Source organism: Rhodococcus sp. TAF43 (genome assembly GCF_052113525.1).
GTDB lineage: Bacteria > Actinomycetota > Actinomycetes > Mycobacteriales > Mycobacteriaceae > Prescottella.
Genome location: NZ_JBFRDL010000003.1, coordinates 166,527 through 363,437 on the forward strand (window position 1 = coordinate 166,527; position 196,911 = coordinate 363,437).

General features: G+C 68.2%; 162 protein-coding genes, 4 tRNA genes and 2 pseudogenes (1 of these 168 cut by a window edge). 128 read left to right on the forward strand and 40 right to left on the reverse strand.

Annotation, left to right across the window (positions count from 1 at the left end):
• The 7 genes from AB4Z09_RS03360 to AB4Z09_RS03390 form a co-directional block, all read right to left on the reverse strand.
• Positions 1 to 183: the start of a hypothetical protein gene (locus tag AB4Z09_RS03360; RefSeq protein WP_429515917.1), read on the reverse strand. 372 nt of this gene lie to the left of the window's left edge; 183 of the gene's 555 nt are visible here — the first part of the coding sequence; the start codon lies at positions 181 to 183; its stop codon lies off the left edge, out of view.
• 368 nt (positions 184 to 551) lie between these two features.
• A complete protein-coding gene (locus AB4Z09_RS03365; RefSeq protein ID WP_147283449.1) occupies positions 552 to 1,085 on the reverse strand; it encodes a hypothetical protein in 534 nt (177 codons plus the stop codon).
• Positions 1,086 to 1,342: 257 nt separating this feature from the next.
• Positions 1,343 to 2,518: an o-succinylbenzoate--CoA ligase gene (menE, locus tag AB4Z09_RS03370; RefSeq protein ID WP_174912564.1), complete on the reverse strand. Its 1,176-nt coding sequence runs from the start codon at positions 2,516 to 2,518 to the stop codon at positions 1,343 to 1,345.
• Positions 2,519 to 2,559: 41 nt separating this feature from the next.
• Complete coding sequence (locus AB4Z09_RS03375; RefSeq protein WP_114718737.1) at positions 2,560 to 2,862, reverse strand: DUF3349 domain-containing protein; 303 nt, start codon at positions 2,860 to 2,862, stop codon at positions 2,560 to 2,562.
• Between the two features lie 22 nt (positions 2,863 to 2,884).
• Positions 2,885 to 3,160 carry a DUF3349 domain-containing protein gene (locus AB4Z09_RS03380; RefSeq protein WP_254623033.1) on the reverse strand — a complete coding sequence of 92 codons (276 nt, stop codon included), beginning with the start codon at positions 3,158 to 3,160 and terminating at the stop codon, positions 2,885 to 2,887.
• Positions 3,161 to 3,373: 213 nt separating this feature from the next.
• Positions 3,374 to 3,640, reverse strand: a complete 267-nt coding sequence (locus tag AB4Z09_RS03385) for a hypothetical protein (protein WP_174912561.1) — start codon at positions 3,638 to 3,640, stop codon at positions 3,374 to 3,376.
• A gap of 13 nt (positions 3,641 to 3,653) precedes the next feature.
• Positions 3,654 to 4,889, reverse strand: a complete 1,236-nt coding sequence (locus AB4Z09_RS03390; protein ID WP_442239164.1) for an anion permease — start codon at positions 4,887 to 4,889, stop codon at positions 3,654 to 3,656.
• Positions 4,890 to 5,341: 452 nt separating this feature from the next.
• On the opposite strand from AB4Z09_RS03390, the gene AB4Z09_RS03395 reads away from it, so the two are divergent.
• Genes AB4Z09_RS03395 through AB4Z09_RS03415 form a run of 5 tightly spaced genes read left to right on the forward strand, consistent with a single transcriptional unit; the run spans position 5,342 to position 10,796 of the window.
• Positions 5,342 to 6,754, forward strand: coding sequence for an ABC transporter substrate-binding protein (locus AB4Z09_RS03395; protein WP_114718739.1), 1,413 nt, complete (start codon positions 5,342 to 5,344; stop codon positions 6,752 to 6,754).
• Positions 6,751 to 8,943 (forward strand): ABC transporter permease, encoded by a 2,193-nt coding sequence (locus AB4Z09_RS03400; RefSeq protein WP_442239165.1) that lies wholly within the window; start codon positions 6,751 to 6,753, stop codon positions 8,941 to 8,943. The genes AB4Z09_RS03395 and AB4Z09_RS03400 overlap by 4 nt, the downstream gene beginning before the upstream one ends.
• The gene (locus AB4Z09_RS03405; RefSeq protein ID WP_174912555.1) at positions 8,936 to 9,679 is read left to right on the forward strand and encodes an ABC transporter ATP-binding protein; all 744 of its coding nucleotides are present in this window, start codon (positions 8,936 to 8,938) and stop codon (positions 9,677 to 9,679) included. Before AB4Z09_RS03400 ends, AB4Z09_RS03405 begins: the two co-directional genes overlap by 8 nt.
• A gap of 8 nt (positions 9,680 to 9,687) precedes the next feature.
• Positions 9,688 to 10,440 carry an ABC transporter ATP-binding protein gene (locus AB4Z09_RS03410; protein WP_174914927.1) on the forward strand — a complete coding sequence of 251 codons (753 nt, stop codon included), beginning with the start codon at positions 9,688 to 9,690 and terminating at the stop codon, positions 10,438 to 10,440.
• A gap of 2 nt (positions 10,441 to 10,442) precedes the next feature.
• Positions 10,443 to 10,796, forward strand: a complete 354-nt coding sequence (locus AB4Z09_RS03415) for a hypothetical protein (RefSeq protein WP_442239166.1) — start codon at positions 10,443 to 10,445, stop codon at positions 10,794 to 10,796.
• A 46-nt stretch (positions 10,797 to 10,842) separates the two neighbouring features.
• On the opposite strand, the gene AB4Z09_RS03420 is transcribed toward AB4Z09_RS03415, so the two are convergent.
• The 4 genes from AB4Z09_RS03420 to AB4Z09_RS03435 are packed head-to-tail and all read right to left on the reverse strand — an operon-like array spanning position 10,843 to position 13,313.
• A complete protein-coding gene (locus AB4Z09_RS03420) occupies positions 10,843 to 11,223 on the reverse strand; it encodes a VOC family protein (protein WP_114718975.1) in 381 nt (126 codons plus the stop codon).
• Positions 11,224 to 11,266: 43 nt separating this feature from the next.
• Positions 11,267 to 11,716: a hypothetical protein gene (locus AB4Z09_RS03425; RefSeq protein WP_174912553.1), complete on the reverse strand. Its 450-nt coding sequence runs from the start codon at positions 11,714 to 11,716 to the stop codon at positions 11,267 to 11,269.
• Between the two features lie 41 nt (positions 11,717 to 11,757).
• The gene (locus AB4Z09_RS03430) at positions 11,758 to 12,381 is read right to left on the reverse strand and encodes a dienelactone hydrolase family protein (protein ID WP_174912550.1); all 624 of its coding nucleotides are present in this window, start codon (positions 12,379 to 12,381) and stop codon (positions 11,758 to 11,760) included.
• A complete protein-coding gene (locus tag AB4Z09_RS03435) occupies positions 12,378 to 13,313 on the reverse strand; it encodes a 1,4-dihydroxy-2-naphthoyl-CoA synthase (protein WP_442239167.1) in 936 nt (311 codons plus the stop codon). Before AB4Z09_RS03435 ends, AB4Z09_RS03430 begins: the two co-directional genes overlap by 4 nt.
• Before the next feature lie 84 nt (positions 13,314 to 13,397).
• On the opposite strand from AB4Z09_RS03435, the gene AB4Z09_RS03440 reads away from it, so the two are divergent.
• From AB4Z09_RS03440 to AB4Z09_RS03450, 3 genes are read left to right on the forward strand one after another with little or no spacing between them, the layout of a single operon-like run.
• Complete coding sequence (locus AB4Z09_RS03440; protein WP_442239168.1) at positions 13,398 to 14,045, forward strand: PaaI family thioesterase; 648 nt, start codon at positions 13,398 to 13,400, stop codon at positions 14,043 to 14,045.
• Positions 14,042 to 15,043 carry an o-succinylbenzoate synthase gene (locus AB4Z09_RS03445; protein WP_442239169.1) on the forward strand — a complete coding sequence of 334 codons (1,002 nt, stop codon included), beginning with the start codon at positions 14,042 to 14,044 and terminating at the stop codon, positions 15,041 to 15,043. Before AB4Z09_RS03440 ends, AB4Z09_RS03445 begins: the two co-directional genes overlap by 4 nt.
• A gap of 46 nt (positions 15,044 to 15,089) precedes the next feature.
• A complete protein-coding gene (locus AB4Z09_RS03450; protein WP_114718745.1) occupies positions 15,090 to 15,536 on the forward strand; it encodes a DUF6918 family protein in 447 nt (148 codons plus the stop codon).
• Between the two features lie 60 nt (positions 15,537 to 15,596).
• Here the strand turns inward: AB4Z09_RS03450 and AB4Z09_RS03455 are convergent, their stop codons facing one another.
• Together AB4Z09_RS03455 and AB4Z09_RS03460 are read right to left on the reverse strand one after the other, a co-directional pair.
• On the reverse strand, positions 15,597 to 16,439 hold the full coding sequence (locus AB4Z09_RS03455) for a siderophore-interacting protein (protein ID WP_174912541.1): 843 nt from the start codon (positions 16,437 to 16,439) through the stop codon (positions 15,597 to 15,599).
• 64 nt (positions 16,440 to 16,503) lie between these two features.
• Positions 16,504 to 17,100, reverse strand: coding sequence for a flavin reductase family protein (locus AB4Z09_RS03460; RefSeq protein ID WP_429516169.1), 597 nt, complete (start codon positions 17,098 to 17,100; stop codon positions 16,504 to 16,506).
• Between the two features lie 77 nt (positions 17,101 to 17,177).
• Between AB4Z09_RS03460 and menD the strand changes: the two genes are divergently transcribed.
• The 4 genes from menD to AB4Z09_RS03480 are packed head-to-tail and all read left to right on the forward strand — an operon-like array spanning position 17,178 to position 20,677.
• Positions 17,178 to 18,794: a 2-succinyl-5-enolpyruvyl-6-hydroxy-3-cyclohexene-1-carboxylic-acid synthase gene (menD, locus tag AB4Z09_RS03465; RefSeq protein WP_114718747.1), complete on the forward strand. Its 1,617-nt coding sequence runs from the start codon at positions 17,178 to 17,180 to the stop codon at positions 18,792 to 18,794.
• A gap of 7 nt (positions 18,795 to 18,801) precedes the next feature.
• Positions 18,802 to 19,224, forward strand: a complete 423-nt coding sequence (locus AB4Z09_RS03470; RefSeq protein WP_114718748.1) for a DUF3592 domain-containing protein — start codon at positions 18,802 to 18,804, stop codon at positions 19,222 to 19,224.
• A gap of 35 nt (positions 19,225 to 19,259) precedes the next feature.
• On the forward strand, positions 19,260 to 19,955 hold the full coding sequence (locus AB4Z09_RS03475) for a phosphatase PAP2 family protein (protein ID WP_254622622.1): 696 nt from the start codon (positions 19,260 to 19,262) through the stop codon (positions 19,953 to 19,955).
• A gap of 23 nt (positions 19,956 to 19,978) precedes the next feature.
• Positions 19,979 to 20,677, forward strand: a complete 699-nt coding sequence (locus AB4Z09_RS03480; RefSeq protein WP_114718750.1) for a demethylmenaquinone methyltransferase — start codon at positions 19,979 to 19,981, stop codon at positions 20,675 to 20,677.
• 54 nt (positions 20,678 to 20,731) lie between these two features.
• Here the strand turns inward: AB4Z09_RS03480 and AB4Z09_RS03485 are convergent, their stop codons facing one another.
• Positions 20,732 to 21,982, reverse strand: coding sequence for a geranylgeranyl reductase family protein (locus AB4Z09_RS03485; protein WP_254623031.1), 1,251 nt, complete (start codon positions 21,980 to 21,982; stop codon positions 20,732 to 20,734).
• Positions 21,983 to 22,143: 161 nt separating this feature from the next.
• Between AB4Z09_RS03485 and AB4Z09_RS03490 the strand changes: the two genes are divergently transcribed.
• On the forward strand, positions 22,144 to 23,190 hold the full coding sequence (locus tag AB4Z09_RS03490) for a polyprenyl synthetase family protein (RefSeq protein WP_174912536.1): 1,047 nt from the start codon (positions 22,144 to 22,146) through the stop codon (positions 23,188 to 23,190).
• A 116-nt stretch (positions 23,191 to 23,306) separates the two neighbouring features.
• On the forward strand, positions 23,307 to 24,212 hold the full coding sequence (gene htpX / locus AB4Z09_RS03495) for a zinc metalloprotease HtpX (protein ID WP_442239170.1): 906 nt from the start codon (positions 23,307 to 23,309) through the stop codon (positions 24,210 to 24,212).
• A 130-nt stretch (positions 24,213 to 24,342) separates the two neighbouring features.
• Here the strand turns inward: htpX and AB4Z09_RS03500 are convergent, their stop codons facing one another.
• Entirely contained in the window at positions 24,343 to 24,834 is a 492-nt protein-coding gene (locus tag AB4Z09_RS03500) for a YajQ family cyclic di-GMP-binding protein (RefSeq protein ID WP_114718753.1), read from the reverse strand.
• 167 nt (positions 24,835 to 25,001) lie between these two features.
• Here AB4Z09_RS03500 and AB4Z09_RS03505 point away from each other — a divergent pair.
• The 12 genes from AB4Z09_RS03505 (at position 25,002) to rplA (ending at position 31,574) form a co-directional block, all read left to right on the forward strand.
• Positions 25,002 to 25,084 (forward strand) — tRNA-Tyr (locus tag AB4Z09_RS03505).
• Between the two features lie 217 nt (positions 25,085 to 25,301).
• Positions 25,302 to 26,807 carry an aldehyde dehydrogenase gene (locus AB4Z09_RS03510; protein ID WP_174912533.1) on the forward strand — a complete coding sequence of 502 codons (1,506 nt, stop codon included), beginning with the start codon at positions 25,302 to 25,304 and terminating at the stop codon, positions 26,805 to 26,807.
• Between the two features lie 240 nt (positions 26,808 to 27,047).
• Positions 27,048 to 27,120 (forward strand) — tRNA-Thr (locus AB4Z09_RS03515).
• 45 nt (positions 27,121 to 27,165) lie between these two features.
• Positions 27,166 to 27,238, forward strand: a tRNA-Met gene (locus tag AB4Z09_RS03520).
• 63 nt (positions 27,239 to 27,301) lie between these two features.
• Positions 27,302 to 27,469 carry a 50S ribosomal protein L33 gene (gene rpmG / locus AB4Z09_RS03525; RefSeq protein WP_031937658.1) on the forward strand — a complete coding sequence of 56 codons (168 nt, stop codon included), beginning with the start codon at positions 27,302 to 27,304 and terminating at the stop codon, positions 27,467 to 27,469.
• Between the two features lie 153 nt (positions 27,470 to 27,622).
• Entirely contained in the window at positions 27,623 to 28,108 is a 486-nt protein-coding gene (gene hadA / locus AB4Z09_RS03530; RefSeq protein ID WP_254623030.1) for a (3R)-hydroxyacyl-ACP dehydratase subunit HadA, read from the forward strand.
• Positions 28,095 to 28,520: a (3R)-hydroxyacyl-ACP dehydratase subunit HadB gene (gene hadB, locus AB4Z09_RS03535; protein WP_114718755.1), complete on the forward strand. Its 426-nt coding sequence runs from the start codon at positions 28,095 to 28,097 to the stop codon at positions 28,518 to 28,520. Before hadA ends, hadB begins: the two co-directional genes overlap by 14 nt.
• Positions 28,521 to 28,706: 186 nt before the next feature.
• A tRNA-Trp gene (locus tag AB4Z09_RS03540) sits at positions 28,707 to 28,779 on the forward strand.
• A 34-nt stretch (positions 28,780 to 28,813) separates the two neighbouring features.
• On the forward strand, positions 28,814 to 29,335 hold the full coding sequence (secE, locus tag AB4Z09_RS03545; protein WP_174912530.1) for a preprotein translocase subunit SecE: 522 nt from the start codon (positions 28,814 to 28,816) through the stop codon (positions 29,333 to 29,335).
• A gap of 59 nt (positions 29,336 to 29,394) precedes the next feature.
• Positions 29,395 to 30,198, forward strand: a complete 804-nt coding sequence (gene nusG / locus AB4Z09_RS03550) for a transcription termination/antitermination protein NusG (RefSeq protein WP_114718757.1) — start codon at positions 29,395 to 29,397, stop codon at positions 30,196 to 30,198.
• Positions 30,199 to 30,296: 98 nt separating this feature from the next.
• Positions 30,297 to 30,731, forward strand: coding sequence for a 50S ribosomal protein L11 (gene rplK, locus AB4Z09_RS03555; protein ID WP_031937663.1), 435 nt, complete (start codon positions 30,297 to 30,299; stop codon positions 30,729 to 30,731).
• A 129-nt stretch (positions 30,732 to 30,860) separates the two neighbouring features.
• Entirely contained in the window at positions 30,861 to 31,574 is a 714-nt protein-coding gene (rplA, locus tag AB4Z09_RS03560; RefSeq protein ID WP_114718758.1) for a 50S ribosomal protein L1, read from the forward strand.
• A gap of 174 nt (positions 31,575 to 31,748) precedes the next feature.
• Here rplA and AB4Z09_RS03565 read toward each other — a convergent pair.
• A pseudogene (locus tag AB4Z09_RS03565) lies at positions 31,749 to 32,048 on the reverse strand (MFS transporter); the annotation flags it as partial.
• Between the two features lie 413 nt (positions 32,049 to 32,461).
• On the opposite strand from AB4Z09_RS03565, the gene rplJ reads away from it, so the two are divergent.
• The 16 genes from rplJ to AB4Z09_RS03645 all read left to right on the forward strand — a co-directional run bounded on the left by rplJ (position 32,462) and on the right by AB4Z09_RS03645 (position 53,396).
• Positions 32,462 to 33,019 (forward strand): 50S ribosomal protein L10, encoded by a 558-nt coding sequence (gene rplJ, locus AB4Z09_RS03570; RefSeq protein ID WP_114718759.1) that lies wholly within the window; start codon positions 32,462 to 32,464, stop codon positions 33,017 to 33,019.
• A gap of 85 nt (positions 33,020 to 33,104) precedes the next feature.
• Entirely contained in the window at positions 33,105 to 33,491 is a 387-nt protein-coding gene (gene rplL / locus AB4Z09_RS03575; protein ID WP_114718760.1) for a 50S ribosomal protein L7/L12, read from the forward strand.
• A 230-nt stretch (positions 33,492 to 33,721) separates the two neighbouring features.
• Positions 33,722 to 34,771, forward strand: a complete 1,050-nt coding sequence (locus AB4Z09_RS03580; protein ID WP_114718761.1) for an ABC transporter ATP-binding protein — start codon at positions 33,722 to 33,724, stop codon at positions 34,769 to 34,771.
• Positions 34,772 to 34,782: 11 nt separating this feature from the next.
• Complete coding sequence (locus tag AB4Z09_RS03585) at positions 34,783 to 35,577, forward strand: MlaE family ABC transporter permease (RefSeq protein ID WP_114718762.1); 795 nt, start codon at positions 34,783 to 34,785, stop codon at positions 35,575 to 35,577.
• 4 nt (positions 35,578 to 35,581) lie between these two features.
• Positions 35,582 to 36,442 carry an MlaE family ABC transporter permease gene (locus tag AB4Z09_RS03590; RefSeq protein WP_442239171.1) on the forward strand — a complete coding sequence of 287 codons (861 nt, stop codon included), beginning with the start codon at positions 35,582 to 35,584 and terminating at the stop codon, positions 36,440 to 36,442.
• Positions 36,439 to 37,776 carry an MCE family protein gene (locus AB4Z09_RS03595; RefSeq protein WP_114718764.1) on the forward strand — a complete coding sequence of 446 codons (1,338 nt, stop codon included), beginning with the start codon at positions 36,439 to 36,441 and terminating at the stop codon, positions 37,774 to 37,776. The genes AB4Z09_RS03590 and AB4Z09_RS03595 overlap by 4 nt, the downstream gene beginning before the upstream one ends.
• Positions 37,777 to 37,784: 8 nt before the next feature.
• Positions 37,785 to 38,849: an MCE family protein gene (locus tag AB4Z09_RS03600; protein ID WP_174914923.1), complete on the forward strand. Its 1,065-nt coding sequence runs from the start codon at positions 37,785 to 37,787 to the stop codon at positions 38,847 to 38,849.
• Positions 38,846 to 39,853 (forward strand): MCE family protein, encoded by a 1,008-nt coding sequence (locus tag AB4Z09_RS03605; protein ID WP_442239172.1) that lies wholly within the window; start codon positions 38,846 to 38,848, stop codon positions 39,851 to 39,853. The genes AB4Z09_RS03600 and AB4Z09_RS03605 overlap by 4 nt, the downstream gene beginning before the upstream one ends.
• A gap of 1 nt (position 39,854) precedes the next feature.
• On the forward strand, positions 39,855 to 41,102 hold the full coding sequence (locus AB4Z09_RS03610) for an MCE family protein (protein WP_174912520.1): 1,248 nt from the start codon (positions 39,855 to 39,857) through the stop codon (positions 41,100 to 41,102).
• 11 nt (positions 41,103 to 41,113) lie between these two features.
• Positions 41,114 to 42,352: an MCE family protein gene (locus tag AB4Z09_RS03615; RefSeq protein ID WP_174912517.1), complete on the forward strand. Its 1,239-nt coding sequence runs from the start codon at positions 41,114 to 41,116 to the stop codon at positions 42,350 to 42,352.
• On the forward strand, positions 42,352 to 43,602 hold the full coding sequence (locus tag AB4Z09_RS03620) for an MlaD family protein (protein ID WP_114718768.1): 1,251 nt from the start codon (positions 42,352 to 42,354) through the stop codon (positions 43,600 to 43,602). The genes AB4Z09_RS03615 and AB4Z09_RS03620 overlap by 1 nt, the downstream gene beginning before the upstream one ends.
• 40 nt (positions 43,603 to 43,642) lie before the next feature.
• A complete protein-coding gene (locus tag AB4Z09_RS03625) occupies positions 43,643 to 44,275 on the forward strand; it encodes a mammalian cell entry protein (RefSeq protein WP_442239173.1) in 633 nt (210 codons plus the stop codon).
• A 57-nt stretch (positions 44,276 to 44,332) separates the two neighbouring features.
• Positions 44,333 to 45,145, forward strand: a complete 813-nt coding sequence (locus tag AB4Z09_RS03630) for a mammalian cell entry protein (protein WP_174912512.1) — start codon at positions 44,333 to 44,335, stop codon at positions 45,143 to 45,145.
• A 342-nt stretch (positions 45,146 to 45,487) separates the two neighbouring features.
• The gene (rpoB, locus tag AB4Z09_RS03635; RefSeq protein WP_442239174.1) at positions 45,488 to 48,994 is read left to right on the forward strand and encodes a DNA-directed RNA polymerase subunit beta; all 3,507 of its coding nucleotides are present in this window, start codon (positions 45,488 to 45,490) and stop codon (positions 48,992 to 48,994) included.
• A 121-nt stretch (positions 48,995 to 49,115) separates the two neighbouring features.
• On the forward strand, positions 49,116 to 53,075 hold the full coding sequence (locus AB4Z09_RS03640) for a DNA-directed RNA polymerase subunit beta' (RefSeq protein WP_174912509.1): 3,960 nt from the start codon (positions 49,116 to 49,118) through the stop codon (positions 53,073 to 53,075).
• Between the two features lie 120 nt (positions 53,076 to 53,195).
• The gene (locus AB4Z09_RS03645) at positions 53,196 to 53,396 is read left to right on the forward strand and encodes a hypothetical protein (RefSeq protein WP_442239175.1); all 201 of its coding nucleotides are present in this window, start codon (positions 53,196 to 53,198) and stop codon (positions 53,394 to 53,396) included.
• Here AB4Z09_RS03645 and AB4Z09_RS03650 read toward each other — a convergent pair whose 3' ends face one another.
• Positions 53,397 to 54,185, reverse strand: a complete 789-nt coding sequence (locus AB4Z09_RS03650) for an acyl-[acyl-carrier-protein] thioesterase (protein ID WP_442239214.1) — start codon at positions 54,183 to 54,185, stop codon at positions 53,397 to 53,399.
• A 224-nt stretch (positions 54,186 to 54,409) separates the two neighbouring features.
• On the opposite strand from AB4Z09_RS03650, the gene AB4Z09_RS03655 reads away from it, so the two are divergent.
• From AB4Z09_RS03655 to AB4Z09_RS03710, 12 genes are all read left to right on the forward strand, one after another.
• Entirely contained in the window at positions 54,410 to 56,104 is a 1,695-nt protein-coding gene (locus AB4Z09_RS03655) for an FAD-dependent oxidoreductase (RefSeq protein WP_442239176.1), read from the forward strand.
• 83 nt (positions 56,105 to 56,187) lie between these two features.
• Complete coding sequence (locus tag AB4Z09_RS03660; protein ID WP_442239177.1) at positions 56,188 to 57,153, forward strand: NADPH:quinone oxidoreductase family protein; 966 nt, start codon at positions 56,188 to 56,190, stop codon at positions 57,151 to 57,153.
• Between the two features lie 152 nt (positions 57,154 to 57,305).
• Entirely contained in the window at positions 57,306 to 57,776 is a 471-nt protein-coding gene (locus AB4Z09_RS03665) for a MarR family winged helix-turn-helix transcriptional regulator (RefSeq protein ID WP_442239178.1), read from the forward strand.
• Positions 57,773 to 59,284, forward strand: coding sequence for a DHA2 family efflux MFS transporter permease subunit (locus AB4Z09_RS03670; RefSeq protein ID WP_114718777.1), 1,512 nt, complete (start codon positions 57,773 to 57,775; stop codon positions 59,282 to 59,284). The genes AB4Z09_RS03665 and AB4Z09_RS03670 overlap by 4 nt, the downstream gene beginning before the upstream one ends.
• A 161-nt stretch (positions 59,285 to 59,445) precedes the next feature.
• Positions 59,446 to 59,802: a hypothetical protein gene (locus AB4Z09_RS03675; RefSeq protein WP_114718778.1), complete on the forward strand. Its 357-nt coding sequence runs from the start codon at positions 59,446 to 59,448 to the stop codon at positions 59,800 to 59,802.
• 110 nt (positions 59,803 to 59,912) lie between these two features.
• Positions 59,913 to 60,722, forward strand: a complete 810-nt coding sequence (locus tag AB4Z09_RS03680; RefSeq protein WP_174912498.1) for a TIGR03084 family metal-binding protein — start codon at positions 59,913 to 59,915, stop codon at positions 60,720 to 60,722.
• Complete coding sequence (locus tag AB4Z09_RS03685; RefSeq protein ID WP_174912495.1) at positions 60,719 to 62,458, forward strand: acyclic terpene utilization AtuA family protein; 1,740 nt, start codon at positions 60,719 to 60,721, stop codon at positions 62,456 to 62,458. Before AB4Z09_RS03680 ends, AB4Z09_RS03685 begins: the two co-directional genes overlap by 4 nt.
• Positions 62,455 to 63,603: an acyl-CoA dehydrogenase family protein gene (locus tag AB4Z09_RS03690; RefSeq protein WP_442239179.1), complete on the forward strand. Its 1,149-nt coding sequence runs from the start codon at positions 62,455 to 62,457 to the stop codon at positions 63,601 to 63,603. Before AB4Z09_RS03685 ends, AB4Z09_RS03690 begins: the two co-directional genes overlap by 4 nt.
• Entirely contained in the window at positions 63,600 to 65,198 is a 1,599-nt protein-coding gene (locus AB4Z09_RS03695) for an acyl-CoA carboxylase subunit beta (protein WP_429515886.1), read from the forward strand. Before AB4Z09_RS03690 ends, AB4Z09_RS03695 begins: the two co-directional genes overlap by 4 nt.
• Positions 65,199 to 65,218: 20 nt before the next feature.
• Positions 65,219 to 67,213 (forward strand): ATP-binding protein, encoded by a 1,995-nt coding sequence (locus tag AB4Z09_RS03700; protein ID WP_442239180.1) that lies wholly within the window; start codon positions 65,219 to 65,221, stop codon positions 67,211 to 67,213.
• Positions 67,210 to 68,373 carry an acyl-CoA dehydrogenase family protein gene (locus AB4Z09_RS03705; RefSeq protein WP_114718784.1) on the forward strand — a complete coding sequence of 388 codons (1,164 nt, stop codon included), beginning with the start codon at positions 67,210 to 67,212 and terminating at the stop codon, positions 68,371 to 68,373. The genes AB4Z09_RS03700 and AB4Z09_RS03705 overlap by 4 nt, the downstream gene beginning before the upstream one ends.
• A gap of 10 nt (positions 68,374 to 68,383) precedes the next feature.
• Positions 68,384 to 69,187, forward strand: coding sequence for an enoyl-CoA hydratase family protein (locus AB4Z09_RS03710; RefSeq protein WP_174912481.1), 804 nt, complete (start codon positions 68,384 to 68,386; stop codon positions 69,185 to 69,187).
• 58 nt (positions 69,188 to 69,245) lie between these two features.
• Here the strand turns inward: AB4Z09_RS03710 and AB4Z09_RS03715 are convergent, their stop codons facing one another.
• On the reverse strand, positions 69,246 to 69,374 hold the full coding sequence (locus AB4Z09_RS03715) for a hypothetical protein (RefSeq protein WP_258557615.1): 129 nt from the start codon (positions 69,372 to 69,374) through the stop codon (positions 69,246 to 69,248).
• Positions 69,375 to 69,549: 175 nt separating this feature from the next.
• On the opposite strand from AB4Z09_RS03715, the gene AB4Z09_RS03720 reads away from it, so the two are divergent.
• The 7 genes from AB4Z09_RS03720 to tuf all read left to right on the forward strand — a co-directional run bounded on the left by AB4Z09_RS03720 (position 69,550) and on the right by tuf (position 76,060).
• Positions 69,550 to 70,188 carry a TetR/AcrR family transcriptional regulator gene (locus tag AB4Z09_RS03720; protein WP_114718786.1) on the forward strand — a complete coding sequence of 213 codons (639 nt, stop codon included), beginning with the start codon at positions 69,550 to 69,552 and terminating at the stop codon, positions 70,186 to 70,188.
• Positions 70,189 to 70,206: 18 nt separating this feature from the next.
• Positions 70,207 to 70,734 carry a DUF3558 domain-containing protein gene (locus tag AB4Z09_RS03725; RefSeq protein ID WP_114718787.1) on the forward strand — a complete coding sequence of 176 codons (528 nt, stop codon included), beginning with the start codon at positions 70,207 to 70,209 and terminating at the stop codon, positions 70,732 to 70,734.
• Positions 70,735 to 70,736: 2 nt separating this feature from the next.
• Positions 70,737 to 71,279, forward strand: coding sequence for a DUF3558 domain-containing protein (locus tag AB4Z09_RS03730; protein WP_174914921.1), 543 nt, complete (start codon positions 70,737 to 70,739; stop codon positions 71,277 to 71,279).
• A gap of 402 nt (positions 71,280 to 71,681) precedes the next feature.
• Positions 71,682 to 72,056: a 30S ribosomal protein S12 gene (rpsL, locus tag AB4Z09_RS03735; protein WP_107982750.1), complete on the forward strand. Its 375-nt coding sequence runs from the start codon at positions 71,682 to 71,684 to the stop codon at positions 72,054 to 72,056.
• Positions 72,056 to 72,526 carry a 30S ribosomal protein S7 gene (gene rpsG / locus AB4Z09_RS03740; RefSeq protein ID WP_114718789.1) on the forward strand — a complete coding sequence of 157 codons (471 nt, stop codon included), beginning with the start codon at positions 72,056 to 72,058 and terminating at the stop codon, positions 72,524 to 72,526. Before rpsL ends, rpsG begins: the two co-directional genes overlap by 1 nt.
• A 151-nt stretch (positions 72,527 to 72,677) precedes the next feature.
• Complete coding sequence (gene fusA / locus AB4Z09_RS03745; protein WP_442239181.1) at positions 72,678 to 74,780, forward strand: elongation factor G; 2,103 nt, start codon at positions 72,678 to 72,680, stop codon at positions 74,778 to 74,780.
• A gap of 89 nt (positions 74,781 to 74,869) precedes the next feature.
• Complete coding sequence (gene tuf, locus AB4Z09_RS03750) at positions 74,870 to 76,060, forward strand: elongation factor Tu (protein WP_114718791.1); 1,191 nt, start codon at positions 74,870 to 74,872, stop codon at positions 76,058 to 76,060.
• Positions 76,061 to 76,097: 37 nt separating this feature from the next.
• Here tuf and AB4Z09_RS03755 read toward each other — a convergent pair whose 3' ends face one another.
• The gene (locus AB4Z09_RS03755; protein ID WP_442239215.1) at positions 76,098 to 76,670 is read right to left on the reverse strand and encodes an ester cyclase; all 573 of its coding nucleotides are present in this window, start codon (positions 76,668 to 76,670) and stop codon (positions 76,098 to 76,100) included.
• Positions 76,671 to 76,736: 66 nt separating this feature from the next.
• On the reverse strand, positions 76,737 to 77,618 hold the full coding sequence (locus tag AB4Z09_RS03760; RefSeq protein ID WP_174912475.1) for a LysR family transcriptional regulator: 882 nt from the start codon (positions 77,616 to 77,618) through the stop codon (positions 76,737 to 76,739).
• Positions 77,619 to 77,717: 99 nt separating this feature from the next.
• On the opposite strand from AB4Z09_RS03760, the gene AB4Z09_RS03765 reads away from it, so the two are divergent.
• Positions 77,718 to 78,116 carry a YybH family protein gene (locus tag AB4Z09_RS03765; RefSeq protein ID WP_174912472.1) on the forward strand — a complete coding sequence of 133 codons (399 nt, stop codon included), beginning with the start codon at positions 77,718 to 77,720 and terminating at the stop codon, positions 78,114 to 78,116.
• Between the two features lie 16 nt (positions 78,117 to 78,132).
• On the opposite strand, the gene AB4Z09_RS03770 is transcribed toward AB4Z09_RS03765, so the two are convergent.
• Genes AB4Z09_RS03770 through AB4Z09_RS03795 form a run of 6 tightly spaced genes read right to left on the reverse strand, consistent with a single transcriptional unit; the run spans position 78,133 to position 81,353 of the window.
• Positions 78,133 to 78,777: a pentapeptide repeat-containing protein gene (locus AB4Z09_RS03770; RefSeq protein WP_174912470.1), complete on the reverse strand. Its 645-nt coding sequence runs from the start codon at positions 78,775 to 78,777 to the stop codon at positions 78,133 to 78,135.
• Between the two features lie 4 nt (positions 78,778 to 78,781).
• Entirely contained in the window at positions 78,782 to 79,408 is a 627-nt protein-coding gene (locus AB4Z09_RS03775; protein WP_174912467.1) for a hypothetical protein, read from the reverse strand.
• Positions 79,405 to 80,394: a DUF6286 domain-containing Asp23/Gls24 family envelope stress response protein gene (locus AB4Z09_RS03780; RefSeq protein WP_174912464.1), complete on the reverse strand. Its 990-nt coding sequence runs from the start codon at positions 80,392 to 80,394 to the stop codon at positions 79,405 to 79,407. The genes AB4Z09_RS03775 and AB4Z09_RS03780 overlap by 4 nt, the downstream gene beginning before the upstream one ends.
• On the reverse strand, positions 80,387 to 80,566 hold the full coding sequence (locus AB4Z09_RS03785; RefSeq protein ID WP_114718796.1) for a DUF2273 domain-containing protein: 180 nt from the start codon (positions 80,564 to 80,566) through the stop codon (positions 80,387 to 80,389). Before AB4Z09_RS03785 ends, AB4Z09_RS03780 begins: the two co-directional genes overlap by 8 nt.
• Positions 80,563 to 80,880 (reverse strand): hypothetical protein, encoded by a 318-nt coding sequence (locus tag AB4Z09_RS03790; protein ID WP_442239182.1) that lies wholly within the window; start codon positions 80,878 to 80,880, stop codon positions 80,563 to 80,565. The genes AB4Z09_RS03785 and AB4Z09_RS03790 overlap by 4 nt, the downstream gene beginning before the upstream one ends.
• The gene (locus AB4Z09_RS03795) at positions 80,877 to 81,353 is read right to left on the reverse strand and encodes an Asp23/Gls24 family envelope stress response protein (RefSeq protein ID WP_114718798.1); all 477 of its coding nucleotides are present in this window, start codon (positions 81,351 to 81,353) and stop codon (positions 80,877 to 80,879) included. Before AB4Z09_RS03795 ends, AB4Z09_RS03790 begins: the two co-directional genes overlap by 4 nt.
• Before the next feature lie 155 nt (positions 81,354 to 81,508).
• Between AB4Z09_RS03795 and AB4Z09_RS03800 the strand changes: the two genes are divergently transcribed.
• The 3 genes from AB4Z09_RS03800 to AB4Z09_RS03810 all read left to right on the forward strand — a co-directional run bounded on the left by AB4Z09_RS03800 (position 81,509) and on the right by AB4Z09_RS03810 (position 84,297).
• On the forward strand, positions 81,509 to 82,207 hold the full coding sequence (locus AB4Z09_RS03800) for an SDR family NAD(P)-dependent oxidoreductase (RefSeq protein ID WP_442239183.1): 699 nt from the start codon (positions 81,509 to 81,511) through the stop codon (positions 82,205 to 82,207).
• A 101-nt stretch (positions 82,208 to 82,308) separates the two neighbouring features.
• Positions 82,309 to 83,511: an NAD(P)/FAD-dependent oxidoreductase gene (locus AB4Z09_RS03805; protein ID WP_174912455.1), complete on the forward strand. Its 1,203-nt coding sequence runs from the start codon at positions 82,309 to 82,311 to the stop codon at positions 83,509 to 83,511.
• Positions 83,512 to 83,529: 18 nt separating this feature from the next.
• Positions 83,530 to 84,297, forward strand: a complete 768-nt coding sequence (locus AB4Z09_RS03810; RefSeq protein WP_174912452.1) for a glutamate racemase — start codon at positions 83,530 to 83,532, stop codon at positions 84,295 to 84,297.
• A gap of 10 nt (positions 84,298 to 84,307) precedes the next feature.
• Here the strand turns inward: AB4Z09_RS03810 and AB4Z09_RS03815 are convergent, their stop codons facing one another.
• From AB4Z09_RS03815 to mftR, 5 genes are all read right to left on the reverse strand, one after another.
• Positions 84,308 to 84,916 (reverse strand): TetR/AcrR family transcriptional regulator, encoded by a 609-nt coding sequence (locus tag AB4Z09_RS03815; protein WP_174912449.1) that lies wholly within the window; start codon positions 84,914 to 84,916, stop codon positions 84,308 to 84,310.
• A 155-nt stretch (positions 84,917 to 85,071) separates the two neighbouring features.
• On the reverse strand, positions 85,072 to 85,434 hold the full coding sequence (locus AB4Z09_RS03820; protein WP_174912446.1) for an SPW repeat protein: 363 nt from the start codon (positions 85,432 to 85,434) through the stop codon (positions 85,072 to 85,074).
• A gap of 265 nt (positions 85,435 to 85,699) precedes the next feature.
• Positions 85,700 to 86,755: a ferredoxin--NADP reductase gene (locus tag AB4Z09_RS03825; RefSeq protein WP_174912443.1), complete on the reverse strand. Its 1,056-nt coding sequence runs from the start codon at positions 86,753 to 86,755 to the stop codon at positions 85,700 to 85,702.
• A 151-nt stretch (positions 86,756 to 86,906) separates the two neighbouring features.
• Positions 86,907 to 87,710, reverse strand: a complete 804-nt coding sequence (gene mftM, locus AB4Z09_RS03830) for a mycofactocin oligosaccharide methyltransferase MftM (protein WP_442239184.1) — start codon at positions 87,708 to 87,710, stop codon at positions 86,907 to 86,909.
• Positions 87,700 to 88,341, reverse strand: a complete 642-nt coding sequence (gene mftR, locus AB4Z09_RS03835; RefSeq protein WP_174912438.1) for a mycofactocin system transcriptional regulator — start codon at positions 88,339 to 88,341, stop codon at positions 87,700 to 87,702. The genes mftM and mftR overlap by 11 nt, the downstream gene beginning before the upstream one ends.
• A 124-nt stretch (positions 88,342 to 88,465) precedes the next feature.
• Here mftR and mftA point away from each other — a divergent pair, with 124 nt between their 5' ends.
• The 7 genes from mftA (at position 88,466) to AB4Z09_RS03870 (ending at position 96,116) form a co-directional block, all read left to right on the forward strand.
• Entirely contained in the window at positions 88,466 to 88,567 is a 102-nt protein-coding gene (gene mftA, locus AB4Z09_RS03840) for a mycofactocin precursor MftA (protein ID WP_103143061.1), read from the forward strand.
• Positions 88,552 to 88,872, forward strand: coding sequence for a mycofactocin biosynthesis chaperone MftB (mftB, locus tag AB4Z09_RS03845; protein ID WP_442239185.1), 321 nt, complete (start codon positions 88,552 to 88,554; stop codon positions 88,870 to 88,872). Before mftA ends, mftB begins: the two co-directional genes overlap by 16 nt.
• 61 nt (positions 88,873 to 88,933) lie before the next feature.
• Complete coding sequence (gene mftC / locus AB4Z09_RS03850) at positions 88,934 to 90,154, forward strand: mycofactocin radical SAM maturase (RefSeq protein ID WP_442239186.1); 1,221 nt, start codon at positions 88,934 to 88,936, stop codon at positions 90,152 to 90,154.
• Positions 90,155 to 90,189: 35 nt separating this feature from the next.
• Positions 90,190 to 91,368 (forward strand): pre-mycofactocin synthase MftD, encoded by a 1,179-nt coding sequence (gene mftD / locus AB4Z09_RS03855; protein ID WP_442239187.1) that lies wholly within the window; start codon positions 90,190 to 90,192, stop codon positions 91,366 to 91,368.
• A gap of 24 nt (positions 91,369 to 91,392) precedes the next feature.
• Positions 91,393 to 93,333, forward strand: coding sequence for a mycofactocin system FadH/OYE family oxidoreductase 1 (locus AB4Z09_RS03860; RefSeq protein ID WP_442239188.1), 1,941 nt, complete (start codon positions 91,393 to 91,395; stop codon positions 93,331 to 93,333).
• A 9-nt stretch (positions 93,334 to 93,342) separates the two neighbouring features.
• Positions 93,343 to 94,155, forward strand: coding sequence for a mycofactocin-coupled SDR family oxidoreductase (locus AB4Z09_RS03865; protein WP_114718809.1), 813 nt, complete (start codon positions 93,343 to 93,345; stop codon positions 94,153 to 94,155).
• Between the two features lie 14 nt (positions 94,156 to 94,169).
• Complete coding sequence (locus AB4Z09_RS03870) at positions 94,170 to 96,116, forward strand: mycofactocin system FadH/OYE family oxidoreductase 2 (protein WP_442239189.1); 1,947 nt, start codon at positions 94,170 to 94,172, stop codon at positions 96,114 to 96,116.
• Between the two features lie 9 nt (positions 96,117 to 96,125).
• Here AB4Z09_RS03870 and AB4Z09_RS03875 read toward each other — a convergent pair.
• Positions 96,126 to 96,374: pseudogene (locus tag AB4Z09_RS03875) on the reverse strand (hypothetical protein); the annotation flags it as partial.
• Positions 96,375 to 96,650: 276 nt separating this feature from the next.
• On the opposite strand from AB4Z09_RS03875, the gene AB4Z09_RS03880 reads away from it, so the two are divergent.
• From AB4Z09_RS03880 to AB4Z09_RS03900, 5 genes are all read left to right on the forward strand, one after another.
• The gene (locus AB4Z09_RS03880) at positions 96,651 to 97,088 is read left to right on the forward strand and encodes a hypothetical protein (protein ID WP_442239190.1); all 438 of its coding nucleotides are present in this window, start codon (positions 96,651 to 96,653) and stop codon (positions 97,086 to 97,088) included.
• Between the two features lie 290 nt (positions 97,089 to 97,378).
• Positions 97,379 to 98,059 (forward strand): mycofactocin biosynthesis peptidyl-dipeptidase MftE, encoded by a 681-nt coding sequence (gene mftE / locus AB4Z09_RS03885; RefSeq protein ID WP_442239191.1) that lies wholly within the window; start codon positions 97,379 to 97,381, stop codon positions 98,057 to 98,059.
• A gap of 73 nt (positions 98,060 to 98,132) precedes the next feature.
• Positions 98,133 to 99,530 carry a mycofactocin biosynthesis glycosyltransferase MftF gene (gene mftF / locus AB4Z09_RS03890; RefSeq protein WP_174912421.1) on the forward strand — a complete coding sequence of 466 codons (1,398 nt, stop codon included), beginning with the start codon at positions 98,133 to 98,135 and terminating at the stop codon, positions 99,528 to 99,530.
• A gap of 2 nt (positions 99,531 to 99,532) precedes the next feature.
• Entirely contained in the window at positions 99,533 to 101,023 is a 1,491-nt protein-coding gene (gene mftG, locus AB4Z09_RS03895) for a mycofactocin dehydrogenase MftG (protein ID WP_442239192.1), read from the forward strand.
• A gap of 40 nt (positions 101,024 to 101,063) precedes the next feature.
• Positions 101,064 to 102,377 carry a GAF domain-containing protein gene (locus tag AB4Z09_RS03900; RefSeq protein WP_442239193.1) on the forward strand — a complete coding sequence of 438 codons (1,314 nt, stop codon included), beginning with the start codon at positions 101,064 to 101,066 and terminating at the stop codon, positions 102,375 to 102,377.
• Here the strand turns inward: AB4Z09_RS03900 and AB4Z09_RS03905 are convergent.
• Positions 102,374 to 104,002, reverse strand: coding sequence for an AMP-binding protein (locus AB4Z09_RS03905; RefSeq protein WP_442239194.1), 1,629 nt, complete (start codon positions 104,000 to 104,002; stop codon positions 102,374 to 102,376). The genes AB4Z09_RS03900 and AB4Z09_RS03905 overlap by 4 nt on opposite strands.
• 258 nt (positions 104,003 to 104,260) lie before the next feature.
• On the opposite strand from AB4Z09_RS03905, the gene exaC reads away from it, so the two are divergent.
• From exaC to AB4Z09_RS03970, 13 genes are all read left to right on the forward strand, one after another.
• Positions 104,261 to 105,784, forward strand: a complete 1,524-nt coding sequence (gene exaC, locus AB4Z09_RS03910; protein ID WP_442239195.1) for an acetaldehyde dehydrogenase ExaC — start codon at positions 104,261 to 104,263, stop codon at positions 105,782 to 105,784.
• Between the two features lie 85 nt (positions 105,785 to 105,869).
• Complete coding sequence (gene adhP / locus AB4Z09_RS03915) at positions 105,870 to 106,895, forward strand: alcohol dehydrogenase AdhP (protein ID WP_114718817.1); 1,026 nt, start codon at positions 105,870 to 105,872, stop codon at positions 106,893 to 106,895.
• Positions 106,892 to 107,404, forward strand: a complete 513-nt coding sequence (locus AB4Z09_RS03920) for a DUF779 domain-containing protein (protein ID WP_174912410.1) — start codon at positions 106,892 to 106,894, stop codon at positions 107,402 to 107,404. Before adhP ends, AB4Z09_RS03920 begins: the two co-directional genes overlap by 4 nt.
• Positions 107,405 to 107,463: 59 nt before the next feature.
• On the forward strand, positions 107,464 to 108,813 hold the full coding sequence (locus AB4Z09_RS03925) for an ethanolamine ammonia-lyase subunit EutB (RefSeq protein WP_442239216.1): 1,350 nt from the start codon (positions 107,464 to 107,466) through the stop codon (positions 108,811 to 108,813).
• Complete coding sequence (gene eutC, locus AB4Z09_RS03930) at positions 108,810 to 109,562, forward strand: ethanolamine ammonia-lyase subunit EutC (protein WP_442239196.1); 753 nt, start codon at positions 108,810 to 108,812, stop codon at positions 109,560 to 109,562. The genes AB4Z09_RS03925 and eutC overlap by 4 nt, the downstream gene beginning before the upstream one ends.
• 38 nt (positions 109,563 to 109,600) lie before the next feature.
• Entirely contained in the window at positions 109,601 to 110,161 is a 561-nt protein-coding gene (locus AB4Z09_RS03935; protein ID WP_442239197.1) for a hypothetical protein, read from the forward strand.
• 72 nt (positions 110,162 to 110,233) lie between these two features.
• Positions 110,234 to 110,890 carry a YoaK family protein gene (locus tag AB4Z09_RS03940; protein ID WP_442239198.1) on the forward strand — a complete coding sequence of 219 codons (657 nt, stop codon included), beginning with the start codon at positions 110,234 to 110,236 and terminating at the stop codon, positions 110,888 to 110,890.
• Positions 110,891 to 111,006: 116 nt separating this feature from the next.
• A complete protein-coding gene (locus AB4Z09_RS03945) occupies positions 111,007 to 112,332 on the forward strand; it encodes an MFS transporter (RefSeq protein WP_442239199.1) in 1,326 nt (441 codons plus the stop codon).
• A 169-nt stretch (positions 112,333 to 112,501) separates the two neighbouring features.
• Positions 112,502 to 114,154: an AMP-binding protein gene (locus AB4Z09_RS03950; protein ID WP_442239200.1), complete on the forward strand. Its 1,653-nt coding sequence runs from the start codon at positions 112,502 to 112,504 to the stop codon at positions 114,152 to 114,154.
• A gap of 18 nt (positions 114,155 to 114,172) precedes the next feature.
• Positions 114,173 to 115,822, forward strand: a complete 1,650-nt coding sequence (locus AB4Z09_RS03955) for a sigma-54-dependent Fis family transcriptional regulator (protein ID WP_174914915.1) — start codon at positions 114,173 to 114,175, stop codon at positions 115,820 to 115,822.
• A 106-nt stretch (positions 115,823 to 115,928) separates the two neighbouring features.
• Positions 115,929 to 117,428, forward strand: a complete 1,500-nt coding sequence (locus AB4Z09_RS03960; RefSeq protein WP_174912394.1) for an aldehyde dehydrogenase family protein — start codon at positions 115,929 to 115,931, stop codon at positions 117,426 to 117,428.
• Between the two features lie 47 nt (positions 117,429 to 117,475).
• On the forward strand, positions 117,476 to 118,588 hold the full coding sequence (locus AB4Z09_RS03965) for an NDMA-dependent alcohol dehydrogenase (protein ID WP_442239201.1): 1,113 nt from the start codon (positions 117,476 to 117,478) through the stop codon (positions 118,586 to 118,588).
• A gap of 117 nt (positions 118,589 to 118,705) precedes the next feature.
• Positions 118,706 to 118,966: a GlsB/YeaQ/YmgE family stress response membrane protein gene (locus tag AB4Z09_RS03970; protein ID WP_114718827.1), complete on the forward strand. Its 261-nt coding sequence runs from the start codon at positions 118,706 to 118,708 to the stop codon at positions 118,964 to 118,966.
• Positions 118,967 to 118,981: 15 nt separating this feature from the next.
• Here the strand turns inward: AB4Z09_RS03970 and AB4Z09_RS03975 are convergent, their stop codons facing one another.
• A complete protein-coding gene (locus tag AB4Z09_RS03975) occupies positions 118,982 to 119,614 on the reverse strand; it encodes an SACE_7040 family transcriptional regulator (RefSeq protein ID WP_442239202.1) in 633 nt (210 codons plus the stop codon).
• A gap of 118 nt (positions 119,615 to 119,732) precedes the next feature.
• Here AB4Z09_RS03975 and AB4Z09_RS03980 point away from each other — a divergent pair, with 118 nt between their 5' ends.
• The 14 genes from AB4Z09_RS03980 (at position 119,733) to AB4Z09_RS04045 (ending at position 178,243) form a co-directional block, all read left to right on the forward strand.
• Positions 119,733 to 121,304 (forward strand): carboxyl transferase domain-containing protein, encoded by a 1,572-nt coding sequence (locus tag AB4Z09_RS03980; RefSeq protein ID WP_174912385.1) that lies wholly within the window; start codon positions 119,733 to 119,735, stop codon positions 121,302 to 121,304.
• 8 nt (positions 121,305 to 121,312) lie between these two features.
• Positions 121,313 to 123,358, forward strand: coding sequence for an acetyl/propionyl/methylcrotonyl-CoA carboxylase subunit alpha (locus AB4Z09_RS03985; protein ID WP_442239203.1), 2,046 nt, complete (start codon positions 121,313 to 121,315; stop codon positions 123,356 to 123,358).
• Positions 123,355 to 124,518 (forward strand): acyl-CoA dehydrogenase family protein, encoded by a 1,164-nt coding sequence (locus tag AB4Z09_RS03990; RefSeq protein WP_114718831.1) that lies wholly within the window; start codon positions 123,355 to 123,357, stop codon positions 124,516 to 124,518. The genes AB4Z09_RS03985 and AB4Z09_RS03990 overlap by 4 nt, the downstream gene beginning before the upstream one ends.
• Positions 124,519 to 124,556: 38 nt before the next feature.
• Positions 124,557 to 125,024, forward strand: coding sequence for a MaoC family dehydratase (locus AB4Z09_RS03995; RefSeq protein WP_114718990.1), 468 nt, complete (start codon positions 124,557 to 124,559; stop codon positions 125,022 to 125,024).
• The gene (locus AB4Z09_RS04000; protein WP_174912380.1) at positions 125,021 to 125,875 is read left to right on the forward strand and encodes an HpcH/HpaI aldolase/citrate lyase family protein; all 855 of its coding nucleotides are present in this window, start codon (positions 125,021 to 125,023) and stop codon (positions 125,873 to 125,875) included. Before AB4Z09_RS03995 ends, AB4Z09_RS04000 begins: the two co-directional genes overlap by 4 nt.
• Positions 125,876 to 125,879: 4 nt before the next feature.
• Positions 125,880 to 127,835 carry an acetoacetate--CoA ligase gene (locus AB4Z09_RS04005; protein WP_442239204.1) on the forward strand — a complete coding sequence of 652 codons (1,956 nt, stop codon included), beginning with the start codon at positions 125,880 to 125,882 and terminating at the stop codon, positions 127,833 to 127,835.
• 163 nt (positions 127,836 to 127,998) lie between these two features.
• Positions 127,999 to 129,222, forward strand: coding sequence for an ABC transporter substrate-binding protein (locus AB4Z09_RS04010; protein ID WP_442239205.1), 1,224 nt, complete (start codon positions 127,999 to 128,001; stop codon positions 129,220 to 129,222).
• A gap of 26 nt (positions 129,223 to 129,248) precedes the next feature.
• Positions 129,249 to 131,972 carry an ABC transporter permease subunit gene (locus AB4Z09_RS04015; protein ID WP_442239206.1) on the forward strand — a complete coding sequence of 908 codons (2,724 nt, stop codon included), beginning with the start codon at positions 129,249 to 129,251 and terminating at the stop codon, positions 131,970 to 131,972.
• Positions 131,969 to 132,730: an ABC transporter ATP-binding protein gene (locus AB4Z09_RS04020; protein ID WP_174912369.1), complete on the forward strand. Its 762-nt coding sequence runs from the start codon at positions 131,969 to 131,971 to the stop codon at positions 132,728 to 132,730. Before AB4Z09_RS04015 ends, AB4Z09_RS04020 begins: the two co-directional genes overlap by 4 nt.
• 69 nt (positions 132,731 to 132,799) lie before the next feature.
• Positions 132,800 to 133,555, forward strand: a complete 756-nt coding sequence (locus AB4Z09_RS04025; protein ID WP_174912366.1) for a FadR/GntR family transcriptional regulator — start codon at positions 132,800 to 132,802, stop codon at positions 133,553 to 133,555.
• Positions 133,556 to 133,618: 63 nt separating this feature from the next.
• Positions 133,619 to 134,035, forward strand: a complete 417-nt coding sequence (locus AB4Z09_RS04030; RefSeq protein ID WP_441346832.1) for a PPOX class F420-dependent oxidoreductase — start codon at positions 133,619 to 133,621, stop codon at positions 134,033 to 134,035.
• A gap of 379 nt (positions 134,036 to 134,414) precedes the next feature.
• On the forward strand, positions 134,415 to 155,114 hold the full coding sequence (locus tag AB4Z09_RS04035; protein WP_442239207.1) for a non-ribosomal peptide synthase/polyketide synthase: 20,700 nt from the start codon (positions 134,415 to 134,417) through the stop codon (positions 155,112 to 155,114).
• A 92-nt stretch (positions 155,115 to 155,206) separates the two neighbouring features.
• Positions 155,207 to 165,922: an amino acid adenylation domain-containing protein gene (locus tag AB4Z09_RS04040; protein WP_442239208.1), complete on the forward strand. Its 10,716-nt coding sequence runs from the start codon at positions 155,207 to 155,209 to the stop codon at positions 165,920 to 165,922.
• A gap of 132 nt (positions 165,923 to 166,054) precedes the next feature.
• The gene (locus AB4Z09_RS04045; protein ID WP_442239209.1) at positions 166,055 to 178,243 is read left to right on the forward strand and encodes an amino acid adenylation domain-containing protein; all 12,189 of its coding nucleotides are present in this window, start codon (positions 166,055 to 166,057) and stop codon (positions 178,241 to 178,243) included.
• Positions 178,244 to 178,329: 86 nt separating this feature from the next.
• Here AB4Z09_RS04045 and AB4Z09_RS04050 read toward each other — a convergent pair whose 3' ends face one another.
• From AB4Z09_RS04050 to AB4Z09_RS04075, 6 genes are all read right to left on the reverse strand, one after another.
• Positions 178,330 to 179,295, reverse strand: coding sequence for an esterase/lipase family protein (locus AB4Z09_RS04050; RefSeq protein WP_442239210.1), 966 nt, complete (start codon positions 179,293 to 179,295; stop codon positions 178,330 to 178,332).
• Between the two features lie 183 nt (positions 179,296 to 179,478).
• A complete protein-coding gene (locus tag AB4Z09_RS04055) occupies positions 179,479 to 180,366 on the reverse strand; it encodes an ABC transporter permease (protein WP_114718841.1) in 888 nt (295 codons plus the stop codon).
• A complete protein-coding gene (locus AB4Z09_RS04060) occupies positions 180,363 to 181,226 on the reverse strand; it encodes an ABC transporter permease (RefSeq protein WP_174912350.1) in 864 nt (287 codons plus the stop codon). The genes AB4Z09_RS04055 and AB4Z09_RS04060 overlap by 4 nt, the downstream gene beginning before the upstream one ends.
• On the reverse strand, positions 181,223 to 182,194 hold the full coding sequence (locus AB4Z09_RS04065; protein WP_174912347.1) for an ATP-binding cassette domain-containing protein: 972 nt from the start codon (positions 182,192 to 182,194) through the stop codon (positions 181,223 to 181,225). Before AB4Z09_RS04065 ends, AB4Z09_RS04060 begins: the two co-directional genes overlap by 4 nt.
• Before the next feature lie 195 nt (positions 182,195 to 182,389).
• The gene (locus tag AB4Z09_RS04070) at positions 182,390 to 183,085 is read right to left on the reverse strand and encodes a GntR family transcriptional regulator (RefSeq protein ID WP_174912344.1); all 696 of its coding nucleotides are present in this window, start codon (positions 183,083 to 183,085) and stop codon (positions 182,390 to 182,392) included.
• Between the two features lie 184 nt (positions 183,086 to 183,269).
• On the reverse strand, positions 183,270 to 183,746 hold the full coding sequence (locus AB4Z09_RS04075; protein ID WP_114718843.1) for a hotdog fold domain-containing protein: 477 nt from the start codon (positions 183,744 to 183,746) through the stop codon (positions 183,270 to 183,272).
• A gap of 510 nt (positions 183,747 to 184,256) precedes the next feature.
• On the opposite strand from AB4Z09_RS04075, the gene rpsJ reads away from it, so the two are divergent.
• From rpsJ to map, 24 genes are all read left to right on the forward strand, one after another.
• Complete coding sequence (rpsJ, locus tag AB4Z09_RS04080) at positions 184,257 to 184,562, forward strand: 30S ribosomal protein S10 (protein ID WP_003938093.1); 306 nt, start codon at positions 184,257 to 184,259, stop codon at positions 184,560 to 184,562.
• 28 nt (positions 184,563 to 184,590) lie between these two features.
• A complete protein-coding gene (gene rplC, locus AB4Z09_RS04085) occupies positions 184,591 to 185,244 on the forward strand; it encodes a 50S ribosomal protein L3 (protein ID WP_114718844.1) in 654 nt (217 codons plus the stop codon).
• Positions 185,241 to 185,906: a 50S ribosomal protein L4 gene (gene rplD / locus AB4Z09_RS04090; protein WP_174912341.1), complete on the forward strand. Its 666-nt coding sequence runs from the start codon at positions 185,241 to 185,243 to the stop codon at positions 185,904 to 185,906. The genes rplC and rplD overlap by 4 nt, the downstream gene beginning before the upstream one ends.
• Entirely contained in the window at positions 185,903 to 186,208 is a 306-nt protein-coding gene (gene rplW / locus AB4Z09_RS04095) for a 50S ribosomal protein L23 (protein ID WP_005518367.1), read from the forward strand. Before rplD ends, rplW begins: the two co-directional genes overlap by 4 nt.
• A 40-nt stretch (positions 186,209 to 186,248) precedes the next feature.
• Entirely contained in the window at positions 186,249 to 187,082 is an 834-nt protein-coding gene (gene rplB, locus AB4Z09_RS04100; protein ID WP_114718846.1) for a 50S ribosomal protein L2, read from the forward strand.
• Between the two features lie 18 nt (positions 187,083 to 187,100).
• Complete coding sequence (gene rpsS / locus AB4Z09_RS04105; protein WP_005518370.1) at positions 187,101 to 187,382, forward strand: 30S ribosomal protein S19; 282 nt, start codon at positions 187,101 to 187,103, stop codon at positions 187,380 to 187,382.
• Positions 187,379 to 187,783 (forward strand): 50S ribosomal protein L22, encoded by a 405-nt coding sequence (gene rplV / locus AB4Z09_RS04110; protein WP_114718847.1) that lies wholly within the window; start codon positions 187,379 to 187,381, stop codon positions 187,781 to 187,783. Before rpsS ends, rplV begins: the two co-directional genes overlap by 4 nt.
• A complete protein-coding gene (gene rpsC, locus AB4Z09_RS04115) occupies positions 187,783 to 188,586 on the forward strand; it encodes a 30S ribosomal protein S3 (protein ID WP_114718848.1) in 804 nt (267 codons plus the stop codon). The genes rplV and rpsC overlap by 1 nt, the downstream gene beginning before the upstream one ends.
• Before the next feature lie 3 nt (positions 188,587 to 188,589).
• Positions 188,590 to 189,006 carry a 50S ribosomal protein L16 gene (gene rplP, locus AB4Z09_RS04120; protein WP_114718849.1) on the forward strand — a complete coding sequence of 139 codons (417 nt, stop codon included), beginning with the start codon at positions 188,590 to 188,592 and terminating at the stop codon, positions 189,004 to 189,006.
• A complete protein-coding gene (gene rpmC, locus AB4Z09_RS04125) occupies positions 189,006 to 189,242 on the forward strand; it encodes a 50S ribosomal protein L29 (RefSeq protein WP_114718850.1) in 237 nt (78 codons plus the stop codon). Before rplP ends, rpmC begins: the two co-directional genes overlap by 1 nt.
• Entirely contained in the window at positions 189,239 to 189,529 is a 291-nt protein-coding gene (gene rpsQ, locus AB4Z09_RS04130) for a 30S ribosomal protein S17 (protein WP_174912339.1), read from the forward strand. Before rpmC ends, rpsQ begins: the two co-directional genes overlap by 4 nt.
• A gap of 171 nt (positions 189,530 to 189,700) precedes the next feature.
• The gene (gene rplN, locus AB4Z09_RS04135; protein WP_174912336.1) at positions 189,701 to 190,069 is read left to right on the forward strand and encodes a 50S ribosomal protein L14; all 369 of its coding nucleotides are present in this window, start codon (positions 189,701 to 189,703) and stop codon (positions 190,067 to 190,069) included.
• Complete coding sequence (gene rplX, locus AB4Z09_RS04140) at positions 190,069 to 190,386, forward strand: 50S ribosomal protein L24 (RefSeq protein WP_114718853.1); 318 nt, start codon at positions 190,069 to 190,071, stop codon at positions 190,384 to 190,386. Before rplN ends, rplX begins: the two co-directional genes overlap by 1 nt.
• Before the next feature lies 1 nt (position 190,387).
• Entirely contained in the window at positions 190,388 to 190,954 is a 567-nt protein-coding gene (gene rplE, locus AB4Z09_RS04145) for a 50S ribosomal protein L5 (protein ID WP_114718854.1), read from the forward strand.
• A gap of 4 nt (positions 190,955 to 190,958) precedes the next feature.
• Positions 190,959 to 191,144 (forward strand): type Z 30S ribosomal protein S14, encoded by a 186-nt coding sequence (locus tag AB4Z09_RS04150; RefSeq protein WP_107982812.1) that lies wholly within the window; start codon positions 190,959 to 190,961, stop codon positions 191,142 to 191,144.
• A gap of 174 nt (positions 191,145 to 191,318) precedes the next feature.
• Positions 191,319 to 191,717 (forward strand): 30S ribosomal protein S8, encoded by a 399-nt coding sequence (gene rpsH, locus AB4Z09_RS04155; RefSeq protein ID WP_031937772.1) that lies wholly within the window; start codon positions 191,319 to 191,321, stop codon positions 191,715 to 191,717.
• Between the two features lie 14 nt (positions 191,718 to 191,731).
• Entirely contained in the window at positions 191,732 to 192,268 is a 537-nt protein-coding gene (rplF, locus tag AB4Z09_RS04160; protein WP_114718855.1) for a 50S ribosomal protein L6, read from the forward strand.
• 1 nt (position 192,269) lies between these two features.
• Positions 192,270 to 192,677, forward strand: coding sequence for a 50S ribosomal protein L18 (rplR, locus tag AB4Z09_RS04165; RefSeq protein ID WP_114718856.1), 408 nt, complete (start codon positions 192,270 to 192,272; stop codon positions 192,675 to 192,677).
• A gap of 31 nt (positions 192,678 to 192,708) precedes the next feature.
• Entirely contained in the window at positions 192,709 to 193,356 is a 648-nt protein-coding gene (gene rpsE / locus AB4Z09_RS04170) for a 30S ribosomal protein S5 (protein WP_174912333.1), read from the forward strand.
• A complete protein-coding gene (rpmD, locus tag AB4Z09_RS04175) occupies positions 193,357 to 193,536 on the forward strand; it encodes a 50S ribosomal protein L30 (RefSeq protein WP_005518394.1) in 180 nt (59 codons plus the stop codon).
• A gap of 2 nt (positions 193,537 to 193,538) precedes the next feature.
• Positions 193,539 to 193,979: a 50S ribosomal protein L15 gene (gene rplO, locus AB4Z09_RS04180; protein ID WP_114718859.1), complete on the forward strand. Its 441-nt coding sequence runs from the start codon at positions 193,539 to 193,541 to the stop codon at positions 193,977 to 193,979.
• A gap of 222 nt (positions 193,980 to 194,201) precedes the next feature.
• Positions 194,202 to 195,524, forward strand: coding sequence for a preprotein translocase subunit SecY (secY, locus tag AB4Z09_RS04185; protein WP_174912330.1), 1,323 nt, complete (start codon positions 194,202 to 194,204; stop codon positions 195,522 to 195,524).
• The gene (locus AB4Z09_RS04190) at positions 195,521 to 196,066 is read left to right on the forward strand and encodes an adenylate kinase (protein WP_174912327.1); all 546 of its coding nucleotides are present in this window, start codon (positions 195,521 to 195,523) and stop codon (positions 196,064 to 196,066) included. The genes secY and AB4Z09_RS04190 overlap by 4 nt, the downstream gene beginning before the upstream one ends.
• Positions 196,066 to 196,869, forward strand: a complete 804-nt coding sequence (gene map, locus AB4Z09_RS04195) for a type I methionyl aminopeptidase (RefSeq protein WP_174912324.1) — start codon at positions 196,066 to 196,068, stop codon at positions 196,867 to 196,869. Before AB4Z09_RS04190 ends, map begins: the two co-directional genes overlap by 1 nt.
• Positions 196,870 to 196,911 lie beyond the last annotated feature (42 nt).

Consider the following 196,911-nt stretch of genomic DNA (forward strand, 5'->3'; position numbering starts at 1 on the left):
AGGATCGGTATTGGGGTTCGCCACCGTCACCGTGATGGTGCTGCTCGCGGCGGCCGCGGTGACCGTCGGCGCCTTGACCGCGGGTGCGGCCGACGCGAGGGCAGGGGCGGCGAGAGCGGCTGCGCCGGCAATCGCGACACCGGCCACACTGCGGGTGAACAGATTTCGAGTACGCACGTGCATGGACAACTCCTGTTGAGTACGAGTGTTCGAAACACGTGATCGCGGCGCCCGGCTCCCCGAAACCAAGACCCGAAACCAAGATCACTGGGGAGAAGCATCGGGGTTGGGTCAAGTTCCCGCAAGGTGAACCTCTCGGGGCCGTAACGAAATGCGGTCCTCGGTGCGAGGAATGTTCCGTTCCTACCGCCCGGTAACGATGTTTGATCAGCGGAAATCCCCACCGTACGAGCCGGTTTGGGACCTATGTAACAATCTTGTTTCAGTGGTCGTTAGGTATTCAATTGCTTGTTCAACTACCCGAATTTCGGGGCGGTCGGTTCGCATCGGCCGGGCAGGGGTTTCCTGCCCGGCCGATGCTCCGACTCGGGCTACCCTGCGGCGAGCGAGCCGCCGGAGAAGAGGCCGCGGGCGATGCCCGCGATGTTTGCGGGGGCTGCGCTCGAACTGCCTGTGTACTGGCTGCGCGGAACCGACACCACCTGCGGATCGCTCGCGGACGGCTTCGGTTGTGTGGGCGAAACACATTCGCCCACAACGGCATAGAATCCGCGCGGGACGTCGAAGGTGTAGGTCCGGGACGAGTCGGCCGCGACGCGCTCGCTGCGTGCGGTCCGCCATGTCAGGAAGCCGGGTTCGTTGATCCTCGACGGATCCTCCTCGAGTGCGGAGAGCTTCGAGGCCTGGACCACGAACGCCCCGCAACTGCTGGTCGGATCGCTGTTGGGATTCTCGAGCGTCAGGTCGAAAGTGCTGTCGGTGACGGTGAACGTCACTGTGGGGCGGGTGAGCTCCACGGTTTCCGCGCCCGCAACTGCGGGTGCGGTGAGTGCCGACACGCCGACGAGGACGGCCCCGACGGTCGTGCGGCGTAACAGCTGAGATGTAGACGGACGTGTTTGCATGATCAACCCCTGTCGATGGAGTGTCGGTGGACAGGCGATCGCGGTGCTCGGTTCCCCGAAACCAAGATCACAGGCGAAGCATGGCCCGTTTACGTTTTCGGGCAAGGGTTTTCGGCGGAATCGGCCGCGCCCGCGGGTGGCGCCGAATCGTTTACCTCCCCGCTGCACTCCCTTTGATCAGGGAGAACCGTCGCGCCGAACCCGCCGCGCCGAAGAGTAACAATCGTGTCTCGGCCGGCAGATACTGATCAACTGGATCAATTATTCGTTCGAATCCAGGCTGTCTGCAGGGCCTTGCGGTCCACCTTGCCCGGCCCCCGCAGCGGGAGTGAGCGGACGAATTTCACCTCCCGCGGTGCCGCGGTCGCGTCGAGCGAGGCGCCGACATGGGCCCGCAGGTCGTCGACGGTGGGGGCGGTCCCGTCCTCCGGCACGATCGCCGCCACCACCCGCTGGCCGAGTCGTTCGTCGGGGACACCGAGCACCGCGCATTCGCGAACGTCCGGGTGCTCCATCAGGACGGCTTCGACCACCTGCGGCACCACCGTCAGACCGCCGGTGGAGATCGCCTCGTCCAACCGCCCGCGGATCGTCAGGACGCCGTCGGTGACGGTTCCGGCATCGTCGGTGCGGAACCATCCGGGCTCGCTGAAGGCCGGGTGATCGGGAATCCCGCGGTACCCCGATGCGAGCGTGTCTCCACCGAGCAGGACGCGGGAGTCGTCCGCGATGCGGACCCGCACACCGTCGAGGGGTGTGCCGTCGTAGACGCACCCGCCGCACGTCTCGCTCATCCCGTAGGTGCGCACGATCGTCAGTCCGGCGTCGACGGCCCGGCGCAGGAGCGGCGGAGGTGTCGCGGCGCCACCGAGGAGGACGGCGTCCAGTTCGGCGAGTGCGGCGGCCGCCGCGGCGTCGTCGAGGGCCTTGACCAGTTGGGTGGGCACCAGCGAGGTGTAGCGACGTGGCCCCGCCATCGCGTCGACGGCTGCCGGCAGGGTCGCCGGATCGAATCCGCGTGTGACGTCGACGACGACGGGCGCGGCGCCGGCCAGCACGCTCCGCAGCAGCACCTGCATGCCCGCGATGTGGTGTGCCGGCAGTGCCAGCAACCACGACCCGGGCCCGCCGAGCCTGCGGTGTGTCGCGTCGCCGCTGGCCCGCAGCGCGCGCGAGGTCAGCATGGCGCCCTTGGGGACCCCGGTGGTGCCCGAGGTCGCCATCACGAGCGCGATGTCGTCGGCGCCGGGCACATCGTCGATCGCCTCACCCGGACGCAGGGCGTCGCACAGGCGTCTCGTCTCCTGCTGGTCCTGCTCCGGTACCGGTAGGAGGGGTGGGCCGTCGCGGTCGAGGAGTCGTTCGAGCCGGGGCAGGAGGGCCGTCGCCGCGCTACCGGCGGGAATCGGAAGGGTGTGCAGGACCGGGCTCACTCCTCGATGGTTTCACGGGGAGCGTCCCGGTCGGACACGGGTCAGGTCGCCGGTGGACCGGCGAGYGGCCATCCCCCGGACGACAGGTGCGACCGCACGCGGTCCACGTCGGATTCGAGCGGCATCTCGTTGGTGATCTTGGTGATGAGCACCTGGATGTCGGTCTTGGAGATCGGCAGGTCGCCGTCGTCGACCAGGGCTGCGGTCACGATGTCGACCTCGTCCTCCGACAGTCGGCGGGTGAGGAGAGCGAACAGCGGGACATAGTCCTGCTCGGGAACGCCGTTGGGGTAGCCGGCGCGCAGCCAGTCGATGATCGAGGAGAGGAACGGAGGCAGGCTCAATGGTGCTCCTGAACTTGGTCCGTCAGCGGTATTGGTGTTCTCTCGACGCTTCCTGCTCGTCGGAGACGACGGGCCAACCACCCGCGGCGAGGCGCTCGGTGACGCGGGCGATGTCCTCTTCGGTCGGCTGCTCGCGGATGACGCCGGCGATGATGCTCTTCAGCGCGTCGTAGTCGACGTGCCGGTCGGGATGCTCGTGGGCGGTTTCGATCGACAGTTCGACGATCTGCCCGATCTCCTCGTCGGTCAGTCGGCGTCCCAGGACGGCGAGCAGCGCGAAATGGTCCTTGGCGGGAATCCCCTCCGGATAGCCGGCGCGGAGCCAGTCGAGTACCGAGCGAAGCGCGCTCTTGTGTTCCGCCGAGCGGGGCGAGCCATCAGTCGCCGAGCGGTGCGAGTCATCAGTCGCCGAGCGGTGCGAGTCATCAGTCGCCGAGCGGTGCGAGTCATCAGTCACGGATGCGATCACTTTCACGAAGGAGTGGGGACGCGGGTCGGTGCGTTACCTCACTCAGAAGACGTGGATGCCGAAACTGCTGGCCAGGAAGTTCTGCATCAACATCAGTATCCCAGCAATGATCGCGATCAGCACGACGGCGAAGCAGAGGGCGGCTCCGAGCTTGCCGAGCGTCGACGCCTGTCCGTCGGGACCCGGCTGTGCGCCCATGGACAGTGACTTGAGGCCCAGCGCGAAGATGGCGGGCAGTCCTGCCCCGAGCAGTAGTCCGACGAGGACGACCTGCCACAGCGAGTTGGCGGTCTGTGCGAGTAGATCCATCGGTCGTCTCCTTTCAGATCTTGCGGGTGGTGGGCTCGACCTCGGAGGTCTGGTCGGTCACGGCAGCGGCCGTGGCTGTGGTCGTGGCCGAAGCGGCGTCCGCGTCGTTCGTGGGGGCCAGGCCGCCCTCCCACTCGGCGTTGACGTTGCTGGGGTCGATCGGTTCGCGGCGCGACCGGATGTACATGAACGCCGACAGTACGACCAGCAGGGCGAACACGACGATGACGCCCGGCAGGCCGCCGATCACGTGTGCGAGGGCCCAGCAGATCGCGCCGGCGATACCGGCGGACGGCAGCGTGATCAGCCAGGCGACCGCCATGCGGCCGGCGACGCCCCACCGCACCTCGGCACCCTTGCGGCCGAGTCCCGTACCGAGGATCGAGCCGGTCGCGACGTGGGTGGTCGACAGCGGCAGACCGAGGTGGCTCGAGGTCAGGATGATCGCGGCAGACGACGACTCTGCCGCCATGCCCTGCGGGGCAGCGATCTCGACGAGGCCCTTGCCGAGGGTTCGGATGATGCGCCAGCCGCCGAGGTAGGTGCCGAGGGCGATCGCCACCGCGCAGCTGAGCTTGACCCAGAAGGGCATCTCGCTGTCTGCAGTGATGGAGCCGTGGGCGACCAGGGCCAGGAAGATGACGCCCATCGTCTTCTGGGCGTCGTTCGTGCCGTGCGCGAGTGAGACGAGGGATGCCGTGCCGACCTGGCCGATGCGGAAGCCCTTGCTCTTGTTGTCGTCCGGGACGTCCCGGGTGATGCGGTAGATCAGCTTGGTGCCGACCGCGGCGACCAGCGCGGCGACCACGGGAGCCAGCAGGGCGGGGATGATGACCTTGCCGAGCACACCGCCCCACTCGACGCCGCTCATGCCGATCGAGGCGATGGCCGCGCCGATGAGGCCGCCGAACAGGGCGTGCGACGAGCTGGACGGCATGCCGAACAGCCAGGTCGCGAGATTCCAGAGGATGCCGCCCACGAGGCCGGCGAACACGATCAGCAGCAGGTCCTCACCGCTGACGGTCCCAAGATTGACCACGCCCTTGGCGACGGTCGCGGCGACCTCCACGGACAGGAAGGCGCCTACCAGATTGAGGGTTGCAGAGAGTGCCACTGCGACCTTCGGTCGGAGTGCGCCGGTGGCGATGGAGGTGGCCATCGCGTTCCCGGTGTCGTGGAAGCCGTTCGTGAAATCGAATGCGAGGGCAGTGACGACCACTACCAAGAGAACGACGAGCTCTGCGGTCACAAGCGAATTGTGCGTATCGAAAGCGTAAAAGTACAGCGAGCATCCGGTGAACAAGCCGTGATCCCGGTTGCGTCGTCCCATCACCTCGCACGACGGTTCCGGTGGTGTGTGGACACTCACGTTTTTCGGCTGCCTGTGGCCCGCCTCACTACGAAGTCTCACTCACCGGGATGGGCCCTCGGCGTGGGTGTGATCCTCATTACGGTCCTCCGCATCGGGGCTCATGAAGCCTCGGGTAGCGGGGCGAAGGAGTGGGTGGCGCGATGAGAAAAGCGGTCTGGGACATCACTCGACCTCGTGTCTTTACCTAAAGAAACGAAATCGATTACTTGACCTTTACTTGTCGATCCACGTGCTCGGAGCGGCAGCCCTGTAGGGCGTGACCGCACCACCGAGCACGCCCGTTCGTCCCCGGCCCGGTTCCGGGCACTCGAGAAGGAGATTCACAGATCGTGAAGCGAAACAAGACAGCCAAGCTGGTTGTGGCACTCGCCGCAACCGCGGCACTGGTCTCGGCCTGTGCCGGCGAGCGCTCCGGCGACTCGGGCGTCCCGAGCAGCGGCTCGGGCGACACCAAGTCGGCATCCGCGTCGGTCGACAAGTTCGGCACGCTCGCCTCCCCGTGCGGTGAGGGCGACGCCAAGGGCGCTACCGATCAGGGCGTCAGCGACACCGAGATCAAGATCGGCTTCGGTGACGACCGCGGCTACGCCAAGGCCCCGGGCCTCAACAAGGAGATGTCCGACGCCGTCTCCGCGATGATCGAGTGGTGCAACGATCAGGGCGGCATCAACGGCCGCAAGATCGTCGGCACCGACTACGACGCCGCGATGACGCAGGCCAACGCCGTCATGCAGGACGCGTGCCGCTCCGAGTTCATGATGGTCGGCCACGGCTTCGCGATGGACCAGACCTCCGAGCAGACCCGCGTGGCCTGCAATCTGGCGGCTGTCCCCGGCTTCACGGTCTCCCCGGACGCGGCCAACGGCCCCATGACCTACCAGGGCGTGCCGTTCCCCGTCGACATCGCGAACGCGTCGGCGTGGTTCCAGATGGGGGAGATGCACCCCGACCTCAAGAACGACTTCGCGCTGATCGGCTCCACGATGCCGACCATCATCACGTCGCTCACCAAGACCAAGTCCATGGCCGAGGCCGCCGGCTTCAAGCTCAAGGACTGTGGCGTCACCATCAACTACGACGGTGAAGCCAGCTACGTGCCGTTCGCCGAGAAGTTCAAGCAGTGCGGTGCCAAGGGCCTGTGGACCTCGCGTTCGCCGGTTCCGGCCGAGTTCAACCTCATCAAGGCGATCGATCAGGTCGGCCTCGACCCGATCCTGCTCGGTGAGGCCACGTGGTACGCCAACGCCGTCCAGGGCTTCAACAAGGACAGCGGTCTGCTCGACAACCTCAATGCCGGCATGACCTTCCAGATGCTGGAGAACGACGACAACGCCGCCGTCAAGCAGTACAAGGACCTCGTCACGGCCAAGGGTGGCAAGACCGCGCTCCTGGGCATGCAGGCCACGTCCTCGTTCCTGCTGTGGGCCACCGCCGCCGACGAATGCGGTTCGGACCTGACGCGACAGTGCATGATCGACGAGCTCTCGCAGATCCACGAGTGGGACGGTGGCGGACTGCACGCCGTCAGCGACCCGGGTGCGAACATCCCGGCGCAGTGCGGCCTGATGGTCTCGCTGAAGGGCGCGGACTACTCGCAGGCGTTCCCCGCCGATGCCGGCGAGTTCAAGTGCGACCCGAACTACCTGGTCAAGACCGACAAGTCGACGTGGGGCACCGAGCTGGGTGCCGATCGCATCTCGACCAAGTACCTGAACCCGAACGTGATCACGCCCAAGGCATGATCAACTTCGCGCACGGCGCGCAGGCGATGCTCGGCGCCTTTCTCTACTGGCAGCTCCGCTACGGTTGGGGTCTGCCGACACCCGTGGCGTTGATCATCACGCTCGGCATCGCCGGACCGCTCATGGGGCTGCTGCTGTACGCGCTGATCATGCGCGGCCTACGGGACACCTCCGAGGTCACCAAGATCGTCGTCACGGTGTCGATCATGCTCGGCATGCTGTCGCTGTCGACCTGGTTCTGGCACCCCGAAGAAGCCCGCACCATGAAGATGTTCTTCGGTGACGACAGCCGGTTCTCGTTCTTCGGCGCGACGATCCACACCCACGAGATCATCTGCCTGGTCGCCGCGGTCCTCATCGCCGTCGGCCTGCGCTTCCTGTTCACCCGCACCCGCATCGGCGTCTCGATGCGCGGCGTCGTGGACGACCCTGATCTGCTCCGCCTCAACGGGCACAACCCCGAGCGCATCGCCGCGTTCTCGTGGGCACTCGGTTCCACGCTGGCCGTCCTCGCCGGCATCCTGGTCACCCCGATCAGTGGTGGCACGCTCGAGGCCAACCTGTTGACGCTGCTCGTGATCGACGCGTTCGCCGCCGCGATGTTCGGCCGCCTGCGCAGCATCCCGCGCACGTTCGTCGGCGCCATCGTGCTGGGTCTGGCCGGCACCTACGTGCTCGGCTACTTCCCGTCCGAGTGGACGTGGACCTCGAACCTGCGCGTGTCGCTGCCGATGATCGCGCTGTTCGTCGTCCTGATCGTGCTGCCGCAGGATCGGCTGCGCGGCACCGCGGTCCGTACCCGTGAGCGGTACTCGGTCCCGAGCGTGCGCAAGGCCGTCGCGTGGGGCGTCGCCCTGATCGTGATCATCTACCTGATCCGTCTGCTCATGGTCGAGTCCGCGATCACCACCCTGACCCTGGGTGTCTCGTTCGCGATCATCGCGCTCTCGTTGACCCTGCTCACCGGATACGCCGGCGAGATGAACCTGGCGTCGGTGTCCTTCGGTGCGATCGCGACCATCGTCGCGTTCCACTTCGGTGTCTCCGGAACCGGCCTCGCGGCCCGCATGACCATCTGGGGGCTGATCTTCGGGACCCTCGCGGCCGCGGTCATCGGCGGCCTCGTCGCACTGCCGGCGCTGCGCCTGCGCGGCCTGTACCTGGCGCTGGCGACGATGGCATTCGGCGTGTTCCTCAGCAACATGGTGCTGCGCGACACCACCGAGCACGAACTGTTAGGCGTCAAGTTCTCGATCTTCCCCGGCGGCTCCCTCGTGATGCCTCCGATCAAGATCGGCCCGCTGGACCTGAGCAACCAGACGGCGTTCCTCATGACCGCCACCGCCCTGTTCGTGATCCTCGCTGTCGGCGTCATCGCACTGCGCAACAGCGGCTACGGCCGCCGGCTCGCCGCGATGAAGGACAGCCCGGCCGCCTCGGCGATGCTCGGACAGAACCTCGTCAAGCTCAAGCTCAGCGTGTTCATGCTCTCTGCCGGCATCGCCGGACTCGGCGGCATCCTGATGTCGACTGCGATCGGTGCGGTCTCGAACGAGAACTTCTCGATCATGATCAGCCTCACGATCCTGATGCTCACGGTCGTCGCCGGCATCGGCTACGTCACCGGCGCGTTCTTCGGCGGCATCATGGCCGGCATCGGATTCGCGGTCATCATGGTCTCGTTCGGCAACCTGGCCTCCAGCCAGCCCGAGATCGAGGGACTGTGGACCTTCCTGGGTCACCTCGCGGCCGTCAGCCCCGCGCTGATCGGTATGGGCGTCGGCAAGAACCCGTCGGGCACGGTGCACGACGTGATCGAGGGCTACCGCCACCTGCGCAACGCCAAGCCGGTGCTGATCGGCGGCGCGGCCGTCGTCGCACTGTCGTACGTCCTCGCGCTCACCGGCGTGCTGGGCAACTGGTGGTTCGCGACGATCACGATCGTCACGGTGTTCATGCTCCCGGTCATCGGAAAGATGGTCATGCCGGAAGCGGTCCTCGGCAAGGAGGCCGCCGACGCCGCCAAGGGCATCGCGCCCGAGGAGATCGGCATCGACGCGCCCTACACGGAAGAGGGCCTGACGCAGCTCGACCGCGAGCTCGGACTGCCCGCCACGGTCACGGCCCACACCGCTGCGGCCACGGAGCACTTCGCCTCGAAGCCGAAGGAGTTGAGCGTCCATGCCTGACACCCCGATCCTCGAAACCCGGGGCATCACTGTCCGATTCGGTGGCCACGTCGCGGTCAACGACGTCAGCATCACGGTCGAACGCGGATCCATCACCGGACTGATCGGACCGAACGGCGCCGGTAAGACGACGCTGTTCAACACGATCACCGGCCTGCAGAAGCCGGCATCGGGCAAGATCCTGCTCGACGGCCAGGACGTCACCCGGCTCTCGCCCGCCAAGCGGGCGAACAAGGGCCTGGCCCGCACCTTCCAGCGGCTGGAGCTGTTCCTGTCGCTGTCGGTGCGGGACAACATCCGGGTCGCCGGCGACATCCACAGGGCCAACACGCGCAGCAAGATCGACGTGGACGCCGAGACGGACCGGATCCTCGAGCTGACCAAGCTCACCGATGTCGCCGACAAGGACGTCTCGGACATCCCGACCGGACGGGCTCGCGTCGTCGAGGCCGCCCGGGCACTGATGACATCGCCGCGGCTGCTGCTGCTCGACGAGCCCGCGTCGGGCCAGACCGAGCAGGAGACCGAGGACTTCGCGGACCTGCTGCGGTCCCTGGCGGCGGACGGTCTGGCGATCTGCCTCGTCGAGCACGACATCCCACTGGTGATGAAGCTGTGCAAGCAGATTCACGTGCTCGACTACGGCGCCGTCCTGGCGTCGGGCAGCGCGGCGCAGGTGCGCGACGACCCGGCGGTGATCGCCGCCTACATCGGCACGGCAGAGGAGGCAGTGTGATGGCTGTGATGTCGACTGGGGCCACGAACGTGACGGAGACGCTGGACGGGCCGCAGGACGGACCCACCCCGCTGCTCGAATTGGCCGGTGTCCGTGCGAGTTACGGCCCCATCGAGGTGCTGCACGGGGTGGACCTGACGCTCGCGCCGGGCACCGTCATGGCCCTCCTCGGGCCGAACGGCGGCGGCAAGACCAGCACCCTGAAGATCTGCTCGGGCATCCTGCCGATCACGCACGGCGAGCTGCGGATGGCGGGCCGGGTCGTCAACGGCGCCGAGGCGTCGGACCTGGCGAAGCTCGGTGTCTGCTCGATCCCCGAGGGGCGCGGCATCTTCGCCAACCTCACCGTCCGCGAAAACCTGTGGATCGCGACCGGCACGGGCACCGACCTCGCCAAGCTCGAGGAGATCGCCTACACCCGGTTCCCGATCCTCGGGAAACGCAAGAACCAGTTGGCCGGCTCCATGTCCGGCGGTGAACAGCAGATGCTGGCGCTGTCCCGGGCCCTGGGTACCGACCCGACCCTGCTGCTGCTCGACGAGCTGTCGATGGGTCTGGCGCCGCGGATCGTCTCGCAGATGTACGACATCGTCGGCCAGTTGGTCGAGGAGGGTCTGACGATCCTGGTTGCCGAACAGTTCGCCCGCGCCGTGCTGCCGATCGCCGATCGCGCGGCGCTCATGCTCCACGGACGAGTGGTCCGAGTCGGGGCGCCCGACGAAATCGAGAACGACCTTTCCAACAGTTACCTAGGAGGATGACGATGACCACTCTCGCAGATGAGCGTCGTGCCCAGTTCAAGACCGACGTCGCCGACCTCAAGCTCAAGACCGGCCAGTCGCGCGGCGACAGCGTGGCGCGCGTGTCCGGTCTGGTGCTCATGGTCGTCGGTGCCGTGGCGGCCTTCGTCGTGTACGTCTCGTCGCTGACCCAGAACGACCTGCGCGACATCGCGTCGTACCAGATCCTCGCGACCGCGTTCCTTGCGGTGACGGTGATCGGTGCCGCCCTGTACCTGGCCGGTGCGATCGCCAAGGTGCTGCGCCTGTGGCTGCTGCGTCAGCTGCACGAGGGTCAGGCTCAGGCCGACCAGATCGCCGCTGCACTGTCGAAGTAGGCGCTCCGCGCCCGTGCGCCGTTCCGAAGTAGGCGCACGGGCGTGTTCAGCGTAGGTCGCGGCGGATCGGATGGTCTGCAGGGATCTGCACCAGCACGATGGGCACACCGTCGGGGTCGGCGATCCACATCTCGTGCAGGCCCCACGGCTCCTGTCGGGCCTCCCGCACGATCGGCACCTCCGCCCGGACCAGGTCGTCCTGGGCGACGGCCAGGTCGCGCACCTGCATCCACAGCGCGCCCGAGAACCGCGTGTCCAGCTCGGTGCCGCCGTGCGAGGTCACCTCGACCAGCCCCTGTCCGACGAAGAACACTGTGCCGCCGGGGTATTCGCGCGCGATCGCCAGGCCCAGCGTGTCGCGGTAGAACGCCAGCGTCACCTCGTAGTCGTGGGGTCGCAGAATGATCCGGCTGCTGAGAATTTCCACGCTCATGTCCTCCTGATGCTGTTGCCGGGCAATTCTTCCCGAGTCACTCGTCCGGCGCCGGACGGGCCTCGTGCCCCGGGCGGCCGTGCGTACGCCGCGCTTCCTTCATCTCGGCCTCGTACAGGTGCCGGCGACCACCGAGCAGCACGTCGCGCACCGCCTTCTCGTGATCGCGGAACTCGGACCAGTAGCCGTCGTCGAACTCCTCGACGATCTGGAACGTCCACCGCCCCTCGAGGACGTTGCGTCCCAGCATCGACGTCTGCAGGCGTTCGGCGCACGCGGGGTGGCCCGACGTGATCAGCTGCTCCACCGCGTCCCCGAGCTGCCGATCCGCCCGGCCCAGCAACTGGTGGAACGCATACAGGTGGCCGCGGGCCTGCTCGACGGTCTCGAGCGCCTCGGACAGCTTGCCGACCGCCTCGACGGTGGCGTCCGTGACGCCGTCCGGGCGGCGATGTTCAGGCGCGGGTTGCTCGCGGTCGACGGCCATGGGTCCAGTCTGCCTGCTGCCACGCCACTTCCCGTGATCCTTCACGATCGGGGCCCGTGCGCGACGAACCACTCGCGGGCCCGCTCGGCGACCACGTCCAGCGTGCCGGGCTCCTCGAACAGGTGCGTCGCGCCGGGCACGATCTCCAGCTCGTGTTCGCACTCGAGCAGGGCGGCGGCCTTCCGGTTCAGCTCGATCACCGCGGTGTCGAGCGAGCCGACGAGCAGCAATGTCGGCGCCCGGACCATCGACAGGCGTGATCCGGCCAGGTCGGGGCGGCCGCCGCGAGAGACGATCGCGGAGATGTCGGCGTGTGGTTCGGCGGCGGCGTGCAGGGCCGCGGCGGCGCCGGTGCTCGCGCCGAAGTACGCGACCGCCGCCGCCCGCTCCTGCACCCGCGCGGTCACCTCGATGAGCCGGCACGACAGCAGGGGGATGTCGAACACGAGCCGACGGTCGCCCTCCTCGTGCGGGGCGAGCAGGTCGAACAGCAGCGTGCCCAGGCCCACGTCCTGCAGCAGCTCGGCGACGAACCGATTGCGTGGGCTGAACCGTCCGCTGCCGCTGCCGTGCGCGAACACGACCACCGGCAGGTCGCCGGCAGGATCGGTCAGCGCACCCGACAGGCGCACACCGTCAACCGTGAACGAGACCTCGGTGCTCACCTGTCCATTGCACACCCGATCACGGCCCGGCCCAACCCCCGCGCCGCTCCGGAAACGGGCGTGGGGGCCGGGTCGCGCTTCTCGAGGAACGAGTCGCGGCCCTCGACGGCCTCGTCGGTCATGTACGCCATCCGGGTGGCCTCGCCGGCGAACAGCTGCTGGCCGACCAGGCCGTCGTCCTGCAGGTTGAACGCGTACTTGAGCATGCGCTGGGCCTGCGGCGACTTGCCGTTGATCTTGGTGCCCCACTCGATCGCGACGTTCTCGAGCTCGTCGTGATCGACGACCCGGTTGACCGCGCCCATCCGGTGCATCTCCTCGGCCGTGTAGGTGTCGCCGAGGAAGAAGATCTCGCGGGCGAACTTCTGGCCCACCATCTTCGCGAGGTAGGCGCTGCCGTAGCCGCCGTCGAAGCTGCCCACGTCGGCGTCGGTCTGCTTGAAGCGGGCGTGCTCACGCGACGCCAGCGTCAGGTCGCACGTGACATGCAGGCTGTGCCCGCCGCCGGCGGCCCAGCCGTTGACGAGCGCGATCACGACCTTCGGCATGAATCGGATCAGGCGCTGCACCTCGAGGATGTGCAGGCGTCCGGCGCGCGCCTTGTCGACGGTCTCGGCAGTCTCACCGGAGGCGTACTGGTAGCCGCTGCGGCCGCGGATGCGCTGGTCGCCGCCCGAGCAGAACGCCCAGCCGCCGTCCTTCTCGCTGGGGCCGTTGCCGGTGAGCAGCACGCAGCCGACGTCGGAGGTCATGCGCGCGTGGTCGAGCGTGCGGTACAGCTCGTCGACGGTGTGCGGGCGGAAGGCATTTCGGACCTCGGGGCGATCGAACGCGATGCGGACGATGCCCTCGCTGACATGACGGTGGTACGTGATGTCGGTGAGATCCTCGAAACCGGGGACGGGACGCCAGAGCTGCGGATTGAAGGTCACGGAAGCGAGGATAGGCCCCGGGCTCCGGTGTGTCGGGGCACACCTCGCACCGGAACGACTCCACCCCGGCGATACCGTGYAGGGATGAGCGAGCAACTGCGGTCCGACGACCGGTCCGACGCCGACGTCCACGAGCACCACGGCGGGTTCCCGGTGTTCACGCCCGTCCCGGCGGGGCCGAACTTCGGGAGGTTCGTCGAATCGCTGCGGCGGCTGCAGGACCTCGCGGTGTCGACACACATCCCCGACGACGTGGTCGAGGAGGCCATCGCCCGCGCCGACGCCCTGAGCGACATGCTCGAGCAGTACCGGGTTCCCGAGGGCAAGTCGCCGGCGGGCTTCAACTCGCAGCTGCCCGGCCGTGGCAGCCTGCTGCTCCTGCCGTGGCTGTTCGACAAGGTCGACACCGACGGGGTCCGCGCCCGCGGCGTCTTCCGGATGTACCACCGTGGCGGCAACAACGCCGCGCACGGCGGCACGATCGCGCTGCTGTTCGACGACATGCTCGGCATGATCGTGCACGCGTCCGGACACCCGATCGCGCGCACCGGCTATCTGCACGTCAACTACCGCAAGGTCACCCCCATCGAGACCGAGCTGGTGGTCGAGGGCCGCGTCGACCGGGTCGAGGGCCGCAAGCTGTTCTGCACCGTCGATCTGCGCGACCTGGACGGCAATGTCCTGGCCGACTGCGAGGCCCTGATGATTCAGCTGCTGCCGGGCCAGCCGTGACCTTCCCGTCCCTCGACGACGTCCTGGCCGGGGCCCGCGTGGTGAGCCTGCCGATGCGGGTTCGCTTCCGCGGCATCACCACTCGTGAGGCGCTGCTGCTCGAGGGGCCCGCCGGGTGGGGCGAGTTCGCGCCGTTCCCCGAGTACGACGACGCGGAGGCAGCGCACTGGCTGCGCGCCGGTATCGAGGCCGCGTGGGCGGGGCCGCCGACGCCGGTGCGCCGGCGGGTACCGATCAACGCGACCGTCCCGGCGATCGATCCGGCGCGGGTCCCCGAGATCCTCGCCCGCTTCCCCGGCGCGCGGACCGCGAAGGTCAAGGTCGCGGAGAAGGGGCAGACCCTCGCGCAGGACGTCGCGCGGGTCGACGCGGTGCGCGAGCTGATCCCGAATGTGCGCGTCGACGCAAACGGCGGCTGGAACGTCGACGACGCCGTCGCCGCGCTGACCGCGCTGACCGCCGACGGCCCCCTCGAGTACGCCGAACAGCCGTGCGCCACCGTGCCGGAACTGGTGGAGGTGCGCCGTCGCCTGCCGGGTGTCCCGATCGCCGCCGACGAGAGCATCCGCCGCGCCGAGGACCCGCTCAAGGTGGTGCGGGCCGGCGGCGCCGACGTCGCGGTGGTCAAGGTGCCGCCGCTCGGCGGGATGCGGCGACTGCTCGCACTGGCCGACGAACTCGCAGGTCACGGTGTGCCGGTGGTGGTCTCGAGTGCGCTGGACACCGCCGTCGGAATGAACGCCGGCCTGGCCGCGGCGGCCGCGCTGCCCGGGCTACAGCACGCGTGCGGCCTCGGGACCGGGGGACTGTTCGACGCCGACGTCACGGCCGAACCGCGCGAGATGTCGGACGGCACACTCGACGCGAGCCCGGTGTTCCCGGACCCCGACCGGCTCGCCGAATTGGCCGCGCCGGACCCGCGCGCCGACTGGTGGCGCGACCGGCTGCGGCGGTGCCACGAACTGCTCCTCACCGGTGCAGATACCCGCCTCGTATAGTGTCGTGCCCGCCAGAAATGGACCAGTCGATACGGAGGCTTTGAAAGTGGTTGCAGCTCTGAACGAAACCCTGCTGGACGATGCCCGGTTGCCCGCGGTACTCGCGGACGTCCAGGCGCTCGTCGACGCAGAGGTTTCGGACAAGAAGGGTGCGTCCGGCCTGGCGCTCAAGGGCGGATACTCGGCGGTCAAGAAGGTCGGTCCGTCGATCGTGCCCGACGCCATCGAGGGTTTGCTCCCGGCGTTCGTCGCGCGGCTCGAGCCGTTCTGGCAGGAGTTCGTCGCGAGTGGTGAGGGCAGCTTCTCGGCGTTCCTGACCGCGCGCAGCGATGCCGCCGCCGACGCCCTGCTGGGCGTCACCGACGAGCGCATCGAAGGCACCGACAAGGGCGCGATCAAGAAGGTCTACTCGACCCTGCGTCCGTCGGCGAAGAAGCACGTGATCGAGGCGCTGCCGCGCCTGGGTGATCTGGTGCAGAAGCACGCGGCCTAGTCGGCCGAGACAGTGGGCCCGTCCGGCATACCGGGCGGGCCCACTGTCGCTTCGGCGGTGTCAGTACGCGGCGTGGCCGTGGCGCCAGTACCCGGTGAAGGCGATGTCGCTCTTGGGCACGTGCCGGTCGTTGACGAGGTGTCGGCGCACGCCGGTCGCGAGTTCGCTCTCGCCGGCGACGAACGCGTAGAACGGCCCCTCGGGCAGGTCCGACAGGTCGGCCGAGCGCAGTGTCGCGAGCGCCAGCTCACCCGGCCGCGCCGAGGCGTCCTCGCGCACCAGCCAGTGCACGTCCAGGCCGTCGCGCACGGGAACGTCCTGCTTGTCCGGAATGTCACCGGCGTGCGGGATCTCGACGTACGCGCGAACCCGCACGCCCGGGTCCACCGAACGCAGGATCCCGACGATCGCCGGCAGCGCGGACTCGTCGCCTACCAGCAGCTGCCAGCGGGCATCCGGAGTGGGGTTGTAGATCAGGCCCTCGTCGAGCAGGCCGATCCGATCGCCGGGCGCGCACGAGTTGGCCCAGGCCGACGCGGGACCGAGGTCGCCGTGCGAGGCGAAGTCGATGTCGAGTTCGGGGCCGCCCCCGAAAACCCCGCCGGTGGCACGGAACTCGCGGACCGTGTAATTGCGCAGCACCGGACGTACGTCCTTGGGGATCAGCTTGAACTGCGCGAACCACAGGCTGCCACTGGAACCCGGCAGCCGGATGCTCGTCTGCCCGGCTTCCGGGATGAACATGCGGAACCACTGGTCGAAGCCCATCGGGACGAAGCCGCGGAGGTCGTCGCCGCCGATCGTCACGCGGACGAACGACGGGCTGATCTGCTTCGTGCCCAGCACGTGCGCCGAGATGACGGCGCGCTGTTCGGGTTTGACGTACTTGGAGCGTGTGGCCATGACATCCCGTCCCGCGGATCGACAATAGTTTAGCCAACCCTAATGTGAGACTCGTCCTCTTGTGTCAGTCAGGCCGACCGGGCCGCTCGATCCGCCGCACCGGCGGCGTCATGCCCCACTCGTCGCGGCCGAGCCGGCTCAGCGGGGCGATCTTCGCGAACTCCGGCAGGCCGTCGTCGGCCAGCATCTCCGGGCGCACCGCGACCGCGAGGACGTCGCCCATCACGACGAACGAGTTGCCCACCTCGATCACCCGGCGCAGCGTGCACTCGATCGCGACGGGCGCGGCGGCCACACGGCGCGGGCGCACCCGCTCGCTCGGCTCGCTCGCGATGCCGAGGGTCGCGAACTCGTCGGTGCCCGGCCGGTAGGGCGCCGAGCTGGCGTTCACCTCGTCGACGAGCGACTCCGTGGCCAGATTGATCACGAACTCGCCGGTCTCCTCGACGTTGCGGAGGCTGTCCTTGCGGGTGACCGACGTGAACTGGACAACCGGCGGATTCGAACTCGACACCGTGAAGAAGCTGTACGGCGCCAGATTCGGAACCCCGTCGGCCGACAACGTCGAGACCCAGGCGATGGGTCGAGGGACCACCGACGCGGTGAGGACGCTGTAGAAGCGGCCCGGATCGACTCGAGCGGGATCGAAGACTGTACGCACCATCAATCCATCCTGGCAGGACGAGCGTCGGGGTGCCGCGCGGGACGACGGCCGTCGCATCTGCCAATCTTGAAGGCGTGAATCCGTCCACTGCACAAGCCACCGCCGTCGTCGACGAACTGGTTCGCGGCGGGGTACGTGAGGTCGTGCTCTGCCCGGGTTCGCGTAACGCCCCGCTCGCCTTCGCACTGCAGGCCGCCGACGCCGCCGGGCGACTCCGGCTGCACATGCGGATCGACGAGCGCACCGCCGGGTTCCTCGCGGTGGGTCTCGCGGTCGCGGGCGGGCGGCCCGTGCCGATCGTCATGACGTCCGGCACCGCGGTCGCGAACCTCGCGCCCGCCGTGCTCGAGGCCAACTACGCGCGTGTCCCGTTGGTCGTGCTCAGCGCCAACAGGCCCTACGAGATGCTCGGCACCGGCGCCAACCAGACCGTCGAGCAGCTGGGGTTGTTCGGCAGCCAGGTCCGCGCGACCATCAGCCTCGGCCTCGCCGAGGAGGGTGAGGACCAGAACAGCCAGTGGCGCAGCGCGGTCTGCCGCGTCCTCGCCGCCGCCCGCGGCACCCGCTCCGGCAACGCCGGCCCCGTGCACTTCGACATCCCGCTGCGCGAGCCCCTCGTACCCGACGTCCACACGCAGGGCCCGGTCCCCGAGGGACGCCCGGACGGCGCCGCGTGGACCACCACGATGCACGCCACTCTCGACGTCCCGATGGACCTCGACATCACCCCGGACACGGTCGTGATCTCCGGGCACGGCTCCGCGTATCGGCCCGAACTCGCGCACCTGCCGACCGTTGCCGAGCCCACCGCGCCGCTGCACGGCATCCCGCTGCACCCGCTCGCGCTGCCGCAGCTCAAGCCGCGCCAGGCGATCATCACGGGCCGGCCCACGCTGCACCGTCCGGTGTCGAAGCTGCTCGCCGACCCGTCCGTCGCGGTGTACGCACTCACGACCGGCCCGCGCTGGCCCGACGTCTCCGGCAACGTCCTTGCCACCGGCACCCGGGCCGTCGTGTCCGGTGAGCCCGACCCGGCGTGGATCGCGCGTTGCCGGACGCTGTCGGAGCACGCCGACAAGGCGGTGCGCTCGCAGCTTGCGGCGCACCCGAAGGCCACCGGCCTGCACGTCGCGGCCGCGGTGATGGATGCGCTGTCCGACGGCGACCAGTTGCTGCTCGGGGCGTCGAACCCCGTGCGCGACGCCGCGCTCGTCAGCTACCCGCGACCGGGCGTGAAGGTGCTGTCCAACCGCGGTGTCGCCGGCATCGACGGCACCGTCTCGACGGCCGTCGGCGCGGCACTCGCGTACGAGAGCGAGGGCCGGACGGTCGCGCTGCTCGGCGACCTGACGTTCCTGCACGACGCGTCGGGCCTGCTGATCGGCACCGGCGAGCCGCGGCCCGCCGACCTGACCATCGTGGTCGCCAACGACGACGGCGGCGGCATCTTCGAGCTGCTCGAGCAGGGCGACCCGCAGTACGCGGGCGTGTTCGAGCGGGTCTTCGGCACCCCGCACGGCATGGACCTGGCCGCGCTGTGCGCCGCCTACCGCGTCCCGCACCGCCGGGTGGAACTGCCGGACCTGACGGCCACGCTGACGACCCCGGGGGAGGGCGTCCGGGTGCTCGAGGTGACCACCGAACGATCCGGTCTCCGCGAGCTGCACGCCGCCGTCCGGGCACAACTGTGAGGCGGGCGTGAGTCCCCGCATCGCACACCGCGTGCAGGTCGGCATCGTCGCCGTGGCCGCCGGGATCTCGGTGCTCGCGGTCCTGCTCGTGCTCGCGGCGTGGCGCAACGACCGGACCATCGAGTCCGACATGGGCACCGCCACAGCCGAGGTGCTGTCGGCCGGATCGCTGCGCTCCGCGGTCAGCTTCGTCACCCCCGACGGCGTCACCCACAACCCCAAGCTGGGCGTGCTCTACCCGACCAAGCTCACCGCGGGACAGCGCATCGACGTCGAATACGCGCGCAGCGATCCCGACCTGGTGCGGGTCGCAGGTCGCGACGCCAGCGTCGCGATCGTGCCCGCCGGTTCGGTGATCGTCGTGACCTGGATCGTGGCGCTTCCCGTCCTGCTCGTGGTGCGCCGGAAGGTCGACACCGAGGGTTCCTGAGAAGTTCACTCAGGAAGGGTTTCTAAGCTCGACCGATGCGGAGAAGTTCGGAACGGGCCGGGATGATGCTGATCGCCGCCGCGGTGCTGGTGGTGGCGCTCTACCTACTGCGCGACGTCAGTGCGGCGATCTACCGTGCGATCGTCCCGCACACGTCCGAGATACCGGGCGTCGGGCTGATCGCCGACGTCGGGCTGCTCGCGCTCGTCGCGCTGTTCGCGGTCCTCGCGGTGCAGATGTGGCGCACCCGGTCCGTGTACCTCGGGGACCTGCTGATGGGCGGCTTCGGCGTCGTGGTCGCCTACGCACTCAGCGAAGTGATCAAGGTGTTCGTCAGCGAGGAACGTCCCTGCCGGGTCGAACTCGCGCTGACCGACTGCCCGGCCGCCGGCGACTGGTCCTTCCCGAGCAACCACACCGTCATCGCGGTCGGCCTCGCGACGGCGATCGTCCTCGCCTCCGAGCGCGCGTTGTCGTCGCTGCAGCGGGGTCTCGTGATCGCCCTGGCTGCCCTCATCGGCCTGGCCCGCGTCCTGCAGGGCGTGCACTACCCGCACGACGTCCTCGCCGGCGCGATCGTCGGTTCCTCCGTCACCATCGCGGTCGTCGTGATGCTGGTGCCGTGGGCGCGGAACAAGGCGCGCATGCTCACTCGACGGGTACCCGCTGCGGAGGACCAAGCGCAGGAGAGCCCGACGGGGGAGAGCCCGGCGGCGGACATCGGGGCATGAGCGGGTTGGTAGCGTCTTCCGTCGTGGCAGAAACACACGGATCGCGGGCCTCGCTCGAGAAGGATCCGCACGAGGTCGCATCCATGTTCGACGGTGTCGCGAAGCGCTACGACCTGACGAACACGATCCTGTCGTTCGGGCAGGACCGCAGCTGGCGGAAGGCGACGCGCGCGGCGCTCGACCTGAAGCCGGGGGAGCGGGTCCTCGACCTCGCCGCCGGCACCGGAGTCTCGACCGTCGAACTCGGGCGCTCCGGCGCGTGGGTGGTGGCCACCGACTTCTCGAAGGGCATGCTGCACGCCGGACGCGGGCGCCGGGTCCCGATGGTCGCGGGCGACGCGATGCACCTGCCGTACGCCGACGCGGTGTTCGACGCCGCCACCATCTCGTTCGGGCTGCGCAACGTGTCCGACTTCGACGCCGGCCTGCGCGAGATCGCCCGCGTCACCAAGCCCGGCGGACGCCTCGTCGTCAGCGAGTTCTCGACACCGGTGTTCGGGCCGTTCCGCACCGTCTACATGGAATACCTGATGAAGGCGCTGCCGCAGGTCGCCCGCGCCGTCAGCAGCAACCCCGACGCCTACGTCTACCTCGCCGAGTCGATCCGGGCGTGGCCGACCCAGGAACAGCTCGCGAAGCGCATCGAGGACGCCGGCTGGCGGAACGTGCAGTGGCGCAACCTCACCGGTGGCGTCGTGGCGCTGCACCGCGCCATTCGGTGAGCCCGCGCACGCGCCATTCGGTGAGCCCGCTCACGCGCCACCCGCTGGTACAGCTCAGCTGAACGGCGGGCGCGGGTCCAGCCGCAGCGACGCGGCACCCGACGTCCGCCACGCACGGGCCGTGAAATCGGCGTCCTCGTCGGTGACGAGGTTGCCCATCACCCGCACCGCGACGGTCATCATCGCGCGCGAGCGCATCGCGACCGGGCCCGACGCCGGCAGAAAGCGGGCCTGCGTCAGCAGTCCGGCGAGCCGCCGCGCGATCGAGAACGCGCGGCCGTACCGGTCCCGCAGGATCGTCGGCCACGCGTCGGTCAGGTCGTCGTGGTCGAGCACCTGCGCCACCAGGCGCCCGCCCTCGAGCCCGTAGTCGATGCCCTCGCCGTTGAGCGGGTTCACGCACGCCGCGGCGTCGCCGATCAGCGCCCAGTTGCGCCCGGCCACCCCGGACACCGCGCCACCCATCGGCAGCAGCGCCGACGCGACGGAACGCACCTGGCCGTCGAGTTGCCACTCGGCGCGGCGCTGGCCGGCGTACAGCTCGAGCAGGGGCCGCAGCGCGCCCGGAGCGGGGCGCTTGGCCGTCGCGAGGGTGCCGACACCGATGTTGACCTCGCCGGTCCCGAGCGGGAACACCCAGCCGTAGCCGGGCTGCAGCGTGCCGGTGTCGTCGCGCAGTTCGAGATGTGACGTGATCCACCGGTCGTCGCTGCGCGAGGACGTCACGTACGCGCGTGCCGCCACCCCGTACGCGGTGTCGCGGTGCCACTGCCGGCCCAGCTGTTTGCCCAGCGTCGACCGGACACCGTCGGCGACGATCAGCTTCTCGCACGTGACGGTGTGTGTGCCGTCCGCTGTCTTCACCGTCACCGCGCTCACCCGGTCGCCGCGGCGCTCGACCCCGACCGCCTTGGCGCCCTGGACCATTCGAGCGCCTGCCTCGACGGCCGTGAGTCGCAGCCGGTCGTCGAGCTCGGTGCGCCGTACCGCGCTGCCGACCGCGGGCAGGGTGCCGCCGGGCCACGGCAGCTGCAGTTCGCGGCCCCACCCCGTCAGGCGCAGGCCCCGATTGGTGGTGTGCCCGCGGACCCAGTCGCCCAGACCCAGGTGATCGAGTTCGGCGACCGCGCGCGGGGTCAGTCCGTCACCGCAGGTCTTGTCGCGGGGGAAGGTCGCCGCATCGACGAGAAGCACGTCGCGCCCGTCGCGCGCGGCCCACGTGGCCGCCGCCGAGCCCGCCGGACCGGCGCCGACGACCAGGACTTCGGTGCTCGAGGGGAGATGCCGTGAGGAGTGCTCGGGCAGGTTCGGGGCATCGCTGGACCCAGCGGTCGGGAAATGTTCGGCCACCACCCCAGTATCTTCTCAGGCCGAGGTAGCGCAACGCGGTGAGGGCAGGTGTGGTGACAGCCGGTGATACCGCTAGGTTCACTACCGTGGTTACCGAGGCGTCACCGACTACAGGAATGAGTACTGACATCGTGAGCACTGAGGGGTCGGAGCGGGCGGCAGGTTCGGGCACCGTCGTGGCCGGGGTTGACCTCGGCGACCAGCAGCTGGCCGACGTGGTGCGCGACGGTCTCCACCGTGTCGAAGAGCTCCTGGTCAGCGAACTGTCCGACGGCGAGGACTTCCTCACCGAGGCGGCGCTGCACCTCGCGAAGGCCGGCGGCAAGCGGTTCCGTCCGCTGTTCACCGTGCTGACCGCGCAGCTCGGACCCAAGGCRTCCGATCCTGCCGTGGTCACGGCGGCCACCGTCGTCGAGCTCGTCCACCTCGCGACGCTGTATCACGACGACGTCATGGACGAGGCGACCATGCGCCGCGGAGCGCCCAGTGCCAACGCCCGCTGGGGCAACAGCATCGCGATCCTCGCCGGCGACTACCTCTTCGCGCACGCGTCGCGCCTGGTGTCCACGCTCGGCCCGGATGCCGTGCGGATCATCGCCGAGACGTTTGCCGAGCTCGTCACCGGCCAGATGCGCGAGACCATCGGCGTCAAGGAACAGCAGGACCCGGTCGACCACTACCTCAAGGTCGTGTGGGAGAAGACCGGCTCGCTGATCGCCGCGAGCGGACGTTTCGGCGGCACGTTCTCGGGCGCCGACGCCGACCAGATCGAGCGGCTCGAGCGCCTCGGCGACGCCGTCGGGATCGCGTTCCAGATCTCCGACGACATCATCGACATCTCCTCGGTGTCGGACCAGTCCGGCAAGACGCCGGGTACCGATCTCCGCGAGGGCGTCCACACGCTGCCCGTGCTGTATGCATTGCGTGAGGAGGGCGCCGACGCAGACCGGCTGCGCGAGTTGCTCGACGGACCCGTCACCGACGACGCCGAGATCGCGGAGTCGCTCGCGCTGCTCGAGCGTTCCCCGGGCATGGCCGCGGCCAAGGCCAAGCTCGGCGAGTACGCCGACCGGGCCCGCGCCGAGTTGGCTCAGCTGCCGCAGGGACCGGCGAACGAAGCCCTTCTGCGACTCGTCGAGTACACCATCGAACGCGTCGGATGACGCTTCGCTGACGTAGTCTTCGACCCAGCCCGGGAACCGTCTCCCCGGGCTGGTTCGTTGTTCAGGTCAGGAAGCCACGCGGACGTCGCGGCGGTGGAACAGGGAAGAGGCGAGTCGTGCACGGTTACGCAAACGGTGCCAAGACGTTCGGCCTGCTGGTCGGAATGTCGGCACTGATCATCTTCATCGGCTCGTTGTTCCAGAATCAGACGATTCTGATCTTCTCGATCTTCCTGGCCGTCGCGACCAACGCGTGGGCCTACTTCAACAGCGACAAGCTGGCGCTGCGGGCGATGCACGCCCAACCCATCACCGAGGTCCAGGCCCCGGTCATCTACAAGATCGTCCGTGAGCTGGCGACGGCCGCGCACCAGCCGATGCCGCGCCTCTACATCAGCCCCACCGCGGCGCCCAACGCGTTCGCGACGGGACGCAACCCGCGCCACGCGGCGGTGTGCTGCACCAGCGGGATCCTCGACATCCTCGACGAGCGCGAACTGCGCGCGGTGCTCGGGCACGAACTGTCGCACGTCTACAACCGCGACATCCTGATCTCGTCGGTCGCCGGCGCGATGGCCGCGGTCATCTCGGGTCTGGCGAACATGGCGATCTTCGCGAACATGTTCGGGGGCCGCGGCAACGGGCAGGGGGCCAATCCGATTGCGCTGCTGCTGGTCTCGCTGCTGGGGCCGATCGCGGCCACCGTCGTCAAGCTGGCCGTGTCGCGGTCGCGGGAGTACCAGGCCGACCAGTCCGGTGCCGAACTGACCGGCGATCCGCTGGCGCTGGCGTCGGCGCTGCGGAAGCTCGAGCGCGGCACGCAGGCCGCGCCGCTGCCGCCGGAGCCGAAGATCGCCGCGCAGTCGCACATGATGATCGCCAACCCGTTCCGCGCCGGCGACCGGGTCAGCAAGATGTTCTCCACGCACCCGCCCATGGCCGACCGGATCGCCCGTCTGGAGAAGATGGCCGGTGGCGGCTCGCCCGACGGCGGGCTGCCCCCCACCCATCGCGAGTACTGAGTCCTCGGCCGGTCCGCCGTGCATGCGGGGGGACGGCTCGGATCCGACGGAAACGGGCCGCACGCCTCCGCGTGTGCGGAAGGTGTGCGGCCCGTTCGACGGTCCGGTACCGGCGCGGGGCCGGGCGGCGTCAGCGGTAGTTCACGAACTGCAGGGCGATTCCGAAGTCCTCACCCTTGAGCAGCGAGATGACGGCCTGCAGGTCGTCACGCTTCTTGCTGCTCACCCGGAGTTCTTCGCCCTGGATCTGCGCCTTGACGCCCTTGGGGCCCTCGTCGCGGATCTTCTTCGAGATCTTCTTGGCGTTCTCGCTGCTGATGCCCTGCACCAGGGATCCGCTGAGCTTGTAGATCTTGCCGGACTGCGCGGGCTCGCCGGCGTCGAACGCCTTGAGTGAGATGTCACGGCGGATCAGCTTCTCCTTGAAGACGTCGAGCGCCGCATTGAGGCGCTCCTCCGTCTCGGCCGTCAGCGTGATGGTCTCCTCGCCGGACCACTCGATGCTCGCCCCGGTGTTGCGGAAATCGAACCGGGTGCCCAGCTCCTTCGCAGCCTGATGCAGAGCGTTGTCCACCTCTTGACGATCAACCTTGCTCACCACATCGAAGGACGAATCAGCCACTGCACACTCCCAAATCCATAGCGGTCGACCCCACCCGGACAGTGGGGGGTTGCCCTGACGCTATCGGGTCGAGACCACCCCTATCCACCCGGTTTGCATATATGGGGGGGCTTCGTTGTATTCTTCGATACGCGCCAGAGAGCCTGTGCACTCCGGTCGCGAAACCAGGCAGGTTGCCCGAGCGGCCAATGGGAGCGGACTGTAAATCCGTCGGCTTATGCCTACGTAGGTTCGAATCCTACACCTGCCACACAAGTTCAGCCCCGACCCGAAAAGGGTCGGGGCTGAACTGCTTTCGGGGTCCTCTCGTGCCGTCCGGCCCGGCGCCCGGGGCGTATGCCTGTGATCCATCCCACTCAACGGGACCGCGCGGTCTCATCGCATCGGGCGCGCTCTAGCGTCCGGGAGCAAGAGTGGCGCTCGTCACAGGGCGGGTGCCCGAGATGCGCGAAGGAGCCCGATCCTCGATGACAGGTCTGATCAACGCGAACGAGACGTCCGTGGCAGTGCAGCACCCCGGGAAGCTGTTCATCGGTGGCAACTGGGTCGAGCCGTCGACGGGCGCACGGTTCGACGTCGTCAACCCGGCCACCGAGGACGTGTTCCTCACCGTCGCCGAGGCCGACGCGCAGGACATGGCGCGAGCCGTCGATGCCGCCCGGGAGGCATTCGACCGCGGACCGTGGTCGCGTATGACCCACGCCGAGCGCGCGCCCTACCTCCAAGCGATCGGTGCCGGCATCCGCGAGCGCAGCGGCGAACTCGGGCGGATCTGGACCAGCGAGATGGGCATCCTCGCCGCGGTGTCGAGCTATGCGTCGGCGCAGTCCGGTGACGTCTTCGACTACTACGCGAGCCTCGCCGACAGCTACGAGTTCGTCGAGCAGCACCAGCCCGGCTCGGGGGTCGGCGTGGGCCTGCTGGTCCGCGAACCCGTCGGCGTCGTCGCCGCGATCATCCCGTGGAACAGCCCCCTCGGCCTGATCGCCAACAAGGTCGCACCGGCGCTCATCGCGGGCTGCACCGTCGTCGTCAAGGCCTCGCCGGAGGCGCCGGGTGCGGCGTACCTGTTCGCGGAGATCGTGGAGGCGGCCGGACTTCCGGCCGGTGTCGTCAACGTCGTCACCGCCGAACGGGAGGTGTCGGAGCTGCTGGTGCGCAACCCCGGCATCGACAAGGTCACCTTCACCGGCTCCACCGCGGCCGGACGGCGCATCGCGTCGCTGTGCGGGGAGCGGATCGCCCGCTGCACGCTCGAGCTCGGCGGCAAGTCCGCCGGTGTGATCCTCGACGACTACGACCTCGCGACCGCGGCGGCGTCCATCGCACAGTCCGCACGCCTCATGACCGGCCAGGTGTGCGCGTCGCTGACCCGCATCGTCGTCAGCCGGCACCGGCACGACGAGTTCGCCGAGGCCCTGGGTATCGCGATGTCGGCGATCCGCGTCGGTGACCCGTTCGATCCCGCGACCGAGATGGGGCCACTCGCGATGTCGCGTCAGCGCGACAAGGTGGAGGGTCTGATCGCGAAGGGCTGTGAGGAGGGTGCCCGCCTGGTCACCGGCGGTGGTCGTCCCGGCCACCTCGACCGCGGCTTCTTCATCGAACCGACGGTGTTCGGCAACGTCGACAACGCCTCGACCATCGCCCGGGAGGAGATCTTCGGCCCGGTGGTGAGCGTCATCGCCGCCGATGACGAGAACCACGCGGTCGAGATCGCGAACGACACCATCTACGGCCTGAACGCGTCGGTGTTCACCGACGACGTCCAACGGGCGTGGGCGGTGTCCCGGCAGCTGCGATCCGGCACCGTCGGGCACAACGGCTTCAAGACCGACTTCGGGATCGCGTTCGGCGGGTTCAAGCAGTCCGGCATCGGCCGTGAGGGCGGGCTCGACGGCCTGCAGCCGTACTTGGAGGCCAAGACCGTCCTGCTCGACGCGCTGCCCGCGAGCGTGGCCGACAGGCGGTGAGCAGGGCCGACTACCCTCGGGTGCAGGTTCGCGGACCTGTTTGACGAGGTCGTCGACCACGCCGAACGGCTCGTCCCGGACTCCCTCGTGCGGCGCGGGGGAGTCCGTTCGTGTCCGGAGCGCGTGAATGCCGCGCCTTGCCCCCGATTTACCCGCTCTGACCTGCAAATTTGGCACTGGCGCGAAGGTCTGTGTAATCTTCTGGAGGCTTCAGCGCGCAGAGATGCGCAGGACAGCCACGCCCCCTTAGCTCAGTYGGCAGAGCGTTTCCATGGTAAGGAAAAGGTCGACGGTTCGATTCCGTCAGGGGGCTCGCTGGATTGTGGTGTCGCCGGCTTCGCGCGACACTCGACACCGAGGCGGTGTAGCTCAGTTGGTAGAGCAAACGACTCATAATCGTTGTGTCGCCGGTTCAAGTCCGGCCATCGCTACACAAGACGAATGATCCACCCTGATCTATCTATGATCAGATTCACGCGAAAGAAGGCATCCCCGTGGCCTCCTCGACTGACGTTCGGCCCAAGATCACCTTGGCCTGTGAGGTGTGCAAGCACCGTAACTACATCACCAAGAAGAATCGCCGCAACGATCCTGATCGCCTCGAGCTGAAGAAGTTCTGCCCGAACTGCGGAACTCACCAGGCGCATCGCGAGTCCAAGTAAGTTTCTTCTCGGAGTCGACGCTCGCGCGTTAGGTTCACTGTCAGACTGCCCTAACGATATTGCGTCCACAGGGCAGATGGGTGATTCGCTGTGACAGAGACAGTCGTGAGAGAGGCCGAAGTGACCTTCGACCCCGCCGCGCATGCGGCAGCGATGGTCGGACATCACTACCGCGTGAGCGACTTCTACGAGATCGGCCGGGAAAAGGTTCGCGAGTACGCACGTGCGGTGCTCGACGACCACCCCGCCCATCACGATGAGGATGCGGCACGGGGCCTCGGATACGACGGCCTTCTTGCTCCCCTCACGTTCGTGTCGATCGTGGGCATGATCGCGCAGCGCAAGCTGTTCGACGAGGTCGTGACCGGTTACGACCTCAGCCAGATCATGCAGACCGACCAGCGGCTCGTGTTCCACAGGCCGCTCGAGGCCGGCGACCGATTGATCTGCGACGTCTACCTGGAATCGTTCCGCCAGGCTGCGGGCAGTGACATCATCGTCACCAAGAACATCATCTCGGACGTGAACGGTGAACTGGTCCAGACCACCTGGACCACGCTCGTCGCTCGGTCCGGTGGTGAGGTCGACGAGAATATCGCGCACGCGGTCAAGGATGTGATGATGCATGTCGCTCCGTAGGTTCGAGGACGTCACTGTCGGTGACGAACTGCCCGAGCGCGTCGTCACGTTGACCCGTGGCAATCTCGTCAACTACGCCGGCGTGTCGGGCGATCCCAACCCGATCCACTGGAGTGACCATGTGGCCCGACTGGCCGGCTTGCCGGACGTCGTGGCGCACGGCATGCTCACGATGGGTCTGGGCGGCGGGTTCGTCTCGTCATGGCTCGGCGACCCTGGTGCCGTGACCGAATACAACGTTCGGTTCACGAGTCCGGTGTATGTGGCAGCCGACAAGGCTGCCGAAGTGGAGTTCACCGGCAAGATCAAGTCGGTGGACGCCGAAAGCAAGACCGCAGTAGTCGCGATCGTGGCTCGCTCGGAGGGTCGTAAGATCTTCGGTCGGGCCACCGCAACGGTCCGTTTGGCCTGAGTGCCGGGCGGATTGGGTTTGTTCCGGTGCATTGAAGTACACTAGAGTTTCTGGGGTTACTCAGGCGCTGCGCGCTGCCCTACGGGGAAGTTGCAGGCTGTTGCTACAGGCTGTAACTAGTCCGCATGGGGTGGCGCGCATGTCATGTGAATCCAGATAGGTCGATCAGTTCGATCGGTCGACCAAAGGGGCGTAGCTCAACTGGCAGAGCAGCGGTCTCCAAAACCGCAGGTTGCAGGTTCAAGTCCTGTCGCCCCTGCACCCGGACTGGCCAGCGACTGAGAGGAACGACGGTGAGCGACGAGCGCGATAAGCGCGACGACGGCACTACCGGGTCTACGGACTCCGGCCATGTCGACGATTCTGCAGCCGACGCGAGCTCTCGCGCTGAGGCCCCTTCCGATCACGCCCGTGAGGGCGAGGTCTCTGCTGATGAGAGCCCCACGAGTGCGGCCCCAGCAGGAAAGCCCACCGGTAAGCGTTCCGCGCGCCGTGCGGGAACCTCGGAATCGACCGAGCCGGCCAAGACGGTCCAGATGGCCAAGACAGCCAAGGCTGTGTCGTCTGCTACTTCCGTGAAGTCTCCGGAAGCGAAGTCCCGCAAGGCCGACAAGCCGCAGACGGAGAACATCTTCAAGCGGATTCGACGCTTCCTGCGCGAAGTGATTGCCGAGCTCCGTAAGGTCATCTGGCCCAATCGCAAGCAGATGATCACCTACACCAGTGTGGTGCTTGTGTTCGTCGCCTTCATGGTGGCGTTCATCTTCGTCCTCGACCTTGGTTTCGCCAAGGGTATTACCTGGTTGTTCGGCTAGCCGGGAACGCCCGTCGGCGTTTCCGAACGATGTGATTGACGAGAGGAAGAGTGCCTCCAGTGAGCACCCCCGAGAACGACTCTGACGAGGCCATGGCCGAGGAGCGTGTTTCGGCCGAGGCGGTATCCGACGAAGACGGCGTGTCTGCCGAGCTCGAGGTCGAAGACGACGCCGACGTTGCCGGCGACGAGGCCGAGGACGGTGCCATCGCGGAGCAGGCTCCGGAGGTCGCTGAGGAAGCTGCCGATCCTGTCGCCGAGCTGAAGGCCGCGCTCCGCCGGGCACCCGGTGACTGGTACGTCATCCACTCCTACGCCGGGTACGAGAACAAGGTGAAGGCCAACCTCGAGACCCGCGTCCAGAACCTCGACGTCGGTGACTACATCTTCCAGGTGGAAGTTCCCACCGAAGAGGTCACCGAGATCAAGAACGGCCAGCGCAAGCAGGTCAACCGGAAGATCCTGCCCGGCTACATCCTCGTTCGCATGGAGTTGAACGACGAGTCGTGGGGCGCGGTCCGCAACACCCCCGGTGTGACCGGTTTCGTCGGAGCCACGTCGCGTCCGTCGCCGCTGACCCTCAACGAGGTCGTCAAGTTCCTGATGCCCCAGCAGGGCCAGAAGAAGCCTGCCGCGGCTGCTGCCGCTGCCGGTGAGTCGGCCGCCGAAACCGCCGCCAAGCCGACCATCGAGGTCGACTTCGAGGTCGGCGAGTCGGTCACCGTCATGGACGGCCCGTTCGCGACGCTGCCCGCCAGCATCAGCGAGGTCAACGCCGAGCAGCAGAAGCTCAAGGTCCTCGTCTCGATCTTCGGTCGCGAGACCCCGGTGGAGTTGTCCTTCAACCAGGTCTCGAAGATCTAGCTCGGTCCCGAGTGCCAGGCTCGCGCCTGGCACTGTAGGACCCACACACTTGCACGCAGTACGCAAGAAACACACCCAGTAGGAAACAAGGAACGAAGATGCCCCCCAAGAAGAAGAAGCTCGCCGGGCTCATCAAGCTTCAGATCCAGGCTGGTCAGGCTAACCCTGCACCGCCCGTGGGTCCTGCGCTCGGTCAGCACGGCGTGAACATCATGGAGTTCTGCAAGGCTTACAACGCGGCGACTGAGTCCCAGCGCGGCAACGTGATCCCTGTCGAGATCTCCGTCTACGAAGACCGGACCTTCGACTTCAAGCTGAAGACCCCGCCGGCCGCCAAGCTGCTGCTCAAGGCTGCTGGTGTCCAGAAGGGCTCCGGCGAGCCGCACAAGACCAAGGTTGCCACCGTGACCATGGATCAGGTGCGCGAGATCGCGAAGACCAAGCAGGAAGACCTCAACGCGAACGACATCGACGCAGCCGCGAAGATCATCGCCGGCACCGCGCGTTCGATGGGTATCACCGTCGAGGGCTGAGCACAGCGATGCCCTGCACTGACACTGCAGGGTTGATCCTCCACTGTGGGAGGGCCGGCCAGGCCCGCAACCACAACTGAACCATTCACCCGGGTCGAGAGCCCAGGGTGAGAAGTAAGGACAGAAGAAATGGCAAAGCGCAGCAAGGCGTACCTCGCCGCCGCTGAGAAGATCGACGCGGACACGCTCTACAGCCCCCTGCAGGCTGCGAAGCTGGCCAAGGAGACCTCGTCGAGCAAGATGGACGCGACCGTCGAGGTTGCCGTCCGTCTGGGCGTCGACCCCCGCAAGGCGGACCAGATGGTTCGTGGCACGGTCAACCTGCCGCACGGCACCGGTAAGACCGCCCGCGTCGTCGTGTTCGCCGTTGGCGAGAAGGCCGCCGAGGCCGAGGCCGCTGGTGCGGACGCAGTGGGCTCCGAGGACCTGATCGAGCGTATCCAGGGCGGTTGGACCGACTTCGACGCCGCGATCGCCACCCCTGACCAGATGGCCAAGGTCGGCCGCATCGCTCGTGTCCTCGGACCGCGTGGCCTGATGCCGAACCCGAAGACCGGCACGGTCACCCCCGATGTCGCGAAGGCTGTCGCGGACATCAAGGGCGGCAAGATCAACTTCCGCGTCGACAAGCAGGCCAACCTGCACTTCGTGATCGGCAAGGCGTCGTTCGACGACACCAAGCTGGTCGAGAACTACGGTGCGGCGCTGGACGAGATCCTGCGTGCGAAGCCGTCGTCGGCGAAGGGCCGCTACGTCAAGAAGGTCACGGTTTCGACCACCACCGGACCGGGCATCCCGGTGGATCCGAACCGTACCCGCAACCTCCTCGAGGATGGCGAGTAAGTCGCGACTTTCCGCGATCTGATCGACACCGAAGGCCGGCACAGAGAATTCTCTGTGCCGGCCTTCGGCGTTTCAGTGGTCGACTCGCTCCTGGTCTAGGCGCCAGGCCAGCATGGTCGAGCGGCCACAGGCCGGTGCCCACGGCAGGAAGATCGCGACGACGACCGCACACAGCACGACGGAGGCGGTCGCCACGAGCGCGACCAACGCCACCGGGACGTTGATCCAGAGCACCACGTGCCACGAGAAGTGCTCGAGGAGCCATCCGCCCGAGATGGGACCGATGGCGATGGCGAATCCGGCCATTGCCGTCCACGCCGCGATTGCGAGCGCTTTCTCTCGGACGTCGGTGAAGATGTTGATGATCAGTGCGAGCGTCGCCGGGAACACGGCGGCGGCGAACACCCCCATCGCCGCGCGTGCCGCGATCACCTGTTCGAGGGAACCGGCACATGCTCCGGCGACCGACATCACCTGCGACGCGGCTCATTACATGCAACTGTCGGTAACGGTCAATTGTGAGCGCTCCGGCATGTTCGGCACCGAATGTGAAGTAGCGCACAGAATGCACCCTGCCGGGTGTCCGCGTTTTGTGTCGGAGTCGCGACTCCGTTAGGCTGCTCTTTGGAGTTCGGTGCTCGATGCGAATTCCGCCCCGAAACATGTTCTACCAAAGACCGTTGGTCACCGAGTTCAGCAATGGAATCGGTTGAAGGTCCGGGATAGCCCGGCGGCCCACGCAGGAGGACGAGGTGGGGGATGATTGTTGCGCTCGGCCTGGCCGGGTGGATGGATCTCCTCGTGTACGCCCCGTGTGCCCTGCACCGGGGCGTTTTGCATGTCACGGCCCGAAGTGGAACAACGACTGTCACGAGAGGAGGCGAAGTATGGCAAAGCCTGAGAAGGTTTCCGCAGTTGCGGAGATCACCGAGCAGTTCAAGGACTCGTCCGCCGCCGTGATCACGGAATACCGTGGTCTGTCGGTTACGAGTCTGACGCAGCTGCGACGCGCTCTCGGAGAGGGTGCCACCTACTCCGTCGCCAAGAACACCCTGGTCAAGCGTGCCGCCGCTGAGGCGGGCGTCGAGGGCCTTGACGACCTGTTCGTCGGACCGACCGCCATTGCATTCATCAAGGGCGAGCCGGTCGACGCTGCGAAGGCCCTGAAGGCTTTCGCGAAGGACAACAAGGCACTCGTCATCAAGGGCGGGTACATGGACGGCGCTGCGCTGTCCGTGGATCAGGTCAACCAGATCGCGGACCTCGAGTCCCGCGAGATCCTGTTGGCCAAGCTCGCCGGCGCGATGAAGGGCAACTTGGCAAAGGCCGCTGGCCTGTTCAACGCTCCCGCTTCGCAGGTGGCCCGTCTGGCCGCCGCGCTGCAGGAGAAGAAGGCTGCGGAAGGTGGGGCCGCCGAGGCTCCCGCCGACGCCGCTGCCGAATAGCTGATCCGCACCTGCGCATCACAACCATCACCACCTGTCCGGTCGCGGATCGGCGACACAGGACTTAAGAGGAAGGACCGCCACCATGGCGAAGCTCACCACCGAAGAGTTGCTGGACCAGTTCAAGGAGCTCACCCTGCTCGAGCTCTCGGAGTTCGTGAAGGCGTTCGAGGAGACCTTCGAGGTCACCGCTGCTGCTCCGGTCGCCGTTGCCGCTGCCGGCGCTCCGGCTGCTGCCGCTGAGGCTGCCGAGGAGCAGGACGAGTTCGACGTCATCCTCGAGTCGGCTGGCGACAAGAAGATCCAGGTCATCAAGGTCGTCCGTGAGGTCGTCTCCGGCCTGGGCCTGAAGGAAGCCAAGGACCTCGTCGAGGGCGCTCCGAAGGCGATCCTGGAGAAGGTTGCCAAGGACGCGGCCGACGCCGCCAAGGAGAAGCTCGAGGCTGCCGGCGCGAAGATCACCGTCAAGTAAGACGGCTGTCAGCGCTGCTTCCTGACGAAGCATCCAGAAAGAGGGTCGCCCCGTTTCGGGGCGGCCCTCTTTCGTTGCTTCGCCCGATGCCGGAGAATTCGCAATCGCCGGGTTGTGGACCTTACTTACTCGTTAGTAGGATTCGCCGTAACGTATAACACTTCGATGCGATAGAGTGACGCAACCCACAGTGGGCCCACGGTGGGGGGACATGCTTGACGCAGGAGGTAATGGTGGGAGTCGAGGTAGCGGTCGAGGGACTCACGAAGTCGTTCGGCTCACAGAAGATTTGGCAGGACGTGAGTCTCACGCTGCCGGCCGGAGAGGTGAGCGCACTGCTCGGGCCTTCCGGCACCGGTAAGTCCGTGTTCCTGAAGTCGCTGATCGGTCTGCTGCGGCCCGAAGAGGGCTCGATCGTCATCGACGGGACCGACATCCTCCAGTGCTCGTCGCGTGAGCTCTACGAGATCCGCAAGCTGTTCGGTGTCCTCTTCCAGGACGGCGCGCTGTTCGGGTCGATGAACCTGTACGACAACGTCGCGTTCCCGCTGCGCGAGCACACCAAGAAGTCCGAGTCCGAGATCCGCAAGATCGTCATGGAGAAGCTCGAGCTCAACGGACTCGTCGGTGCCGAGGGAAAGCTGCCGGGCGAGATCTCCGGCGGTATGCGCAAGCGTGCCGGCCTCGCCCGCGCGCTCGTGCTCGATCCGCAGATCATCCTCGTCGACGAGCCGGACTCGGGCCTGGACCCCGTCCGCACCACCTACCTCAGCCAGCTGCTGATCGACATCAACGCACAGATCGACGCCACGATTCTGATCGTGACGCACAACATCAACCTGGCCCGCACGGTCCCGGACAACCTGGGCATGCTCTTCCGCAAGCAGCTCGTGATGTTCGGTCCCCGCGAGGTGCTGCTCACCAGTGACGAGCCCGTGGTCCACCAGTTCCTCAACGGCAGCAAGATCGGTCCGATCGGCATGTCGGAGGAGAAGGACGACGCGCAGATGGCGCACGAGCAGGCGCTCGTCGACGCCGGCCACCACCACGGCGGCACCGACGACGTCTACGGTGTCGTGCCGCAGATGCAGGCCACGCCGGGTCTGCCCTTCCGCCAGGCCGTTGCACGCCGTCAGGCCCGCGTCCGCGAGATCCTCCATACCCTGCCGGTCGAGGCGCAGCAGAGCATCATTGCCAGCATGGAAGATGACGCCGCTACCCAGGTGATTCCCGCGTACGACGACGGAGGTCTGGGACAGACCACGTACGAGCGCGGATAGGGGAGCGGCGGATGGGGGGCACCCGAACTTCGATGATGAAGCCGGTCACCGGGGCACTGACGCAGGCCGGCAACATCGTCCAGCTGTTCGTCGACGTGGTTCGCAACACGTTCAAGCGGCCGTTCCAGTTCAAGGAATTCATCGAACAGGCCTGGTTCATCGCCAGTGTGACGATCCTGCCGACCGCGTTGGTCGCCATCCCGTTCGGTGCCGTCGTGTCTCTCCAGACGGGCTCGCTCATCAAACAGCTCGGAGCCGAAGCGTTCACGGGTGCCGCCAGCGTGCTCGCGGTCATCCAGCAGGGCAGTCCGATCGTGACCGCACTGCTGATCGCGGGTGCCGCCGGTTCCGCCGTCACCGCCGATCTCGGTTCACGGACCATCCGTGAGGAGATCGACGCGATGGAAGTGCTCGGCATCAATCCCGTCCAGCGACTCGTCGTGCCGCGCGTTCTCGCGATGGTCCTGGTCGCGGTGCTCCTCAACGGGCTCGTGTCCGTCGTCGGTATCGCCGGCGGCTACTTCTTCAACGTCATCCTCCAAGGTGGCACTCCGGGCGCGTACCTGGCGTCGTTCTCGGCGCTGGCCCAGCTTCCCGACCTCTATATCGCGGAGGTCAAGGCGGCCATCTTCGGCGTCATCGCCGGCGTGATCGCCGCCTACAAGGGACTGACGCCGAAGGGCGGCCCCAAGGGCGTCGGCGAGGCGGTGAACCAGGCGGTCGTCATCACCTTCCTGGTCCTGTTCTTCGCGAACCTGATTCTGACGATGGTGTACCTGCAGATTGTTCCGGCGAAGGGGGCATGACCGGATGACGATCGCGAGGGGACGCGGCGACTACGCGCTGATTCGTGCGCGCCGCTGGGCGCGCAAACCGCTCGACGTGCTCGACAACGCCGGCGAGCAGATGTCGTTCTATTCACGGGCCATTGCGTGGACGCCGCGGACGTTGCGTCGCTACCGCAAGGAGATGCTGCGGCTGCTGGCCGAGGTCACGTTCGGCAGCGGCGCGCTCGCGGTGATCGGCGGCACCATCGGCGTGATCGTGATGATGTCGGGCTTCACCGGCGTCGTCGTCGGCCTGCAGGGGTTCGCCGCGCTCGACCAGATCGGCAGCTCGGTGCTGACCGGCTTCCTGTCGGCGTATGTCAACACCCGTGAGATCGCGCCGATCGTCGCGGCGCTGGCACTGTCGGCCACGGTCGGCTGTGGTTTCACCGCGCAGCTCGGCGCGATGCGCATCTCGGAGGAGATCGATGCGCTCGAGGTGATGGCCGTGCCCAGTGTGCCTTTCCTCGTCACCACCCGGATGATCGCCGGCTTCATCGCGGTGATTCCGCTGTACATCGTCGGCCTGCTCGCCGCCTACCTTGCTTCGCGGGTGGTCTCGACCGTGTTCAACGGGCAGTCGTCCGGCTCGTACGACCACTACTTCAATCTGTTCCTGCCTCCCGAGGACGTTCTGTGGTCCTTCGGCAAGGTGCTCGTGTTCGCGTTCGTCCTGATCCTCATCCACTGCTACTACGGCTTCCATGYCCGCGGCGGCCCGGCCGGCGTCGGTGTCGCGGTCGGCCACGCGGTGCGTACCGCCATCGTCACCATCGCCGTCCTGGACTTCTTCCTGAGCCTCGCCATCTGGGGCACGACGACCACGGTGAGGGTGGCCGGATGATCGAGAGCACGTCGAAGCTGCGCCGCAGGGTATTGGGAGTTGCCTTCTTCCTGGTCCTGGCTCTGTTCGTCGGCGGGACCATCGCCAGCTACAACAAGACCTTCACACCCGTCGTCAAGGTCGACCTGGTCACCGACACCGTCGGCAACGCGCTCCCGCGCAACGCCGATGTCAAGGTGCGCGGTCTGATCGTCGGTGAGGTGCGTGGCGCGTCGACCGAGAACGGCAAGGTCACCTCGGTGATGGCGATCGACCCGGACAAGGCCGAGCTGATCCCGTCCAACACCACCGCTCGTCTGCTGCCCAAGACGCTGTTCGGCGAGCGGTACGTCGACCTCGTCATCCCGGAGAACCCGAGTCCCGACTCGATCGCGGCCGGCGAGACCATCTACCAGGACAAGAGCGGCAACGCCGTCGAGCTCGGCAAGATGCTCGACGGTCTGCTGCCGCTGCTGCAGGCCATCCCGCCGGAGAGCCTGGCCTCGACCCTCGGTGCGCTGTCGCAGGCGCTGGACGGCCGCGGCGAACAGCTCGGGGTGACGCTCGACCAGCTCGACACGATCTTCGCCGGCGTCAACACCCGGATGCCGGACCTGACCGCCGGACTGCAGAGCTTCGCGACGTTCACCCAGACCTACTCGGATGCGGCGCCGCAGCTGATCGACGCGCTCGACAACCTGCGCACCACGAACGCCACGGTGGTGCAGGAACGCAGCTCCATCGATGCGTTGATGGCGTCGGTGACGGCGACGGGATCGAGCACCGCGGACCTGTTGACGACCAACCGGGATTCGCTGATCTCCATCGCCGGCGACTCGCGGGAGGCGCTGGAGATCCTGGCGAGGTTCTCGGGGACCTTCGGCTGCACGTTCGCGAACTTTGCCGACGTGATGGCGCGCTCCGGTGCGATCACCGGCGAGCACTCGCCCAACCCGGGTGCCCGCGCCACGATCGAGCTCGTCAATCCCCGTGGCCGGTACCTGCCCAACCAGGACGAGCCGCGCCTGATCGATACCCGCGGTCCGCGCTGCTACGAGGCGCCGCCGCTGGGCACCGACATCGGGCAGTACCCCGGTGGTTCGATCCACGACGGCTCGTATCAGGTGCCGACCCGCAACGCGGGTGACCAGAACCTTCCCGATGTGGCGGTTCCGCAGTTCTCGGTGCTGCCCGCGACGACCGCTCCGGCCACGTTCGCCGGGTCACCGCTCGAACGCCAGACGTTGGCCGTCGTGTACGGCGAGGCCGCCGGCATCGCGCCGGAGGACGTGCCGTCCTGGACGACCATGATCGGTGCCCCCGCGCTCCGTGGAAAAGAGGTGAGCATCAAGTGAAGCGACAGCTGCGAGGGGTGGCTGCCCCGCTCACCAAGCTCGTGATCTTCGCGCTCGTGACGATTCTCGCGACCGGCGTGCTCGCGCTGACCATCGCGAACACCAGTTCCAGCGGGGGAACCAAGTTCAGCGCGCGGTTCACCGATGTCACGTCGCTCAACAAGGGCGACGAGGTCCGCATCGCCGGCGTCCGGGTCGGCCAGGTGACCAAGATCGAGATCGTCGACGACCGTGAGGCGCAGGTCGAGTTCGCGGTGACGGACCGTGACTGGTTGCCCGCGAGCACGACCGCGACCATCCGGTTCCGGAACCTGGTCGGACAGCGCTACATCGCGCTCGAACAGGGGACCGGACAGCAGGGCTACAAGATGACGGCCGGGGACACGATCCCACTCGGTCGCACCAAGCCCGCAGTGAACCTGACGACGCTGTTCAACGGGTTCCGGCCGCTGTTCCAGACGCTCAGCGCCGATGACGTCAACAAGCTGTCGTACCAGATCATCCAGGTGTTCCAGGGGGAGGGCGGCACCATCGAGGAGCTAGTGGCGAACACCGCGTCGTTGACGAACACGATCGCGGACAAGGACAAGGTGATCGGCGACCTGATCACCAACCTCAATGTAGTGCTCGACACCGTCAACAAGCGGGACGAACAGGTCGATCAGTTGATCGTCAACACCGAGCGTCTGGTGAGCGGGCTGTCCGCGGACCGCGGCGTGATCGGACAGTCGGTGCAGTCGCTGGCGGACCTGACCAGCGCAACCGCCGACCTGCTGGTGCCCACCCGACCGTCGATCCAGGGCTCGATCGCGGGCCTCAACACGCTCGCCGGGCACATCAACGAGAGATCCGACGACGTGAACAAGGTGCTCACGAACCTGCCGATCAAGATGGAGAAGCTCGGTCGAGCCGGCAGCTACGGTTCGTGGTTCCAGTTCTATCTGTGTGGCATCGACGTCGTCGCCGGTCCCGGTACAGCTCCCCAGCTGAACATCCCGTCGAACCTGCCGACGATCAACCAGCCGATCTACACCAACGCGGCTCCCCGGTGCTACGCGGACGGTGGCCAGTGACGAGCTACGAGACCAGGAAGCGCAATCCGGCGGTCACCGGTGCCCTGGGCATCGTCGTCATCCTGCTCGCGACCATGTCGGCGTTCTTCCTCGACAGCCTGCCGATCATCGGGGCCGCGAACCGGTACACCGCGGAGTTCTCCGAGGCGGCCGGGCTCAAGCCCGGCAACGAGGTGCGGGTCGCGGGTGTGAAGGTCGGCAAGGTGTCGAGCGTCGAACTCGACGGTGACCGCGTGCTCGTGTCGTTCCAGACGAAGGACGCCTGGATCGGCGACCAGACCACCGCGTCGATCCAGATCAAGACGATCCTCGGCCAGAAGTATCTCGCGCTCGACCCGCGGGGCACCGAGGTCGCCGATCCGCGTGTGCGGATCCCGCTCGAGCGCACCACGTCGCCGTACGACGTGATCGATGCGTTCGGCGACGCCGCGACGACGCTCGCCGAGATCGACACGACGCAGCTGGCGTCGAGTTTCGAGGTGCTGTCGCAGTCGTTCGCGGGCACGCCCGACGAGATCCGCGGCTCGCTCGACGGCGTGACGCGGCTGTCGGAGACCGTCGCGAAGCGCGACCAGGAGCTCAAGCAGCTGTTCGAGGCGACGAAGCAGACGTCGCAGATCCTCGCGGACCRCAATCAGGAGTTCGAGAAGGTGCTCGCGAACGGTGGCACGCTGCTCGCCGAGCTCAACACCCGCCAGCAGGCGATCGGTCGGCTGCTCACCAGCACCCAGACGCTGTCGCGGGAACTCACCGGTCTGGTTGCCGACAACGAGGCTCAGATCACCCCGGCGCTCACGCAGTTGCAGGGTGCGATCGACATCCTCAACCAGAACCAGCAGAACGTGAGCAAGGCGCTCGAACTGGCGGCGCCGTTCTACCGGATCTACGCGAACGTGCTCGGCAACGGACGATGGTTCGACTCGGTCGTGACCAACCTGACCCCGCCGGGCCTGCCGGACATCCCCGGATACCGTGAGCCGCTGCGCACCCTGGGGGGCAACTGAGATGAGTGAGGCGCGGGCTCGGACCCGCAAGTGGATCCCGGTGGCGCTGATCGCGGCGGTCGCCGTCGTCGCGGTCGGTGCCCTGTGGTGGCTGTTCCAGAACGCCGGCACCACCAGGATCACCGCGTACTTCGACAAGTCCGTCGGCATCTACGAGGGCTCCGACGTCCGGGTCCTCGGAGTGAAGGTCGGCTCGGTCGACTCGGTGGTGCCGCAGGGCGAGCAGGTGCAGGTGGTCATGACTGTCGACCGCGGGGTCGACATCCCGGCCGATGTGAAGGCCGCCCAGGTGACGCCGTCGGTGGTCTCCGACCGGTACATCCAGCTGACCCCCGCCTACACGGGCGGCGAGAAGTTGGCCCGCGACGCGACGATCGAGCGTGACCGGACGACCACGCCGGTCGAGGTCGACGAGCTGTACGCGAGCGTGACCGAACTGTCGGAGGCGCTGGGACCGAACGGCGCCAACAAGGACGGCGCGCTGTCGAACCTCGTGGACACCGCTGCCGCGAACCTCGACGGCAACGGTGACGCGCTCGGCAACACGTTCACGCAGCTGTCGGCGGCGGCACGCACGCTGTCCGACTCGCGTGCCGACATCTTCGACACCGTCAAGAACCTGCAGGTGTTCGTCAGTGCCCTCGCCGCCAACGACGCGCAGGTGCGCCAGTTCAACACCCAACTCGCGGACTTCAGCGGCTTCCTGGCGGGGGAGAAGGAGAACCTGGGCCTGGCGCTCAATCAGGTCTCGCTCGCGCTCGGCGACGTTGCGCGGTTCGTCGAGAACAACCGGGAACTGCTGCAGGGCAACATCGAGGGCCTGACCACGGTCACCCAGACCGTCGCCGACCAGCGCGATTCCCTCGCGGAGGCGCTGGTGACGATTCCGCTCGCCATCAGCAACCTGGTCAACACGCACGACGCGGAGTCGGGCACGCTGCAGATGCGCGTGGACCTGCCGGACCTGCAGGACCCGTTCGGCCTGGGCTGCAAGCTCATCGACGTCGCCAAGCTCAAGCCCGGGGACCCGGAGTTCGAGGCGCTCGGCCGGCAGATGAAGCCGCTGATCGACAACTGCAAGGCCATCACCGATCAGATGACCGCCGGCGTCAAGACGCCGACGCTGAACCTGCCGCTCGGCATCCTCAGCGGCGACAATCTGCAGCGTGGCGCGGCGCCCGGGACGGTTCCGGGCACGCCGTCGCCGCGGCTGGGTGGCGGAACGCAACTGCAGGGGGGCACGCCGTGAGAATCGGGCGGATGAGGGCCGCGGCGGTGGCTGCGGGAGCGTGTGTCGTCGCGCTGACGGTGAGTGCATGCGGTTCGGGCGGTATCTACTCGATCCCGTTGCCCGGTGGCGCCGACATCGGCAGCGACCCGATGCGACTGAAGATCGAGTTCGACGACGTCCTCGATCTGGTGCCGCAGTCGACCGTGAAGGTCGACGGCGTCCCGGTCGGACGCGTCGAGAACATCGAGGTGGCGTCGGACGGCTGGACCGCGCAGGTGGACACCCTCGTGAACAGCTCGGTGAATCTGCCGGCCAATGCGGTCGCCGAGGTTCAGCAGTCGAATCTGTTGGGCGAGAAATTCATTGCGATCTCGGCCCCGACGCAGAATCCGTCGCCGGAGCGGCTGGCGAGCGGCGCCACGATCCCGGTGGACCGCACCCGCCACGCCACCGACATCGAGCAGGTGCTCGGTGCCATGTCGCTGCTGCTCAACGGTGGCGGCGTCGCGCAGTTGCAGCCCATCATCTCGGAGATGGAGAAGGCGCTCGACGGCCGCGAGACGAAGGTTCGGGGACTCCTGGAGCAGGCGAACACGTTGATCGCCGGTCTCGAGGAGCAGCGCGACTCGATCACGACCGCGCTCGACGGCCTCGACACCCTCAGCGCGCGGGTCGGGGATCAGACGACGAAGCTCGAGAAGATCCTCGACGAGCTGCCGCAGGGTGTCGAGATCCTCGCCGAGCAGCGTCCGCAACTGGTGGACATGCTCGGCCAGGTCGACCGGCTCGGTCAGGTCGGCGCGGACGTCATCAACCGTTCCAAGGACGACCTGATCACGGACCTGCGCGCGCTGCGTCCCACGTTGCAGCAGCTGGGTGAGGCGGCCCCCGACATCATCACGTCGGCGCCGCTCGTCCCGACGTTCCCCTTCCCGGACACGATCATCCCGTCGATCCACGGCGGCCAGGCCAACGTGTTCCTGTCGATCGATCTGCAGATCGGTGACACCTTGTCGAACCTCGGTGTCGGGAAGCCGGACCCCGTCTACTACCCGCCCCAGTACGGCCCGCCGGTTCCCGTCGATCCGAGCAACCCGTACTACAACGGCAACGGGCCGCGCCCGGGATGGCCGACGGTGTCGATCGTGCCGTTGCCGCCGATCGTGCCGAATCCGGTCCCCGCGCCGGGCACCGCGGTGTCGGCGCCGGCGAATGCTCCGGTCAATCCGTTCGATGCGTTCCTGAAGCAGCTGGGGGTGGGTGAGTAATGGTCTCGCGTCTGGCCAGGTGGCAGTTGGTGGCGTTTATCGTCGTCGCCGTGCTCGGTATCGGTTACGTCGGCGCCAAGTACGTGCGGCTCGACACGCTGCTGGGCTTCGGTGAGTACCAGGTGGACGCGGAACTCGCGCACTCCGGTGGCATCTTCACCAACGCCGAGGTGACCTACCGCGGTGTGCCGGTCGGCCGGGTCGGGGACCTCACGCTGACCGAGAAGGGTGTGTCCGTCGCGCTGATGATCGACAACGCGGCCCCGAAGATCCCGGCATCGGCGAAGGCTGTCGTCGCGAATCGGTCGGCGATCGGCGAGCAGTACGTGGATCTGCAGCCCGACACCGACGAGGGCCCGTTCCTCACCGACGGCTCGAAGATCCTCGAGCCCAACACGGCGACGCCCATCCCGGTCGAGGACCTGATCGGCAGTGTGGACCGGTTGGCCCGTTCGGTGCCCACCGACTCGCTGCACACGGCCGTCGTCGAACTGGGGAACGCGTTCAGCGGGAAGGGCGGCGACCTGCAGGTGCTGGTCGACTCGCTCGGCCGGTTCACCGAGACCGCGACCGAGGCGCTGCCGCAGACGTTGACATTCATCAGCGACGGCCGGACGGTGCTCGACACACAGGCGGAGCAGGCGAGTTCGATCCGAGCCTTCAGTGACGGCCTCGAACAGATCGCCGCCCAGCTGAAGTCGAGCGATCCCGACGTGCGACGGCTCATCGGCACCGGCACGGACGCGACGGACACGGTCGGGAAGCTCGTCGCGAACAGTGGCGACGCCCTGACCGCGAACCTCACGAACCTCTCGACGACCCTCACGACGGTCTCGCCGACGTTCATCGCGCTGCAGCCCTTCTTCCAGTTCCTGCCGGCGCTGTCGGCGGGTGCGTCGGCGGTGGCACCGGGCGACGGCACGATCCACTTCGGTCTGGTCCTCGAGACCAACAATCCGGTGCCGTGCACCCAGGGCTACGAGGGCACGCAGGAGATCCTCGCGCAGATGCGCGCGCAGAACCCGAACTTCGACGACACCGTCGACAACTTCCCGTTCAACGCGAACGCGCGATGCGCCGTCGAACAGGGCAATCCGACGGGTGTCCGCAGCGCCGAACGCATCATCTACGCCGACCCGCAGACCCCGCAGCCGTGGGACAGCACGCCTAAGGTCGACCCCGACAAGCTGAATCTGAACCCGATCGCCACGCAGATCGCGACCCTCATGGGCGTCGTGCCGGCGCGGTAGCCTCGGGCAAGCATTCGTTACCCAAGAGTAAGGTTGCCGTGTGACGGAGACCACGACCGCGCCCACGAAGAACAACACGCTCGTCGCTGCCACTGTGGTGGTGTGCGTGCTCCTCGTCGGCGCGCTGGCAGCAGCGATCTTCTTCGGAATCGGGTGGGCGAAGGCCGCGTCCGGCAGGTCGACCGCCGATGCGCGCGACACGGCCCTGTCCGATGCCCGGCAGGCGGCGGTCAACCTCAACTCGTACGACGCCGCCGACATGGAGAAGTCGTTCGCCGACCTCGAGTCGTCGATCACCGGGTCGCTCATGGACGATCTCGCGAAGACGCGGGAGGACATGAGCACGGCCGCCGCCGCGTCGGGGGCCAAGAGTGAGGGGCGGGTCCTGCGGGCCGCCCTGACGTCGCTCAGTGTGGACGACGGCACGGCGGACGCGATGCTCGTCGTCGAGACCTCGACCGCGATGCCGAATCTCGAGACGCCGGTGAAGCGGCAGATCACGATGCGGATGAGTCTCGTGCGCGACGGCGACACCTGGAAGGCGTCCGACGCCGGCAACCTCGGTGAGCCCGTGGTGATCGATCCGGGGACGCCGCGCCCGGCCGCGCCCGCGCCCGCGCCGGCGCCCACGCAGGAAGATCAGGCGACCGATCCGCAGAGCGGCGGACAGTAGACCGTCTCAGCAGCCGTGCCGACGTTTCTCGTTCGGTCGCTGGAAGGAGTTCCATCAGTGCCTCCCATTCGTCGTAATCCGAAGGTGTCCCCGTCGGCCGCGCGTCGTCCCAAGGTCGCGGGCAGTTCGGCGCCCCGGTCGGCGTCCCCGATCGAGGATGCGGTGAAGGAACCGGATGCGAGCGTGCTGCTCGTGAAGGAGCCTGCTGAGCCTGCTGTCGAGGAATCTGCTGTCGAGGCACCCGCACCCGCGTCCGCGTCGTCCGCGTCTTCCGGGCCTGCCGGTAGCGAACCCGAGGAGGACGGTCCCGAGCCCGAGACGGGCGGCGAGCCCGAGACGGGCGGTGCATCCGAGGCCGGTGGGCGTCGGTGGACGGACCGGCTGCGCTGGCGCTCGGTCGTGATCATGGGTGTCGCGGCGGCGGTGCTGGCGGCGTTCGCGGGCGTCGCCGCGATGAAGACCCGCGACGGCGGAACGTCCAATCGCGCGTTCCTCGACGTCGGCGCGACGTCGGAGGTCGCGGCCGCGGCGGAGAAGGCGCTGACGGCCGTGACCGTCTATAGTGCTGATTCGATCGACCAGTTCCCCGACACGGCGCGCGCAGTGATGACGGACGGGATGAAGGCAGAGTTCGATCGGACAATCGGCACGACGATCGACATCGTCAAGCAGGCTCGGTCGGACACAGCAGCGCAGGTCACGAACGTGGGAGTCATGCTTCTCGACGAGAATCGGGCCGAGGTGTTGGCCAACTTGATCGTGAGCGTCGAGAACAACGGCGTGGCGGCGGGCAGCACATCCGGGCCGGTGATTCTGAGGATGGAGAAGGTAGACGGTCAGTGGCTGCTGTCCGGTGTCGAGAACTCGTGACTCCGCGGGCGCTCCCCGCGGTCGGAGATCGAAACGCCGAGATCTGGGCTTGACGCGGCGATGATCACGCGTCACTCTATGCGTGAACATTCACGCGGTATCACGCGTGCGGCGCCCGCGACGGGTGTCCTTTCTGCTGCCCGGCTCGACATCTACTGAGTTTGGGTGTACTTTTGGACGTTGCGCTGGCTGCCTCCTGTCCACCTCTCATCCTCACTGTGGCGAAGTGTTCCACTTCCTGCTCCTGTGGCGAGGTTTCGTTCGGGTTGTAACCAGCGAATTCGCCCCACATGAAGAAGCAGATACAGCGGCGGTCGCACCAGCAAGAGCGGCCCGCGTGAGGTGCTGGAAGGACGCATCTTGGCAGTCTCTAGCCAGACCAAGGCAGTTGCCGGAATCCCCGGAGCCCCGAAGAGGGTCTCGTTCGCGAAAATTCGCGAGCCCCTCGAAGTCCCAGGGCTCCTCGATCTACAGACCGATTCGTTCGAATGGTTGATCGGCTCGCAGGGCTGGCGTGAGCGCGCAGCCGCTCGCGGCGACGGTGCAGTCACGGGTGGCCTCGAAGAAATTCTGGCCGAGCTATCGCCCATCGAGGACTTCTCGGGGTCCATGTCCCTGTCCTTCTCGGACCCGCGCTTCGACGAGGTCAAGGCCTCGGTCGACGAGTGCAAAGACAAGGACATGACCTACGCGGCGCCGCTGTTCGTCACCGCGGAGTTCATCAACAACAACACCGGTGAGATCAAGAGCCAGACGGTCTTCATGGGTGATTTCCCGMTGATGACCGACAAGGGCACSTTCATCRTCAACGGCACCGAGCGTGTCGTCGTGTCGCAGCTGGTCCGCTCGCCGGGCGYCTACTTCGACGACACCATCGACAAGAGCACCGAGAAGACCCTGCACAGCGTCAAGGTCATCCCGGGCCGTGGTGCCTGGCTCGAGTTCGACGTCGACAAGCGCGACACCGTCGGTGTCCGTATCGACCGCAAGCGCCGTCAGCCGGTCACCGTGCTGCTGAAGGCACTGGGTTGGACCACCGAGCAGATCACCGAGCGTTTCGGTTTCTCCGAGATCCTCATGGCGACGCTCGAGAAGGACAACACCGCCGGCACCGACGAGGCGCTGCTCGACATCTACCGCAAGCTGCGTCCGGGCGAGCCGCCGACGAAGGAGAGCGCGCAGACCCTCCTGGAGAACCTGTTCTTCAAGGACAAGCGCTACGACCTCGCTCGCGTGGGCCGTTACAAGATCAACAAGAAGCTGGGCCTGAACACCGGCCTCCCCGTCGAGGCGTCGACCCTCACCGAGGAAGACATCGTCGCCACGATCGAGTACCTGGTGCGCCTGCACGCCGGTGACACCACGATGACCGCCCCCGGCGGCGTCGAGGTTCCCGTCGAGGTCGACGACATCGACCACTTCGGCAACCGTCGTCTGCGTACCGTGGGCGAGCTCATCCAGAACCAGATCCGCGTGGGCCTGTCCCGCATGGAGCGCGTCGTCCGCGAGCGCATGACGACTCAGGACGTCGAGGCGATCACGCCGCAGACCCTGATCAACATCCGCCCGGTCGTCGCCGCGATCAAGGAGTTCTTCGGAACCTCCCAGCTGTCGCAGTTCATGGACCAGAACAACCCGCTGTCGGGCCTGACCCACAAGCGTCGTCTGTCGGCGCTGGGCCCCGGTGGTCTGTCCCGTGAGCGCGCCGGCCTCGAGGTGCGAGACGTCCACCCGTCGCACTACGGCCGCATGTGCCCGATCGAGACCCCTGAGGGTCCGAACATCGGTCTGATCGGTTCGCTGTCGGTGTACGCGCGGGTCAACCCGTTCGGCTTCATCGAGACCCCGTACCGCAAGGTCGTCGACGGCCAGGTCACCGACCAGGTCGACTACCTGACCGCGGACGAGGAGGACCGCCACGTCGTGGCGCAGGCCAACTCGCCCGTCAACTCGGCCGGACACTTCACCGAGGACCGCGTCCTCGTCCGCCGTAAGGGTGGCGAGGTCGAGTACGTGTCCTCGTCGGACGTCGACTACATGGACGTCTCGCCGCGTCAGATGGTTTCCGTCGCGACCGCGATGATTCCGTTCCTCGAGCACGACGACGCCAACCGTGCCCTCATGGGCGCGAACATGCAGCGTCAGGCCGTGCCGCTGGTCCGCAGCGAGTCCCCGCTGGTCGGTACCGGCATGGAGCTGCGTGCCGCGGTCGACGCCGGCGACGTCATCGTCACCGAGAAGGCCGGTGTGGTCGAGGAGGTCTCCTCCGACTACGTCACCGTGATGGCCGACGACGGCAGCCGCAAGACCTACCGTCTGCGCAAGTTCGCGCGCTCCAACCAGGGCACGTGCGCCAACCAGCGTCCGATCGTGGACGAGGGCCAACGGGTCGAGACCGGTCAGGTCCTGGCCGACGGCCCCTGCACCGAGAACGGTGAGATGGCGCTCGGCAAGAACCTGCTCGTGGCGATCATGCCGTGGGAGGGCCACAACTACGAKGACGCGATCATCCTGTCGCAGCGCCTCGTGGAGGAGGACGTGCTCACCTCGATCCACATCGAGGAGCACGAGATCGATGCCCGCGACACCAAGCTCGGTGCCGAGGAGATCACCCGGGACATCCCGAACGTCTCCGACGAGGTCCTCGCCGATCTCGACGAGCGCGGCATCGTCCGCATCGGTGCCGAGGTCCGTGACGGCGACATCCTGGTCGGCAAGGTCACCCCGAAGGGCGAGACCGAGCTGACCCCGGAGGAGCGCCTGCTGCGCGCGATCTTCGGTGAGAAGGCCCGCGAGGTTCGCGACACGTCCCTCAAGGTTCCCCACGGTGAGTCCGGCAAGGTCATCGGCATCCGCGTGTTCTCGCGCGAGGACGACGACGATCTGCCTCCGGGCGTCAACGAGCTGGTCCGCGTGTACGTGGCTCAGAAGCGCAAGATCCAGGACGGCGACAAGCTCGCCGGCCGCCACGGCAACAAGGGCGTCATCGGCAAGATCCTCCCGCAGGAGGACATGCCGTTCCTGCCCGACGGCACCCCGGTCGACATCATCCTGAACACCCACGGTGTTCCGCGTCGTATGAACATCGGTCAGGTGCTCGAGACGCACCTCGGCTGGATCGGCAAGACCGGCTGGAACGTGCAGATCGCCGCCGACGGCTCTCGCCCGGACTGGGCCGAGAACCTGCCGGAGGAGATGCTGTCCGCACCGGCCGACTCGAACATCGCCACCCCGGTGTTCGACGGTGCCAAGGAGGACGAGCTCACCGGTCTGCTCGGTGCCACGCTGCCCAACCGTGACGGTGAGCAGATGGTCGGGTCGGACGGCAAGGCGACGCTGTTCGACGGTCGCTCCGGCGAGCCGTTCCCGTACCCGGTGTCGGTCGGCTACATGTACATCATCAAGCTGCACCACCTGGTCGACGACAAGATCCACGCGCGTTCGACCGGTCCGTACTCGATGATCACCCAGCAGCCGCTCGGCGGTAAGGCCCAGTTCGGTGGCCAGCGCTTCGGTGAAATGGAGTGCTGGGCGATGCAGGCGTACGGCGCCGCCTACACCCTGCAGGAGCTGCTCACCATCAAGTCGGACGACGTTGTCGGCCGCGTGAAGGTGTACGAGGCCATCGTCAAGGGCGAGAACATCCCCGAGCCGGGCATCCCCGAGTCCTTCAAGGTGCTCCTCAAGGAGCTCCAGTCGCTGTGCCTCAACGTGGAGGTGCTGTCCTCGGACGGCGCAGCCATCGCGATGGCCGACGGCGACGACGAGGACCTCGAGCGTGCCGCCGCGAACCTGGGCATCAACCTGTCCCGGAACGAGGCCGCGACCGTGGACGATCTCGCGAACTAGTTTTCGGTCCCCGGGCCGTGTGTGAGCACGGCCCGGGGGCGCTAGAGCACATTTGAATTGGCAGTCAGGAGAAGCGGATCCCACCCGCTGATCCACAATCCCTCTGGGGAAAGGAAGTTACGTGCTCGACGTCAACTTCTTCGATGAACTCCGCATCGGTCTGGCGACCGCGGAGGACATCCGCAACTGGTCCTACGGCGAGGTCAAGAAGCCGGAGACCATCAACTACCGCACACTCAAGCCCGAGAAGGACGGCCTCTTCTGCGAGAAGATCTTCGGCCCCACCCGGGACTGGGAGTGCTACTGCGGTAAGTACAAGCGTGTCCGCTTCAAGGGCATCATCTGCGAGCGCTGCGGCGTCGAGGTGACCCGCGCGAAGGTGCGCCGTGAGCGCATGGGCCACATCGAGCTTGCCGCTCCGGTGACCCACATCTGGTACTTCAAGGGTGTTCCGAGCCGTCTCGGTTACCTGCTGGACCTGGCTCCGAAGGATCTCGAGAAGATCATCTACTTCGCTGCCTACGTCATCGTCGGTGTCGACGAGGAGCTGCGTCACAACGAGCTCTCCACGCTCGAGGCCGAGATGGAGGTCGAGAAGAAGACCGTCGCCGACCAGCGGGACGCCGACCTGGAGGCCCGCGCGCAGAAGCTCGAGGCCGACATCGCCGAGCTCGAGGCCGAGGGTGCCAAGTCCGACGTGCGCCGCAAGGTCAAGGACGGCGGCGAGCGCGAGATGCGTCAGCTCCGTGACCGCGCGCAGCGCGAGCTGGACCGCCTCGACGAGATCTGGACCACGTTCACCAAGCTGAGCGTCAAGCAGCTCATCGTGGACGAGGGCCTGTATCGCGAGCTGGTCGACCGCTACGGCGAGTACTTCACGGGCGCGATGGGCGCAGAGTCCATCCAGATCCTGATGCGCAACTTCGACATCCAGGCCGAGGCGGAGTCTCTGCGCGAGACCATCCGCAGCGGCAAGGGCCAGAAGAAGCTGCGTGCGCTCAAGCGACTCAAGGTCGTCGCGGCGTTCCAGATGTCCGGCAACTCGCCCATGGGCATGGTGCTCGACGCTGTCCCGGTTATCCCGCCGGAGCTGCGTCCGATGGTTCAGCTCGACGGTGGCCGTTTCGCGACGTCCGACCTGAACGACCTGTACCGCCGCGTCATCAACCGCAACAACCGCCTCAAGCGACTGATCGACCTCGGTGCCCCCGAGATCATCGTCAACAACGAGAAGCGGATGCTGCAGGAGTCCGTGGACGCGCTGTTCGACAACGGTCGTCGTGGCCGGCCCGTCACGGGTCCAGGCAACCGTCCGCTGAAGTCGCTGTCCGATCTGCTCAAGGGCAAGCAGGGCCGCTTCCGTCAGAACCTGCTCGGTAAGCGCGTCGACTACTCCGGCCGTTCAGTCATCGTCGTCGGTCCGCAGCTCAAGCTGCACCAGTGTGGTCTGCCGAAGCTGATGGCGCTCGAGCTGTTCAAGCCGTTCGTCATGAAGCGTCTGGTCGACCTGAACCACGCGCAGAACATCAAGTCCGCGAAGCGCATGGTCGAGCGTCAGCGCCCGCAGGTGTGGGATGTCCTCGAAGAGGTCATCAACGAGCACCCCGTGCTGCTCAACCGTGCACCTACGCTGCACCGTCTGGGTATCCAGGCGTTCGAGCCGCAGCTCGTCGAGGGCAAGGCCATCCAGCTGCACCCGCTGGTGTGTGAGGCGTTCAACGCCGACTTCGACGGTGACCAGATGGCAGTCCACCTGCCGCTGTCGGCGGAGGCACAGGCCGAGGCCCGCATCCTGATGCTGTCCTCGAACAACATCCTGTCGCCCGCGTCGGGTCGCCCGCTCGCCATGCCGCGTCTGGACATGGTGACCGGTCTGTTCCACCTGACCCGCGAGGTCGAGGGTGCGACCGGCGAGTACCAGCCGGCCACCACCGATCAGGCGGAGCAGGGCGTGTACTCGTCGCCGTCCGAGGCTCAGATGGCCGTCGATCGTGGCGTGCTGTCCGTGCAGGCGAAGATCAAGGTGCGTCTGACGCATCAGCGTCCGTCGCGCGAGGCCGAGGCGGAGCTGTTCCCCGAGGGCTGGAGCTACGGCGACGCCTGGACCACCGAGACGACTCTCGGCCGCGTCATGTTCAACGATCTGCTGCCGGCGGACTACCCGTTCGTCAACGAGCAGATGCCGAAGAAGCGTCAGGCGACGATCATCAACGATCTCGCCGAGCGCTACCCGATGATCGTGGTCGCGCAGACCGTCGACAAGCTCAAGGACACCGGCTTCTACTGGGCCACCCGTTCCGGCGTGACGGTCTCGATCTCCGACGTCCTCGTGCCGCCGGAGAAGCCCCAGATCATGGAGCAGTTCGAGGCGCAGGCCGATCAGATCGAGAAGAAGTACCAGCGCGGTGCTCTCAACCACGCCGAGCGCAACAGCGCTCTCGTGAAGATCTGGTCCGAGGCCACCGACGAGGTCGGTAAGGCCATGGAGGCGCACTTCCCCGACGACAACCCGATCCCGATGATCGTGAAGTCCGGCGCGGCCGGCAACATGACTCAGGTTCGCTCGCTCGCCGGTATGAAGGGCCTGGTGACGAACCCGAAGGGTGAGTTCATCCCGCGTCCGATCAAGTCTTCCTTCAAGGAGGGCCTGACGGTTCTCGAGTACTTCATCAACACGCACGGTGCTCGTAAGGGTCTGGCCGATACCGCGCTCCGTACCGCCGACTCGGGTTACCTGACCCGTCGTCTGGTGGACGTCTCGCAGGACGTCATCGTCCGCGAGGTCGACTGTGGCACCGAGCGCGGCATCATCACGCACATCGCCGAGAAGCAGGCCGACGGCGCGATCATCCGCGATGCGCACGTCGAGACCTCGACGTACGCCCGCACCCTCGCCGCGGACGCGGTCGACGAGAACGGCAACGTCGTCGTCGAGCGTGGCCACGACCTGGGCGATCCGGCGATCGACGCGCTGCTCGCGGCAGGCATCACGCAGGTCAAGGTTCGCTCGGTGCTCACCTGCACCACGGCGACCGGCGTCTGCGCCACCTGCTACGGCCGCTCGATGGCGACCGGCAAGCTCGTCGACATCGGCGAGGCCGTCGGTATCGTCGCCGCGCAGTCGATCGGTGAGCCCGGTACCCAGCTGACCATGCGTACGTTCCACCAGGGTGGTGCGGCGGGCGCCGCCGACATCACCGGTGGTCTGCCGCGTGTCCAGGAGCTGTTCGAGGCTCGTGTCCCGAAGGGCAAGGCGCCCATCGCGGACGTCACCGGTCGGGTGCAGCTCGAGGACGGCGATCGCTTCTACAAGATCACCATCGTTCCGGACGACGGTGGCGAAGAGGTTGTCTACGACAAGCTCTCGAAGCGTCAGCGTCTGCGCGTGTTCAAGCACGACGACGGCAGCGAGCGTCTGCTGGCGGACGGCGACCACGTGGACGTCGGACAGCAGCTCATGGAAGGTGCTGCCGACCCGCACGAGGTGCTGCGTGTCATGGGCCCCCGTCAGGTGCAGATCCACCTCGTCAACGAGGTCCAGGAGGTGTACCGGAGCCAGGGTGTGTCGATCCACGACAAGCACATCGAGGTCATCGTGCGCCAGATGCTGCGTCGCGTCACGATCATCGACTCGGGTGCGACGGAGTTCCTGCCGGGCTCGCTCGTCGAGCGCGCGGAGTTCGAGGCGTCCAACCGTCGCGTCGTCGCCGAGGGTGGCGAGCCCGCGGCCGGCCGTCCGGTGCTGATGGGTATCACCAAGGCATCGCTGGCGACCGACTCGTGGCTGTCCGCCGCGTCGTTCCAGGAGACCACTCGCGTGCTGACCGATGCGGCCATCAACTGCCGCTCGGACAAGCTGATCGGTCTGAAGGAGAACGTGATCATCGGCAAGCTGATCCCGGCCGGCACCGGCATCAACCGGTACCGGAACATCCAGGTTCAGCCCACCGAAGAGGCACGGGCTGCCGCCTACGCGGTTCCGTCGTACGACGATCAGTACTACAGCCCGGAAGGCTTCGGCACCGGGACTGGCGCTGCTGTTCCGCTGGACGACTACGGTTTCGGCACCGACTACCGCTAGCCGGTAGGAACGTCTGACTCGAAGGTCCCGTCCCCGATGCAGGGGGCGGGACCTTCGTGCATTCTGGGGAGGAGAGATCGCGCCGCACAATCGGACCGATCAGACCCTTCGGAGGACGACATGGCTGGCAAGAAGATCGACCGAGTGAAGGCCGAGTCGGCTCTCGAGGTCGTCAGGGAGAGCCCCACCATCGCGCTGATCGTCGCGGCGCCCGCGATCGTCGTGTTCGGCGTGCTGTGGTGGCTCACCGGATTCGGCACCGCGCTGCTCGTGACGCTGGTTCTGGCCGGCCTCGCGGTGGTTGCGAAGAAGGCGTTCTAGCTACAGCTTCTCCACGCGGGCCACGGCCCGCACCTCGTCCGCGACGAGGAACCACAGTGACAAGGTGGTGCCGTCGTCGCGGGTGCGGATACGGACGTGGTCGCGGGCGAGGATCGGGCTCAGGTGCTCGACGACGGCACGGTACGGGGGCTCGAGCAGATCGGGGCGGTCGGTGAGGTACTCCTCGACCACGTGCCAGTAGGTGGTGTTGTTGACGTGGTTGAACGGGTCGATGTCGGTTGCCCGCAGGTGGAACGTGCGGTCGTCCTCGTCGGTGTCGGGCGGGGTGGCGGACAGCCACGGCTTCCACTTGAGCCGATGTTCGTCGGTGGTGCGGCCGAGGTCGGCGAGTAGCTGCTCGCTGATGCGGGCCGGCATGCCGGTGTCGGTCCCGATGTTGATCCAGAATCCCTCGGTCTCGATCAGTGCGTCCTTGTCGTTGGTCATCTGCACGCGCATCGCCGACCATCTGGTGGAGTGTGCGGCGCACCATCGCCGCAGGTGGATCCGGTCGGGCCAGACCGCCGGCCGGCGCACGTCGATCACGGTTCGGCGCACGATCCACAGGGGGTCGGTCCGGTCGAATCCGTGGGCGGCGAGGTTGTCGGTGCCGATGTCCTGCAGGTAGCGGGCGATCCCGTCCAGTCTGAGTCGGTAGGCGGTGTCGACGTCCCCGGTCCGGATGGGCCGCGATGTCGCGAACCCCTGTCCGTGCGGAGGGGCGGGCGCGAGGCTGTGCGCTGCGGTGACGGGCTGCGCTGTGGTGACGGGCTGCGCGGTGGGGACGATCTGCTCGGAAGGCACGTTGGATCCCTCGATTCGGCGGGTGTCGCCAGCGATTCTGGCAGGTCGTCGGCGGGGCGTCACACGATTCGCGTGGTGATGCTTGTTCGGCATCATCGGTCCTAGTACAGTCCTGTAGCTGTAACTCTACGTCACATGAAGGCCGTCACATCGGCGACGGCAGCGGGCGTGCATCACGTCTGGTGTGGCACGAAGAACGGGAATCGAACATGGCCTACGTCATCACCCAGGCGTGCTGCAACGACGCGAGCTGCGTCTCGGCGTGCCCCGTGAACTGCATCCACCCGACGCCCGAGGAAGCAGAGTTCGCGACCACCGAGATGCTCTACATCGAGCCGCAGGCCTGCATCGACTGCGGTGCCTGCGTCGACGCCTGCCCGGTCAACGCGATCTTCCCCGAGGACCAGCTGACCGAGTCGCTGTCCCGCTACCGGGAGATCAACGCCGACTACTACACGCGGCACCCGCTGCCGTCGGGATGGATCCCGCTCACGCCGGCCACCCCGCCGGTACGCGACCTGGGCACGCTGCGGGTCGCGATCGTCGGAGCCGGTCCGGCCGCGTGCTACGCCGCCGAGGAGCTGTTGAAGCGCTCCGACGTCGAGGTGGAGATGTTCGAGAAGCTGCCGACGCCGTGGGGCCTGGTCCGCGCCGGTGTTGCACCGGACCATCCGGGGACCAAGGTCGTCACCGAGATGTTCGACTGGTCGCTCGGTCGCGACGCTTTCCAGTTCCACCTCAACGTGGAGGTCGGCAACCATGTCACCCACGCCGATCTGTTGGCCCATCACCACGCGGTGATCTACGCGGTCGGCGCCTCGAGCGATCGCGCACTCGGGATTCCCGGCGAGGACCTGTCCGGCAGCCACGCCGCCACCGAATTCGTGGCCTGGTACAACGGGCACCCGGACTACGCGGACCGGGCGTTCGATCTGTCGGGGGAGCGGGCGGTGATCGTCGGGAACGGCAACGTCGCACTCGATGTCGCACGCATCCTCACGATGGACCCCGACGATCTCGCCAGGACGGACATCGCCGACCACGCGCTGGCGGCGCTGCGTAAGAGCAACATTCGCGAGGTCGTGCTCCTCGGTCGCCGTGGACCGGCGCAGGCCGCGTACACCACCCCGGAGTTCCTGGCGCTCGGTGACCTGCCGGGTGTCGACGTCGTGATCGATCCGACCGAGGTCGAACTGGACGACAAGTCGCAGGCGCTGATCGATGCGGGCGCGGTGGAACCCGCGGTCGCGATGAAGGTGCGTCTGGCGCAGGAGTTCGCGCAGCGGACCGCGAATCCGGACAACAAGCGGATCGTTTTCCGATACCTGCTCTCTCCCAACGAGATTCACGGCACCGAGCGTGCGGACGGCGTGACGGTCGTGGCCAACGAGCTCGTCGAGGACGCATCCGGTGCGCTCGCGGCCCGCCCGACGGATCGGACGGAACGGATCGAGGCGGCGCTGGTGCTACGTTCGATCGGCTACCGCGGACGGCCGCTCGCGGGAGTGCCGTTCGACGAGCGCCGCGGGGTGATCCCCAACGATCGCGGCCGCGTGGTCGTCGGAGCCGGCGAGACGCTCGACGGCGTGTACGTGACCGGGTGGATCAAGCGTGGTCCGAGCGGCGTCATCGGCACCAACAAGACGTGCGCCAAGGAGACGGTCGCGCGCATCGTCGAGGACTTCGAGGCGAAGCGCCTGCCCGCACCGGCATTGGGCCGGAAGGATCTGTCCAAGTTGCTGGCGCGCCGCCGGCCGGAGCGGATCTCGCGCCGTGGGTGGGAGGCCATCGACGAGGCGGAACGCCGCCGGGGCCTGGCCTCGGGGAGGCCTCGGGTGAAGATGACCGACACCGCGGAGATGGTGGCGGTCGGGCGCAAGCGGCGGGGTCTGTTCGGTAACTGACCGTCGTCGCCCCGACGCGGGTAGCTTCGTCGGGAGGGCGTACACGCCCGGTTGACGATGCTCGGAGATCTCGGAGGTGGGAAGTGCGCGCAGTGGTGGTCACGGATCTGGCAGGTCCGTCGGCGATGGCGGTTCGAGATGTGCCCGAACCGGATTCGACCGGACTGGTCCTCATCGACGTCAAGGCCAGCGGTGTGTGCTTCCCCGATCTGCTGATCAGCTACGGCAAGTACCAGCTCCGTGCGGAGCCGCCGTTCGTGCCGGGCACCGAGGTCGCGGGCGTCGTGATCAGTGCGCCCGAGGACAGCGGGTTCGAGCCCGGTCAGCGCGTGCTGGCGATCCCGAGCCTGGGAGGTTACGCCGAGCAGGTCGCCGTCCACCCGAATCTGGTGCTGCCGGTCCCGGAGGAGCTGACCTTCGAGGAGGCGGCGTCGCTGATCATCAACTATCAGACGATGGAATTCGCCCTCGGGCGACGTGCGCGTCTGCAGCCGGGTGAGGCCGTCGTGATCCTGGGCGCCGCCGGCGGTGTCGGGACGTCGGCGATCCAGTTGGCGAAGGCGCACGGTGCGCGCGTGATCGCGGTGGTGCGACGCGACGGTGCGGACGAGTTCCTGCGTGAGATCGGTGCCGACGAGGTGGTGCAGCTGACCGACGGCTGGGCGGCACGGGTGCGGGACCTCACCGGYGGGCGGGGCGCCGACGTCCTGGTGGATCCGGTCGGTGGCGACGCGTTCGACGATGCCGTCCGTGCGCTGGCGCCGGAGGGCCGGCTGGTGGTGATCGGCTTCGCCGGTGGGGGAATTCCGTCGGTGAAGGTCAACCGAGTGCTGTTCCGGAACATCAGCATCGTGGGCGCCGCGTGGGGTGAGTTCCTGCGGACCGAGCCGTCGGCGCTCGCCGAGACGCATGCGGCGCTGGTGAAGCACGTACGTGCGGGTCTGCGGCCCATCGTGAAAGCGCGCTATCCGCTGGCGTCGGCGGCCGAGGCGCTCGCCGATCTCGAGGCCGGTCGGGTGCTCGGAAAGGCCGTCCTGATCCAGGAATGACTGTGTTCCTGATCACCTAGCCCCCTCCTGCCCGGAAAATCTGTTGCCGCAGGTAGGGGGCTCGTGGTGTCGTGGATGGGTCGCAATTTCGGGCGGCGGCCGGGCTTCCTTGCATTGTTGCAATAGTTGCGGGGTCGCTACTATCGACGCTCGTGGCAGATGTGACTCCAGATGAGGTCTACGACGTGCTCGAGGAGTTCATCATGCGCCTTCTCGGCATGGGGGAGTCCGAGTCGATGGACACCCTTGTCGCGATGGACCTGTCGTTCTCACAGGTCCGCGCGCTCTTCGTGCTGGCGCAGCACGGGGAGCCGATCGCGATCAACGAGGTCGCCGAATGTCTTCGGATGTCGGTGGCCGCTGCCGGTCGCAACATCGATCAGCTCGTGTGCCAGGAGTTGGTGCTGCGCCGCGAGGACCCCGAGGATCGCCGGATCAAACGGGTCTCGCTGACGGAGGCCGGGCGAACCCTGGCCTYCCGTCATCTCGAGGACAAGCGTGACGAGCTGCGCGCGTTCGCGGGACGGCTGGATCAGCCGGACCGCAGCCGGTTGCTCGAGGCCCTTAAACCCATACTCGCAGGCGACGCCCTGCGGGCCCGAAGTCAGGAATTCTGCACATGACGACGCCCAACTCGCCGGCGGCGCCCCCAACCGGGGCGCCCGAGTCGGACAAGATCGACGGCGCGGTCCTCAAGATCGCCTCCGTGGTGGTGCTCGGCGCCATCATGTCCATCCTCGACGTCACCGTGGTCAGCGTTGCGCTGCCGACGTTCGCCCAGGAGTTCGACACCAGCTACGCGGTCGTCGCCTGGACCATGACCGCGTACACGCTTGCGCTCGCCACCGTCATCCCGGTCACCGGCTGGGCGGCCGATCGGTTCGGCACCAAGCGGCTGTACATCGGCGCCCTGGTGCTGTTCGTCATCGGATCGGTGGCCTGTGCGTTCGCGTGGGACATCACGTCGCTGATCGGGTTCCGAGTCCTGCAGGGCCTCGGCGGCGGCATGCTGATGCCGCTCGGTATGACGATCATGACGCGTGCTGCCGGCCCGGAGCGCGTCGGCCGGGTCATGGCGGTGCTGGGTATCCCGATGCTGCTCGGTCCCATCGGCGGACCGATCCTCGGTGGCTGGCTGATCGACGCCGCCAGCTGGCACTGGATCTTCCTGATCAACCTGCCCGTCGGCATCATCGCGCTGGTGGCCGCTTTCAAGCTGCTGCCCAAGGACGAGCCGAGCCCGTCGCAGCCCTTCGACCTTGTCGGCATGGTCCTGCTCTCGCCGGGTCTGGCGCTGTTCCTGTACGGGGTCTCGTCGATTCCCGAACACGGCAAGGGCCTGTCGCCCGACGTGCTGATCCCCGTCGGTATCGGTCTCGCGCTCATCATCGGCTTCGTCTTCCATGCGCTGCGCAAGACGGATCCGCTGATCGATCTGCACCTGTTCAAGAACCGTCAGCTCACGGTGGCCGTCCTCACCACGACCGTGTTCATCATCGCGTTCATGGGTGCCGGGCTGCTGTTCCCGAGTTACTTCATCCAGGTGCGCGGTGAGTCTGCGATGGCGGCGGGTCTGCTGCTCGCGCCGCAGGGCATCGGTGCGATGGTCACGATGCCGATCGCCGGCCGACTGGTCGACAAGCTCGGACCGGGCAAGATCGTTCTGACGGGTATTCCGCTGATCGCGCTGGGCATGTTCACGTTCACCCAGTTGACCGCGACGTCGCCGTACCCGCTCCTGCTCGGTTCGCTGTTCGTGATGGGCATGGGCATGGGCTGCACCATGATGCCGCTGATGACCGCCGCGATGGTGACGCTCAAGCACGAGATGATCGCCCGCGGCTCGACGCTGATGAACATCGTGCAGCAGGTTGCCGGCTCGATCGGTACCGCGACGATGTCGGTGGTTCTCACCAGCCAGATGACGTCCCACGGGCTGGACAAGGAGGCTGCGCCGCCGACCGATCCGGCAGGCATCGCGCAGATGCTCGACGCGTCCGCGGAGTCGTTCGGTGGCACCTTCATGGTGGCGTTCGTGCTCGTCCTCGTCACCCTGATCCCGGCGTTCTTCCTGCCGCGCAAGCGGGTCGTGGCGACGACGGAGGACGTCCAGCCGGTGATGATGCACTGAGCCTTCCGGCACCCGGCGTGCCATGGGTTGAGCCCCCGAGCGATGCGAATCGCTCGGGGGCTCTTCGCGTTTCTCGGGGGCATCTCGGCGCGTCGCCCCGGACTTGTCGGGGTGCAGTCCTATCGTCACGACAGGAGCCTCGAGTAGGGAAGGGGCGCATCATGGCTGTAGAGCCTGGCGTCGCGCACAACCCGGACAACACTTCGAACTGGCACTACTACGCGGTCGTGGGAACCACGGTCGGGGGCGGTCACACGCTCGCCGAATTCGGGCCCCACTCCACGGCACTGACGGCGCTGCAGGTCGCCGTCCATTCGGTCAATCACACGGCGTATTCGCTTTTCGAGCAGGGGATGACCGGGAGCATGCTCGCCGAGCAGCAACTGGTGGAGCGTCTTCCGATCACGAACTTCGCGATCGAGCGGCTTCATCCGGTCACCCGTACCCCGGATCTCGGGTGGTCGCTCAACGGCGGACGTCGACGGTCGTGGGACAGCGCGGCACATTTGAGTGCCTGAGTGGTGAGGGTTCTCTTCTGATTCGGATCGGCATCCCCGATAAACAAGCATGCGTGCTTGATTTTTAATCTCTTCGGTGTGATGCTGGTCTCAGGATTCGAGGAGGGTATGTGGCTGACCTGAACAAGATCGTCGACGACCTGCGGGCGGAGGGTGCCGCCCTCGACGCGCTCGTTGCGGATCTGCCCGAGTCGGAGTGGGCGACGCCCACTCCGGCCGAGGGCTGGACCGTCGCGCACCAGATAGGCCACCTCGCGTGGACCGACCGCGCCGCGCTGTCGGCGGCCACCGACGAGGACGCCTTCACCGCCCAACTGGCGGAGGCGTGGAAGAACCCGTACGGCTTCGTGGACGAGGGCGCCGAGATCGAGGCGCGGCGCCCACCGCAGGAGCTGCTGGCCGACTGGCGCGAAACCCGGGACAAGCTCGCGGCGGTGCTGCAGGAGGTTCCGGTCGGCACCAAACTGCCGTGGTACGGGCCGCCGATGAGCGCGGCGTCGATGGCGACCGCTCGGCTGATGGAGACATGGGCGCACGGCCGCGACGTCGCCGAGGCACTCGGCGCGGTGTCCGTCGCGACGGACCGGTTGCAGCACATCGCACGGCTGGGGGTGCGCACCCGCGACTTCGCGTACGGCGTCAACCAGCTCACCCCGCCGGCCGAGGAGTTCCGCGTGGAACTGGCCGCACCGGACGGCGCCGTCTGGGCGTGGGGCCCCGCGGATGCCGCGCAGCGAGTGAGCGGCTCCGCCGAGGACTTCTGCCTGCTGGTCACGCAGCGCGTGCACCGCGGCGACACGGCGCTGCGGACCACCGGTGACGACGCAGAACAGTGGCTCGGCATCGCGCAGGCGTTCGCGGGGCCGTCGGGCACAGGACGTGAGTCCAGTGACTCCGCGGCGGCGGAGACGGCCCAGTGACGGCCCCGGTCCGGATCGGGAACTGCTCCGGCTTCTACGGCGACCGCATCTCGGCGATGCGGGAGATGCTCGAGGGCGGCGACCTGGACTATCTCACCGGTGACTATCTCGCCGAGTTGACGATGCTCATCCTGGGCCGCGATCGGATGAAGGACCCGACGCGCGGCTACGCGAAGACCTTCCTCCGCCAGGCCGAGGACTGCCTCGGGCTCGCACTGGACCGCGGCGTGAAGATCGTCGCCAACGCCGGCGGACTCAACCCGGCCGGACTCGTCGACGCGCTGCGCGAGGTGAACGACCGGCTGGGGCTGAACGCCCGCATCGCGCACGTCGAGGGCGACGACCTCATCGCGCGGGCCGCCGAACTCGGGCTCGACCGCGAGACCACGCCGCTGACCGCCAACGCGTACCTGGGGGCATGGGGGATCGTCGAGTGCCTGAACGGGGGAGCGGACGTCGTGGTGACCGGGCGCGTCACCGACGCGTCGGTGATCGTGGGGCCGGCCGCCGCGCACTTCGGCTGGGCCCGGGACGATTTCGACCGCCTCGCGGGTGCGGTGGTGGCCGGTCACGTGATCGAGTGCGGCACGCAGGCAACCGGTGGCAACTACTCGTGGTTCACCGAGATCGCCGACCTGGGACGTCCCGGCTTCCCGATCACGGAGATCCACGACGACGGTTCGTCGGTCATCACCAAACACGCCGGTACCGGCGGAGCCGTGAGCCGGGGGACCGTGACGGCGCAGTTGCTGTACGAGATCACCGGCGGCCGTTATGCGAACCCGGACGTCACGGCGCGCATGGATTCCGCCGTGCTCTCCGACGACGGCCCGGACCGTGTCCGTATCTCCGGTGTCACCGGCGAGGCGCCGCCCCCGCAGTACAAGGTGTCGCTCAACGCGCTCGCCGGTTTCCGGAACGAGGCCACCTTCGTGCTCACCGGACTCGACATCGATGCCAAGGCGAATCTTGTTCGGCAGCAACTGGATGCGTGGCTGACGGTGCGGCCGCAGGAACTCGAGTGGACGCTCGCGCGGACGGACCACCCCGACGCCGACACCGAGGAGGCCGCGAGCGCACTGCTGCGCTGCACGGTTCGCGACACCGACCCGAACGTCGTCGGCCGGGCCTTCTCGTCGGTCGCGGTCGAACTGGCGCTCGCGAGCTACCCCGGCTTCACGCTCACGGCGCCGCCGTCGAACGGGCAGCCCTACGCGGTGTTCACCCCGGGCTACGTCGACGCGGGCGAGGTGCCGCACGTCGCGGTGCTGCCGGACGGTACGCGCATCGACATCCCCCCGAGCGGCGTCACCCGAGGGCTCGAGGAACTCCCGGAACCGGCTCTGCCGGAGCCGCTTCCGCAGACCCAGACGGTGAGTGCACCCCTCGGCGCGATCGCAGCCGCCCGCAGCGGCGACAAGGGCGGCAACGCCAATGTCGGCGTGTGGGTCCGCACCGACGACCAGTGGCGCTGGCTGGTGCACGCCCTCACCGTCGACGAGGTCAAACGGATGCTGCCGGAGACGAAGGCCCTGAACGTGACCCGGCACGTGCTGCCGCACCTGCGGGCGGTCAACTTCGTGATCGAGGGCATCCTCGGCCGCGGCGTCGCGTCGCAGGCCCGCTTCGACCCGCAGGCCAAGGGGCTCGGCGAGTGGCTGCGGTCCCGGCACATCGAGATCCCCATCGCCCTGGTTCCCTCTTACGCCGATGAACTTCAGGAAGGGCACGCATGAGTGTGTGGGACACACCCGAACGGCAACAGCTACGCAAGACGGTCCGCGGCTTCGTCGAGCAGGAGATCCTGCCGCACCTGAACCACTGGGAGCGCGACGGCGAGATCCCGCGCGAGTTGCATCGGAAGGCCGCGGCCCTCGGTCTGCTCGGCGCCGGCTTCCCCGAGGAGTTCGGCGGCGACGGCGGCGACCTGGTGGACGCGGTCGTGATCTGCGAGGAGATGCACCAGGCCGGGGCATCGGGCGGGCTGTTCGCCTCGCTGTTCACGTGCGGGATCGCCTTGCCGCACCTTGTCGCGGCGGGCGATCCCGCGCAGATCGATCGCTGGGTGCGGCCGACGCTCGCGGGCGAGAAGATCGGCTCGCTGGCGATCACCGAGCCCGGCGGCGGCTCCGACGTCGGACACCTGCGCACCACGGCCGTCCGCGACGGCGACCACTACATCGTCAACGGGTCCAAGACGTTCATCACCTCCGCGGTGCGTGCCGACTTCGTCGTCACCGCGGTGCGCACGGGTGGTCCGGGTGCCAGTGGGGTGTCGCTGCTCGTGATCGAGAAGGGCACACCGGGATTCGAGGTGGCCCGCAAGCTCGACAAGATGGGCTGGCGCGCGTCGGACACCGCCGAACTGTCGTTCGTGGATGCCCGCGTTCCGGTGGAAAACCTGGTGGGCGAGGAGAACTCGGGGTTCGTGCAGATCGCGCAGGCGTTCCTCACCGAGCGGATCGCGCTGGCCGCGCAGGCGTACGCGAGTGCGCAGCGCTGCCTCGACCTCACGCTGCAGTGGTGCCGCGACCGCGAGACGTTCGGCCGTCCGCTGATCTCGCGGCAGGCCGTGCAGAACACGGTCACCGAGATGACCCGCCGCATCGACGTCGCCCGCGTCTACACGCGCACGCTCGTCGAGCGGTCGCTCACATCGGACGAGGATTTCGTCGCCGAGGTGTGTTTCGCGAAGAACACCGCCGTCGAGACCGGCGAATGGGTGGCCAACCAGGCCGTGCAGCTGTTCGGCGGCATGGGCTACATGCAGGAGAGCGAAGTGGAGAGGCAGTACCGGGACATGCGGATTCTGGGCATCGGGGGCGGGACCACGGAGATCCTGACCTCCCTGGCGGCGAAGCGATTGGGGTACCAGGCATGACGATCCTGAAGTCGACACTGGACACCGACTCGCCGGAGTACACGGCTGCGGCCGAGTCGATGACGACCAAGCTCGCCGAGATCGAGGCCGAGCACGCGAAGGCGCTCGCCGGGGGTGGCGAGAAGTACGTGGAGCGGCACCACAAGCGGGGCAAACTGCTCGCCCGCGAGCGGATCGAACTGCTGCTGGACCCGGATTCGGCGTTCCTCGAGCTGTCGCCGCTCGCGGCGTGGGGCACCGAGTTCCCGGTGGGTGCGTCGACGATCGTCGGCATCGGTGTCGTCAGCGGCGTCGAGTGCCTCATCGTCGCGAACGATCCGACGGTCCGTGGTGGCACGTCCAACCCGTGGACCCTCAAGAAGGGTTTCCGCGCCAACGACATCGCGGTGCAGAACCGGCTCCCGGTGATCTCGCTCGTCGAGTCCGGCGGCGCCGACCTGCCGACGCAGAAGGAGGTCTTCATCCCGGGCGGACGGATGTTCCGTGACCTCACCAAGCTGTCGGCGGCCGGTATTCCCACGATCGCGCTGGTGTTCGGTAACTCCACCGCCGGCGGTGCCTACATCCCCGGCATGTCCGACCACGTCGTGATGATCAAGGAACGCTCCAAGGTGTTCCTGGCCGGGCCGCCGCTGGTGAAGATGGCCACCGGCGAGGAGTCCGACGACGAGGCGCTCGGTGGTGCCGAGATGCACGCCCGCACATCGGGTCTCGCGGACTACTTCGCGGTGGACGAGCACGACGCGATTCGCATCGGTCGCAGCATCGTCAATCGGCTGAACTGGCGCAAGCAGGGTCCGGCGCCGCGCGCCGAGGTGATCGAGCCGCTCGAGGATCCCGAGGAGCTGCTGGGTATCGTCCCGGCCGATCTGAAGATTCCGTTCGATCCGCGCGAGGTGATCGCCCGCATCGTCGACGGTTCCGACTTCGACGAGTTCAAGCCGATGTACGGCTCGTCCCTCGTCACCGGCTGGGCCGAACTCCACGGCTACCCGATCGGCATCCTCGCCAACGCGCGTGGCGTGCTCTTCAGCGAGGAGTCCCAGAAGGCCACCCAGTTCATTCAGCTCGCGAACCGGTCGAACACTCCACTTCTGTTCCTGCACAACACCACCGGCTACATGGTGGGCAAGGAGTACGAGGAGGGTGGCATGATCAAGCACGGTTCGATGATGATCAACGCCGTCTCGAACTCCACGGTCCCGCACATCTCGATCCTGCTGGGGGCGTCGTACGGCGCCGGTCACTACGGCATGTGCGGCCGCGCGTTCGACCCGCGGTTCCTGTTCGCATGGCCCAGTTCCAAGTCGGCGGTGATGGGCGGCGCCCAGCTGGCGGGCGTCATCTCCATCGTCGGCAGGGCCGCCGCCGAGGCCCGCGGGCAGGCGTTCGACGCGGAGGCCGACGCCGGGATGCGCGCGATGATCGAGAACCAGATCGAAGCCGAGTCGCTGCCGATGTTCCTGTCCGGACGCCTCTACGACGACGGCGTCATCGACCCCCGTGACACCCGCACGGTGGTGGGAATGTGCCTGTCGGCCATTGCCACCGCCCCGATCGAGGGCACCGCGAACTTCGGTGTCTTCCGGATGTGAGGAACCGAGTGAGTAGCACYGTGAGTACGTCCCCCGTCACGTCCGTCCTGGTCGCCAACCGCGGCGAGATCGCCCGACGCGTCTTCGCGACGTGCCGCCGCACCGGTGTCGGCACGGTCGCGGTGTTCTCCGATCCGGACGCCGCCAGCCCGCACGTCGCCGAGGCCGACGCCGCGGTCCGGCTGCCGGGTTCGACGCCCGCCGAGACCTACCTGCGCGGCGACGCGCTCATCGTTGCGGCCCGCGCCGCCGGCGCCGACGCGATCCATCCCGGCTACGGGTTCCTGTCGGAGAACGCCGATTTCGCGCAGGCCGTGGAGGCCGCCGGCCTCACGTGGATCGGCCCGCCGGTCAAGTCCATCGAGCTGATGGGCTCCAAGGTCGAGTCCAAGCGGATCATGGCCGACGCCGGCGTCCCCGTCCTCGCCGAGCTGGACCCGGCGGCGGTCACCGAGGCCGATCTGCCGGTGCTCGTCAAGGCGTCCGCCGGTGGCGGCGGCCGCGGCATGCGGGTGGTGCGCGAGCTGGCGGCGCTGCCCCGCGAGATCGAGGCGGCCGCGCGGGAGGCGCAGTCGGCGTTCGGCGATCCGACGGTGTTCTGCGAGCGCTACCTCGAGACCGGACGGCACATCGAGGTGCAGGTGATGGCCGACCGGCACGGCACGGTGTGGGCGGTGGGGGAGCGAGAGTGCTCCATCCAGCGCCGCCACCAGAAGGTGGTGGAGGAGGCCCCGTCGCCGCTCGTCGAACGCCTTCCCGCCATGCGCGCCAGGCTGTTCGAGGCGGCCCGGCTCGCCGCGAACGCGATCGGGTACGAGGGTGCCGGCACCGTCGAGTTCCTCGCCGACGAACAGGGCGAGTTCTTCTTCCTGGAGATGAACACCCGCCTGCAGGTGGAACACCCGGTCACCGAGTGCACCACGGGGCTCGACCTCGTCGAGCTGCAGCTGGAGGTGGCCGCGGGCGCCGCACTGCCCGCCGAACCGCCTGCCCTGCGCGGACATTCGATCGAGGTCCGGCTGTATGCCGAGGATCCCGCCCACAACTGGCGACCGCAGAGCGGCACCGTCGAGCGCATCGAACTGCGCGGCAGCACTGCGGAGTTCGAGGTCCTCGACCGGGCCGGGGTGCGCCTGGACTCGGGTGTCGAGGACGGCTCCGTGGTGAGCGTCTTCTACGACCCGATGCTCGCGAAGGTCATCTCGTTCGCGCCCACCCGCACCCAGGCCGCGCAGGTGCTGGCGTCCGCACTGGCCCGCACCCGGCTGCACGGACTGCAGACCAACCGCGACCTGCTGGTGAACGTCCTGCGGCACCCCGCGTTCCTCGCGGGCGACACCGACACCGCGTTCTTCGACACCCACGGGCTCGACCGGCTGGCGCGTCCCCTCGCCGACGAGCAGGCCGAGAAGCTGTCCGCACTCGCGGCCGCGCTCGCCGACGCCGCTCGCAATCGTGTCGCGGCGCCGGTGAACGCCGGTCTGCCCAGCGGCTGGCGGAACCTGCCGTCGCAGCCGCAGAGCAAGCAGTACACGGGAGCACACGGCGAGTACGACGTCCGCTACCTGCAGACCCGGTCGGGACTGATCGCGGAGGACTTCGAGGACGTCGCCCTGATTTCCTCCGGGCCGGACCACGTCGTGCTCGACGTCTCCGGTCTGCGGCGCGGTTTCGACGTCGCCCGCTACGGCGACCGGGTGTATGTCGACTCGGCGCTCGGACCGGTATCGCTCACGGCGATACAGAGATTCGTCGACCCGTCGACCGTCCTCGCGGAGGGGTCGCTGCTGGCACCCATGCCGGGCGCGGTGATCAGGCTGGGGGCGGCAGCGGGTGATCACGTGGCGGCCGGACAGCCGATCCTGTGGCTCGAGGCCATGAAGATGGAGCACACCGTCAAGGCGCCCGCCGCCGGTGTGCTCACCGAACTACCCGTCGTCGTCGGCCAGCAGGTCGACGTCGGATCGGTCCTGGCAATCGTGGAAGCAGAAGTCGCAGAAGGAGAAACCGCATGAGCAGCTTCATCGAGACGGACGAGCAGAAGGAGCTGCGGGCGGCGGTCTCCAAGCTCGCGCAGCGCTTCAACTATGTCGACTACGTACTTCCCAAGGCACGCAAGGGCGAGCCGCTCACGGAGCTGTGGAACGAGGCCGGCAAGCTCGGGTTCCTCGGCGTCAACCTCCCCGAGGAGTACGGCGGCGGGGGAGCGGGCATCTACGAACTCGCCCTGGTGCAGGAGGAACTCGCGGCGCAGGGCGCCGGACTGCTGCTGGTCGTGGTCTCGCCCGCGATCTGCGGCACCATCATCGGCAAGTACGGCACCGATGCGCAGAAGCAGGAATGGCTGACCGCGCTCGCGGACGGCTCCAAGATCATGGCGTTCGGCATCACCGAACCCGATGCCGGTTCCAACTCGCACCAGATCACCACCACCGCCCGGCGCGACGGCGAGGACTGGGTTCTGCGCGGCAACAAGGTCTACATCTCCGGCGTCGACCAGGCCGACGCCGTGCTGATCGTGGCCCGCACCGAGGACCACAAGACGGGCAAGCTCAAGCCCGCGCTGTTCATCGTGCCCACCGACGCCGAGAACTTCGTCGCGCAGCGCATGGACATGGACATCATCGAGCCGGATCACCAGTTCACGCTGTTCCTCGACGACGTCCGGCTGCCCGCCGACGCGCTCGTCGGATCGGAGGACGCCGCGCTGATGCAGCTGTTCGCGGGCCTCAACCCCGAGCGCATCCTCGGTGCGGCCATGGCGATCGGTATGGGTCGGTGGGCCCTCGAAGCCGGTGTGAAGTTCGCGAAGGAACGGACCGTCTGGAAGACGCCGATCGGCGCCCACCAGGGGCTGGCGCATCCGCTGGCGCAGTGCAAGATAGAACTCGAACTGGCCAAGCTGATGATGCAGAAGGCCGCCGTCCTCTACGACAGCGGCGACGACTTCGGTGCGGCGGAGGCCGCGAACATGGCCAAGTACGCGGCGGCCGAGGCCAGCATCAGGGCCCTCGATCAGGCGATCCAGACGCACGGCGGCGCGGGTCTCACCAAGGAATACGGACTGTCGGCGATGCTCGGCGCGGCGCGGATCGCGCGGGTGGCGCCGGTGAGTCGCGAGATGATCCTCAACTTCGTCTCCCAGCACTCGCTGGGCCTGCCGAAGTCGTACTGAGGCGGTGCGTATGACGGATCGTTTCGTTCGATACGACGTCGCGGACGGCTGCGCCACGCTCACCCTCGACTCACCGCACAACCGCAACGCGATCTCGAGCAGGCTGGTCGCCGAACTGCTGCAGGGATTGGCCGACGCCGCGGCCGACGATGCCGCCCGCACGGTCGTGCTCACCCACACCGGGGGCACGTTCTGTGCGGGTGCGGATCTGTCGGAAGCGTCCGGGGCGTCCGGGGCCTCCGGGGCGGTCGATGCGAGCCCGGCGGAACTCGCCGCCGAGCGGACCCGGCAGATGGTCAAGCTGTTGAGGGCGATCGTCGAACTGCCCAAGCCCGTGATCGCCCGAGTGGACGGACACGTCCGTGCCGGCGGGATGGGACTGGTGGGGGCGTGCGACATCGTCGTCGCCGGGCCGGACAGCACGTTCGCCCTGACAGAGGCGCGTCTCGGGCTGGCGGCGTCGATCATCTCGCTCACCGTGATTCCGCGGCTCACGGCGCGCGCGGCGGGACGCTACTTCCTCACAGGCGAGAAGTTCGGCCCGCACGAGGCGGAGGCGATCGGACTGATCAGCGAGGCCGTGCAGGACTCGGACGACACCGTTCGGGAACTGGTCGCCACACTGCGGAAATGCTCGCCGCAGGGGCTGGCCGAATCCAAGAAGCTCACGACGATGCGGATGCTCGAGGACTTCGACCGCTACGGGGAGGTGCTCGCCGCACAGTCGGCGGCCCTGTTCGGGTCGGCGGATGCGGTCGAGGGGATCACCGCGTTCATGCAGAAGCGGCCGCCGAGGTGGGCCGTCGACGGCTGAAACGAGCGCGGGGTTCCTTCCGTGATGGACGGGACCCCGCGCTCGTCGGGGCGTCGGATCAGCCGAAGATGCCCGAGACGGTCTCGAGCGAGCCCGCGAAGAAGCTGAGGGCGCCGAAGAGGTCGCTGGCAGCGCCGGCGAAGTCGGTCACGAAGTCGAAGAAGTCGAGGATCTCGGCAGAACCCATGGTGATGCTCCTGTGGATGTGGTGTTAGTAGGGAAGGCAATCCTTCCTCAGGGGAGATTGATAACGTGCCCGAGCCTGGTTCGCAATGAGAATGTGACGTAGGTAACCCTAACTTTCACGGTGTTAACTTCGGATGCACATATCGGTAGGGCGGGTAGGAGAGGACAGCGACGACATGCGCGCACCCCAGCAGGACCGGAGCAGGCTGACCCGGCACAGGCTCCTTGAAGCCACGGTCGACTGTCTGACCGATTTCGGGTGGTCCGCGACAACGGTCGCGGTCGTTGCGCAGCGCGCCGGCGTCTCCCGCGGTGCCGCGCAGCACCACTTCCCGACCCGCGAGGATCTCATCACCGCGGCGCTCGAGTTCATGTTCGACAGCCGGATGGAACAGGCGCGGCGTGAGGTCACCGAGYTGCCCGAAGGGGCGGGCCGGACGGAGGCGGTCGTGGCCCGGCTCGTCGACTACTACTCGGGTTCGCTGTTCAAGGCGGCGCTGCAGGTGTGGACGGCGGCGGCCGCCGACCCCGAACTACGGGCACGGGTGCTGCCGCTCGAGGAGCGGTTCGGTCGCATCGCCCACCGCACGGCCGTCGAGAGCCTCGGCGTCGACGATTCGAACCCCACGGTCCGGCGGCTCGTCCAGGCCACCCTCGACCTCGCCCGCGGTCTCGGGCTCGCGGACGTCCTCACCGACGACTCGCGCCGTCGCGCCGAGATCGTGCGGTGCTGGGCGGTCCAGCTCGACGCCGCGCTGCGGCCACTCGACGCGCAGCGCGTGGACGCGACGGCACCCGCCTCGCCGGTGTCGTAGCCGGTACAGTTCCGCTCCATGTCGAACAAGCTGGTGGGGGTGCTGGCGGGTGTCGCGGTGCTGGTCACCGGATGCGGCGCGGCGGCGGGCGGTTCTGACGAATCCAGCGGTTCGTCGGCGTCGACCGCACGCACGTCCGGTCCCTTCTTCGGGGAGTGCGGATCGGTCACCGACGAGGAGGTGGCCGCGGCCTTCGGCGTCCCGAGTTTCGGGTCGGTGGTCCGCAACTCGGTGGGCTGCGAGTGGCAGGTCTCGCCGGCGGCCGGGCAGCCTGGACCGCACGTGTCGTTCTCCTGGTATCGAGGAAGCCCGATCGGTCGCGAGCGGGCCGGCAGTGAGCTGATCGGGCGTCCGGCCACCGACATCGAGATCGAGGGGCGTCCCGGTTTCGAGGCGTCCGTGTCGAGTCGGCTGTGCGAGCTGGGGGTCGAGTTCGACGACGACTTCGTGCACTGGTCGGTCGCATACGTCGACTCGGTGCCGTCGGCCGATCCGTGCACCGCGGCACGACATCTCGCGGAGCTCACCGCGTCGAGGGGGAAGTGACGTTGACCCGGACCTCGACACTCGCCGCCGTCCCCACCGCTGTCCTGGCCGGTGTGCTCCTGCTCGCGGGCTGTGCCTCGACCGTCGCCGGCACGCCGACCCCGGTCGGTGCGACCGAGCCCGGTGCGTCGTCGCGGTTCGCGGCGCTGCTCACCGAGTGCGACGTCGTGCCGCCCGAGAAGATCGCCGAGGCGGTCGGCGGTGACTCGATCGAGCGGGGCTTCTTCGGCGCGATCTGCCGCTGGACCGTCGGCGGCCCGAGCGGTCCGGTCCGGGTGACGTTCAACTGGTTCGAGACCGGCGGGCTCGACATCGAGCGCCGGACGTCCGAGCAGCTGGGGTATGCGGTGCAGGACATCACCGTCGAGGGGCGGCGTGCGGTGCTGTCGCGACCCCCGCAGGATCCGGGCAGTTGTGGGATCTCGGCCGGTGGCCCGGCCGGGGGCGTCGTGGGCTGGTGGGTGCAGTTCCAGTCGGCCGGACACCCCGATCCGTGTGACGCCGCGGTCGCGCTGGCAAAGCTGACGTTGAACCTGAGCGCGTGAGGTCGGACCGGTCCGACTCGCCCGGAGATTTCCGGACTCACATACCACGCCGGGCATACCATGTTCGGCCCGCTTTGACCTCGAACGGAGCCGCCGGGTATCGTTGGGGGTCGTGTCCGACCGTGGGGGTCGCTACGCAGGCAACTCTCCCTCGTGCTCGGGCTGATCTGTGTGCCTATGCGAGGCATTGCCGTGCGCGAGTTTCTGCTGTTTCTGCAGGTACGAGCATCCGGTTGCCTGTGTAGGGGTGCGCGACACGCCCGACCTCGTGTGCACATGAGGGACGGGTGAGGGGCAGCAGCTCTCTTGCCCCAACCGATGGATCCCTAATTTCAGAACAGCCAAGGTTGCTTGAACGGGTTCCTGTACGAGCAGTCCGAAACCGAAGAAGAAAGCCGGTAAATGCCAACCATCAACCAGCTGGTCCGCAAGGGCCGCCGCGACAAGACCGCCAAGGTCAAGACCGCGGCCCTCAAGGGCAGCCCGCAGCGTCGTGGTGTGTGCACTCGCGTGTACACCACCACCCCGAAGAAGCCGAACTCCGCGCTGCGAAAGGTCGCCCGTGTGCGCCTGACCAGCTCCGTCGAGGTCACCGCTTACATCCCGGGTGAGGGCCACAACCTGCAGGAGCACTCGATGGTGCTCGTTCGCGGCGGTCGTGTGAAGGACCTCCCGGGTGTGCGCTACAAGATCATCCGCGGCTCGCTCGACACCCAGGGCGTCAAGAACCGCAAGCAGGCACGCAGCCGCTACGGCGCCAAGAAGGAGAAGAGCTAATGCCACGTAAGGGCCCCGCTCCCAAGCGCCCGCTGATCGCCGACCCGGTCTACGGTTCGCCGCTGGTCACGCAGCTCGTCAACAAGATCCTGTTGGACGGCAAGAAGTCCACCGCCGAGCGCATCGTCTACGAAGCACTCGAGCAGGCTCGCGAGAAGACCGGCACCGATCCGGTCGTCACCCTCAAGCGCGCGCTCGACAACGTCAAGCCCGCCCTCGAGGTCCGCAGCCGTCGCGTCGGTGGCGCCACCTACCAGGTGCCGGTCGAGGTTCGCCCCGGCCGCTCCACCACGCTGGCCCTGCGCTGGCTGGTGACCTTCTCGCGTGCACGTCGTGAGAAGACCATGGTCGAGCGTCTCGCCAACGAGCTCATGGATGCCAGCAATGGCCTCGGTGCAGCCGTGAAGCGTCGCGAGGACACCCACAAGATGGCTGAAGCCAACAAGGCGTTCGCGCACTACCGCTGGTGACACCACGCCAGGCCGGGGGAGCCTCACGGCACCGAATCCCTCGGCCTGGCGTTGGTCACTACTGTGTCGGTTCCGTCACCCGGGCCGGCTGACAACACAAGAACGTGGTCCCGACAAGGACCGACACGAGCAACGAGCGGGGAAGAATCCTGTGGCACAGGAAGTGCTGACCGACCTGAACAAGGTCCGCAACATCGGCATCATGGCGCACATCGATGCCGGTAAGACCACCACCACCGAGCGCATCCTCTTCTACACCGGTGTGAACTACAAGATCGGTGAGACCCACGACGGTGCGTCGACCACCGACTGGATGGAGCAGGAGAAGGAGCGTGGTATCACCATCACCTCCGCTGCTGTCACCTGTTTCTGGAACAACAACCAGATCAACATCATCGACACCCCCGGCCACGTCGACTTCACGGTCGAGGTCGAGCGCTCCCTCCGTGTTCTTGATGGCGCCGTTGCCGTGTTCGACGGCAAGGAGGGCGTCGAGCCCCAGTCCGAGCAGGTCTGGCGCCAGGCTGCCAAGTACGACGTTCCGCGCATCTGCTTCGTCAACAAGATGGACAAGATGGGCGCGGACTTCTACTTCACCGTGCAGACCATCATCGATCGCCTCGGCGCGAAGCCGCTGGTCCTGCAGCTGCCGATCGGCGCTGAGGACGACTTCRWCGGCGTCGTCGACCTCGTCGAGATGAAGGCCATCACCTGGCGCGGCGTCGTGCCGACCGGTACCGAGCCCACCATCGAGGAGATCCCCGCGGATCTGGCCGACAAGGCTGCCGAGTACCGCGAGAAGCTGCTCGAGACCGTTGCCGAGTCCGACGAAGCTCTCATGGAGAAGTACTTCGGCGGCGAGGAGCTCACGGTCGAGGAGATCAAGGGCGCCATCCGCAAGATGACGGTCGCCTCCGAGCTGTACCCGGTTCTGTGTGGTTCCGCGTTCAAGAACAAGGGCGTTCAGCCCATGCTCGACGCGGTCATCGACTACCTGCCGAACCCGCTGGACATCGGCGAGGTCGAGGGTCACAAGCTGAACGACGAGGAGACCATCCTCAAGCGCAAGCCGAGCAAGGACGAGCCGTTCTCGGCTCTGGCCTTCAAGATCGCTGCGCACCCGTTCTTCGGCAAGCTCACCTTCGTGCGCGTCTACTCGGGTCGTATCGAGCCGGGTGCCCAGGTCCTCAACGCGACCAAGGGCAAGAAGGAGCGCATCGGCAAGCTCTTCCAGATGCATGCCAACAAGGAGAACCCGGTCGACGAGGCCGTGGCCGGCCACATCTACGCGATGATCGGCCTGAAGGACACCACGACTGGTGACACCCTGTGCGACCAGGCGAACCCGATCGTCCTCGAGTCCATGACCTTCCCGGATCCGGTCATCCAGGTCTCCATCGAGCCCAAGACCAAGTCCGACCAGGAGAAGCTGGGCACCGCGATCCAGAAGCTGGCCGAAGAGGACCCGACCTTCTCGGTCGAGCTCGACGAGGAGACCGGCCAGACCGTCATCGGCGGCATGGGCGAGCTCCACCTCGACATCCTCGTCGACCGTATGCGTCGTGAGTTCAAGGTCGAGGCCAACGTCGGCAAGCCGCAGGTCGCGTACCGCGAGACCATCACCCGGCCGGTCGAGAAGCACGAGTTCACCCACAAGAAGCAGACCGGTGGCTCGGGCCAGTTCGCAAAGGTCATCATCGCCCTCGAGCCGTTCATCGGCGAGGACGGCGCGAGCTACGAGTTCGAGAACAAGGTCTCCGGTGGCCGCGTTCCGCGCGAGTACATCCCGTCGGTCGACGCCGGTGCACAGGATGCGATGCAGTACGGTGTTCTCGCCGGCTACCCGCTCGTGAACCTCAAGCTGACCCTGCTCGACGGCGCTTACCACGACGTCGACTCCTCGGAAATGGCCTTCAAGGTCGCCGGTTCGCAGGCGCTGAAGGAAGCCGCCCGCAAGGCCGGCCCGGTCATTCTCGAGCCCATCATGGCTGTCGAGGTCACCACGCCCGAGGATTACATGGGTGAAGTGATCGGCGACCTCAACTCCCGCCGTGGCCAGATCCAGGCCATGGAGGAACGCAGTGGTGCCCGTGTCGTGAAGGCGCTGGTTCCGCTCTCGGAGATGTTCGGTTACATCGGTGATCTGCGGTCGAAGACCCAGGGCCGAGCGAACTTCTCCATGGTGTTCGATTCCTACGCAGAGGTTCCCTCGAACGTCTCGAAGGAAATCATCGCCAAGGCGACCGGCGAGTAACCTCGGTTTCGTCGGCCGAAGCACGACCAACGTAATAACCAACCGCACTGCTGCATACCGCAAGCACAATCAGTCCAGGAGGACATCCAGTGGCGAAGGCGAAGTTCGAGCGGACCAAGCCGCACGTGAACATCGGCACCATCGGTCACGTCGACCACGGCAAGACCACGACCACCGCGGCCATCACCAAGGTGCTCGCCGACAAGTTCCCGGATCTGAACGAGAGCTTCGCTTTCGATCAGATCGACAAGGCGCCGGAGGAGAAGGCTCGTGGTATCACGATCAACATCTCCCACGTCGAGTACCAGACGGAGAAGCGCCACTACGCGCACGTCGACGCTCCGGGTCACGCGGACTACATCAAGAACATGATCACCGGTGCCGCCCAGATGGACGGCGCGATCCTGGTCGTGGCCGCCACCGACGGCCCGATGCCGCAGACGCGTGAGCACGTGCTGCTCGCCCGCCAGGTCGGCGTGCCCTACATCCTCGTCGCCCTGAACAAGGCCGACATGGTCGACGACGAGGAAATCCTCGAGCTCGTCGAGATGGAGGTCCGCGAGCTGCTGGCAGGCCAGGAGTTCGACGAGAACGCTCCGGTCATCCCGATCTCGGCGCTCAAGGCGCTCGAGGGTGACGAGAAGTGGGTTCAGTCGATCGTCGACCTCATGCAGGCCGTCGACGACTCCATCCCGGACCCGGTTCGTGAGACGGACAAGCCGTTCCTGATGCCGGTCGAGGACGTCTTCACGATCACCGGTCGTGGCACCGTCGTCACCGGTCGTATCGAGCGTGGCGTTGTCAACGTGAACGAGGAAGTCGAGATCGTCGGCATCCGTCCCGATGTCACCAAGACCACGGTCACGGGCATCGAGATGTTCCGCAAGCTGCTCGACCAGGGCCAGGCCGGCGACAACGTCGGTCTGCTGGTTCGTGGCATCAAGCGCGAGGACGTCGAGCGTGGCCAGGTTGTGGTCAAGCCCGGCACCACCACCCCGCACACCGAGTTCGAGGGCCAGGCGTACATCCTGTCCAAGGACGAGGGCGGCCGCCACACGCCGTTCTTCAACAACTACCGTCCGCAGTTCTACTTCCGTACGACTGACGTGACGGGCGTTGTGACCCTGCCCGAGGGCACCGAGATGGTCATGCCCGGTGACAACACCGAGATGTCCGTCGTGCTGATCCAGCCGGTCGCTATGGACGAGGGCCTGCGTTTCGCGATCCGTGAGGGTGGCCGCACCGTCGGCGCCGGTCGCGTCACCAAGATCATCAAGTGATTCTCTGATCACTGACGGTTGATCCCGTCTGATCCAGTCAATGGCGCCCACTCCTTCGGGAGTGGGCGCCATTGCGCGTTTCCGGGCCTGGACAGGCACCCCCTGACGTCGTCGGCCACGGCGGGTTCCCTACCGGGGACAACGTCGCGAGGAGTCGTCGTCGTGCGCCCTGCACGACCGCGCCGAGTTGCTCCAGGAGGGAGAGTTCGTCCGCGAGGGCCCAGACTTCGGTGATCCTGCCGGCGGAGACCCGCATGATCAGAACCTCGTCGAATTCGATCCTGCGGCCGGTCGCGGGGATGCCGAGGAACTCGCCCGTGTGCGTGGCCACGAAGGTGGCGCGGGAATCCGGCTTCGGACCCCTCCGGGGCCGGCGGCCAGCAGGTGGCGGACCGCTGCCTGAACACCCATCCGGCGGATTTTCATCTGCGGATGGAACACAACAGGCGCCGGATCGTGTCGACGATTGTCGACAACCTCCTCGAACCGGAAGTTGACCACGTCCTCGGGGTCCGCAGAAGCGGGGGTGTCCGTCATGGATCTGCTCCTCACAGAGGCCTCGAGCCGATCGAGATCCGCACGACGAGCGAGTCGGCACGCGCTGCTGCACCTCGACCCCGACCGGTGACGGCAAGCCACTCCCACCCTGAGGCGAACAGGCCGCGGTCGGCCGGTGTCAGACGGTGGCGCCGAACGCGCGCCGGGCGTGAACCAGGAGTTCGCGCAGTGCCGGGGACGGATCCGGCTTCCACACCAGGGCCAGGACGGCATCGACAGCGACGTCGGAGACCACCCGCGATTCCAGGTCCGGATACGACGCGGCCATCGATTCGCTGAGGATCGCGACGCCCAGTCCGCGGGCCGCGAGGTCGGCCACGGTGTCGGGGGCGCTGGCCTGCAGCGCGATGTCGGGCCGGCGCCGCAGTTCCGCGCACCCCTGCTCGAGGACGGTGCGGATACCGGTGCCCATCGGCAGCGTGATCAGGGGATGTGCGCACGCGTCGGCCAGCGTCACCGACGGCAGCCGGGTCAGCGGATGACCGGTGGGCACTGCGGCGACCAGGCGCTCACTCACCAGCGTGAACGAGGCCAGATCGGCGGGCGCGCTGCCGGCAACCCCGACGAGGGCCAGCTCGATCGTGCCGCCGCGCACGCCGTCGACGAGCCGATCGGAGTTGTTCTCGGTCAGGCTCACCTCGACGCCCGGATGCGCGCGATGAAACGCGGACAGTGCGTCGAACAGTGGCGTCACGGTGCACGCCGTGACCATTCCGACCTCGAGTCGACCCCGGACCAGGTGATTGACGTCGTCGACCGCCTCACGGACGGCGCTGGCTGCGGCCAGCGCGGCGCGGGCGTGTGTGAGCGCCGCCTCGCCGGCGACGGTGAGGGTGGCAGTGCGCGTCGAGCGGTCGAACAGGGGTGCGCCGAGGTCGTTCTCGAGTTGCCGGATCTGCGCGCTGATTCCCGACTGGCTGACGTGGACGCGGGCAGCGGCGCGCGTGAAGTTGGCTTCCTCGGCGACCGCGACGAAGTATTCGAGCTGACGCAGTTCCATGACTGATAATTCTAGTTCTGAGAACAACTATCTGTTGGACTTCTCGATCCCGCCGTCGGATGCTCGATGTACCGAATCCGGTGCACGAGAGGAACAGGCATGACGAAGGCGCACACAGAGAAGGCAGTGAAGGCGGAGAAGGCAGAGAAGGCACGGACACCCGAGGACCTCACCAGACTGTTCGTCGAACGGTCCAACGCGGGCGATGCCGACGGGGTCGCCGCGCTGTACGCGGAGGACGCGGTGATGGCGTACCCGCCCGGATCGGTGACGGTGGGCCGGGACGCGATCCGCGAGCTGTGGGCGGAGGTGCTGGCGCCCGCGCCTCGTTTCGAGCCGGAACCGCCGTTGCCGACGCTCGTGAGCGGCGATCTCGCGTTGACGTCGACGCCGCCCCGGGACGGGGCGGGCGCGCGGGCGCAGGTGGTCCGCCGGCAGGCGGACGGCAGTTGGTTGCGGGTGCTCGATCAGCCGGAGTTCGTCCGGCCCACCGAATGATCGGGCGAGTGAGCGGCTAGTGGCCGGCCACCCGCAGGCCGTTCGCGGCCGCGTAGCCTACTGCCTGGTGCATCTCGATGCGCGCGCCGGTGAGCCTCGCGGAGGTCCATAGGGCGGCGTCGACGCGGGCACCTTCCAGGTCGGCGTCGTCGAGGCGCAGGTCCCCGGTGCGTGCGCCGGTCAGGTCGGCGCCGCGCAGGATCGCCTTGCGCAGGTCTGCCTTGACCAGGTTGGCCTCTCGCAACCGGCAGCCCGACAGGTCGACGCCGCGCAGGTCGATCTCACCGAGCGAGGCGAGGGTGAAGTCCACCTCCTCGAGCGTGAGCGGGCGGATTCGGGACTCCCGGATGACCGAACCCATGAAGCTCGAATGCCGAAAGATGCTGTCCCACATGCGGGTGTACTCGAAGTGGCAGTTCCGGAACGCCGATCCGCTGTGCTGTGAGCCGGTGAGATCGGCGCCGGTGAAGTCGCAGTCTGTGAACGTCACCGATTCGGTGACGAGGTTCGACATGTCGGTGTCCCGGAACGTGCAGCCGGTGTAGTTGCGGTGCTGCCAGGTCTCGCCGGCGAAGGTCGCGTCGGAGAAGTCCTCGCCGTCGAAATCCGTGCCCTCGAAGTCGGAGTCGGTGTTCGAGAGGTCGGGGCCCGTGTCACGCATGGTGTCAGTCTGCTCCACTGCCGGCGGTGGACTGCGGGCCGGGTGTGGCGGGTGCAGCCACCGGGGGGTGGTCGGCGCGGTCGAGGTGCAGCAGGATGCGAATCGCGACGTCGGCGACAGCGGTGCCGCCGAGTGCGGATGTCGTGGTGGCGGCGATCCGCTCGGACGCGCGGGTGAGCGCGGCGACGTCGGAGTGCGGATCGGCTTCGACGGTCACCTGGATCGTCGCGAGCCCACGATCCGACAGCGCACGACCCCGCGCCCGCCGCACCCCGGGCAGCTGCGCGAGTTCGGTGGCGACACCGTTCGCGATCGGGCCGAGGTCGATGGAAACGGGTGTGTCCGTCCGCGACTCGAGGAACTGGCTGGGCGAGGCGCGCCGACGGGTGAGGTCGACGGCGAGGACGACGACCGCCAGGACGAGGGAGACGCCGATGGTCACGGCGAGCGCCGCATGCCACCAGCTCTGGTCGGGGACCTCGATCAGCCGGTCACGGTCGAAATTGGCCACCGCGTCTCGGATCGCGGTCACGCCGCGGTCCCATGCGAGTGCCGTCGCTCCGGCCGCGGCGAGTGCGAGGCCGACGACGAGGACCAGGAGGCGGTTCAGTGCGGCCGCGCTGCGCTTCACGACCGTGCCTGCTTGCGGTCCGTGCGCGTCTTGACGCGCAGCTTCAGCGGGCGTCCGAGGAGTGAGAGTCCGTCTCCGACGGCGCCGACGACCGCTTCTCGCAGGTTGTCGGCATCGGATCCGGTGACGGCGGCGTCGGTGATCGCGTGAACGGTGGCGCGGCGGCGGTCCACGGTGGTGTGCGCGGACACCACGCCGGGCACGGTGCCGGCGCGCGCACTGCACATGCGGGCGACGTCGACGGGCCGCATCCACACCGTGGCGACGCCGTCGTCGGCGCGCAGCGGAACGTGGGTGCGGGTGCGCGGGGCGAGCGCGAGCAGCACGAACAGGATGCCGACGACGAGGCCGGCGAGCGCGACCGGGACCAGCCACTGCTCCCAGTGCAGGCGTCCGAGCCATTCGAACGTGTTCCGCAGCCAGGGTGCACCCGAGATGGTGCCGCGGGATATGAGCAGTTCGCGGGCGGCGACGGCGGCCAACCCGAGCAGGCCCAGCGCGATCAGGATCGCCGCGGGGACGGCGGCGGGTGCGGCGGCCGGTGGCCGCGGCGCGGTGACGGTGTCGGCGGGGGAGGGCGTCGGGCAGGCGATGTCCGAATCGCCCGGGGTGTCGGGGCCGGTGCCGGCGACGAGGACACCGAGTTGGTGCAGCGGCATTCCGGTGAGGTTCTCGACCTGTTCGCCCACCTCGTGGTGGACGCGCCGGGTCAGCTCCGCGACGTCGCACGGCCAGTGCACGCCGAGATACAGGTTGACCGACACCGACCGGGTCCCGGTGGAGACGTCGGCGCGGGGCAGTTCGCGCCCGGTGAAGCGGGTGAGCCCGCCGCCCTGCGACACGACACCGGGCACCTGGAGCGCGGCGGTGGTCGCGATCTTCGCGATCGCCCGGTCCTTGATGACCAAGCTGCCGCGTGACCCCGGTTCGTCGATCGCTGTCTGAGCCGGCGGGGCGTCGCTCGGTTCGGTGTCCGGTTCAGCCACGGCCGCGGGATCGGAGCAGGGCGCCGAGGTCGAGGTGGCCGTCGCGGTGGGCGCCGATCGCCATCCCGACCGCGCCGAGGAGCACCGCGAAGACGAAACCGCTGAAGCCGCCGAGGATTCCGGCCAGGGCCAGGAGGAGTCCCGCGATCAGTCCCATGCTTGTACTGCTCATAGTTCGGGTCCTGTCTCGTCGTCGGGGGTGTCGGTCAGGTCCTCGATCGTCACGTCCACCGGAATGCCCACGACCGCGTGGACGGCGGCGCGCACCCGTTCGGCGGTGGCGAACAGGTCGGCCGGGTACCGCACGGTGACGTGCACCGAGCAGTGGTCGTCACCGAGCCTGACGCCGGTCACGCGGCGGTCGGGCAGATATGTGGCGATCTCGCCGAACTCGCCGCCGTGCAGTCCCGCCACCTCGGGCACCGCCAGTGCCGCCCGTGCGGCCAGCTCCGCCGGTGAGAGTGTTTGTGCGACAGGCTCGGTCACTGCACCCTCGGTTTGGCGTCGGACTCGGCGCCGGTGTCGGTCTCGTCGAAGAGCACGACGTCGAAGACGGTGATGTTGACTTCGGTGACCTCGAGGCCGGTCATGTTCTCGACCGCGGCGATGACGTTCCGGCGGATCCCGGCGGCGAGTTCGTGCAGTGCCACGCCGTACTCGGCGACGATGCCGATGTCGATCGCGGCCTGCTTCTCGCCGACCTCGACCGCGACGCCCTGCCGGTGGTCGACGCGTGCGCCGGGGATGCGGTCGCGCAGCGCCCCGACGACGCGTGCGGTGCCGCCACCCACGTCGTAGACGCCGTTGATCTCGCGGGTGGCGATGCCCGCGATCTTCGCGACCACCGCGTCCGCGATGATCGTCCTGCCTTGCGAGCTGATCAGGTCGGGCGTCCCGCTTGCCCCGAACGGGATTCGCCCGCCGCCCGCGTTCGAACCTGCACCCGGATCAGTGGTCATCGTCGCTCCTCTTACGGTGCCGTTCCCGCGTCGGCTCCGGTTCCGGTTCAACTGTAGTGACTTCTGCGTTCTCTCGGGTGCCGCGACGGGCTACGGTTCGAGCGACAGGGCATTCGAGCAGCGACGGCCGTCGCATGTCGAGAGGTGAGGGACGAATGAGCGCAACGGTATTGGTGACGGGTGGGACGGGTGGGCTGGGTGTCGCGGTGACGCGCACGCTCGCGGACGCCGGCTGGCGCGTCGTCGTGCCGTGGCACTCGGCGGGCGCGGCGGAGCGGCTCGGCAGTCATCCGGCCGTCGTGCCGGTTCGTGCGGACCTGCTCGATGCGGACAGCGTCGCCGAGGTGGTCGGTGTCGCGACCTCCGACGCGGACGCACCACTGACGGCCGTTGCGAACCTGGTCGGCGGTTTCGCGATGGGCAAGCGATTGCACGAGACGCCGGTCGAGGACTTCGAGTCGATGTTGCGCCTGAATCTGCGTCCGCTCTATCTCACGACGCAGGCCGCGGTGCCGCACCTGATCGAGGCCGGGGGTGGCTCGATCGTGACGGTGTCGAGCAAGGCGGCCTTCGCGCCGTTCTCCGGCGCCTCGGCCTATGTGACGTCGAAGGCCGCGGTGTGGGCGCTGACCAGCGCTCTGGCGGTCGAGTACGCCCGCGACGGGATCCGCGCCAACGCGGTCCTGCCGTCGATGATCGACACCCCGGCGAACCGGGCGGATCAGCCCGGCGCCGACCGCAGCGGCTGGGTCTCGCCCGAGCGGATAGCGGAGGTCGTCGCGTTCCTGTGCAGCGACGCATCGGCGGCGATCACAGGTGCGCAGGTGCCGGTGCCGGGTGTCGCGGAGCGCTGAGGCCCGTGAACGGCGGGTACCCGTCCGCGGCTCGGATTTGGTAAGAACATGTTCTAGTTTGGTGGGTAGGTCCCGCACCGGGTGATGGAGGGTTGGCAGGCATGTCCAGTAACGAGAACACCGTGGGTCCGGTCGTGATCGTCGGGGCCGGTCTGGCCGCCGTCCGCGCCGCCGAGGAACTGCGTCAGTCGGGCTACGACGGTGAGCTGGTGATCGTCGGCGACGAGCCGCACCTGCCGTACGACCGGCCGCCGCTGTCGAAGGAAGTGGTGCGTGGCGAGAACGACGACACGACGCTGCGGCCGCGGGAGTTCTTCGACGAGCAACGGATCGACCTGCGTCTCGGCGCCGCCGCGACGGGCCTCGACCGGGAGAACCGCACGGTCTCGCTGTCGGACGGGACCGAGATCGCATACGGCGACCTGGTGATCGCGACCGGCCTGACCCCGCGCCGCATTCCGGGCCTGCCGGAACTGGACGGCGTCCACGTCCTGCGTTCGGTCGACGAGAGCCGCGCGCTGCGTGCAGACCTGTGCGAGGGGGCCCGGGCCCTGGTCGTCGGCGCCGGCTTCATCGGGTGCGAGCTGGCCGCGAGCATGCGCGGCCTCGGGTTGGACGTCGTGCTGGTCGAGCCGCAGCCCGCGCCGCTCGCGTCGGTGCTGGGGGAGCAGGTGGGCGCGCTGGTCGGGCGCATGCACCGCGACGAGGGCGTCGACGTCCGCGCCGGCGTGGGGCTCGCGTCCCTCACCGGCGACGGCCGGGTCAGCGGCGCGGTGCTGTCCGACGGCACGGAACTCGACGTCGACGTCGTCGCGATCGGTATCGGCTCGGTGCCGGTCACCGGTTGGCTCGAGGGCTCGGGGGTCGCGCTCGGCAACGGCGTGCTGTGCGACGAGGTGGGCCGGACCGACGATCCGCACGTGTGGGCCATCGGTGACGTCGCCGCGTGGCGTCACGAGACGGGCGGTCACAAGCGCGTCGAACACTGGAGCAACGCCGGTGACCAGGCGAAAATCCTCGCGGGTGCGCTCACCGGTACCGGCGACCCGGACGCGCCGGCGCAGGTTCCGTACTTCTGGAGCGACCAGTACGGGCTCAAGATCCAGGCCCTGGGCACCGTCTCGGCCGACGACGACGTCCACGTGATCAAGGACGACGGGCGCAAGTTCGTCGTGTACTACTCGCGCGGCGGCGCGCTGACCGCGGTCGTCGGTGCCGGATCGGCCGGCGCGGTGATGAAGATGCGCGCGAAGATCGCGTCGGGCGTACCGATCGGGGAACTGCTCGAGTCCGCTCCTGCCTGACCCGGCTAGATTTGTCGGGTGATCGTTGCGCTCATCGACTCGGGTCTCGGACTGCTTCCGACGTCTGCGTGGCTGCGTCGGTTGCGGCCGGATCTGGATCTGATGCTGTCGCTCGACCCGGAGAACGCGCCGTGGGGACCGCGGGACGAGCAGTGGGTGATCGACCGGGTGGTCGGCACCGCGCGCCGGGCGGTCGACCGGGGTGCCGAGGTGGTGGTGCTGCCGTGCAACACCGCGAGCGTCACCGCGCTCGACCATGTGCGCGCCGACCTCGGCGACGGCATCCCCGTCATCGGCACGGTGCCGGCGATCAAGCCGGCGGCCGCGGTGTGCGATTCGGTCGCCATCTGGGCCACCGCCGCGACCACGGCGAGCGCCTACCAGGCGAATCTGGTCGAGGAGTTCGCGAACGGCAGCTCGGTGGTGGGCGTCGCGTGCCACGGTCTGGCCGACGCGATCGATCTCGGTGACGTCGAGGCCGCGCGGGCGGCCATCGCGTCCGCGGCGGCCCGCACGCCCGACGACGTCAGCGGTGTCGTGCTCGGGTGTACCCACTATCCGCTCGTCGCGGACGAGATCGCCGCACACCTGCCCGACGGGGTCGTGCTGTTCGACAGCGCCGAGGCTGTCGCGGCACAGACACTGCGCCGCATCGATGCGCTCGGACGCGACACGACCGGGCAGGGAACCGTCGAAGTCCTACTGAGTGGGACCATGGGCGAGCTGCCGGTCAGTGCCGCCGCGTTCGATGCCGGACGGCTCCTGCTCGCCGCGCCCTCGCGCTGATCCGGTCGCGTCAGCCGAGCTGGACCATCCCGGCTGCCACCACCCGGGCAACGCTGCCCAACTCGTCGCCGGGGCGCCGCAGGACGTCGTCGAGGTCGCGCGTCCGGTCATTGCGGGCGGCCGAGAACATCGCCGCGACCCACGCGTTCGCGCAGGCCCGCAGGGTTCCCGGCTGCACCGGGCCGGCGGCACTGGCCTGCAACACGCGGACCGTCGCGTCGTGCAGATACGAGCGGAATCGTCGCAGGTGGTCACGGATGTCCGGGTGCGTCTCGGCCTCCCGCAAGATGATCACCCGCATCAGCGACGAGTGATCGTCACGCAGGTTGAGAGCGTTGTCGAGGTTGACCAGGCTGGTCGCCGGGTCGCCGGGCGCGACGAGGGGGTCGACGTCTTCGAGTGGCTCGGCGGGCAACCGTTCGGCCAGCAGCGCGGTGAGGATGTCGGCCTTGGTTGCGAAGTAGTAGAAGATCAGGCCCTTGGGCACCCCGGCGGCCGCGGCCACTGCGGCGGTCGAGGTGGCGTCGAATCCACGCTCCGCGATCAGCGATTCCGCGGCGTCGAGGATCTTCTCGCGTGCGTCACCGTCGATCTTGGCGCTGCGCCGTCGCTGCGGCATCGGGGGTCTCCGGTAGCACGTCGGTGGGGTGAGGGCTTCGGCCCCCACCCCACCGACGTTTCGTGAGGTTGTCGGATGTGCGTTCGTTTCGTTTGTCGGTGCCTGTCGGTGCCTGTCGGTGCTTGACGGTGCTTGTCGGTGCTTGTCCGCGTATCTCAGTGCGCGGCGACACCGCCGTGTCCGTGCATCCGGGCACTCATCGCCGGCAACCCGGCGACGGCGACCACCACGGTCAGTGCTCCGACCACCCAGGCCGTCCACGATGCCCCGGTCATCGAGCTGAAGTTCATGACCCACGGGGAGATGAACATCAGGACGCCGAACACGCCCATCGCGTAGTCGACCGCGGCCATCCCGGGCCGCGCCATGCTCGCCAGGCCGGCCAGGGCGACGAGCACACCGAGCACGATCAGCGACCACCGGGCGCCGCTGTCGGTGGCGATCCACAACGGTGAGAGGGCGGCGTAGGCGCCGATGATGACAGCCGCGTAGTCCTGCCAACGAGTTGATGCCTTCATGTCCAGCCTCCTCGGAAAGGATTGTGTCCTCACCTCAGTGTCACGCTGACTGACCGGCCGATCAATATGTCCGGATTGCACTCTTGTTGCAGGATTGTGCAGTTCGGGCCACGAAACGGTGACCGAATGTCACATGGGTCCAGTTGGACTGAACCGATGTGACATTCGGCCTCGAGCAGGACGGCGCCGGACACCGCCGGAAAGCGAGAGGCCCGACCCCACCGGACGGTGGAATCGGGCCTCTCGGAAGGGGGTGAACCGAGTATCAGAACTCGATCTTGAGGTGATCGCTCACCGGCTTGGCCTGGCAGCCCAGGATGTAGCCGTTGTCGATGTCCTCCTGGTCGAGGACGCCGGCGTGATCCATGGACACCTCGCCCTCACGGACGGTGCAGGCGCACGAACCGCACTCGCCCTCCTGGCAGGAGTACGGCACGTCCAGGCCCTTCGACAGCATGACGTCGACGAGGGTCTGCTTGCGCGGCCACGCGAAGCTGTGGGTCTCGCCGTCCAGCTCGATCTCGACGGTCGCGGCGTCGGCGGCCTCTTCCTCGGAGACCTCCTCGAGCTCGACGTCCTTGAACGGGTCGCCGGCGAGGGAGTTGAACACCTCGGCGTGGACCTGCGCGCGCGGCATTCCGGCGTCGGCCAGGGCGGCGTGGATGGTGTCCATGAACGGGCCGGGGCCGCACATGAAGGCCTCGTGCGACGTGAACGGGGCCGCGAGCGTCGCGAACTGCGCGGCCGACGGCAGGCCCTGCAGGCTCACGATCCAGTGGATGATCGTGAGGCGGTCGGCGTACTTGGCGGCCAGCTCGCGCAGCTCGGCCGCGAAGATCACCGAGCTCTCGTCGTTGTTGGCGTAGACGAGGACGACCTTGCCCTTGCCCTCGGTCAGCGCCGACTTGAGGATCGACATCACCGGGGTGATGCCGCTGCCCGCGCCGAACAGCAGGAAGTCGTGGTCGAGCGACTTCGGGGTGAAGACGCCCGACGGCGGCAGCACCTCGATCTGGTCACCGACGGAGACGTTGTCGCAGAGCCAGTTGGAGCCGTAGCCCTCGGCGGTCCGCTTGACGGTGACCTTGGGCGCGTCGTCGGTGAACGGCGAGCTCGCGAGGGAGTAGCAGCGGGCGACCGAGCCGGTCAGGTCGCTCGGGATGCGCAGCGTCAGGAACTGGCCGGGCTTGTACTGGAACTTGCTCCTCATGTCCGCGGGGACGTCGAAGACCAGCGACCGCGAATCGGGGGTCTCCTCGATCACCCCGGACACGGTGAGCACCGCGGATCGAGAGCTGTGCGGCACGTCGATAGTGGTCATGCGAACTCTGGTCCTCTCGTGGATCAGTTTAGAACGTGTTCTAGTTTCAGCGTAGCAGCGTAGCGACGCTACCGGGGCGATGGTAATTCTCCGCTTCCGGCTCCCGCTGATCGGGAGCGTTCTCGAGCGCGATATCGGGGTTCTCGAGAAATCAGGCCTCGAGGACCAGCCACCCACCGTGGTGGTCGAAGACCTCGAAGGGGCGACCCGTGGATCTGCCGAGTTCGCGGAGGGCGTCGGCGTCGAACGTGCGGACGTGGCCGTGGCAGGCGGTGGCCTCGTCCTCGTACGGGACCGCGACCACGACGCGCTCACGGGCGATGCGCAGGGCCTCGGCGAGCACGGCGGCGCCCGTCGCGGGATCGACGTGCTCGAGCAGGTGGACCGCGGTGACGGTGTCGGCGCTGTCGTCGGGCGCCGGGACGTTCGCGGCGTCGCACACGAGGGTGGAGATCGGGATGCCGAGGCGGGGCGCGACCGCGTCGAGCAGCGTCATGGTGCCCGGCAGGATGTCGGTCGCGGTGACCGGGACGCCCGCGCGGGCCAGGCGCAGCGGCAGGAACCCGAAGCAGGAGCCCAGGTCGAGGACGCTCCCGCGGACCAGTTCGGCCGCCTYGTCGTGGATCGGCGCGAAGTCCGCGGTGCCGTCGAGGAGTTCCTCGAGCGAGTTGCGGTAGTAGACGGTCCACGACTCGAGGGCGTCCGGCACGGTGGAGCGGACCAGGCCCACCATCGTGAGCTCGAACTCCGTCTGGCCGAAGTCGGCGTCCCCGATCGATGCAGTGACCTCGGCGACCAGTCGTTCGCTGAGGGCCTCAGGGCCCAGTGCGTGCCGGACGTGCAGGGAATCCCCGCTCCGGGTCAGTGTGATCGGCCCGCTCGGGATGCGTTCGACGGTGACGTGGTCGTGCGACCACCGGCCCGGGGCGCAGGGGGCGAGCGAATCAAGCGTCATGGTGGGCGGCCCCGTTCAGCAGTGGTTCGTGCAGGTCGGCGAGGCCGGTGTAGAGCACCCGGCTGCCCTGGGCGATGAGGTCGATCAGGTCGAGCGACTCATCGGTCAGCCACGTCTCGTACGCCCCGAGTGCGACGCCGAGCAGCAGGTAGCCGACCGTCTTGGGGAGCTGATCGGTGGGCGCGAGCCCCAGTCTCCCGGCGACGTACTCGGCGATCACCTTGCGCCAGCCGTCGTACATCACCACCGAGTACGCCTGCAGCGCCGGCACGACGAAGATCAGTTCCATGCGCCGACGGTGACCGGCCGCGACCTCGGGCGGAAAGGTGTTGAACGCCAGCACGGCCGAGACGAGGCTGTCGAGGATGGACATGTCGTCGGGCATTTCCGCGAGCAGGGTGCGCATCTCCGACATGTGCGCGTCGAAGTCGCCCCACGGCACCGCGTTCTTGGACGGGAAGTACCGGAAGAACGTGCGTCGCGCGATTCCCGCCGCTTCGGCGATGTCGTCGACGCTGGTGTCGTCGAACCCGCGGGCAGCGAACAGGTCGATGCCGACCGCCGCGATGCGGTCACGTGTCGTGGTCGGTCTCCTACCGATCCGCGACGACGGGCTCCTGCGAGTTCGCACCTGTGTGGCCTCCTTCACTAGTCATTGTGCACCCGATGCCATTACAGTGGTGAGTCGAGTCACAGTGAAGACGTCACTATGACCGCCGACTCCGCTCCTGGGGTCCGAATTGGAGGAGGAATCGATGTCCGATCGCGACAGTGTCATTTCTGCCAACGAGAGCTCGCTCGTCGAGGAGTCCCTCGTCGAAGAGGTTTCCATCGACGGTATGTGCGGCGTGTACTGATCGTGTCCACACCAGCCGCCGGCAATAGCTCGTCGGCCGGCACGATCGATCTCGACGCGGCGTGGAAGCTTCACCCGCAGGTGGCGCTGCGCCCCGAACCTTTCGGGGCGCTGCTCTACCACTTCGGAACGCGCAAGCTCTCGTTCCTGAAGAACCGGACCATCGTCGCGATCGTCGAATCCCTGCCGGAGCACCCGGACGTCCGGGCCGCTCTGTCGGCTCAGGGCCTCGAGGAGGATGCGGCCCGGCCGTACCTGCGCGCTCTCGAGACCCTGGCCGACTCGCACATGATCGTGCCGTCCTGATCTCTGCCTCATCTCCACACATGCACCCAACCAGACATCCCCGATGTGAGGACGCAGCCCCATGACCTCAGTTCTCGAGCCGCCCGCCCCTGCCGTGGGTCGACTAGTCGACCAGTTCGAACTCGGTCTCGACGCGCCGATCTGCCTCACGTGGGAACTCACCTACGCCTGCAACCTGTCCTGTGTGCACTGCCTGTCGTCCTCGGGGCGCCGGGATCCGCGTGAGCTGTCCACGGAGCAGTGCAAGTCGATCATCGACGAACTGCAGCGCATGCAGGTGTTCTACGTCAACATCGGTGGCGGTGAGCCCACCGTGCGTTCCGACTTCTGGGAACTCGTCGACTACGCGACCGAGCACCAGGTGGGCGTGAAGTTCTCCACCAACGGCGTCAAGATCGACAAGAAGGTGGCACAGCGCCTCGCGTCGAGCGACTACGTCGACGTCCAGATCTCCCTCGACGGTGCGACCGCCGAGGTGAACGACGCGGTGCGCGGCCCGGGTTCGTTCGCGATGGCGGTCCGTGCGCTGGAGAACCTGGCCGAGGCCGGGTTCAAGGACGCGAAGATCTCGGTCGTCGTCACGCGCCAGAACGTGAGCCAGCTCGACGACTTCAAGGCGCTCGCCGACAAGTACGGTGCGACGCTGCGCATTACGCGACTTCGTCCGTCCGGCCGTGGCGCCGACGTGTGGGACGAGTTGCATCCCACCCAGGAGCAGCAGCGCGAGCTGTACAACTGGCTGGTCGCGAACGGCGAGGGCGTGCTCACGGGTGACTCGTTCTTCCACCTGTCCGCGTACGGTGACGCACTGCCGGGGCTGAACCTGTGCGGCGCCGGCCGTGTCGTGTGCCTGATCGATCCGATCGGCGACGTCTACGCGTGCCCGTTCGCGATCCACGACCAGTTCCTCGCCGGAAACATCGTCTCCGACGGCGGTTTCCAGCAGGTGTGGCAGCACTCGGAGCTGTTCCAGGATCTGCGGTCGCCGCAGACCGGGGGCGCATGCGCCAAGTGCGACCACTACGACTCCTGCCGCGGCGGCTGCATGGCGGCCAAGTTCTTCACGGGCCTGCCGATGGACGGCCCGGACCCCGAGTGCGTCCAGGGCTACGGAGAGTCGGCACTCGCGGCCGACCGCAGCGTGCCCAAGTCCAGCCAGGACCATTCGCGGACCGGAAAACGCGCCGAGCGTCGCACGCCGAAGGCACCGGTTCCGCTGACCCTGCTCACGCGTCCGCCGGCCAAGATCTGTGATGAAAACCCGCTTGCCGGAATGGAATAGACGAACAATATCTACCGCAGTACGAGAGGTTTGACATGGCCAAGAGTGCCTGGTTCGAGACGGTCGCAGAGGCGCAGAGGCGGGCGAAGAAGCGCCTGCCGAAGTCGGTGTATGCGGCGCTCGTCGCCGGATCCGAGAAGGGTCTGACCGTCGATGACAACATTGCGGCATTCACCGAACTGGGGTTCGCGCCGCACGTCGCCGGGCTGAGCGGTGAGCGAGATCTGTCGACCACCGTTATGGGCCAGCCCATTTCGATGCCTGTCATGATCTCGCCCACCGGTGTGCAGGCAGTGCACCCGGACGGCGAGGTCGCGGTCGCGCGCGCCGCGGCGGCCCGGGGCACCGCGATCGGGCTCAGCTCGTTCGCCAGCAAGTCCATCGAGGAGGTGGCCGCGGCCAACCCGCAGACCTTCTTCCAGATGTACTGGGTGGGCGACCGCGACACTCTGCTCCAGCGTATGGAGCGCGCCCGCGCCGCGGGTGCGACCGGCCTGATCATCACGCTCGACTGGTCCTTCTCCAACGGGCGCGATTGGGGCAGCCCGTCGATCCCCGAGAAGATGGATCTCAAGGCGATGTTCCAGTTCGCGCCCGAGGGCATCACCCGCCCGAAGTGGCTGTGGGAGTTCGCCAAGACGGGCAAGGTCCCGGATCTGACGACGCCCAACCTGGCGGCGCCGGGCCAGCAGCCGCCCACCTTCTTCGGCGCGTACGGCCAGTGGATGGGCACGCCGCTGCCGACGTGGGACGACGTCGCGTGGCTGCGTGAGCAGTGGGGCGGACCGTTCATGCTCAAGGGCGTCATGCGCCTCGACGACGCCAAGCGCGCCCTCGACGCCGGTTGCTCGGCGATCTCGGTGTCGAACCACGGCGGCAACAATCTCGACGGCACCCCGGCCCCGATCCGCGCGCTGCCGGCCATCGCCGAGGCGGTCGGTGACCAGATGGAGGTCGTGCTCGACGGCGGCATCCGCCGCGGCAGTGACGTCGTCAAGGCGCTCGCGCTCGGTGCCCGCGCAGTCATGATCGGTCGCGCGTACCTGTGGGGCCTCTCGGCCAACGGTCAGGCCGGTGTCGAGAACGTTCTCGACATCCTGCGCGGCGGCATCGATTCCGCCGTGCTGGGCTTGGGTCACAAGTCGATTCAGGATCTGAGCCCCGCCGACCTGGTGGTGCCCGAGGGATTCCGTCGCGACCTGGGCGTCGGCTAGAACCCTCGCGTCGGACACGACCCGATGCGCGGCAACCTCACCGAGCAGTTCACCCTGGCCGGGCACGATGTCCCGTCCAGGGTGCTGTTCGGCCCGCACGAGACCAATCTGGGTGACGGCCGCGCGCTGTCGCCGCGCCACGTCGCGTACTACGAGCGGCGGGCCCGCGGCGGCGCCGGAGTGATCGTCACCGAGACCGCGTCCGTGCACGAGTCCGACTGGCCGTACGAGCGCGCCCCGCTGGCGGCCCGATGCGGATCAGGTTGGGCCGACGTGGTCGCCGCGTGCCGGCCGCACGGAACGCTGGTGCTGGCGGGTCTCGGGCACACCGGCCTACAGGGGTCCAGCGCGTGGTCGCAGGCCGCGTCGTGGGCGCCGTCCCGGTTCCCGGACCCGATCTCGCGTGAGCTACCGATGGAGATGGAACAGGCCCAGATCGACTCGCTCGTCGAGGGTTTCGGGGCGGCAGCGCGAGTCGCAGCAGCCGCAGGGGCGGACGGGGTCGAACTCGACGCCGGCCCCTTCTCCCTGCTGCGACAGTTCCATTCGGGACTCACCAACCGTCGCGCCGACCCGTACGGCGCCGACCGGCTGCGCCTCACCCGCGAAGTGATCTCGGCGGTGCGCGCCGAACTCGGCGACGGCCGGATCCTGTCGCTGCGACTCTGCTGCGACGAACTCGCTCCCTGGGCCGGTATCGCCCCCGACGAGGCTGCCGAACAGGTTGGTGCGCTGTCCGATTCAGTGGACCTGCTGGTGGTCGTGCGCGGCGGTCCGTTCACCACCGCCGCCTACCGGCCGGACATGCAGAGCGAGCCCGGATTCAACGTCGAGCTGTGCCGGGCGATGCGCGAGGCCGCAGGCGGACGCGTCCCGGTGGTGCTGCAGGGCAGCGTCGTCGGTGCCGATCAGGCGCAGGGCGCCCTCGACGACGGCGTCGCCGATCTGGTCGAGATGACCCGTGCGCAGATCGCGGACCCGGACCTTGTGGCGAGGGTTCGGGACGGCCTCGTGCCGCGCCCGTGCGTGCTGTGCAATCAGACGTGCCTCGTCCGCGATCCGCGCAATCCGATCGTCACGTGTATCGGTAACCCGTCGGCCGGACACGAGACGGTCGATCCCGAGCCCGTCGTCGCCGTGGAGTCGGCGCTCGTGGTGGGTGGTGGTCCGGCGGGCCTCGAGGCGGCACGCGCGCTCGCACAGCGTGGCGTCCGGGTGACGTTGACGGAGAAAGCTGCTCGAACCGGCGGCATGCTGCGCACGGCGGCCGTCGGGGCCGGGCGCGTGCGACTGGCGATGGTGGTCGACTGGCTCGAGGCGGAATGCCGCCGGCTCGGGGTGGACATCCGGACGGACATCGAGCTGGGCGCCGCGGAACTGGCCGAGGCCCGTACCGCCGGGACGCTGGTCGTGCACGCGACCGGCAGCAGCCCGCGACCCGCGCCGTGCCCCGTCGGCGCCGGGGTGCAGGCGGTGACCGCGGCGGATGTGCTGGCGGGCGCGGTGCTCGAACCCGGGCCCGTCGTGCTGTTCGACCCCGTCGGTGGCCCCGTCGCGGTGTCGGTGGCGCTGTGGCTGGCCGAGCAGGACCGCGAGGTGGCGATCGCGACGCCCGATCAGCTGATCGGATCGCGGCTGGGGCCCACCGGGGATCTGGTCGGCGCGAACGCGCGCGTGCAGCGGGCGGGTATCGCGCGGCATCTCGCGGCGATCCCGGTGTCGGCCGCCGCGGGAGAAGTGCTGCTGGAGAACCGGTTCACGGGCGTGCGGACCCGCGTACCGTGCGCAGTATTCGTGGACTGCTCGCATCGACTGCCGAACGAGTCGGTGGGCGCGGGTGGTCCGCAGGATGAGCGGATCGGCGACTGCGTCGCGCCCCGGTCCGTGCTCGAAGCTGTCCGCGAGGGTCACCTCGCGGAGTTGTCAGGGGCGTCTCGGCGCCGGTTCACGTTAGTCGACCGTTAGGAGAACACTGTGGGGCAGTTCGACGGCAAGGTTGCTTTCATCACGGGTGCGGCGCGCGGCCAGGGTCGCACGCACGCCGTGCGACTGGCGCGTGAGGGCGCATCCATCATTGCGGTGGACGTGTGCAAGTCCGTCACGGACGACAACACGTACGACGCGGCGACGTCCGAGGACCTCGCGGAGACCGTTCGCCTCGTCGAGGCCGAGGGCGCCAAGATCTTCGCCCGCGAGGCCGACGTCCGTGACAGCGCGGCGCTGAAGGCCGTCGTCGACGCGGGTGTGGAGCAGTTCGGCCGGCTCGACATCGTCGTCGCCAACGCCGGCATCTGCAACTGGAACCGCTTCTGGGAGATGTCGGACGAGCAGTGGGAGACGCTGATCGACATCAACCTCACCGGCTCCTTCAAGACCCTCAAGGCGGCGGTGCCGGCGATGATCGAGGCGGGAAACGGTGGCTCCATCATCGTCGTCAGCTCCGTGGCCGGCATGAAGGCACTTCCCGGTCAGGCGCACTATGCGGCGTCGAAGTTCGGTCTCGTCGGCCTGACTCAGGCTGCTGCGAAGGAGCTGGGCGAGTACAGGATTCGCGTCAACTCGATCCACCCGTACGGCGTCAACACGCACATGGGTACCGATCAGGGCAGCCTCGTGATCCTACAGCAGTACCCGCACTACGGGCCGAACTTCGCGCCGATTCTCACCGAGAAGCCGATCGCCGACCCGGATGACATCTCGGATGCGGTGCTGTGGCTCGCGGGTGACGGCTCCAAGACCGTCACGGCCAGCCAGGTGGCTCTGGACCAGGGCAACACCAAGGTCTGACCGGGCAGTATCCGATGTTGTTCTCCCCGCTCCGCCTGGGCTCGCGCACGCTGGCCAATCGGGTCGTGTTCACCGCGCACCTGACGAACTACGCGTGCGCCGGCCTGCCCACCGAGCAGCACGCCGCGTACTACGCGGCCCGGGCTGCCGGCGGAGCGGGGATGATCGTCACCGAGGAGCAGTGCGTCCACCCCTCGGACTGGCCGTACGAGAAGGTGATTCACGGGTACCGACCCGAGGTGGTCGAGGGATACCGCAGGATCACCGATGCCGTGCACGGACACGGCACGGTGATCCTCGCGCAGCTCAATCACAACGGCGGTCAGGGGTCGGGCATGTATTCCCGCCGCCCGCTGTGGGCGCCGAGCCCGGTGCCGGACCCGTTGTTCCGGGAGGTGCCCAAGGCTCTCGCAGCAGACGAGATCGCCGAGCTGGTCGCCGGCTACGCCACCGTTGCCGGGCACTGCCGCGATGGTGGATTCGACGGTGTCGAACTGCAGGGGTCGCAGTCGTCGCTGATCCGCGGATTCCTCGCTCGGCAGACGAATCTGCGGACCGATGACTACGGCGGTGTGGTGGAGAACCGTGTGCGGTTCCTGCTCGACGTGATCGCGGCGGTGCGTGCGGCGATCGGGCCGGATCTCATTCTCGGCGTGCGGCTCTCGGGCGACGAGCAGGTTTCCGGTGGCATCGTGCTGGACGAGGCGGTGACCGTGGCGCGACTGGTGGAGGCGACGGGCGCCGTCGACTACATCAACACCACGATGGGCGTGGCGACCGAGACTCTGCATCTGGTGGAGCCGTCCATGGCGACACCACGCGGCTATGCGCTGCACATCTCCGACGCGATCCGGCGCGGTGTCTCGCTGCCGGTGGTCGGGGTAGGGCGGCTGAAGGAACCGGCGGAGGCCGARCGGGCACTGGTCGAGGGGCGCTGCGATCTGATCGGTGTGGTGCGCGGCCAGATCGCCGACCCGGACTTCGTGGCGAAGGCGCGGCTGGGTGCCGCCGACGAGATCCGCACCTGCCTGTCGTGCAATCAGGAATGCGTCGGACGCATGGGGCTGGGGCGGTGGCTCGGATGCGTCGAGAATCCGCGTGCCGGTAGGGAATCGGTGCCGCTGCCGCGACCGCGCGTGCCCGGACGCCGGGTCGTGGTGGTGGGCGGTGGCCCGGCCGGGCTGTCTGCCGCAGCGACCGCGGCCGAGCGTGGGCACAGCGTGACGCTGTACGAGCGGTCGGGCGTGCTGGGTGGGCAGATCCGGGTGGCGGCCTCGGCGGCCGGCCGCGGTGAACTCGGCGATCTGGTGCGGAACCTGGCGGGGGAGTGCGAGCGCCGCGGCGTGCGGATCGAGACGGGGGTCGACGTCGGCATGGACATGCTCGGCGAACTGGCGCCGGACGTCGTCGTCGTGGCGACGGGCGCGCGTCCGGTCCGGCTGTGGTGGGCGGGAGAGTGCACACGCGTCGTCCATGCCCGCGATGTCCTCGAGGGGCGGGCCGATCCGCACAGCCGTGTTCTCGTGGTGGACGAACTCGGTTTCCAGCAGGGGCCGTCGGTGGCGGAGACCTTGGCAGCGCGCGGGTGCGCGGTGACGATCGCGTCGCCCGGCATGATCGTCGCGCAGGACCTCGGTGTCACCCTGGACATGGAGGGGTGGCAGCGGCGCGCGCACCGCGCCGGCATCGAACAGTGGACCGACGTCGGGGTCGTCGGTGTCGCCGAGGAATCGGGCCGGCTGCGGGTGGCGATGGAGTACCACCTGACCGGAGACTCGCGCACGGACGCATTCGACTGGGTGGTGTGTGCGATCCACCAGGAACCCGACGACGGTCTGTGGAAAGCATTGTCGCGCAGCAATTCCGCCCCGTTCGAGGTGCATCGCATCGGGGACGCCGTCACACCGCGGCGCTCGCACGCCGCGGTGCTCGAGGGGTATCAGGTGGCGGTGTCGCTGTAGATCCCGTGTTCAGGCGGCCTGAGGGCCCGCTCTGTTGTGCGCCGGGATCGGCTTCTTGTAGGGGTCGATCGAACTCGGTGGTGTGAACCTGGGTGGCGGCCTTCGTGGTGTGCGGGTGGTGCGGCCGAGGTCGAGTGGGGCGCCATCGTCCATGAGGACGGGTGTAAGAGTGCAGTCGCAGGCGATGCGGCGGGCGGTGTCGATGGTGAGCGGCCCCACCCACGGCATCCAGGCGACGTCGGCGTCGTCGAGGAGTTCGCGGTAGGCGTGGCGATCTGTGGGCGTGGTGTCAGCCTGGACGGGCTGTGTGCGAGGGGCTCGATCCGCTCGAAGGAGGTATCCGATGAGCCGTAGCCGCCTGGTGGCCGGTTGCCATCGTCCTCGGGATACATCGTCAATGCTGCAGGTGCCCAAGTCATTTACGAAATCATAGGTGTGTTGCCAAACCTGTATTGGTGCCCCGCTGGTTACCATGTAACGCATGAGTGTGCCCGGTTTCCCGCGTATCACCTCCGTGGACGAGGACGGGTTCATATGCCTCGTCGCTGCAGCCCCTACGACGGATTCGTCGGTACAGACTGGGAGTTGGACGAGCTCCTGACGCGGTTCGCCGAACAGATGAGCCGCGGTGCACTGTTCGTCGCCTACGCGGGCCCCGATGCCGCGGGCGGAGAGCTGCGGATCGTCGCGGAGGGGTCGTCGCAGCGGGCCGAGCGGGAAGCGGCAGGAGTTATCGACGCGGCCGACGGCGTCTGGCTGACTGACTACACGCAACTCACGATGGCCGCGCAGTTCGACGATGAACGACCGGAGCCCGACGATCCCGACTCCCGACTCTCGGTCCCCGCAGGACGATATCGGATCCTGCTCCGCGAGTTCGCGTCCGACGACGACCCGGTCTTCGAGCTCGTTGTCTCTCCGGCCGGTGTCGACGACACGGTGACGCACGCCGTGGTCCCGTGGTTCGAGTAGGAACCGCAGTGCCCGCCGAAAAGTGCTGACCTGCACGCTGTCCCGAGCACTCGACGATCGCTCCCGGAGGGTGTTGCGAATGGTCGGTGGTGAGCCAGTGCAGGATGGCGGCGAGGCGGCGGCGGAGTGGTAGTTGCGCTTCTGCGCCGAGGTGTTCGCGCCACCACCGTCGCAGGCGCAGCCGAAGCTCTCGTGTCCACACGCCGCCTGAACCCTGCCAACTTCTTGGCGCAAGACAGAACGGTGGGTGGATCGGGTTCGCGTGCAAACGAGCCGCCTACGATCGACCGATGGACCTCGCCTCCACCCCGTGGCCGGACGTCGCCCGGGACGCTCTCACCGTCGCGGTGCCGGTCGGCTCGTTCGAGCAGCACGGCCCGCATCTGCCGCTGGACACCGACACCCGGATCGCGTCGGCGGTGGCTCGTTCCCTCACCGACGTCGTCGCGGCGCCCGCGATCGAGTACGGCGCGAGCGGGGAGCACGAGGGGTTTCCCGGCACCGTCTCCATCGGCTCGGGCGCGCTCGAGACCCTCCTCGTGGAGTACGGCCGCTCGGTGTGTCGGTGGGCGCGGCGCGTCGTGTTCGTCAATGGGCACGGCGGTAACGGTCCTGCGCTGGTGAAGGCCGTCGAGCTGCTGCGCTACGAGGGCCGCGACGTGGCCTGGCTGCCGTGCGCGGTACCCGGCGCCGACGCGCACGCGGGACGAACCGAAACATCCCTGCTGCTGCACCTTTCACCGCGCGACGTCGCGATGGACCGAGCCGAGTCGGGAAACACTGCACCGATCGTCGAGTTGATGCCGCAGCTGCGGTCCGGTGGCATGCTCGCCGCGACCCCCAACGGCATCCTCGGGGACCCCGCCGGAGCGTCCGCCGAGGAGGGCGAGCGGCTGTTCGCCGATCTCGTTCGCCGGGCTGACGAGGCAATCGAGGGCTGGTCCCTGCGACCCGACGGGCGGCTCGTGTGACGGGTGTGGCGATTCGTCCGGGTTTTTTGCAGCAAGTTCTGCCCGTTACCGCATCGAGCCTTACCATCGTCTGATGCAGCATGCTCGCCTGCCCGACGGGTTCGGGATCCGTATCGATCCCAAGGTGCGCGCCTACTCGGGAGGCAGGGTCCTGATCGGCGGCTCACCGATGCGAATGCTCAAGCTCGCGCCGGCCGCTGCCGCGATGATCGGGGACGGCTACCTCGAGGTCGTCGACTCGCAGACCGCGGTGGTCGCGCGGCGTCTCCTCGACTCCGGCGTCGCGAACCCGCGTCCCATGGCCACTCCGTCGCCGAGCGACGTCACCGTCGTGGTGCCGCTGCGGGACAACGTCGACGGCATCGCCCGGCTCGTTCCGGCGCTGAAGGGGCTCAACGTCGTCGTCGTGGACGACGGCTCGCGCACCCCGCTCGAGCTGCCGGACCTCTCGGGGTGCACGGCGCACGTGACGCTGCTGCGGCACGAGACCTCTCGCGGTCCGGCCGCGGCCCGCAATACCGGATTGCGCTCCGCCGAAACGCCTTTCGTGGCATTTCTGGATTCGGACGTGCTGCCGAAGACGGGGTGGCTCGAACGGATGCTCGGTCACTTCAGCGATCCTGCGGTCGCGCTCGTCGCGCCGCGGATCGTCGCTCTCGAACCCGAGGGGTCGATGCTGGCCCGCTACGAGCACGCGAGGTCGTCGCTGGACCTCGGGCGGAAGGAGGCGGCGGTCCGCTCCGGCAGCCCGGTGTCGTACGTGCCGAGCGCCGCGATGCTGGTGCGACGGGACGTCCTCGTCGAGGTGGGCGGCTTCGACGAGTCGATGCACGTCGCCGAGGACGTCGACCTGTGCTGGCGGCTCCAGGAGGGCGGTTGGCGCCTGCGCTACGAGCCCGTGGCGCACGTCGCCCACGACCACCGGGTCTCGTTCGGGAAGTGGTTCACCCGCAAGCTGTTCTACGGGACCGGGGCGGCGCCGCTCGCGGCCCGGCACGAGGGCATGGTGCCGCCGGTCTCGATGTCGAAGTGGACGCTGTTCGCGGTCCTCGCGGCGGCGACATGCACCCGGATCGGGCTGCTCGGCAGCATCGCCACCCTGCTGGTGACGATGCTGCGTCTGCGCCGCACGTTCCGCGAGCTGGATCAGCCCACACGCATCGCCGCGATCCTCGCCGCCCGTGGGTTCGTCGGTGGCGTGTGGCAGCTCGCGTCCGCGATGTGCCGGCACTACTGGCCGGTGACGCTGCTCGCGGTCCTGCTGTCCCGGCGGATCCGGCGACTGGCATTCGTCGTCGCCGTCACCGAGGGCGTCGTGGACTGGTCGACGCACCGCGAGCCCGGCGGGCTGGGGCCGGTGCGGCACACCGCGTTCAAACGTCTCGACGACGTCGCGTACGGCGCTGGGCTGTGGCAGGGTGCCGCCCGTGCCCGTGACCTGCGGGCGCTGACGCCGCGTATCGGCAGCTGACGGTGGACCGGGGCAGCCCGGAGATCCGGGAGATTCCAGCGTCGGCGGATGTCGTCGTGATCGGCGGCGGTTCGTGCGGAAGCGTGGTTGCCGGACGGCTCAGTGAGGACCCCGACCGTCGGATTCTGCTCGTCGAATCCGGTCCGGGCCATCGGATTCCCGCCGAGTTCCCGCCCGAACTCGTCGACGCGGGTGTGCTTCCGGTGGGGCCCGACAGTCGTTGGATCTGGCCGTACCCGGTGGAGTTGACGAGAGGCCGCACGGGCTGGATCGCGCGTGGACGCGTGCTCGGCGGTTCGGGCGCCGTCAACGGGGGGTACTTCGTGCGGGCGCAGGTGGACGACTTCGCGAACTGGCCGGCGTCGTGGTCGTACGAACACGTGCTGCCGTACTTCAGGACGATCGAGTCCGACGCCGACTTCGACGGTCCGTGGCACGGCACGACGGGCCCCATTCCGGTGCGTCGCGAGCCCGCCGATCGCTGGCATCCGGTGAGCGCGGCGTTCGCCGACGTCGCGCACGCCGCGGGACATCCTGACGACCCCGACAAGAACGCGCCCGGGTCGCACGGCATCGGCCCGGTGCCGCTGAACATCCGCGACGGCGTCAGGGTGGGCCCGGCGTCGGCCTACCTGCTGCCGAATCTGGACCGGCCGAACCTCACCGTCCGATCCGACACCACCGTCACCCGGGTGTTGTTCTCCGGTACACGGGTAGTGGGACTCGAGGTCACCACCGACGGGCGCGTGGGGACGATTCGGGCGTCGACGGTGGTGCTCACCGCCGGCGCCGTCGCGACGCCGCACCTGTTGATGCTGTCCGGGATCGGCGACGCGGAACATCTGACGACGCTGGGAATTCCGGTGGTCGCGAATCTACCGGCGGTCGGTTCGGAGTTCAGTGACCATCCCGAGGTGGTGCTGCCGTACCGGTACCGGCGCCCGGTCTCCCGAACCACGCGGACTCCGGTCCTGCAGGTGACGCTCAACACCGAGGACATCGAAATGCGGCCCTACACGGCGGCATTCGGTGATCTGATTCCCGGATCGGGAATCGGTAAGCCCTGTCTGGGAGTGGTGCTGATGAAGCCGCGCAGCCGTGGCGAGATCCGCCTCGTGTCGGCCGACCCCGGCGATGCGCCGACCGTGTCGTACCGGTATCTCGAATCGGAGCGGGACCGGGAGGCGCTGCGATCGGGGGTGGCCCACGCCGCCGACCTCATGCACTCCGGGCCGATGAGCAGGCTGCTCGAACCCGAGCGGATCGAGACGTCCGACGACTGGCTGGCCGACCATCTCGGCACGTCGCTGCACCTGTCGGGGAGCTGCCGGATGGGCGTCGACGAGGAGTCGTCGGTGGTGGACGAGCGGTGTCGCGTCCACGGAATCGACGGTTTGTACGTCGTCGATACGTCGATCCTGCCGTCGGTGCCGAGCCGCGGGCCGCACGCCACCGCCGTCATGGTTGCCGAACGCGCCCGTACCTTCATGTGAGTGGCGTTACAGTAGCGTCTGGTGTTGATGGAGGGAGTCGATGACAGGTCAGGAGTTCGGCCCACGCAATCCGTGGATTGCGTTGCGCCCCGGCGACGATTTCGCGGTGCTCGCGGAACGGACGTCCTCGGCGCATCAACTGTTTGTTGAATCGGTCGACGCCGAAACCGAAACCGAAACCGATGCCGTCCGGTCGGTCGTCCGCGAGTCGTGGCTGCGTAGCCGTGGGAGCGGAGTGAGTCCGGACGTCGTCGACGACGCGGTGGCACTCGACGGTGCCGCACTCGCGCAGCACCGGGCCGCGCATCCGCTGTCCGCGATCCGTCCGGTGGTGCGACAGTTGCTGGTCGAGGACACCGCGGACACCGGTCTGCTCGTCGCGCTCAGCGACGCCCGTGGCCGGTTGCTGTGGGTCGACGGCGACTCGTGGGCGAAGGACCGCGCGCTGAGCATCAACTTCGTCGAGGGTGCCGACTGGAGCGAGGAACGCGTGGGTACCAACGCGCCCGGCACCGCACTCGCGCTCGACCACGTCGTCCAGATCTACGCGGCCGAACACTTCAACCGCGCGTGCCACGAGTGGAGTTGCTCGGCGGCCCCGATCCACGACCCGGTGACGGGGCGGGTGATCGGGGCGCTCGACATCACCGGCGGACCCCGGGTGGCGGTGCCGGAGGCGCTCGCCCTCGTCCGTGCCACGGTTGCGGCGGCAGAGGCGGAAATGCGGTTGCAGGCCYTGGCGGCCCCGCGACCGCCGTCGACGTCGGTGCCCCGCCTCGAGGTGCTCGGGTCGGGGCGCCCGGCCTTGGTCCTCGACGGTGAGCGGCACGATCTGTCGCGCCGGCACGCGGAGATCCTGCTGTTGCTCGCGGAACACCCCGAGGGTCTCGCTGCGGATCATCTCGCGGTGCTGCTCGACGAGACCGAACTCGATGCGGTCACCGTGCGGGTCGAGATGTCGCGTCTACGTAAGGTTTTCGGTGCCAACCGCCTGGGTTCGCGACCGTACCGCCTGCTCGCGCCGCTCGAGTCCGACGTCGGCGACGTGCGGTCGATGCTCGATCGTGGCGATCTCGAGTCGGCGCTGCGCCTGTACGACGGCCCGGTGTTGACGGGCTCGGATGCGCCCGGCATCGAGGACGTCCGCGAGGAACTGCGCATGCGCGTGCAGGCGACGGTCCTGCGTGGTGGTGATGCGCGTCTGCTCGCCTCGTGGACCAGTTCGATCCACGGTCGTCACGACCGCGACGCGTGGGTGGCCTACCTGTCCACACTCGATCACGGCTCGCCGCAGCATACGCAGGTGGAGGCCCTCCTGCGTATGCTCGACCGACGGTTCGGTGCGGGCTACTAGCCCTGTGCCCCTATCGATTCCGACGACGCGATCGCGGTGGCCCACCGGTAGTCGGCCTTCCCCGCAGGGGTCCGCTTGACCTCGTCGACGGACACCATGGCGCGCGGGACCTTGTATCCGGCGAGCGTCTTGCGGCAGTGCTCCTGGACGTCGTCGAGCGTCAGCTCCGCGGCGTCGGGGTACACCGCGATCACGGCCGCGACCCGTTGGCCCATTCGCTCGTCGGGCACCGGTACGACGAGGGCGTCGGCGACCGAGGGGTGTGCGTGGAGTGCGGCCTCGACCTCCTCCGCGAAGACCTTCTCGCCGCCCGTGTTGATGCACTGCGACCCGCGTCCGAGGAAGACGATGGTGCCGTCCGCCTCGATCGTGCCCATGTCGCCCAGCACCGAGATGCGGGTGCCGTCGGCGCGGGTCGGGAAGGTGCGTGCGGTCTTCTCTTCGTCGTTGTAGTAGCCGAGTGGGACGTTGCCGATGCGGGCGATGTACCCCACCTGGTCGGACCCGGCCGGGATCTGTTCGAGTCGCTCGTCGACGAGGATCATGTTGGGGGACGGCGGCATGCGCAGGTTGCCGTTCTCGTCGACGGTGAACGCGCCGTCGTTTCCGGATTCGGAGGCCCCGAAGTTGTCCCGTAGGAGCAGTTCGGGTTTGACCGCGAGCATCCGCTCCCGCACGCTGACGGACCAGATCGCTCCGCCTGACGTGATCGAGTACAGCGAACTCAAGTCGACCTCGCCCTTGCGGCGTTCCATCTCGTCGACCAGGGGCAGGCCCATCCCGTCGCCGACGATGAGGATCACCTGGAGTGATTCCTTCTCGACCGCCTCGACCACCTTGCGGGGGATGAAGTCCCGCATGAGTACCACCCGTGCGCCGAGGGTGAGGAACGTGAACAGCGAGTACAGTGCGGCGCCGTGCATGAGGGGTGCCGCGATCAGGTAGGAGAGGCTGGGAAACTCCTTTGCCGCAGAGGCGATCTCGGCAAGGTCCTTCCGGTTCTCTTCGCCGTAGGGGTTGCCGCCGGACAGTGGCTTGCGGAAGAAGTCGTCGTGTCGCCACATGACGCCCTTGGGGTATCCGGTGGTGCCTCCCGTGTAGAGGACGTACTGATCGTCGCCGCTCCGCGGGCCGAACTCCGCGGTCGGCGGCAGCTCGCGCGTACCGCTGAACGGCACCACGGTGATCGAGCGTGCCTCAGCCGCCGAGCGCAGTTCGTCGGTGGTCTCACCGACGACGATCACGGTCCGCACCTGCGGGCAGCCGCCGAGGAGTTCGGCGAGCGCGCGTTGATGTTCGGGGAGTTCGACGACCACCGCGACCGAGTCCGAGTTTGTGAAGATGTACTCGAGCTCGGCCGGCGTGTACCGGTAGTTGACGTTGATCGGCACGGCGCGGATCTTGATCAAGCCCAGGATCGATGTGACGTGCTCGATGCTGTTCTTCAGGAACAACGACACGTGCTCACCCGGCTCGATTCCGGCGTGTGCGAGTAGCTGGGCCGTCCTGTTCGCCTCGCCGTCCAACTCGGCGTACGTCAGGTGCTCGCCCTCGTACGTGACCGCGATGCGGTCGGGTACTGCCGCCGCGACCGTTTCGAAGACATCCGCCAGATTGAACTGCATCAGCATTCCTCCAGAACCACGTGATTCGGTCGGTGAAACGTATTCCACCCGATCCGCACATTAGCCAGAGGACTGCCGGATTGGTCGTGGTTTCCGGCATCCCGATTCCGGGGGCCGGCGGGGCAGGCGCGGATGCCTGTTCGGGTCGCCCGCCGCGCAGTTGTGACCTTCGATCCGACACAGTTGCAACATCGACGTGTCTAGTGTCCTATATCACACCCCGGCGTGGGGAGGTGACAGCACAGACAGGAGTCTTCGATGAGCGTATATGCCCGCCCGGGTTCGCCCGACGCCCTGATGTCCTTCGAATCGCGGTACGGCAACTGGATCGGTGGCGAGTGGGTGGCGCCGGCGAAGGGGCAGTACTTCGAGAATCCGACCCCGGTCACCGGAAGGTCGTTCTGTGAGGTCGCGAGGTCGACGGCCGAGGACATCGACCTCGCGCTCGATGCCGCCCACGCCGCCGCGCCCGCCTGGGGTAAGACGTCGGTGGCCGAGCGGGCAGTGGTCCTGAACAAGATCGCCGACCGGATGGAGCAGAACCTCGAGAAGATCGCGCTCGCGGAGTCGTGGGACAACGGCAAGCCGATCCGCGAGACCCTCAATGCCGACATTCCGCTCGCGATCGACCACTTCCGCTACTTCGCGGGCGCGATCCGCGCGCAGGAGGGCTCGCTCTCGGAGATCGACTCCGACACCGTCGCGTACCACTTCCACGAGCCGCTCGGCGTGGTCGGGCAGATCATTCCGTGGAACTTCCCGATCCTGATGGCGACGTGGAAGCTAGCCCCCGCCCTGGCTGCCGGGAACGCCGTCGTCCTCAAGCCCGCCGAGCAGACGCCGGCTTCGATCCTGTACCTGTTCTCGCTCATCGGCGACCTGCTCCCCGCGGGTGTCGTCAACATCGTCAACGGTTTCGGCACCGAGGCCGGGAAGCCGCTCGCGTCGAGCCCGCGGATCAGGAAGATCGCGTTCACCGGCGAGACCACCACCGGCCGGCTGATCATGCAGTACGCGTCGCAGAACCTGATCCCGGTGACACTCGAACTGGGCGGGAAGAGCCCCAACGTCTTCTTCTCCGACGTCCTCGCCGCCGACGACGACTTCCAGGACAAGGCGCTCGAGGGCTTCACGATGTTCGCGCTCAACCAGGGCGAGGTGTGCACGTGCCCGTCGCGTGCACTGATCCAGAAGGACATCTTCGACGACTTCCTCGCGCTCGCCGCGGTGCGCACGAAGGCTGTTCGTCAGGGCGATCCTCTCGACACCGAGACGATGATCGGCGCGCAGGCGTCGAACGATCAGCTCGAGAAGATCCTGTCGTACATCGAGATCGGCACGAACGAGGGCGCCCGGCTGATCACCGGCGGTGAGCGGGCCGAACTGGGCGGCGACCTGGCGGACGGCTACTACGTGCAGCCGACGATCTTCACCGGCGACAACGGCATGCGGATCTTCCAGGAGGAGATCTTCGGCCCGGTCGTGTCGGTGACGTCGTTCGCCGATTACGACGACGCCATCGCGATCGCGAACGACACCCTCTACGGTCTCGGTGCCGGCGTGTGGTCGCGTGACGGCGGCGTCGCGTACCGGGCCGGACGCGACATCCAGGCCGGCCGGGTGTGGACCAACACCTACCACCAGTATCCGGCGCACGCGGCGTTCGGCGGTTACAAGCAGTCCGGAATCGGCCGCGAGAACCACCACATGATGCTCGACCACTACCAGCAGACCAAGAACCTGCTCGTCAGCTACGCGCCCGGGGCGCAGGGCTTCTTCTGATCCGATTCCGATCCGACAGCACAGCGCGCGTCGCCCGCAGGTGTTGTCCGCGCGGGCGCCGCGCCCCACACCATCGGAGGTTCTCATGACCGAGACGATGAAGGCCGCGGTCGTCCGCGAGTTCGGAAAGCCCCTGTCCATCGAGGAGGTGCCGATACCGCGGCCCGGCCGCGACCAGGCGCTCGTGAAGGTCCGCTCGAGCGGTGTCTGTCACACGGATCTGCACGCGGCCAAGGGCGATTGGCCGGTCAAACCGGAGCCGCCGTTCATCCCGGGACACGAGGGCTACGGCGAGGTGGTGGAACTGGGGGAGGGCGCGACCGAACTCGCGGTCGGTGATCTCGTCGGCAACGCGTGGCTGTGGTCGTCGTGCCTCGAGTGCCGGTACTGCCGCACCGGCTGGGAGACGCTGTGCGAGAAGCAGATCAACGGCGGCTACACCGTGGACGGTTCGTTCGCGGAGTACATGCTGGTCGACTCCCGCTTCGCGGCACGGGTTCCGGCGGGCGCCGATCCCATCGAGGTCGCTCCGGTCCTGTGCGCCGGGGTCACCGTCTACAAGGGGCTCAAGGTCAGTGACGTCATACCGGGTCAGTGGGTGACGATCTCCGGCATCGGCGGGCTCGGCCATGTCGCGGTGCAGTACGCGACGGCGATGGGGCTGCGGGTCGCCGCGGTCGACGTCGCCGATTCCAAGCTCGCGCTCGCGGCCCGCTACGGCGCCGAGGTGCTCGTCAACGCGTTCGAGGAGGACCCGGTCGAGCGGGTTCGGCAGGCCACCGGCGGAACCGACGCGGTGCTGGTGACCGCGGTCAATCCGGCCGCGTTCAGGCAGGCGATCGGCATGGCCCGACGCGGTGGCACCATCACGTTCATGGGACTGCCTCCCGGGGACTTCCCGACCCCGATCTTCGGCACCGTCCTGGGAGGACTCACCCTGCGCGGGTCGATCGTCGGTACCCGCCAGGACATGGCCGAGGCGCTCGACTTCTACGCTCGCGGGTCGATCCACCCCACCGTGCACACCCGTCGGCTCGAAGACATCAACGACATCTTCGACGAACTCGATCGCGGAATGGTCGACGGCCGCATCGTCCTGGACTTCGCGTGAGTCCCGCGCCTGCCCGGGCGGTCGTGACAGCGGCCGCGGCCGCCTTGCTGCGACACCTCGCCGACGTCCACGGACCGCTGATGCTGCACCAGTCCGGCGGCTGCTGCGATGGATCGGCGCCGATGTGTTTCCCGTTGGGGGAGTTCGTGGTCGGCGACCGCGACGTGCTGCTCGGTGTCCTCGACCTGGGGGCCGGTGTCGGCGAGACGTCGGCGTCCGACCCCGAGGACGACGACGCGGTCCCGGTGTGGATCTCCGGCCCCCAGTTCGACGCGTGGAAACACACACAGTTGGTGCTCGACGTCGTGCCCGGCCGCGGCGCCGGATTCAGCCTCGAAGCACCCGAGGGGGTGCGACTGCTCAGCCGCGGCCGGGTGTTCGGCGCCGACGAACTCACCGCCCTCGCGGGGGTGGCACCGATCCTCGGAATCGACTGGGAGCGGGGCGCCCGCCCCGGTCCGTCGCCGGTGCCGCTCGTCGTCGCGAAGGCGGGGGAGGAGGTCGGGTGACCCTATACAGCCGGCAGATCTCCGGGACCACCCACACGTTCGACGGGCTGGTCGACCTCATGGCGAGGGCGACCCCACTACGTTCGGGTGACGAGTTGGCCGGGTGCGCAGCAGGATCCGATGCCGAGCGTGCCGCCGCGCAGTGGCTCCTCGCGGACCTGCTGCTCGAGACGTTCCTGAACGACCTGGTGGTGCCGTACGAGGACGACGAGGTGACCCGCCTCATCGTCGACTCCCACGACCGGGTCGCGTTCGGCCCGCTCTCGCACCTGACGGTCGGCGGCTTCCGGGACTGGTTGCTGGCGACCACCGCGACACCCGACGCGGCCGCGACCCTCGCCGCCGTCTCGCGGGGTCTGACCCCGGAGATGGTGGCCGCGGTCAGCAAGATCATGCGGAACCAGGACCTGATCGCCGTGGCACGCGCGATCACGGTGACGTCCGGCTTCCGGACCACGATCGGGCGGCCGGGCACTCTCGCGACGCGACTGCAGCCCAACCATCCCACCGACGATCCGCGCGGAATCGCGGCCGGGATGCTCGACGGATTGTTGCTGGGCTGTGGGGATGCGGTGATCGGCATCAACCCGGCCACCGATTCGCCGCACGCGACGTTCGACCTGCTGCACCTGCTCGACGACATCCGTCGGCGCTTCGACATCCCGGCGCAGTCGTGCGTGCTCTCGCACGTCACGACCACGCTCGACCTCGTGAACTCCGGTGCGCCGGTTGATCTCGTCTTCCAGTCGGTGGCGGGAACCGAGGGCGCCAATTCCGGTTTCGGCGTGAACATCTCGCTGCTGCGGGAGGCGAACGAGGCGGGGCGGGCCCTGGGCCGCGGCACCGTCGGCAACAACGTCATGTATCTCGAGACCGGTCAGGGCTCGGCCCTGTCCGCGGGCGCCCATCTCGGGACCGGCGGGCGTCCCGTCGACCAGCAGACGCTCGAGGCCCGCGCGTACGCCGTCGCGCGCGATCTCGAGCCGTTGCTGGTGAACACCGTCGTCGGCTTCATCGGGCCGGAGTACCTGTACGACGGCAAGCAGATCGTCCGGGCCGGACTCGAGGACCACTTCTGCGGAAAGCTGCTGGGTCTGCCGATGGGTGTCGATGTCTGCTACACCAACCATGCCGAGGCCGATCAGGACGACATGGACACCCTGCTCACCCTGCTCGGCGCCGCCGGGACGGCCTTCGTCATCACCGTCCCCGGCGCCGACGACGTCATGCTCGGATATCAGAGCCTGTCGTTCCACGACGCGCTGTACGTCCGGCGCGTGCTCGGACTGCGACCGGCGCCCGAGTTCGAGGCGTGGCTGCAACGCCTGGGCATGGCGGACGCGGACGGCCGGATCCTGCCCGCCGACGTGGACTCGTCGCCGCTACGCGAACTGGTGACCGGCCGATGACGGACTTCTGGGACGAATTGCGGCGCAGCACCCAGGCTCGGATCGGCCTCGGCCGCGCCGGCGATTCGCTGCCCACCGAGCGGGTGCTCGAGTTCCGGGTCGCCCACGCCGCCGCCCGGGACGCGGTGCACGAACCGCTCGACGTCGACGCCTTCGCCGCGGGGGTCGCCGGAGTCGGGCTCGGCGCACCGGCCGTCGTGCGCAGTCGCGTGCGCGACCGCGGCGAGTACCTGCGTCGCCCCGACCTGGGCCGCGTTCCGGAGACGCTCGAGCCGGTGGCCCGGACTGACGCGGACATCGGCGTCGTCCTCGCCGACGGGTTGTCCCCACGTGCCCTCACCGACCACGGCGTGCCACTGCTGGGGGCACTGGCCGAGGCCTTGTCCGACCGGTACCGCATCGCACCGCCCGTGGTGGCGACCGGCGCGCGCGTCGCGCTCGGGGACCACATCGGGAAGGCGCTGGGCGTGCGCACCCTCGTCGTCGTGATCGGCGAGCGTCCCGGGTTGTCGGTGGCCGACAGCCTCGGGATCTACCTCACGCACCGGCCCCGACCGGGTCGCGCCGACTCCGACCGGAACTGTGTGTCCAACATCCATCCGCCCGACGGCCTCGGGTACCGGGACGCGGCGCGGGTGGTGTCGGTGCTGGTCGACGGCGCGCACCGGCTGGGACGTTCGGGGGTCGCGCTCAAGGACACCTCGCGTTCGGACCCGCTGGCGTCCCCGCCCATCATCCTCGAGTTGTAGGTTTCTCCTGGACTTATCGCACACACGAGGAGAACACGATGGCCTTCGCTGGCAACGTCGACGAACTGGCACTGCTGCAGACGATCCGGTTGAAGGGGCAGGTGACGGCCGACGTCCTGGCCGCGCAGCTCGGCGTCGCCGTCGCGTCGGCGGCGGCAGCGCGTGACGCGCTGCTCGCACAGGGTAAGGCGGAGGAGACCGGTGACGGCGCGTTCACGCTGACCGATGCCGGTCTGGCCGAGCTCGGCGACCAGCTGGACGCCGAGCGGGTGTCCATCGACGAGGACTCGATCGCCGAGATCCACGAGCGTTTCCTCGAGCTCGACGGCCCGCTGCGCGAACTCGTCTCCGGCGCCGACCTCGATTCGCTCGCTGCCCTCGACAAGAAGGCGCAGGACGTGTTCGACGACGTGTCCGCGTTCGTGCCGCGTCTGTCGCGCTACCAGGATCTGTTCGCCGAGGCGTTGCAGAAGGCGCAGGCCGGAGACGCCGAATGGATCGCCGCTCCCGGGATCGCCTCCTACGCCACGGTGTGGGGCGAGGTCGCGCGGGAACTGCGTGGCGCGTGCGGCCTGGACGAAGACACGGTCACCGCCTGACGGACCGACGTACCGACGCACTGACGACCGAACCCACCCGGGTGCCGCCCGGGTGGGTTTATCGTCGGAGGGGTGGTCGTCCACTACCCACGGGGCGTGCTCGTCGTCGCGGTATTCCTTTCCGGTCTGGCCGGATTCGTGGACGCGATGGGTTTCATCATGCTCGGCGGATTCTTCGTTTCCTTCATGAGCGGCAATTCCACCAAGCTCTCGGTCTCCGCGGCCGACGGTCTGGTGACCACCGCGCTGACCGGCGCCGGGATCGTCGCGCTGTTCGTCGTCGGTGTGATGATCGGATCGGTCACCGGCCGCCGATTCGGTATCCGCCACAGGTCGGCCGTCCTGACGCTCGTGACCATGTTGCTGATCCTCGCCGCCACCGCGCACCTGGCCGGGTGGACGCCTGTCGCGATCTCGCTGATGATCACCGCGATGGGCGCGGAGAACACTACGTTCGAGCGGGAGGGCGAGGTGAGTATCAGTCTCACCTACATGACCGGCAGTCTCGTGAAGATGGGGCAGCGCCTGGTCACCGCGTTCTCCGGCGGGGATCGGTGGGGGTGGGTGCGGCATTTCCTGCTGTGGGCGGCGATGGTCGTCGGCGCCTTCCTGGGGGCCACCGCGCACCGGTTGGTCGGGCTGGAGGCGCTGTGGTTCGCGGCGCTCTGGGGCGGCATCCTCGCGGTGGTGATCGCCCGGAGACCACCCGTGCCGACGGCGGCTGAGTGACAGGCGTCACTCCACCCCCTTTTCGGGGGTAGTTGGCCAGTGACCCGGATCACTACCTTTCCTCGCAGTCGCTGACGCCAATCGGGGCGTCGCGCACGGCTCGAGAAGAGGGATCCATGACGACTGTGTCGCCATCGGTCGGCTCGGCGAACGCCACACCTCCGCGCACCGGCGTGGGCAGGGTGGCGATCGCGAGTTGCATCGGAACGACGATCGAGTTCTACGACTTCTTCATCTACGGAACCGCTGCCGCACTGGTCTTTCCGACGGTGTTCTTCCCAGCGCTCGGTTCCACCGCCGGCACGGTCGCGTCGTTCGCGACCTTCGCGGTGGCGTTCATCGCCCGGCCCGTGGGCGCAATGTTGTTCGGGCACTACGGTGACCGGATCGGCCGCAAGAAGACCCTCGTCTCGACCCTGTTGCTGATGGGCATCTCGACGCTCCTCATCGGCCTGCTGCCGGGCGCCGAGACGATCGGTGTCGCCGCGCCGATCATCCTCGTGGTGCTCCGATTCGGCCAGGGCTTCGCGGTCGGCGGGGAGTGGGCGGGCGCAACTCTGCTCACCGCCGAGTACGCGCCGCCGGACAAGCGCGGCTTGTACGCGATGTTCCCCCAGTTGGGCCCGGCGATCGCTTTCGTGCTGTCGAGCAGCACGTTCCTCATCACCGGCGCCGTGCTCGGTGATGCGAACGAGGCCTTCCTCACGTGGGGCTGGCGGGTGCCGTTCGTGTTCTCCATCGTGCTCGTCGGCATCGGGCTGTACATGCGCCTGGCCATCGAGGAGACCCCGGTGTTCCGGGCCAACCAGAAGATCGACGCGGCCGACGCCGGTCCCCGGACGCTTCCGTTCCTCGACGCGTGGCGATACCAGACCAAGGAGATCCTGCTCTCGGCGGGCGCGCTCGCGACCCTGTTCGCGTTCTTCTACATGGGCACCGCGTTCCTCACCAGCTACGGAACCAAGACCCTCGGCTTCAGCCGCCCGTTCGTGCTCGTGGTCGGCATCGTCGCCGCCGTCGTGTTCGGAGCGGCGATCGTCGTCTCGGCGCTGTACTCGGACCGGATCGGCCGCCGCCGGGTCATCATGCTGTCCTGCGTCCTCGCGGTCGGGTGGGCGCTGGTCCTGTTCCCGCTCCTCGACTCGGGGTCCCCGGTGGCCTTCGTGATCGGGATGTGCGTCACGCTCGCGATCTTCGGGATGGCCTACGGACCGTGTGGTGCGCTCCTACCGGAGATGTTCCACACCCGCTACCGCTACACCGGCGCCGGACTCGGCTACAACCTGGCCGGCGTGCTCGGTGGCGCCGTCCCGCCGCTGATCGCGGCGCCGCTCGCCTCTGCCTTCGGCAGCTTCGCGATCGGCCTCATGCTCGCGGTGCTCGGCATCGTCAGCTTCGTGTGCACCAAGGCGCTGGTCGAGACGAAGGACCGCGCGCTCTGACCCGGTCCCCGACCGGGGTCGACGTCGGGGGTGTTCGAACTCTGAACAGTTGTCGGCACCCCCGACAGTCGACTATGTCCTACATCACAGTCGAGCGAGTACGTTGGGGAAGCCCGCACCGCCGGGATTCCCCAGTGGGCGCCGGGGCGGCGCCCGGAGAGGAAACGCGATGACCACAACTTCGCTGTCAGGATCCCTGCCGAGCTACGCCTCGGGAGTATGGGACGCGCCCATGCTGGGCGACACCATCGGCGACAACTTCGACCGCGCGGTCGCGGCGCACGGCGACCGTGACGCGTTGATCGATCGTGGTTCGGGACGACGATGGACCTACAGCGAGCTGGCGGCGGATGTGGACGCGGTCGCGTCGGGGCTGCTCGGTCGCGGAGTGGTGAAGGGCGACCGCGTCGGCATCTGGGCTCCCAACTGCGCCGAGTGGACGTTGGTGCAGTACGCGACCGCGAAGATCGGCGCGATCCTCGTCAACATCAACCCCGCGTACCGCTCCCACGAGCTGCAGTACGTGCTGAACCAGGCGGGGATCCGGATGTTGGTCGCCGCGCCGTCGTTCAAGACCTCCGACTACGCGGCGATGATCGATCAGGTCCGGCCAGAGTGTGCCCGCCTGGAGCATGTGCTGTTGCTGGGCGGCCCGGACTGGGACACTCTGGTTGCCGACGGGCGGGTCGCACACGCCGGCAGTCCAGAGACGCTCGCCCGGGCACAGGCGGCACTGTCCGCCGACGAGCCCATCAATATCCAGTACACGTCCGGGACAACGGGATTCCCGAAGGGTGCAACGCTCAGTCACCACAACATCCTCAACAACGGCTACTTCGTCGGTGAACTGTGCGGCTACACCGAGCGCGACCGGGTGTGCATCCCGGTGCCCTTCTACCACTGCTTCGGCATGGTGATGGGAAACCTCGCGTGCACCAGCCACGGTGCCGCGATGGTGATCCCCGGACCGGCGTTCGACCCGGCTGTGACACTGGCGGCGGTACAGGCCGAGCGGTGCACGTCGCTGTACGGCGTGCCGACGATGTTCATCGCCGAACTCGCCGACCCGCACTTCGAGTCCTACGACCTGTCGAGCCTGCGCACCGGGATCATGGCGGGTTCGCCGTGCCCGGTCGAGGTGATGAAGCAGGTCATCGAGCGGATGGGCATGGCGGAGGTGTCGATCTGCTACGGCATGACGGAGACGTCACCGGTGTCGCTGCAGACCCGTCGCGACGACAGCATCGACCAGCGGGTCTCCACCGTCGGCCGGGTCGGCCCGCATCTCGAGGTCAAGATCGTCGACCCGGCGACGGGGTTGACGGTGCCGCGCGGAGAACCCGGCGAGCTGTGCACCCGCGGATACTCGGTGATGCTGGGCTACTGGCAGAACCCGGAGAAGACTGCCGAGGCAATCGATCCCGCACGCTGGATGCACACCGGCGATATCGGGGTGATGGACGCGGACGGCTACGTCGCGATCACCGGCCGGATCAAGGACATGGTGATCCGCGGCGGCGAGAACGTCTACCCGCGCGAGATCGAGGAGTTCCTCTACACCCATCCCGACATCCTCGACGCGCAGGTGATCGGGGTGCCCGATCCGAAGTACGGTGAGGAACTGATGGTGTGGGTCCGGCTGCGCGACGGTGCCGAACCGCTCGACGCGGAGAAGATCCGGGCGTTCTGTACCGGACGCCTGGCACATTACAAGATCCCGCGGTACGTCCACCTCGTCGACGAGTTCCCGATGACGGTCACCGGGAAGATCCGCAAGGTGGAGATGCGGGAGCTGTCGCTCGAACTGATCGATCGCGTCTGATCGGAGGAAGTAGCAGTGGTGCACGGTTTACGGCCGGAGATCGAATTATCCTGGAAGCGTTCGAAGCTCAGCGGAATCGACCCCGCCCGGGTGCCCGAACCGGCGCTGCTCGACCCGTCGGACTCGGCGGGCCGACTGCTGCGGGCGGCCCGCCCGGTCCTCGACGAGATCGGGGTGCAACTGTCGGGGACGGGATGCGGAATCCTGCTCGTGGACCGGGACTGCCGTGTCGTGTCCCGCGTGTTCGACTCCGATGCGATGCGGTTCGCGATGGAGGGCGTCGGGGTGCTGCCCGGCGTCGTGCTCAGCGAGGAGAACTACGGCACCAACGCGCTCGGCACGCCGCTCGAGGTGCGCCAGGGCCTCGTGGTCCACGGGCACGAGCACTTCCTCGAGTCGTTCCGCCAGTTCAGTTGTTACGGGCACCCGATCGTCCACCCCGTGACCCGCCGGATCGAGGGCATCCTCGACATCACCGCGACCGAGAAGACCGCGAACCCGCTGTTCGCGCCGTTCCTGGCCCGTGCGGCTGGGGACATCGAGGCCCGGTTGCTCGAGGGGGCGCGCGAGTCGGACCGCCGCGTGGTGGACGCCTTCCAGCGCGCGGCGCGGCAGCGCGGACTCGCGGTCGCGGCGATGGGGCAGGACATCATGCTCACCAACAAGGCGGCCGTCGAGATGCTCGGGCCGAGCGACCATGCCGCGCTGTGTGCGCTCGCCGCGGATGTCCCGGCGGGGGAGACCCGGACGCTGGACTTCGTGCTGTCCGCGGGCGGGAGTACCGGACTGCGGATCGACCGGGTCGCCGGCGCCGACAGCGGAGCGCTGTTCCTGCTCGACATCGGCGACACAAGGACGCCGGTGCGGCGCACCGCGACCCCGCAGGACGCGACGTCGCGACTGCGGCGCCGGCTGCGCGAGTTACGTTCCGGCACCGGTTCACTCGCCCTCGTCGGCGAGCCGGGCAGCGGTCGGACGTGGGCGGCGCGGCAGTTCGTCGACGGCGCCGTCAACGTGCTCGAGGTGGTCGATGCGGCCCAGATCGTCGGCCAGGGAGAACACGAGTGGTCGGCGAGCCTGCTCGCGGTCGTCGCGCGCGACCCCGCGTTCGTTCTGATCGAGCACGTGCACCTGGCGCCCGAACCGGTACTGGCGTTGGTCGCGTCCCTCGTGGCGAACCCGAGCGGCCCGCGGATCGTGCTCACGAGCGACCCGGTCGACGGCGGGCAACCGGCCGTGCGGGATCTGCTCGCGCGGTGCGGTGCCCAGGTCGCGATTCCAGCTCTGCGGCAGCGGATCCGGGAGCTCGACCGCCTGGTCGCGGCGCTCGCGGGCGAGCTCGGCCGCGCGGATCTCCGGGTGGGGCCGAGCGCGCTGGCGGCGCTGTCCGAGCACACGTGGCCGGGCAACCTCGTCGAACTTCGCGCCGTGCTCGCGGGCCTTCCCGACAAGCTGGACGGCACCCCGATCCGGGCCCTGGACCTCCCCGAGGATTACCGAGCGTCGGGCAAGGTGGCGCGACTCGGCGGCCGGGAGCGGGCCGAACGCGACGCGATCGTCGAAGCGCTGAACGAGAGCGGCGGTAACAAGGTGCACGCTGCGGCCCGCCTCGGGATCAGCCGCACCACGCTCTACAGCCGCATCCGCGCGCTGGACATCACCGTCTGACGGTGTGCCCCACGCGCGCTGTCCAAAGCTTGAACAGTTGACGATCGCCCTCCCGAAGCACGATGGCTGTGTTGCACGTCACACGCCAGATTCAGGAGGTTCGAGCATGACTGTCGTTGCCGAGCAGGCGGTTTCACCGCGAGTTCGCGAGTTTCTCTCCGGCACCAAGCAGCTATACATCGGCGGCGAGTTCGTCGACGCGGCGTCGGGCCGCACGTTCGTGACGCACGATCCCGCGACTGGTGATCGCCTCGCCGATGTCGCGTACGGCGAGGCGGCCGACATCGACCGCGCCGTCCAGGCAGCGCGTCGCGCGTTCGACGAGGGGCCGTGGGCGTCGATGAAGCCCAACGAGCGGGAGCGGCTGATCTGGCGGGTGGGGGATCTGCTCACCGAACGGGCCTCCGAGTTCGGTCAGCTCGAGGCGCTCGACAACGGCAAGTCCGTCGCGATCGCGTCCGCCGTCGACGTCGCCTGGGCAGCGGACGTATTCCGCTACTACGCAGGCTGGGCCACCAAGATCGAGGGCAGCACGGTCAACGTGTCGATGCCGTTCGTACCCGGCGGCGAATTCCACGCGTACACGTTGCGCGAGCCCGTCGGGGTGTGCGGGCTGATCGTTCCGTGGAACTTCCCGCTGCTGATGGCGTCGTGGAAGCTCGCGCCCGCACTCGCCGCCGGCAATACCGTCATCCTCAAGCCCGCCGAGCAGACCCCGCTCACCGCGCTCATGCTGGCCGAGATCTTCGAGGAGGCCGGATTCCCGCCCGGCGTCGTCAACATCGTGCCCGGCTTCGGTGATGCCGGCGCCGCGCTGTCCGCGCACGACGACGTCGACAAGATCGCCTTCACCGGTTCCACGGAGGTGGGCAAGAAGATCGTCGACGCCGCCAGGGGCAACCTCAAGAAGGTCTCCCTCGAGCTCGGCGGCAAGAGCCCCAACATCGTGTTCGCCGATGCGGACTTCGATGCGGCCGTGGCGGGTTCGCTCAACGCCTGGCTGTTCAACCACGGTCAGTGCTGCGTCGCCGGCACCCGCCTGTACGTCGAGGACAGCATCTTCGAGCGTTTCACCGAGGCCGTCGCCGACGCCGCGAGCAAGGTCAAGATCGGTCCCGGGCTCGACCCCACCACCGAACTGGGGCCGCTCGTGTCGCAGGAACAGTTCGACCGCGTCACCGGCTACCTGCGCGACGGCCTCGCGGACGGCGCCCGCGCGCTGACCGGCGGCAAGCGCTGGGGCGAGACGGGCTACTTCGTCGAGCCGACCGTCCTGGTCGACGTCGAGCCCGATTTCAGTGTCGTCCGCGAGGAGATCTTCGGACCGGTCGTCGCGGCGATGCCGTTCGATGCGGACGAGGGCATCGTCACCGCCGCCAACGACTCCATCTACGGACTCGCCGCCGGAATCTGGACCCGGGACATCTCCAAGGCGCACCGCACCGCGCGCCGGCTGAAGGCGGGTTCGGTGTGGGTCAACCAGTACAACGGCTTCGACACCGCGATGCCGTTCGGCGGCTACAAGCAGTCCGGCTGGGGACGCGAACTGGGCGCGTCGGGCATCGACGCCTTCACCCAGACCAAGGCCGTCAACATCGCGCTCTGACGGCAGCAACCTCTCACAACGACACCGACATCGATCAAGGAGAACCCATGAAGACCAAGGCCGCCGTTCTGCTCGAGGCCGGAAAGCCGTTCGAGATCATGGAACTCGACCTGGACGGTCCCGGTCCCGGCGAGGTCCTGATCAAGTACACCGCCGCCGGACTGTGCCATTCGGACCTGCACCTCACCGACGGTGACCTGCCACCGCGCTATCCCATCGTGGGCGGGCACGAGGGCTCCGGCATCGTCGAGGAGGTCGGCCCCGGCGTCACCAAGGTCAAGCCCGGCGATCACGTGGTGTGCAGCTTCATCCCCAACTGCGGCACGTGCCGCTACTGCGCCACCGGGCGGCAGAACCTGTGCGACATGGGCGCGACGATCCTCGAGGGCTCGATGCCCGACGGCTCCTTCCGCTTCCATTCGGGCGGAAAGGACTTCGGCGCCATGTGCATGCTCGGCACGTTCGCCGAACGCGCCACCATCTCGCAGCACTCGGTCGTCAAGGTCGACGAGTGGCTGCCGCTCGAGACCGCCGTCCTCGTCGGGTGCGGTGTCCCGTCCGGATGGGGGACCGCGGTCTATGCGGGCGACGTCCGCGCCGGCGACATCGTCGTGATCTACGGCGTCGGTGGCCTGGGTATCAACGCGGTCCAGGGCGCGGTGCACTCCGGTGCCAAGTACGTGGTCGTGGTCGACCCGGTCGATTTCAAGCGCGAGACGRCACTGAAGTTCGGGGCGAGCCACGCATACGCGTCCGCGGCCGAGGCTGCCGAGAAGGTCAACGAGCTCAGCTGGGGGCAGGGCGCCGACGCCGCCCTGATCCTGGTCGGCACCGTCGACGAGGACGTCGTCTCCGCGGCGACCGCCGTGATCGGCAAGGGCGGCACCGTCGTCATCACCGGTCTCGCGGATCCGACGAAGCTCACCGTCCACGTCTCGGGCACCGATCTGACGCTCAACGAGAAGACGATCAAGGGCACGCTGTTCGGCTCCGCCAACCCGCAGTACGACATCGTCCGGCTGCTCCGCCTGTACGACGCCGGCCAGCTCGCGCTCGACGAACTGGTCACCACTCGCTACTCACTCGAAGATGTCAACCAGGGCTACCAGGACCTTCGGGACGGCAAGAACATCCGCGGCGTCATCATGCACGCGCCGTAGGGCGCGCTCACGCAACGATTTGTGCAATGCCCTGCCCTGGCTCGACGGAGGTCGTACCTTCGAGCCAGGGCGGGGGCGTGTTCCGCGCGTGGCGGGGGCGGACGGAAGGAGCCAGTCATGGGCGAGATCATCGGCACGATCATCTTCGGCGCAGTCATCGGTGTGCTGGCGCGGCTTGTTCTTCCTGGCAAGCAGCCGATGGGATGGATCATCACGGTGGTGATCGGCATCGCCGGAGCGCTCATCGGATACTGGCTGTGGGGTGCCCTGGGAGGCACCGACACACCCGGAATCGATTGGTGGCGTTGGGTGATCAGCATCGCCGCAGCGGCCGTGCTGGCCCTCGGCTACACGGCGATCGCCGCCCGGAGGAAGTAACAGGGCTCCGCGTTGCTACGCGGAATCCGCCAGCAGCGCGGCGAGCGCCATTCTCCGCAGCACGCCGCGCGTCGGGTCCCCGTTCGTCGCATCGACGGACGGGGATACCGCGCTGTACGGGGTGGAGTTGATCAGGCCGAACGTCGCGTGCGCGGCGATTCGGGCGCGGGTGGCGTCGAGTCCCGGATCGATTCTCCGCAGCACATCCACCCAGATCTCCACGTACCGGCGCTGGGTCTGGCGCACGCGGTGGCGGGCGTCGTCGGGCAGTGAGTGCAGGTCGCGATCCTGCACTCGGATCAGGTCCGGCTCGCCCAGCGCGAAGTCGAGATGGAAGTCGACGAGTTGCCCGAGCGCCTCGGCGGGGTCCGACACCCGATCCAGGACCGCGGTGCCGCCGGCCAGTAGTCGCTCGCTGATGTCGGTGAGCAACTCGACGAGCAGCGCGTCCTTGTTGGGGAAGTGCCGATACACGGCGGGGCCGCTGATGCCCACCGCGGAGCCCAGGTCTTCGAGGCGAACCCCGGGGAAGCCGCGCTCGGCGATGAGCCGAGCGGCGGCGCGCAACAGCTCTCGGCGACGGTCGGCTTTGGCCTGGCTGCGCCTGCTGGGGGCCGTCGGCCCCGCATCACGGTCGACGTCGGTCATCGGTCACATTTTCCTGTTCGTGTGATCTGGACAACTCAGTTAATCACGGATAACCTGATTTCAGTTATTCGGAATTAACCGAATCTCATCGTATCTATCGAACTGCGAGGACGGTGACGTGACAACCGCTCGAACCGCATCAACCACCTCCCATCGGGAACAGCACCTCGCCCTCGTGTCCGAGCTGCGCGACAAGCTGGCCGCGGCGGCGCTCGGTGGCAGTGAGAGGTCCCGTGAGCGCCACGTCGCTCGCGGCAAGCTGCTGCCGCGGGACCGGGTGGACGCCCTGCTCGATCCGGGCAGCCCGTTCCTCGAACTGGCTCCGCTCGCCGCGAACGGCATGTACGGCGACGAGTGTCCCGGCGCCGGTGTGATCGGAGGTGTCGGACGCATCTCCGGGCGTGAGTGCGTGATCGTCGCCAACGACGCGACGGTCAAGGGCGGCACCTACTACCCGATGACGGTCAAGAAGCACCTGCGGGCGCAGGAGATCGCGCTGCAGAACAACCTGCCGTGCATCTACCTCGTCGACTCCGGTGGCGCGTTCCTGCCGATGCAGGACGAGGTCTTCCCGGATCGCGAACACTTCGGCCGGATCTTCTACAACCAGGCGACCATGAGCGCCAAGGGGATTCCGCAGATCGCCGCAGTGCTCGGCTCGTGCACCGCGGGCGGCGCGTACGTCCCGGCCATGAGCGACGAGGCGGTGATCGTCCGCAACCAGGGCACGATCTTCCTCGGTGGTCCGCCGCTCGTGAAGGCCGCGACCGGCGAGGTGGTCACCGCGGAGGAGCTCGGCGGCGGCGACCTGCACTCCAAGGTCTCGGGCGTCACCGACCATCTCGCCGAGGACGACCGGGACGCGCTGCGAATCGTCCGCAACATCGTCGCGACGTTCGGTCCCCGTGCGCCGCGTCCGTGGGACGTCACGGAGACCGTGGCGCCCGCAGCGGACCAGAGCGAGCTGTACGACGTGGTGCCCACCGATCCGCGCACCCCGTACGACGTGCGCGAGGTCATCACCCGTCTGGTCGACGGCGCCCCTGCGGGCGGCACCGACTTCCAGGAGTTCAAGGCCGAGTACGGCAAGACCCTGGTCACCGGGTTCGCCCGGATCCACGGGCACCCCGTCGGCATCGTCGCCAACAACGGTGTGCTGTTCGCCGAGTCCGCCATGAAGGGCGCGCACTTCATCGAGCTGTGCGACAAGCGCAACATTCCGCTGCTGTTCCTGCAGAACATCACCGGATTCATGGTCGGACGCGAGTACGAGGCCGGCGGCATCGCCAAGCACGGCGCCAAGATGGTCACCGCCGTCGCGTGCGCGCGGGTGCCGAAACTGACGGTGGTGATCGGCGGTTCGTACGGCGCCGGCAACTACTCGATGTGCGGGCGCGCGTACTCGCCCCGCTTCCTGTGGATGTGGCCCAACGCCCGCATCTCGGTGATGGGCGGCGAGCAGGCCGCCTCGGTGCTCGGCGCCGTCGGGTCCGGGCGAGATTCGGGACGAGACCCCGACTCGATCAGGGCCCAGTACGAGGCGCAGGGCAACCCCTACTACTCGACGGCCCGACTGTGGGACGACGGCATCATCGACCCTGCGGACACCAGAACCGTTGTCGGGCTGGCCCTGTCGGCGTGCGCCAACGCGCCGCTCGAGCCGGTGTCCTACGGCGTCTTCCGGATGTGAGGACACACATGACTACTCAGTTCGACGCCGGCGGTGCCGGCACATTCGACACGATCCTGGTGGCCAACCGCGGCGAGATCGCGGTCCGGGTCATGCGTACGTTGCGGCAGCTGGGCATCCGCTCGGTCGCGGTCTACAGCGAGGCCGACGCCGACGCTCGCCACGTCCGTGAGGCGGATGTCGCGGTGCTGATCGGCCCCGCCGCGGCGCGCGAGAGCTACCTCGACATCGACCGGGTACTCGACGCCGCGAAGCGGACCGGTGCGCAGGCGATCCACCCCGGATACGGATTCCTTTCGGAGAACTCGGCATTCGCGGCCGCCTGCGACGCAGCGGGTATCGTTTTCCTGGGGCCGTCGGCGCGGGCCATCGAGGTGATGGGAGACAAGATCACCGCGAAGAACGCGGTGGCCGCGTTCGATGTCCCGGTCGTCCCGGGCATCGCGCGGCCGGGTCTGTCCGACGCCGACCTGATCGCGGCGGCCGACGACATCGGCTATCCGGTGCTCGTGAAGCCGTCCGCCGGCGGTGGCGGCAAGGGCATGCGGCTCGTCGAAGCCGCGGACGATCTTCCGTCCGCGCTCGCCAGTGCCCGCCGCGAGGCGGCGTCGGCGTTCGGCGACGACACCCTGTTCCTGGAACGGTTCGTGTTGCGCCCCCGGCACATCGAGGTCCAGATCCTGGCCGACAGCCACGGCAACGTCGTGCATCTCGGCGAGCGCGAGTGCAGTCTGCAACGCCGGCACCAGAAGGTGATCGAGGAGGCGCCGTCGCCGCTGCTCGACGCGCAGACCCGGGCACGGATCGGCGCCGCGGCGTGCAACACCGCCCGCAGCGTCGACTACACCGGCGCCGGCACCGTCGAGTTCATCGTGTCCGCGGACCGGCCCGACGAGTTCTTCTTCATGGAGATGAACACCCGCCTTCAGGTGGAGCACCCGGTCACCGAGATGGTCACCGGCCTCGACCTGGTCGAGTGGCAGGTCCGGATCGCGGCGGGGGAGAAGTTGGCCCTGCACCAGGACGACATCACCCTCACCGGGCACGCGATCGAGGCCCGGATCTACGCGGAGGACCCCGGACGCGGCTTCCTGCCGACCGGCGGAACCGTGCTCGGTCTGCGCGAGCCCGACGGCATCGGGGTGCGCGTGGACTCGGGACTGCTCGCGGGCACCACGGTCGGCAGCGACTACGACCCCATGCTGGCGAAGGTGATCGCGTACGGCGCCGATCGCGGCGAGGCGTTGCGCCGACTCGACCGTGCGCTCGCCGACACCGCAGTGCTCGGTGTCGGCACCAACGTCGACTTCCTGCGGTTCCTGCTCGCCGACGACGACGTCCGCGCCGGACACCTCGACACGGGGCTGCTGGATCGCCGCGTCGTCGGCTACGGAGTACCGGATCCCGACGACGAGGTCCTCTTCGCTGCGGCCGCCTACCGCTGGCTCGGGCTGTGGGCCGACGGATCCGGCGCCGACCCGTGGGACGCACCCACCGGCTGGAGGGTCGGCGGACCGCATCCGCTCTCGTTCCGGCTTCGCTCGGGCGCCCGGATCGACCACGTCCTGATCACCGGCACGCCCGACGATGCCCGGATCCGCATCGAACACGGTGAGGACCACACGCTCGCAGCACGACTCGACGGCGATGTGCTCACGGTCGTCTCCGACGGGCGCTGCGATATCTATCGGGTCGCCGACGAGGACGGCACGCTGTGGCTCGCCGGCGCCGATGCGACATGGGTGGTCTCGCAGATCCGCGAGGCGAGTGTCCGCGGCGCGGATGCCCACACCGGTGACGCCGAACTGACCAGCCCCATGCCGGGGACCGTGATCGCGGTCGCCGTCGCGACCGGCGACACCGTCTCCGCCGGGACCGCGGTCGTCGTCGTCGAGGCCATGAAGATGGAACACACCCTCACCGCACCGATCGACGGCGTCACGGAGGTTCTCGTCGCCGTCGGCGACCAGGTGAAGGTCGATCAACTGCTGGCGCGAATCAGCCCGGCACGCACTGAAACACCCGAACTCGCAACGGAGGAAGACGCGTCATGACCGACTACCTGTCCACCGGATCGCTGCCCGACGAGTACCAGCAGCTCGCGAAGACCGTCCGGGACTTCGCACAGAACGTGGTGGCCCCGGTGTCCGCCGAACACGATGCCAACCACACGTTCCCGTACGAGGTGGTCGACGGCATGGCCGACATGGGCCTGTTCGGTCTGCCGTTCCCCGAGGAGTACGGCGGCATGGGCGGCGACTACTTCGCCCTGTGCCTCGCACTCGAGGAACTCGGCAAGGTCGACCAGTCCGTCGCGATCACCCTCGAAGCCGGTGTGTCGCTCGGTGCGATGCCGGTGTACCGCTTCGGCAACGAGGCGCAGAAGCAGGAATGGCTGCCGCAGCTCACGAGCGGCAAGTCCCTCGCCGCGTTCGGGCTCACCGAGCCGGGGGCAGGCAGTGATGCCGGCGGGACCAGGACCACCGCGAAAATGGACGGTGGCGACTGGATCATCAACGGCAACAAGCAGTTCATCACCAACTCCGGCACCGACATCACCAAGCTGGTGACGGTCACCGCGGTCACCGGGACCAAGGAGAACGGCGCCAAGGAGATCTCCACGATCCTGGTACCGACGTCGACGCCCGGCTTCACCGCCGAGCCCGCGTACAACAAGGTCGGCTGGAACGCCTCCGACACGCACCCGCTGACCTTCCAGGACGTGCGGGTACCGCAGGAGAATCTGTTGGGCGAACGCGGCCGTGGCTACGCGAACTTCCTGCGCATCCTCGACGAGGGCCGCATCGCGATCGCGGCTCTGTCGGTCGGAGCCGCGCAGGGCTGCGTCGACGAATCGGTCAAGTACGCCAAGGAACGCGAGGCGTTCGGCCGGCCGATCGGCGCCAACCAGGCCATCGCCTTCAAGATCGCCCGCATGGAGGCGCGCGCCCACGTCGCCCGGACCGCGTATTACGACGCCGCGGCACTCATGCTGTCGGGCAAGCCGTTCAAGAAGCAGGCGTCGATCGCGAAGCTGATCGCGAGCGAGGCCGCGATGGACAATGCGCGCGATGCCACCCAGATCTTCGGTGGATACGGTTTCATGAACGAGTACCCGGTGGCCCGCCACTACCGAGACAGCAAGATCCTCGAGATCGGTGAGGGCACCACCGAGGTGCAGTTGATGCTGATCGCGCGCGAGCTGGGGGTGTGACGGGTGGGGAGGATACGGGAGGGAGCGGCACAGTGACGATGCGCAAGATCGTCCAACGCGGGCTGTGGTTCGAGGAGTTCGAGACCGGAGTCGTCTACGCGCACCGCCCCGGGCGCACCATCACCGAGGCCGACAACGTCCTGTTCACCACGCTGACCATGAACACGCAGGCTCTGCACCTCGATGCCGCGTTCGCCGCCGAGACCCAGTTCGGTGAGCGGCTGGTCAACTCGATGTTCACACTGTCCACGTTGGTCGGGCTGTCGGTGACGCAGTTGACGCAGGGGACCATCGTCGCGAACCTCGGATTCTCCGAGATCGCGTTCCCCAAGCCGCTGTTCCACGGCGACACGCTCTACGCCGAGACCGTCGTCACCGATCTACGCGAGTCCCGCAGCAGACCGGGGGAGGGCATCGTGACGTTCGAGCACACCGGACGCAATCAGCACGGTGACGTGGTCGCCACCGCGATCCGCAAGACGCTCGTGCGGAAGAAGCCGGCATGAACGGCGATCCGCTCGACCTCTGGGCCGGTGCGGTCCCCGGTCCGGCGTGGCTGTTCTGCCCGGCCGACCGTCCCGAGAGGTTCGCGAAGGCGGCCGATGCCGCCGACGTCGTGATCCTCGATCTCGAGGACGGGGTGGCCCCTGCCGACAAGGAGACTGCGCGCCGCGCGCTGGTGGACGTACCGCTCGATCCCGCGCGGACCGTGGTGCGCGTCAATGCGCACGGCACCGACGACTACGCACGCGACTGCGCGGTCCTCGATCGCACGCCCTACACCGCGGTGATGCTGCCCAAGTGTGAAACCGTGGACCAGGTACTCGATCTCGCACCGCTGTCGGTGGTCGTGCTGATCGAGTCGCCGTTGGGTGCATTGGCGGTGCCGCAGACCGTGCAGGCCGCGAACGCCGTGGGCGTGATGTGGGGCGCCGAGGACCTGGTCGCAGGTCTCGGCGGGGCGTCGAGCCGCAAGCCCGACGGCAGCTACCGCGATATCGCGCGGCACGTGCGGTCCACGGCGCTGCTCGCGGCGAAGGCGTACGGGCGGTTCGCGCTGGACTCGGTGTTCCTCGACATCCCCGACCTGGACGGGCTCGCGGACGAGTGCGACGACGCGGTCGCCGTCGGGTTCGACGGCAAGGTCGCGATCCACCCCCGACAGCTCGACATCATCCGCCACGCGTATGCGCCCACGTCGGAGCAGTTGGGTTGGGCCGAACAGGTTCTCGCGGCCGCATCCCGCGAGCGGGGTGTGTTCACCTTCGAGGGTCGCATGGTCGATGCGCCCGTCCTGCGGCATGCGGAGGAGATCGTGCGAAGGTCCGGTATCGCCCGCGCCGGCGGAGAAGAGTGAACGCATGACGAGCGAGCAGGTGCGACCCCGACCGCAGTGGGTGCCGACCGACGCCGACATCGAGAAGGCGCGGATCACCGACTTCGCCCGGTGGGTGGAGCGGCGCACCGGGCTCTCGCTGCCGGACTACGCCGCGTTGTGGCAGTGGTCGGTGGACCACATCGGCGACTTCTGGCAGGCGGTGTGGGACTACTTCGAGGTGCGGTCCATCACCGATCCGGGTCCGGCGCTGGCGAACGATGCGATGCCCGGCGCGGTGTGGTTCCCGGACGCCCGGCTCAACTACGTCGACCACGTGACCCGGAGCGCCCGCACCGATCGGCCCGCCGTCGTCTACGAGGCCGAGGACGGCCATCCGGTGGTCCTGAGCTGGGCGGAGCTGCTCCGGCAGGCGGGCGCGCTCGCGGCCACCCTGCGATCGCTCGGCGTCGGTGAGGGCGATCGGGTGGTGGGCTACCTGCCGAACGTGCCCGAGGCGGTCGTGGCGTTTCTCGCGACCGCCGGCCTGGGTGCGGTGTGGGCCGCATGCGGTCAGGACTACTCGGCGCCCGCCGCGCTCGACAGGCTCGGCCAGCTCGAGCCCAAGGTGCTGATCGCCGCCGACGGCTACCGCTTCGGTGGCCGGACCCACCCGCGGCACGAGGAGATCGCACACCTGCGCGGCAGCATGCCCTCGCTCGTCGGCACCGTTCTGGTGCCGAAGCTCGGCACCGAACCGGTGACCGACGCGATCGCGTGGGCGGACGCCACCGCGGGCGACGCGCCGCTCGAGCCGGTGCCGGTACCGTTCGATCACCCGCTGTGGGTGGTGTTCTCCTCGGGCACCACGGGTCTGTCCAAGGGCATCGTGCACGGCCACGGCGGCGTTCTCCTCGAACACGTCAAATCCCTTGCGCTGCAGATGGACATCGGGACCGACGACACGTTCCTGTGGTACACCAGCCCGAGTTGGATGATGTGGAACTTCCAGGTCGCCGGCCTGCTGGTCGGCGCCACGATCGTCTGCTACGACGGCAGTCCCGGCTATCCCGACACGGACTCGTTGTGGGCGCTGGCCGCCCGGCACCGGGTCACCGTGCTCGGCACCAGCCCCGGCTACGTGCTGGCTTGCTCGAAGGCCGGCGTCGTCCCGCGCCGCGACCACGACCTGAGCGCGCTCCGCGCAGTCGGGATCACCGGGTCGACGCTGCCGGCGTCGTCGTCGACATGGTTGGCAGACAACGTCGGTGAGTCGGTTCCGGTCTTCTCGATCACCGGTGGCACCGATGTCGTGTCCGCCTTCATCGGCGGGGCCCGCACGGTGCCGGTGTGGCCCGGCGAGCTGTCCGCGCCGTGTCTGGGTGTCGCGCTCGATGCCTTCGGGCCGGACGGGCATTCGGTCCGCGGAGACGTGGGAGAGCTGGTCGTCACTGCGCCGATGCCCTCGATGCCGGTCAGATTCTGGAACGATCCCGACGGAAAGCGTTATCACGAGGCGTATTTCGACGACTTTCCCGGGGTCTGGCGGCACGGCGACTGGATCACCGTCACCGAGCGCGGCAGTGTCGAGATGCACGGACGATCCGACTCCACTCTCAACCGCAACGGCATCAGGATGGGTAGCGCCGACATCTACCAGGCTGTCGAACGGCTGCCCGAGATCGTCGAGGCGCTCGTCATCGGAGCCGAGCAACCGGACGGCGGGTACTGGATGCCGCTGTTCGTGGTGCTCGCGGACGGGGCGGTGCTCGACGCCGATCTCGAGGATCGCATCAAGTCCGTCATCCGTGAGCAGGCATCGCCGCGGCACGTCCCGGACGAGGTCATCGCGGCACCCGGGGTTCCGCACACCCGTACCGGGAAGAAGCTCGAGGTCCCGATCAAACGGATGTTCCAGGGTGCCGATGCTGCCCGGATCATGGATCGGAGCGCCATCGACGCCCCGGAACTCATCGATTGGTACCTCGCCCAGAAGCGGTGACGACCGCTGACGAGGCATTTCGAAGCACTACGCAACGAAAATCGCGAACTTCGCAAAAACCTGCATTCCGTTCCCATACGCTGCTGCCGAGGTCGGGCGGGAGTGCAGGACACGGCTCCCGGGAATAACGAGATGTAGCTGCCCCATACGCAAAGGACGCGCCGTGAACCTGAAGAAATTTACTCCCGCAATCGCCGCTATTGCCGCCGCCGGTCTGCTCGCCTCGGGCTGCAGCAGCAACGACAGCGGTGCGGACCCGGCCGAGAACGCAGCCACCGGGGCGCCGATCAAGGTCGGTCAGATCATTCCCATCGAGGCGCCGGGGCTCGCATCCATCAACTCTGCCGAGGGCGCGATCGCCTCGGTCGACGCGTTCAACGCCCGCGGCGGCGTGAACGGACGCCCGCTCGAACTGGTGCAGTGCGACTCCATGGGGGATCCCAACAAGGAGGTCGACTGCGCGAACAAGATGATCACGGAGGGTGTCGTCGCGACGATCGCGGACTTCACGCCCGCCAACAACGAGGGCACGTCCCAGGTCCTGCAGAACGCGGGAATCCCGCGAATCGGGTTGAACCCGCTGAACATCTCGGACTTCTCCGCCACGAACGTGTTCACCCCGTTCTCCGGCTCGCTGCTCAACCTGTACGGGATGATCGACATCCTGGTGGCCGACGGCAAGACCAAGCTCACCCTCATGCGCCCCGACGTCCCGGTGGCCGCGATGCTGATCCAGCTGCTCGGCCCGGCCGTGCAGGCGAAGGGCGCCGAGATCGTCAACGAGGTTGCGGTGGGCGCGGGCGCGACCGACTACACCCAGTTCATCGCCGCCGCCGAGCGCAACGGAGCGCAGGGCGTGATCATGGCGCTGGGCCCGACCGAGGCCAACCCGATCGCCCAGTCGTTCGAGCAGCTCGGGTCGAAGCTGAGCTTCGCGCTGGGATCGGTCGGGTTCTCCCAGGCCGACTTGCAGGACCTGGGGACCTTCGCGACCTCCTCGAAGTACACCGGCGTGGTTCCCGCGCCCTCGTCGAGCACCGACGACTTCCCGGGACTGAAGGACTTCCTGGCGGACATGGAGAAGTCCGGCAAGAAGGAGCTCGAGCTGGAGAACCTCACCGGCGACGAGATGAACCCGTGGCTGGCGGTGCGCGCGTTCGGTGAGGTCGCGAACGGGTTGACGGACATCAACAAGAGCACGGTCCAGATGGGATTCGAGAACGCCAAGGATCTCGACATGGCCGGCCTGGTCCCGGCCTGGACACCGGGTGCGGTCGAGCCGTTCGGGATCTTCCAGCGCGTCTCGAACACGATGATGTACCGGATGACGTTCGACGGCGACGTGGTGGTCACCGATCCGAACCAGTACGACCTGCGCACCTCCTGACCCGAGCACACCCTGGAGTTTGACGAATGACTGAGTTACTGCAGTTCGCGATCCTGGGCCTGGGAGCGGGCTCCGCCTACGCGCTCCTTGCGCACGGCATCGTGCTGGTCTACCGCGGCTCCGGGGTGGTGAACTTCGCGCAGGGCGCGATAGCCATGGTGGCCGCCTATGTATGTCTGGAAACCTTGCAGCGCGAACATGATTGGGCGCTGCTGCCAGCCTTCGTCGTGGCGGTCGTGGTTGCCGCACTGATCGGACTGGCGTTCCAGCTGCTGGTGTTGCGCTGGTTGATGAACGCTGCGCCGATCGTCCGGCTGGCCGCCACTCTCGGCCTGATGGTGCTCCTGCAGGCGGGGGTGCAGCAGTACTACGGGGCCAAGTCGATCCGGGTGCGAGCCTTCCTGCCCGACGACGCCTATCACTGGGGAAGCATTGTGGTGCAGCAGGATCGGCTGATCCTGCTGGGGATCGCGGTGGGAATGACTGCCGTGCTCTGGGGGCTGGCCCGGTTCACCCGGGTCGGTCTCGCCATCACCGCGGCGGCCGAGAACGAGCGCGCTGCCGCCGCACTCGGTTGGTCGCCCCAGCGGCTGGCCGCGCTGACGTGGACCGTCGGCGGTGCACTGGCCGGCACCGCCGGCATCCTGGTGGCACCGTTGACGGGACTCACCCCGTCGGCGTTCGTCGTGATCGTCACCGTCTCGGCGCTGGCGGCTGCGCTGCTCGGCAACTTCCGCTCGTTCCCGCTCACCCTGCTCGGCGGGCTGTTGCTCGGTGTGGGTGAGAGCGTGGTCGTCCTGTACCAGGACGACCTGCGGGATCTACTCGGGATGGAGACACTCACCGGCATCAACCGGGCAGTGCCGTTCCTGGTCATCCTCATCGTGCTGGTGGTGCGGGGGAAGGGGCTGCCGCTACGCAGCCACGTCTCGGAGCGGCTGCCCCGACTCGGCTCCGGGGAGATCGGTTGGGTGGGTCTCGTTCTCGCAGTGGTCGCGGCGGGCGTCGTCATCGCGATCGGCGGCGATTGGCTGCGGTCGCTGACGCTGACCCTGGCTGCCGCGGTCTTCCTGCTCTCGATCGTGGTGCTGACCGGTTTCGCCGGTCAGCTCTCGCTCGCCCAGTACACCGTCGGCGGGTTGGGTGCGCTGCTCGCCGCGCGACTCGTCGGCCAGGCCGGCTGGCCGCTGATCCCGGCGGCGATAGTCAGCGTGGTCGCCGTCATCGCCTTCGGCGTGCTGTTCGCGCTGCCCGCGCTGCGGACCCGGGGCGTGAACCTGGCGGTGGTCACCCTGGGGCTCGGGTTCACGGTCCAGGAGATGGTGTTCAACAACCCGACCCTCACCGGCGACAAGCTCGAGGGTTCGGTCAAGATCTCCGAGCTGAACCTGTTCGGGCTGGAGGTGACCGCTTCGCGTTACCCCGAACGGTGGGCACTGCTGTGTCTCGTCGCGCTGGTCGTGTGCGGCCTGATGGTGGCGAATCTGCGTCGCTCGCGTACCGGCCGGCGGCTCATCGCGGTGCGCACCAACGAGCGGGCCGCGGCCTCGCTCGGGATCAGCGTGTTCGCGGTCAAGATCTATGCCTTCGCTCTCGCAGCGGGGTTGGCCGCGGTGGCGGGAATTCTTCTCGGCCTGCGCAACACCGCCGTCACCTACCTCGAGTTCAACGTGTTCGCCTCGATCAACGCGGTGGTCCAGTCGGTGATCGGCGGGCTCGGGTTCGTGGTGGGCAGCGTCATCGGCGCGCTGATGGCGCCCGGGGCACTCGTCAGTCGCCTGGTGGACGGTCTGGCCATCGCCAGCCTGCTCGCGGGAGTGATCCTCATCGTCACCCTGCTCACCAACCAGAACGGAATCGCGGACGTGGTCTCCCGTCAACTCCGGGCGATCGGCAGGCTCCCCGGGCTTGGCGCATTGCGGCCGCGGGACACGCGGCGGGTTCACGAACTCTCGGACGAACTGCCGTCCAGCACCGTCGCACCGACACCGCTGTCGGTTCGCGGGCTGACGGTGCGGTTCGGCGGCGTCACCGCCGTGGACGGGGTCGACCTCGATGTCGCGCCCGGACAGGTCGTGGGTCTGATCGGGCCGAACGGGGCCGGCAAGACCACCGTGATCGACGCGATCACCGGATTCGTCAGTCCCGCGGCGGGACAGCTGACGCTGGGGGACCACGACATCACCGGCTGGTCGACGGCACGGCGGTCCAAGGGCGGACTCCGTCGCTCCTTCCAGTCGCTGGAACTGTTCGAGGACGTCACGGTCGGCGAGAACATCCACGCGGGTGCCGACGAGGCCACCTGGAGTACGTGGTTCACCGATCTGATCCGCCCGGGTCGCCATCCACTCTCACCCAGTGCGTCGACCGTCGTGCGCGACTTCGAACTCGAGGACGACCTGGGCGCACTGCCGGGTGAACTGTCGTACGGGCGGCGCCGGCTGGTGGGTATCGCCAGAGCCGTCGCGTCCGCGCCGTCCGTCATCCTCCTCGACGAGCCCGCTGCCGGTCTGGACGACGCCGAGAGCCGTGAGCTCGCTGTGGCCATCCGGCATCTGGCGGTGCAGCGCGGGGCGGGGGTGCTTCTCGTCGAGCACGACATGGGTCTGGTGATGTCCACCTGCGACCGGATCGTGGTGCTCGAGGCAGGCCGGGTGATCGCCGCCGGCACGCCGGACGAGATCTCCGCCAGCGCGGCGGTCCGCGATGCATACCTGGGTACCGACGACGAGACGGAGGCGGCACGATGACCGTGACCACCACGAGCGAGAAGGCCGTGGCGTCCGACACGGTGCTGGAATGCCGAGGCCTGAGTGCCGGCTACGCCGGCGCCGTGGTCTGCCGCGACCTCGACATCACCGTGCGCTCCGGCGAGGTCGTGGCGCTCATCGGCGCCAACGGGGCGGGCAAGTCCACGACGATGTTGACGGTGGCGGGGGAGCTGGCGCCGATCTCGGGCTCACTGTCCGTGCTCGGCTCGGAGCGGCGCACGTCGTTGTCGGCCCTGGCACGGCGTGGGCTGAGCTACGTCACCGAGGAGCGATCGGTGATCATGGGCCTGACCGCCGCCGAGAACCTCCGGTTGGCAGGCGTCTCGGCCGACGACGCGTGTGCGGTGTTCCCGGAGCTACGGGCGCTGCTCCGGCGGCCCGCCGGACTGATGTCCGGTGGCGAGCAGCAGATGCTCACACTGGCCCGGGCGTTGGCGCGGAACCCCAAACTGCTGCTGGCGGACGAGCTGTCACTGGGCCTGGCGCCGCAGATCGTGCAACGCCTGCTCGCGGTGGTGCGGTCCGCGGCCGACGAACGCGGTGTCGGTGTCCTGCTGGTCGAACAGCACGTCCGCCAGGTGCTGACCGTCGCGGACAGGGTGTATGTGATGCGGCGCGGCCAGGTGATGCTCGAGGGGACGGCCGCCGAGATCGGCGCCGATCTGGACGCGGTGCAGCGGGCCTACCTGTCGGGTGGGGGAGACACCGGCAGCGCCGGTACCGGCCAAATCGGTTAACAGTTGTACCCTTGGTCGTTCGTCGGGCCTGTTCAGACGGGCTTCGATTCAACGGAGTGAAGGGGCGTCGTGGCAGCCGGAGCGAAATCGTCGGTGGTTCGGGTACCGAAGGCTGGTGAGTTGGTCGCTGCGAACTTGCGTCGGCGGATCATCACCGGTGAGCTCGGCGCGGGCGATCCCTTGCCGAACGAGTCGGTGCTCATGGAGCAGTTCGGGGTGTCCCGGCCCACGCTCCGCGAGGCGTTCCGGATCCTCGAATCGGAGTCCATCATCACCGTGCTGCGCGGCGCCCGGGGYGGGGCCCGGGTCATGGCCCCGGACGCGTCGGTCGCCGCGCGCTACACGGGTCTGCTGCTGCAGTACCAGGGGACACCGCTGGTGGACGTCTACCGGGCCCGGGCCTCGCTCGAGGTTTCGGCCGTCGGTGTCCTCGCCGGTCCCGGCCACGCGGAGGCGCTCGACCGTCTCGCCGCGCTGATCGCGGAGGGGGCGCAACTGGTGGACGACGCCGCCGGCTTCGCGCACCATGACGTGCAGTTGCACCAGAGCCTGGTGGATCTGGCCGGCAACGAGACCCTCACGGTGCTCGCCGGCATGCTCGTCCACATCATCGAGGCCCACAACGCGCTGTTCATCGCCGCGCACGGGAACGAGCACGAGCAGCCGGCCGCACGTGCCGCGCAGCGCGCCTACACCAAACTGCTGGATCATCTGCGCCGCGGCGATGCGATCGCGGCCCAGGACTTCTGGCGTAAACACCTGGACGGAATCGAGAAGTACATGGTGGGCGATTCGGCGACGACCCTCGTCGAAGTTCTGTCCTGACAGATTCCGTCGAGCCCGGCACCTCCGCGACCACTCGCGCGTACTGTGCGGTCTGTGAGCACTCTGCGTGACGCGAAGGTCCGGGAATTTCTCACACGCGGAACTCGGACCGGCAAGCTGGGCTATCTCTCCGGAGACGGCCGACCTCTCGTCGCCCCGGTCTGGTTCGTGTTGGACGGCGACGAGGTGGTGTTCAACACGGGCGCGGACACGGCCAAGGGCCGGTACCTCGCCCGCGATCCCCGGGTGGTGTTGTGCGTCGACCTCGAGGAGCCGCCGTACGCCTTTGTGCAGATCCAGGGTGACGCCGTGCTGTCGACGGATCCCGACGAGCTGCTGCGTGTCGCGACCGACGTGGGCCGGCGGTACATGGGCGCCGATCGCGCCGAGGAGTTCGGGCGGCGCAACGGTGCGCCCGGCGAACTCGTGGTGCGAGTCCGCCCGACCCGGGTGATCGCCGCGCTCGACGTCACCGGGTGACGGTGCACGCGGGCGTCCGGAAATGCGTTGTGGAGGGGTGAGCCTGTAAGTTCATCCGAGTGCTCAACCCAGGAATTTCGGTGGTCGACCGCCGCACGTGACCCCCTCGGATGGACCGGGGCGCTGCGAGTGTGATCGAGCACCATCCAGGTGGTTGGCCGTCTCTCCCTCAACTCGGTGACCGGCGTCCGCCGGTGCTTCCCTGCTGTAACGAACCAGGTCCGATCAGCAGATATACACCCGAGTGCGTGCCGTGCCGGCAGATCGTTCCGGTCCTGTGTCGGGCTCGGTTGGGCAGTTGTGTACTCGGTGTCCGTTCGCTCGTCGCTCCGGCGGCGTGCGGACGGGGGCGCGTGATGGTGGAAGAGAGGCTCTGGGTTTGAACTCGCTAGGCGTCGGTGGACTAGAGGGTGGCGGCTCGATCGGGAACGGCTCCGACGGTGAGCCCTTTCCGCTGTCTCAGGCACAGCTCGGCATGTGGTTCGCGCAGCATGTCGATCCGTCCGTGCCCGCGAACATCGCCCAGTACGTCGAGCTACGCGGCGACTTCGATATCGACCTCCTGCACCGGGCCAGTGCCCGAGCGGCAGGGGAGACCGGATCCGGTTACGTCCGGCTCCTGGAGGTCGACGCGCAGCCGTATCAGGTGGTCGACCCGACCCTCGACGATTCCCCCGAGTACGTCGATCTGCGGGCGGAGGCCGATCCGCGCGCCGCGGCGCTGGAGTGGATGCGGTCCGACTACAGCGCACCCGTCGACCTCCTGCGAGATCGGCTCGTCGTCGCGGCGGTCCTGCGGATCGAGGACGACGTCTACTTCTGGTACAACCGCGCCCACCACGTCGTCCTGGACGGGTTCGGCGCCACCACCTTCGTCAATCGGGTCGCCGAGCTCTATACGGCGTTCGCCGAGGGCGTGGAGCCGTCGGCGAACCTGTCGTCCCCGCTGGAGAAGGTGTACGACGCCGACCGCACGTACCGGGCGTCGACGCGTTTCGCCTCGGACCGCGAGTACTGGCTCGAACGGCTGTCGGGTGTCGGGGAGTCGACCAGCCTGGCCGGCCGCTCGGCTCCGCCCGCGCCGCTGAGCCGAATCGACAGCGCTGCGCTGTCGGACGGCGCCGCGGCGCGCATGGAGGCGTTCCTGGGCCGCGAGGACACCACGATCGCGACGGTGGTGATCGCGGCCTTCGCGGCGTACCTCGCGCACATGACCGGACGCGAGGACGTCGTCCTCAGTCTGCCGGTGACGGGCCGTACCAACGCGGTCCTGCGCCGCTCCGGCRGGATGGCGTCCAACGTGGTTCCGCTGCGTCTGACGGTGTCCGCCGACACCACCGTCTCGGAGCTGCTGGCCCGCGTCGCCACCGAGGTTTCCGGAGCCCTGCGGCACCAGCGCTACCGCCACGAGGACATCCGGCGCGACGTCAGCGGTTCCGCCGGACAGGCGTCGTTCTTTGGTCCGTGGGTCAACATCATGATGTTCCACACGGAACTGCGGTTCGGCGACATGGTGGGCGAACTCAACATCCTGTCGACCGGCCTCATCGAGGACCTCGGCGTCAATCTGTACCAGAGCGTCGCCGGCACCAGGACCCACGTGGACTTCGAGTCCAACCCCAATCTGTACGGAGACGAGGAATCGCGCCGCAACCACGAGCGGTTCGTCGAGTTCCTCGACCGCTACGTCGGTTCGGCGTCGGACCGGCCGGTGTGGGGCATTCCGCTCGGCACCGAGCTGGAACGCCGAACCGTTCTGGGCGACTGGGTCCGGACCGAACACAGCTTCCGGACACGCGATCTCGCCGAAGCGTTCGACGAGCAGGTCGCCCGAACACCCGGCGCGACGGCCCTCGTGTACGAGGGTCGGTCGCTGACCTACGCCGAACTCGACGCTCGCGTCAACGGACTCGCCCGCATCCTGATCGACATGGGGGTGGGTCCGGAATCGCTTGTGGGCCTGTCTATCCGGCGCTCGCTGGATCTCATCGTCGGTCTATACGCGATCGTGAAGGCCGGTGGTGCCTGGGTTCCGATCGATCCCGACCACCCGGTGGACCGCACCTCCTACATCCTCGAATCGGCGCGACCGGCGGCGGTGCTGACCACCGCGCGGGACCGCGTGGAACTGCCGCCGGGCACTGTCACGGTCGAGATCGACTCGCTCGATCTCGACACGCTCGACACCCGGCCGGTGACGGACGCGGACCGGCTGGCTCCGTTGCGTCCGGACAACACGGCGTACGTGATCTACACGTCCGGCTCGACGGGACGCCCCAAGGGTGTCGCGGTGTCGCACGGCGCGATCGACAACCAGCTCGAATGGATGCTCCACGAGTATCCGATGGCCGAAACCGACGTCTACCTGCAGAAGACCGCCACCACGTTCGACGTGTCGCTGTGGGGCTTCTTCATGCCGTTGCGGGTCGGCGCGTCGATGGTCGTCGCCACTCCGGACGGTCACCGCGATCCGGTGTACGTCGCGAACAGGATCGCCGAGCACTCGGTCACCGTGACGGACTTCGTGCCGTCGATGCTGACGGTGTTCGTCGCCAACGCCCCTGCCGGAACGTGTGATTCGCTGCGCGACGTGTTCGTCATCGGCGAGGCGCTGCCGCCCGAGACCGCGGCCGAGTTCCGGGAACTGTGCGGCGCCGGGCTGCACAACCTGTACGGCCCCACCGAGGCGGCCGTGTCGGTCACCTACTACGAGTCCGGCCCGCAGGACGTGGTGAGTGTCCCGATCGGTCTGGCCGAATGGAACACCCGGGCCTACGTGCTCGACCACCGGCTGCGACCGGCCCCGATCGGTCAGCCGGGCGAGCTCTACCTCGCCGGTGACCAGCTCGCTCGCGGCTACGTCGGCCGCCCCGACATCACGTCGGACCGCTTCGTCGCCAATCCGTTCGGCGGCGTCGACGGCATCGGCGTCGCAGGCGAGCGCATGTACCGCACCGGTGACCTGGTGCGGTGGCGTGCGGACGGCACGCTGGATTACATCGGTCGCACCGATTTCCAGGTGAAGTTCCGCGGCCAGCGCATCGAGCTCGGCGAGATCGAGACGGTCCTGCTGGCGCACGACGACGTCTCGCAGACCGTGGTCCTCGTGGTGGCGACGGCGACCGGCGACCAGCTGGTCGCCTACGTCGTCCCCGCTCCCGGGTGCTCGATCGTCCCGACGGATCTGGCCGAGTTCGCGGGCCGCTCGCTGCCCGCTTACATGGTGCCGGCGTCGGTGACGGTGCTCGACGCGTTCCCGCTCAACACCAGCGGCAAGCTCGATCGCAAGGCGCTTCCGGAACCGATGTTCCTGAGTAGCAAGGAGTTCCGGGCCCCGCGCACGGATTCCGAGAAGACCGTTGCCGCGGTGTATTCCGAGGTGCTCGGCATCGAGAAGGTCGGTCTCGACGACGACTTCTTCGATCTCGGCGGCAACTCGCTCGTCGCGACCCAGGTCGTGACGCGGGTGGGTGCCGCGCTGGGCGTCCAGCTCGGAGTGCGGGAACTGTTCGAGGCGTCGACGGTCGCGGCGCTCGCCGCTCGCGCCGGCGCGACGGTGTCCCGATCCGCCGGTACACCGGTGCTGGGGGCGGTGACGCGGCCCGAGCAGATCCCGCTGTCCCTCGCGCAGCAGCGGATGTGGTTCCTCAACCGGTTCGACGCCACCACTGCGGTGTACAACCTGCCGTTCGCGGTGCGACTGTCCGGATCGGTCGACCCGCAGGCATTCTCGGCAGCCTTCGCGGACGTGGTCGAGCGGCACGAGTCGCTGCGCACGGTCTACCCGGAGGTCGACGGCGGTGCCCGTCAGGTGATCCTGCCTGCCGGTGAGGTGGTCCGGGCGCTCGAGCCCGTCGTGATCACCGAGGGGGAGCTCGAAGCGACGTTGCTCCGTCTGGCCTCCCGTGGCTTCGACGTGACCACCGAGCCGCCGTTCCGCATCGAGCTGCTGCAGCTGTCGGACACCGAGTTCGTGGTCGCGATGGTGCTCCACCACATCGCGGCGGACGGGTCGTCGTTCGGCCCGCTCGCCGGTGACCTCATGATCGCCTATGCCGCGCGGGCCGAGGGTTCGGCCCCGCAGTGGGCCGCGCTGCCGATCCAGTACGCCGACTACGCGGTGTGGCAGCACGAGATGCTCGGGTCGGAGACCGACACGAACTCGCTTGCGGGTCGGCAGCTCTCGTACTGGACCCGTGCGCTCGCCGGGCTGCCGGACCAGCTTCATCTCCCGGCCGACCGGCCCCGTCCCGCGGTGGCCTCCAATGCGGGCGCCAAACTCCGCTTCGACATCCCCGCCGAGACCCACTCGCGCTTGCTCGACATCGCACGTGAGCACGGCACGACCCTGTTCATGGTGGTGCACGCCGCGTACGCCGTCCTGCTGTCGCGGCTGAGCGGCACGTCGGACATCGCGGTCGGCACCCCCGTCGCCGGTCGCGGTGACGAGGCGCTGGACGGCCTGATCGGCATGTTCGTCAACACCCTCGTGCTGCGGACCCAGGTCGATCCGGCGCTGTCGTTCGCGGATCTGCTGGTGGCAGTCAAGGAATCCGACCTCGAGGCGTACGGCAACGCGGACGTCCCGTTCGAGTGGCTGGTGCAGGCGCTCGAGCCGACCCGCTCGCCGGCGCGGCACCCGCTGTTCCAGGCGATGCTGTCGGCCGAGGTGACCGGCGTGCGAGACCTCAGCTTCGCGGGCGTGCGAGCCAGTGCTGCCGAGTTGGATGTTCCCATTGCGAAGTTCGATCTGCAGCTGCAGATCTCGCAGAACTACGACGACTCCGGTGCCCCCGCGGCGGTCGCGGGAGTCTTCGAGTACGCGACGGACCTGTTCGACGCGTCGACGATCGCATCGTTTGCCCAGCGCTTCGTCCGTATCCTCGACGCGATCGTGGAGGACGCCTCGGTTCCGGTGGGCGACGTCGAGATCCTCGGCGTCGGCGAGATCGACACGTTGACCGCGGTGCACGGCGGTCCGGTCGGACGCGAGTGCCTCCTGGCGGAGATCCTCACCGGCGCCGTGGCATCCCACCCGGATGCGCCTGCAGTCGGCTGCGAGGGGACCGTGCTGACCTATCGGGAGATCGACGAGCGGTCGAGCCGTCTCGCGCGTCGTCTTGTCGCCGCCGGCGTCGGTCCGGAATCGGTTGTGGCTCTAGGATTCCCGCGATCGTGGGAAATGGTGCTCTGCGTCTGGGCGGTGGCCAAGACCGGAGCGGCCTACGTCCCGGTCGATCCGACCTATCCGGTCGACCGGATCGCACACATGCTGTCCGACTCGGGAGCGCTGCTGGGCATCACGTCCGGCGCCGACCTGGCGGACCTCCCGCGGGAGACGGCGTGGCACGCCCTCGACGTCCTCGAGTCGCAGGCGCAGGACCTCGGCGCCGCGCCGATGCGCGACGCCGAGCGGACGGCACCGCTGCACCTCGACCACGTCGCGTACGTGATCTACACGTCCGGATCGACCGGACGCCCCAAGGGCGTCGCGGTCACCCATCGGGGCCTGTCGGGTCTCGTGGACCGCACTCGCGAGTTGTACCGCGTCGGCCCCGCCGACCGGGTGCTCCACATCTGTTCGCCGAGCTTCGACCCGTCGGTGCTCGAGTGGACCCTCGCGGCGTCCGCGGGCGCCGAGATCGTGGTCGTGCCGCCGACGATCATCGGTGGCACGGAACTGCACTCGCTGCTCTCCGAAGCGCGGGTGACGCACGCGATCATCACGCCCGCGGTGCTCGGTTCCGTGAATCCGCGCGATCTCGACGACCTGCGGGTGGTCTCGGTCGGCGGCGACGCCTCCACGACCCAGTTGGTGGACCGCTGGGCCCCCGGACGTCAGTTCTTCAACGCGTACGGCCCCACCGAGACCACCATCGTGTCGACCCGTGCCGAGCTGTTCCCGGGCCGGCCGATCACCATCGGTGGACCCGTCCCCGGTGTCGGCGCACTGATCCTCGACGCGCGACTGCGACCCGTCCCGGTGGGTGTGGCAGGTGAGCTGTATCTGACGGGTGGTGCTCTCGCCCGCGGCTACCACGAGCGGCCGGGGCTGTCCGCGGATCGGTTCGTCGCGAGCCCCTTCGGCGGCGCCGGTGAACGCATGTACCGCACCGGCGACGTCGTCCGCTGGACGGCGCGCGCGAGCGAAGCGACGGGGGATGCGTCGCAGTACGCCATCGAGTACGTCGGCCGCTCGGACTTCCAGGTGAAGGTGCGCGGTTTCCGGATCGAACTCGGCGAGATCGACGCTGCCCTCACCAGTCACCCCGACGTCTCGTTCGCTGCGACGATCGGCCACCGCCTGCCGTCGGACCAGGTCGCGCTCGTCTCGTACATCTCGGCAACCGACGGTGTCGATGTCGACTCGGTGTCGGATCACGTTGCGGCGCTGCTGCCGTCGTACATGGCGCCCGCATCGATCATCGTGCTCGACGAGGTGCCCCTGACGCCGGTCGGCAAACTGGACCGCGCCGCGTTGCCCGCCCCGGTGTTCGAGGCGCGAGAGTTCCGGGCACCGACGACGCCGATCGAGGAGATCGTCGCCGACGTGTTCGCCGACGTCCTCGGTGTGGACCGGGTCGGACTCGACGACGATTTCTTCGCGCTCGGCGGTAACTCGCTGATCGCGACCCAGGTGATGTCGCGGTTGGGTGCGCTGCTGGACACGCGGGTTCCCGTCCGCGTCCTGTTCGAGGTCTCCACGGTGGCCGCGCTGGCCGCCCGGGTCGAGCAGCATGCTGGTGCCGGTGCCCGCAAGGCCCTCGTCGCCGCCCCCCGCCCGGACCGCGTGCCGCTCTCGCTCGCGCAGCAGCGTATGTGGTTCCTCAACCGGCTCGACCCCGAATCACCCACGTACAACCTGGCTTTCGGACTCCGCCTGACCGGCGCCCTCGACGTCAGCGGCCTCCAGGTTGCGGTCGTGGACGTCCTGGACCGACACGAATCGTTGCGCACGATCTTCCCGGACTCGCCGGAAGGACCCCACCAGGTGGTGGTCGACGCGGTTCGTACCGTGCCGAACCTGACCCCCGAGGACGTGTCCCGGGAGGGGCTGCAGCGCGCGGCGCTGGCGCTGGCCGCCCGCGGCTTCGACGTGACGACCGAGTCCCCGGTTCGGGCCGGCCTCTTCCGCATCGACCCGACCGAGCACGTGCTCGTGATCGTGGCGCACCACATCAGTGCGGACGGCTGGTCGATGGGTCCCATGGCCCGCGACATCATGGCGGCGTACGCGGCCCGGACCCAGTGGGATCAGCCCACCTGGCCCCAGCTGCCCGTGCAGTACGCGGACTACGCGCTGTGGCAGCGGGAAATCCTCGGCTCCGAGGACGACCCGCGTTCGGTGATCTCGACTCAGGCCAAGTACTGGATCGGGCAGCTCGACGGGCTGGCCGATCAGCTCGACCTGCCTGCCGACCGTCCGCGACCTGCCCAGCAGTCGTTCCGCGGCGCACGGGTCCAGTTCGAGGTGTCCCCGGAGATCCACCGCGCGCTCGTCGACCTGGCACACGCCCACAACGCATCCCTGTTCATGGTCGTGCACGCCGCGCTGTCGGTGCTGCTGTCGCGGCTCGCCGGAACGTCGGACGTCGCGATGGGGACACCGGTCGCCGGCCGCGGCGAGCAGGCGCTCGACGATCTCGTCGGCATGTTCGTCAACACCCTGGTGCTGCGGACCGAGATCGATCCCGGTGCCCGATTCGTCGACGTCCTGGGTCACGCACGCGACGTCGCACTCGGCGCCTTCGCGCACTCGGACATCCCGTTCGAGCGGCTCGTGGACGTACTCAACCCGGCACGGTCGACCGCCCGGCATCCGCTGGTCCAGGTGATGCTGTCGTTCGAGAATCTGGGTGCGACACACCTCGACCTGCACGGGCTGACGATCGACAAGCTGGACCTCGACGCCGAGGTTGCGAAGTTCGACCTGCAGTTCACCTTCCGGGAATCCATCGGGAACGACGGTGTCGCCGAGGGCATGGCCGGTGAATTCACCTATGCGACAGACCTGTTCGACGAGTCGACGGTGCGGACGTTCACCACTCGTTTCGTCCGGGTGCTCCAGGAGATCGTCGCGGAGCCCGACGCGGTCGTCGGTGACATCGATCTGCTCAGCCCTACCGAGATCGCGCAGCTGACACTCCCCGCCGGCCCCGCGGCACCCGAGCAGCTCCCGTTGGCGGACCTGATGGCCGCGGCCGCGGCGGCGGATCCGTCGGCGATCGCCCTCGTCTCGGGCGCAGAGGAGATCAGCTACCGCGAGCTCGACGAGCGGTCGTCCCGCCTGGCCCGCCTGCTGGTCTCGCGGGGCGCCGGACCCGAGGATGTCATCGCCGTCGCGCTGACCCGGTCCATCGAGTCGGTGACCGCGGTGTGGGCTGTGGCGAAGTCCGGTGCGGCATTCGTCCCGGTCGACCCGACCTATCCCGGTGATCGCGTCGCGCACATGGTTTCGGACTCCGGTGCGCTCCTGGGCGTCACCGTGGCCGAGCACGCGGCGGGCCTGCCGGAAGGCATCCCGTGGTTGGTGCTCGACGACGCGGCGGTATCCGCGGCCGTCGACCGCCAATCGGCCGCCGCACTGTCGGACTCGGATCGGGTGCGCCGGCTCGAGACGCGCCACCCCGCGTATCTGATCTACACGTCGGGATCCACGGGCGTCCCGAAGGGCGTCGTCGTCACGCACACCGGCCTCGCCGCCTTCGCCGAGGAGCAGGTGGCCCGGTACGGGCTGGCGCAGGACTCCCGGACGCTGCACTTCGCCTCGCCCAGTTTCGACGCGTCCATTCTCGAACTGCTCATGGCCGTCGGTGCGGCCGCGACGATGGTGATCGCGCCGACGTCGGTCTACGGTGGCCTCGAACTGACGGAACTGCTGGCGGCACAGAAGGTCACGCACGCATTCGTCACGCCCGCCGCGCTGGCGTCGGCCGATCCGGCGGGCCTGGCCGCACTGCGCGTCGTCGTTGTCGGCGGCGAGGCGTGCTCGACCGACCTGGTCGCGCGCTGGGCCACCGGTGGGCGCCGGATGTTCAACGCGTACGGCCCCACCGAGGCCACCGTCGCGTCCAACATCTCGGACGCGCTGGTGCCGGGTACGCCGGTCACGATCGGACGCGCGATCCGCGGCGCGAACACCTATGTCCTGGACACGCGGCTGCGTCCGGTCCCGGCCGGTGTCGTGGGCGACCTGTATCTCGAGGGTCCCGGTCTGGCCCGTGGCTACCACGAGCGGGCGGGACTGACCGCCGAGCGATTCGTCGCGAATCCGTTCGGGGCGCTCGGATCTCGCCTGTACCGCACCGGTGACGTCGTGCGGACGGGTGCGGACCGGGTGATCGAGTACGTCGGCCGCGCCGACGACCAGGTCAAGCTGCGCGGCTTCCGCATCGAACTCGGTGAGATCGAGGCCGTCCTGTGGGGGCTGGACGCGGTCGCTCAGGCCGTGGTGGTCGTCAGAGATGACCAGCTGGTCGCGTATCTCGTTGCGGCGTCGGGCGTATCGATCGATGCCGCCGAGGTCAGGGAGGCCGTCGGGCGCGCGTTGCCGTCGTACATGGTTCCGGCCGCGGTCGTCGTGCTCGACGAACTGCCGATGAGCGCGAGCGGCAAGCTCAACCGTCAGGCGCTGCCGGAGCCCGAGTTCGAGGCCCGCGAGTTCCGCGCCCCCACGACGCCGATCGAGGAGATCGTCGCCGACGTCTTCGCCGAGCTGCTCGGTGTCGGACGGGTGGGACGCGACGACGACTTCTTCGAGCTGGGCGGAAACTCGCTGATCGCCACCCGGGCGGTGGCGCGTCTCGGCGAGGCCCTGGACGCGAAGGTGCCGGTGCGGGTGCTGTTCGAGGCGTCGAGCGTGGTTGCCCTGGCAGCGCGGATCGAGCAGCTCTCCGGCACGGGCGGACGCAAGGCCCTGACGGCCGGCCCTCGGCCGGAACGGATTCCGCTCTCGCCCGCGCAGCAGCGGATGTGGTTCCTCAACCGATTCGACGGTGCATCGGCCGCGAACAACATTCCGGTCGCGGTCCGGCTGTCCGGGCTGCTCGACCGTCGGGCCATGCAGTCCGCGATCACCGACGTGGTCTCCCGGCACGAAGTGCTGCGCACGGTCTACCCCGAGGTGGACGGCACCGGGCGTCAGGTGATTCTGCCGATCGAGCGCGTCGACATCGCGGTCGAACCCATCACGGTCTCGCCGGAACAGCTGGCGGCCGAGCTGCCGGCGCTGGCGGCCACCGCGTTCGACGTCACCCGTGAGGTGCCGCTCGTGGCGCGGTTGTACGAGGTGCGGCCCACCGAGCACGTCCTCGTCCTGGTGGTCCACCACATCGCGGCGGACGGCTTCTCGATGGGACCGCTGACGCGCGACATCATGACGGCGTACGCGGCCCGCAGCGGGGGATTCGCACCCGGATGGCCGCGACTGGCGGTCCAGTACGCGGACTACAGCCTGTGGCAGCAGGACGTCCTGGGATCGGAGGACGATCCGGAATCCGTCGCGGCCCAGCAGATCGGCTACTGGACGTCCGTGCTGGCGGATCTGCCCGACCAGCTGGAGCTGCCCACCGACCGGCCGCGGCCCGCGGTTGCGTCGAATCGGGGTGCGGCACATCGGTTCCAGATCACTCCGGAGCTGCATCAGGCGCTGACGGAACTCGCGCACCGGCAGAACGCGACGCTGTTCATGGTCGTGCACGCGGCGCTGTCGGTGCTGTTGGCGCGGCTGGCCGCCACCTCGGACGTCGCGGTCGGCACGCCGGTCGCGGGTCGTGGCGAAGCGGCGCTCGACGACGTCGTCGGAATGTTCGTCAACACGCTCGTGCTGCGATCGGATGTCCAGGGCGCGGAGTCCTTCGCGGACCTGCTGGGGCGCACCCGCGAGGGCGACCTCGGGGCCTTCGCGCACGCGGACGTTCCGTTCGAGCGGTTGGTCGATGTGCTCTCGCCGGTTCGATCCCAGTCGCGCAACCCGCTCTTCCAGGTGATGCTGGCCTTCCAGAACCTGGGGCAGACCACCCTCGAACTGCAGGGGCTGTCGGTATCGGCGGTCGAGTTCGACGAGGTCTTCTCGAAGTTCGACATGCAGGTCACGCTGTCCGAGTCGATCGAACACGACGGTTCCGCTGCCGGCATGGCGGTCGAGATCACGTACGCGACGGATCTGTTCGACGCCTCGTCGATGCGCGCGTTCGGGGAGCGGTTCGAGCGGCTCCTGGAGTCCGTGAGTGCGGACGAGTCGATCCTCGTCGGTGACCTCGAGATCCTCGACGACGCCGAGCGAACCCTGATCGTCGAGGACTGGAACGACACGGACCGGGCGGTCGACGGTTCGACGCTCGTCGGATTGTTCGATGCGCAGGCGGCGGCGACGCCGGATGCTCCGGCTGTCCTGTCCGCGGGCGAGTCGCTGTCCTACGGCGAGTTCGCGGTCCGGGTGAATCGTCTGGCACGGCTGCTGGTGTCGGAGGGCGTGGGCCCCGAGTCGCTGGTTGCGGTGGCGATGGGTCGTTCGGTGGAGCAGTTGGTGGCCGTGTACGCGGTGTCGGCTGCCGGCGGCGGGTACGTGCCGGTGGATCCGGATCAGCCGGTCGAGCGGAATCGGTATGTGCTGGAGACGGCGAATCCCGTTCTGGTGCTGACCACGTCGGGTGACGCCCGCGATCTGCCCCCGGTCGACCGCGTGCTGGATCTCGACACCGTGGATGTGTCCGGGTTTTCGGGCGCGCCCGTCACCGACGCGGACCGGATCGCTCCGCTGCGTTCGGAGAACGTGGCGTACGTGATCTTCACGTCGGGTTCGACGGGTCGGCCGAAGGGTGTGGCGGTCTCGCACGGTTCGGTCGTCAACCAGCTCTGCTGGATGCAGGGTGCCTACGGTCTCGGCGGGTCCGATCGGGTGCTGCTGAAGACGGTGTTCACCTTCGACGCATCGGTGTGGGAGTTGTTCTGGCCGTTGCAGGTCGGTGCGTCCGTCGTGGTTGCGGGTCGCGACGACCACCGCGATCCGGAGGCCCTCGCACGGGTACTGGTCGACGAGTCGGTGACGGTGGCGCAGTTCGTGCCGTCGGTGCTCGGCGCGGTGCTCGATCATCTCGGCGACGCGGCCACGTTGTCGCGGGTGTTCTGTGGTGGCGAGGCCCTGACGCCGGTGTTGGTGGCGCGGCTGTCGCAGGTCAGCGGTGCGTCGGTGCACAACCTGTACGGGCCCACCGAGGTCGCGGTGCAGGCGACCAGCCACGACGTGGCTGGGGACGAGGTGTCGGTGCCGATCGGTGCACCGGTGTGGAACACGCGGGCATTCGTGCTCGACGGACGCTTCCGGCCGGTGCCGGTCGGTGTCGCGGGCGAGTTGTATCTGTCGGGCGCACAGGTGGCGCGCGGCTACTTCGGTCGGGCCGACCTGTCGGCGGAGCGGTTCGTGGCGAACCCGTTCGTCGACACCGGTGCGCGGATGTATCGCACCGGCGACCTGGTGCGCTGGACTGCCGACGGCGAGCTCGAATACCTGGGCCGCAGCGACTTCCAGGTCAAGCTGCGTGGCCTGCGGATCGAGCTCGGCGAGATCGAGAGCGTGCTGCTCGATCGGCCCGAGATCGCGCAGGCCGCGGTGCTGGTGAAATCGGATCAGCTCGTCGCGTACGTGGTCCCGTCGGCCGGGGCCGCCATCGACGCCGTGAACATCAAGGCCGCGTTGTCGACGTCGCTGGCGTCGTACATGGTGCCCGCGGTGTTCGTGACGTTGGATGCGTTGCCGCTGGGCGCGTCCGGCAAGCTCGATCGCCGGGCCCTGCCGGAGCCGGTGGTGGCGGCGGCGGAGTTCCGGGCGCCGGCCACGCCGGTGGAGGAGATCGTCGCGGGTGTGTTCGCCGACGTGCTCGGCGCCGACCGCGTCGGTCGCGACGACGACTTCTTCGCGCTCGGCGGCAACTCGCTGATCGCGACGCAGGTGGTGTCGCGGCTGGGTGCGGCGCTGGACACCCAGGTGCCGGTCCGCGTGCTGTTCGAGGTGTCCACGGTCGAGGAACTGTCGGCACGGTTGGCCGATCTGGCCGGCGTCGGTGGCCGGAAGGCTCTGACGGCCGGCCCACGGCCCGAGCGGATTCCGCTGTCGCTGGCACAGCAGCGGATGTGGTTCCTCAATCGGTTCGAACCGGAGTCGGCCGTCAACAACGTCCCCGTGGCGATCCGACTGACCGGCACACTCGACGTGTCGGCGTTGCGGGCCGCGTTCGGTGACGTTCTTGCCCGACACGAGTCGCTGCGCACGGTGTTCCCGGACAACGGCGGAGTGGGCTACCAGTCGATCGTTCCCGTGGACCGGGCAGTCGTGGACCTCGATGTCGAGCGGGTCGACGCGGAGAGCCTGGTCCCGGGTATTGCCGCGCTGGCGGGCGCCGGTTTCGATCTGTCGACCGAACTTCCCGTGCGCGCCCGGCTGTTCGAACTGTCGCCCTCCGAACACGTGCTGGTGCTCGTCGCGCACCACATCGCGTCGGACGGGTTCTCGATGGTCCCGTTGGCGCGCGATGTGATGACCGCGTATGCGGCCCGTTCGGCCGGCGTCGCCCCGGGATGGGCTCCGCTCGCGGTGCAGTACGCGGACTACGCCCTGTGGCAGCGTGAGGTGCTCGGCTCGGAGGACGATCCGCAGTCCGTGATCTCCAGCCAGGTCGACTACTGGACGTCCGTGCTGTCCGGGCTTCCGGCGCAGCTGGATCTGCCGGCGGATCGTCCGCGACCCGCGGTGGCAACCAATCATGGTGCGTCGTACCGCTTCTCGGTCGGCGCAGACCTGAACGGTGCGATCGAGTCCGTCGCCCACGCACACGGTGCCACCCCGTTCATGGTCGTGCACGCGGCACTGTCGGTGCTGCTGGCACGGCTCAGCGGCACCTCCGACATCGCGATCGGCACCCCGGTCGCCGGTCGTGGCGAGCAGGCACTCGACGACGTGATCGGCATGTTCGTCAACAGCCTCGTGCTGCGCACCGAGGTCGACGGCGGGCAGTCGTTCGCCGAACTCCTCGCGGCAGTTCGGGCGGCGGACCTCGACGCGTTCGGGAACGCCGACGTGCCGTTCGAGCGGTTGGTGGAGATCCTCGACCCGGAGCGGTCGCAGGCCCGGCACCCGCTGTTCCAGGTGATGCTGGCGTTCCAGAACCTGGACCGCGCGTCTCTCGAACTCCCGGGGCTGAGCGTTGCCGGCGTCGACTTCGACGTCGCGGTCGCCAAGTTCGACCTGCAGGTGACGGTCGAGCCTGCCGAGAACGGTCTCGCCGTCGAACTCACGTACGCGACCGACCTGTTCGACGAGCCGTCGATGCGCACGTTCGGTGAGCGCTTCCTCCGGATCCTGGAATCGGTGACCACCGATGCGTCCATGCGCGTCGGTGACGTGGATCTGCTGGACGACTCGGAACGCGCACTGGTACTGGAGAACTGGAACGACACCGGCCACGGTGTCGAGGGATCCACGCTGGTCGAGCTGTTCGAGGAGCAGGCCGCACGGACCCCCGATGCGACGGCCCTGGTGTTCGAGGGGCAGTCGCTGAGCTACGGCGAGTTCGCGGCTCGGGTGAATCGGGTGGCGCGGGCGCTGATCGCGCAGGGGGTGGGCCCGGACACGCTCGTCGGCCTCGGGATGCGGCGTTCGCCGGATCTGCTGGTGGGCATGTACGCCGTGCTGAGCGCCGGTGGCGGGTACGTCCCGGTGGATCCGGATCAGCCGGCCGAGCGCAACGGGCACATCCTCGACACCGCGAATCCTGTTCTGGTCCTGACCACCTCGCGCGATGCAGCGGACCTGCCGACGTCGGCGCGGGCGGTCGACCTCGACACCCTGGACGTGTCCGGCTTCTCGGATGCGCCCGTGCGCGACGGCGAGCGCGTGCGTCCGTTGCGGGCCGACAACGCCGCGTACGTGATCTTCACGTCCGGTTCGACGGGGCGTCCGAAGGGCGTCGCCGTCGGGCACGGCGCGATCGTCAACCAGGTCCGGTGGCTGGTCTCGGAGTACGGACTGTCGGCCGACGATGTGGTGTTGCAGAAGACCCCGTTCACGTTCGACGTGTCGCTGTGGGAGCTGTTCGGCACCCTGGCGGTCGGCGCTCGCCTGGTGATCGCCGCCCCCGACGGGCATCGGGACCCGGGCTACCTGAAGCAGGTGATCGAGGAGCAGGCGGTCACGGCGACGTCCTTCGTGCCGTCGATGCTGTCGGCGTTCACCGCGGAACTGGCGGCGGGGGAGTGCGGTTCGCTGCGCACCGTGCTGGTCGCGGGCGAGGCGTTCCCGACCGCGGCGGCGGCCGCATTCGCTCGAGTCAACGGCGCCGAACTGCACAACCTGTACGGGCCCACCGAGTTCGCGGTGCACGCGACGGCGCGTCCGGTGGCCGGTGTCGTCGGCGCGAGCGTCCCGATGGGCGGTCCGGTCTGGAACAGCCGCGCGTTCGTCCTCGACGGTCGACTGAACCCGGTGCCGGCGGGTGTCGCGGGTGAGCTGTATCTGGCGGGTGCACAGTTGGCGCGCGGCTACTTCGGGCGCAGCGATCTGACAGCGGACCGGTTCGTGGCGAACCCGTTCTCCGACCACGGCGAACGGATGTACCGCACGGGCGACCTGGTGAAGTGGACCGCCGGAGGCGAGCTGGAGTACCTGGGCCGCACCGACTTCCAAGTGAAGCTGCGTGGTCTGCGAATCGAGCTGGGCGAGATCGAGACCGCACTCCTCGCGCAGGAGTCGATCGCACAGTCGGTGGTCCTGGTGAAGTCGGACCAACTGGTGGCCTACGTCGTTCCGGCGCCGGGTGCAACCGTCGACACCGGCACCGTCAAGGTTGAGCTCGCGACATCGCTGGCGTCGTACATGGTGCCGTCGACGTTCGTGCTCCTCGACGAGTTGCCGTTGGGAGCCTCCGGAAAGCTGGATCGGAAGGCGTTGCCGGAACCGGTGTTCGAGGCCCGAGAGTTCCGCGCACCGACCACTCCGATCCAGGAGATCGTCGCCGGAGTCTTCGCCGAGGTCCTGGACCTCGGGCGTGCCGGTCTGGACGACGACTTCTTCGCCCTCGGCGGCAACTCGCTGCTCGCGACGCAGGTGGTGTCGCGTCTGGGCGCCGCGCTCGACTCGCGCGTTCCCGTGCGGGAGCTGTTCGAGGCGTCCACGGTCGAGGCGCTCGCGGCGCGGCTGTCGGAACAGTCGGGCGACGACCGCCGGGCACTGGTGGCCCGTCCCCGGCCGGACCGGATTCCGCTGTCGCTCGCGCAGCAGCGGATGTGGTTCCTCAACCGCTTCGACACCGAGTCGACCGCCTACAACATCCCGATGGCCCTGCGGTTGTCCGGCGACCTCGACGTGGTCGCCCTCGAGCGGGCCGTCGCGGACGTCACGGCGCGGCACGAGTCGCTGCGCACGGTCTTCCCGTCCACTGACGACGGCCCGCAGCAGGTGATCCTGTCGGCCGACCGCGTCGTGCTCGAGATGACGCCGATCGACGTCGATCCGGCCGAGGTGGCCGATCGGCTGCGGGCACTCGCCGGGACGCGCTTCGACGTCACGGCGGACGTCCCCATCCGGGTGGAGTTGTACCGCGTGGGCGCCGGCGAGTTCGTGCTCGGCATGGTGGTCCACCACATCAGCGCGGACGGTGTGTCCCTCGCCCCGCTGACCCGCGACATCATGACGGCGTACGCGTCGCGCGTCGCCGGTCGGGCTCCCGGGTGGGCGCCGCTGACGGTGCAGTACGCCGACTACGCGCTGTGGCAGCGCGACGTCCTCGGCGACGAGGACGATCCGGAATCGGTGTCGGCGCAGCAGCTCGCGTACTGGAGCGAGGCGCTCGCGGACCTGCCCGATCAACTGAACCTGCCCACCGACCACCCGCGGCCGGCGGTCCAGACGTTCCGCGGCGGGCTGGTCGAGTTCGAGGTCGACGCACAGACCCACCGCGGGCTCCGCGACCTCGCCCGCGAGCAGAACGCGACGCTGTTCATGGCGGTGCACTCCGCCTTCGCGGTGTTGCTGTCGCGGCTGTCCGGCAGCGACGACATCGCCGTCGGCACCCCGATCGCCGGCCGCGGCGAGGCAGCGCTCGACGACCTCGTCGGCATGTTCGTCAACACGCTGGTGTTCCGCACGCACGTCGACCGGGCAGGATCCTTCACCGACACGCTCGGCCGGGTTCGCGAGACGGACCTGCAGGCGTTCGCGAATGCGGACGTGCCGTTCGAGCGACTGGTCGAGGTGCTCAACCCGACCCGGTCCACCGCGCGTCATCCGCTGTTCCAGGTGGGCTTCTCGTTCCAGAACCACGAGCGCGGCAACCTCGAGCTGCCCGGACTCACGGTCGAGGCGGCCGAGGTGGAATCCGGTGTGGCGCAGTTCGACCTGCACCTGATCATCGAGGATCGGTACGACGGCGGCGGCGACCCGGTCGGCATGCGGGCGTCCATGACGTACGCGGCCGACCTGTTCGACGAGCCGACCGTCCGCTCGTTCGCGGAGCGGTTCGGCCGGTTGCTCACCGCGCTGGTCGTCAAGCCCGAGATGCCGGTCGGCGACGTGGACCTGCTCGACGTCGGCGAGCGGGCACACCTGCTGGCCGGGCGGAATGCCACCGCACACCGGACCGAGCCGGCCACGCTGGTGGACCTCTTCGACGCGCAGGTCGCCGCGACGCCCGACGCGGTCGCGCTGGTGTCCGGTGACGAGCGCCTCACGTATGCCGAGTTCGACGCCCGCGTGAACCGCCTGGCCCGACACCTGATCGGCTGCGGTGTCGGTCCGGAATCGTTGGTGGGTCTGGCGATTCGACGGTCCGTGGACCTGCTGGTCGGCATGTACGCGATCGCCAAGACCGGTGGCGCGTACGTGCCGGTCGACCCCGATCAGCCGGCCGAACGCATCGGGTACGTCCTGGACGCCGCGGCGCCGGTGTGCGTCCTGAGCACATCGCGGGACGGCTTCGCCGACACAGATTCGTGGCCCGTGCTCGAGATCGACACGCTCGACCTCGCGGCGTACCCCGGTGCGCCGGTGGCCGACACCGAACGGCTCGCCCCCCTGCGACCCGAGAGCACCGCGTACGTGATCTTCACGTCCGGATCGACGGGCCGCCCCAAGGGCGTGGCCGTGGCGCACACCGCGATCGTCAACCAGTTGCGGTGGATGCGGCACGAATACGCCCTCGACGGCACGGACGCAGCGCTCCTCAAGACCGCGGCCACCTTCGACCTGTCGGTGTGGGAGTTCTGGTCGATGGCGACGTGCGGTGGCCGCCTGGTGATCGCGGCGCCCGACGGGCACCGGGATCCGGGCTACCTGCTGGACGTGCTGCGCGGCGAGCAGATCACCACGCTGCACGTCGTCCCGTCGATGCTGTCGATGCTGCTGACGACCGCCGACGGCGGGCTGCCGGACTCGCTGCGCCGGATCTTCGCTATCGGTGAGGCGCTGCCGGCGGCCACCGCGCAGGCGTTCCGGAGCCGCAACACCGCGACGCTGCACAACCTGTACGGACCCACCGAGGCCGCGGTGTCGGTGACCCATCACGAGGTGACCGCCGCCGACACCGGCACGGTGCCGATCGGTGTGCCCGAGTGGAACACCCAGGTGTACGTGCTGGATTCGCGTCTGGGCCCGGTGCCCGCCGGGGTCACCGGCGAGCTGTACCTGGCCGGCGACCAGTTGGCCCGCGGCTACCACGGCCGCCCCGACCTCACGGCCGACCGGTTCGTGGCGAACCCGTGGGGCAGCGGCGAGCGCATGTACCGCACCGGTGACATCGTCCGGTGGAATGCGCAGGGCGAACTCGAGTACGTGGAACGCGCCGACTTCCAGGTGAAGGTTCGCGGCTTCCGGATCGAGCTCGGCGAGATCGAAGCCGCGCTGCGGGAGATGCCGGCGGTGCGTGAGGCTGCGGTCACCGCTCACACCGACAATCACACGGGCACGCGACTCGTGGCGTATCTGGTGGCTGTGACCGATCTGGACGTCGACGAGGTGCGCGACGAACTGTCGCGGACACTGCCGTCGTACATGGTGCCGTCGGCGTTCGTGGTGCTGGAGGCGTTGCCGCTCAATGTGAACGGCAAGCTCGACCGCAAGGCACTGCCGGCGCCGGTGTTCGAGGCCCGCGACTTCCGGGCGCCGACGACGCCGCTCGAGGAGATCGTGGCCGGTGTGTTCGCGGACGTGCTCGGTGTGGAACGGGCCGGCCTGGACGACGACTTCTTCGAACTGGGTGGCAACTCGCTGGTCGCGACGCAGCTGGTGTCCCGACTCGGCGTCGCGCTCGACACCCAGGTGCCGGTGCGCCTGGTGTTCGAGGACTCCACTGTCGCCGGCGTGGTGGCGGGGGTGACGCCGCTCGTGGGTCGGGGCGCCCGGGCCGCACTGACCGCCGGGCCGCGCCCGGAGCGGATTCCGTTGTCGCTTGCGCAGCAGCGGATGTGGACTCTGAACCAGGTCGATCCGAGTTCGTCCGCCTACAACATCCCGGTCGCGGTGCGGCTGTCCGGTGCACTGGACATCGCTGTCCTGCGGGCTGCGGTGGCCGACGTGATCGCGCGGCACGAGGTGCTGCACACGATGTACCCGGACACCCCGGAAGGTCCCACGCAGGTACTGGTGCCGGCCGCCGACGTGGCACCGGACCTCGCCCCGGTGGCGGTCACCGAGGCCGAGATCGTCGACCGCCTCGTCGGGTTCGTCGGACGCGGATTCGACGTCACTGCCGAGGTTCCCGTCCGCGCGGCGCTGTTCACGCTGGGCGAGACCGAGCACGTGCTCGCGTTCGTCGCCCACCACATCAGCGCCGACGGCTTCTCGATGGGTCCGCTGATCCGGGACGTGATGCTCGCGTACGTCGCGCGGGTGGACGGTGGTGTGCCGCAGTGGCAGCCGCTGGACGTGCAGTACGCGGACTTCAGTCTGTGGCAGCGCGCGGTTGTCGGTTCCGGGGCCGACCCGGACAGCGTGGTGTCGCGTCAGATCGCGTACTGGACGGACGAGTTGCGCGGCGCTCCGGAGCTGTCGGCGCTGCCTACGGACCGGCCACGTCCGGCCCGTCCGTCGATGGCCGGTGCCACCGTCGAGTTCGACATCGACGCGGATCTCGTGGCGCGCGTGGAGAACACGGCCCGCGACCAGGGTGCGACGACGTTCATGGTGTTCCATGCGGCGCTGGCGGTGCTGCTGTCCCGGCTCGGCGGCTCGAACGACGTCACGGTCGGTACGCCGGTCGCCGGTCGCGGCGAGGCCGCTCTCGACGACCTGATCGGCATGTTCGTCAACACCCTGGCGCTGCGCACGCGGGTCGAGCCGGGTGCGCCGTTCACGGACCTGCTGGCGCAGGCCCGCGAGAAGGACCTTGCGGCGTTCGGCAACGCCGACGTCCCGTTCGAACAGGTGGTGGACGCCGCCGGGGTGCGCCGCTCGAGCGCGTACACACCGCTGTTCCAGGTGATGCTCACGTTCCAGAACATGGAGACGGGAACCTTCGCCCTGCCGGGCCTCGAGGTGTCGGCGCTGGATCTCGGCGGCGATCAGGCCAAGTTCGACCTCCAGCTCACTGTGGTCGAGCAGTACCACACCGACGGTGGTCTCGCCGGTGTCCGTGCGCTGTTCACCTACGCCACGGAGCTGTTCGACCGGGACACCGTCGCGGTGTTCGCGGATCGGTTCGTGCGGATCCTCGATGCCGTCACCGGTGATCCGGCGATCGTGTTGCGGGCGATCGACGTGACGACCGATGCCGAGCGGGACGCGCTCGAGCCGAAGAAGGCGAAGACGGTCGAGGACCTGCCGGAGTTGGTGGCCGGARCCGCCGAGGTGTCACCGGACACGGTCGCCATCTCGCACGCCGGCACCGACGTCACGTTCGGCCAGTTGCACGCCAAGCTGGACGCGACGGCCACCGCGATGGGCGGGGCGTTGAAGCCCGAGGCCCTGACGACAGTCGCGCTGTCGGGTCTGCTGCCGGGGATCCTGCCCGCCCTGGGCGCCGACGGATACCAGTCGGCCATCGCGGGCATGATCGCCGACGCATCGGCGATCATCGAGGGCGGACACGAATGATCGCAGTCGGATGATCTCGGGGGGAGCCGGCAGTTCGGCTCCCCCCCGAATCGGGCGATCGAAGTTTTCAGATGTCGGGAAGGACAAAGAACATGGCGGCCCAGCAGCCCGGAGTCGACTCGTTGACGGTCGAGGATCTGCCTCGACTCCTCGCCGGGGTGGTCGAGGTCGATCCCGAGCGGATCGCCCTGACCGCTGGTGACATCACCGTCACGTACGCACAGCTGAAGCAGGAGATCGAGACCCTCGACGCCGCGATGGGCGGGGTGCTCGGCATCGATGCGCTCGTGCCGGTCGTGCTGTCCACCGTGGCGCCGGGTCTGCTCGAGGCGCCCGAGACCGGGGGACTGCCCGGGCTGCTGAGTGCCCTGTTCAGCGATGCCGCCGAGGTGCTCGGGGACGACGCAGCGGCGTCCGCCGAGCCCGCAACCACGCTCGCCTCACTGTTCGACGAGCAGGTCGCCGCCACCCCGGACGCCGTCGCGCTCGAGTTCGACGGCGCGACGCTGACGTATGCCGAGTTCGATGCCCGCGCCAACCGCCTCGCGCGCCACCTGATCTCGCTCGGTGTCGGTCCGGACACCCTGGTGGGTCTCGGCATCCGGCGATCGATCGACCTGCTGATCGGGATGTACGCAATCGTCAAGGCGGGCGGCGCGTACGTCCCGCTGGACCCGGACCATCCGGCCGACCGCCTCGGCTATGTGCTCGACATCGCTCGTCCGGCCGCGATCCTCACGACGACTCGGGACGGTCTCACGCTCGACACCGACACCCCGGTCCTCGCGATCGACACCCTCGATCTGCACGCACTGTCGGCCGATCCGGTCACCGACGTGGACCGTCTCACACCGCTGACGGGCGAGAACCTCGCGTACGTCATCTTCACGTCCGGGTCCACCGGCCGCCCGAAGGGTGTGGCAGTCGGGCACGGTGCGATCGTCGCGAACCTGCGCTGGCGTCAGCACATGTACCCGATGACGGCAGCCGACGTGGTGCTGCAGAAGACGCCGTTCACGTTCGACGTGTCGGTGTGGGAGTTCTTCTGGCCGCTGCAGGCCGGTGCGCGTCTGACGATCGCGCTGCCGGACGGCCACCGCGACCCCGCGTACCTGGCCCGCACGATGGTCGAGCGTGGCGTCACCGTCGCGCACTTCGTGCCGTCGATGCTGTCGGTGTTCGTGGCGTCCCTGGCGAGCGGAGCGACGGGGGATCCGGGACAGCCCGCCGCAGCGACCGTCACCACGCTGCGGAACGTGTTCGCGTCGGGTGAGGCGTTGCCACCGCAGACCGCGGCCCGGTTCCGTGACGTCACCGACGGCTCGACCACAGCACTGCACAACCTGTACGGCCCCACCGAGGCCGCCGTGGACGTCACTTTCCACGAGGTCACCGCGGCCGACACCGCCACGGTGCCGATCGGCGCCGCGGTGGCCGACACCGGCCTGTACGTGCTCGACGACGGACTGCGCCGCGTTCCGGCCGGGACCGAGGGCGAGCTGTATCTGGCGGGCGTCCAGCTGGCACGGGGTTACCTGCAGCGTCCCGACCTGACGGCCGACCGGTTCGTCGCCGACCCGTACGGCGGCCCGGGCGAGCGCATGTACCGCACCGGTGACCTCGTCAAGCTCGGCGGTTCCGGTGAGCTGGAGTACGTGGGCCGCACCGACTTCCAGGTGAAGCTGCGCGGTCTGCGCATCGAGCTCGGCGAGATCGAGTCGGCCCTGCTGGACCACGATGCGGTGTCGCAGTCCGTCGTGGTCGTGCACGCCGACCCCGAGCTGGGCGACCACCTCGTGGCCTATGTCGTCACCGACAGCGGGGCGCCCGTGGACCGCGAGGAGATGGCCGCCACGGTGAGCGCGCGGCTGCCCGAGTACATGGTGCCGTCCCTGTTCGTCGCGATGGCCGAGTTCCCCCTGAACGCGAGCGGCAAGCTCGACCGCAAGGCCCTTCCCACACCGGACTTCTCGTCGCTGGCGAGCGAGTACCGCGCGCCGAGCACCCCCACCGAGGAGATGCTGGCGGCCACGTTCGCGGAGGTCCTGGGCGCCGAGCGGATGGGCGTCGACGATGACTACTTCGCCCTCGGCGGCAACTCGCTGAGCGCGACCCGCGTCGTCGCGCGGATCAACGCCGAACGCGGCATCCGCATCGACGTGCGCGACTTCTTCGACGCGCCGACCGTCGCCCGGCTCGCGGCCCTGGTGGACGCACAGGTCGCCGCGGGCGGCGACACCCGCGCCCCGCTGGTCGCGCAGCCGCGCCCGGAGACCGTGCCGCTGTCGCTCGCACAGCAGCGGATGTGGTTCCTCAACCGCTTCGACACCGACTCCGCGGTCAACAACATCGTCGTCGCGATCCGATTGTCGGGCTCGCTCGACGTCGCTGCGCTGCGCGGCGCGGTGAACGATGTCGTCGCCCGGCACGAGTCGCTGCGCACGGTCTTCCCGGAACGGGACGGCGCCGCGAGCCAGGTGATCCTGCCCGCGGACCGGGCCACCGTCGATCTGGACGCCGAGGCGATCAACGAATCCGACATCGTCGGTGCGGTCACCGAGACGATCTCCCGTGGATTCGATGTCACGGCCGCGGTCCCGATCCGGATGCGGCTGCTCGCGGTGTCCGCCACCGAGCACGTGCTCGTGGTGGTGGTCCACCACATCAGCGCCGACGGCTTCTCGATGGGACCGCTGACCCGTGACGTGATGGTCGCCTACACGGCGCGATCGACCGGAACCCCGCCGGGCTGGACGCCGCTCGACGTGCAGTACGCCGACTACGCGCTGTGGCAGCGTGAGGTTCTCGGCAGCGAGGACGACCCGGAGTCACTCATCGCGCGGCAGGTGGACCACTGGCGCGCCGCTCTCGCCGACCTGCCCGATCGGCTGGATCTGCCCGCGGACCGCCCGCGCCCCGCGATCGCGTCGAATGCCGGCGCATCGCATCGATTCGGGATCGACGCGGCACTCGCGGCGCGACTCGACGCCGTCGCGCGTGAGGCCGGCACGACCCCGTTCATGGTGGTGCACGCCGCGCTGTCGGTGCTGCTCGCCCGGCTCAGCGGCACCACCGACATCGCGATCGGCACCCCCGTCGCCGGTCGTGGCGAGGCCGCGCTCGACGACCTCGTCGGCATGTTCGTCAACACGCTCGTGCTGCGCGCCGACGTCCGGGAAGATCGCCCGTTCACCGAACTGCTCGCCCAGGTTCGCGCGTCGGATCTCGAGGCGTTCGGTCACGCCGATGTCCCGTTCGAGCGGTTGGTCGAGGTTCTGAGCCCGGCCCGCTCGCAGGCGCGGCATCCGCTGTTCCAGGTGGTGCTCTCGTTCCAGAACATGGACCGGACCGAACTCGCCCTCGGTGACCTGACCGTGTCGGGCGTCGACTTCGATGCCGCCGTCGCGAAGTTCGACCTGGCGGTGACGCTCGCCGAGGCCGATTCGGGCGCAGCAGGATTCGACGTCGACCTCACCTACGCGACGGACCTGTTCGACGCGTCGACGATGCGTGCGTTCRCGGAACGGTTCCTGCGGGTACTCGGGGCGGTCACGGCCGATCCGTCCGTGGTGGTCGGCGACATCGAGATCCTCGACGGCGCCGAGATGTCCGCGCTGACGGCGGCCGACGGCCGTGTCACCGAACCGCTCCTGCTGCCACGGATCCTCGAATCCGCGGCGAGCACCGATCCGTCCGCGATCGCCCTCGTGGCGGGGGAGCGGACCGTCAGCTACCGCGAACTCGACGAGAGCTCGTCGAGGTTGGCGCGCGTGCTGATCGACCGCGGTGCGGGACCCGGCGATGTCGTCGCGATCGCGCTGACCCGCTCGATCGATTCGGTGACCGCCGTGTGGGCGGTCGCCAAGTCCGGTGCCGCGTTCGTACCGGTGGACCCGAACTACCCGGCCGATCGCGTGACGCACATGGTGTCGGATTCTCGTGTGGTGCTGGGTATCACGCATGCCGAGCATGCCGACGCGCTGCCGTCCGGGCTGCCGTTGCTCGTGCTCGACGACGCAGCAACGGAACAGCAGATCGCGAGCGCGTCCGCGCTGGCGGTCTCCGATGCCGACCGGCGGCGCCCCCTGCACCTCGCCGACGCCGTGTACGTCATCTACACGTCGGGGTCGACCGGCGTGCCGAAGGGCGTCGTCGTCACCCACACCGGGCTGTCGGCCTTCGCCGACGAGCAGGTGGAGCGCTACCGACTCGGATCGGGTTCGCGCACGCTGCACTTCGCGTCACCGAGCTTCGACGCGTCGGTTCTGGAACTGCTCATGGCCTTCGGTGCCGGCGCGACGATGGTCATCGCGCCGACGACCATCTACGGCGGGCACGAACTTGCCGAACTGCTGCGGCAGCAGCGCGTGACGCACGCCTTCGTCACGCCTGCCGCTCTCGCGTCGGTCGATCCGGCGGGCCTGGACGCGCTGGGGGTAGTCGTGGTCGGCGGCGAGGCCTGCCCGGCCGACCTGGTGTCCCGCTGGGCGCCGGGCCGGGCGATGTTCAACGCGTACGGCCCCACCGAGGCGACCGTGGCGTCGAACATCTCCGACGCGCTGGTGCCGGGGGAGCCGGTCACGATCGGCCGCGCCATCCGCGGCGCGACCGCCTACGTGCTGGACGCGCGGCTGCGGCCCGTGCCCGCCGGGGTTCCCGGAGAGCTCTACCTCGACGGCGTCGGCGTCGCCCGCGGCTACCTCGGCCGTCCCGGCCTGACCGCGGAGCGGTTCGTCGCGAACCCGTTCGGCGACCCGGGAAGCCGGCTGTACCGCACCGGCGACGTTGTGCGCACCGGTACCGACCGCGTGATCGACTACGTGGGCCGCGCCGACGACCAGGTGAAGCTGCGTGGCTTCCGGATCGAGCTCGGCGAGATCGAATCGGTGCTGGCCGCACACGAATCCGTCGCGCAGGCCGCCGTGCTCGTGATCCGCGACCAGCTCGTTGCGTACGTGACCGCGGCCGACGGTCGCACGATCGACGTCGCGGCGTTGAAGGAGCACGCGGCCCGGTCACTGACGGCCTTCATGGTGCCCGCTGCGGTGCTGGTGCTCGACCGGTTGCCGCTCACCGGCAGCGGCAAGCTCGACCGCAAGGCGCTGCCCGAGCCCGAGTTCGAGACGGCGGTGTTCCGGGCCCCGGCGACGCCGGTCGAGGAAACCGTGGCAGGGGTGTTCGCCGACGTCCTCGGCGTCGACCGGGTGGGGCAGGGCGACGACTTCTTCGCGCTCGGCGGCAACTCGCTGCTTGCGACGCAGGTGGCCTCCCGCTTGGGTGCCGCACTGGGCACGACCGTCCCGGTCCGGCTGCTGTTCGAGGTCTCCACCGTGGAGGCACTCGCGGCCCGCGTGATGGAATCCGACGCCGGCGCCCGGACGGCGCTCGTCGCGCGGCCGCGTCCCGACCGGATCCCACTGTCACTGGCGCAGCAGCGGTTGTGGTTCCTCAACCGCTTCGAGCCGGAGTCGGCGGTGAACAACATCCCGCTCGCGATCCGACTGTCCGGAGCGCTGGACGTCGGCGCCCTCGCTGCCGCGATGGGCGACGTGCTCGACCGGCACGAATCGCTGCGTACCGTGTTCCCCGACATCGATGGCGTCGGATACCAGCAGATCCGGCCCGCGGTCGAGGTGTCGGCGCCGCTTTCGGCGGAACCGATCTCGGATGTCGACCTGCCCGCGATCGTCGATTCGATGGTGACGGCCGGGTTCGATCTGACTACCGACCTGCCCGTGCGGATGCGACTGTTCTCGGTGTCGGAGACCGAACACGTCCTGGTGCTCGTCGTGCATCACATTGCGGCGGACGGCTTCTCGATGGGCCCATTGACCCGCGACGTCATGATCGCGTACGCGGCGCGATCCGCCGGGACCGTGCCGGGCTGGGCGCCGCTGGGTGTGCAGTACGCCGACTACACGCTGTGGCAGCGTGAGGTTCTCGGCAGTGAGGACGACCCGGAGTCACTGCTCGCCCAGCAGCAGAACTACTGGACATCCGCGCTCGCCGGTCTGCCCGACCAGTTGGATCTGCCGTCGGACCGTCCCCGTCCCGCCGTGTCGTCGTACCGGGGGGCACGGCTGTCCGTCCCGCTGAGCGGAGAGTTGCAGACCGCGCTCGCCGAACTGGCCCGCGCACGCGGCGTCACCCCGTTCATGGTGGTGCACGCGGCGCTGGCGGTGCTGTTGGCTCGGTCGAGTGGCACCTCCGACATCGCCGTCGGCACGCCGATCGCGGGCCGCGGCGAGCAGGCGCTCGACGACCTCGTCGGCATGTTCGTGGGCACCCTCGTGCTGCGCAGTGACGTCGACACCGCCCGCTCGTTCGACGATCTCCTGGCCGCGGTGCGTGAGACCGACCTGCAGGCGTTCGGACATGCCGACGTGCCGTTCGAGCGGTTGGTGGAGATCCTCGACCCGACGCGTTCGCAGTCGCGGCACCCGCTGTTCCAGGTGATGCTGACGTTCCAGAATCTCGGACGCACCGACCTCGCGCTGGGCGGGTTGACCGTCTCCGAGGTGGAGTTCGACTCCACGACAGCGAAGTTCGACCTCCAGGTCACCTTCGCCGAATCGACCGGCGAGACGCCCGACCTGACGATGGATCTGACGTACGCGACCGATCTGTTCGACGAGGCGACGGTCCGCGCCTTCGGCGACCGGTACCTGCGGATCCTGTCCGCCGCGACGGCCGACCCGGGAGTACCCGTCGGCGAGATCGACCTGCTCGACGACTCCGAACGCGACCTGGTGCTGCGGCAGTGGATCGACACCGACCACGACGTGCCGCGGGCGACGCTGGTCGACCTGTTCGAGGCACAGGTGGTGCGGACTCCGGAGGCGACGGCGCTGGTGTTCGAAGGAGAGTCGCTGAGTTACGGGGAGTTCGCTGCGCGGGTGAATCGCACGGCGCGCCTGTTGATCTCGGAAGGTGTGGGTCCGGACTCGTTGGTGGGTCTGGGGATGCGGCGTTCGCTGGATCTGCTGGTGGGCATGTATGCCGTGCTCGCCGCGGGCGGCGCCTACGTTCCGGTGGACCCGGATCAACCGGCGGAACGCAACGCCTACATCCTCGACACCGCGAAGCCGGTACTGGTCCTGACGACCTCGCGCGACGGCGGTGATCTGCCCGGTGCCGCAGCGGTGGTCGAACTCGACACGACCGATGTGTCCGGTTTCTCGGACGCGCCGATCGTGGACGCGGAGCGGCGGGCACCGCTGCGGCCGGAGAACACTGCGTACGTGATCTTCACGTCGGGGTCGACGGGTCGGCCGAAGGGTGTGGCGGTCGAGCACGGCGCGATCGTGAATCGTCTGGTGTGGATGCAGGCCGAGTACGGGCTGACCGCGGGCGATGTGGTGTTGCAGAAGACGCCGTTCACGTTCGATGTGTCGGTGTGGGAGTTCTTCTGGCCGTTGCAGGTGGGTGCGCGTCTGGTGGTGGCGGCGCCGGATGGTCATCGGGATCCGGGTTATCTGGTGCGGGTGATGGCCGATCGTGGTGTGACGGTGGCGCATTTCGTGCCGTCGATGTTGTCGGTTTTCGTGGCGGAACCGTCTGTGTCCCGGGCGGATTCGCTGCGCTTGGTGTTCGCGTCGGGTGAGGCGCTACCGGCCAGGGCCGCCGAGCAGCTGCGTGCCGTGTTGCCGTCCACAGTCCTGCATAATCTGTACGGGCCGACCGAGGCCGCGGTGGATGTGACGTTCCACGAGGTGACGGCGGCGGACGATACCGGGGTGCCGATCGGTGCGCCGGTGTGGAATACGCAGGTGTTCGTCCTCGATGCGCGGCTGCGTCCGGTGCCGGTGGGTGTGCCGGGTGAGCTGTATCTGGCGGGCGTGCAGTTGGCGCGTGGGTATGTCTCGCGCGCAGACCTGACGTCGGATCGGTTCGTGGCGAATCCGTTCGGTGACGGCGGCGAGCGGATGTATCGCACGGGCGATCTGGTGAAGTGGAATGCGTCGGGCGAGCTGGAGTACATCGGGCGTACGGACTTCCAGGTGAAGTTGCGTGGTCTGCGGATCGAGTTGGGGGAGATCGAGACCGCTCTGCTGGCGCAGGAGTCGATCGCGCAGTCCGTGGTGTTGGTGAAGTCGGATCAGTTGGTGGCGTATGTGGTGCCGGCGCCGGACAAGACGGTCGACACCGAGGTCGTGAAGGCCACACTTGCGACGTCGTTGGCGTCGTACATGGTGCCGGCGGTGTTCGTGGTGCTGGATGCGTTCCCGTTGAATGTGTCGGGCAAGCTGGATCGGAAGGCGTTGCCGGAGCCGAGTTTCGAGGCCACGGCGTTCCGTGCCCCGACGACGCCGGTCGAGGGGATCGTGGCCGGCGTGTTCGGCGAGGTTCTGGGGATCGAGCGGGTGGGTCTGGACGACGACTTCTTCGGTCTCGGTGGCAATTCGCTGCTGGGAACGCAGGTGGTGTCGCGGCTGGGTGTCGCTCTCGATGCGCAGGTGCCGGTGCGGACCCTGTTCGAGGCGTCGACGGTGGAGGCGCTTGCCGCGCACGTTGCCGCGCTGACGGGTTCGGGTTCACGCCGCCCGCTCACCGCGCGGCCGCGCGGTGAGCGGATCCCACTCTCGCTCGCGCAGCAGCGCATGTGGTTCCTGAACCGGCTCGAGCCCGAATCCACCACGTACAACATCCCGCTGGCGATGCAGCTCACCGGCGACCTGGACGACGGTGCGCTGCGTGCAGCCCTGCAGGACGTCCTCGTCCGCCACGAGGCGTTGCGCACGTACTACCCGGAGGACGCGGACGGCCCGTACCAGGTGATCCTGCCGACCGATCGGGTCGAGTTCGATCTCACGCCCGTCTCCGTGAACGCGGACGAACTGCTCTCCCACGTGAGCGGTCTGCTCGGCCAGGGCTTCGACGTGACCAGCGGTGTGCCGGCGCGGGCGGGACTGTTCCGGATCGACGACCGCACCCACGTCTTCGCGTTCGTCGTCCACCACATCGGCGCGGACGGTGTCTCGATGGCGCCGATGGCCCGGGACCTGGTCGCCGCGTATGCCGCTCGCAGCCGGGGCGAGGCACCGCAGTGGTCCCCGCTCGCGGTGCAGTACGCGGACTTCGCGCTGTGGCAGCGCGAGGTGGTGGGCTCGGCGGACGAGCCCGGCACGGTGGCCGCCGACCAGCTCGAGTACTGGGTGCGGACGCTGTCGGGCGCGCCGGATCTGCTCGACCTCCCCACCGACCGTCCCCGCCCGCCGGTGGCGTCGATGCGCGGAGCCGAAACAGGTTTCACGATCCCGGCCGCACTGCACACCGCACTCGATTCCCTCGCGCGGGCCGAGGGCGCATCGCTGTTCATGGTGGCGCACAGCGCGTTGGCCGTTCTGCTCGCGAGGCTCAGCGGAACCTGGGACGTCACGGTGGGCACCCCGATCGCCGGACGCGGGGACGCCGCGCTCGACGATCTCGTGGGCATGTTCGTCAACACGCTCGCGCTGCGGACGGAACTGACGTCGTCGATGACGTTCACGGATGTCCTCGCTCGCACCCGTGAGACGGATCTGGCGGCGTTCGGCAACGCGGACCTGCCGTTCGAGCGCGTGGTCGAGGCAGTGTCGCCGTCCCGCTCGACGGCGCGGCACCCGCTGTTCCAGACCGTGCTGTCGTTCCAGAACCAGCAGCAGGCCGCACTCGAACTTCCCGGTCTGACGGTGGGCGCGGTGCCGGATCAGGAGCGGGCCGCCAAGTTCGACCTGCAGCTGACACTGGTGCCCGCGCCCTCCGGAGATCTCGAGGCGCTGTTGACCTATGCGACGGACCTGTTCGACGAGTCGACGGTCGCGATGCTGGGGCAGCGGTTCGTCCGCATCCTCGAGGCCGTCGCCACCGATGCCCGCGCCGTCGTCGGTGACATCGACATCGTGTCCGACGCGGAGCGCGCACAGCTGCGCAGTGCCGCAACGGTCGGACGATCGGCGAACGTCGAGTCGGACGCAGTCGTCGTGCCCAGCGGCAGCACGCTGCCGCAGATCCTCTCCGCGGTGGTGGAGGCCGATCCGGAGGCCCCCGCGATCTCGGACGACGGTGAGGAGATCACCTACGGTGACCTCGACGAGCAGTCGTCCAGGCTGGCGCGGCTGCTGATCGGCGAGGGCGTCGGCCCGGGTCACCAGGTGCCGATCGTGCTGCCGCGCTCGGCGGACGCGGTGGTCGCGGCGTGGGCGGTGCTCAAGAGCGGTGCCGCGCTGACACCGATCGACGCAGCGGACGCGGATCGGATGCCGTCCGGCATGCCGGCCAAGGTCGGCATCACGACGTCCGCACACGTCGACGCCCTTCCCGACAGCATGGAATGGGTCGTGTTGGACGGCGACGCGGACCGGATCCGCATCGACGAGCAGTCGGGCCGACCGGTCACCTACACCGAGCGGATCCGCCGACTGGGCTCCGAGGATCCCGCAATCGTGGCGGCAGACGGATCGTTCTCGCTCACCCACGGAAACGTGGTGGCGTTCGCGGAACGGGACCGCGCCCGCTACGACATCACCTACGAGTCCCGGACCGCGTGTACCGAGCCCCTGAGCAGCGTGTGGTCCGCGATCGAGCTGATCATCGCGTCCACCGCAGGTGCGGTGACCGTCGTCACGGCACTACCGGACGGTAACGTCACCGACCTTCTGGCCGACGAATGGGTGACCCATGCGTTCGTGTCGGCGGCCTGCGCGCAGGCCCTCGACGTGGAGGAACTCGAGGATCTCGAGGTCCTCGTGCTCACCGACGGCGCACTGCCGGAGGAACGGCCGGAAGTCCGGCGGGTCGTCGCCGATGCGGAGGCATGGTCCGCGTGAGGCGATAATGATGGTTTGTCCCGGGCGATGTATGTGTAAGGAATGAGTCACTGTGCTGCGTTGTGAGATGCCGAGTCGGCAGAAGCCGAGTCTTCGGGTGCAGGCGATCGACGCACGAGGTGTTCTGAACGCATGAGCGAGAAGGGTCGGGAGCTGCACGGGAATGACGGAGACGAGCGCAAGCGCACCAGGCGCCCGCGCCCGGAACGCCGGGAACGTCCGGCGCGCCGGAGCCGTCCCCGTTCGACGACGCTGCCGCAGTTGCTGGCGGCCGCTGTCGAGCGTGACCCGTCGGCCACCGCCCTCGTGTGCGGCGACCGCTCTCGCACCTACGAGGACCTCGACGCGTGGTCCTCGCGTCTCGCCCGGGTCCTGATCGAACGGGGCATCGGTCCCGGCGACTCGGTCGCGGTGGCCGTGCCGCGGTCCATCGACTCGGTGTCGTGCGTGTGGGGTGTCGCGAAGTCGGGTGCGGCCTTCGTGCCCGTCGATCCGAACTATCCCGCCGACCGTGTCGAGCACATGGTGACCGACTCGGGCGTCGTGGTGGGACTGACGACAGCCGAGTCCCGCGATTCGCTCCCGGACTCCGTCGAATGGCTCGTCCTCGGCGACGACCTCGAACGTGTACTGGCCGAGCATTCCCCGGAGCCGATCTCCTTCGCCGACCGCAGCCGGGTGCTGGCGGACGCCGATCCGGCGTACGTGATCTACACATCCGGTTCGACCGGCCGCCCGAAGGGTGTCGTCGTCACACAGGCCGGCCTGGGCGACTTCTGCGCCGAACAGGTCCGTCGTTACAACCTCACCGCACAGGCCCGTACCCTGCACTTCGCGTCGCCCAGCTTCGACGCCTCGGTTCTCGAACTACTCCTGTCCGTGGGCGCCGGTTCGACGATGGTGATCGCACCCCCGACGGTGTACGGCGGTGACGATCTCGCCGAACTGATTGCGACGCAACGCGTCACGCACGGCTTCGTCACCCCCGCGGCGCTCGCGTCGGTGAACCCCGAGGGGCTGGATACCTTCCTCGACGTCGTCGTCGGAGGCGAGGCGTGCCCGCCCGATCTGGTGACGCGCTGGGCCACATCCGGCCGCAGGTTCTTCAACGGTTACGGCCCCACCGAGACCACGATCATGACCGCGATCTCGGATCCGCTCGTCCCCGGCGAACCGATCACGATCGGCGGTCCCACGCAGGGCATGTCGCTCGTGGTGCTCGACGACCGGCTGCGGCCCACCCCGGTGGGCGTCGCGGGTGAGCTCTACGTGCAGGGCCCGGGCGTCGCCCGCGGGTACCACGACCGGTTCGCGCTCACCGCGGAGCGATTCGTCGCGTGCCCGTTCGGTGAGCCCGGGACCCGGATGTACCGCACCGGCGACGTCGTCCGGTGGAACGCGAACCAGCAGATCGAGTACGTCGGCCGCTCCGACTTCCAGGTCAAGATCCGTGGCTTCCGCATCGAGCTGGGGGAGATCGACGCCGCGCTGGCCGAGCACGACGATGTGGACTTCGCCGCCACCGTGGCGCACGAAGCCACCACGGGCAGCAAGGTTCTCGTGTCCTACGTGCGTCCGGTCTCCGGCCGCCAGATCGACACCGCGGCGTTGCTCGAGTTCGTCGGACGTTCCCTGCCGCGGCACATGGTGCCGTCGACCGTCATGGTCCTCGACGACATCCCTCTCACGCCGGTGGGCAAGCTCGATCGGCAGGCGCTGCCGGCGCCGGTGTTCGAGGCGCGCGAGTTCCGGGCCCCGGTCACCCCGGCGGAGGAACTCGTCGCGTCGGTGTTCGCCGACGTCCTCGACGTCCCGCAGGTGGGGCTGGACGACGATTTCTTCGAACTCGGCGGGAACTCGCTGATCGCGACGCAGGTGGTGTCGAGGTTGGCTGCCGCGGTCGACGCGCAGATTCCGGTGCGTGCAGTGTTCGAGGCGTCCACCGTCGAGGCGCTCGCGGCCCAGGTGTCCGAGGCCGCCGGTTCCGGCGCGCGCACGGCGCTGGTGGCGGGGCCGCGCCCCGAGCGGATCCCGTTGTCGCTCGCACAGCAGCGGCTGTGGTTCCTCAACCGCTTCGACCCCGAATCGTCGGCCTACAACATTCCGCTCGTGCTGCGGCTGTCCGGGGAGCTCGACGCCGGCGCACTGCAGGCCGCGGTCGCGGACGTCGTGGCGCGGCACGAGGTGCTGCGGACCGTCTACCCGACCGTCGACGGCGTGTGCTTCCAGCAGGTACTCGATCCCGGCGCGGGCGTCCCGGACCTGGTCCCGACTCGGGTCCCGGAGTCCGAGTTGCTCGGTCACGTGACCGAGTTGGTCCGCACCCCGTTCGACGTCTCGAACGAGGTGCCCCTGCGGGCACGGCTGTTCCGGGTCGCGGACGAGCAGCACGTCCTCGCCGTCGTCGTGCACCACATCGCGGGCGACGGATTCTCGATGGGGCCGCTGTCGCGCGACGTCATGACGGCATACACAGCCCGCGCCAACGGTGACGAGCCCGGTTGGGCGCCGCTCGCGGTGCAGTACGCCGACTTCGCGCTGTGGCAGCGGGAGGTGCTCGGGTCGGACGACGATCCGGACAGCGTGCTCTCGCGTCAGATCGCGTACTGGACGAGCACCCTCGACGGGCTGCCCGACGTGCTCGATCTCCCGTTGGATCGTCCGCGGCCCGCGGTCGCGTCCGGTCGCGGTGCCACGCACTCGGTCCGCCTGGATGCCGACACGCACGCGGGCATCGAGGAACTCGCGCGGGCGCACGGGGCGACACCGTTCATGGTCGTCCACGCCGCGCTCGCGGTCCTGTTGGCGCGGTACACCGGGACCGGGGACATCGCCGTGGGCACCCCGGTCGCCGGTCGTGGTGAGGCCGCGCTCGACGACCTGATCGGCATGTTCGTCGGAACCCTGGTGCTGCGCACGGCCGTCGACGACGACCTCGGATTCGTCGACCTGCTCGCCGCGGTCCGGGACTCCGACCTCGCCGCGTTCGAGCACGCCGACCTGCCGTTCGAGCGGCTCGTCGAGGCCGTCGATCCGGTTCGCTCGCAGTCGTATTCGCCGCTGTTCCAGGTGAGCCTGGCGTTCCAGAACCTGGAGCGGAGCGTGCTGCGTCTGGGCGAGTTGAGCATCGAGGCGGTCGACGCGTCCGTCGCGACCACGCAGTTCGACCTCGACTTCGTGTGCGCCGACCATTTCGACGACGCCGGTCGTGCCGCGGGGATCGACGTGTTCTTGACGTACGCGACCGATCTGTTCGACGAGCCGACCGCACRCAGGCTCGTGGACGGCCTGTCCCGGATCGTCGCCGGCGCGGTCGCCCACCCGGACACCCGGGTGGGACTGCTCGAGCTCGAGGATCCGGCCGAGCGTCGGGCCGTGGCCGCCGCGGCCGACGACACCGCGCGGGCCGTGGCGGCGGAGACCCTCGTGGATCTGCTCGACGCCCAGGTCGCGGCGCGCCCGGACGCCACCGCTGTGACGTTCGAGGGACGTTCGCTCACCTATCGCGAATTCGATGCGCGCGTCAATCGTCTGGCGCGCTACCTGATCGCGCAGGGCGTGGGCACCGAATCGCTCGTGGGGATCGCGCTCGAGCGGTCGTTCGAGATGCTGGTCGCGATGTACGCGGTCGTCAAGGCCGGTGGCGCGTACGTGCCGATCGATCCCGAGCACCCCGCCGAGCGCATCGCCTACGTGGCGGAGTCCGCCGCACCGCGTCTGGTGCTGACCACCACCGCGCACGCCGCCGTGCTGCCCGGCGGCCAGCCGTGCGTCGAACTCGACGGCCTCGTCCTCGACGGGTTCGGCGACGCACCCGTCACCGACGCGGACCGCCTGCGGCCGCTGCGGGTGACGAACACCGCCTACGTCATCTACACGTCCGGTTCGACCGGACGACCCAAGGGCGTCTCGATCGGTCATGCCGCGATCGTGAACCAGTTGCGTTGGCTCGCAGACGAGTACGGCGTCACGTCGGCCGACCGGGTCATGCAGCGCGCCCCCTTCACCTTCGACGTCTCGGTGTGGGAGTGCTTCCTGCCCGCGTCAGTCGGCGCGCACCTCGTGATCACCCGGCCCGGGGGACATCGCGAACTCGACTACCTCGCATCGGTGATGCGGGAGCGCCGGATCACCGTCGCCGAGTTCGTGCCGTCCGTGCTGGCCGCGTTGCTGGCGGACGGGGAAGGCGATGCACTCGCATCGCTGCGGCACCTGTTCGCCGGCGGCGAGGAGTTGACCGCCGAACTCGCCGAGGAGCTGCGCGGGTACTGCGCGGGCGCGCTCCACAACACCTACGGGCCCACCGAGGCCGCGATCACCACGACGTTCCACGAGCTCGTCGGGCCGGTCGGCGCGAGCGTGCCGATCGGGCGGCCGGTGTGGAACACCCGCGCACACGTGCTCGACGCGCGGCTGCGGCCGGTCCCGGTCGGTGTCGCGGGCGAGCTGTATCTCACCGGTGCCCAGTTGGCGCGCGGATACCATCGACGGCCCGACCTCACCTCCGACCGGTTCGTCGCGAGCCCGTTCGACGTCGGGCAGCGGATGTACCGCACCGGCGACCTGGTGCGCTGGAACAACGACGGTGCGCTGGTGTACCTCGGCCGCACCGACTTCCAGGTCAAGATCCGCGGACTGCGCATCGAGCTGGGCGAGATCGAGTCCGCGCTGGCAATGCGGCCCGGTGTGGCGCAGGCCGCCGTCGTGGCCGCGGACGAGCGACTCGTCGGATACGTCGTCGCGGACGGCTCGGGCGTCGAACTCGATCCGTCCGAACTGCGCAGTGCCGCAGGACGAATGCTCCCGTCGTACATGGTGCCGACCGCGGTGGTGGTACTCGGCGAGTTCCCGCTCAGCTCCGCGGGCAAGCTGGACCGGAAGGCGTTGCCGGCACCGGTGTTCGCCGCGAAGGCATTCCGCGAGCCGTCCACGTCGGCCGAGCAGCTCGTGGCGGGCGTGTTCACCGACGTCCTCGGTGCCGAGCGTGTCGGCCTGGACGACGACTTCTTCGAACTCGGAGGCAACTCGCTCGTCGCGACGCAGGTCGTCTCCCGGCTCGGTGCCGCCGTCGATGCCCGGGTCCCGGTGCGGGTGATCTTCGAGGCGTCCACCGTCGAGGAGTTGGCGCGCCGGCTGCCCGCGCTCTCGGCGGCCGGGGGCCGTGTCGCCCTCGGGCCGCAGGCGCGGCCGGACCGGATCCCGCTCTCGCTCGCGCAGCAGCGGATGTGGTTCCTCAATCAGCTCGACCCCGACTCCGCCGTCAACAACGTGCCGATCGTCATCCGGCTCTCGGGTGACCTCGACGTCCCGGCGCTGCGCGCCGCGATGCTCGACGTGGTCGAGCGGCACGAGTCGCTGCGCACGTTCTATCCGCAGGTCGACGGCGTCGGCTTCCAGCAGATCGTCGCGGCCGACGGTGCGGTGACGCTGAGCGTCGAGCATCTGACCGAGTCGGAGACGCCCGCACGGGTCGCGGAACTGGTCTCCGCCGGATTCGACGTGACCGCGGCCGTTCCGGTGCGGGCCGCGCTGCTGCGGCTCACCGAGACCGACAGTGTGCTCGTTCTCGTGCTGCATCATATTGCGGCGGACGGGTTCTCGATGGGACCGCTCACCCGGGACGTCATGACGGCGTACGCGACGCGGTCCGTGGGTGCGGCGCCCGGCTGGGCGCCGCTGCCGATGCAGTACGCGGACTACGCACTGTGGCAGCGCACGGCCCTCGGCTCCGAGGACGATCCGGCTTCGACGATCTCCGCGCAGGTCGGCTACTGGCGGACGGCCCTCGCGGGGCTTCCCGAGCAGCTGGATCTGCCCACCGACCGCCCCCGCCCCGCGGTGGCAACGAATAGTGGTGCCACGTACCAGTTCTCGATCGACGCCGCGTTGTCGGCGGCGGTTGGCGACCTGGCCCGCGCGCACGGCGCAACCCCGTTCATGGTGATCCATGCGGCACTGTCGGTGCTGCTGTCCCGGCTCAGCGGCGCCTCCGACGTCGCCGTCGGAACACCCGTGGCGGGCCGCGGCGAGGCCGAACTCGACGACCTCGTCGGCATGTTCGTCAACACCCTCGTGCTGCGCACCCACGTCGACGGAGCGGACTCGTTCGGCGACGTCCTGCGCCGGGTCCGGGCGTCGGATCTTTCCGCGTTCGAGCACGCCGACGTGCCGTTCGAGCGGCTCGTGGAGGTGCTCAACCCGGAGCGGTCGCAGGCCCGGCATCCGTTGTTCCAGGTGGCGTTGGCCTTCCAGGGCCTCGAGCAGTCGTCGCTCGAGCTGCCTGGGCTCACGGTCTCCGGCGTCGACTTCGACGTGGCGCTGGCCAAGTTCGACCTCCAGATGACGGTCGCGGGCGCCTTCGCCACGGATACAGCCACCGACACCGACACCGCGGCGGCGCCGACCGACACGACCGTTGAACTGACGTACGCCACCGACCTGTTCGACGAGTCGTCGATGCGACTGTTCGGCGAGAGGTTCGTGCGTCTGCTCGGGTCCGTGGTCGCGGACGCCTCGCGGCCGGTGGGCGACATCGTGTTGCTCGCGGACTCCGAGCTCGCGGAACTGGCCGGGGTCGCCGGTCCGGCGGTCGTGCATCGAGAGACGCTCGCCGCCATCCTTACGCGCGCCGTCGCTTCCCACGCGGAGGCCCCGGCCCTGAGCTGTGACGGCACCACCCTGACCTACCGCGAGCTGGACGAACGGTCGAACGCGCTGGCGCGGGAGCTGATCGCGTCGGGCGCCGGACCGGACAGTGTCGTGGCGCTATCGTTCCCGCGCTCGTGGCAGATGGTGCTGTCGGTGTGGGCTGTCGCGAAGACGGGCGCGGCGTTCGTGCCGGTCGATCCGACCTACCCGGATGACCGCGTCGCGCACATGGTGACCGACTCGGCGGCCGTGCTGGGTATCGCGGACGCCGCCGCGGTCGCGGCGCTGCCGCCCGCGGTGCAGTGGTGCTCGCTCGACGACCTCGAACGCCGGGCCGCGGCGCAGTCGCGCTCGGTGGCCCCCGTCGGCGACGCCGATCGCATCGCCGCGCTGCATCTCGACCACGTCGCCTACGTGATCTACACGTCCGGGTCGACCGGCAAACCCAAGGGCGTCGCCGTCACCCACCGCGGCCTGTCCGGCCTGGTGGACGAGTCTGTCGACCTGTACGCCGTCACGCCGTCCGACCGGGTGCTGCACATCTGTTCGCCGAGCTTCGATCCGTCGGTCTTCGAATGGATGCTCGCGGCCGCTGCCGGCGCGGAACTGGTGGTCGTCCCGCCGTCGATTCTCGGTGGCGCGGAACTGCATTCGCTGCTCGCCGAGCGGCGGGTGACGGTCGCGATCATCACGCCCGCCRTGCTGGGCTCGATGGAGGCGCAGGGACTCGACGATCTGCGGCTGCTGTCGGTCGGCGGCGACGCGTCCACCACCGAGCTCGTGAGCCGGTGGGCGCCGGACCGTCAGTTCTTCAACGCGTACGGCCCCACCGAGACGACGATCGTGTCGACCCGGTGCGAGCTGTTCGCGGGCAAGCCGATCACGGTGGGCGCACCCGTCCCCGGTGTCGGAGCCCTCGTGCTCGACGGGCGACTGCAGCCGGTCCCGGTCGGCGTGGCCGGCGAGCTGTATCTCACCGGCGGCGCCCTCGCCCGCGGATACCAGGGGCGGCCCGGTCCGACCGCGGACCGGTTCGTCGCCAGCGCGTTCGGGGAACCGGGGGAGCGGATGTACCGCACCGGTGACGTGGTGCGCTGGACCGCCGCCGGGGCCATCGAATACGTCGGCCGGTCCGACTTCCAGGTCAAGGTCCGCGGCTACCGCATCGAACTCGGCGAGATCGACACCGCCCTCACCGAGCACCCGGGCGTGACGTTCGCCGTCACGGTGGCGCAGCCCCTGCCGTCGGGGCAGGCCGCGCTCGTGTCCTACGTGCTCGCCGACGCGGGAGTCGAGACCGACGCCGTGACGCGGCACCTGCAGTCGCGGCTGCCGTCGTACATGGTGCCGGCGTCGATCGTCGTGCTCGACGAGGTGCCGCTCACCCCCGTCGGCAAGCTCGACCGTCAGGCACTGCCGGTGCCGACGTTCGAGGCCAAGGCGTTCCGGGCACCGGCGACCGCCGTCGAGCAGATCGTTGCGGGCGTGTTCGCGGACGTGCTCGGCGTCGACCGCGTCGGACTCGACGACGACTTCTTCGAGCTCGGCGGCAACTCGCTGATCGCGACGCAGGTGGTGTCGCGGTTGGGTGCAGCCCTCGACGCGCGCATCCCGGTGCGTGAGGTGTTCGAGGCGTCGACGGTCGAGGCCCTCGCCGCACGTGCGGGGTACCTCGGCGGAAGCGGCCGCGCACCTCTCGTCGCGCAGGACCGTCCCGAGCAGGTGCCGCTGTCGCTGGCGCAGCGGCGGATGTGGTTCCTCAACCGGCTCGAACCCGAGTCCGCGGCCGACAACATCCCGGTCGCCGTCCGGCTGTCCGGCGAGCTGGACGTGGCCGCGATGCGCGCCGCGATCGCCGACGTGATCGAACGCCACGAATCGCTCCGGACGCTGTACCCCGAGCAGGACGGTGTCGGGCACCAGTCGGTGCTCCCCGTGCAGCAGGTGCTGTCCGGCTGGGAGATCGGTCCCGAGACCGTCCCCGCCGACGAACTGGTCGCCTGCATCACCGACCTCGCACTGACCCGGTTCGACGTCGCAACCGCGGTGCCGCTGCGGGTGCGCCTGTTCGCGGTGTCGCCGTCCGAGCACGCGCTCGCGTTCGTGGTCCACCACATCGCCGCGGACGGCGTCTCGATGGGGCCGCTCGTCCGGGACGTCATGATCGCGTACACCGCGCGCGCCGCCGGCTCGGCCCCGAGTTGGACGCCGCTCGCCGTGCAGTACGCCGATTACGCACTGTGGCAGCGGGAATCGCTCGGCGACGAGTCGGACCCCGCATCGGTAATCGCGAAGCAGATTGCCTTCTGGAGTGCCCAGCTGTCCGGAATCCCGGACCAGCTGGACCTGCCGACCGACCATCCGCGACCCGCCCAGCAGTCCTACCGGGGTGCGACGGTGGTCGCCGACGTCGACGCGTCGACGCACCGTGACCTCGTCGACCTCGGCAAGGCGCACAACGCGAGTTCGTTCATGGTCATGCACGCGGCACTGGCGGTGCTACTGGCCCGCCTGTCGCGCTCGGACGACATCGTCGTCGGAACACCCACCGCGGGTCGTGGCGACGTGGCCCTCGACGACCTGGTCGGCATGTTCGTCAACACCCTGGCGTTGCGGACGCACGTCGACCCCGCCGAGTCGTTCACCGAGCTGCTGGCCCGGGTGCGCGCGGCGGACCTCGACGCCTTCGAACACGACGACGTGCCGTTCGAGCGGCTCGTCGAGGTGCTCAATCCGGTCCGCTCGACGGCACGGCATCCGCTGTTCCAGGTGGGATTCTCCTTCCAGAACATGAATCTCGGCACGCTCGCGTTGCCCGGACTGGACGTCGGACCCCTCGACATCGACGTCGACCTCGCCAAGTTCGACCTGCACGCGACGATCGTCGACAGCACGGACGAGCACGGGAACCCGGCCGACGCTGCGGTCCAGTTCACGTACGCGACGGACCTGTTCGCCGAGTCCACGATCCGACGGTTCGTCCAGATGTACGTCCGGATCCTGCGTGCCGTGGTCGCCGACCCGTCGGTCGCGGTCGGCGATCTCGACATGATCGATCCGCGGGAACGGGATCGGGCGCTGGTCGAATGGAACGCCACCGCGCATCCGCTCGACCCGACCCGGACCCTGGTCGACCTGTTCGACGCCCGCGTCGCCCAGGCGCCGGACGCTCCGGCGCTCATGACGGACACACAGCGACTGACCTACGGCGAATTCGATGCGCGGGTCAATCGACTCGCACGGCGACTGATCGCGATGGGCGTCGGACCCGAGTCGCGAGTGGCTCTCGCGATGCGCCGCTCCGTCGAACTGATCGTCGGAATGTATGCGGTGTCCAAGGCCGGTGGCGCGTACGTCCCCATCGACCCGGACCATCCCGCGGACCGGACCGGCTACATCCTCGAGACCGCGGACCCGGTGTGCGTGCTCACCACGATGCGCGACGGATTCGAGGTCGCCGCACCCATTCCCGTCGTGCACCTCGACACGTTCGACGGCGGCGAGTTCGGTGCCGATCCGATCCGCGGCGACGAGCGCACCGCGCCGCTGCGCCCCGCGAACACCGCCTACGTGATCTTCACGTCCGGTTCGACGGGACGCCCGAAGGGTGTGGCCGTGAGTCACTCGGCGATCGTCAACCAGCTCGAATGGAAGCGCGTCGAGTACGGTCTGGGCCCGGCCGACGCGGCCCTGCTGAAGACCGCGGCGACGTTCGACCTGTCGGTGTGGGAGTTCTGGTCGGCCCTCACCTCCGGTGGACGCCTGGTCGTCGCGTCGGCGGACGGTCACCGCGACCCGGGCTACCTGGGTGCGCTGATGCGTCGCGAGGGGGTCACGACCCTGCACGTCGTGCCGTCGATGCTGCAGGCGCTGCTGACCGAGTCCGAGGATCGGCTCCCCGAATCGCTGCGCCGTGTGCTCGCGATCGGCGAGGTCCTGCCGGCGGACACCGCCGCCCGGTTCGCCGCGGCGGGCAGCGCAGACCTGTTCAACCTGTACGGCCCCACCGAGGCCGCGGTGTCGGTGACCGCACAGCGGGTGGACGAGGTCGACGGATCGGCGGTCCCGATCGGCGGACCCGAATGGAACACCCGTCTACTCGTGCTCGACGACCGTCTGCGTCCCGTCCCCGTCGGCGTGCCCGGCGAGCTGTACCTGGCCGGCGCCCAGCTGGCCCGCGGCTACTACGGTCGGGCGGCGCTGACGGCCGACCGTTTCGTCGCCGACCCGTACGGTCCGGCCGGGGAGCGGATGTACCGCACCGGAGACGTGGTCGCGTGGCGTGGCGACGGGACCCTCGACTACGTCGGCCGCGCCGACTTCCAGGTCAAGGTCCGCGGATTCCGGATCGAGCTGGGCGAGATCGAGGCCGCGCTGCGATCCCGCACCGACATCGCCGAGGCGGCGGTCACGGTGTGGAGCGAGGCGCGGGCCGGTGACCGTCTCGTCGGGTACGTCGTGCCGTCCGGGTCGGACACCCTCGACCTGGAGGAAATCGAGTCGACCCTCACGGCGACGCTGCCGTCGTACATGGTGCCGTCGATGTTCGTGGAGCTCCAGGCGCTCCCGCAGAACGTCAACGGCAAGATCGACCGCAAGGCGCTCCCGGACCCGGTGATCGAGGCACGCGAGTTCCGGGCGCCGGTCACCCCGGTCGAGACGGCCGTCGCCGAGGCATTCGGCGAGGTACTCGGGATCGAACAGGTCGGTCTCGACGACGACTTCTTCGAACTCGGAGGCAACTCGCTCGTCGCGGTCACCGTCATCTCCCGGCTGCGCAGCGCGGTGGACGTCGACATCCCGCTGCAGTGGATGTTCGTGGACCCCACCGTCGCGAGCCTCGCCGCGCGCATCGAATCCGGTGCCGCGGACCTTCCTGGCGCCGCGGAGTCGGGCGGTCTGGGCGTGGTGTTGCCCTTCCGTGTCTCGGGAGGCAAGGCGCCGCTGTTCTGCATCCACCCGATCACCGGCCTGTCGTGGGGATTCGCCGGTCTCGCGGGCTACGTCGACGAGGACCGGCCGATCTACGGCATCCAGTCGCCGACGCTCAGCGAGGACACCGCGCTTCCCGCCACGATCGAGCAGTGGGCGCAGCTGTACGTCGAGGAGATCCGGCGCATCCAGCCGCACGGGCCCTACCATCTGCTCGGGTGGTCGATGGGGGGCTCGGTCGCGTATGCGATGGCGGTCCACCTGCGCGCGGTCGGCGAAGAAGTGCGGATGCTCTCGATGCTCGACAGCTACGTCGCCGATCCGGAGAACCGGGTCGACCCGGATGCGGATCCGTCGCTGGCCGACCTGTTCGGTGACTTCGCGGTCCAACTCGCCGGCGGCGACATCGCATTGCGCGAGATGAGCCCGGACAAGGTCGAGGAGATCCTCCAGGGACTGCCCGCGCCGTTCGACCAGATCACCGACATGGGCTGGCAGCGGATCCTGGCCGGAATCGCGCACTCGTCGAGCCTGCTCGACAGGTATCGGCCGACCGGCTTCGACGGCAACGTGCTGTACTTCAACGCCGAACTGGACGGTGAGAGCGGTGTCGACGGCTGGCGGGACTGGGTGCACGGAGCTGTCGACGTCGTCTCGGTGCCCGTAAGACACCGGGAGATGACCTCGCCGAAGGGGCTCGCGGTCATCGGCCCGGTGCTCGACAGATACCTGCGCGGCTGACGGGCAGAGTCCCGACCGACGAAACGGCGGGCCCCTCCGGGAAGGAGGGGCCCGCCGTCGGTCCTTCGCGGCCGAGACCGTTCGGGTCAGCAGGGGACGGCGTTGCCCCGTCCGAAGGACGGATCCAGGGCCGCCTTCACCAGGAATACCGAACGCTGATCGCCCAGCAGGTCGGCGTGCCCCAACCGGGCTCCCGGACACGCGTCCTGCACCCACGTGTTGCGCACCGACGAACCGGGACCCGGCACGAGGAACGAGCCGATCGGTGGCGTCACGATCTCGTCGGCCTGTGACGCGATCACCGTGTAGTCGACGCCGGGCACAGTCTCGCTGCCGGCGTTGAGCTGTTCGAGGAACCGCGATCCGACCAGCTGCTGGTACGACGCCAGCCCGAACGTGAACTCGACGATTGCCTGATTGGTCGCCTCGTCGGTGAGGCGAAGCGACGTGAACGCGGTGAACAGGTCCTGCATCCCGCTGAACGTCGTGCCGTGGGTCGTGGGCCCGAGCATCACGAGGCTGCGCACCTTGTTGCGCGACGGAACGACCGGGTCGGCTCMGCCCTCGAAACGCAGGTACTGGCGGGCCGTGGTTCCGCCCTGGGAGTGGCCGACGATGTCGACCTGGGCCGATCCGGTGCGAGCACGGACCGTGTCCACGAACGATGCGAGTTCGCGGGCGGAACCGCGGATGTCGCCGGTGCCCCACGAATGCGCCGCGGCGCCGTAGTTCAGTGCGTAGACGCAGTAGCCCGCGTTCCGCAGCGCCGGCGAGATCACATTCCAGCTCTGCAGCATGCTCATGCCGGTGCCGTGCACCAGGACCACCGGCCGGGGGTGTTGCGTGCTCGGGCGGCACGACCAGTCGTTGGCGCCCTCCGGCGCGGCGTCGGGTGGTGTCAACGAGCGCGCGGCGGGGGCCGCCGACGGTAGGACGAGGCTGCCCGGAGCAGGCTCGGCGGTCGCGGCGGCCGGGTGAAGCCCCATTGCGCCGAGAAAGACCGCTGCCGTGGTGGCGAGGACTCTCGCCACCGAGCGTTGCCGAAGGGCCATTCTTGTGCTCCTGTAAACCTGCGGACGGGCAGTGATTCGCTAAATTGATATCAGACGAAAAGGGCATTCACCCCGGTATTCGGATGAACAATTCGGGGGTGTTCCGGAGGCGCCGGGACAGAACCGATTCAGCGGCTCGTCTTCGGCTCGTCTTCGGCCCGATCTTCGGGCCCGTCTTCGACGTCAGCCGGTGGCAGCAGCGCGCCGGTAGCCGCGGATCGCCGGGTAGATGAACACGGCCATCATCCCGAACGACCATGCCAGCGTCTGCAACACCGGTTCGAGGATGGGGCCGCCGACCGCGAGACCACGCATGGCGTCGATTGCACACGACATCGGCTGGGCCGCGACCACGGGCTGAAGCCATGTCGGATAGGCCATCACCGGGACGAACCCGGAGTTGAAGAACATCAGCAGTGTGCAGGCGATCGACACCAACTCGACGAGGGGGGCGTCGCCGGCCACCGTGGCCAACGCGGTGACCATCATTGCGAAGCCCATGCCGAAGATCACCGGGATCACCAGCAGCATGATGCTCGGGAGGAAGCCCTGCGTCATCCGGAACCCGAGGGCGAACCCGACTGCCAGGATGACGACGGTCGTCACCAGAACACGGACGGCCTCCGCCATCATGCGGCCGACGAGGCCGGCGGCGCGGTGGATCGGCAGCGTCCAGAACCGCGACAGCAGACCCGATTTTCGTTCGCCACGCAGACCCACGGCGCTCACGATCGAGCCGAACATCGCGCCGACGAGGATGATCATCGGAACCTGCCCGTAGATGGCGGGCATGCCCGTCGCGGCCGTCACGGTGTTGCCGATGACGACTCGGAACATGATCAGTGTCAGAGCCGGATACAGCAGCGCCTGGATCATCGTGGAGGGGTCGCGTGCCCACCGCGTCAGCAGTCGCTTGCACTGGATCAGACTGTGCGTCCACAACGCCTGCATCGAATTCTCGCCCCACACGTTCACGGGGAGCGGGAAGTCGAAGCCGCCTTCGTCGACCCTGCGTTCGGACGAGACCAGGGCGGACCGGGCTGGCCGGGTGGACTGGGAGTGCTCGCTCATTGGCGCCTCATACTTGCCCACCAGGCCAGCGGTGCGAACACCGCGGCCAATCCGACGCACCATGCGGTTGCGGGGAACAACGTCGATGCCGACAGCCCGCCCTCGGCCATGTCGCGCATGGCGTAGGAGAACTGGGAGATCGGTTGATTTCGGACGAACGGCCGGATCCACTCGGGGAACCCGGACTCCGGCACGAAACCACACGACAGCATGCCCAGGATCAGCTGCGGAAGGGCGAGTGCCTGCGCGGTCGCCTCGGGAGACTTCGAGAGCGTGCCGATCGCGTCGGCCCCGAGTGACAGGGCGAGGCTGATGGCGAGGGCCATCACGCAGAAGAGACCTGCCGGGGCGAATCCCGCACTGAACCGGAACCCGATCGCATAGCCGTATGCGAGTGCCGCCGCGAGCGCGATCGTCGACCTGACCAGCGCACTGGTCATGCGGGACAGCAAGGGAACAGGACCCGACACCGGCATCGTCTTGAGCCTGGTCGTCAAACCGTGCAGCGCCTCGACCGACGCCAGCTGCGACGCCGAGATCGCGGTGAAGGCCATCGCCTGCAACACGATGATCGGCATCAGGAACTGCGCGTAGTCGATGCCCTGCAGTTTCATGACGAACCGCAGAGGCAGATAGAAACCGATGGTGAAGATCAGCGGTGCAACGATGGCGACCGCGAGTTCACCCGTCTTCACCATTGTCTTGAGGGTGCGGCCGGTCAGCACCATCCACTGCTGGAATGCGTTGGGGTCCGGACGTCGGTGCGAGCCGATCCTCTTCGCGGGCACACTCAGCGCGGCCTGTTTCGACGCCGCGGACACCGAGAGACTATTCGCGGCGCTCTTCGCCGAGGTTGTCATGGCTGCTTCTCCGGTGCGGAGTGACCGGTCAACGACAGGAAGACGTCGTCGAGGGAGGGGCGACGCAACGCGATGTCGGCCAGTTCGATTCCCGCGGCGTCGAGTCGCCGCAGCGCCTCTGACAGCGTGCCGGCCCCGTCGGGCGCCGGAATCGCAACCCGTTCGCTCCCCTCGGAGATCTCGGCCCGGATCTCGATCGGAACGAGGTTGCCGAGCGCGTGCACGGCCCATGGCAGTTGCTGCGGATCGAGCGGGACGATCTCGCAGTAGCTGCCGCCGGTCCGCGCCTTCAGTTGGTCGGCGGTGCCCTCCGCGATCACGGTGCCGCGATCGATGACGATGATGTTGTCGCTGAGCAGGTCGGCCTCCTCGAGATACTGCGTGGTCAGCAATACCGTGATGCCCTGCGCCTTGAGCGAGCTGACGAGCGACCACACGCCTTGTCGACTGCGCGGGTCGAGCCCGGTGGTCGGCTCGTCGAGGAACACCACCTCGGGGCGGACCACCAGACCGCAGGCGATGTCGATACGGCGTCGCATGCCGCCCGAGTAGTGCCGCACGGCGCGCTTACCGGCATCGAGGAGATCGAACTCGGTGAGCAGGGCCTGGGCGCGCTGCCGGGCCGACGCGCGGTCGAGCCCCATCAGCCGACCGAACAGTTCGATGTTCTCGCGGCCCGACAACGTTTCGTCGAGCGCGGCGTACTGGCCGGTCATCATGATCGAGCGCCGGACGTCGGCGGCGTGACTGACCACGTCGTGACCGGCGACCATCGCGCGGCCGCTGTCGGGTCGGATGAGTGTGGACAGCACCTTGACCGTCGTGGTCTTCCCGGCGCCGTTGGGCCCGAGAATGCCCAGGACAGTCCCGCGCTCGGCCTGGAAACTGACGCCCCGCAAGGCCTTCACATCGCCGAAGGATTTGTGGACATCGTCGACCAGCACCGCTGTGTCCTGGAATATGGGCATCGACACTCCGCTGTTTCACCTGGGTTCGGATGGGTGACCACTCTCAGGGCCCACGCGTCCATCCGTCGACGTGTAATCCCTCCGCTCCCGCCAAATGTTACCCGGCGATGTGACGCGGGTCGTTCTGTGAGGTTTGCCCCGACCGCCGTCCCGCCGCGCGCGATCCGGCGATGTCCGGGTCGGTCGTTTGTTTGGTCAGTCCCAGATTCCGACGGTCTCCAGGTGTCGCACCAGGCGTTTTGCACCATCCTCGAAGTGGGCGCGGGTCTCGGTCGACACGGCCACGGTGTCACGCGCGGCGAGGGCCGACAGCAGACGTGTGTGACTCGCCACCGCTTCGTGGCCCCAGTCCAGGTCCGATGAATAGAAGTGCACCGGGGTGTAGCGCGTCGCATTGAGGAGGAACCACGACAACTTCCGTGCTCCCGCGAGTCGATTGAGAATTCGGTGGAAGCCGAACTCGAGCTCCTCGATGCGGTCGGCATCACCGAGCTCGACGGCACGTCGCAACTGCTCGTTCATCGCCCCGAGTTCCGCGAGGGCGTCGTCGTCGACCAGTGTGGTGGCCCGAATCGCCAGTTCTTCGGCGATCCGCCCCTGCAGCCAGAAGAGGTCGTTGACGTCGTCGCGACTGAGTGGGGCGACGACGTACCCGCGGTGGGGGACCAGTTCCACGAGGCCCTCGCCGCGCAGCGTGAGCAGCGCTTCGCGAACCGGGGTGACACTGACTCCCAGCTCGGCGGCGGTCTCGTCCAGACGGATGTAGTCCCCGGGCCGCACGCCGCCCGACATGATCAGGTTTCGCACGTGCACCGCGACATCCTCGGAGAGCTGCGGACGGCGACGCAACGCGCGGGCAGAACTGGGGCGAGAGGCGGCGGACGGGGTCATGAGCACTCCTTCACGGGACAGGAATCCCGCTGTCGTCTGCAGCCACCACATCGGGTTCGCGATCCGAACCGGCCGCTGTGACGCATGCAACAACTGATCCGGCCGAATATATCGGGTGGCCCACCTCGGCCGGCATCTCCGACCGCCCCGTCTCGCCCAGGCTGTCGCGCTCAGCCTGTCGCGCTCAGGCAGGGGTCACCCACACGGTGATGTCGGCGTGGACGACCTCGACACCGCCCCGGTCGGTGATCGTGATCGGGATCGCCAGTTCGGCGCCGCTGGTGATCGTCGGGAAGTCCGGTATTTCGGGCAGCATCGCGGTCGCGCGAAGCCGTGACTGCGCCTTCGCGAGGTATCGGACGTTCATCGCTTTGGGGATCCAGCGATGCGTGGTCGGCACGGTCGCCTCGGCCAGCATCCCCATCGCGGCCTCTGCGAGATTGCAGGCGGCGATCGCGTGGAAGGTCTTGATGTGGTTGTGGACTCCCCACCATTTGGGGGCGGAGATCACGCACAGTCCGGGCGCCAACTGCTCCACACTCGGCAGCACGGTCGCGAAGTAGGGGACACGGGCGCACATGCCGATCGAGAACAGTGCGCGGCCGAATCGGTTGGCGGGCAGTCGTTGCCAGCTGCGGTAGGTGGCGGTCGCGGGCGTCATGCAACGCAACCTTACTTGTCGGTAAGATGCTGGACGGCGATTCGGGTGGGCGATATAGGCTGACCTCGGGCTTGTCGGTGAGCGTGGCTGGGGGTGCGATTTGAACTCTCGGGTCCGCTACGGCATACTGATCGGGTTGCCTTGACTGAGACGTGATCCGTCGCGACTCGAGTCGGGCGGGATGAACGTCGAAGATCGTGTCGAAAGACCTGGTCACGGCGAATGCAAGACGGAAGCAGTACCCAGCTTTGCACCCATTACGGGTGCATCCGGTTCGAGTTTCCGAGGCTCCTGGAGAGAGATTTCCGGGGCCCGGGAATGAGTGGCAGGGCGACACGCCCGACCGCGTGGACCGGAGAACCATGACAGATGAACAGCGGCAGCGGATCGAGTGATGTCTCGATCGCCATTCCAATGTTCGTGTCGTGTTTCAGTCCGGGGACTGTGCAGACGAGGTAGTCCCCGGCTCGTTCGGGTTCTACGAAACGCGGCAAGAAAAGGACACTAAGCGTGGCGGGACAGAAGATCCGCATCAGGCTCAAGGCCTATGACCATGAGGCGATCGACGCGTCAGCGCGCAAGATCGTCGAGACGGTGACCCGTACCGGGGCCCGCGTGGTCGGCCCGGTGCCGTTGCCTACCGAGAAGAACGTGTACTGCGTCATCCGCTCGCCGCACAAGTACAAGGACTCGCGCGAGCACTTCGAGATGCGTACTCACAAGCGGCTGATCGACATCCTCGACCCGACGCCGAAGACGGTCGACGCGCTCATGCGCATCGACCTTCCGGCCAGCGTCGACGTGAACATCCAGTGAGCTTGGGAAGACGCAGCGGAGATATCAAATGACTAATCAGATCAAGGGAATCCTGGGCACCAAGCTCGGCATGACCCAGGTCTTCGACGAGAACAACCGGGTCGTCCCGGTCACCGTCGTCAAGGCCGGACCGAACGTGGTTACCCAGATCCGGACCGAAGAGCGTGACGGCTACAGCGCTGTGCAGCTGGCCTTCGGCGCCATCGACCCGCGCAAGGTGAACAAGCCGGTCTCCGGCCAGTTCGCCAAGGCCGGCGTCACCCCGCGCCGCCACATCGTCGAGCTCCGCGTTGCCGACGCCTCCGAGTACGAGGTCGGCCAGGAGCTCACGGCTGAGGTCTTCGAGGACGGCGCATACGTCGACGTCACCGGCACCAGCAAGGGCAAGGGCTTCGCCGGCACCATGAAGCGTCACGGCTTCGCCGGTCAGGGTGCTTCCCACGGTGCGCAGGCCGTTCACCGTCGCCCGGGTTCCATCGGTGGCTGTGCCACCCCCGGTCGCGTGTTCAAGGGCATGCGCATGTCGGGCCGCATGGGCTCCGACCGCATCACGACGCAGAACCTCTCGGTCCACAAGGTGGATGCCGAGAACGGTCTGCTGCTGATCAAGGGTGCGATCCCCGGCCGCAAGGGTGGCCTCGTGATCGTCAAGACCGCAGTGAAGGGTGGTGCGTCGGCATGACCGAGACCGCAACCAAGCTGACCCTGGACGTCAAGGCTGCCGGTGGCAAGACCAACGGCACTGTCGATCTCCCCTCGGAGATCTTCGACGCGACCGCGAACATCGCTCTGATGCATCAGGTCGTTGTCGCGCAGCTCGCCGCCGCACGTCAGGGCACCCACTCCACCAAGACCCGCGGCGAGGTCCGCGGTGGTGGCAAGAAGCCGTACCGACAGAAGGGCACCGGCCGCGCACGTCAGGGCTCGACCCGTGCGCCGCAGTTCGCCGGCGGTGGCATCGTCCACGGCCCGCAGCCGCGTGACTACAGCCAGCGCACCCCCAAGAAGATGAAGGCTGCCGCTCTCCGTGGCGCCCTCTCCGATCGGGCCCGCAGCGAGCGCATCCACGTCATCACCGAGCTGGTCGCCGGGCAGGTCCCGTCCACCAAGTCGGCGAAGTCGTTCCTGGGTGAGATCTCGGATCGCAAGAAGCTTCTGCTGGTCGTCGGGCGCGAGGACATCGCAGCCTGGAAGAGCGTGCAGAACCTGGAAGGCGTGCACCCCATCGCACCCGACCAGCTCAACACCTACGACGTGCTCAACAGCGATGACGTCGTGTTCAGCCTCGAGGCTCTGAACACCTTCATCGCGGGCCCGGCCAAGAACGAGGAGGAGAGCAAGTGACCACCATCGCCGACCCCCGCGACATCTTGCTGGCCCCGGTCATCTCCGAGAAGTCCTACGGACTGATCGAGGAAGGCACCTACACCTTCCTGGTGCACCCGGACTCGAACAAGACGCAGATCAAGATCGCCGTCGAGAAGGTCTTCGGCGTCACGGTGACCAGCGTCAACACCGCCAACCGTCAGGGCAAGCGCAAGCGGACCCGTTTCGGTTACGGCAAGCGCAAGGACACCAAGCGTGCGCTCGTGACCCTCTCGGCCGACAGCAAGCCCATCGAGATCTTCGGAGGCCCGGTCGCGTAAGCGGGCGGGACTTGACGAGATATAGAGGACGAGAAGACTCATGGCAATCCGTAAGTACAAGCCGACTACCCCGGGCCGCCGCGGCTCGAGCGTCTCGGACTTCGCCGAGATCACTCGGTCGACGCCCGAGAAGTCGCTGGTTCGCCCGCTGCACGGTCGCGGTGGTCGTAACGCCCACGGTCGCATCACCACCCGTCACAAGGGTGGCGGTCACAAGCGCGCCTACCGGTTGATCGACTTCCGTCGCAACGACAAGGACGGCGTGCCGGCCAAGGTCGCTCACATCGAGTACGACCCCAACCGCACCGCTCGCATCGCGCTGCTGCACTACGCGGACGGCGAGAAGCGCTACATCATCGCCCCCAAGGGCCTGGTGCAGGGCGCCCCGATCGAGTCCGGCGCTACCGCCGACATCAAGCCGGGCAACAACCTGCCGCTGCGCAACATCCCCACCGGTACCACCATCCACGCAGTCGAGTTGCGTCCGGGTGGCGGCGCCAAGATGGCCCGTTCCGCCGGCGCCAGCATCCAGCTGCTGGGCAAGGAAGGCACCTACGCCACGCTGCGTATGCCGTCCGGTGAAATCCGTCGCGTCGACGTGCGCTGCCGCGCAACCGTCGGCGAGGTCGGCAACGCCGAGCAGTCGAACATCAACTGGGGCAAGGCCGGCCGCATGCGCTGGAAGGGCAAGCGCCCGACCGTCCGTGGTGTGGTCATGAACCCGGTCGACCACCCGCACGGTGGTGGTGAGGGTAAGACCTCCGGTGGTCGCCACCCGGTCAGCCCCTGGGGCAAGCCCGAGGGCCGCACCCGCAAGAACAAGGCGAGCGACAAGCTCATCGTCCGTCGTCGCCGTACCGGCAAGAAGCGCTAGTCAAGGAGGGAGTGAAGGATGCCACGCAGCCTTAAGAAGGGCCCGTTCGTCGATGACCACCTCCTTGCGAAGGTGGACGTGCAGAACGAGAAGGGCACCAAGCAGGTCATCAAGACCTGGAGCCGTCGTTCCACGATCATTCCGGACTTCATCGGTCACACGTTTGCCGTCCACGACGGACGCAAGCACGTTCCGGTGTTCGTCTCGGACTCGATGGTTGGCCACAAGCTCGGAGAGTTTGCACCGACCAGGACGTTCAAGGGCCACATCAAGGACGACCGGAAGAGCAAGCGTCGATGAGTACTGAAACACAGAACCCCACTGCGAAGGCGGTCGCGCGCCACGTGCGCGTGACCCCCATGAAGGCGCGCCGTGTCGTGGACCTGGTCCGCGGCCGCTCGGTCGAGGACGCACTGTCGATCCTCAAGTTCGCGCCGCAGGCCGCCAGCGAGCCGGTCGCCAAGGTGATCGCCAGCGCAGCTGCCAACGCCCAGAACAACCTGAACCTCGATCCCTCCACGCTGGTCGTCGCGACCGCGTACGTGGACGAGGGTGCGACCCTCAAGCGGTTCCAGCCGCGCGCACAGGGCCGGGCCTTCCGGATCCGTAAGCGTTCGAGCCACATCACGGTCATCGTGGAGAGCCGGGCCAACGTGTCCGGTGCCTCGGGCCGTAACCGCCGGAAGGGAAGTGGTCAGTAGTGGGCCAGAAGATCAACCCGCACGGCTTCCGTCTCGGCATCACGACCGACTGGAAGTCGCGCTGGTACGCAGACAAGCAGTACGCGGAGTACGTCAAGGAAGACGTCGCGATCCGTAAGCTCCTCGCCACGGGCATGGAGCGGGCCGGTATCGCGAAGGTCGAGATCGAGCGCACCCGTGACCGTGTGCGTGTGGACATCCACACCGCACGCCCGGGCATCGTCATCGGCCGTCGCGGCGCCGAGGCCGATCGCATCCGCGCCGAGCTCGAGAAGCTGACCGGCAAGCAGGTCCAGCTGAACATCCTCGAGGTCAAGAACGCAGAGGCCGAGGCCCAGCTGGTGGCACAGGGTGTCGCCGAGCAGCTCTCGAACCGTGTCGCGTTCCGTCGCGCCATGCGCAAGGCCATCCAGTCGGCCATGCGTCAGCCGAACGTCAAGGGCATCCGCGTGCAGTGCTCGGGTCGCCTCGGCGGCGCCGAGATGAGCCGCTCGGAGTTCTACCGTGAGGGTCGCGTTCCGCTGCACACGCTGCGTGCGGACATCGACTACGGCCTCTACGAGGCCAAGACCACCTTCGGTCGCATCGGCGTGAAGGTCTGGATCTACAAGGGCGACATCGTCGGTGGCAAGCGTGAGCTGGCCGCAGGCGCTGCTGCACCGTCGGACCGCCCGCGCCGCGAGCGTCCGAGCCGTCCGCGTCGCTCCGGTGCCGCAGGCACCACCGCGACCAGCACCGAGGCCGGTCGCGCTGCGACCGCCACCGCCGATGCACCCGCTTCGACTGAACAGAAGGAGGGCTGACGCATGTTGATCCCCCGGCGGGTCAAGCACCGCAAGCAGCACCATCCGAGCCGTTCGGGTGCCGCCAAGGGTGGGACCCAGGTGACCTTCGGTGAGTACGGCATCCAGGCTCTCGAGCCGGCCTACATCACCAACCGGCAGATCGAGTCCGCTCGTATCGCCATGACCCGGCACATCAAGCGTGGCGGCAAGATCTGGATCAACATCTTCCCGGATCGCCCGCTCACCAAGAAGCCTGCCGAGACCCGCATGGGTTCCGGTAAGGGTTCGCCGGAGTGGTGGATCGCGAACGTCAAGCCCGGACGGGTGATGTTCGAGATGAGCTACCCGAACGAGGAGATCGCTCGTGAGGCCCTGCGCCGCGCGATGCACAAGCTCCCCTGCAAGTGCCGGATCGTGACGAGGGAGGAGCAGTTCTGATGGCAACCGCAAGCCCTGCTACAGAGCTCCGCGAGCTGACCGAAGAAGAATTGGTCACCAAGCTCCGCGAGTCGAAGGAAGAGCTGTTCAACCTTCGCTTCCAGATGGCCACTGGTCAGCTGGACAACAACCGCCGGCTGCGCACGGTCCGTCACGAGATTGCGCGCATCTACACCGTCCTGCGTGAGCGTGAGCTCGGCCTGGCCGCTGGTCCGGACGCAGGTGACGCGGCATGAGTGAGGAAAAGGCAGTGAGCACCAACAGCACCGAAGAGCGCGCGAGCCGTAAGGTCCGTGTCGGATACGTCGTGTCCGACAAGATGGAGAAGACGATCGTGGTCGAGCTCGAAGACCGCGTCAAGCACAAGCTCTACGGCAAGATCATCCGCCGTACGACCAAGGTGAAGGCGCACGACGAGAACGGCACCGCCGGCGTCGGCGATCGCGTTCAGCTGATGGAGACCCGTCCGCTGTCCGCGACGAAGCACTGGCGTCTGGTCGAGGTCCTCGAGAAGGCCAAGTAAGAGCCGAAGAGTGTATCCAGTACGATGGTGGGGTTGCCCTGCGAGAGCAGCGGTGGCCCCACCATCGGCGGGTACAGACCGCGCGCGTCGGGTCGGAAATCTGCCGCGCATGATCAGCGCGAGCCACTGTGGTTCGTTCTGGTCGAAACAAGCCAGGTCAAGGAGAAGTTAGTGATTCAGCAGGAGTCGCGACTGCGCGTCGCCGACAACACGGGTGCCAAGGAGATTCTCTGCATCCGCGTTCTCGGTGGCTCGTCTCGTCGCTACGCCGGGGTCGGCGACATCATTGTCGCCACCGTCAAGGACGCCGTCCCGGGTGGAAACGTGAAGAAGGGCGAGGTCGTCAAGGCCGTCATCGTCCGCACCGCCAAGGAGCGTCGTCGTCCGGACGGCTCGTACATCAAGTTCGACGAGAACGCTGCCGTCATCATCAAGGCGGACAACGATCCTCGCGGTACCCGCATCTTCGGCCCCGTCGGCCGTGAGCTGCGCGAGAAGAAGTTCATGAAGATCGTCTCGCTCGCCCCGGAGGTGCTGTGATGAAGGTGCACAAGGGTGACACCGTGCTGGTCATCTCCGGCAAGGACAAGGGCGCGAAGGGCAAGGTCATTCAGGCCTTCCCCGCGACCAACAAGGTCCTGGTCGAGGGCGTGAACCGCATCAAGAAGCACACCGCGGTCTCTGCGAACGAGCGTGGCGCCTCCTCGGGCGGCATCGTGACGCAGGAAGCCCCGATCCACGTTTCCAACGTCGCGGTCGTCGACTCGGACGGTAACCCCACTCGCGTGGGCTACCGCACCGATGAGGAGACCGGCAAGAACGTTCGTATTTCCCGGAAGAACGGGAAGGACATCTGACATGACCTCCACTGAGAACAAGACCCAGCCGCGCCTGAAGGCCCGCTACCGTGCGGAGATCAAGGACGCGCTGAACGCGGAGTTCGACTACGCGAACGTCATGCAGATCCCCGGCGTCGTCAAGGTCGTCGTCAACATGGGTGTCGGCGACGCCGCCCGTGACGCGAAGCTGATCAACGGCGCGGTTGCCGATCTCGCTCTGATCACCGGTCAGAAGCCCGAGATCCGCAAGGCCCGCAAGTCCATCGCGCAGTTCAAGCTGCGTGAAGGCATGCCGATCGGCGCGCGCGTCACGCTGCGTGGCGACCGCATGTGGGAGTTCCTGGATCGCCTGGTGTCGATCGCGCTGCCCCGTATCAGGGACTTCCGCGGTCTGTCGGGCACCCAGTTCGACGGCAACGGCAACTACACGTTCGGCCTCAACGAGCAGTCGATGTTCCACGAGATCGACGTGGACAAGATCGATCGTCCGCGCGGTATGGACATCACCGTCGTGACCACCGCCACCAACAACGAAGAAGGCCGTGCGCTGCTCAAGCACCTCGGCTTCCCGTTCAAGGAGAACTGAGCCCATGGCTAAGAAGGCACTGGTCAACAAGGCCAACAAGAAGCCGAAGTTCGCGGTGCGCGCGTACACCCGCTGCCAGAAGTGCGGCCGTCCGCACGCGGTGTTCCGCAAGTTCGGCCTGTGCCGTATCTGCGTTCGCGAGATGGCACACGCCGGCGAACTGCCGGGCGTTCACAAGAGCTCCTGGTAACCCACTCCGGGTTACACAGACTTCCGTTCCGCACCCGCGGAACGGTGAAGGTAAGAACCACTTCGTTGTAGGCCCACGACCGGGCCGGCCCCGCTCCATCCGATTTGTCGGGGGAGCGGGGCCGGGACCGGTGTTGCATGGGAACCCCAACGAGAAAGGTGCACAGGTCAACTCATGACCATGACTGATCCGATCGCAGACTTCTTGACGCGTCTGCGTAATGCCAACTCGGCGTACCACGACGAGGTGAAGCTGCCGCACTCGAAGATCAAGGCGAACATCGCCGAGATCCTCAAGCGCGAGGGCTACATCGCGGACTACCGCACCGAGGATGCCGAGGTCGGCAAGACGCTGATCGTCGACCTCAAGTACGGCCCGAGCCGCGAGCGCAGCCTCGCCGGCGTCCGCCGTGTTTCCAAGCCCGGTCTGCGCGTGTACGCGAAGTCCACCAACCTGCCCAAGGTCCTGGGCGGCCTCGGCGTGGCGATCATCTCCACGTCTTCCGGCCTGCTCACCGATCGTCAGGCGGCCAATCAGGGAGTGGGCGGGGAAGTCCTCGCCTACGTCTGGTAAGGGAGGCCACCACTATGTCGCGTATTGGAAAGATTCCGGTCGCCGTCCCCGCGGGCGTCGACGTGACCATCACCGGACAGGACGTCGCGGTCAAGGGCCCCAAGGGCACCCTGACGATGACCGTCTCGGAGCCGATCTCGGTCGCACAGGAGGACGGTGCCCTTCAGGTCACCCGTCCCGACGACGAGCGTCGCAGCCGCGCGCTGCACGGTCTGTCGCGCACCCTGGTGCAGAACATGATCATCGGTGTTACCGCTGGTTACACCACCAAGATGGAGATCCACGGCGTCGGTTACCGTGTGGCACTGAAGGGCCAGGACCTCGAGTTCTCGCTCGGCTACAGCCACCCGGTCCCGATCGAGGCTCCGGAGGGCATCACCTTCGCTGTCGAGTCGCCGACCCGGTTCTCGATCACCGGCATCGACAAGCAGAAGGTCGGYCAGATCGCGGCCAACATCCGTCGTCTGCGCAAGTCCGACCCGTACAAGGGCAAGGGCATCCGCTACGAGGGTGAGCAGGTCCGTCGCAAGGTCGGAAAGACGGGTAAGTGATATGAGCCAGACTGCAAATCAGAAAGCCAAGCGGATTCCGCTCGGCAAGGACGCGTCCACGACGCGTCGTCTGTCGAAGGCGCGTCGTCACTTCCGTCTCCGCAAGAAGGTCTCCGGCACCCCGGAGCGTCCCCGTCTGGTGGTGAACCGCTCCGCGCGGCACATCCACGTGCAGCTGGTGGACGATCTGGCCGGCAAGACCCTCGCCGCTGCGTCGACCATCGAGGCCGACGTGCGTGCGCTGGACGGCGACAAGAGCGCCCGTGGCGCGAAGGTCGGTCAGCTGATCGCCGAGCGCGCCAAGGCAGCCGGCGTGGAGACCGTGGTCTTCGACCGCGGTGGCCACACCTACACGGGTCGCATCGCGGCCCTGGCCGACGCCGCTCGCGAAGGCGGGTTGAAGTTCTGATGACCAACGTTACTAACGGAAGGAATGCCTGATGCCGGGACGTCAAAGGCGTGACGGCGGAAGCGGACCCGCCGGACAGAATGGGCCGAACAGCGGCAGTGGCGACAACCGTGGCGGCCGTGACCGTCGCGACAACCGCCGCGACAACGCTGCCGAGAAGTCGAACTTCATCGAGCGGGTTGTCTCCATCAACCGTGTCTCGAAGGTCGTCAAGGGTGGTCGTCGCTTCAGCTTCACCGCTCTGGTGATCGTGGGCGACGGCAACGGACTCGTCGGCGTCGGCTACGGAAAGGCCAAGGAAGTTCCCGCGGCCATCCAGAAGGGTGTCGAGGAGGCTCGCAAGAGCTTCTTCCGCGTCCCGATGATCGGCAGCACCATCACCCACCCGATCCAGGGTGAGGCGGCGGCCGGTGTGGTCATGCTGCGTCCGGCCAGCCCCGGTACAGGTGTTATCGCCGGTGGCGCGGTGCGTGCCGTGCTCGAGTGCGCGGGAATCCACGACATCCTGTCGAAGTCGCTCGGTAGCGACAACGCGATCAACGTCGTGCACGCGACCGTTGCTGCCCTCAAGGGTCTGCAGCGTCCGGAAGAGGTTGCGGCTCGCCGTGGCCTGCCCATCGAGGACGTTGCTCCGGCCGGCATGCTCCGCGCTCGTGCACAGGCTGGGAGCGTGAAGTAAATGGCACAGCTCAAGGTCACCCAGGTCAAGAGCACCATCGGCACCAAGCAGAACCAGCGGGACAGCATGCGCACCCTCGGGCTGAAGGGCATTCGCCAGTCGGTCGTTCGTGAGGACAACGCGCAGAACCGCGGTCTGATCAACGTGGTGCGCCACCTCGTCACAGTTGAGGAGGTCTAACCATGACCATCAAGTTGCACCACCTGCGCCCCGCGCCCGGCGCCAAGACCGACAAGACTCGCGTCGGTCGCGGTGAGGGCTCGAAGGGTAAGACCGCCGGTCGCGGTACGAAGGGCACCAAGGCCCGGAAGAACGTGTCGGCCGCCTTCGAGGGTGGACAGATGCCGCTGCACATGCGTCTGCCCAAGCTCAAGGGCTTCACCAACCCGTTCCGCACCGAGTACCAGGTCGTCAACGTCGGCGACATCGCTCGTCTGTTCCCCGAGGGTGGACAGATCGGCGTTGCCGAGCTCGTTGCCGCCGGTGCGGTTCGCAAGAACCAGCTCGTGAAGGTTCTCGCCGAGGGTGAGCTCACGGTTGCCGTTCAGGTCACCGCGAACAAGTTCTCCGGCGCTGCCAAGGAGAAGATCGCCGCTGCCGGTGGTACCACCACCGAGCTGTGATTTCGCTCAGCTAGCTTGTCGAATGGCCGCAACTCTGCCCAATCGGGCCGAGTTGCGGCCATTCGCCGCTCTGCAGGGTGTCCTGTCGGCATACTGTTGAGCAACCGGCCCCAGGCAACGGGGCTGTGATTTCATGTGTCACTGTTAGAGTTCTAGAGTTCTGCAATCCATGGGACGAGTCATTCGACTTGGCTCCCCGTATGTCGTGCGCCAGGAGGATCTTTGCTTTCCGCCTTTGTCTCGGCCCTCAGGACGCCTGACCTGAGGCGGAAGATCCTCTTCACACTCGGTCTCGTCGCCCTGTATCGCCTCGGCGCGACACTGCCCTCTCCCGGTGTCGACTACGGCAATGTCCGTGCATGTATCGACCAGGTGTCGGGTGGCGAGTCTGCCGGCATCTACTCGCTGATCAACCTGTTCTCGGGTGGTGCACTGCTGCAGCTCTCGGTCTTCGCGATCGGCATCATGCCGTACATCACCGCGAGCATTATCGTGCAGCTGCTCACTGTCGTCATCCCGAAGTTCGAGGAACTCCGCAAGGAGGGCCAATCGGGCCAGGCGAAGATGACGCAGTACACGCGTTACCTGTCGATCGCGCTCGCGATCCTGCAGGCCACTGGCATCGTGGCCCTCGCGGCCCGAGGTCAGCTGCTGCAGGGCTGTACGCAGTCGATCATCGCCGACGAGAGCATCTTCGGTCTGATCATCATCGTGCTCGTCATGACGGCGGGTTCGGCCCTGGTGATGTGGTTCGGTGAGCTCATCACCGAGCGCGGTGTCGGCAACGGCATGTCGCTGCTGATCTTCGCGGGCATCGCCTCGCGCATTCCGGGCGAGGGCAAGACCATCCTGGACAGCCGCGGCGGCCTGACGTTCGCACTCGTGTGCGTGGCCGCGCTGGCCATCATCGCCGGTGTCGTCTTCGTCGAGCAGGGCCAGCGGCGCATCCCGGTGCAGTACGCGAAGCGGATGGTCGGCCGCAAGATGTACGGAGGTTCGTCGACCTACCTGCCCCTGAAGGTCAACCAGGCCGGTGTCATTCCGGTGATCTTCGCGTCGTCCCTGCTCTACCTGCCGAACCTGATCGCGCAGCTCACCGGCGCCAACACGAGCGCCGATCCGAGCTGGTGGCAGCGGTTCATCAACGAGTACCTGGTGAACCCGGCCAACCCGGTCTACATCCTGATCTACTTCGGCATGATCGTCTTCTTCACGTACTTCTACGTCGCGATCACCTTCAATCCGGAGGAACGCGCGGACGAGATGAAGAAGTTCGGCGGCTTCATCCCGGGCATCCGTCCCGGCCGGCCGACGGCCGACTACCTGAACTACGTACTGAGCCGTATCACCTTGCCGGGTGCCATCTACCTCGGCACCATCGCAGTCCTGCCGAATCTGTTCCTCGATATCGGCAATTCGGGCGGCGCAGCGAACCTGCCGTTCGGTGGCACCGCGGTGCTGATTATGGTCAGTGTGGGCCTCGATACCGTTAAGCAGATCGAGAGCCAGCTTATGCAGCGAAACTATGAAGGGTTCCTCAAGTGAGACTTGTCCTCCTTGGTCCTCCCGGTGCCGGTAAAGGCACCCAGGCCGCGATCCTGTCCGAGAAGCTGGGCGTTCCGCACATCTCCACCGGAGATCTGTTCCGCGCCAACATCGGGCAGGAGACCCCGCTGGGGCTCGAGGCCAAGAAGTACCTCGACGCAGGTGACCTGGTTCCCAGCGAGATCACGAACAACATGGTGAAGGCCCGCGTGGCCGAGCCCGACGCCGCCAACGGCTTCCTGCTCGACGGGTTCCCGCGCACGGTGGATCAGGCGAAGGCACTGGAGGGCATCCTCGAGGGCCTGGGCGCCAAGCTCGACGGTGTGCTCGCGTTCGACGTCGATGACGACGTCGTGGTCGAGCGGATGCTCGCCCGTGGTCGCGCCGACGACACCGAGGACGTCATCCGCAACCGCATGCGCGTCTACCGCGAGGAGACCGCACCCCTGCTCGACTACTACGCCGGCCATATCGTCACCGTCGACGCTGTCGGCGCTGTCGAAGAGGTCAACGCCCGCGCCCTGGCCGCGCTGGGGAAGTAATGGCATTCGGCCGCAAGCGCAAGGTCGTTCCGTTCCGCACGGCGGGTGAGCTCGACGCCATGGCGGCTGCGGGCGCGATCGTCGGGGCCGCCCTCGTGGCGGTGCGGGATGCGGCCAAGCCGGGTGTCAGCACGCTCGAGCTCGACCGGGTCGCCGAATCCGTCATCCGGGACGCCGGCGCGGTGCCGTCGTTCCTCGGATACCACGGGTTCACCGGATCCATCTGCTCGTCGGTCAACGATCGGGTCGTGCACGGTATCCCGTCCGCCGACGACATCCTGGTCGAGGGCGATCTGGTGTCGATCGACTGCGGGGCGATTCTCGACGGTTGGCACGGCGACTCCGCGTGGACGTTCGGCGTCGGCACTCTCAGCGAAGCGGACGCTCAGCTGAGCGAGGCGACCCGGCTCTCGATGGAGGCCGGTATCGCCGCCATGATCGACGGCAACCGGCTCACCGACGTCTCGCACGCCATCGAGCTGGGCACGCATGCAGCGGAGAAGCTGCACGGCAGGTCCTACGGAATCGTCGACGGCTACGGCGGTCACGCGATCGGCCGTGAGATGCACATGGATCCGTTCCTGCCGAACGAGGGTGCCCCCGGTAAGGGCCCGCATCTGGTGATCGGGTCGGTCCTCGCGATCGAGCCGATGCTCACGCTCGGTACGTACGAGACCGAGGTGCTGGCCGACGACTGGACCGTGGTGACCACCGACGGAAGCCGTGCCGCCCACTGGGAGCACACCGTCGCGGTGACCGAGGACGGTCCGCGGATCCTCACCCTGCGTCCCGGGGACAACTGAAGATCTCGAAGACGCCGAACGGGCAGTGGGTCACCCACTGCC

Coding starts and splice junctions, on each gene's coding strand:
- AB4Z09_RS03365 (WP_147283449.1), bottom strand. CDS start 1,085: ATGCAAACACGTCCGTCTACATCTCAGCTGTTACGCCGCACGACCGTC.
- AB4Z09_RS03385 (WP_174912561.1), bottom strand. CDS start 3,640: ATGGATCTACTCGCACAGACCGCCAACTCGCTGTGGCAGGTCGTCCTC.
- AB4Z09_RS03400 (WP_442239165.1), top strand. CDS start 6,751: ATGATCAACTTCGCGCACGGCGCGCAGGCGATGCTCGGCGCCTTTCTC.
- AB4Z09_RS03405 (WP_174912555.1), top strand. CDS start 8,936: ATGCCTGACACCCCGATCCTCGAAACCCGGGGCATCACTGTCCGATTC.
- AB4Z09_RS03410 (WP_174914927.1), top strand. CDS start 9,688: ATGTCGACTGGGGCCACGAACGTGACGGAGACGCTGGACGGGCCGCAG.
- AB4Z09_RS03415 (WP_442239166.1), top strand. CDS start 10,443: ATGACCACTCTCGCAGATGAGCGTCGTGCCCAGTTCAAGACCGACGTC.
- AB4Z09_RS03425 (WP_174912553.1), bottom strand. CDS start 11,716: ATGGCCGTCGACCGCGAGCAACCCGCGCCTGAACATCGCCGCCCGGAC.
- AB4Z09_RS03440 (WP_442239168.1), top strand. CDS start 13,398: ATGAGCGAGCAACTGCGGTCCGACGACCGGTCCGACGCCGACGTCCAC.
- AB4Z09_RS03455 (WP_174912541.1), bottom strand. CDS start 16,439: ATGGCCACACGCTCCAAGTACGTCAAACCCGAACAGCGCGCCGTCATC.
- AB4Z09_RS03475 (WP_254622622.1), top strand. CDS start 19,260: ATGCGGAGAAGTTCGGAACGGGCCGGGATGATGCTGATCGCCGCCGCG.
- AB4Z09_RS03510 (WP_174912533.1), top strand. CDS start 25,302: ATGACAGGTCTGATCAACGCGAACGAGACGTCCGTGGCAGTGCAGCAC.
- hadA (WP_254623030.1), top strand. CDS start 27,623: ATGGTCGGACATCACTACCGCGTGAGCGACTTCTACGAGATCGGCCGG.
- hadB (WP_114718755.1), top strand. CDS start 28,095: ATGTCGCTCCGTAGGTTCGAGGACGTCACTGTCGGTGACGAACTGCCC.
- rplK (WP_031937663.1), top strand. CDS start 30,297: ATGCCCCCCAAGAAGAAGAAGCTCGCCGGGCTCATCAAGCTTCAGATC.
- rplA (WP_114718758.1), top strand. CDS start 30,861: ATGGCAAAGCGCAGCAAGGCGTACCTCGCCGCCGCTGAGAAGATCGAC.
- rplJ (WP_114718759.1), top strand. CDS start 32,462: ATGGCAAAGCCTGAGAAGGTTTCCGCAGTTGCGGAGATCACCGAGCAG.
- rplL (WP_114718760.1), top strand. CDS start 33,105: ATGGCGAAGCTCACCACCGAAGAGTTGCTGGACCAGTTCAAGGAGCTC.
- AB4Z09_RS03580 (WP_114718761.1), top strand. CDS start 33,722: ATGGTGGGAGTCGAGGTAGCGGTCGAGGGACTCACGAAGTCGTTCGGC.
- AB4Z09_RS03585 (WP_114718762.1), top strand. CDS start 34,783: ATGGGGGGCACCCGAACTTCGATGATGAAGCCGGTCACCGGGGCACTG.
- AB4Z09_RS03595 (WP_114718764.1), top strand. CDS start 36,439: ATGATCGAGAGCACGTCGAAGCTGCGCCGCAGGGTATTGGGAGTTGCC.
- AB4Z09_RS03610 (WP_174912520.1), top strand. CDS start 39,855: ATGAGTGAGGCGCGGGCTCGGACCCGCAAGTGGATCCCGGTGGCGCTG.
- AB4Z09_RS03615 (WP_174912517.1), top strand. CDS start 41,114: ATGAGGGCCGCGGCGGTGGCTGCGGGAGCGTGTGTCGTCGCGCTGACG.
- AB4Z09_RS03620 (WP_114718768.1), top strand. CDS start 42,352: ATGGTCTCGCGTCTGGCCAGGTGGCAGTTGGTGGCGTTTATCGTCGTC.
- AB4Z09_RS03645 (WP_442239175.1), top strand. CDS start 53,196: ATGGCTGGCAAGAAGATCGACCGAGTGAAGGCCGAGTCGGCTCTCGAG.
- AB4Z09_RS03655 (WP_442239176.1), top strand. CDS start 54,410: ATGGCCTACGTCATCACCCAGGCGTGCTGCAACGACGCGAGCTGCGTC.
- AB4Z09_RS03670 (WP_114718777.1), top strand. CDS start 57,773: ATGACGACGCCCAACTCGCCGGCGGCGCCCCCAACCGGGGCGCCCGAG.
- AB4Z09_RS03675 (WP_114718778.1), top strand. CDS start 59,446: ATGGCTGTAGAGCCTGGCGTCGCGCACAACCCGGACAACACTTCGAAC.
- AB4Z09_RS03690 (WP_442239179.1), top strand. CDS start 62,455: ATGAGTGTGTGGGACACACCCGAACGGCAACAGCTACGCAAGACGGTC.
- AB4Z09_RS03695 (WP_429515886.1), top strand. CDS start 63,600: ATGACGATCCTGAAGTCGACACTGGACACCGACTCGCCGGAGTACACG.
- AB4Z09_RS03705 (WP_114718784.1), top strand. CDS start 67,210: ATGAGCAGCTTCATCGAGACGGACGAGCAGAAGGAGCTGCGGGCGGCG.
- AB4Z09_RS03710 (WP_174912481.1), top strand. CDS start 68,384: ATGACGGATCGTTTCGTTCGATACGACGTCGCGGACGGCTGCGCCACG.
- AB4Z09_RS03715 (WP_258557615.1), bottom strand. CDS start 69,374: ATGGGTTCTGCCGAGATCCTCGACTTCTTCGACTTCGTGACCGACTTC.
- AB4Z09_RS03725 (WP_114718787.1), top strand. CDS start 70,207: ATGTCGAACAAGCTGGTGGGGGTGCTGGCGGGTGTCGCGGTGCTGGTC.
- rpsL (WP_107982750.1), top strand. CDS start 71,682: ATGCCAACCATCAACCAGCTGGTCCGCAAGGGCCGCCGCGACAAGACC.
- rpsG (WP_114718789.1), top strand. CDS start 72,056: ATGCCACGTAAGGGCCCCGCTCCCAAGCGCCCGCTGATCGCCGACCCG.
- AB4Z09_RS03760 (WP_174912475.1), bottom strand. CDS start 77,618: ATGGAACTGCGTCAGCTCGAATACTTCGTCGCGGTCGCCGAGGAAGCC.
- AB4Z09_RS03765 (WP_174912472.1), top strand. CDS start 77,718: ATGACGAAGGCGCACACAGAGAAGGCAGTGAAGGCGGAGAAGGCAGAG.
- AB4Z09_RS03770 (WP_174912470.1), bottom strand. CDS start 78,777: ATGCGTGACACGGGCCCCGACCTCTCGAACACCGACTCCGACTTCGAG.
- AB4Z09_RS03785 (WP_114718796.1), bottom strand. CDS start 80,566: ATGAGCAGTACAAGCATGGGACTGATCGCGGGACTCCTCCTGGCCCTG.
- AB4Z09_RS03795 (WP_114718798.1), bottom strand. CDS start 81,353: ATGACCACTGATCCGGGTGCAGGTTCGAACGCGGGCGGCGGGCGAATC.
- AB4Z09_RS03800 (WP_442239183.1), top strand. CDS start 81,509: ATGAGCGCAACGGTATTGGTGACGGGTGGGACGGGTGGGCTGGGTGTC.
- AB4Z09_RS03805 (WP_174912455.1), top strand. CDS start 82,309: ATGTCCAGTAACGAGAACACCGTGGGTCCGGTCGTGATCGTCGGGGCC.
- AB4Z09_RS03815 (WP_174912449.1), bottom strand. CDS start 84,916: ATGCCGCAGCGACGGCGCAGCGCCAAGATCGACGGTGACGCACGCGAG.
- AB4Z09_RS03820 (WP_174912446.1), bottom strand. CDS start 85,434: ATGAAGGCATCAACTCGTTGGCAGGACTACGCGGCTGTCATCATCGGC.
- AB4Z09_RS03825 (WP_174912443.1), bottom strand. CDS start 86,755: ATGACCACTATCGACGTGCCGCACAGCTCTCGATCCGCGGTGCTCACC.
- mftA (WP_103143061.1), top strand. CDS start 88,466: ATGTCCGATCGCGACAGTGTCATTTCTGCCAACGAGAGCTCGCTCGTC.
- mftC (WP_442239186.1), top strand. CDS start 88,934: ATGACCTCAGTTCTCGAGCCGCCCGCCCCTGCCGTGGGTCGACTAGTC.
- mftD (WP_442239187.1), top strand. CDS start 90,190: ATGGCCAAGAGTGCCTGGTTCGAGACGGTCGCAGAGGCGCAGAGGCGG.
- AB4Z09_RS03860 (WP_442239188.1), top strand. CDS start 91,393: ATGCGCGGCAACCTCACCGAGCAGTTCACCCTGGCCGGGCACGATGTC.
- AB4Z09_RS03880 (WP_442239190.1), top strand. CDS start 96,651: ATGCCTCGTCGCTGCAGCCCCTACGACGGATTCGTCGGTACAGACTGG.
- mftE (WP_442239191.1), top strand. CDS start 97,379: ATGGACCTCGCCTCCACCCCGTGGCCGGACGTCGCCCGGGACGCTCTC.
- mftF (WP_174912421.1), top strand. CDS start 98,133: ATGCAGCATGCTCGCCTGCCCGACGGGTTCGGGATCCGTATCGATCCC.
- AB4Z09_RS03905 (WP_442239194.1), bottom strand. CDS start 104,002: ATGCAGTTCAATCTGGCGGATGTCTTCGAAACGGTCGCGGCGGCAGTA.
- exaC (WP_442239195.1), top strand. CDS start 104,261: ATGAGCGTATATGCCCGCCCGGGTTCGCCCGACGCCCTGATGTCCTTC.
- adhP (WP_114718817.1), top strand. CDS start 105,870: ATGACCGAGACGATGAAGGCCGCGGTCGTCCGCGAGTTCGGAAAGCCC.
- AB4Z09_RS03925 (WP_442239216.1), top strand. CDS start 107,464: ATGGCGAGGGCGACCCCACTACGTTCGGGTGACGAGTTGGCCGGGTGC.
- eutC (WP_442239196.1), top strand. CDS start 108,810: ATGACGGACTTCTGGGACGAATTGCGGCGCAGCACCCAGGCTCGGATC.
- AB4Z09_RS03935 (WP_442239197.1), top strand. CDS start 109,601: ATGGCCTTCGCTGGCAACGTCGACGAACTGGCACTGCTGCAGACGATC.
- AB4Z09_RS03945 (WP_442239199.1), top strand. CDS start 111,007: ATGACGACTGTGTCGCCATCGGTCGGCTCGGCGAACGCCACACCTCCG.
- AB4Z09_RS03950 (WP_442239200.1), top strand. CDS start 112,502: ATGACCACAACTTCGCTGTCAGGATCCCTGCCGAGCTACGCCTCGGGA.
- AB4Z09_RS03960 (WP_174912394.1), top strand. CDS start 115,929: ATGACTGTCGTTGCCGAGCAGGCGGTTTCACCGCGAGTTCGCGAGTTT.
- AB4Z09_RS03970 (WP_114718827.1), top strand. CDS start 118,706: ATGGGCGAGATCATCGGCACGATCATCTTCGGCGCAGTCATCGGTGTG.
- AB4Z09_RS03975 (WP_442239202.1), bottom strand. CDS start 119,614: ATGACCGACGTCGACCGTGATGCGGGGCCGACGGCCCCCAGCAGGCGC.
- AB4Z09_RS03985 (WP_442239203.1), top strand. CDS start 121,313: ATGACTACTCAGTTCGACGCCGGCGGTGCCGGCACATTCGACACGATC.
- AB4Z09_RS03990 (WP_114718831.1), top strand. CDS start 123,355: ATGACCGACTACCTGTCCACCGGATCGCTGCCCGACGAGTACCAGCAG.
- AB4Z09_RS03995 (WP_114718990.1), top strand. CDS start 124,557: ATGCGCAAGATCGTCCAACGCGGGCTGTGGTTCGAGGAGTTCGAGACC.
- AB4Z09_RS04000 (WP_174912380.1), top strand. CDS start 125,021: ATGAACGGCGATCCGCTCGACCTCTGGGCCGGTGCGGTCCCCGGTCCG.
- AB4Z09_RS04005 (WP_442239204.1), top strand. CDS start 125,880: ATGACGAGCGAGCAGGTGCGACCCCGACCGCAGTGGGTGCCGACCGAC.
- AB4Z09_RS04015 (WP_442239206.1), top strand. CDS start 129,249: ATGACTGAGTTACTGCAGTTCGCGATCCTGGGCCTGGGAGCGGGCTCC.
- AB4Z09_RS04020 (WP_174912369.1), top strand. CDS start 131,969: ATGACCGTGACCACCACGAGCGAGAAGGCCGTGGCGTCCGACACGGTG.
- AB4Z09_RS04055 (WP_114718841.1), bottom strand. CDS start 180,366: ATGAGCGAGCACTCCCAGTCCACCCGGCCAGCCCGGTCCGCCCTGGTC.
- AB4Z09_RS04060 (WP_174912350.1), bottom strand. CDS start 181,226: ATGACAACCTCGGCGAAGAGCGCCGCGAATAGTCTCTCGGTGTCCGCG.
- AB4Z09_RS04065 (WP_174912347.1), bottom strand. CDS start 182,194: ATGCCCATATTCCAGGACACAGCGGTGCTGGTCGACGATGTCCACAAA.
- AB4Z09_RS04070 (WP_174912344.1), bottom strand. CDS start 183,085: ATGACCCCGTCCGCCGCCTCTCGCCCCAGTTCTGCCCGCGCGTTGCGT.
- AB4Z09_RS04075 (WP_114718843.1), bottom strand. CDS start 183,746: ATGACGCCCGCGACCGCCACCTACCGCAGCTGGCAACGACTGCCCGCC.
- rplC (WP_114718844.1), top strand. CDS start 184,591: ATGACTAATCAGATCAAGGGAATCCTGGGCACCAAGCTCGGCATGACC.
- rplD (WP_174912341.1), top strand. CDS start 185,241: ATGACCGAGACCGCAACCAAGCTGACCCTGGACGTCAAGGCTGCCGGT.
- rplB (WP_114718846.1), top strand. CDS start 186,249: ATGGCAATCCGTAAGTACAAGCCGACTACCCCGGGCCGCCGCGGCTCG.
- rpsS (WP_005518370.1), top strand. CDS start 187,101: ATGCCACGCAGCCTTAAGAAGGGCCCGTTCGTCGATGACCACCTCCTT.
- rplV (WP_114718847.1), top strand. CDS start 187,379: ATGAGTACTGAAACACAGAACCCCACTGCGAAGGCGGTCGCGCGCCAC.
- rplP (WP_114718849.1), top strand. CDS start 188,590: ATGTTGATCCCCCGGCGGGTCAAGCACCGCAAGCAGCACCATCCGAGC.
- rpmC (WP_114718850.1), top strand. CDS start 189,006: ATGGCAACCGCAAGCCCTGCTACAGAGCTCCGCGAGCTGACCGAAGAA.
- rpsQ (WP_174912339.1), top strand. CDS start 189,239: ATGAGTGAGGAAAAGGCAGTGAGCACCAACAGCACCGAAGAGCGCGCG.
- rplX (WP_114718853.1), top strand. CDS start 190,069: ATGAAGGTGCACAAGGGTGACACCGTGCTGGTCATCTCCGGCAAGGAC.
- rplE (WP_114718854.1), top strand. CDS start 190,388: ATGACCTCCACTGAGAACAAGACCCAGCCGCGCCTGAAGGCCCGCTAC.
- AB4Z09_RS04150 (WP_107982812.1), top strand. CDS start 190,959: ATGGCTAAGAAGGCACTGGTCAACAAGGCCAACAAGAAGCCGAAGTTC.
- rpsH (WP_031937772.1), top strand. CDS start 191,319: ATGACCATGACTGATCCGATCGCAGACTTCTTGACGCGTCTGCGTAAT.
- rplR (WP_114718856.1), top strand. CDS start 192,270: ATGAGCCAGACTGCAAATCAGAAAGCCAAGCGGATTCCGCTCGGCAAG.
- rpsE (WP_174912333.1), top strand. CDS start 192,709: ATGCCGGGACGTCAAAGGCGTGACGGCGGAAGCGGACCCGCCGGACAG.
- rpmD (WP_005518394.1), top strand. CDS start 193,357: ATGGCACAGCTCAAGGTCACCCAGGTCAAGAGCACCATCGGCACCAAG.
- rplO (WP_114718859.1), top strand. CDS start 193,539: ATGACCATCAAGTTGCACCACCTGCGCCCCGCGCCCGGCGCCAAGACC.
- map (WP_174912324.1), top strand. CDS start 196,066: ATGGCATTCGGCCGCAAGCGCAAGGTCGTTCCGTTCCGCACGGCGGGT.